We start from the raw sequence: 230,686 nt of genomic DNA on the forward strand, positions 1-230,686 counted from the left end.
CCTCTGCTGACGTCTCCCGCAGGATGACTCAGCACAGCATGCATTGCTATCCTTCCGCCGCTGACGTCTCCCGGAGGGGACTCAGCGCAGCACGCACTTGCTATTTCTAAACGCCGTTTATAAATTTTAGGCTTCACGCGGGTGCTGGTGTTATGTCGCTCAGGCCGCTGGGCCTCGTCTTTGCGCCAGCGCTGCTTTGGCCTCTATCAAAATGTGCTGCGCATCATTTTGATTACCTCCGCTTCGCTGGGCACCGAATCCAAAGAGGCGCCTCTGCAAAGACTGGTTTGGTTCTTTTGGTGAAATGGTTAATCACAATGATTTTACGTTGCCTCTGCTGACGTCTCCCGCGGGATGTCTCAGCGCAGCAGGTCAGGCGTCGGTGCTGCTTTGGTTTCTATTGGAATGTGCTGGAAAAAAAACAGCTGCATGAAAAAGCATGCAGCTGTCCGTATAAATAAAAATAGTTTATTTACTCATCACTTCCTCAATCACTTTGCCAACGGCGCCGTTCGGCATTTGTATGCGGAGCAGTGCGGCAACGGTGCTGGCAATATCCGTCATATAAGTTTCGCGGTTGGTCTTTCCTTTGCGGATGCCCCAGCCATACCAGAGCAGCGGAATATGTGAATCGTAAGCGTACCATAATCCATGGGTGGTACCGGTTGCCCCCCCTTCGATATATCCGGGCTTCAGTACGATCTGAATGTCGCCGTTACGGGTAGGATAGTAGCCATTGGCCATTCTTTCCCGCATTACCTGTGGTTGTGGGGTGGTAAGAATATCTGCAGTTTCAAATACATTGGAGATCGCATCCAGTTTACGCATCTGCGCAATGATCATTTTCTTTACAGCTGCTTTGTCAACACCTGCAGAATCAAGTCTGTTGTGGTTCAGGTGCACCTGGTAATTGTACATACTCACTACCGCATTCTCAACACCATATTTTTCCTTGATGCGGCTGTTAAGATCTCGCATGGTACCACTGGCGCTGTACAGACCGTTAGGCAGTTTATTTTCTTTCAGAAAACCCGGTACATGAGAAACGGCATGGTCTGCGGTGAGGAATGCCGTGTACTGGTTCTTACCAACAGTTGCATCGAGGAAGGCAAACAGACGGCCGAGTTCTTCATCCAGCCTGATATAATTATCGACCTGTTCAACCGAATTCGGACCAAAAGAGTGGCCGATATAATCGGGAGACGAGAAGCTTACCGCCAGGAAATCGGTTACAGCACCTTTACCAAGATTTTCGCCTATTACGGCAGCTTTGGCCATTTCCACGGTTAAGGTATTACCCTGTGGTGAAGTGGAGATCTTGCTGTAATCCTTGCCCACATAAGCGGAGAAATTATAAGGAAAGCCCAATGCATCTTTGCCATGCGGTTTGCTTTCATAGTCTTTTACATCTGCTGTAGCATAATCTGCGTATTGTGCAGCCGGAAGTGCCGTATTCCAGTTCAGTTTGTAAAGGGAATCGGCGAGCTTACGCTGGTTGAACTGCTGAACCCAATCGGGCAGCTGGTTCATGTAATAAGTGCTGGTAATGAAATTGCCGCTTTTGCCTTCATACCAGAAAGCGGCATTGGCCGAATGGCCTGCAGGCAGGATTGCGCCGCGGTCTTTCAGGGCAATGCCTACCACTTTGCTGCGGAAGTTGGTAGCCAGCCTCAGTTCATCACAAATAGTAGTGGTCAGCATGTTTTTCGGGCTCATCTGGCCATCCTCGGTAGTAACGCTGCCCACGCCTTTTACACTTTTATCCTCGCTGCAGTAAACCGTACGCATCAGCTGACTGTCCCACCAGGAATTACCCGTAATGCCGTGAATGGCGGGCACGCTGCCTGTATAAACGCAGGTGTGGCCACAGGCGGTAACGGTAGGCGTATAGGGGATAAAGGTGTTCTCGCAGGAGAAGCCGTCGTTCAGCATTCTTTTAAAGCCGCCGGTACTTTTGAACAGCGGGTTGAAACGGTAGAGATAATCCCAGCGCATCTGGTCGATTACAATGCCCACCACCAGTTTGGGTCTTTCAATACCTTGTTCCGGAGCCGTTTTTGCAGCTTTCTGTGCCAGGAGGCCTAAACCCGGCAGCAGGGCCGCCATGAGTACGATCTGTTTTTTCATTGTTCGTGAAGGTTTGATCAATAAGCAGGTTGTGAAGGTAAGATAACCCATTGAAAATTAACATCAGTTTGGCAGCCGGGGGAGGAGGCATGCACACCAGGTGAATAAATCTGCTTGCTGGCTCAGTGTTTTAGGGTTACTTTTGCGGCTAATTGATAACCAAAGTAATAATTTGATAATATGGCAGACATTTTTGAGAAACTGGTTAAGAATTACGGACCGATTGGTCAGCACCGTGAAAGAGCGCATGGTTATTTCGCATTTCCCAAGCTGGAAGGCGATATCGGCAGCCGTATGAAATTCCGTGGGAAAGAAATGATTGTCTGGAGTCTCAATAACTATCTCGGCCTTGCCAACCACCCCGAAATCCGCAAAACGGATGCTGAAGCTGCAAAAGAATTTGGTCTGGCCCTCCCGATGGGCGCACGTATGATGAGCGGAAACAGCAATTATCACGAGCAACTGGAGCAGGAACTGGCTGAATTTGAGCAGAAAGAAGACGCGATCCTGATGAACTTTGGTTACCAGGGTATTATGAGTGCGATCGACGCTATTTGCGGCCGCCATGATGTGATCGTTTACGACGCAGAAAGCCATGCCTGTATCATCGACGGCCTTCGCCTTCACCCGGGCCACCGTTATGTGTTCAAACACAACGATGTGGAAGATCTCGATAAACAACTGCAACGTGCTGCCGCACTGATCGAAAAACAAAATGCCGGTGGTATACTGGTCATTACCGAAGGTGTTTTCGGTATGGCGGGCGATCAGGGTAAACTGAAAGAAATCGCAGAACTGAAAAATAAATACGAATTCAGGTTGCTGGTAGATGATGCGCATGGTTTTGGTACCATGGGTAAAACAGGTGCCGGCGCCGGCGAAGAGCAGAATTGCCAGGACGCGATCGACCTGTACTTCTCTACTTTTGCAAAATCAATGGCTTCTATCGGTGCATTCATGGCCGGTCCGAAGATCATCATCGATTATATCCGTTACAATATCCGTTCACAGATCTTCGCGAAGAGTCTGCCAATGCCGATCGTGATCGGTAACCTGAAAAGGCTGGAAATGCTGCGCACAATGCCGGAGCTGAAAGATAAACTGTGGAGCAATGCACTGAAACTGCAGAACGGACTGAAAGAAAGAGGCTTCGACATCGGTAAAACCGATTCACCCGTAACACCGGTTTACATGAAAGGTGGTGTGGAAGAAGCCACTGCCATGGTAATGGACCTGCGTGAGAACTACCACATTTTCTGTTCTATTGTAGTTTACCCTGTTATTCCTAAAGGACATATCATCTACAGGTTAATCCCGACTGCAGCGCATACCGATGCAGATATCGAGGAAACCCTGAAAGCATTCACCGAAACCAAAGCCAAGCTCGATGCCGGTGCTTATAAAGTGGAAGCAATCCCTGATATGGCCGAAGCAAAATAAAAGATAAGGCAACTGATAAAAAATGCCGCAAAGAAATTTGCGGCATTTTTATTTTATTTCCCATGCTGCCAGCAATAGCTGCTGCCTGTTGCTGCAGCTCTGCTGCACCTGCTGCCTTTTTTTGTTGTTGCCTGGCACTGGCTGCTGTTTTTCTTTTGCGGTATAGAAGGAGATGAGGGCGACTTTGTTTTACCCCGGTCGTTGCATACGCCACAGGAGCCGCCCGACTTACAATGTTTACATGCACTGCAATTGCTACAGGCCCTGCAAGGATCACTGCCGGTGCATTTTCCCGGCGCAGAAAGCGGGGGTACAGCTTTTTCGCCTGCCAGTGTTACTGAACCCGGACCTGTTGTATTGATTGTACGTGACGGAGGAGAACTGATAAAGGACCCGGCAAGTAAAACGATTGTACAAATACAGGCAAGTATTCTCATAGCATTTTTTATAAATATAATATATATGATGGAAGAAAAGAAGCGCAACTCCGGTTGATACCTGCCTTTTTTCCGGGTTTGAAAAAAAGTTTTTACACCGTACTTCATTCCTTCAATACTTTAACTTCAGTCTTATGCAAAATTATCAGTGAATGTCAGCGTACTATTTTTTCCTTTGCCGAAAGGTGTTTAGGTTTATAAAAAAGTATAATTGCAATGCCCCAGATTGTAATGAGCATACCCATATAGTTGTTGGTGTTTTTGTCTGCAAAATCTGCGAGGAAAGCGATGTCTACTGTTGCGTGAAAGATCGCACATACAAGAATGCTTCCTTTTGATGAATTATAAAACCAGGTAAGTAAGATACTGCCTGTTAGCAGACTGAATACCCAGCCAAAAATGCCTGCAACGTCCATGCCTGTGAATCCTGGTCTGTAAAAGAACAGCGGCAGGTGCCATAATGCCCAGAAGATGGTAAGGATAAGACTGGCAGTAAGTGCATTGAACTTTGTCTGTAGCCGCGGAAGTGCAAATCCGCGCCAGCCTGTTTCTTCGCCGAATCCAAAGAAGACCAGATTAAACAGAAAAAAGCCAGCAAACCCAAATGCCGGATATTCTCCGGTTGTCAGCAGACCTGAGAGCGCAACAGGGCTACCATTGATGATAGAATTCAGTAAGGATGCTATAACCGCCAGCAGAAAAGGGCTGAGTAATGCAATCAGAAGGTAAACAACCTGCCCCTGTCGCATTTGTTTGAATAACTGCAGGATGCCGGGCCGTTTTTCATATCGCCAGGTGCTGATCATCGCGGCGATCAAAGGACCGAGCCCTCCAATGGCATGGTGGAACGGCAGAACGGGCAATCCCTCAATTCCTGCCGCAGGCGCATACAAGGGAAACCAGATAATCCAGCTGATCAGGTAAGCAAGAAGAAAGTAAGTGACCAATGGTTTCATACGGATAACGGTTATATAGGACTCCGTTGCTGCCTAACCTTCTTCAGCAGACGTTCACGCAGGGAACGCTGCTCGCCTCTCACTTTGGCCTCACTCATTACCTATACTCCCCAAACTCCTTCCGCAACGTATCCGCGATCTCGCCCAGCGTACAGTAATTTTCAACGGCTTCGATCACCAGCGGCATCAGGTTATTTCCGTTTACGGCTGCTGCTGCAATGGCATCAAGGCATTGTGCTGCTTTGGCTGCATCCCTTCTGGCGCGCAGTGAAGCGAGCTTCTGGCTCTGTACCGTACGGATACTGTCGTCTATCTTGAATCCCGGCACCGGCTCTTCTTTGTCGATCGTGAATTTGTTTACACCAACGATGATCTTGCTGCCATCTTCAATATGGCGCTGGTATTCATACGCACTCCTTGCAATTTCATCCTGCATGAATCCTTCTTCGATCGCACTCACACTGCCGCCCATCGCATCGATGCGCGCTACCAGTTCCCAGGCTTTCTGTTCTACTTCATTGGTCAGTGATTCCACATAATAACTGCCTGCAAGCGGATCCACAGTGTCTGGTGCGCCGCTCTCGAATGCCACAACCTGCTGTGTTCTCAATGCAATACGTGCGGCTTCTTCCGTGGGCAGACTGAGCGCCTCGTCGTAGCCGTTGGTATGCAGGCTCTGTGTGCCGCCCAGCACTGCTGCAAGGGTTTGTATGGTTACGCGGCTGATATTGTTAAGCGGTTGTTGTGCGGTAAGTGTTGCTCCGCCCGTTTGTGTATGAAAACGGAGCATCATGGCTTTTTCGTCAGTAGCACCCAGTTCCTTCATCATGGTCGCCCACATGCGTCTTGCCGCCCTGAATTTTGCTACTTCTTCGAACAGGTTATTGTGAGCGTTGAAGAAGAATGATAACCTTTTGCCGAATACGTTGATGTTCAGCCCTTTCTCCAGTGCTGCTTTTACATACGCTTTACCATTACTCAGTGTAAATGCGATCTCCTGTACAGCCGTGCTGCCCGCTTCCCGGATATGATAACCCGAAATGGAGATCGTATTCCATTTGGGAAGATCCGTACTGCACCATTGAAAGATATCCGTAATGATGCGCATGGAAGGTTTGGGCGGATAGATATAAGTGCCCCTGGCTGCATATTCCTTCAGGATATCGTTCTGTATCGTGCCGGCAATTTTTTTCAGGTCTGCACCCTGTTTTTTCGCTAATGCCACATAAAAAGCCAGCAGGATAAAACCAGTGGCATTGATGGTCATGGATGTGCTTACATCTTCCAGCTTAATACCCTGGAATAGGGTTTCCATATCTTCAATGCTGTCTATCGCCACACCTACTTTTCCTACTTCACCTTCGGCCAGTGCATGGTCACTGTCGTAGCCGATCTGGGTAGGAAGATCAAATGCCACGCTGAGCCCCATTACCCCCTGTGAGAGCAGGTAATGATAACGTTTATTACTTTCTTCGGCAGTGGAGAAGCCGGCGTACTGGCGCATCGTCCATAATTTGCCCCTGTACATGTCGGGTTGTACGCCTCTTGTGTAGGGAAACCGGCCGGGCATCTCTTCAGCTTTGCCTGCCGGGAGATCTTTGGCCGTGTACAATTCTTTTATCTCGATACCGCTATCGGTTAATTTCTGGCTAGGGTTCATGTTGCAATCGTTGTCTGTGGGGGAATCGTTAAAGATGTTTCTTGGCTTCGAAGCTCAAAGCTTCACTTACCAGTTCGTGCAGGTTCGCTTTTTCATCGTTCATCAGAAATTCCAGGATAGCTTTCAGCAGATCGGCTCCGCTTGCCGTTTCCGGCACGATGCTGCCTATCTGGTTAATGATGAGCAGGTTCTTTTCTTTCAATCCTTTTACTGCATTCCAGATTTCCGGAGCAAGGTATACCTGCTGGGTTACGTTATAATCGAATTCATCACGTATGGTTTTGGTCAGCACGTATTGCATTTCACGGGCACTGAGGCCTGCAGGACTGATACGCGCCGCCAGGTTGGGCAATGCGATCCGGTCTGTCATCAATGCGATACGTTCATAAGCCTGGAGGATAAGCGGGGAGGGGCTTTTCTGCTGCTGTTGTTCTTCTCTTCTGCCTTTTCGCTGCAGGTAGATCAGCCAGCCCAGCAATGCTGCAATCATAACGGCTATAACAACGGTAAGCATCATAGTGGTGTCCAGCATCCTTGTGTTTTTTACTTAGGGCACAAAAATAAGGAGGAATAAGTGGTTTACATGAGACTGCTGCACCAATCAGATGTTCCGGCTATCGAAAATGCCTTTAACACGCCGATTGCACGATAAAATGTAAATTTGTATTATAAAACAGTATACAACTATTATGGATACATTAACAGCAACTCCAGTTACACTTACCGCCGGAGCGGTGGAAGAGCTGCGCCGGCTCATGAGCGCCGACGGCTTCGATGCTTCACAATACCTGCGCGTGGGTGTGAAAGGCGGCGGATGCAGCGGTATGACCTATGTGCTGGGATTCGATCAGCCCGACGCCAATGATGCTCATTTTGAGATCGAAGGTGTACGTTGTATCATCAATAAAAGCCACCAGTTATACCTGCATGGCATGGAAATCGACTGGCAGGGCGGACTTAACAGCCGTGGTTTTACCTTCAGTAATCCGAACGCAAGCAAAACCTGTGGCTGCGGAACGTCTTTCGCAGTGTAACATCACATTTATTCTGATTTTTAAGGCCGCACAATCTGTGCGGCTTTTTTGTGTCCGTAACTATTGTCCTGTCTGCACAAAAAAAAGCCCGTCCCACATGATTCCATGTGGGACGGGCTTTGTATAGAAAATAAACTGTTTAGTCTTTCTTGCCGAGCGGCTTGTTCTTGGCAAAATCTACCAGGATCGGTGCCGCTACGAAGATAGAAGAATAGGTACCGGTCAGTACACCGATCAGCATTGCGAACGCAAAGCCCCTTGTTACCTCACCTCCGAAGATAAAGAGGATCAGGATGGTCAGGAACACGGTCAGTGATGTCATGATGGTACGGCTCAGGGTATCGTTGATCGCCCTGTTGATGATAGTATGGTTGCTCTGACCCTTCATCAGTTTGCTGTCTTCACGGATCCGGTCGTACACGATTACGGTATCGTTCATCGAGAAACCGATCACCGTCAGGATCGCAGCGATAAAATGCTGGTCGATCTCAAGCGGGAATGGTACTACTTTTCTCAGGAAGCTGAATACGATCAGTGTTACGAATACGTCGTGCAGCAATGACACGATGGTACCCAGTGAATACCTCCAGTCGCGGAAACGGATGAAGATATACAGACAGATCGCGATGATAGCGAATACAGTTGCTTTTGTGGCACCTGCCTTCAGATCATCTGAAATAGTTGGTAATACAGTCTGTGAGCTTTGTTTGTAGTTCTTTTCAAACTCGTTGAATGTAGTACCTGGTTTCAGGTGATTCTTAAGACCTGTGTACAGTTTGCTTTCTACTTCCGCGTCTACAGTGTTACCCGATTCGTGGATTTTATAAGAAGTAGTGATGTTCAGCTGATGGTTGCCGCCTACGGTTTTGATCACCGGAGCTTCACCGAATGTAGCTTTCAGCTCATCAGTGATCTGCTGCTGATCTACCGCCCTGTCGAAACGGATTGTATAGCTGCGTCCGCCCGAGAATTCAACACCCTCATCGAAACCGTTGAAGAGTGAAGCCACACCCAGGATCAGGATCACAACAGAAATACCGTATGCTACTTTCCTGTATTCGATGAATTTGAACTGTGCATGTTTGAAGATCCTTTTCGAAATGCCGGTAAAGTATTCGAAGTGACGGTTCTTATTTGTATACCAGTCGGTGATCAGACGCGATACCAGGATACCGCAGAACAGCGACAGGAGGATACCGATGATCTGTGTGGTTGCAAAACCAAGTACCGGACCCAGACCGAAATAAGCCAGGATCACAGCGGTCAGTAATGTGGTTACGTGAGCATCCAGCACCGGCGACAGAGACCTCTTATAACCATCGCTCACAGCCAGCTGGTAGCTCTTACCTTTTGTAAGCTCTTCCTTGATACGCTCGAAGATGATTACGTTCGTATCCACAGCCATACCGATGGTCAGTACCAGACCCGCAATACCAGGAGCAGTCAGTGTGAAGCCAAGTGCGCTCAGTACGCCGATGGTGAACAGGAGGTTCAGGATCAGGGCGATGTTTGCCACCCAGCCGCCGGTATTGAAGTACAGCAGCATCAGGGCGAAGATCACGATGAATGATACCAGGAACGACATGGCGCCGCCGGTTACTGATTCTTTACCCAGGGTAGGACCTACTTCCTGGAACTGTACGATCTTGGCAGGAGCAGGAAGTTTACCGCTTTCCAGGATTTCTGAAAGATCTTTTGCCTCCTTGATGCTGTAGTTGCCGCTGATCTGAGAACTACCGGTTGTGATCGGATCGTTTACGTTAGGTGCAGAATATACAAAGTTGTCCAGTACGATGGCGATAGGCTTGCCCACGTTACGTGTGGTCAGTTTAGCCCAGATGCTTGTACCGATCTTATCCATGTTCATTTTGATCGCCACGCGTCCTCTCTCATCATAATCCTGAGATGCACTGGAGATATGGTCACCTTCCAGCTCAGCCTGGCCGTTATCGAGGGTCTTGATCGCATAGAGCATCAGGATGTCTTTTGCTTTCGGATCGTCTCCTGCATCGGCTTTACCGTACATGAACACCAGGTTAGACGGGAATTTGTTCTTTACAAAATCCATTGCCAGGTATTCATTTACAGTTGCTGTGTCCTTAGACATGATATAGCCCAGTGCTGCAGGGAAAACAGGCTTATTGTTCTTATCTGCATAAGGCTGTGTAAACTGGATCAGCGAACCCAGCGGGTTCTTGTTGCCTTTTGCTTTCGCAGTATCAGCTTTCGCTGTTGTGTTGTTGCTGTCTGTTGAGATAGAAGAAAGGGTAGCCGCTTTGGTAGTATCTTCTGTGGTTGTTTTTACAGCCGCTGTTTTAGCAGTATCAACCGCTTTTGCTGCAGCAGTATCCTTTTTAGTGCCGTTGAGGTAATCTTCGAGTGCTTTGTCAGCAGCTACGATGCCATTCTGCAGATCCCTGCTTTCGAAAGTATATACTTCGAAGAACTGGAGGTTGGCGGTTGACTGAAGATAGTTCCTTACGCGTTCTTTATCGTTGGTACCCGCCAGTTCGATGTTGATGATACCTTTGGCAGGATCGGGGTTGATGTTCGGAGATGCAACACCGAAACGGTCGATACGTGTACGCAGGATCCGGTATGTATTGTTGAATGCGGCAACACCCTGCTCTTTCAGGTAATTGCCAACCGCATCATCACTTGAATCGAATTTGATCTTGCCATTGCTGCGTGTTGCAAAGAAAGGAGCAAGTTTACCGGTCGGATTGATTTTTTTATATTCTTCACGGAACAATGTGATCAGATCGGCACCGCCATTGGCTTTACGTACAACTGCTTGCTCCAGCGCTTTGTTGAACTGGGCGTCTTTTGTAAAGTTGGCCAGCGATTTGATCAGTCCGTCAAGACCAACTTCCATTGTTACGCTCATACCACCCTGCAGGTCGAGGCCGAGCATCAGCTCTTTCTCTTTTGCGCTGCGGTAGGTAGTCAGGCCAAATGCAAGCTTGGTGTCTTTGGTACTGTCCAGCAAGTGCTGCAGCCTGTTTTTCTTTACTTCACCGAGGCTGTCTGTATAAGCAGCCTGTAATTCTTTATTTCCTGGATATTTCGATTCGGCAGAAGGGAACCTTTTCATCCATTCAGTTGCTTTGGCTTCCATCGCCTTTTCGTGGTTGTGAACAAACCAGGTAAAAGATAATTGGTACAAGCAGATCAAAATCAGGGCAATTGCAAAAAATCGCACTAAACCTTTCAGTTGCATACGGGTAATGGTTTACTAATTTTTTTTAGAGTGGGCAAAGATAGGGGAATGGTAATGAATTATTCAATACCGTCAAAAGCAAATCGGGCTAATGGTGAAAAATGGTCAATTTGTTGCTGAAATCCGCTGAAATCCAGTGTTTTTGCCCGTTATTTTCATTAAAAAACCGGAGTTTGCTCCGGTTTTTGTATTGTAATATTGGTTTTTTTAATATACGTCCGCCAGGCTTACGTCGAAGTAAAGTGGTGTATTCGGTGGGATATTGTCCTTACCGGTGCAACTGTATGCAAGAGCGGACGGCACGACCATTTTAATGCGGCCCCCTTTTTTAATCAGCGGAATTGCTATTTTCCAGCCATCGATCACCGCACTCAGTGAAAAGGTAACCGGGTTGGCTACGGCCTGAAGCTGGGTATTATCCAGCAATTTCAGTGTGTATATTGCAGAAACAGTAGAGGTAGCAATTGGAGTCATACCTGAACCTGGCAGTATAATTTCATAGAGGATACCACTGCTATGTTCTGTATAATTGATATTATTAGCCTGGCAATATGCCACCAGCACCGCTTTTTCAGAAGTTACAGGAACCGGGTCACAACCCGATGAGGTCTTACCACAGGAAATAAAAAATGAAGCACAGACAAACAGGAAGAAGGGTGTTTTTTTCATGAAGCGTTTTCGTTTTATGGTTGGTTAGTTGCTTATGTTATGTAGTAGACCCCGCATCTTCCTGAATGGCTGCTTCAGGCTGATTTTTTTGTTTTGCTTTTTTTGCCATCAGCTCCCGGTATTGCTGATCCTGGATTTCCCAGCGGAATTTGCGGTACAGAAAAGCCATAAAAAAAGAGATGATCAGGATGGCAAGAATGAATACAACGGAGTTGAATCTTGTATTGGCCACCATATTGGCCCGTTCGTACCAGCCCGATGATAATACCACCAGCACCATAATACCCACCACGAACCCGGATGACATACCTACCAGGAAGGGACGGATGCTGGTTTTCTGGCGTTCGCCATTGACCGACCAATATTGGATAAAACGTTCTTCCTGCTCACTTAACATGCGGCAAATGTACTATAGTTATTCTTTGAACACCCCTTGCGCGTATAAAAACGACAGATATTGCCAAAAGATGATATTTTCACAGACCGAAAGGCTTACCTGCAGCAATACCTTACTATGAACCAAGCTTCCCGTTTTATCCTGGTTGTTTTCTGGGCAATACTGGCGCTTCACTGTGTGTTGCTGTATTATTATATACCCTATATGGCAATCACGAAATTGCTGCTGGTACCTACCTTGCTTTTTTACCTGTTACTGAAGGAAAATCCGGAAAATAGCGCTGTGCCGCGCCGTTTCTTTTATGCCGGTCTTGGATTTGCACTGGTGGGAGATATGCTGCTCATCATTGTCAATACTACTTTCTTCCTCAGCGGTATGATCGCTTTTATACTGATGATGCTTTGTTACAGTATTTTTTTTCTCCGGTTACAACCAGTGAGAAGGATGGGAATAAAGAAAATACTGATCACATTATGCTGTTACGGATCAGCTGCTGTTGCCGCCTACCATTTCCTCGCTGCGGAACTGGGTAAATATAAATGGCCGGTATTTATTTATATGTTCATCATTGCCTGTATGGCAGCGATAGCAGTGAACCTGACCACCAGCCTCAGGTATGGCATGGCTGCCATGCAGCGGTTTGTTCCAGCCTGCCTGGTTTTCACGCTTTCCAATACCCTGCTTGCCCTGAACAGGTTTTACTGGCATGGCGGGAATAAGGTTTACATATTGGTGATGATCACCTACGGCGTGGCGCAATATCTTTTTGTAACCGGTATGGCAAAATGTTACCAGAAGAAAACCCCGGACCTGATTTAGTTGTTATATTCACCTCCCAAAACAACTGCTACACAACATGAAAAGGTCTCTGGTATCTTGCCTGCTGCTTTTATGCTGCAGCGCGCTTTCCGCACAGGATAATTACAAACAGGCATGGGCCGCATTAAACCGGCATGATCATACTGCCGCAGCCAACCTGCTCGGTACTGCGGTTAAAAGCGGTAATTTTTCTCCTGACCTGTTCATTACAAAGATCTATCTCGACGAATACACCGGCAGGGAACGTTTCAATACAACCTTCGCTGCGGACTTCTACGATAAAACGGAAAATCCTTATCCGTATATCTACGCACTCTGGTTCAGTGATGCATTAGTTGGCAGCTATGGAAAGAAAACAAATCCGCACCAGCTGCTCATGATCGAAAAACTGATTAATGATCAGAAAGCACCAGGTACCCTTGTTGCTTCCGCACACTACCAGAAAGGTGCTCACCTGCTGTTCTCAGGCCGGCCGGACAGCGCTGCGATCGCTTACAGTAAAGTTGGGAACCTTCGTAACTGGCAATATGCCGGCCCCTTTGAAAACCTTTCGGAAAGCGGATTCTATAAAAACTACGGGCCTCTTGAAAACCCCGACAGTTCAGCAGTGTTCCTTTCTTCTACCAATGCGCCCGTTAAATGGTTCACGCCGGCAGCGGAGATCAAAGACGGGTGGACACCCGTCAGCTTCCAGTTCAATAAAAGAACAGCTGTGGCATATGCACAGACCTTTGTAACGGCCGGAGAAGACATGGATATCCTGCTGAATGCAGGCGTAACAGGTGCCATTAAAGTATGGTTGAACGATGAACTGCTGATCAGCGAATACAAGGAGCGCATTACGGAAATGGATGCTTATACGGTTGCCGCGCACTTAAAAAAAGGCGTGAACCGGGTGCTGGTGCAGCTGAGCTATTCCAACAGCCAGTACCCGAATTTCAATATCCGGTTAACCGACAAGCAATTCAGAGCGATACCGGGACTGAACGGCAGCAGCCAGTATAAACCTTATAATAAGGTAACATCGCCAACGGCACATCAATTGCTTCCCCAGTTTGCAGAAGCATTTTTTCAGCAGAAGATCGCAGCCGATTCGGCTAATATGGTCAATTATTTACTACTCGCAAGTGTATACAACAGGAATAAGAAAACGCTGGAAGCCCGCCACCTGACAGAGAAAGCCCTGGAACGTGCACCGGATAACTGCCTGTTAAGGCTCAAGCTTATTGAAATACTCGGTAAGGAAGACAACAGGAGTCAGATGCTGGAAGAGATCGAAAAGATCAAAAAAGCAGATCCGGAAAGCCTCCTTGCCATGGAGCTGAAGATCAAGGATGAGATCGCCAATGAAAAGCTGGAAGATGCATTGGTGTCTATCGGGAAAAGAGCAGCGTTATATGGCGAAGACCAGGATGTGGTTTCGTACCGCATCAGCATACTTGCCAAACAGAATAAATATGATGAACTGCTGAAGGCTGCAGAAGAAGCGTATGAAAAATACCCCGAATTGCCGGGGCTGCAGTTTATGATGTATACGATCAAGAAAGAGGTGTATAAAGACACCAAAGCCGCTTTCGGTATCTATGAAAAGTATTTTGAGAATAACTTCAACTATGAAGCAGTGCTCAAATATGCGCAGTTGCTGGAAGAGCAGGGGCAGTCGGAAAAGAACCTGGCAGAGAAGAATAAGCTGATCGGTATGTTCCCGTACGATCCTTCAGGTTATGCGTCTGTTGCCAATTATTACCATGGGATCAAAGATTATGAGAAGGCTGAGCCTTATATCCGCAAAGCGCTGGCATTATCGCCCTATAATGAATATTACTGGGAAAGGCTGGGCGATATCAAACGCGACAATAAACAGCCTGCGGAAGCGATAGCCGCCTATAACCGCTCGCTGCAGTTCTCGCCCAACCAGTATGAACTGATCAATAAAGTAAGACTGCTGCAGGGCAAACCTGAAACATATAAACTGTTCCCGCAAACAGATATAGATGCAGTGATCAGGGAAAACGGTACAGAAAAACCAAAAAGCACGGATTATGGTTATTATATCCTGCGCGATGAAAAGAATGTGATCATGCACCCCGGCGGGGCTACAGAAGTATATGCATTGTTCATGGTGAAGATCACCAGCGAAAAAGGGATCGACCGTTACAAGGAGTCAAGCATCGGTTATGGCAGCAGCCAGGAACTGCTGATCGAAAAAGCAGAACTGGTGAAGAAGTCAGGCACCCGGATCCAGGGTGAAAGAAATGATAACCAGGTTGTTTTCACCAACCTCGAAATAGGGGATGTGGTGGTGTTCAAATACCGTTTACAGCATTATGGTTCCGGAAGGTTTGCCCGTGATTACTGGGATAAATTCCATTTCAATGGCCAGGTTTACACCGTTGTAACTTCTTATAACCTGCTGCTGCCTGCAGATCAGAAAGTACGTTATACGTTTACCAACAGTAACGTGCAGCCGGTTACAAAGAACGTGGAAGATTTTAAAATGTATTCGTGGGAAGTGGTGAAGATGGAACCGCTGAAAGAAGAGCCGCTGATGCCGGTGAATGTTGATGTGGCTTCCGTGCTTCATATTTCAACGCTGGCTTCCTGGCAGGATATCGCCACCTGGTATGCGGATATTACGAGCAACCGGTCTGAAGAAGAGTACGAGATCACCGCGCTTTACCGCTCATTGTTCCCGGATACGAAAAATAAGCAGACTCAGTTTAAGCAGGCGCAGACCATTTATAATTATATTGAGAAGAATATCCGTTACAGTTCCGTATCCTTCCGCCAGGGCGCATACGTGCCGCAGCGTGCATCAGCCACACTTACTACAAGGCTTGGGGATTGTAAAGACCTTTCCAATCTTTTTGTAACACTTTGCCGTATGGCTGGAATCGAATGCCAGCTGGTACTTACGGATACCCGGGATAATGGTGCCACAGACATGATCCTGCCATCGCTGGAATTCAACCATTGTATTGTAAAAGCGAAGCTCGACAATAAAGAGTATTATATTGAACTCACAGATAATTACCTGCCTTTTGCCAGTGTGCCTAACAACCTTCTGCATGCGCTGATCCTTGAGATCCCGCCAAAGAAAACCGATGCGGCCGGAAGTGAGCTGAAATCTCTGGATGCTGTTCACCGTACAAAAGATATCGTCAGGAAAACGATCCGCATCAAACCTTCGGAAAATGACCTCGATATTTCCATCAGTGCGTTGAAGTACGGTGCATTATCTGCAAATACAAGGCAGGATTATGTAAACCTCGAAGAAGAAAAACAGCTTACCGAAATGGAACGTGTGATCGCTTCTTCCTACAAGAATAATATCAAGCTCCTGTCGTTGAAATTCAACGATCTCGGCCAGCTCAGCGATTCTGTTTCCTATAATTACCGTTATACCGTGAAGAATGAAATAGCGGAGATCGGCAGCATGTACACTTTCCGTATCACTTACCCGGATGTGGTGGCTTCGCTGAATAATTTTACGGCTGATACAAGAACCTACCGTATCGAATACCTGAATTATGAAGATGCCGACGAGTACCAGACCATTGTACACATCGATGCGCCTGCCGGAAAGAAATTTGTGGAGCTGCCGGTGAACCAGGAACTGAAATACGGGAAAATGAGTTACAGCCTTACCTATAAGCTGCAATCGCCAGGCAAACTGACCGTTACGCGGAACTTCAGGAGCGACAGGAATGTGATCCCGGCTTCGGAGTATGCGGCATTCAAAAGCTTTTTCGAGAAGATCGTAAAAGCGGAGCAGAAAATGATCGCGTATAAATAAAGAATGATATTATTTTTGCGTTTCAAACGCCGCAGCAGTTCTGTTGCGGCGTTTGCATTACCGTCTGCAATTTGTTTTAAAGCGGTAGATCCTCCTGGTTGCCGTTCAACATTTTGTTTTTGAAGGAAGAAAAGATCTTTTGAACTTTATGTTTTCCCGCTCCAACCACCATTTTTCAAACAATTATAATTTGCTGAGACATGAAAAAGACATTTTTCTGGTGGCTGTTGCCCGCGCTGTTGTTTACCGGTTGCGGGCCGGGTGTTAAAAGAAAGATCGAGATCAACAATGATCATGTATCGATCAAGATCGAGTATGCCGGTGATGTGGAACTGGCCGGGAACGACAGTTCTATCGCGTTTATCTCCACCGGTGGTTACGTGAAGTACAAAAGAGATGATGTACGGATGGTTGCAGAACCGGATGCGAATGGCGTGATCAGCTATAAGCTTTATAACGGAGGCCGCGAACAACCGCTGGATGAAAAAGGGAAGAAAATGCTTATTGCCATTATCCAGGATATGGCCCGCATTGAGGCCGATCAGCAAAAGAAAAAGTAAGCGTAATTACATGAATAGCAAAAGCCACGTATGAACGTGGCTTTTGCTATATGATCTGGCTTACAGCCGGGAGATCTGATTAGTATCCGCCCATGCCGCCCATATCAGGAGCACCATGTGTATGCGGAGCTTCAGGCTTTGGTTTGTCTGCGATCACGCACTCTGTTGTGAGCAACATAGCAGCGATTGAAGCAGCATTTTCCAATGCAACACGGGTTACTTTAGTTGGGTCGATAACGCCTGCTTTGAACAGGTTCTCGTAAACTTCAGTGCGGGCATTGAAACCGAAATCGGCTTTGCCTTCTTTGATTTTCTGAACTACGATAGAACCTTCGATACCGCAGTTGGCTACGATCTGGCGCAGTGGCTCTTCGATCGCTCTTTTCACGATCTGGATACCGGTCAGTTCATCTTCGTTGCCGCCTTTCAGTTTTTCCAGGCTTTCTACCGCACGGATATAAGCAACACCACCACCAGGTACGATGCCTTCTTCAACGGCAGCGCGGGTAGCATGTAATGCATCATCTACACGGTCTTTCTTTTCTTTCATTTCTACTTCTGTAGCAGCACCTACGTACAGTACAGCAACACCGCCGCTCAGTTTAGCCAGGCGTTCCTGTAATTTTTCGCGGTCGTAATCAGAAGTTGTATTCTCTACCTGTGCTTTGATCTGGTTCACACGCGCCAGGATATCAGCTTTTTTACCTTTACCGCCAACGATAGTGGTATTGTCTTTATCGATGGTTACAGAAGCCGCCTGTCCGAGATAGGTGAGGTCTGCGTTCTCCAGTTTGAAGCCCTGCTCTTCGCTTACTACAGTTCCTGCAGTAAGGATAGCGATATCGTTGAGCATTTCTTTCCTGCGGTCGCCAAAGCCTGGTGCCTTTACAGCAGCAACTTTGATGGTTCCGCGGAGTTTGTTCACAACCAGTGTTGCCAGTGCTTCACCTTCGAGGTCTTCAGCGATGATCAGCAGCGGGCGGCCGCTTTGTGCTACTTTCTCCAGGATGTGGAGGATGTCTTTCATAGCGCTGATCTTCTTGTCGTAGATCAGGATATATGGACTCTGCAGTTCTACTTCCATTTTTTCGCTGTTGGTAACGAAATAAGGAGAGATATAACCGCGGTCGAACTGCATACCTTCCACTACATCTACTGTTGTATCGGTGCCTTTTGCTTCTTCAACGGTAATAACACCTTCTTTACCAACTTTTGCCATCGCCTGTGCGATCAGTTTGCCGATCTCACCGTCGCTGTTGGCAGAGATCGTAGCTACCTGCTCGATCTTTTTAGAATCGTTACCTACGGCCTGCGACTGCGACTGGAGGTTCTCGATCACTTTTGCAACGGCTTTGTCGATACCACGTTTCAGGTCCATCGGGTTAGCACCTGCAGCTACGTTTTTCAGCCCTTCGCTGATGATAGCCTGGGCCAGTACGGTAGCGGTAGTAGTACCGTCACCTGCGATATCCGCAGTTTTGGAAGCTACTTCCTTCACCATCTGTGCGCCCATGTTCTCGATTGCATCTTCCAGCTCAATTTCTTTTGCTACGCTTACACCATCTTTGGTTACAGCAGGTGCACCGAATTTTTTCTCGATAACCACGTTACGGCCTTTGGGTCCGAGGGTTACTTTTACAGCGTTGGCCAGGGTGTCAACGCCTTTCTTCATTTTATTTCTTGCTTCGATATCGAAGTAGATCTGTTTAGCCATTTTATTTCAGTTTAGAAAAATTAGACAATAAGCCCGGTTGGGTAAGATTAAACGATAGCGAGGATATCGCTTTCACGCATGATCAGCAGATCCTGACCTTCGATCTGGATCTCCGTGCCCGCATATTTACCATATAAAACGGTATCGCCGGCTTTAACGGTAACCGGTTCGTCTTTTTTGCCGCTTCCGACTGCTACAACGGTTCCGCGCTGTGGTTTTTCTTTCGCTGTGTCAGGGATGATGATTCCGCCTGCAGTTTTTTCTTCAGCAGCGGCAGCCTTAACGATAACCCTGTCATGCAGAGGGGTAACGTTGAGTTTCTTAGCCATACGTTATTGGTTTTTAATTAATAGAGTTAATAATTATGGATGCCCTACCTCGATTTTTATGCCATCCGGTGCAAATAAGCCATTTTTTCAGTCTGGCCGGTTTAAGTCATGTGCAGCGACAAATATGGCAGAGCCGGCCGCAAAGATGGGATAAGTTTTCAATTCACAGTGCCAAAATTTCATAATCGTATAACACTTTGCAGCAGCTGACCGGCTGGCCGGGTTGTTTAAAACAGGTAAATCCGGCCGGACAGATTTTACGTATATAATGTATTGGCGAGAAGGAGTTGAGGAATGATCGAGTTTAAGTGATTGATTTGTAATTAACTATGCATGTAATCAGGTTGTGAATGCAGAGGTATTCATAACCGGTTCCGGTCCGGAAGACCGGGGCCAGTTTATATAGGTTGTATCAAGGTTGAAACCCGTCCGTTCCCGGATGGGTTTTTCATTTTGAATGCCTGTATTTATACAATACCTTTGCGCTCCCCAAATAAGCTCTTATCAGATATGATCAGTAGAAGAAATATCCGGGTTAAAGTAATGCAGTTGCTCTATATCATAGAAACTGCCGATAGTGCCGTGACATTTAAAAAGCCCGAGGATGAATTGAAAAAGCAGCTGGATAAAAGTGCTGAATTGTTCGTTTACCTGCTGTACTTCCTTACAGAAGTAGCCCGCTATGCCGAGACCAGCGCCCGTAAAAGAGCTTCCCGTAACCTGCCCAGCAATGAAGATCTCAATGTAAATATCAAGATTGCCGGCAACGAACTGTTATGGCAGATACTGGAAAGTCCTTCCTTTAAAAAAGCGCTGGAAGATTACCTGCCCCAGAAAATAGCAGATAAAGCCCTCATAAAAAAGATTTACGAAGACCTGACCGAAACCGAGCAATACGCAGCATATATTGCCGTACAGGGAAGGGAAAAACAGTCAGAACGCGATATCATCAAACTGATCTTCACGAACCTGATGCTGCCCAATGAAGATTTTATTGCACATATCGAAGAACATTTCAACAACTGGGATGATGATGCCGATATGATAGACCAGCTGGTAGCCGGTTATCTCCAGAAACCTGCTTCCTATAACCTGCAGGAAATGGTAAGCAGGGAAAAATGGGAGTTCGCGCGTTCACTGCTCACTACCACACTGGAGCGTAAAGAGCAGGCAATGGAGCTCATCAAACCCAAGCTGAAGAACTGGGATGCGGAAAGGATCGCCGTGCTGGATATGATCCTGATGCGCATGGGACTCTGCGAATTATTATATTTTGAGACCATCCCAACAAAAGTGACCATCAACGAATACATCGATCTGGCAAAAGAGTACAGTACAGCACAGAGCGGTCAGTTCGTGAATGGTATTCTCGACAATATCCACAAAGAACTGGATGAGGCAGGGAAGATCCAGAAAATCAATTACAAAAAATAACAGCAGCTATATGAAACCGGTAAAGCGTCTCATCTGTCTTTTTGCAGGAACTGTGCTGATTGCAACAGCCTGCCAGAATAACCAGGATAAAAAAATAGCGGTGAATAAACTGCCGGTGACCGATACCGCTAATTTTACCCAGGCAGAATGGCTCGATTCGCTCGTGAATTTCGGCAGCATTACCATGGGCGAAAAGATCAATATCGTTTTCAGGGTAAAGAATACAGGAACCAAGCCTTTGCTGCTGAGTAATGTAACGCCTTCATGCGGATGCACTGTTGCCGATTACAGCAAGGAAGCCATTGCCCCCGGCGCGGTAGGCATGGTGCAGGCTGCTTTCGACAGTAACCGCTCACATCCGGGAGATGTACGTAAAACGATCACGGTAACCACCAATACGTTTAACGGAGCCGCGGGACGCACACTTATTTTTACCGGATTTATCAAAGAAAAGCCTTAGGCTTACCGTTTACAAGCTAAAAACCTGTAGCTTGCGCTCCGGGTATTCATATTTACTTTTAAAAAGCAAATCATGGTTTATTTAAATTCAGTTTTATTGGCAGGTAACCCGCAACAGGGTGGCGGTACTATTCAATTGGTTATGATGGGAGCGATCATCCTCGTGTTCTGGATGTTTATGATCCGCCCGCAGGCTAAAAAAGCAAAAGAGCAGAAAAAATTCGTTGATAACATGCAGAAAGGTGATAAAGTGGTAACTATTGCAGGTATCCACGGAACCATCAATAAAGTGAATGATGATAACACACTGCAACTGGAAGTTAGTCCGGGCAGTTACCTGAAGATCGAGCGTTCTTCTATCAGCATGGAATGGAGCGCTGCCGTTAACAAGGCTGCTGCTGCAGAGAAAAAATAATCTCTCCGAAATAACTTAATTTCAGGCCCGGAACATGTTCCGGGCTTTTTTATATCTGTAACTATGTATAAAGTTGGTATCACAGGCGGGATCGGAAGCGGCAAAAGCATTGTCACCAATATTTTCAGGGTGCTGGGTATACCGGTCTTCGACGCCGATAAAGCTGCCCGCCGGCTGATGGAAGAAGATCCGGCATTGCGTGAAGGTCTGATCGCATTATTCGGCCCGGAAAGTTTCGCGGAAGGAAAGCTGAACCGAAAATACATCAGCAATATCGTTTTCAAAGATCCCTTCGAACTGGAAAAACTCAATGCACTGGTACATCCCGCTGCCATTGCTGCCGGCGAACGCTGGGCAGAAGCGCAGGACGCACCTTATACTATTAAAGAAGCAGCGCTGTTCTTTGAATCGGGTTCCGCTGCAGGGCTCGACCTCGTAATCGGTGTTTATTCGCCCCGAACGATACGTATCAGCAGGGTTATGAAAAGAGACGGTATCAGCCGCGAGGAAGTGCTCGACAGGATGAGCAGACAGATAGACGAGGAAATGAAAATGCGGCTCTGCGACCGTGTGATCCTCAATAACGATACGGAACTGCTGATTCCCCAGGTGCTGCAGCTACACCATGAATTACTGGCGCTATCTTCTGATCAAAGCGCGAATTCCATGATATGATCGTTCATGTAGAAGCCGTTGCCAACATGGATGTCCACGTCTTCTCTGACGGTAAAACCCTGCTTCTCATAAAATCCCCTGGCCGGGTTATGACGGTTCACCTGTAAGATCAGCGTGTTTCCTGTTTTCGATCTTGCATAACCGATCGCGGCAGCAAGTAATGCTTTCCCTGCGCCGGTTTTCTGCGTATCGGGCATCACATAGAGCTTGTTCAGTTTGAATATGCCTGCGCCTTCATCGGATACTCCTGCAAAGCCATGTGGCTGGCCATCCAGTTCTGCCATATAGAAAAGATGGTTCTTGTTCATCTGTTCTTCCAGCACATTCGGACTGTACATCATATCCATCATATAACTGATCTGCTCCTGCGAGATAATATTTCCATAAGCAGAGGGCCAGGTTGCAAAAGCGATCTGCCTGATGGATTCAATATCTGCGACACCTGCTTCTCGTATGCTTAATGCGGGGATGCTCATCTGTTATGTTTGGGTTTTGCAAAGATCTTTTTGGCAAGCACATGCGATAAATATGCGCTTCCGGCCCCTACAACGGCGCCGGCGAGTATATCGGAAGGGTAGTGCTGCCCAAGGTACATTCTCGAATAACTTATAGCGGTACTCCATGCGTACAGGGGCGCAACAATATACCATTTCTTATACTGAAGCGAGAGCGATGTGGCCGTAGCAAAAGCCAGCGATACATGTCCTGACGGAAATGCCTTGCTGTTATCCGCATTATCAGGATAAATATCCGTATAGGTCTTGTAAGGACGCGGCCTGTTGAATGCCGCTTTCATGATCTGGGTAGAAAGGGAAGCAATGGCTACACTGCCCAGCGCTTCAATACCATTTTCCTTCAGTTTGAGGTTCTTGTTGATCAGGCCAATGGCCACCATTCCCAGCGGAATGCCTACGCCAACCGGTTTGGCAGAAGCAGAAATGCCCCGCCAGGTGCTGCTCGACGGATCCTGCGGATTGATGCTGCGGAGCATATCCACTTCCCATTGTCCCTGGGCGGATGTTTGCAGTAAAAAACAGAAACATCCGGCAAAGACCAGGATGCTTTTCAGGGCTTTAGTCACTTTCATGGCATAATATTACGACCGCAATGCTGAAGAAAATCTGAATTTAACAGAACTGTTACAGGTTCTCCAGGCTCTGCCTGATCGTGAGAATCCTTGCCTCGGCGTCTGCTTCTTTTTTTCTTTCCAGCGCAATGATTTCGGGTTTTGCATTCTGCACAAAGCGTTCGTTGCTCAGTTTCTTCTGCACACTCACCAGGAATTGTTCCTGGTAGGCGAGGTCTTTCAGCAGGTTCGCTTTCAGGGCTTCTGCATCTACCTGTTGCTCACTTTCAATGAAGAATTTGTCTTTTTCAACTGCTACCACAATGCTGCCCGGAACAGTATCATTTTGTGTGTACTGTATTGAGCCGGCATTTACCTGCTTGGCCAGGATATGTTCTATCGGCTGGTAACTGGCTGTATCGGCCGTACGGATCTGCAGGTTGATGCTGTCTTTGGGTTTGATCTGATTTTTGTTCCTTGCATCGCGCAATGCGGAAATTACCTGTTTAAGCAATTCCCCTGCATCGAGTACATGCTGATCGGATGTACTGTTTTCTTTTTGCTGTTTTACACAAAGATCATCTTTATGTTCCCTGAGCAGGTGGTAGATCTCTTCTGTAATGAATGGCATGAAGGGATGCAGCAGTTCGGTCAGTTCTTCAAAATAGACCAGTGTCTGCTGGTAAACAGCTGCATTGATCGGCTGTTCAAAACCAGGTTTGATCCACTCAAGGTACCAGCTGCAGAAATCGTCCCAGATCAGTGAGTACAATGTTTTCAGGGCTTCGCTCAGGCGGAATTGCTCAAGCAGTGTATTTACTTCGGCCCTTACCTGACTCAGTCTGTTTCCAAACCAGTTCACGGCAAAATTGCTGTCTGCAACTGCATCACCGGATTGTCTTCCTTCCCACATTTTCACCAGCTTCAACGCATTCCAGAGTTTGTTGTTGAAGTTACGGCCCTGTTCGAGCGAAGCTTCATCGAACAGGATATCATTACCCGCCGGAGAAGCGATCATGATCCCGAACCTTACGGCATCTGCCCCATATTTATCGATCAGCCCGAGCAGGTCCGGTGAGTTCCCGAGGCTTTTGCTCATTTTTCTGCCCTGTTTGTCACGTACAATTCCCGTGAAATAAACATCGCTGAATGGTTTTTCACCCATGTATTCATAACCTGCCATGATCATCCTGGCTACCCAGAAGAAGATGATCTCGGGAGCAGTTACCAGGGTACTGGTAGGATAATAATATTTCACTTCGGCATTACCGGGAGCCGACATGCCCTTGAATACTTCAAAAGGCCATAACCAGCTGGAGAACCAGGTGTCCAGGCAATCTTCATCCTGCCTGAGATCCTCAGCTGTAAGTGCCGGTTGTGTTTGCTGTAATTCGGCCAGCGCTTCTTCCTTAGATGCAGCTACCGCATAGGAACCATCCGGAGCGTAATAAGCCGGGATGCGGTGTCCCCACCATAACTGGCGGCTGATACACCAGTCCTTGATATTCTCCATCCAGTGCCTGTACAGGTTTTTGAACTTGGCCGGATGGAAATTGATATCGTTCTGCATTACTGCATCGAGTGCAGGGCCGGAGATTTTTTTCATGCTTACCCACCACTGCAGGCTCAATCTCGGCTCTACCATAGCGTCGGTACGTTCACTGTAACCGACCTGGTTATTATAATCTTCAATTTTTACAAGACTTCCTGCTTTCTCCAGTTCGGGTACGATCAGTTTACGTACTTCGAGCCTGTCGATGCCAATGAACATACCGGCGGCTTCACTCATGGTGCCGTCGTCGTTCATGGTGTCGATCACTTCCAGGTTGTATTTTTCGCCCAGCTGGTAATCGTTCATATCATGTGCCGGCGTTACTTTGAGGGCACCTGTTCCGAAATCCATGGCTACATAATCGTCTGCAATGATCGGGATACGCCTGTTGGCCAGCGGTACGATGGCGTACTGGCCCTGGAGATGTTTGTATCGCTCATCGGCAGGGTTTACACAGATCGCGCTGTCGCCGAGAATGGTTTCGGGGCGTACGGTGGCAATGGTAATATATTCTTCAGGTCCATCGGGTCTGTCGATCCGGTAGCGTACATGGTAAAGTTTACTTTGCGCATCCTTATAAATAACTTCTTCATCGCTCAGCGCCGTTTTGGCTTTCACATCCCAGTTGATCATGCGTTTGCCCCGGTAGATATAGCCTTTGCTGTAGAGGTCTGTAAATACTTTGATCACCGATGCGGAATAATCCGGGTCCATGGTAAAGGAAGTCCGGTCCCAGTCGAGACTGCAGCCCAGTTTCCGCAGCTGCTGTAAAATGATACCGCCGTATTTTTCTTTCCATTCCCAGGCATAGGAGAGGAATTCATCCCGGCTGAGCGAGGATTTGCTGATGCCTCTTTCGCGCAGCATCTGCACTACTTTGGCCTCTGTGGCAATGGAAGCGTGGTCAGTTCCCGGAACCCAGCAGGCGTTTTTACCCTGCATGCGCGCGCGGCGGATCAGGATATCCTGAATGGTATTATTCAGACAGTGACCCATATGCAGTACGCCTGTGACGTTCGGCGGCGGGATCACAATTGAATAGGCTTCCCTTTCATCGGGTTCGCTTTTGAAATAACCTTTTTCCAGCCAATGTTCGTACCACCTGGCTTCTGTTTCGTTCGGGATAAAATTCTTACTCAGTTCCATTGATTAAAATTCATGATGCTAACGGTCTGCAAAAGTAAGGAAAGCGGGGGAGCCATTCACGAAAAAGGTCGTGCGGGAGGCACGACCTTTTTTCTATCTTATGGTATATGCGCTACCAAATGCGCATATCTTCATTCCATTCGAGTATGGAAACCTGGAAAGGCGTTGTTCCCGTGGCTTCTCCGGAAGCAGCAACTGCTGTTTTCAGAATATTTTTTTCAACTGGCATGCTCACATATTTGCTGCATACCGTTTTCAGGCTGGCACAGGCGCCTTTTATTTCTCCGCCGTTCATATTAGTGCAGCCAAGGCAGACACTGAGAAAGCATACAAAAGAAATAAGTTTCATAGCAGGTTTTTTTCTGAGATCAAAGTTATCCCGGCCGGAGTAAGCCGAGCGTTAATCATTGTTAATTATAATTAACGTCTGTTTATATTAAATGTTACAGCCGCGGGATTAATTAATTAGTAACCGGAAAGCTTTTTTTCTTACACCTGCCTGAAATTAAAGTGACCGGCTTCAGGAAATCAGTGACTGCTGCGCCATTCGAAATAGGAAAGAGCCAGTACGGTTATCGCTATCAGTACAATAATGGCAATATTGGCCGGATGCAGGCTCTGCCTGGTAGGTTGATCTGTATTTTCCATCGCAATCGTTTTATGAATGAGGGGATGTTTTCAGGGAAATGGAAAACTTAATAAGTTAAAACCTCACAGATAGCCGGCTCCTGGCGTAATTTTGCCTTCCTTTTTGTAAAATATGGAATAATTCCCGAATTTACAATACCCGTCATGAAGTTCGCCATCGTAGATATTGAGACCACAGGAGGATTCCCGGAACAGCACGGCCTGACCGAGATCGCTATAGTATTGCATGATGGGAACACGATCGAAGGGAAATACGAAACCCTGATCAATCCGCACCAGCCGATACCGCCTTTTATCGCCAACATGACCGGCATCAGCAATGCCATGGTAGCTGCTGCACCGGATTTTGCGGACGTGGCTTTTAATATTCATAACCTGCTGAAAGACAGGGTGTTTGTAGCGCATAACGTCAATTTTGATTATTCCTTTGTGAAGTATCATTTGCAGCAGGCCGGTTTTACACTGCAAACGCCTAAACTGTGTACCATCCGCCTGAGCCGGAAAGTATTCCCGGGATTCCGTAAGTATGGTCTGGGCAATCTCTGCCGCGAACTCGGGATCCGTATCGAGAACCGCCACCGTGCAGGTGGTGATGCGCTGGCTACCACTGAAGTGCTCGACCTGGTACTCAGGAATAACGGGCTGCGGCTGATCTCTGAAATGCTGAAGAAGGAAAACCATGGCCAGGTACTGCCGGCCAATCTTCCCGAACAGCATATCAAATCATTGCCCCAGGAGCCTGGTGTTTATTATTTCCACGATGCAAAAGGGAAAGTGATCTATGTAGGTAAAGCACGCAACCTGAAAAAAAGGGTGATCAGTCATTTTACAGGCATGGACGCCAGTAAGAAACGCCAGGAGCTGATGCGTTCGGTATACGCTGTAACGCATACAGTCTGTCCTACGGAATTCATCGCCTCCCTTTTCGAAAGTGTGGAGATCAAACGGCTCTGGCCGCTGCACAATAAAAGCCAGAAACGGTTTGAGCAGCTCTGGGGTATTTATATTTTCGAGGATAGTATCGGTTATCAGCGGCTGGCCATCGACAAGAAGAAAAAGCACCTCGAACCGGTGATGGCATTCGGCATGCTGGCCGACGCTCACCGGATGCTGTGGAAACTGGTAAAAGAATTCAACCTGCACCCTGTGCTCTGTTTCCTGGATAAAACGGCTGCTACGGACCTGCCGCTGCCTGAAACCTATAATGCATCCGTACGGGAAGCGGTTTCCTGGCTGCATGCTACGAGAGAAACCTTCCTTATCAGGGAGAAACAAAGCTGCGTGCTGGTGGAAGATGGTGTTTTTTATGGCATGGGTACCCTTGATACGGATATCCCTCATACAGAACTGGAAACACTGAAAGCCTGTCTTACACGTTATCCCGAGAACGAAGTAATGCGTTCCATGATCCGGAATTATAAAGACCGGTACCCGGCGAAGATCACACGGATCGCCTGAGGCAATTCCAGGTTAAATTATACAGATTTCTTCCCTTTCAGCCGATTTTTTCTTTTCCCGCGGAGCGCCTACATTCGCAACCCTTAAACAATATCTTATTTCCAACAGGATACATTATGATTGAATTTGCAGCATTGATCTCGTCGAAACTGAATTTACGTACCACGCAGGCAGAAGCGGTACTGGCATTGTTTGCGGAAGGAGCTACCATTCCCTTCATTGCACGTTACCGGAAAGATAAGACGGGTGGCCTGGACGAAGTACAGATACAACAGATACAGGATGAAGCGAAATTCCTGAAGGAATTCACGGAACGCAAAACCTTTGTTGAAAAAGCGATCACCGAACAGGGTAAGATGACCGACCTGATCCAGGGGAAACTGAACAATGCAACTACCCTTGCAGAACTGGAAGATATTTACCTGCCCTATAAGCCCAAACGTAAAACCAAGGCACAGACGGCACGTGAGAACGGCCTCGGGCCACTGGCAAATCTAATGCTGGCGCAGGCTGATAATGATGTTGCAGCAGAAGCAGCGGCATATATTAATGAGAATGTGAAAACGGCAGATGAAGCTTTGCAGGGCGCACGCGATATCATTGCCGAAACCGTGAATGAAGATGCGCAGGTGCGTTCCAAATTGCGTAAGTTATTTGAAGATACCGCGGTGATGCAGAGTAAAGTGCTTGCAGATAAAGAGACAGAAGGCATCAAATACAAAGACTATTTCGATTTTTCGGAACCGATCCATAAAATACCATCGCACCGTACGCTGGCTATACTGCGTGGTTTCCTGGAAGGTTTCCTGCGTATGTCCATCGCACCGTCGGAAGAAGAAACACTCGCTATGCTGGAACGCGATTTTGTAAAAGGAATGAGCCCCTGGAGCGAGCATGTGAAAAAAGCGGTTAAAGACGCATACAGACGATTATTGCAACCCAGCCTTGAAAGTGAATTCCGCAGTGCACTGAAACAGAAAGCGGATGAAGAAGCGATCCACGTTTTTGCCGAAAACCTTCGCCAGCTATTACTGGGATCACCCCTGGGCAGCAAACGTATCCTGGCGATTGACCCGGGCTACCGTACCGGGTGCAAAGTGGTTTGTCTCGACGAAAAAGGAGAATTAAAGAAAACGGATCTCATTTTTGTGCATGAGAATAACCGCATGGAAGAGAGTGCACAGAAGATCCGCCGCCTCGTAAAAGAATACGATATCGAAGCTTTTGCCATCGGCGACGGAACTGCCGGCAGGGAAACGGAGCAGTTCATTAAAAAACTGGAACTGCAGCTGCCGGTTTTCCTCGTGAATGAAGATGGCGCTTCTGTTTATTCTGCTTCTGAAACCGCACGCGAAGAATTTCCCGACCAGGATGTAACGGTGCGAGGGTCGGTTAGTATCGGCCGCAGGCTGATGGATCCCCTTGCAGAACTCGTAAAGATCGATCCGAAAAGTATTGGTGTTGGTCAATACCAGCATGATGTGAACCAGTTCCGTTTAAAAGAAAAACTCGATCAGACGGTTGTAAGTTGTGTGAATGTGGTTGGCGTTAACCTGAACACTGCCAGCAAACACCTGCTTAGCTATGTGAGCGGTATCGGTGCATCACTTGCGGAAAACATTGTAAAACACAGGAATGAGATCGGACGTTTTTCAGACAGGTCTCAGCTGCTGAAAGTTCCCCGCCTTGGGGGTAAGGCATTTGAGCAATGTGCAGGTTTTCTGCGCATCAAAGATGGCGATAACCCACTCGATTCAAGCGCCGTACACCCTGAAGCATACCCGCTTGTACGCAGCATGGCTGCTGATCTTTCGGTAGACGTAAGCTCGCTGATCGGTAATGAGAACCTGCTGAAGAATATCAATCCCGCTAAATATGTATCGGAACAATTCGGGGAACTGACGGTAAAAGACATCATCAGCGAATTGAAAAAGCCAGGCCTGGATCCGCGTAATGAACTGGAACAGTTTGAATTTGCCAATATCTATAAGATCGAAGATGTGCATCCCGGAATGGAACTGCCCGGGGTGGTTACCAACCTTACCCGCTTCGGTGCATTCATCGATATCGGTGTGAAACAGGATGGGCTCGTGCATGTAAGCGAGATCGCACATCAATACATCACCGATCCTTCCGAAGCCCTCAAACTCGGGCAGAAGGTAAATGTAAAAGTGCTCGAAGTAGATATCGCACGTAAACGTATCGCTCTCTCCATCAAACAAACCATACCGGCACCGGCGCGGCAGCAAAAGGGTGGTGGCGGACCAAGAAACGGACAGGGGAACGGAAAGCCCGCCAGGAAAGAAGAAGACCTCAGCAGCATGAATGTGAATGATGCGCTGAATATCCTTAAGAAAAAATTTGGTAAATAATTTACAAACAAAAAGCCGCGGTACTTAACAACCGCGGCTTTTGTTTATGTTCTACTGATGATCTTATCATTTGTCGTAAAACCGCCAGGAAGTAACAAAATCTCTCTTCAGCGGCTTTTTCAATAAGGTTGCCCTGACCATTTCAACAGGCATGCTGCTTTCCCTGAGTATGGCGTCGTTAAATGTTTTGAGACTCATCTTGCCGCCGTCTACCAGTTCTTTTTTAAGTGCATAGAACTGGAAAGCGCCTGTCATGTAAGCAAGCTGGTACAATGGTCCGTAATTGCCTGTAAAAGACCGGCGAACTTCGCCTTCTGCATTGGCACGTTCATGGCCTACACGATCCACAAGAAAGTTGATGCATTGTTGCGGTGTCCATTTACCGAGATGATAATTAAGTGAAAAAATGATCCTTGCACAACGGTGCATTCTCCAGAACAGCATGCCGATGCGGTCTTCCGGCGATCTCGGGAATTTTGCATCCCATAAAAGAAACTCCCAGTACAAGGCCCAGCCTTCTGTCCAGAACGGCGTGTTGAAATTGCGGTAAGATTTATAACGGTTATTCATGAAGCCCTGTAAATGATGCCCGGCGATCAGCTCGTGATGCACGGTTGCCCTTGAGAAATGCGGGTTATTGCCACGCATACTCATCATGCGCGTTGCCGAATCCATGCCGGTAACAGGGTAAGCGATCTGTAATACTTCCCCTCCGAGGAAGAACGGGCTTACCAGTTGCTGGTTGGCCGACATCATGATCATACGCCAGGTTTCTTCGGCCAGCGGCGGTATGGTAACCATGTCGTTCTTTTTGATGAAGTCGACCGACTGGTGATAAAGCCCCATGATCATTTCGGGTTGTTTTCCTTCGGGAACATAGGTGTTCTTTACTTTTTCCAGCGCAGCTTTCCAGTCGTTGCCAAAGCCCATTTCTTTTGAGGCTTTCAGCATTTCTGCATCGCACCATGCAAACTCTTTGTTGGCGATATCAACGAGTTCTTCCGGCGAATAAGGGATCATTTCATACTGCAGTTGCCGGATCAGTTCCTCACGACCGATAGGGTTGCCGATAATACCACTGCCGTCATCTTTTTGTGAAGCGGGTTTTGTGCCTTTGTTACGCAGTTGCAGTGCATAAACGGTGAAAGCGCTGTCGAGAGATTTGTAAGGAGCGGGGATCCATTTCGAAAAAGCAGGATCATAACCGTTGTAGAACTGGTAAACACTTCTCAATGCGTTCTGCAATCCTCTTACAGTTGCTTCGGCCCTGATTGCGAGCGGCATTTCCATTTCCTGTGCTGTGGTCAGTGCTGCGGATTGCGTGTTCAATTCTTTCAGCATTGCATTCATTCTGCCTGCGATCTGCTCACTGGGGAGATAAGTGCCACGGCGTCTCTGCTTTTCCCATTCATAAATATTATCGGCGAATGAAACATAGGGATAGATCTGTTTGTATTCTTTCTCTTCCTTGTCGAGCAGCCGGAGTTCATTTTCGAGCTGGCGTTTAAACAGGATATAATCAACCTGCGCATCGGTCTTCAGCTGGTCGAAATTGAGTGCGGCCAGTTGCTGCAGGTTGCTTTTATAAAAGCTGATGAAACGGTTCCTTCTTTCCGGGGAATTCAGGATGGTATAAAACCGGCCGAGACTTCCCCTGTCTGCATCATACTGGGCAATATAGGGTTGAATGGCGCTGGTCTGGTAGTAAATGTCTTTGCTTTTATCCTGTGACCGGCTTTGACTGGTAAGCAGGCATAATAAAAGAAGCAGGCATAGGTTGGTTCGCATGGCAGTTGTTGTTTGCCATGAAAATACTTAAAAAAGCATTAAGCTCCTGCCAATACCGGACGGTGACTGAAACGATTGAACAGACCGGTTTTAAAAAGCAGGAACCCGGCAATGGCTCCCGACGTGTTCAGCAGTACATCGTCAATATCCGTAGCCCTGTGGTCTGTAAGTACCTGTAATAATTCTATTGAAACTGAAAAAAGAAATGCTGTGGCAATTGTTTTGAAAAAATTGTTGAAAGCCGGGTACAGCACAGGCAGAAAAATGCCCAATGGCAGCAGCATGATGAAATTGCCTACGATCTGCTCATTCCATAGATCCCGGTAATCATGGAATATGCGGAACAGGGTTGTATTCATGCCCTGTGAATGATGCATGCGGTCATCAAGGTGATGTTTCCAGTAAGAGAAGGAGAAGCGTTTCAGCGGCACGAGAAAAAGCGTAAGCTTCAGTACCATGAACAGGTAACAGTAATAGCCAGACCTTGCAAAGGTCTTTAACAGGTCTGAAGTGATATGACGGCGTGCATCGAAGAGAACAAAAAGAAGCAGTGGCAGCAGGTTTGCCATATATGTACCAGTCCTTTTAATACCCCGTAGCCCGGCAAGTTCCGGGTGGCTGCTTCTGATGAAGCCGGCAGTCAGGAGCAGTACGGGCAATAGCAGGATGGCATACAGACCACTTTTCTTCATTCAGGGAAGATAAGAAAAACGGCATGCTTGCATGCCGTTCCGTTTTTAAATTACCATAAAGGTTTACCCTGGTAAAAATCCAGGATCTTTACCCTGAGCAGGTAATCATATTTTGCGCTGATAAAATTCGAATTGGATTTGTCTACATTGTTTTTTGCAACCAGGTAATCTACAGATGTGCTGACACCTTCATTGAAACGAACTTCTGCAGCCTTGAAGGATTCTGTGAAATCCTGCACCTGTTTCGATAAGGTATTGTAACGCTCAAATGCCGTATTCATGTTGATATAAGCCTGGTCTACCGACTGGCGCAACTGTGTTTTAACGGTCTGCGTTTCAAAGTTGGTTCGCTTCTCGGCGATCTCTGCCTGCCTTACGCGGCTTTTGGCCTGGAGTCCGTTGAGAATCGGAACCTGGATGCCGATGCTGAAGGAGGTGTTGAAATTGTTGCGCCACTGATCGCCGTAAGAGATCTTTTGTGTATTGTAAACATTCTGCGGTTCAAATACCGGCAGTTTGGTATTGTTCGACATCACATAACGATTCGTACTTACGTCTGACGTACTTACAAGCAGTTGCCTGTATGCTACACTTGAATAGTTCGTGCCCAGGAAACCATTAAAGCTCAATACCGGAAGTTTTTGTCCTTTTGTGCTCAGTACTCTTTTCTGCGCGCTTTTTACACGCAGGTCTGCAGCTTTTACAAGTGCCAGCTGTGTGGTAGCTGCATCATAGATCACATCAGGAGTGCCGTCGTATAAAGAAGGATTTACCTGTGAGCCGATGCTTTCAAAAGTTGCATCCTTTGAATAATTGACATTCATCAGCTGCGCAAGTGTAAGCTTTGCATTTTCAAGGTTATTCCTGACCGAGATCAGGTTGAGCTCATCGCTGCCGAGCAGGCCTTTCATATCATAATAGGTTGCGGGCGCGATAGCTCCGTTCTTATTCAGTACTTCAAGACGATCGGCCTGGTTCTTTGTAACTTCAACCTGTTTGCGTGCGATCTCAAGTTGTTCCTGGTTGTTAAGTACCTGCAGATAGGCGAGGATCACATTGATAGTAATATTATCTTTTGCCTGCTGCCAGTCGAGTTCGCTTGCTTTTGCGTTGAATTCATTCTGTCTGATATTGTTCCGGATGGAAGAGCCATTCCATAATGTGATACTGGTGTTGATATTGTAATTGGCAAAATTGATCTGTTGATCGGCATAGGTATTCGTATACGGATCGATGCTGCGCCCCTGGTTGATACCATGCGAAACATTACCCGAAATAAAAGGCAGTCTGCTGCCTTTGGCCTGCTGGTAGGAAACCTGGTCTGCCTGTGCCTGGTAAGCTGCCTGCCGCACCTGGAGGTTATTTTTGATAGCAGTTTCAATACATTGCTGCAGGGTAACCTGACCGCTGAGCCGCTCCGTGGATTGTGCAAAGGAAAAGCCTGTTGCGCAAAGAAGAAATCCTGTTATTAATGCTTTCACTTTTGTCATGTTCTTTTGATTGGTATACGCTGCGGTATTTATTTTTCTATTCTTCCGTCGAGGAGGTGAATGATCCGCTGACCATATTCCGCATTTTTTTCTGAATGGGTAACCTGTATAATGGTAGTTCCGCTTTCCTGGTTCAGCTGGCGGAACAGTTCCATAATCTCTTCACCCTGTTTGGAGTTAAGATTGCCGGTCGGTTCATCGGCCAGCAATAATTTTGGTTTGGCGATCAGTGCCCTGGCTACCCCTACAAGCTGCTGTTGCCCGCCGGAAAGCTGCGAAGGGAAGAGATCTTTCTTGCCTACGATATTGAACCTGTCGAGCATATCTGCAACAATTGCCTGCCGTTCCGATGATTTGATGTTCTGGTATAATAAAGGTGTTTCGATATTTTCATACACCGTCAGCTCGTCTATAAGATGATAAGCCTGGAAAACAAAGCCGATGTTCTCTTTGTAAAGTTGGGAACGTTGTTTTTCCTTCATCTTATATACATCGTTGCCGAGGAAATGATAGCTTCCTTCAGAAGGCTCATCCAGCATGCCGATGATATTGAGCAGGGTAGACTTGCCCGAACCGGAAGGCCCCATCACGGATACAAATTCGCCTTCGTTGATGGTAAGGTTGATGTCTTTGAGCAGGAATGTCCGGTTGTTACCGGCATTAACCCATTTGAATATTTTTTCTAATTGTATCATGTTCTGTTTTTATTCGGTTCTTAAATTTTTAACAGGATTGGCCAGTGCTGCTTTTACTGCCTGAAGACTGATCGTTGCCAATGCAATAAGCAGAGCCAGTGCCGCGGCCAGTGCAAATATCCATATACCGATGTTGATCCTGTATGCAAAATTATTCAACCAGCTGTTCATCATCATTAATGCCAGCGGGATGGCGATCAGTATAGACAAGGTTACCAGCAGTATGAATTCCCTCGATAATAAGGTGACAATATTGAAAACGCTTGCGCCCAGCACTTTCCTAATCCCGATCTCTCTTGTTTTTCTTTCCGCAGTGAATGCTGTAAGCCCAAACAGACCCAGTGCGGAAATGAAGAGTGCGATGCCGCAGAAGATCAGTACAAGTGTGGAGATCCTGTTGTCTGTGGCATATACGCTGTTAAACATTTCATCCAGGAACCAGTATTCGAACGGGAATTTCGACAGGTTCGCTTTCCAGATCTTTTCAATGGCGGCCAAAGCTTTTGCATTCTGCCCCGGCTGAACCTGTATGAACAACTGGAAACGCCATGGGTCATTGTACATTACAAGCGGACTGATCTTGTCGTGCATGCTCTTAAAATGGAAGTCTTTGATCACGCCGGAGATAATGCCCGTGTCTTTTCCAACCACAAAGCGCTGACCCAGTGCAGGTTTCCTGATATTCAGTTCTTTTACTGCCGTTTCGTTGAGCAGGAACTTCTTTACAGAGCTGAGATCTTCGGTATACCATTCACCTTCTGCAAGCTGTATGTTGAACATCTTCCTGAAATTGGTATCTGCCGAAAAACGGGTAATCGAAGGTTTAAAATCTTCAGGCCTGCCGTCCCAGTCGAACCCGCCGGATGAGAGGCTGAGGTTATTGACCATATTATCCTGCGCAACAGATACTTCAGCAATGGAGCTTTCTGCCTTCAATTGCTGCACGATGCTGTTCATGCCGCTTTTTTGCTTTTCTGCAGCTTCATATCCCCCGAAAGCTTTCCATGGAACGATCACGTTTACGATCTGCGATTTATTGTAACCGCTGTTCGACCGTTGTATGTACTGCATCTGGTTAAAAATAACGATCGTGCCGATGATAAGGCCTACTGCAATTGAAAACTGTACTACCACCAGTGTTTTCCTGAAATAAGCATCTCTTATCCTGAGTAAGCCGATTCCCCGGAATACGTGTAATGGGTTGAAAGAGGAGAGCAGCAGGGCCGGGTAAATGCCATTCAGGACGGTTGTTGCCAGGATAGCAAGGCCGATGAGCTTCCACAATAAAATATCGTTCAGGGCAAGAATGAAATGATTGTCGGTAATCTTGTTGAACATAGGGAGCGATAACCTGAGCAGAACCAGTGTAAGTACTACCGATAACAGGCTCATCAGGAAAGATTCGGTAATGAATTGCAGGAACAGTTCTTTTCTGCCGGCACCAACGATCTTCCTGATGCTTACTTCCTTGGCACGGAGGCTGGCCCTTGCCGTTGTAAGATTCACGTAATTGATGCAGGCCATCAGCAGTAAAAGTATTCCGAGTAATGAAAAGACGTGAATGGTATTTTCATTGATATGTCTTGTGGCCGAACTTTGCAGCCCTGTCTCAAAGTGCATATCGGGCAATGCGGTAAGGCTTGATTTGATATCTGATTCCAGTTTGCTTTTCCTGATCAGTGCGGTCAGCTTTGCTTCTGTCTGTTTGCTTTTTGCAGTCGGGCGCAGTTTTACAAATGTGAGGTAATTGAAATTACCCCAGTCATTTTCGTCATTACGGGTGTCTTTGTCTGCCAGCCTGGCTTCAATGGGTATGAATATATCGAACTGGAAACTGGAGTTGGTCGGGTTGTCTGCTACTACGGCCTGAACGGTGTAGCTCATTGTATCTGAAAGCAGACTTTTGCCTACCGCATCACTATTGCCGAATAGTTTTTTGGCACGGGATTCTGTAAGAATGATATTGTTTGGATGCCTGTTAAATGAAGCCAGGCTTCCCGACAATACTTTATAACTGAACATGCTGAACCAGTTGCTGTCTACATATGCTCCGCCATGCTCCTTCATCAGGGTTCCGTTCCGGTTAATGATCAGCGGATTCCATGCGGCGCTGTAAAGTCTTGCTGTGTTTTCGATTTCAGGGATTTCTCTCTTGGCGGCATCTGCATAGATCAGCGGTGAGTTTTCCCATACCCAGGTATCACCGCTGCTGACTGTAAGATGATTGGTGATCCTGTAAATCCTGTCGGCATCGGCGTGGTAGCGGTCATAACTCTTTTCATTCTGAACCCAGAACAGGATCAGGATGGCAGCGGTCATACCGATGGATAATCCGACGATATTGATAATAGTTGTTTTTTTCTGTTTCAGTATCGTACGCAATGATGTTTTGATATCCGTTTTTATCATGATGCTGGATTATTCGGTTCTTAAACTTTTAACAGGATTTGCCAATGCGGCTTTTACAGCTCTGAGGCTAACGGTGATGATGGTGATGATCACTGCAAGCGCTCCGGCGAGGATGAATGTCCAGGCACTGATGGTAGTGCGGTAGGAGAAATCCTCCAGCCATTTATGCATGATCCACCAGCCGGCAGGAAAAGCGATCAGCGCCGCTATGCCTGAAAGTATCACGAATTCTTTTGAAAGTGTTGCAATGATATTGATCACAGATGCTCCTAACACTTTCCGGATACCGATCTCTTTCACACGCTGCTGGGCGGCATAAGCCGACAAACCAAACAGTCCCATGCAGGCAAGTAATATCGCTATTCCCGAAAACAGGCTCATAACCTTGCCTAACCTGATCTCGGAACTGTACATCTTGTTGTATACTTCATCCAGGAAGCTGTAATCAAAAGGCCTGTGCGGGATCAGTTCTTTCCATTTGTTCTCCAGGGAAGCAATCGTCTGCTGCATATTCTGGCCGCTGAGTTTGATCAGCATGGTAGCGCCTCTTGGCTCGGGGAAAAGAACGAGACCGCCGATGGGTGTATGCAAAGATTCGAAATTGAAATCTTTTACAACGCCTTTGATCAGCCCCGGACGATGATTGCCGAGGAACATTTTCTGGCCAACAGCCTGCTGCGGTGTCAAGCCTAACTGGCGCGCAGCGGTTTCATTGATGACATAGTGATAGATGTTCTCTTCCTGTACTTCTTTTCCAAGATCAAGTATATCCTGCCTTGAAAAGTCAGTCCCGGCGATCAGCTGCAGGCCTGTTGTTTTAATAAACTCTTCATCAACAGGGTTTGCCTTTACATTGATCTGCACATCTTCCGGCATGGTAGCATTACGCATGTTATAACCACCAACAATTTTTGTAGGTGGATTCATTGCCCTCGAGATATTCAGTACACCCGGATTTGTTTTGAAACCGGTTTTGATGGCGTCTATATTGTCGAGGATCTTCTGATCCATCGGTACTATCAACGTGTGTTCCCTGTTATAGCCCAGTTTGCTGTGCTGGATATAATGCAGCTGGTTTTGTATCACAAACGTGCATACGATCAGGAACACAGAGATCACGAACTGGAAAACGATCAGCGATTTCCGGGTAAAAAGTCCTGATCGCGTGTTCTTGAAACTGCCTTTCAAGACTTTAACAGGATTGAAGCCCGCCAGCACCAGCGCAGGATAACTCCCCGCCAGAAAACTGACACTGCCGAGAACGAATAACGTCAGTGCCAGCGGTACGGGTTCCAATAATGATATAATGGAAAGCTGTTTGTCTGCCAGCTGGTTAAAATAAGGCAGTGTGATGAGGAGTACAAGAATACTCAACACCAGCGAAATTGCGCAAAGCAGGAAGGACTCGCCTATATACTGGTAGAAAAGCTGATTCTTGGCCGCACCCAGTACTTTCCTGATCCCTACTTCACGAGCTCTTTCCATAGAACTGGCCGTGCCGAGGTTGATATAGGTAAAGCAGGCGATCGCCAGCATCAGTAATGCTGCTGCTATGATGATCCAGATATAGGTAATACTGCTGTTCGGTTCGAATCCGCTGTAAGGAGAGTAAAGGTGTATGCTTTTCATCGGTTCCAGGTGGAACAGTATATAGGTCTTGGATGTCTCACCCATTTCCTTTTTCATGAAAGCCGGGATCTTGCTTTGAAGCGAAGCGATGGATGCTTCGTTTTTCAGCAGGAGATAAGTGGTATAATTTGCGTTCCAGTATGTTTCTTCCTGTGCCGGGCCGAGTGAAGAAAAGGATGCCAGCATGTTGTATTTGATCTGTGAATTGGAGGGGCAATCAGCTGTAATGCCCGTAACCACAAATGGTCTCGCGTTGCTTCCCACAGCAAGGGTTTTGCCGATCGGGTTCTCATCTCCGAAATATTTTTTGGCTGAGGACCTTGTGAGTACAATTTTGTCAGGCCCCTGCAATGCAGTACGGGGGTCACCGCTCAGCAGCGGAAAAGTAAACATGTTAAAGAAGTTGGAATCTGCATATACGAAGCCGTTTTCATTGAACAGCCGGTCGTTGTATTTTACCACATTCCTGGCGTCGTACAGACGAATAGCGGATTCCACTTCCGGGAAATTTTTCTTAAACGCCGGTGCTACTTTGGTGCTGGTGAAATTCCCCTTGGTCACATTTTCGCCAAAGCTGTATTCCATGATCACGCGCACTGTCCGGCTTCCCTTCTCCTGGAAGTCATCATAGCTGAGTTCATGCTTTATATATAACCCGATCAGCAGGCAACAACTGATGCCGATGGTTAATCCGATGATGTTGATGCCTGAAAAAAGGCGGTTTTTCCAGAGACTCCTGAACGCTGTTTTAAAATAATTCGTGAACATATATGTATGGTTGTCGCTTTTTAATTATTCGCTCTTTAAGCTTTTTACCGGGTTTGCTATCGCGGCCCTGATGGTTTGTATACAGATTGTTACCAGTGCGATCAGCAGCGCAATACCGCCGGCCAAGAGGAAGATCCAGGCGCTGATATGGATTCTGTAAGCAAAATCCTGCAGCCATTTGTTCATCGCCCACCATGCAATAGGAGTTGCAATAGTGAGAGCGATCAGGATCAGACCGATAAAGTCTTTCGATATAAGTGTTGTGATATTAAGCACCGATGCTCCCAGCACTTTACGGATGCCGATCTCTTTTGTACGTTGCATGATGACCAACACAACGATGGCAAACAGTCCCATACATGAGATCAGAATGGCCAATACAGCGCCGCTGATGAATATTTTGGATATGCGTTCTTCTTTGCGATACTGCTTTTCCGTGTTCTCATCCAGGAAAGAAATCTGGCTTTCTGCTTTTGGATTTACAGTATGCCATACTTTATTAACGGCATCCATTGATGCAGGCAGGTTTTCTGGTTTTACTTTAACGAAAATGTAAGAAAGCGTCCAGTTTTTCCTGATGCACATGGTTAAGGGTGTAATTTCTTTGTGCAGGGATTTGAAATGATAATTTTTGACCACGCCCGCAACCTGCAGATGAGAACCATCTAAATCAAGATTTGCATCGAGCGGATTCTTTTCCCCGATCTCGGCGGCCATCGCTTCATTAATGATCACAACACCTGAGTCTGTTCCGAAATCTCTTGAGAAATCGCGGCCCTGTAACAGGGTAAGGCCTAATGTACTGATGTAGTCATAGTCAACACGCAGCCAGTTGGTCTTTACTGTTTTACCCTTATACTGGAATCCTATCACGGAATTTGAAGTGCTGCCATCGCGACCTCTGCCCAGGTTGATGTCGGTTCCTGTTACACTCAGCACATTCGGTACTTTGGCCAGCTGAACACGCATTAATTCCAGCGCTCGTTCCTGCCCGATATTGTTCCCGATCGGGATACTGATGATCTGTTCCTTGTTATAACCAAGAGGTTTTGTTCTCATATAATTCAACTGCTGCCATACAATCGATGTGCAGATGATGAGCAAGCCTGATAATACAAATTGTACAACCATCAGGCTATTGCGAAGCCTGTGATTCTTTCCTGTGGTGATCTTGCCTTTTACGGTCTGGGAGGTGTTCAGCGCAGACATGATCCAGGCCGGATAACCTCCGGCCAGGATACTAACCAGTAAAAAGCCCGCCGCGAAAATGATAATCAGTTGCGGTGACCTTAAGATGTCTGTTGAGAAAGCCTGGTAAAAATTGGTTTTATAATAAGGGAGCAACAGCCTGGCCAGTAACATACCCATCAGCAGGGAGAAAAGACAGATGACAAATGATTCTCCCCAAAACTGGAGTAGTATCTGGCGTCTGCCGGCTCCCATGACCTTACGCATTCCGATTTCCCTTGCACGGGTAAACGTACGGCCGAGAGAAAGATTAACGAAGTTTACAGAAGCGATAAAAAGAATAAAGGCGCCGATCAGAAGCAGGAGATAAGCGTAAAACCTGCTCACGCCACCGGTATTCAGTATGGGGCTGAAATGCAGATCTGTGATAGGGATGAGTTTCAGCCTTAGTAGTTCACCATCTGCATCCGGACGGCCGCCATCTTTCTTCAGTTGTTCAAGATCGTCCTTATAATATTTATGTATGAAGTTAATCAGCTTTTTTTCAAATGCAGCCTGGGTTACGCCGGTATTCAGCTGTATATAAACGTCATGTGTTGAGCTAGACCAGTTATCGGCGTAAGGTTCGTAATTGGGAAAGTTCTCGAACCGGGTGATCATATCAAATGTGATGCTTGAATTGAGCGGAGCATCCTCCATTACACCTGAAACGGTATAATCTTTCCACTCATCATGTATTTTGATATTGAGTGTTTTGCCAACCGGGTATTCCTTCCCGAAAATGGCTTCTGCCGATTTCTGGGAAATTACAATATCAGATTTGTTGTTCAGTGCAGTTTCCTTGTTACCACTGATTAGGGGATAAGTGAACATGCGCAGAAAGTCGGCATCTGTGGTACGGATCAGCTTGCTGAACTCTTTGCCATTGTATCGGATCGTGCTGCCTCCGATGCTTCCGTAGCGGGATATATGTACAATGTCAGGGAACTCTGCCTTGAGCGCCGGCGTGAGTGGCACGGGCATCGTGGAGTTGGTCTCCGTATTATTAGGACGATGCGTCTCTATATACAGTTGGTATAATGAATTTTTGTTTTTATTAAAGCTGTCAAATGTCAGCTCATTCATAGCAGTCATCGCGAGCAGAATAGTTGCCGTAAAAGCAATACCCATGCCCGTAATGTTGATCAGCGTAAATGATTTATGTTTCCAGAGATTCCTGAATGCTATTTTTAAATAGTTTTTGAACATAAATTACTTTTTAATTGATTGATGTATTATTCGTTTCTCAGGCTGTTCACAGGATTGGCAAACGCTGCTTTGGCCGCACGGTAACCGACAGTGATCCATGCGATGCATAATGAGCCTGCTATTGAAACAACGAAGAACCAGATGCCCATGTCTATCCGGAATACAAACTTGTTCAGCCAGTCGCGCATAAAATAATAAGCAAGCGGTGCTGCTATGAGAAATGAAATACTGATCAGTAAGGTGAACTCCTTCGAAAACAGATAGATGATATTGGCCGCAGATGCACCCAGCACTTTGCGGATGCCCACTTCCTTGGTTCGTTGTACTGCCATGAAGGAAACAAGTCCGTATAAACCCAGGCAGGAAATAAAGATCGCTATACCGGCAAATACTTTATACAGTTGTGATAACTGGTTTTCCTGCCGATAAAAGTTCCTGATCTTTTCATCCATGAACTGATATTCGTATACATAGTCAGGGAATGATTCGTTCCAGATCTTTTCTATTTTTGCCAGCAGTTCCTTGGATTTGCTCATGTCGATGCGTACACTGATCATGCGGTAACTGCGTTCGCGGGTTCCCATTACAACAGGGTTCATTTCGTCTTTGAGCGAGTTGGAGTGGAAATCTTTTACCACACCAACGATCGGCGCTACAATCCTGCCATCCCAGAAATTGATCTCTTTTCCTAGCGCTTCTTCCGGACTCTTCAAACCGAGTTTGCGCACAAGCGTTTCATTCACCACGAATTCCCTGGTTGTATCACTTTCAATATAAGGCCGGCCGGCCACCATTTGCAGGCCATAGGTACTGAAATAACCGGTATCGGCCCATTTCAGGCTGGGCTCAAAATTGATGGGCACTGGTGAATGGTCGAAATTGAAATCACTGGACCACGCGCCGAAATCGGCAGGTGCAGAAAAACTGTAGCTCACATTGCTGATGCCTGGTTGCTGCATCAGTCGTTCGCGGACAATATTCCTTTTGGAATGACTAACACTGTCTGCCGGAAGGGGGATATTCAGCACGGCCTGCTGGTTGAAGCCGAGCGAGGTGGAGCGGAAAAAGTTCATTTGTGAAATCACAACCAGCGTGGCAATGATCAGTACCTGCGCAATCCCGAACTGAAGAACTACCAGTACGCGTCTTAAAGAGAGTCCACCGATACTTTTGGCTGAAAGCTTGCTTTTCAGCGCGCTGATCGGGTTAAAGCCGGAAAGGATGAGTGCCGGATAGAATCCCGAAAGAAAAGTAACGCATACGATCACGGCAACAAGGAATAACAGCAACTGCGGGATCTGCCCGGCTCCGGGCGTGATGCTGACTTCCATCAGGTCGGAAAGGAATGGCAGCATGAGCCATGTGACTACTGTTGCAAGGCAGGCTGCTATAAAAGTGATAATAAAGGTTTCGCCCATGAATTGAAATACCAGTTGCCTGCGCGTGCCGCCGAGTACTTTTCTGATACCAACTTCTTTTGACCTGTTTACCGCCTGTGCAGTAGAAAGATTGATGAAGTTCACGCATGCGATGATCAGCAGAAATGCTGCGATCAGTGCAAGGCCGCGGATCAGTTCCTTGCTGAAAGTACGTTCGTTATAAGTGCCGAATCTCTCGTCGAAGTGGATTTCATTCAGCGGCTGAAGATGATATGATATTTTGGTAAGCGTAGTTGAACTTTCTGGTGCATGTTTTTTTCTGAAAGCGATCAGCATGTTGTTGAATTGTGCTGCTGACATATTCTCAGGCAGAACAATGATGCAGTTCTGGTCGCTGGTTGTGCTTTGCCAGTCGGTATTAGTCATCAGCGAACGGTTGCTGCTCTGGGAGATCACAACTCCAAACGGGTAATCAGAGTTCTCAGGAACATCTTCAAATACGCCGGTTATTTTGATGGGTTGGCTTTTTTCGTAAACGATACTTTTTCCAACTGCCTGTTGCCAGCTGCCAAAATATTTAACGGCGAGCGAACGCGATAAGGCAGCGGTAAACGGATCGGTAATTGCAGTAGCAGGATCGCCTGCCAGCCATTTGTTGTCGAAGATTTTGAATACCTGGGGTTCTGTAAAAAACACGCCTTTCAGTTCCCGGAACTTTTTAACGGGTTTGCCGTCTTCCAGTACGGTGATCATATCGTTGCCTCTCGACATCATATTCGCCACTTCAAGCTGCGGGTAGTCTACACGCAAAGCCTGTGCAACGGGAACGGATACGCCGCTGCTGTAATCAAGCCCGCCCGAACGGTCGAATACGGTTGTGACGCGATAGATCCTGTCTTTTTTAGCATGGTAATCATCGAAGCTCAGTTCAAAGCGGATTACCAGGAATATGAGCAGGCAGGATGCAATGCCAATAGTCAGGCCTGCTACATTAATGAGCAGGAAACTTTTATTGCGTGCAAGGTTCCTGAAAGCGGTAACGAAATAGTTCTTCAGCATCTGCAGTGGTTTTAGATAAAGATTATTCGGTTCTCAGGCTTTTTACAGGGTTGGCTTTTGCAGCACGTATTGCATGATAACTTACGGTGATCAGTGCAATTGCAATGCTGGTAAGTGCTGCGGCCAGGAATATCCACCAGTGAATGCTGATCCTGTACGGGTAATTCTGCAGCCAGTTGTACATCAGCCACCATGCGATCGGTGACGCGATCACGAATGATATCAGTACCAGTTTTATGAAGTCTTTCGATAATAATGACGTAATGCTCGTTATAGAAGCACCCAGTACTTTCCTTACGCCGATTTCTTTGATCCTGCTTTCTGCAGTGTAGGCAGCGAGTCCAAAAAGACCCAGGCAGGAAATGAATATCGTAAGCCCCGCAAAAAGGGTAGCGAGGGTACCCGTGCGTTGTTCGGCTTTAAACTTGGTGTTGTACTCGTCATCTACAAACTGATGCTCGAACGTGTACATAGGGTTGTATTTCTTGACAATGGCTTCGGTCGATTTTACATTCGCCGCCATATTGTTCTTGTCGTTGTATTTGATGTGCATTACATTAAACCAGCCTTTGGCGCCTTCAATAACCATCGGTTTGGTCGGGAAGAAGGGCGACTGCAGTATAAAGTCTTTGAACACGCCCACCACATGCCATTCTTTGCCATTATCCCTGATGGTTTTACCTAGCGGGTCTTTGAAGCCCATTGCCTTAACAGCAGATTCATTGAGTAATACAGCTGAAGAATCTGTATTGTATTTTTTAAGATCGAAATCGCGGCCGGCTACCATCTGGAGACCAACAGTGGTTGCCAGGTGATCATCGGCACAGAAGCGATCAAAATCGGTTTTGTCGTCTTTGGCTTTTCCTTCCCATTCAATACCCCAGGTATCACTCCATCCCTGTGTCATCGGGGCGCTTGTTTTGGTAATGGATACCGCCGTTCCGGAAGACAAAAGTTCATTTTTGATCAGTTCATAATTTTTTTCGATATCACCCACGATGAACATGTATGCGAGCTTGTTTTTGTCGTACCCGGTCTCCCTGTTCTTTGCATAATGGATCTGCTCTTTCACGATGATGGTAGAGATGATCAGGATAATGGCAAATGTGAACTGCAGTACAACAAGTACGCGACGGGGTGTAATGAGTGCTCTTGTTTTCTGGAAAGTGCCTTTTAATACTTTCACAGGTTTGAATGCAGACAGGTAAAAAGCCGGGTAGCTTCCTGCTATCATGCCGGTGAAGAGAATAAAGCCGATGAAGAATAACCAGGAATAAGCATTTGAATAATCGATGAACAATATTTTGTCTGTAAGCTTGTTAAAGGCAGGCAGGCTTAACTGAACGATAATGATAGCGAGTACGCCCGAGATAAATGCGATCAGGATCGATTCGCCGAGGAACTGGCCGATGAGCGAGAATTTGCTGGCACCAACTACTTTCCTGATCCCTACTTCTTTGGCCCTGCGTTCGCTGCGTGCAGTGCTGAGGTTCATGAAGTTGATACACGCGATCAGCAACAGGAATATGGCGATGATGCTGAACATGCGGACAAATTCAATCAGGCCGCCGCTTTCTTTCCCGTTCTCGAATTTTGAATACAATCTCCAGCGACTGATCGGGTACAGGAACATTTCGCCTTTAGGTTCGTCGCTGTCGTAAGTTTTGCGCAGGGTTTTCATTTTCTCGTTGATCGATGCCAGTGATGCGTTTGGCTTCAGCAGAACATAAGTACGGGTAGAGTTATTTCCCCAGTATTCGTCATCGTTACCCTGTTTGCGCAGGTAAGACCAGGGCATGATATAATCGAAACGAAAACGGGTATTGTTGGGCGCGTCTTTTACAACGGCTGTAACGGTGAAATTATCTTTATTGTCGATCCTGATGGTTTTGCCCATTGGTTCCTCATTGCCAAATAATGTTTTGGCAAAGGTTTCCGTGATCACAATGGAATAGGTTTCCTTTAATGCCGTCTGGCTGTTGCCTTTTACAAACGGGATCGTGAACATGTCGAAGAAAAGAGAATCAACCATATTTCCCCTTCCGGCAAAGTTTTTTTCGCCGATGGAGAGCAGAAAGCTGCTGGGCCAGTTCACACGTACAGCACTTTCTACTTCGGGAAAATCCTTTTCGAGTGTGCGTGCAAGTACTTTGGGTGTTGTGTTCCAGCATTGCAGCTTGCCGCTGAAAACGTCCCGGTTCCATGCTTCATAGATGCGGTCTTTTTTCTCGTGGAACTGGTCGTAGCTGATCTCGTTATGGATCCATAAAAAGATCAGGATAGCGCTGGCCATACCAACGGCGAGGCCGGAGATATTGATCAGTGAGAAACTTTTGTTTCTCATCAGGTTCCTGTAGGCAATTTTCAGATAATTCTTGAACATGTAATTAGGTTTGTAAGTGGCTGACAGCTTTGAATCAGATCAGTATGTTTTCTGTAACGGTTTGTCCATCGAGCATGCGTATGATGCGGTGGCTGTATCTTGCATCGTGCTCAGAGTGTGTTACCATGATGATGGTAGTGCCCTGTTCATTCAGGTTGGTGAGCAGTTCCATTACTTCATTACCATTTGATGAGTCAAGGTTACCGGTAGGCTCATCCGCCAGGATCAGTTTGGGGTTGTTGACTACTGCCCGGGCAACAGCAACACGCTGCTGCTGACCACCCGAAAGTTGTTGCGGATAGTGATTGCGCCTGTGCATGATCTGTACTTTTTCAAGCACTTCATCCACTTTCTGTTTTCGTTCAGAGGCTTTAACACCTGTGTAAATGAGCGGAAGCTCAACGTTCTCGAAAACAGTCAGCTCGTCAATCAGGTTAAAGCTCTGGAATACAAAGCCGATATTATGTTTACGCAGCTCTGCACGCTGACGTTCATTGTATTTGGCAATTTCAGTTCCGTTGAAGACGAAACTTCCCGCATCAGGATCATCGAGCAGACCGAGTATGTTCAGCAGGGTAGACTTTCCGCAGCCTGAAGGCCCCATTACTGCCACAAATTCTCCTTTCTTGATCTCGATGGATAATTTGTTGAGAGCGATGGTTTCTACCTCATCGGTACGGTACACTTTTTCGAGGTTGGTAATGTTTATCATTTGGATGGTTTATAATGATGAGTGATTGCTTGTTATGGTTTTTTTAATATCAGTTCCTGCATGTTCGTATAGTTCTCATAGCTTGAGGTAACTACTTTGTCGCCTGGTTTCAGTCCCTGCAGTACCTCATAATAATCGGGATTTTGTCTGCCGAGCTGGATGTCAACTTTGTAAGCAGCATTGCCGCTTTCATTCACTTTAAATATCCAGTTGCCACCGGTCTGCTGATAGAAGCCGCCTTTGGGAACCAGAATAGCTGTGGTTTCATCGCTGAGTGCCAGCCTGATCTGCAGGGTCTGGCCGCGGCGGATACCTTTTGGCACTTCACCTTCAAACTGCATGTCTACCTGGAACCTGCTGTTGGTAACCTGCGTGTAAACTTTGCTGATCTTTAATTTATAGGTCTTGTTTGCAAAAGTGAATTCGCCCATCAGGCCGATGAATATGCGGGAGATATAGTGTTCGTCGATGTCTGCACGTATTTTAAAACCGTCAACCACATCCAGCTGGCCCAGTCTTTCACCCTGTCTTTTGCTCTGACCGATCTCGGCATCGAGAGAGGTAAGCTGGCCGTCTACAGGTGCACGGACAACGAGGTCACCTACTTTTTTGCGGGTAAGCTGGAGTGCGTTCTGTGAGCCTTCATACAGCTGTTTGGCCTGTTCCAGTCCCTGTTTGGTAGAAACGGAATCCTGCTGCAGGATCTGTTGGGTCAGTTTCTTTTTCTGAAGCTGGTAATTATAACTATTCTCAGACTGTTTGAATTCCTGGGAACCGATGGCTTTTTGGTCGTACAGTTTTTTATTGAGTTCATAAACACGCTGCGCTTCTTTCAGGGCATTGTCTACATCCGTCATCTGGTTCAGCTTCGTTACGGTATTCTGCTGGGCAGCGTTCCTGGCGATCTGCATTTGGGTGAGCAGGTTGTAAACCTGTGTTTCCTGTGTTACCAGGCTGAGGGCAAGGTCGGTGTTGGATAAACGCATGATAGGCTGTCCTTTTTTCATGAAAGCACCATCTTCAACAAATTTTTCTTCAACACGGCCGCCTTCAAGCGCATCAAGGTAAATGGTTGTAAGGGGGAGAACAGCGCCATTCACAGGAATGAATTCCTGGAAAGTGCCTTTGGTAACTTCGCTGACAGTGATACGCTCGGTATCAACGTTCAGTTTGGCATTCCCCGACGTAAAATAATAGCTGGCTCCTGCAAGGATAATAACACCTGCTGCAATCAGGATGGTAATGATCCGTTTGCTGTTCCACTTCTTTTTTTTGATGACTCTGTCCACTGAATGTTTGTTTTGGTTTGACTAGATCAATTTGGCTGTATTGAAATTTAATAAGGAAACTCCCTGCTGATCGGTAATTAATGGTTTTTGCGAGAACTGATGAACCAGCAATACCATCGCGAGCACGGCCGCGAAGAGTGCGAGGCCAACCAGGTAGTCTTTTTGCCGGGAAATAGTGTTCATGGTAATTATTGTTGTTTGGCATGGTATTGAAAGGATGGTGCCAGAATCTAACTGATAGATAATCAATAAATTAACATGAATTGTGTTCGCAGACCTGTCCGCATGCGGTACAACAAGTGTCCGCTTTTGATACACTCCCCCGGACGGCCTTTTTTATAAAACCTTCGCGTTCAGATTATTATCTTACTGGTATATTTATGGCTCCTTAAGGGGAACAACAATGTGAGAAATAATTATGAGCCTGAAAAAAGCAAACATCCTGGTCATAGATGACGATACAGATGTATTAACCGCTGTGCGATTATTGCTGCGCACAGAAGTGCGTGATGTAACAGTAGAGAAAAACCCGGAAAATCTTCCATCGCTGCTGGCCGGTCAGGATTTTGACCTGGTTTTGCTGGATATGAACTTCAATGCATCGATCAATACCGGCAACGAAGGAATTTTCTGGTTGAAGCGGATTAAAGAATTAAAGCCTTCTGTAGCTGTGATCATGATTACAGCTTATGGTGATATAGATCTGGCAGTACGCTCTTTAAAAGAAGGAGCGGCTGACTTTGTAGTAAAACCCTGGCATAATGAAAAATTGCTGGTAACCCTCGATGATGTGCTTAAAAAGACAGCCCAGCCCAAAAGCGGTGCGGCCGCGAAAGTAAGCATGGGTGCGAAAAGTACCACAATGGTAGGCGAAAGTGAAGTAATGCAGGATATCTTTTACAAAATATCCAAAATCGCACCCACAGATGCCAATATATTGATCCTTGGCGAAAACGGAACCGGAAAAGACCTGATTGCCAGTGCTATTCATGAACAGTCATTGCGCGCGGAAAAGCCTTTTATCAAAGTTGATGTGGGAGCCCTGACGGAAAGTTTGTTTGAAAGCGAGTTGTTCGGACATAAAAAAGGCGCTTTTACGGATGCGCGGGAAGACAGGACCGGTCGTTTTGAAGCTGCCCACGGCGGAACACTGTTCCTGGATGAGATCGGGAATATTTCGCTGCAGCAGCAGGCAAAACTGTTGACGGTATTGCAAAACCGCCATATCACAAAGCTGGGAACCAACCAGGCTGTTCCTGTGGATATACGATTGATCTGTGCCACCAACCTGCCGTTGACCGAACTCGCCAATGAGAACCGGTTCAGGAAAGATCTGATTTACCGGATCAATACCGTGGAGATCACCGTGCCGCCGCTGAGAAAGCGGAAAGATGATATCTTGCTGCTGGCCAAACATTTTGCACGTATTTATGCAGCCAAATACCTGAAACCCAATATACAGTTTGCGACGGATGCACTGGAAAAATTGCGGCAGTATAGCTTTCCCGGAAATGTGCGGGAACTGCAATATGCAATAGAGCGCGCTATTATCATGGCGGATGCCCAGGAAATTGAAGCGAAGGATCTTTTATTTTCACCGTTGGAAATGCCCGTACAGGAAACCAGCGAAGATGAAGATATGAAGCTGAGCACTATGGAAAAGAATACCATCCTGAGAGTGATTGATAAACATAGCGGAAATATCACCAAAGCAGCGAAAGAGCTAGGGTTAACCAGGACAGCCTTATACAGAAGACTAAGTAAATATGATATTTAAAAGATTTCAGTGGGATATCTTGGTAAGGGTGATCCTGCTTTTTGTGGTATTGACAGCAACGGCATTTCTGCTGGTGTTGAAATTGTATATATATGCAGTATTGCTGTTGCCGGTTATTATTTACCAGGTAATGGATTTTTACAATTTTCATAAGCTTGCGCAGAAAGAAGTAGCCCAGTTTGTGGAGTCGATCCAGTACCGTGATTTTTCCAGGAATTTCAATGTATCACAGGCGCCTTATGAATTGAAGCCACTCAGGAAAGGGTTTAATGATATTACATCGGCATTCAAAGTTATTTCGAAGGAAAAAGAAACCCAGTACCAGTATTTGCAGAAGATCCTAGAACTGGTAGATACAGGGATCTTATCTTATGAAACAGAAAGTGGTGAAGTAGTGTGGATGAATGAATCTCTAAAAAGGATGTTGTTAACGCCTTACCTGAAAACGATTCATTCACTGGCTAAACGGGATGAAACATTGTATAACCAGGTGATAGAACTAAAGCCCGGGAATACTGCAATAGCTACGATCCATCAGGAAAAAAACACATTCAGGATATTGTTGTCGGCAACGGCTTTTCAGACAGAAGGGAAAAAATTTCACCTGATCGCCTTCCAGAATGTGAATGAAGCATTGGATGAAACCGAATCGAAAGCGTGGCAGAAACTGTTGAGCGTAATGACCCATGAGATCATGAATTCTGTTGCACCCATCTCCTCATTGGCCGATACATTGAAAAACCGATTGCAGGAATCTGTAGCACATCTGGATAATACCAATGGGGTAGTGGACGACCTGGAAGTTGGTATCAATACAATTAAAAGGCGTAGTGAAGGATTGCTCAAATTTGCGGAGGTATACCGTAATCTCAATAAGATCATCACACCAACACTAAAACATGTATTTGTGCGCGATCTTTTTGAAAACATGCACAACCTGATGGAACCAACCCTGGAACAGAAGGACATTGAACTGGAGATCATCCTGAAAGACCCTGATCTGACTGTAGATGTTGATACTAACCTGATAGAGCAAGTACTGATTAACCTTATACTGAACGCGATCGATGCTGTTAAAGACGCAGCAGAACCAAGGATCATTCTTTCAGCTGTGCTGAACCCCAATCAGAAAGTGACGGTCAGGGTTACTGATAACGGCATTGGTATGACTGAAGATGTGATGAACAATATCTTCATTCCTTTTTTCAGTACAAAGAAAAATGGCAGTGGGATCGGTCTGAGCCTTTGCAAGCAGATCATGATGCTGCATAAAGGAAACATACAGGTGCAATCCGTAGAAGGTAAGGGGACGGCATTTCTGCTTCAGTTCTGAGTCCTTTGCAACGATTTTAAACGCGGCAGATATGTACAACGCAGCATTGCCAATGAAGTGCTGTACATATTTTCTGTGGCTATGGATGCACTTCCGGAATAGATAATCCGGTAATGTCAGCAATATCGTTATAAGAATACCCCTTACTTTTCATTCTGTTGATGATTTCATTGCACATGGCATTCTTACCTTTTTCGATCCCTTTTTCAATTCCTTTTTTGATCCCGGTTTCTTCAGCAAACTCCAGTTGATTTTCACGGTCTCTTTTTTCTTTTAATTTTACCTGGTAGATGGTCATGTCTATGCCTTGATTAATTTATTGAATAATTAAATGTGTCATTGTAAGTACTCAATAGATATGCCCGTTATGCCTGCGATTTCATTACAGGAATACCCTTTACTTTTCATTCTGTTGATGATTTCGTTGCACATGTCATTCTTGCCTTTTTCAATCCCGATTTCTTCAGCAAAATCAAGTTGATTTTCACGGTCTCTTTTTTCTTTTAATTTTACCTGGTAGATGGTCATGTCTATGCCTTGATTAATTTATTGAATAATTAAATGTGTCATTGTAAGTACTCAATAGATATGCCCGTTATGCCTGCGATTTCATTACAGGAATACCCTTTACTTTTCATTCTGTTGATGATTTCGTTGCACATGTCATTCTTGCCTTTTTCAATCCCGATTTGTTCAGCAAACTCCAGTTGATTTTCACGGTCTCTTTTTTCTTTTAATTTTACCTGGTAAATAGTCATTTCTTCTTTATTTAATGAGCCCAGCCGGGCAGTGAAAAATAATTTTCTGTATACAGCATTTCCGCTGAATGCCTTGGGTATATCCTGGAAAGTGGACATGTGTTTGAGCAGAAAAAGCCATTCATCTCCACGGTTAGCCAGCTCTGATTCCTGTTTGGTGAATTTGGGTATTTCAATATAGATCAGGTGCAGACAGTTGGTGAATAAACGGCAGCTGTGGTCATCTCTCAGGCTGATCTCATGCACTGCATTCTGACCAGGTGATAATGGAAACGAGAAATTAAGTATATTAATCATGTATACCGGTGACAGCCCGAAATTCCATTTCCCTTTTTTCTCCTGTTCCTGGATAGCCATGGTAGCATAAAAAAGACTACGGTCTGCGAACTTTGACTGACTGGCATTTTGTAATTCTATAATGACTTTCTCTCCCTGGTCTGTTTCACAAAAAAGGTCAAAAATGACTTTTCTGCCCGTGCGTGTACGCCCCATTCGTTCCGTATTCAGATGAATGACGGATCTGACCGACTTTTTTAATATCGCATTCAGAAAATCGGTAAGCAAATCCTGGTTCTGCTCCGGACCAAATAATTTTTTAAAAGAAAAATCTGTAAACGGATCTACATATATCCCTGCATCACTATATCCTCTCATCTCCCAAAACTACACCCGCCTACAATGGATCACAATACGTATTTATACCCTTTTTTTAGTTCCCGATTTGCAAAGATGTCATGGAGATAGAACCAAAAACAGTTTTATCGTTAAAGAAAGAGATGGCTTCTTCTTTTTGCTGTAATCCTAATATATAAAGTAAAGGAAGGTAGTGTTCGGGCGTTGGTACTGCCATGCTTATTTCACGTCCGAGCTGGTGGTATTGTGTTAACAGCAGGGAATTATTTTCCTGTATAAACCGCTTGATCATATTATTGGCCTCATCTGCCCAGTCAAATCCTGCATCGGGCAATCTCCAGTTCATCATTCCGAGATTGTGAACCATATTGCCGCTGCCGATGATCAATACGCCCCGGTTCCTGAGCAACCGCAGCTCCTGTGCCAGACTGTAATGCCATTCAGGTGGCTGGTTTTTATTCAGACTCATCTGTAATACCGGGATAGTCGCATCCGGATACATATGTTTCAATACACTCCAGGCTCCATGGTCTAATCCCCAGTCTTGATCTAACCCCACACCAGTGGTTTGAATGGTTTCGCTGGTAAGACGGGCTAATGCCGGACTTCCGGGTGCATTGTACTGCACATCGAAAAGTGCCTTAGGGAAACCGTAAAAATCATGAATCGTTCTGGGTTGTTCCATTGCTGTTACCCATGTGCCGTTTGTTTCCCAGTGTGCGGAAATACAAAGAATCGCATTGGGTTTCGGTAAACCTGCCGCAACTTTCTGCCAGCCGGTCGCAAATTCATTTTCTTCGATCGCATTCATAGGACTGCCATGGCCTATAAACAATACCGGCATAGTGGGTGTAGGAATAAAATCCCGGGATAGTGCATTCAGATCGGCTAATTGCATAACTATAGCTTGACGGTTCAAAACAAATCACAACTCAAAAGTACACATCCTCTATCAAAAACACTTCCTTCAGTATATTGTCCTGAAACGTAATGGCCAGTACATCAAACTGGATATACTTCCATTCGGGATGCCTGTACTGGTATTCTTCAGCAGCATTACGTAAATGCCGCATTTTTTCCATAGTGATACTCTCTTCCGGGTGCCCGAAACGGTGCGAAGTGCGTGTTTTTACTTCCACGAAATGCAGTTTCCCGTTGCGCGAAGCAATGATATCTACTTCCCAGTGCCTGAAACGCCAGTTCCTTTCCAATACCTCATAACCTGACCGGGTAAGGAAGTCCACGGCATGCTGCTCGCCCGCACTGCCGGTATGTTTATTATTCTTCATGCTAATAATTTCTTATTTCTTAAAAAATAAATGAATTGTGAGCGATATTTACCCTCTAAATCCGAACAAGTTTGGTACAGATACAGGATAAAATTTTACGGATCGAAGGTAAAGTGCAGCATTACGCCTGGGGCGGAGTCTCTTTTATCCCTGATCTGCTTGGTATAGATAATAAAGAGGGGCTCCCTTTTGCGGAATACTGGCTTGGGGCACATCCTTCTGCTTCGGCTATAATACAGACTTCAGGTGGAAATACGCCATTAAATACCTGGATCAGTGCTCACCCCGTAGATGCTCTCTCTGAAAGGGTATACCGGAAATTCGGCGAATTGCCTTATCTCTTTAAGGTGCTGGATGTGCGCGAAATGCTTTCTATCCAGGTACATCCTTCCCGATCAGAAGCCGAAAAAGGGTTTGACAATGAAGAAAAGGCGGGCATTCCCATCGGTGCTACGCAACGTAACTATAAAGACCGTAATCACAAGCCTGAGATTACGGTTGCCCTGAGCAATTTCTGGTTATTGCATGGATTTAAAACTTCACAAAAAATAGAAGAGACCCTTCTGGAAGTTCCGGGGTTCAATATTCTAATCCCTATTTTCCGGCGCGAAGGTATAAAAGGCCTTTACCGCTTTGTAATGGAGATGGAACAGCCGGAAGTAAATACGATGTTATCACCACTTGTTAGGCGGGCTTTACGACAGAAATCTGCCGGTGAACTGACCAGGCAGGATCCGCACTGGTGGGTTGCAAAATTCTATGCCGCCGATCCGGATCCTGAGATCATTGACCGTGGTATCTTCTCCATCTTCTTCTTTAATATTGTTAACATGGCTCCGGGTGAAGCCATTTTCCAGGGCGCAGGAGTTCCTCATGCTTATCTTGAAGGCCAGAATATGGAACTGATGGCAAACAGCGATAATGTGTTGCGTGGCGGACTTACACCCAAGCATATCGACGTACCTGAATTGATGAAACATATTCTCTTCGACGAAGTTAAGCCTGCCATACTTACCGGAATCTCAGCACTGCCGGGCGAACTGGTCTATCCCTGCCCGGTGCCGGATTTTGGTATCAGCAGGATCTCGCTTACAGGAGGAATGTCTTACGAATCCCGGACGTACTCCCTGGAAATCATCATTGCAATGGAAGGTGGTGCCCTTGTAAATAACAGCACTGTACTGAAAAGGGGGGATGCTGTCGCTATTTTACCGGATACAGAATACACAATCGAATCATCGGGTTCCTGTGTATTGTTCCGGGCACTTGTGCCGCTGGAACAGGAATAGTGCTGTCATTGGTACAAGGATAGAATTTTAAATGTATTTTTGTTTCGTAAAGATGATCTAATATGAAAAACAACCGGTCTTTTTTGATTGCATTACTGCTCACCGTGGTAGTTACCGCATTATATCGTGTTATGCCCAACAGGCCTTACGGATTTGCACCGCAGATCGCTGTTGCGCTGTTCAGCGGAGCTCTTTTTGTTAAGAATAAAAAATGGGCTTTTGTAATGCCGCTGCTTTCCATGTTTATTTCCGACCTGCTGTATGAAGTTCTTTACCTGAACGGATTGAGCGAGATCAAAGGTTTTTACGGCGGCCAATGGGTAAATTATTTACTGTTTGCCGGACTTACCCTCTTTGGTTTCCTGATCAGACCCGATAAAGCATCTAATGTACTCGGCGCGGCGCTGGCTGCTCCTACTACTTATTTCCTGGTGTCGAATACGATTGTATGGGCCGGTAACGGTGGTTATCACCGCCCTAAGACTTTTGAAGGACTGATGACCTGCCTGGCCGACGGATTACCGTTCTATAAAATGGGAATCATTGCAACAGTGGTATTCTCCTGTATTTTGTTCGGAAGCTACTACCTGCTTACCGTCAACAACACAAAAACTGCAAAAGTCGCTGCCTGAAAACAGCTATAGCTAATAAAACAAAAGGCGCTCTGAAACAGAGTGCCTTTTGTTTTATTATACCGTACTGGAAAGAATAGGATATCGATCAATCCTGGCCCCACCTGTACCCGTTATTGTCGAATCCTGCAAGATCCAGGACCCTGTCTGTAACAGTGGCTGCCACAGCTTCAATAGTGGCCGGCCGGCTGTAAAACGACGGTGTAGCCGGGCAGATAATTCCTCCGGCCAGTGTTACCTGCTCCATGTTTTTGATATGTACAAGATTATAGGGCGTTTCTCTTACCATTAAGATCAGTTTCCGTCTTTCTTTCAGCATCACGTCTGCAGCGCGCGTAACAAGGTCGTCACTGATACCATTCGCTATCCGTCCAAGCGTACCCATACTACAGGGCGCTATGATCATTGTATCATACATAGCCGAGCCTGAAGCGAAAGGCGCATTGAAGTCATATTTGTCGTAATAGCGGAACGGGTATTCGCTGTAAGCTGTATTGCCGAGTTCCGTCTGCCAGACCTGCTCTGCATTTTTACTCATCACAATACCTGCATCACTTAACTGACCGCTCATTGCTGTGAGCTTATCGAGCAGTACTTTGGCATACACTGATCCGCTGGCTCCTGTTATGGCAACGACTACTTTTCTCTTCATATTGTTATTTGAAATGCAAAGATCTTATCTCTTTGCATTACTTATACATGATGTCATAATATTCATGTGCCATCCTGTTACTGTCGAACTGGAAACGCACATCGCGCATGCCGTTTTTGATGATCTGCCTCCAGGTATCAAACTGGTTATAATATAACGGTATGATCGTATTCTCAAGCATATCGTATGCAGTATTCAGGTCGTATTCATCCTGGTCGTGCGTTGTCATGTTCTCATAATCTGCCTTCGGGATCACAAAACCATTATGACCATGGTCGATGAATTCCGGTATCCAGCCATCATCAGTAGAAAAATTGACGGCTCCGTTCATAGCAGCGGTCATGCCGCTTGTTCCGGATGCTTCCCGTGGCACACGTGGATTGTTCAGCCAGATGTCTGCTGCCTGTTTGAGGCGTTTGCTCAATCCAAGCTCATAGCCGATCAATACCGCTACATTCTTATAATTTTTACTTAAATGCACCAGGTTGTTGAACTGTGAAATGGCAGGATAATCTACCGGGTAAGGTTTGCCTGCCCAGATGATTTGTACCGGTTGTGCGGTACTGGCCAGCATTTTTTCGAACCGCTCCATATCGTAGGTGAGCATATCTGCTCTTTTATAACCTGCGAAACGCCTGGCCCATACAATGGTAAGTACATTAGGGTCGAATACTTTGCCTGTCTGGTCTGCAACAATTTCAAAAGCTCTTTTCTTCAGGTGTTTTTTTCTGTCGTCGAAGCTGTAATCATCATTGTCTTCCATGGCTTTGTACATCTGCTTGTCGGCCCAGTAACGCCAGTTCTGTGCGTTGGTAATGGAAGTGATAGGACAGATGCCTTCATAGTTCTTCCACATTTCCCGGCTCACATTTCCATGCAATGCCGATACACCGTTGGCTTTTCTTGCAAACCGGAGGGCTGCCAGTGAGTGATTGAACTGATCGTCTGTAATACCGGTGAGCTTTCTCACTTCGTCGATGCTGAGACCACAGAAATAACTCATTTTATGGCAGAGGTAAATATCATGTTTTTCATTGCCGGCCTCTTCCGGGGTATGCGTAGTGAAAACAAGATGTTCTTTCACTTTTTCCACACTTTTGAATTTGTTCAGCAGGTAAAAAGCAGAAGAAATACCATGGGCTTCGTTGAGATGGTATACATCGGGGTTAAAGCCCAGCTCGTCTATCAGTTTAGCGCCACCTACGCCCAGCAGGATGAACTGTGCTACCTTGGTAGCTACATTGGCATCATAAAGGCGGTGTGTGATCGTTTGTGAGATATAGTCATTTTCCGGAAGATCGGTACTCAGCAGGAAAAGTGGTGCGCTGTTAAACGTTTCCGGCGCGAGATAGTAAGCTTTGATCCATACAGGATGATCATGGATCATGATCTGGAATTTAATACCCGTATCCTGTAGAAAACTGTAGTTCTTTTCCATGAATGTGACCTGCAGTGTCTGATCCTGGTTACGTGTCTGGTCGTAATAACCGTATTTCCATAAAATGCCTATGCCGATCAGGTTCTGCCTTAATTCATACGCGCTGCGCAAATGCGAGCCTGCAAGAAAACCCAGACCGCCGCTGTATATTTTCAACGGCTGATGTACCGCGAATTCCATTGAAAAATAAGCTACTTTTTTTGCGTATTGCTCATCGCACTGATAGGGAACATTATAACTTCTGAAATTCATAAATCTGCTTTTACATAGATAATTACCTTGCTAAGATACTGGTTTCTGAAAAATGTACTTTTTACACAGTTTGAATATGTGTAAAAAAGATAATGAAGGATTGAAATGAATAAATGACCGCTATTTTTTCCTGCTGGTTTTAGGTTCCCGTTTTTTACGGAACGTATCATCGAAAAAACAGCGGATGCCACGGTGATTGCCGCAGCTGCCCTGTTCTTTCAGGGTCAGTTCATTTCCTTCAAAGGAGAAATCGATCACGCAGGGATCGCCGTTTTCGCTGAACTGGCCTGTGGTATTGGTTTTTAGTCTTAATATACCTTTCAATTCTCCGGTGCAGGAACCATTGTTTTTCTCGAAATGAACAAAAAACAGGTAGCTATTAGTATTGGCTCCATCGCGCAGCGAAATATAATTACGTTTATCCTGCACATAATCACCGCTGAATTTATTCTTTCGCGGTAAGGTGTCTATTGGGTTGATCACCACCATATTCTTGGTGTCTTCATTAGAATCGTTGATCACTACCATGAAAACTCCTGCATTGTTATATACCCAACCCGCACGCGAAAATTGTAAGGTATTGTCTTTGCCGATCCTTTCCCTGCTGATAATGAATGTAGGTTCCCGGTTAACAGATACTGAATGCGAATAACCATCGTCATTCATGTTAGACAGCAATTCCTTTCCCGCAAGAAATTTCATTTTTTTATCCGTAACAAACACTGCCACACGCGTCTTTTTTCTACTGGTGAAAGTGGTGAGCAGGTAATTTTCTTTTTCTTTCTCGATTAGTCCTACCGGGCGTATGACCAGCTTTTTTTCTTTTCCCACAATAGCTTCAATAGCGCTGTCGGGGATGAACTGGTTGAAAGCTTTATAGCCGATCTGTAAGGTGTCTGCAAGCTTGAGCATATTGGTGTCTGCAATCAGCAGGCTTCCTTTGAGCTTCGGGAAAGCAGCAGCGAAATCCGCGGCTTTCAGCGGGGTATTACCGGAGAAGTCGGTCTTTTTTTCTCCGCAGGACATCAAAAGCAGTAAAACAGAACAGAAGAACCAGTTTTTCATACAATAAATGTAAGCGTTTCAGGTGAAGTGTATGTTTTTGATATAATTTAATCAGGAATTAATTTTAGGTTTGTCTAAATTTAATGGTTAGTCAATGGCAGAAAAGATACATTCGGATCATTCACTCAGCGAAGTACATGAATCGGTGGATACTACCGTTCCGCGAAAAGGCTGGCGCAGGATACTGGCATATATCGGCCCCGCATACCTGGTGAGTGTAGGTTATATGGACCCCGGTAACTGGGCCACGGATCTGCAGGGTGGTGCAAAATTCGGCTACAGCCTGATCTGGGTATTACTGATGAGTAACCTTATGGCACTTCTGCTCCAGAGCCTCAGTGCAAGGCTTGGTATTGTACGTCGGCGCGATCTGGCCCAGGCCAACAGGGAGACCTATCCGCCCATTGTCAATTTTTGCCTTTATATCCTTGCCGAGCTTGCTATCGCCGCAACCGACCTGGCCGAAGTGCTGGGTATGGCCATCGGTATTTACCTGCTTACCGGGTTGCCGCTGATCTGGGGAACGGTGATCACTATTTTCGATACCTTCCTTTTCCTGCTCCTGCAGCGATACGGGATCCGTAAAATGGAAGCTTTCATCATTGCACTCGTGGCTACTATCGGAGCTTCTTTCCTGGTTGAGCTGCTGCTGGCCAAGCCTAAACTGGCTGAAGTAGCTACAGGCTTTATCCCGTCTGCATTTACACATGAATCATTATATATCGCTGTTGGTATTATCGGCGCAACAGTGATGCCGCATAATCTTTACCTGCATTCCGCATTGGTGCAGACACGCAAGATCAGCAATGACCGGAGCGGGATCAGGCGTGCGATCAAGTACAACTTCATAGATAGTTTTGTTGCACTGAACGCGGCCTTTTTTGTAAACGCTGCCATACTTGTGCTCGCGGCTACAGTATTCTTTAAAACAGGTAATACGGAAGTGGCACGGATCGAAGATGCACACCAGCTGCTTCAGCCTTTATTGGGCACGCATCTTGCCCCGATCCTTTTTGCTGTGGCCCTGATAGCAGCAGGACAAAGTTCTACCGTTACCGGAACACTGGCCGGGCAGATCGTAATGGAAGGTTACCTGAAACTACGGCTGAACCCATGGTTGCGACGTTTGCTTACGAGACTGATTGCTATCGTACCTGCCGTAGTAGTGATACTGCTGTACGGAGACTCCAAAGTAGACGACCTGTTGATCTTCAGCCAGGTGGTGTTAAGCCTGCAGCTCGGTTTTGCAGTGATCCCGCTGATCCATTTTGTGAGCGACAAAGACACGATGGGAGAGTTCGCGATCGGTACCAAAACTAAAATCATTTCCTGGCTCGTGGCTTGTATACTTGTATTTCTCAATGTAAAACTGGTGGCGGAAGAAGTGATCGGTGTATTTGAAACCAATGCGGCCTGGGGCTGGAAAGTGTTGCTGGTACTGGTTGTGCTCGCGTTCATTGCACTTTTTTCTGTAATGACTTTCCTTCCGCTTGTTCGGAAGCGGAGAAGCCGGCATCTTACGGCATCCATGCACAGTGATGTGGCCAATCTCGGCGATCTGAGTGTTCAACCCGCCAATAAAATTGCAGTTGCGCTGGATTTTACTGCAGCAGATAAACAATTGATCGCTCATGCCGTTAGCCAGGGTAAACATAATACCCGTTATATTTTAATGCATGTAGTGGAAAGTGTTTCTGCCGGTTACCTTGGTGCTGCAAGTGATGATGATGAAACGCGGAAAGACAGGCTGAGGCTTGAAACCTATGCAACACAGTTAAAGGAAATGGGATACCTGGTGGATATTGCACTGGGGTACCGGAACAGGGCCCCGGAAATTGTAAGAATGGTGAAAGAATCCGGCGCAGAAATGCTCGTGATGGGGGCTCACAGGCATAGCGGACTGAAAGATTATATTTTCGGAGAAACCATCGAAGACGTGCGTCACGCATTGAAGATCCCGGTGCTGATCGTGAATATCTAAGCTATTTGCGGAACGGTTACGACCGGAATACCAGAGTCGTACGATAACAGTTTTCGCGTAAGCCTGTTCCATAATCCAGGGAGGATAAATTCCCTGGCAGGATTGATGAGGATAAGGTCTGCATTGATCTTTTTCGAAAAACGAAGTGTGCCGCTTGCCAGGTTGGCATCTTCCAGGGTTACTGTCTGAACCGGGATCGCCGCCATTTTATGAATGGTTTCCATGCTTTGCATAATGCTGATATGATCCGGCTCCCCGTTACTGCCACGTAATGATAAAAGATAAATAGTAGACCGGAAATGCTTGCCCAGCATTGCAGCCAGTTTTACCTGTAAAGCGTAGTCAGAATCGTTCATCGGCACTACGATCTTTTTGAAATGGCTCACCAGTCCGTCGTGCTTCACTGCCAGCACCGGAACACCTGTACGCTGCACTGTGTTGTAAATAGAGAAAGAAGAACGCAGGTGGTGGAAAATACTGAAACGCGGGATGCCGATCACCACGAGGTCCATTTTATATTGCTGCATATAGCTTGCCAGTGCTTCGGCAGGATTGCCTTCAATCACACTGATCTCGATATTGCTTTTGCTGCAGATCTGTGGCCTGTATTCATCTTTCAGGGCAAGTAAACGTTCCGTAGCCCTTTGCATCGCCACGGTATTGTTATGCCAGAAAATACTCGATGACCTGCTTCGGATCACATGCACCAGGTGAATATGTGCATGAAAAGTATTGGCCATTTCCGTGGCCTTCTGAAGGGCCCAGCTATTCCTGGCTGTAAAATTGACCGGAACCAATATGTTTTTTAATCCTGTAACCATGCTGCGTAGAAAAAAAACCTGTTCCAACACAGAATGGTTCCCGACTGTTGAATTTATTCTACCATTTAGGGAGCAGATCGTTCTAAATGTTAAAAAAAACAGCCCGCTTTAACAATTGGGTTCGGGCATAGTTATTCGTCTGGATATTATTCAGCAATTCTTCACCTCAAATACCATATCATATGAAAAAGACATTACTCACCCTGGTTCTTGCTTTCCTCGTAATGGCAGGCTTTCTGGCATTCCGTGCATTTAAGGCAGGAACTGTAAAGGGAATGATCACTCCGGTAAAAGCCGCATCGGTTGTATGGGTGCTTTCCACCACGGATACGCTGAGGGGCGATATCGTGAACGGAGGATTTGAAGTGGGCAACGTAAAACCAGGCATGTATAAACTGGTAGTAGAAGCAGTACCGCCCTATAAAACAGCTGTAAAAGAAGGCCTGATGGTACAGGAAGGAGGCGTTACAGATGTGGGCGAGATCAAACTCGACCAGTAACCGTTTATCTGCCGGCACTTAAAGCAGCTCTACGGAGCTGCTTTTTTGTTCTTTCAGGCTTATTGCAAACAGATGACACCCCGGGGATGCACTAAAACAGTTTTAGCTTACATTTGTAACCGTTTTATATCACATACAAAAGCAAAACAAAAGATGGTGCACAAAATCAAAGTAGCCAACCCGGTGGTAGAACTGGACGGCGATGAGATGACAAGGATCATATGGAAATTCATTAAGGAGAAGCTGATTCTGCCTTACATTGAACTGGACATTAAATATTATGACCTCGGCGTAGAATACCGTGATGAAACAAACGACCAGGTGACTGTAGATGCAGCCAATGCCATCAAACAATATGGCGTAGGTATCAAATGCGCAACCATTACACCAGACGAAGAGCGTGTAAAAGAATTCAATCTGAAACAGATGTGGAAAAGCCCTAACGGAACTATCCGGAATATCCTCGATGGTACCGTATTCAGAGAGCCGATCGTTTGTTCCAATGTTCCGAGGCTGGTGCCTAACTGGACCGCTCCGATCTGCATCGGCCGTCACGCATTCGGCGACCAGTACCGTGCAACGGATTTTGTAACCAAAGGAAAAGGAAAGCTTACTGTAAAATTTGAAGGTGAAGACGGAACCGTACAGGAATTTGAAGTGTTCAACTTCAAAGGCGATGGTGTTGCGCTCACCATGTACAATACTGACGAAAGTATTACCGGCTTTGCACGTGCCTGCTTTAACCAGGCGCTGATGAAAAAATGGCCGCTGTACCTGTCTACCAAAAACACCATCCTGAAAAAATATGATGGCCGTTTTAAAGACATTTTCGAAGATATCTATCAGAAAGAATTCAAAGCTTCATTTGAAGCAGCAGGCATCACCTATGAGCACAGGCTTATCGATGATATGGTAGCCAGCGCCCTCAAATGGAACGGTAATTTTGTATGGGCCTGTAAGAACTACGATGGCGACGTACAAAGCGATACTGTAGCACAGGGATTTGGTTCACTGGGTCTGATGACATCTACCCTGGTAACACCAGATGGTAAAGTGATGGAAGCAGAAGCGGCACACGGTACGGTTACCCGCCACTACCGTGAGCACCAGAAAGGAAAACCAACTTCTACCAACCCGATCGCTTCGATTTTTGCATGGACAAGAGGCCTGGAGTTCCGCGGAAAGCTGGATGGCAACCAGGAGCTGATCGATTTCTGTCATGCACTGGAAGCGGTTTGTGTTGAAACCGTAGAAAGCGGTAAAATGACCAAAGACCTGGCCGTATGTATTCATGGAAATAAAGTAAACCATGGTGAGCATTACCTGTACACCGAGGAATTCCTGGATGCACTGGATCAGAATCTGAAAGCCAAACTTGGCAAGTAAGAACTGGTTGTAAAATGATTAACAGGGAGCTGTCGCTGCAAAGTGACAGCTCTTTTTTTGACTGTTTTGTGGTTATAAAGCCTGCTTTAACAGGGTAATGGTATAATGTGTTGTACCTTTGGTACAGCATTTTCAGTAAGGCATTAAACTGAGGTTATGGCGAAAAAACAGATCGTTATCCTGGGTGCCGGATTCGCGGGACTGCAGGTGGCAAGGCATATCGTACACACGGATTATGAGATCACGCTGATAGACCAGTACAACTTTCACCAGTTCCAGCCATTGTTTTACCAGGTAGCAACAGCAAGACTTGAACCAAGCTCCATCTCATTTCCGCTCCGGAAAGTTTTTCAGAAAAAAAGAAATGTGCATGTGCGTATTGCCTGTGTAGAATCCGTAGATGTACAGCAGAAACGTGTGATCACCAATGAAGGCGATTTCAGCTACGATTACCTGGTAATTGCGACAGGATGTACCACCAATTATTTCGGGAATAAGAACATTGAGAAATATGCTTATCCTATGAAGTCGACTACCGAAGCCATTACACTCCGCAACCGGATCCTGCTCAATTTTGAAGATGCTTTATCCGCGTCTGCAGATGAACTGGAAGCGATCATGAATATTGTGGTGGTAGGTGGTGGCCCTACGGGAGTGGAGTTGTCGGGTTCTTTTGCCGAAATGAAAAAAAACGTATTGCCTAAGGATTATCCTGATATGGATTTCTCCAGGCTGAATGTGTACCTGCTCGAAGCCGGCCCCGCAACACTAGGACCGATGAGCAAAGCCTCGCAGGAAAAATCGAAGGAATACCTGGAAAAAATGGGCGTGAAAGTCTGGACCGGCGCACAGGTAAAAGACTACGATGGTAAAACGGTGATGCTGGCAGATGGCAGAACCATTCTTACGCATAACCTGATCTGGGCCGCGGGTGTAACAGGTAATGTGCCTCCGGGTATACCTCAGTCTGCACTCGTAAGAGGAAACCGGATCAAAGTGGATCATTATAACAGGGTAGAAGGAATAGAGGATGTATTTGCAATCGGTGATATCGCTTATATGGAAACACCGGATTTTCCCAAAGGCCATGCCCAGCTTGCCAATGTTGCCATAGCGCAGGCAAAGAATACTGCTTCTAATTTTTCGCGTTTGCAGAAAGGCGGGGAAATGAAAATATTCAAATACAAGAATCCGGGTACAATGGCCACTGTAGGGAAACGGAAAGCAGTAGTGGATTTACCATTCATGAGTTTCCAGGGCCGGCTTGCCTGGTTTGTATGGATGTTCCTGCATCTGATGCTGATCGTTAGTGTCAAGAACCGGCTGATCATTTTTATCAACTGGGCTATCAGTTACTTTACCAATGACACAACATTGCGCCTGATATTATTACCTACGAGGAAACAGGTGGAACTCGCGGAACAGCATCAAAAAGAACAGCCTGCAAATGCAGGCTGATAAGTATTTAATTTAACTGGGGATCAACGCCCGGCTCTTCCGGTTCAACATTGGAATAATCCCTGATCTCGTTGTATAAAGTACCCCGTTCAATGGGTTGTCTTTTTACCTGTCTGATCAATGTAACCAGTTCGGTGGTGCTCATAGCTGGTGTCTGCTCTTCACTTCCCGCCATCGCGTATATTTTAGTAGAATCGTCAATCGTTCCGTCGATATCGTTTACGCCAAATGAAAGTGATAATTGCGCGTTCTGCCTGCCCAGCATCGGCCAGTAGGCCTTGATATGGGGGAAGTTGTCCATATAGAGCCTTGCTACTGCATACATACGCATATCTTCCACTACGGTAGATTCAGGGATATGGCTCATCTCATTTTCCTTATTCCTGAACTTGAGCGGAATAAAAGTATTGAAGCCTCCAGTTTTGTCCTGCAGACGACGCAGTCGATCCATATGATCGATGCGGTGGTAGAATGATTCGATATGACCATACAGCATGGTTGCATTGCTGTGCATGCCGAGATCGTGTGCCGCTTTATGGATATGTAACCATCCATCGGCATCTACTTTATCATCGCAGATCTGCGTACGGATATCGGGGTGGAATATTTCGGCACCACCGCCTGGTAAAGAATCCAGGCCGGCTTCATGTACAATACGCATTCCTTCTTCAACACTGACTTTCGCCTTGCGGAACATATAATCAAGTTCAACAGGTGTAAAGCCTTTGATATGCAGATCCGGGCGATGCGCTTTGATGGCTTTGAGCAGGCTGGTAAAGAAATCCAGTGTCATTTTCGGATGAACACCACCTACGATATGCACTTCCGTTACCGGTTTGCCATCGTAACTTTTTACAATATCCAGCATCTGGTCGATGCTCAGTTCCCAGCCTTCTTCGCGGTGGGCATATAATCGGGAATAGGAGCAGAATTTGCACGAGAATACGCAAACGTTGGTAGGTTCGATATGGAAATTCCGGTTGAAATAGGTTTTATGACCATGCTTTTGCTCTCTGACCCAGTTGGCCAGCGCCCCGAGGAATGCCAGCGACCCTTTTTCGAAAAGCATAACGCCATCTTCAAAACTGATTCTTTCTTTACGGAGAATTTTTTCGCCTATCTGTTTGAGTTCATTACTGTCGTCCAATGCTGCAACCAATGCAAACGCGTCTGAGGTAGTAGAGATCATCTTCACATAATTTACCCTGCAAAATTACGCTGAATCATGCATACATAAACGAATCTTCTGAAAGCGGTTAATGCCGCACTTCCATTCGGGCATCCGTTGTATGTTTATAACGGAATACCAGCGGAAATATAAGCCCGAGGATCAGTGCATACCCTGCAAATGCCAGCCAGATATGCTGCCAGTTCCTGACGCCATCTACTGTAAAATAATCAACCACAAGTCCGCTGATCGTTCCGCCGATATAGGCACCGATACCATTGGTCATCAGCATGAACAAGCCCTGCGCACTTGCCCTGATCTTGATATCAGCCTCTTTTTCCACGAACAGCGAGCCGGAAATATTAAAGAAGTCGAAAGCCATGCCATAAATGATCATGGAAAGAATGAGCAGGTACAAACCATTACCAGGATCTCCGATGGCAAACAGGCCGAAACGGAATACCCAGGCAAAAATGCTCAGCAACATCACATTTTTAATACCGAAACGGCGTAAAAAGAACGGTATGGTAAGAATGAACAGTGTTTCTGAGATTTGTGAGATCGATAAGAGCAGGTTTGGATGTTTTACGCCGAAAGAGTCGGCATAACTTGTTTTGAAATCATCCAGGAATGCACCCCCGAATGCATTGGTGATCTGAAGCGCTGCACCCAGTAACATTGCAAAAACAAAGAAAATGGCCATTTTTTTTCTTTTGAACAGCACAAAAGCATCAAGCCCCAGCATGGAAGCGAATCCTTTTTTCGCAGCAACGGCAAGCGGCGGACATTTGGCCATTGTAAAAGAGTAGATCCCTAAAACCAATCCTGCGCCGGCGCTTACGTATAACTGCAGCGGACTTTTTGTCCAGCCGAAAATATCTACCATCCACATAGCTGCAATAAAACCGATGGTTCCCCAGACCCTGATCGGCGGAAAATCTTTTACGATATCATAGCCTTTTTTCTCCAGTACTATATAGGAAACCGTATTGTTCAATGCGATCGTAGGCATGAAGGCCATAGAATTGAGGAGCATGATAAAATAGAATGTCTGGTAGTCTTTTACGGTAGAAGCCCAGAACAGCAGAATAGCACCGATGATATGACAGGCTCCCAGTACTTTTTCGGCATTGATCCAGCGATCGGCCACAATACCCAGCAATGCCGGCATAAAAAGAGAAGCGATACCCATTGTGGCATATACTGCACCTACTTCTGCGCCGTTGAATCCTAATGTAACGATCATATAACTTCCCAGTGAGATCAGCCAGGAACCCCAGACAAAGAATTCCAGGAAGTTCATCAGGATAAGGCGCGCTTTGATATTCATGCTCAGTTTTTTAGTTAAAAATCAGCGGTTAAGATAATGAATAATGAATAACCAAATGATAATTTAAACCCGGGAATTCAGGCAAAAAAATACCCCGGCATGGTTGCGCCGGGGTATCGGGTATCGTTCAGCTCTTACAAATGAGCCTGGATCTTTTTATCGAATACAGATTTAGGAACAGCGCCGATCTGCTTGTCCACTATCTGCCCGTTTTTGATGAACAGGATGGCAGGGATAGAAGTAATACCATAATTCACACTCAGGTTCGGGTTATGGTCAACATTCACCTTTCCAACATTAACCTTGCCTTCGTACTCTTTTGACAATTCTTCAATGATTGGTCCGATAGCGCGGCAGGGTCCACACCATTCAGCCCAGAAATCCACTACGGTTAATTTATCGCTATCCAGCACTGTAGACTGGAAATTAGCGTCGGTTAATTCTAAAGCCATTGTTATTGTTTTAAATGATTGATTTGATTGATCTGTACCCGGTTCCTTGCGGTTCCGGTCACTGTTAAAAGGTATCAAATATAAATCCAAACCCTGATTCCTCTTCTTTTGACTTTTCCACCGATGTGATTAATGACGTTGCAACAGCAAACCTGCCAAGCGGACAGTTTTTTATGCCCGCTGACCGTATTAACCTGCCAGCCCAACATGAATTTCCAGGTCGGGATTATTCAGCAGGAAGTCTGCCATTCCTTCATTCATCCGGAATCCTTTTTCCAGTGAATAGAGGCTGATTTTCAGATTTTCCTTCGGTTCATACAAATTAAAACGAAGCGAGGTTTTGCCCGGGTTATCACGGACGTTTTTATCCATAAATGAAACAAAATCCTCGGAAATAGCGGCAGGATGTGCACTGATCTCGATGCTGCGGGTCATATTCTCTTTTACCGTTTCCAGCAGCGACATGATATTGATCTTGAAATCAAATTCCGTTGGTCTGCCGAAACGGGGCCTGAAGAAGCCGGTCAGCAATACATTCTGGCCCTTGTCGAGGTAATTCTGAAATTTGATATAATCTTCACTCCACAGAACAAATTCCGTTTTACCGCTAAAGTCTTCTATCACGAAAGACCCGAAGTTCTTTCCTGTTTTGGTTACCCTGTGCTGCACATCCGTGATCAGTCCTGCCACGCGCAGGCTTTTTCCCGGATTCGGCTGCAGGTGAAGCGTCAGTTTGATCTCGTTAAAGTCATTGATAGAGGTAATACCGTAATATTTAAGCTCGAATTTGAAATGATCCAGCGGGTGACCGCTCATGAACATCCCGGTTACATCTTTCTCATAATTGAGCAACTCTGTGAGTGTCCATGGTTCCGAATTGCTGATTTTCGGAACGGGAACATCCATGGCTGCAGAAAGGTCGCCGAAAAGCGTATTCGAACTGCCGGCCACTGTTTGCTGGGCCTGCCCGTAGGCGATGATCTTTTCAAGCCCCGTCATCCGCTCGCCATCCGGGATCCTGAAATACTGGGCTCTGTGCAGTTCGGGGAAACAGTCGAATGCACCTGAATAGGTCAGGCTTTCCAGCGATTTTTTATTGACGGTTCTCTGCAGCACACGGGTAATAAAGTCGAAAATGTTCTTGTACGCACCTGCTTTCGTTCTTTCCGCAATGATGGTTTCCACTGCGGCTTCACCCACACCTTTCAATCCACCCAGGCCGAAACGGATCTCCCCGTTTTTGTTTACGGCGAAGCCCTGTAAAGACTCATTGATATCCGGGCCGAGTACTTTAAGCCCCATTCGTTTACATTCTTCCATAAAGAATGTAATCTTTTCAATACTGCCCGCATGGTTAAGTACGCCGGCCATGTATTCGCTGGGATAATGCGCTTTAAGGTATGCTGTCTGGTATGCCACAAAAGCATAGCAGGTGGAGTGTGATTTGTTGAACGCATACTGGGCAAAAGCTTCCCAGTCGGTCCAGATTTTCTCCAGTTTATCGGCCGGATGTCCTTTTGCGGAAGCTCCTTCAATAAACTGCGCTTTCATTTTATCCAGTACCGCTTTCTGTTTTTTACCCATCGCCTTACGTAAAACGTCGGCATCGCCTTTGGTAAAACCTGCCAGGCTTTGGCTGAGCAGCATTACCTGTTCCTGGTAAACCGTAATACCATAGGTCTCGGCCAGGTATTCTTTCATGTCTTCCAGGTCATAGGTAATTTCCTCGCGCCCATGCTTACGGTCGATGAAGTTGGGGATATACGCGATAGGTCCCGGCCGGTACAGGGCGTTCATGGCAATCAGGTCATCGAATTTATCGGGCTTCAGTTCCCTGAGGTATTTCTGCATGCCCACGCTTTCAAACTGAAACGTAGCGTTGGTCTCGCCGCGCTGGTACAACTGGAATGTTTTCTCATCGTCAAGCGGTATCGTGTCGAGATCTATCGTGATCCCATGATTTTGTTTGATCAGCTCCAGCGCTGTTTTCATGATGGACAGCGTCTTTAAACCCAGGAAGTCCATCTTGATTACACCAGCATCTTCAATGATACTACCCTCGATCTGCGTTACCCAGAGATCTGAGTCTTTGGCAGTGGCTACGGGTATCAGGTCTGTCAGGTCTTTGGGAGCAATGATAATGCCCGCAGCATGGATACCGGTGTTCCTTACGGAACCTTCCAGTCTTTCCGCTTCCTTCAGCACCTGCGCCCTGATATCGTTGCCCTGGTATATTTCCCTTAATTTTTTTACATTCTCTATATCTTCCTGCTGGTAACCTTCTTTTTCTTCGAGCGATTTAGGGCCTTCTTTAGCAGTCAGCGGTGCTTTCAGCACTCTCCGAAGTTCAGTACCGGGCTTGTCCGGAACCAGTTTGGCCATCATATTACTTTCTGCCAGCGGGAGATCGAGCACACGTGCCACATCCTTGATGCTCATTTTGGCGGCCATGGTACCATAGGTAACGATCTGTGCCACCTGTGCCTTACCATATTTATCCACCACATAGTCAATCACTTTCTGACGGCCTTCGTCATCAAAATCCGTATCGATATCCGGCATACTTTTCCGGTCCGGGTTCAGGAATCGCTCGAACAGGAGATTGTATTTAATGGGGTCGATATTGGTGATCCCGATACAATAAGCTACTACGCTGCCCGCTGCGGAACCACGTCCCGGACCAACGAATACGCCGAGGTCGCGGCCGGCTTTGATAAAGTCGCTCACGATCAGGAAGTAACCTGCAAATCCCATGGTCTTGATCGTGAATAATTCGAAATCGATCCTCTCCTGTGTAGAAGGGGAGATATCGGTGTAGCGCATTTTAGCGCCTTCCATGGTAATATGTTTGAGGTATTCCCACTGGTTCAGGTTGGCATCGCCATGTATCTGGAATTCTTTCGGGATAGGGAATGCGGGCAGTAAGATATCTTTCTTCAGGTTGAGCACTTCTATCTTATCCACAATCGCATTGGTATTGTCGAGCGATTCGGGAATATCACTGAAAAGTGCGCCCATTTCTTTGGTAGACTTGAAATAGAACTGGTCGTTCGGGAATTTGAAGCGACGGTTCTTTACCTGCGCATCATCATTCACAAAATCATCAAACCCGGGAGTGGTCTGCTTTTCACCGGTATTGATACAGAGCAGGATGTCATGAGCGTTGGCGTCTGACTGATCAACATAATGGCTGTCGTTGGTAGCAATAACAGGCACATTGTATTTTTTTGAGAACTTGAGCAGGGTCTGGTTGATCAGTTCCTGTTCCTTGATATCGTGTCGCTGGATTTCGATATAAAAATCTTCCCCGAAGAGATCGAGCCACCATTTGAATTCCTGTTCCGCTTTTTCCTCGCCGTCATGCAGTATGGTTTGCGGAACATACGCACCGATGCAACAGGTGGTGGCGATGAGCCCTTCATGGTATTTTTCGATCAGTTCCTTGTCGATCCGGGGATATTTACTGTACATACCCTCGATAAATCCCAGTGAAGTCAGCTTAACCAAGTTCTGGTAACCGATCTTATTCTTCGCCAGTAATACCTGGTGATAACGTTCATCTTTGAGTTCTTTGGTAAAGGTTTTTGCATGCCTGTCTTTCACCACATAGAATTCGCATCCTACCACAGGTTTAACCACGGGCTCAACAATATCTTTACCGTTAGCATCCTTTCCAACTACTTTGGTATTTTTCCAGGCCTGGCTTACAAATTCAAAAGCGCCGAACATATTACCATGATCTGTAATAGCAAGTGCAGGCATCTGGTCTTCCGCTGCTTTTTTGTAAAGGCGGTCGATCGATGCAGCCCCGTCGAGCAGGGAATACTGGGTATGAACATGTAAATGAGAAAAAGAAGGCATAGACTACAAAGGTCGAAAATTAAAGCGATTTACAGCCTATTTCAGTTATCCACAGGCGTAATGAAACTGAAGAGAATGTTAAAAAGTTATTCGCACAGACGAGAATAGCAGTGTAAGGTCGTTATATTGCAAATCGTAGCTATGAAAGTCCGGCATTTATCTATATACTGTTTAATATTAATTGCGCTTACCAGTTGTAAATCATTGAGTAAACTGGGAGCCAGGGATAATTCTGCGGCAAAATCAACGGCCCGTAAATCTCCGGAGAAGGTAGAATTTCTTGACCAGATCGAAGTTACACCGGGTGCTGTGGTAACAACCAAGCACAAAACGAGTACTACAAATGCCAGATCTGCAGCACAACCACCAACGACTGTGTCTGTAAACCCGAATGCTATCCTGGTATCGGGGGATATTGAAAGAGCGAGCTGGCTGCAGTTGAAATATGCTGTGGTGATGGATGCGACTGTAGAAAAACTGACCAATATTCCACTTTTGGAAACCATTGATAAATGGTGGGGAACGAAATATTGCATGGGCGGGTCTACGGATAACTGTATCGATTGCTCGGCATTTACACAGGTTGTGATGCGTGATGTATACAAAGCGGCATTACCAAGAACTGCGCAGGAGCAATATGATCAGAGTGAGAAAATAAACCTGGAAGATCTGCAGGAAGGCGACCTTGTTTTTTTCCATACATCCGGGCGGAGCATTTCACATGTAGGCGTATACCTGCTGAACAATAAGTTTGTACATGCCGCAACCAGCGGAGGGGTGATGGTAAGCGATCTGAACGATACTTACTGGCAACCCAAATACCGTGGTGCGGGACGTGTTATAAAGCAGCCGGACACTACTTCTGCCGGCAAATAATTCTTCTTCTTTTACTCGTTCTTCCATACCTGAAAACAGGTATAAATACTGTACATAAAATTCATAAGCGCAATTTAATTTGCGTGGTATGAAAGGAGGAGCGGGGAATCTGTACGATCGGATATTTAAGGAAAACTTCAGCAGTCCGGGTAAGGGAATGATGCAGCGTATACTGGGTGTTCAGATGCTTGATTCTTTTACGATACCGGGCGGTCTGCATTATACGCTCGAGAAGCATGCAGATACGTTGTTTGAAGTAAGGCCGGAGAATAACGGCCCGCCATATATCGTGCATGTTGAATGGCAATCTGTCAATGACAGGCAGATGGCCCCGAGGATGCTTTTGTATCATTCTTTGATTTATCAGCTCAAAAAATTACCAGTAAGGGGCTATGTTATTTATGCGGGAGAGCAACGGTTATCTATGAGTGATAAAGTTGAGCATTTCCTGTTGAATTATGCATATGAGATCATCAATCTCACTGATCTGGACCCCGTCTGCTTTTTAGATTCGACTGATGCAGAGGACGTGTTGCTGGCAATTCTTGCCGGAAAAAGCAAAGGCGAGCAGAAAAGGTTGATTGTAAAACAGGTGATCCGCAGGTTAAAAGAATTATTACAGGGTGATGAAAGGGAACTGAAAAGGCGACTTGTCCAGCTTGAGATACTGGGCGGACTAAGAAACATTCAGGAAATCATAATAAAAGAAGAGGAAAATATGATTATTACTTATGATGTAACGAAAGACATTCGTTTTAAACAGGGCAAGGCTGTTGGAATGGAAAAAGGCAAACAGCGGGGAGTAAAAGAAGGAATAAAGCAAGGGATGAAAAAAGCAAAAGAATCAATTATTAGAAAACTGCTTACTATCCAGCAGTTATCAATTGATGATGTTGCTCAAATAACAGAGATGCCGGTTTCGGTTGTTAAAGGAATTAAGGATAGTTCATTGGATTAAATGATCGGATGGATTTACAATATCCAGGAAATTATAATAAAAGAGGAGGAAGATATGATTATTACTTATGATGTAACGAAAGACATTCGTTTTAAACAGGGCAAGGCTGTTGGAATGGAAAAAGGCAAACAGCGGGGAGTAAGAGAAGGAATAAAGCAAGGGATGAAAAAAGCAAAAGAATCAATTATTAGAAAACTGCTTACTATCCAGCAGTTATCAATTGATGATGTTGCTCAAATAACAGACATGCCGGTTTCGGTTGTTAAAGGAATTAAGGATAGTTCATTGGATTAAATGTCTGATGGGGTAGAAATTAAAGAGCAAAGAGGCGCAATAAGTTATCTTATTAAGAAACATTCAGTAAATCATGCAAACGTGAAAATATGGCAATTATTGATATAACAAAAGACATACGCTATAAGCAAGGAATTGCAGCGGCTTTCGAAAAAGGTAAGAAGAGTGGCATAAGAGAAATTCAGGAAATGATTGTTATTAAACTGCTTGCAACACCAGGACACACACTTCCCGGCATAGCTAAAATGCTTGGAGTATCAATTTTATTTGTTGACAGAGTACGTAAGGAAATGATGGGGTAAAGATCTTACCGAAATCTAGCATGTTTTTTTTCAAAAAAAACATGCTTCTCTGCTCCGAATAAAAAAGCAGGCCTGTTTAAACAGGCCTGCCGTAGAACTAAAAAGATAAAAATGATTGACCGGGTTATTTCAACTTAGCAAGAGCTTCTTTAATCCTTGCCCATGCTTTTTCAATATTCTGCATGCTGTTGGCAAAAGAGAACCTGACACAATTGGGTTCGCCGAATGCATCACCCATTACGGAAGACACATGCGCAGTATTCAGCAGGTACATACTGAAATCGGCAGCATTGTTTACCGTTGTGGTGCCATCTGATTTCCCGTAATATGCACTTACATCGGGGAATACATAAAAGGCACCTTCAGGAGCAAAACATTTAAAACCGGGAATATCATTGATCAGCTCAAGTGTCTTTGTCCTTCTGCGGGTAAATTCTTCTGTCATTTCCTCAGAAGGCTTAAGATCGCCGGTAAGTGCGGCAACAGCTGCTTTTTGAGTAATAGAGGAGGTACCGCTGGTAAATTGGCCCTGTAATTTTTCACAGGCTTTGGCAATTGCAACGCTGGTTGCAACATAACCGAGGCGCCAGCCTGTCATGGCAAATCCTTTACTTAAACCATTGATCAGTACAATCCTGTCTTTCAGGTCTTCAAACTGCGCAATGCTTTCGTGGGTTCCGACAAAATTGATGTATTCATAGATTTCATCGGATAAGATCACCACGTCTGGATATTTGCGGAATACTTCCGCCAACGCAGCAAGCTCTGCTTTGCTGTAAACGGCTCCTGAAGGATTGCAGGGCGATGAGAACATGAAAACTTTTGTCTTTGGAGTAATGGCTGCTTCCACTTCTGCGGCAGTAGCTTTAAAACCATTTTCTACGGTTGTCCTGATTTCAACAACTTTACCGCGGGCGATTTTCACCAGTTCGGAATAAGTGACCCAGTAAGGAGTAGGAATGATTACTTCATCACCTTCGTCTACAAGTGCCAGGATAGCGTTTGCAAGACTTTGCTTGGCCCCTGTTGAAGTAACGATCTGCTCAGGTTTATAATCGAGGTTATTGTCGCGCTTTAGTTTAGTACAAACCGCTTCTCTCAGGTCTGCGAAACCTGCTACCGGTGTATAGTGGCTCCAGTTGTCATTAATAGCTTTGATCGCGGCATCCTTAATATGCTGGGGCGTATCAAAATCAGGTTCGCCAAGGCTCAGATCGATCACGTCGATGCCATTTGCTCTTAATTCGCGGCCGAGTTTGGCCATTTTCAGTGTTTCCGGTTCATTAAACCTGTCTAAGAGAGAAGAAAGTTGCATAGTTCTAACATTGTGAAATTGGTTCTGGTAAGATTTTGCGCACGTAAGTTCGGTAAAACAAACCAAACGATTGTAAGTTTTAAAAGGATCTTAGCGATATTGTGAGCCGGTAACTGTTAATTTTACAGACGAATTATTACTATGCCACACGAATCGATCTCGGTTTTTGATATGTTTAAGATAGGTGTCGGTCCTTCCAGTTCCCACACATTGGGTCCCTGGCGGGCTGCGCTTCGTTGCGTCGCTTCAATAAAAGAAAAAGCAAAACTGGAAAATGTTGCTTCCGTAACCGTGCTTTTATATGGCTCCTTAGCCAAAACAGGTAAAGGACATGGCACAGACATCGCAGTGCTGCTCGGGCTTTGCGGCGAAGACCCGGTAACAATTGATGTGAACAGTATTACGCCGCAGATCAATAAGATCCATGCTGAAAAAGCATTACTACTGGGGGGTGAATGCCTGCTGTCTTTTGATCCTGCGGAAAAACTCATGTTCCTGTACAATGAAACTTTGCCTTATCATCCCAACGGTATGTCTTTCCTCATACAATTGAAGGATGGCGAAGGCTGGAGCGAAACGTATTATTCCATCGGAGGTGGCTTTGTTGTTAAGGAAGGAGAGGATGAACGTGCCAGAAACAGTATCGAATTGCCGTTCCCGATCAATACAGCTGATGAATTGCTGCATTGGTGCATGAAAACGGGGCTCTCCATTAACGAGGTGGTAATGGAGAATGAACAGGCCTGGCGCCCGGAGAAAGAAACAAAAGAAGGTGTACTTAAGATCTGGAATACCATGAAAGACTGTACTTTTCGCGGTTGTCATGCCCAGGGAGAACTTCCGGGTGGGTTACAGGTTCGGCGCAGGGCTTTTGATCTGAATAAACGCCTGGTTAAACAGCAGCCATATAACGATTACAAAAGCTGGATCGATGCCATCCGCAATGGTGGCCATGATTTCAAATATATACTGGATTGGGTGAGCTGTTTTGCACTGGCAGTTAACGAAGAAAACGCGTCTTTTGGCCGCGTGGTTACCGCGCCTACCAACGGGGCCGCAGGTGTTATTCCTGCAGTATTGCAATACTTTGTTGCATTCTGTGATGGTTATGATGAGGAAAAGATCATACGTTTCCTGCTCACAGCTTCCGAAGTGGGCAGCATCTTTAAAAAAGGTGCAACCATTTCCGCCGCAATGGGCGGCTGCCAGGCTGAAATCGGCGTGTCTTCTGCCATGGCCGCCGCCGCCCTTACCGAATCGCTAGGTGGTACGCAAAGGCAGGCTTTGATGGCTGCCGAGATCGCTATGGAGCACCATCTCGGCCTTACCTGCGATCCGATCGGCGGACTGGTGCAGGTGCCTTGTATAGAACGCAATACCATGGGCGCGATCAAAGCCATCACAGCCTCCCAGCTTGCATTGCAGGGCTCGCCGGATTATGCAAAAGTGAGTCTTGACAAAGTGATCCGGACCATGTGGGATACTGCCCTCGATATGAACAGCAAATACAAAGAAACATCTGATGGCGGCCTTGCGATTCATATACCGCTTAGTCTGCCGGAATGCTAAATATGGCTGGTTGAGATTAGAATACGATAAGAGTCTTATGCGCCGGGCGGACTCTGCCGTTGCTTTTATCCATTCATCAAATTAATGCAGAGACAGAAATTATTATCTGTATTGTTAGTTATCTTCGGAGCGCTACCAAATGCACTAATAACATGAAGAAATTGCTGCTGGCTGTAACCTGCTTTACAGCCTTTACTGCTTATTCCCAGAAAAAGCCGCTCGATCATACCGTCTACGATGGCTGGCAGAGCGTGGCCGAACGCATTATCTCCAATGATGGTAAATACGTAGCCTATACGGTGAACCCACAGGAAGGTGATGGCGAACTCGTGATCCAGGCTGCCAATGGCGGCTACAAACTGACTATCCCGCGCGGATACAATGTTTCACTCAGTGAAGATAGCCGGTTTGCTATCTGCCGGATCAAACCTTTTTACAAAGACACCCGTAACGCCCGTATTAAAAAAAGCAGGCCCGACGATATGCCCAAAGACAGTCTGGCTATTGTTGAACTGGGTAAAACCAATATCGTAAAGATCGCCCGCGTAAGAAGTTATAAAACACCTGATAAAGGTGGCAGCAACTGGATGGCTTATCTCATGGATAAAGCAGTTCCGGAACAAGGCAGGCCCGGCGGAAGACCCGAAATGGATTCCCTTACCCGCCTGAACAATATGCTGGCCATGGCCGATAGCCTTGCACATGTTGCTGATAGCATCCGTAATAAAGCAAACGATGCCAGAAACAAGGGTATGGCTGTATTACAACAGGGCAGGGGCGCTGGTGGCGGAAGGCCGCAGGGCGGTGGTGCTCCTGCAGCCGGAGGTCGTGGCGGAGCTGCTCCATCGGCCGCTGCTGAACCCGGAGGCGAAGAAGGTACTGAACTGATCCTTCGTAACCTTGTTACCGGAGAACAACGTTCTTTCAAACTGGTAAGCGAATATTACTTCAGCAAGAACGGTAACGTTCTGTTGTATGAGACCACTAAAAAAACAGGTGATTCCACCGTACTTCCTTCTGTAGTGCGTATGGATCTTACCAATAATACAAGCGCTACCATCTTCCGTAAATTCAACGATGCGAAAGGGTATACGATGGACGAAAATGCATCACAGATCGCATTTATCGCCGAGCGCGACAGCAGCAGCAAAGCTGTTCAGAAATTTTATAAACTGTTCTATTATAAAGAAGGTACCCCCGAAGCTGTACTGCTGGCAGATGCGTCTACAAAAGGTGTAAAATCAAAATGGACCATAGCTGAAACCGGTGGCGGTGGCGGTGGTTTCCGTGGCGGTGGAGATGGTGGCGGATCTATGGGCTTCAGCAAGAGCGGACAACGTCTTTTCTTCGCTACAACGCCCATTGTTACTCCCAAAGACACTTCATTACCCGAATTCGATCGTGTGAATGTGGATGTATGGCATTATAACGACGACTATGTTCAACCCGTTCAGCTGAAAAACCTGGAAAGCGATCTCAGGCGTTCTTATATTGCCCGCTTTGATATGAACAATAAAGAAGTGGTTCAGCTGGGCACACCTAAGTTCAGAAGCGTGATGCAGACGAAAGAGGGTGATGGCAATGTTTTCTATGCTACTACCGATTCAGGCAGACGTGTAGCAAGTCAATGGCAGGGGTTCACTGTAAGTGATATTTATGCAATAAATCCTGAAAATGGCAAAGCCGACCTGATCCGTAAAGAATTCAAAGGAAGCGGCCTGTCTGCTTCTTATTCAGGAAATTTCCTTGTATTCTTCGACGAGATCAAGAAGAGCTATTTCTGTTATAATGCTGCCACAAAACAGGTGTACCCTATCGCAACAGATATCAAAGTATCATTGGTGGATGAAGAGAACGATGTGCCGGACGATCCTAATTCTTACGGTATTGTACGCTGGATGGAGAATGATAAGTATGTACTGATATATGATCGTTATGATATCTGGCAGGTAGATCCGCTCGGAAAAGAAAAATCCGTAGCGCTCACCAACGGAAGAAAAGACAAACTGCAGTACCGCTATGTGAACGTAGACAGGGAAGAACGCTTCATCGAAGCCGGTAAAAAGATCCTGCTGAAGATCTACGATGAAAAAGACAAAGGCGGCGGATTGGCCATTTATGATCCTGCGACAAAAAATATCCAGGTATTATTCAAGGAAAAAGTTGCGGTAGGAGCGATTCAGAAAGCAAAAGACGCAGATGTATATACGTTCACAAAAGAAACATATGTGAAGTCACCTGATGTATATGTGATGCAGAATGCAGCTCCGGCGGTTCAGTTGTCGCATATCAACCCACAGCAGGAAACTTATAACTGGGGAACCGCTGAACTCTTCAAATGGAAAGCATACACCGGAAAAGAAACTGAAGGTGTATTGTATAAACCCGAAGATTTCGACCCTAAAAAGAAATACCCGATGATCGTGTATTTCTATGAGCGTAACAATAATACACTGAATAACTACCAGGCACCGGCGCCAACACCTTCACGTCTGAACATTCCGTTCTTCGTGAGCCGCGGGTATATCGTTTTTGTTCCGGATATCTGGTATAAAACAGGTTATCCCGGTCAGGGCGCTTATGATTATATCGTGAGCGGTACAAGGGCTGTTGTTAAACAGGGTTATGTAGACAGTACCAAGATCGGTCTGCAGGGCCAGAGCTGGGGTGGTTATCAGATCGTTTACCTGATTACCAAAACCAATCTCTATGCTGCTGCCTGGGCCGGTGCTCCTGTAGCCAACATGACCAGCGCATATGGCGGTATCAGGTGGGGAACCGGTCTGCTGCGTACTTTCCAGTATGAGAAAACACAAAGCCGGATCGGCGCTACCTTATGGGAAAAGCCAAACCTGTACATACAGAACTCAGCCTTGTTCTCTCTGCCTAAAGTGACCACTCCGCTCGTGATCATGGCCAATGATGCAGATGATGCAGTGCCATGGTACCAGGGTATTGAAATGTACAGCGGTCTGCGCAGGCTGGGCAAAAAAGTATGGATGCTGAACTATAATAACGAAGCCCATAACCTGGTGGAAAGAAAGAACCGTAAAGACATCCAGATCCGCGAACAGCAGTTCTTCGATTACCTGCTGAAAGGTGATAAACCTGCCAAATGGATCTCGGAAGGTGTTCCTGCCGTTATGAAAGGAAGAGATCTGGGACTGGGATATTAATCCCGCCAAATGAATATGAAAGCCCGCACTGAAAAGTTGCGGGCTTTTTATTTATGTTCTCGTGGAGATATATTTAACAAGACTTCGTTTGGCAACAGGCAGCAGTGTTTCTTCTATCGGCGCACTGATCGATGTCTCTACTGCGTATACTGCCGGGTTGGGCAGTTCTGTGCAGTTGCGGATCAGTTGCTGTTTGATACTCTGATAAGAATTAGCCAGGTTCCGCTGCCACACGTCGATGAATGATGTCCTGAGACTGCGCCATCTGTAATCATCCTGCTCATAAATGCTGAGCCGGTAATAATATGCCCAGGTATTCTTACATGAACCTTCACACAAAAGAAAATAACCTTCAGAGCTATCGAGTGGAACAAGTCCTACAGGCTCAATGGCTAATGCATCTGCTATGGATTCGTAGATGCCGGTACCATTGTCGATGCTTTTTTTCATGTTGGAGGATGCATAGCCGATAATATCTTCCAACTCCTGCATCATTTCGCTGTCTTCCACTATAGATTCGTATAATAAGCGGATATTTTCCGCCTGGATGCCCGTAAGTCGTTTGGGAAACTGTTCCGATAACTGCTGTTTGTTCTCCCTGAACGCAACCAGGTTGTTGTAGTGGAAAACAAGATCGGCTAAAGAGGGATAAAGTTCACAGGCTGCAAAGTGTCTGTTGATGTCCTGCAGATAGGCGAGGAGTGTGTACTTTTTCAATTCAAAATCAATATAACCTTCCGCAAACCATGTTTCTGATAATGATTTCATACCGGGTTTGTTTGGTTACCTGAATTTAACCAACAACCGCTACAAAAACACGGATCAGTTACGCACAGATGTGCATAGCTTCCATAACAAGATCTTAATCTTCTGTGCTCGGATGTCTTTCCCTGCCGCTTTTCGACTGGCCAAAATCAAAGAATAAAGTGGTCTGGATAAAGTTCTTGGAGAAAGTGGTATAAGATGATGTCTGATCGAACCGATGGATGAAACCGGTTTGCAGCGTGAGTTTTTCATTCAGCTGGTAACCCAGGCCCAGGAATAAGCGGCTCTGTTCAAAATGCGGGGCTTTGTCAAGTATGAATACTTCGGCCGATGCTCCTGCATACCAGGTTTTGGGCTGCAGTACTTTATGGTTAATGGGGAGTATGCCATTCATCCGGTAACGGAAACGGCTGTGGAACGATGATCCTATAAACCGTTGTTCGATCCGGTAACGGTGCTCCAGTTTCAGCCTGCTGATATTGTTGGTGATGGTCAGCTGTTCCCAGGTTCTCACTTCATTGGCCAGTTCCGGATCGGTAAAATTCCCGAACGGAGTATAGGTGTGGTAATTTCCCACACCTACCAGTACGGTCAGGTTCTTTTGAATATTATAACCAATACCACCCTTGTATTCGTAATAGCTGAAGCCATTGAAGAACTGCTGCGAACGTAATTGTGCTTCCCCAAAAGCATTCCATTTACTGTTGAAATTGATCTTGCCGCTTATAACGTTCCAGGTGCCAAGTCCGTCGGTTTTAACCTGTGCCTGGCCGGCCAATGATAAAAGTAAAGCCATCAGTAGGATGGCTTTACGGTTGAAAAATTGCATCAGGATCTGATTATCGTTTGATTGGATGTTCGTGTTGCCGGTTACAGGTAATGAAACCACTGCCTGTCCGCGTCCCAGTTTTCGAATTCTTTTGCTACAGCCGTGAGAAAACCTGCACCGATGCTGCCATCTACAATCCTGTGATCGTAGCTGAGCGACAGGTACATCATATGGCGGATACCGATGGTATCACCTTCTTTGGTCTCGATCACCATCGGGCGTTTTTTGATCGCACCTACGGCGAGGATCGCTACCTGCGGCTGGTTGATGATCGGCGTGCCCATCAGGCTTCCGAATGTGCCTACGTTGGTCAGTGTGAATGTGCCCGATGCAGTATCATCAGGACGAAGCTTGTTATTCCTCGCTGCATCGGCAAGATTGTTCACCGATCTGCTCAGTCCTACAATATTCAGCTGGTCTGCGCCTTTGATCACAGGAACAATGAGGTTGCCGGTTGGCAAGGCTGTTGCCATGCCGATATTGATATCTTTTTTGATGATGATCTTATCGCCATCGAGAGAGCAGTTGATCAGCGGGAAACGTTTGATCACATTCACGATGCATTCGATAAACATCGGTGTGAATGTAAGTTTGGTTCCTTCGCGCTTCTCGAATTCATCTTTCACTTTATTGCGCCACATAACCATATTGGTTACGTCTGCTTCTGCAAAGCTGGTTACGTGCGGACTGGTATGCTTGCTGTCTACCATGTGCTTCGCGATCAGCTTGCGCATCCTGTCCATTTCAACGATCTCGGTGCTCCCGCTCAGTACTACTGCAGAAGGATCGGCCAGTTTGCCTGAGGAGGAAACTGCTGCCGGAATAGAACTGCCGGTTTGGGGTGCAGCGGATGGTATATGAATGGTAACAGGTGCTGCTTTTTGTGCAGGAGCTGTTGCCACCTGAGGAGTCTGTGGTGCAGCAGGTGCATTGCCCGATTTCTTCGCAGCCACATATTGCAGGATGTCTTTTTTGGTAACCCTGCCTTCGTTGCCTGTGCCCGGAAGCCTTTCCAGTTCACTCAGGCTGATGCCTTCGCTGTTGGCGATATTCAGTACCAGTGGTGAATAAAAACGATTGGTTGCAGGCTTGTCGAGCAGTTCTGTAGCGGGCTGCGGTACATAAGGGATCTCACTGATGTCGATCTCTTCTGCAGCCGGCTCCTCTGCTTGCACGGCTGTAACGGCCGGCTCGGGTTCTGGTACTGCAATTGGTTTTTCCGGCTCATTCTGCGCAGGAGCGGGGGCTGATACGGCAGTAGTACTGCCATTGGTATTGATACGTGCGATCACCGTTCCGATCGGCACTACATCATTTACATTGTATAATATTTCGGTGATAACACCAGCTGCTGTTGAAGGCACTTCGCTGTCTACCTTATCCGTTGCAATATCCAATACAGTTTCATCCTGTTCCACACGGTCACCCACCTGCTTATTCCACTTAAGGATGGTAGCTTCCATGATGCTCTCGCCCAGTTTGGGCATTACCAGTTCAGCAATTGCCATACAATCGTACAGTTTTTTATGTATAATAGGTTGACGCTTATCAAAAACGATCAACTGTTAGTTTTTTGCAATGATAAACAGAAATCCGGTAATCTTTCTCTAAAATTACGAAATCGCCGGAATTACTGCCTCCTGATTTTCAGTGGCAAAAGTAGAGTTCTGAACTGAAATTCTGCTAACTCTTTTCTAGGATCAATAACCGCAGGAGGTTCAATGCATAAACGGCGGTTACCTCAATATTTTTTTGCCTGTCGAAACGCAGCCGGAACTGGCGGGCAATTGTTTTTTCGGCGTTTCCTGCAGCGATCCAGACCATGCCCACGGGTTTTTCGGGCGTGCCGCCGTCCGGCCCCATGATCCCGCTTACCGCCACAGCATAATCCGAGCCGATCAGCGATAATGTACCCTGTACCATTTCCCGCACCGTATCTTCGCTAACGGCGCCAAACGCTGCCAGCGTTTCAGGTTTTACATGAAGCGCATGTTCCTTTACATCATTCGCATAACTCACCACAGTTCCTTTATAATAAGCGGAAGAACCGGCATGGGCTGTAATCAGATGTGCAATATAACCACCGGTGCAACTTTCGGCGGTAGCCATGGTTTTCCCTTTTTCCTGCAGTAAACGCCCAATGGCCAGTTCGAGCGGAATGTCTTCTGCTGCTACAAGGTATTCTGCAGTTCTTGATACAAGCAGGTCGAAATGCCTGCTGAGCTCACGTTCTATCAGATCTTTATCCATACCCGATGCGGTTAACCGCAGGCGTACCATTCCATAATTGGGCAGGTAAGCAAGTTTGATCCAGCCGGGCAGATCCGCTTCCAGGTCGGCAATAAGGTCTGCCAGCATCGATTCCCCGATACCTGCGGTTAAAAGGGTACGATGTGCGATAAAGCCGGTTGCAAAACGGGAAGAAATCATCGGCAGCACATGATGTTCCATCAGCCATTTCATTTCATGGGGTACGCCGGGCATGGAAATAAATACCGTTCCGTTTTTCTCAAACAGCATTCCGGGTGCTGTACCCGATTCGTTGAAAAGTACGGTGCAGCTATCCGGTACTTCCGCCTGCTTTTTATTCCGGTCTGATACCGGGCGTTTAAAAACAGACTCGAACAGGTGGATCACATGCTGAAGTGTTGTTTCGTGGATCACCATCTTCCCGCCGAAATAATCCGCTAAAAGAGGCTTGGTGATATCGTCTGCGGTTGGCCCGAGCCCGCCCGTGATCAATACCAGTGATGCCCGCCCGCACTCGTTATCGAGCGCCTGCCAGATGTCGTCCCGGTTATCGCCTACTGCCACTCGATTCTTTACCGGCATGCCTCTTTTGTTAAGTTCCCTGGCAATCCACGCACTGTTGGTATCGATTACCTGGCCTATCAATAACTCGTCTCCAATGGTAATGATCGATGCAAAAACTTTTTCCATAACCCGCTTACACTTATTTTGTGCAAGTTAAACCGGATTTGTGGTTCTGTATGAACCTGTTACTATTGATTTATTCACGCCCAAGATGTTATTATGAAAAAATACTGGTTCTCGCTGCTGTTATTATCTTTTTCCGGCATTAATGCCCAATCGCTGACCCAGCGCCTTGAGTCCGCCGCTGCAAAACTGGTGGCGGATGCCCAGATGCGTACTGCAATTGCCGGTGTGTATGTTGTAAAAAGTGCAACGGGTGAGCCGGTATTCAGCCTGAATGCGCAGACAGGACTGGCACCTGCCAGTTGTCAGAAGACCATCACCAGCGCTGCTGCCATGGAATTGCTGGGAGCCGGCTATCGTTTCAGGACGGAGATCGCGTATTCCGGTGCAATCAAAGCAGGAGTGCTTGAAGGAGACCTGCATATCACCGGCTTCGGTGACCCCACACTCGGCAGCTGGCGTTATGATTCCACAAAAGATGAAAAACTCTTCGGCAGATGGATAGCAATGCTGAAAGCAAAAGGCATCACCAGGATCAATGGTTCACTTGTGGCGCACACGGCTAACTGGGAAAAAGAAACATTACCCGGCGGCTGGATCTGGGATGATATCGGTAACTATTATGGTGCAGGAAGCGCAGGTTTGAACTGGCGGGAAAACCAGTACGACCTTATCCTTAGTTCCGGCGAACAGGGTGAAAAAGCTTCCATTGTGAAGACAGAACCTGTATTATACGACGCTGTATTGCAAAGCGAACTGCGCGCAGGCGCGAAAGGCAGCGGCGACAATGCCTATATCTACCTGCCGCCATTCAGTCAGCGTGGTTTTGTGCGCGGCACCATATCGCCCAATGAAAAAGCATTTACTATTTCAGGGTCTTTCCCTGATCCTGCTTCCCAGTTCATCCATACCGTGGCCGACAGACTGAATGCTGCCGGCATCAGCACTACGTCTTTCGGAGTAGATGATTCTACTGCAAATACCAGTGGTTATACTTTATTGCATACGGAAAATTCGCCGGCACTTGATAGTGTGAATTACTGGTTCATGAAAAAAAGCATCAACCTTTACGGCGAATCATTACTTAAAGCCATTGCATTTCAACAAGGCGGGTTTGGCAGTACGGACAAAGGTGTTCAGGCAGTAAAAAACTTCTGGAAACAGCAGGGGATCGATCCCGCAGCTTTACGTATGATCGATGGAAGCGGTCTTTCGCCACAAAACCGTGTAACCGCAGAATCGCTGGTTAAAGTATTGCAGTTTGCAAGAAGCCGGCCCTGGTTTAATTATTATTATGATGCATTGCCGCTTTATAACCAGATGAAACTGAAAAGCGGTACAATCGGTGGCGCGAAGAGTTTTGCGGGATATCACACAGCGAAAGACGGTACCACATATACGGTAGCCATCATCATCAACAATTTCGATGGCTCTGCCAATGAGATCGTTAAAAAAATGTTCCTGCTGCTGGATGAACTGAAATGATGATCAGTTCGATTCAAAGTAGGAGGCGAGCGTATCACGCAGCTGCTGCGGCATGTTGGTACGCTTGCCCGTATGTATATCCATGAAGAACAGAACTACTTTACCGGTGGTCAGCAGTTTTTTCTTCTCATTGTACACTTCATTGTAAAAAGTGATGGCATGTGAATCGGGCAGTTCCCTGATGATGGTTTTGATCGTGATCAGATCATCATAATGTGCCGGCCTCAAATATTTCGCTTCCATCTCTACCACCGGCATTCTTACCCCCATGGCTTCCATTTCTTTATAGGTAAAACCGAGATCCCGGATCGATTCTGTACGTCCTACCTCGAAATACTGCGCATAATTACCATAATACACAATATCCATCTGGTCTGTTTCCGCATAGCGCACCCGCACGGTGGTAAAATGTTCGTACATAGTTATTCCTATTTGTTGACAAACTTACGTGCCTTCATCTGTTTTTCCACAAAACGCCTGTTGAAGCCTTCTTACCCGACTCCCGTGGTACCTTTAGAACAGGTTTTTGCTTTTTATTAAGAAAGAAACTGAAATCTTTGTTCAGTCAGCCCAACCACTATGAAGAAACTCATCAGAATATTCCTGTTTGCTGCCGGAACCATCAGCAGTTTGCTGTCCGGCGCGCAGACCACACAGCTTTTACAGGATCCGGACGCCGCATTCAAATCGGCCAAAGAACTTTACCAGCAGGAAAAATACAGTCTTGCTTATCCTGTATTTAAAACCTTATACAATAACGGGATCGAAAAATCCGGGTTCCCTGCAACCGTGCAGCTGGAATCGAAATATTATTCGATCCTTTGCGGTTTGCAACTGAACGATGCGGCTGCTGAACCGCAGGCTGTCGCTTTTGTAACGCTGGAACATGATGTGCCACGCGTACAGATGATGAGTTATCATCTTGCAGAATATTATTACCGCACACGTGATCTCACCAAAGCACAGGAATACTACCAGAAAACGAATATTGCCAACCTGAGCAACCGCGAGATAGCGGAGATGAAATTCCACCAGGCCTATGGGTATTTTGCGATGCAGCAGTTCGACAAAGCCAGGCCCTTGTTCAATGCGATCCGCCAGCTCCCGAAAGATCCGAACTATACTGATGCCAATTATTATTATGGTTTTATCGCGTTCAACGACAAGAACTATACGCAGGCGCTGGAAAGCTTCCGGATCGCGGAAAAATCTCAGACTTACCAGAATATCGTTCCCTTCTATATTGCAGAGATCTATTATTTCAGCGGCGACCGCGACCAGGCTTTGTCTTACGGAGAAGCCGCACTTTCCCGCGGTGGTCAGTATTACGATCTGCAGCTGAAACAGCTGGTGGGGCATCTCCTGTTTGAGAAAAGGCAATATGCGAAAGCCCTCCCTTACCTGGAACAATATGTGGCAGCAAAAGATAAAGTAAGAAGGGAAGATCTGTATGAATTAGCCTACTGTTATTATGAAGCCAAAAACTGGCCCAAATCGATAGAAGGATTCAAACAACTCGGCGGCGGCGCAGATTCACTGGCGCAGAACAGCATGTACCTGCTTGCAGACGCGTACCTGAAAGTGAACGATAAACAGAACGCAAGAAGTGCATTTCAGTTCTGTGCAGCGAATAACAGTAACGCCGTACAGAAAGAAATCTCGTTATTTAATTACGCCAAACTTTCATACGACCTTGGTTATATGGATATTGCGCTGAAAGGATTCAAGGATTACCTGGCAGCATATCCGTCATCCGCGCTGCAGCAGGAAGCCAAGGAACTACTGGTAAGCACCATGGCCAATACCAGTAATTACCGCGAAGGACTTGCCCTGTACGAAAGCCTGCCCGGCAAGAGTGAAAATGCGGTAAAGATCTATCCGCGTCTTTTATATGGAAGAGCTGTGGAACTGATCAATGACCAGCAGATCATCCAGGCAGATGAATTGCTTACCAAAGTACTGACAGCACCTTATAATAATCAGCAATTGCCATTTACTTATTTCTGGAAAGGGGAGATCGCGTACCGCACAGGCAATACGGATGCGGCCATTACACATCTGACAAATTACCTGAAGAACCCATCGGTAAACGGCGAAGTGAATACGCTTAATGCACGTTATAGTCTCGGCTATGCGTTACTCAAAAATGAGAATTATGCAGCAGCGCGTGAGAATTTTTCACAGATCGCAGGTTCGGTTCCGTCAACTTCCAGCCAGATCCAGCAGGATGCTTATCTGCGTACGGCGGATTGTCATTTTATGGCGAAGGACTTCAAACAGGCTTTACGCATGTATGAGCAGGTGCTGAACCAGCAATTGCCCGGAGCGGACTATGCATTGTTCCAGAAAGCTGTGATTGCAGGTGCATCGAATAAGAATAACGAGAAGATCGCATTGCTGCAGTCGCTGGAAAGACAGTTCCCGGCTTCTGCTTATAAATCGGAAGCCAACCTGGAAATTGCCAATACTTACCTGGCAGATGAGAACTTCCAGGCTGCGATAGAACCGTTGAACCGCATTGTAAAAGATAATAAGGCAACAGCATTGCATCCCGAAGCATACCTGAAGCTGGGTGTAGCCTATTTCAACCTGGATAAAAACACGGAGTCGCTTGCACAGTTTAAAAAACTGGTAGCTACTTACCCGAATACGCAGGAAAGTACAGATGCGATAGAGTATATCCGGAACTTATTTGTAGAGAACCAGCAACCCGGCGAATTTGTAACATTCATGCGTGAGAATGGCAAGCCGGTAACCTATAATGAAGAAGATTCACTGACCTTCCGTTCGGCGATGCTTCGCTATGATGCGAAAGATATGGCTGGCGCGAAAACGGGTTTTGCAGCTTATCTCGCTAAATTCCCTGATGGCCGTTATAATCTTGAAGCCAATTATTTCTCAGCAGAGATCTATATTTCAGAAAAAGATGCGAAGAATGCGTTAACCTATTATGCAACGGTTGCCGGCAAAGCGCAAAACAGATTCGCGGAACGAAGCGCGCTCCAGGCTGCAAGGATCTATTATTTTGATCTGAAAGATTATGTGAACGCAGAGAAATATTTCATCCAGGCAAAAGAACTGGCAACTCAACAGGAGAACAGGCTGGAAGCGATGCGCGGATTATTACGCTGCCAGTTCAAAGCGCAGAAATGGAAAGAAGCGGCCCCGAATGCCCAGGAACTGTTACAGGAAAAAGGAATTGCAACCGACGACAGGATGATGGCCAGTATGGTCGTAGCCCGTAACCACCACCTGAACAACGAAGCAGAACAGGCGGCAGCTGCGTACAGGCAGGTAATTGCTACCGGCAAATCGGAGTACAGTGCTGAAGCGCAATATCGTATTGCAGAACTGCTGCTGCAACAGGATAAACTTGCAGATGCAGAGAAAGCAGCTTTTGATGTGATCAAAAAATCAGGATCTTACGAGTACTGGGTTACCAAAAGCTATATGCTGCTGGGCGATATTTATTTCAAACAGAAAGATCTGTTCAATGCCGAAGCTACTTACAAGAGCATCGCAGAGAATGCTGCAATTGCAGAATTGAAAACCGAAGCACAGCGAAAACTGGCTCAGGTAGTGGAAGAAAAGAATAAATCAAATAAAGTTGAACAACAGTAAAGCTGCATACATGAAGTACATTAAATCCATATTATTGCTGCTCGTTGTGGTTTGCATAACAACCACTGCTGTTGAAGCACAAAAAAGCAGAAGCAAAAAGGGTAAAGCCACAAAACAGCAGAGCGCGCGTAAGAAAGCAACAACAAAAAACAAGGCCAGAAAGAAGCCGGCAGCGAAACCTGCATCTGCTAAAAAAACAACAACTGCGGATATTTCTACCGCATCAGCACAGAAAATAACCAAGGAAGCACTGGGTGATACCTCAGCGCCGCGTGTGGTAACAATTACCTCAGCGTTTAAACCATCGCTGAAGACTGCAGCCAAGATCAATTTTACTGCAGCTACTCCTGTGATCGATTCATCCCGCACACCGGTAGTGTATAATATTCCGGCGCAGAATCTTTTATTCTCTTACCAGCCTGTACCCATCAAGCCGGTAGCATTGAAACCTGATACCAGCATTACCTGGAACAATGATCATTATGTGAAATTAGGAGTGGGTAATTTCAGCACTTTGCTGGCAGAAGGCGCATTTTCATTCGGCGATGGCAAACGCAGCATCACAAACCTCCGTGCTGGGTACCTGTCTAACAAAGGCAATCTTTTCGCGCAGCAATACAGCAAGTTCGGTGTGGAAGCTATTTCTATCCTGAACAGCAACGGCGGACATGAATGGACCACCAAAGCATTCTATACCAATACCACCCGGTATTTCTACGGATATGAACCACGCACCATCAGCTATACAAAAGAAAATCTGCTTCGCCGGTATAATGATGCGGGCATAGAGATCGGGATGAAGAACAAAGTGCCCGGAGAGTTCAATATCACATATCATCCACAGTTGAGACTGAACTACTTTTCAGATAACAGCAACGGGCAGGAATATAACCTGATCGCCCGCGCCCCGGTACGCAAAACCTTCGGTGAAAATTATGCGCTGGACATCGGGATCACTGCCGATATTTCATCCACGCAATTCAGGATGATACCTAATACACTGAAGTTCAACAATAATCTTTTTTATGTTAGTCCTTCCGTTCAATATGCCGCAGCCGGTTTCAAACTCAACCTGGGAGTGCAGACTACCTGGGATAACAAGAAATTTGCCCTGTTACCTGATATTACCGCTGAAGCGAAGATCTCCGATGTTGGGCTGATCGCGGAAGCCGGATGGAAAGGCTATTATAACAAGAACAATTACAGGTCGCTTGCAGATTTCAACCCATGGGTGGAACGTCCCGCAAATCCTTTCCTGAATACGAAAGTAAGTGAACAATATGGTGGCATTAAAGGAGCAGCAGGGAATCATTTCACCTATAAAGCGCGCTTGTCTTTTGTCCGCCTGAATAACCAGCCATTGTTTGTGAATGATGCAATGGATGGAAAAACATTCACCGTATTATTTGAGCCCAAGCTTGAAATGCTGAAACTTTACGGAGAAGTAGGGTATAATGTACAGGAAAAATTTTCTCTCTCTGCAGGTGCAACCTACCGGCAATTCACGTCGCTGGAGCAAAATGAAAAAGCATGGGGACTGCTGCCGCTGGAGATCAACGGTTCATTGCGCTGGAAAGTGCTGAAAGACCTGCAGCTCAAGGCCGATGCATTTATCTGGGATGGCGCTCAATACCGTAATACGGCATTGCAAAGCGGCAAGCTGGATCCTGCTGCGGACCTCAATATCGGTGCTGAATTTGCTGTGATGCGCAGGCTGAACCTGTGGTTACAACTGAATAATGTACTCAATAATAAATACCAGCGCTGGAATCAATATGAAGTAGTAGGGTTGAATGTGTTGGGCGGAGTTGTATATTCGTTCCGCTAAACTAACCCCATGGAAGAATACCTGTACAAATATTTTGTAATATATAGCAAGCTTGCTATTCCTGATATTGGTCAGTTCACTATGGAAGTGACGCCGGCTTCTGTTGACGATTCCGGCCGTCTGCTGCTGGCTCCCGCTCCGCGTATTTCGTTCGTGGAAGGGCAGGTTACCGCCGACAAACATTTTTTTGATTTTATCGCCGCAGAAATGAATGTTGATGAAGTAGATGCGATCCGTCGTTTCCGCGATTACGCCGTTTCTCTGAAACAGAAAGCTGTTGAAGAAGGTGTTACGCTTACAGGAATCGGGCAGCTTCATCATTCTGCCGGCAGGCTGGTATTCTCGGCAGCCACACCCGAACATATATTACCCGCTGTATCATTGCCCGATGGGGTGGCAGCCCTTGAAAAAAAACAGGCTGTTATTGCTACTGAAACTTCATCAACTACAGAATATTCTCCCGCTGAAACCCCGGTTAACGAAGAAATAGTGGAAGAAGAAGTGGCCGAAGAGCGCTCCGGATCGTGGTGGATCTATGCTGTTATACTGCTCCTGGCCGGTATCAGCGCCATACTTTTTTATTATGCATAACCTGTTTCCGGAAGATTTATGAGCAAGAATATCAATTATAGTCATTGCCCCTGCTGCAACAGTGCTGATATCAATCCGGTACTTTCTGCCGAAGATTATACCGTTAGCCATGAACTGTTTGAAATATGGCATTGCAATCATTGCTCTAACCGCTTTACCCAGGACGTACCCGATGCAGCAAACATAGGACCTTATTACCAGTCGGATGCTTATGTATCTCACTCGGATACCAAACAGGGTCTGATCAATAAACTATACCATGCAGTCCGCAATTATACTTTACAGAAGAAAAGATCACTTGTTCAGCAGGTGACAGACCGGAAACAAGGTTCGCTGCTTGACGTGGGTGCCGGAACCGGTGCCTTCGCCGGGATCATGAAACAGGCAGGCTGGCAGGTAACCGGCCTGGAACCTGATGATACCGCACGAAATGTGGCAGCGGAGAAGAACGGTATACAGCTGCTCGCTCCCGGCGAATTATACCAGCTTGCACCGGATCAGTTCGATGCCATTTCGCTCTGGCATGTGATGGAACATGTGCACGATCTGCATGGCTATATCAGAAGATTTTCTGCCGTTCTCCGCCAGAATGGACGACTGCTCATTGCAGTTCCCAATTATACCAGTCAAGATGCAGAAGTGTACGGAAAATACTGGGCAGCATACGATGTGCCACGTCACTTGTATCATTTTTCCCCTGCGGGTATGGAACAGATGATGCTGGCTGAGGGTTTTGTATTAACAGGCGTTAAACCCATGTGGTTCGACAGTTTTTACGTAGCCATGCTGAGCGAGCAATACCGCAAGGGTAAAAGCAACCTGTTTCGTGCAGCATGGGTTGGACTGATGTCTAATCTCAAAGCTGTGGGCAATAAAAAAAGATGCAGTTCTGTGATCTACATCTTTTCAAAAAAGTAATTCAGGAAGTTTTATCAGTTGAACTTCACTTCACAAAGTACCGGCCATCTTTTGCCGGTGATGTAAAAGCTTTGTTTGGTGGAATCATAGGCAATGCCATTCAGCACGTAACCTTCATCGACAGAACGCGGATCATATGCCGCACCGGATTTGCGCAGCAGGTCAGAGAGGTCTATCTTTCCTTCCACCAGTCCTGATGTCGGATTAATTTTCAGGATGTAATCATAACCATACCGGTTTGCATACACACTGCCATTTACATATTCCAGTTCATTGAGGCTGTCTACATAACCATTGTTATCTGTAACGCCCACTGTTTTTTCAATTTTGAAACTGGCCGGATCTACAAAATAAAGATTGCTGCCGCCTGTAGAAACGATCAGGCTTTTGCCATCGTTGGTAAGGCCCCAGCCTTCATAAGGCCATTCAAATTCCTGGATCTTTTTGAACGACATATCGTATACAAACACTTTATGCTCTTCCCAGGTGAGCTGATAGATCTTGTTATTAAGGATGGTTACACCTTCTCCGAAATAAGTATTTCCGAGTGCGAGATCTTTGGTGGCTTTGCCGGTATTCAGGTCAACAACACGTAATTTACTTACACCTCTCATGCCTGTTCCTTCATACATTTTCCCATCGTTCCAGATGAGTCCCTGGGTATAGGATGATGTATCGTGCGGATATACCTTAATAATGTTATAGCCGATTGCCGCAGGTGCGGGAATGGCAGGTGCAGCCGGAGTATTTTCCGTATTATCTTCTTTATCCTTACAGCTGTTCAGCAATACAACCGCAAGCAGTGCGGACAGGATGATCTTTTTCATATTAAAATGTTGCGCGCAAAAATAGACAAGTTGTTACAGATATACCGTTAAAAATAACGCAGCAGATGTTGCGCCACTTTTTCTGCAAAAACAGGCGTGAGTGCCACACCCATGCCATTGCAGGCCGATACGGCATCCGTTTTTTCCCCCGCAGCTTCCAGTAAAGGCATACCATTATCTGTAAAACCCATGATGCCGCTCCAGTGATGATCGATCGTATAGGAATAACGGGGTGACAGATGTTCCCTCAAAAACTGTTCGAGCCGGATCCGGATTTCGCCGGAACCTTCAAAACCAGTGGTTCGCTCGGCATCGATCGCCGTGTTTCTTGCGCCGCCGAGCAGGATACGGTTACCAAGGTTTCGCCAGTAATAAAAGCCTTCGTCGTAATGAAAAGTACCCTTCATGGTAAGTCCGGGTACTGGTGATGTTACAATCACCTGTCCTCTTGCAGGAACAACGCCCGATGCCGGGAACAGGTCTTTTGTAAATGCATTGCAGCAAAGCAATAACCGGCCGGCCTGCATGTTAAACTGGCTGGTATGGACCGTTACCGGTTCGCCTTCATCCCAGCCTGTAACTTCAAGGCCGTAATACAACTGAACGCCCATGGATTGCACCAGGCGGCTGAGCCCCTGCAGCAGCATGCCGCTGTGAAGCCCTGCTTCGAGCGGGTTGGAGATCATGGCGTCGAAATTCCGTAATCCCTTTTCCTGTATCTGGTCATTCGCATAGCTGAACACCTGGCTGATACCGGTAACAGGTTTTAAAGCATCATTCAGTTCATCCAGCAGACCCGGAAGCTCGTGCCAGGAGTCGTAAGTGTGATCGATACATTCAAAGCCGCCGCAGGGATCGAACGCAATTTCATCATCTTTAAAAAAAGAACGGATCTTTTCAATGCCTTTGTAACGCATTTCCACTACTTCCAGCATCGCATCTTTACCCATGCTACGCATGTTATGGATCAGCTCCGTAGGACTGCCGAAACACGCAAAACCGGCATTACGGGAAGAGGCACCGAGAGGCACCGGGTTTCTTTCAACAACACTGATCCGCAGTGCGTTGTTTCTTTTTTTGAGTTCGAAGGCAGTCCATAGTCCCATCAGGCCACCGCCTGCAATGATGATATCCTGCGGTGAATAATATGTTTCCTTTTCCCAGATCGATAAATGATGCATAGGCTAAAGATAATGAACACCCGGCTGTCTGATGTTTTTCCCGAAATTTAGAAAAAAAGCAAAAAAGAAGTATATTTAATGGCCCTGGAAAACCAGCAGGCAAGCATAAACAATTACCCATGTACAACAAGACCAATGCAGAAAATGCCAGGAAAGACCGTCGTGACGATCATACCGGACAGCAACAGAATGGCAAGGTACTGCCGGCCGTAGCACCTGCACAGGCAAAATCAGAAACAGTGCAGCGGGTGGAAGAAGACGAACCGGTACAGGACAGGTTTGAAACCGTTCAGAAAATGGATGAGGATGAAGCATTGCAGGGTAAGTTCGAAACCGTTCAGAAGATGGATGAGGATGAAGCTTTGCAGGGTAAGTTCGAAACGGTTCAGAAGATGGATGAGGATGAAGCTTTGCAGGGCAAATTCGAAGCGATCCAGAAAATGGATGAGGATGAGCCTTTACAGGGAAAGTTCGGAACGATACAGCGTGAAAAAGATACACAGTCAACCAACAATACCGGCATGCCGGACAATCTCAAATCTGGTATTGAAAACATGTCGGGCTATTCAATGGATGATGTGAAAGTGCATTATAATTCTCCGAAACCGGCTGCTATCCAGGCGCATGCCTATGCACAGGGAACAGATATTCATGTTGCATCCGGACAGGAGAAACACCTGGCACATGAAGCCTGGCATGTAGTACAGCAAAAACAGGGACGGGTAAAGCCTACCATGCAGATGAAAGGAACAGTGCCAGTGAACGATGATGCCGGTCTGGAACACGAAGCCGATGTGATGGGTGCAAAAGCTTTACAGCAATACAGCATTCAGCGGAAAAAAAAACTGATCCCGTAAGTATTTCTTCAAACCTGGCACCTGTACAGGGTGGTTTCTGGGATAAAACAAAAAACTTCTTCGGAAAAGCAGGCGATGCAGTTGCTTCCGCTCCCGGTAAAGCAATGGCCGTGAAAGGTGAAGCACAGAATACCGATCGGCTGAATACGCTCACAGGCAGTGTATTGCCGGCAGCATCTGCAGGCGGTGCCCTTAAAGGCGCAATCAAGGCAATCCAGGATAATAAGGTAGACACAGGCCCTTCCGCACTCGGCGGCTCTGTAGGTGTAATAGGAGGAGCTGTTCCAACGATTACCGGAACAATGGACCTTGCCAAGGGAATTGCAACAAAAGATACAAGAAGAGCCCTGAACGGCGGAATGGACCTGGTGCAGGGCGGACTCGGTATTGCCGGTGGCGCTGCTTCCATTGCAGGAAGTGCAGCCGTTCCGGGTATTGGTCTGGCATCAGCGGCAGTAGATACTGCAAGAAATGCAGGTAACGCTGTTTACACGGATTCACAGAAGAAAAAACTGGAAACCCAATTTTCCCGGATCGCATCTGTTGGCCCTGGCGATGTAACCCTGAGCGAACTTGGCAAGGAAGGATATAAAGATAAAAGCATGCTGGAACAATACCAGATGCTGCAGATCGCAAAACGCGCAGCAGTTGTGCGTGAAAAACAAAGGAACCGTGCCATTGTGAATGCTGTGGCTTCAGGTGTGGAAACCGCCGGACATGCAACCGTGGTAGGAGCAGGTGCAACAGGTGTTGGTGCCGCAGTAGGTGCCGGTCTTGTTGCAGGTGGTAAAGGCATCAAAGCCGGAGCAGGTTTAACCAGATATATCAAGCAGACCGGGAAAGACAAAGGCTGGTGGGGCAAGGGGGCAAATTCAGCTGATACCTCTGCAGGCAAATCGCACGACGCCATGACCTTCATTGCGCATGCCCGTCAGAATTACCAGAACGAAGAAGTACAGGAATCACTGGCTGCCATGGGGGCTAATGAAGAACAGATGGCATTGTTCAGACAGGATAAACTACCCGTTGATCAACTTTATGCATTGTACAGAAAACGCTAGGCTAACCACCTGCAGCTAAGTATATATTAATGGATATCGAAAAGAATACCTCATACAATAACAATTCCAAAAGCACAACAGCGGCTGCACATGAAACGGGTACGCATGCACAGTCCATGCCAGCTGTTCCTGCCGTACAGGCCAAAAGTAAATTTGCAAAAGGAGGGGGCAAGCCTGCCGACAAGAAACCTCTCGACCAGGATGGAATTGCCGATATGGTAAAAGCCGTCACCACACAACGCAAAACCGACAGTGCTTTTGTACCGGCAGTACAACCGGGAGAAGATACTGCTCAATACTCCATGCAGGCATTTAATCCGAAGCAGGTTTAATTACACAGCACTCAGTGATACATAAAGATGGTGTAATCATTTTCCCTGTAGTTATTACGGAAAACAACATTTGCAGATAGCCGTTTACAGTATTCTGTGATGAACTCCGGCTTGTAGGATACGATCAGCCCATCCGGTGGCCACGCATAACTCAGCAGGTTAAAGCCAAATCCTCTCCGGCAGTTATTATATAATTTCTCAATCATGCGCAACACGAACAACGGGTCTGTATTGTAATAATTCAATGCGCCGGATAAAAGTATATAATCTGTAACAGGCAATTCAGCCTGCTCAAAATCGCCCTGGAAAAAAAGTGTTTCGGGAAGATGACTGTATTTCTGAATAGCAATATTCAGCAGATCTGGAATCTGTTCTACGCCAAAATAACGAAGATGCGGATAGCGTTCGCCGAGATAGGCGCGGAGATCGCCATGGCCGCAACCCACATCCAGCACGGAATGATGGTTAAGATCGGCAATGTCTGCCAGCACACTGAAACGCACCTGTTGGCCTTCGTAATCTTCCCAGCCTAGTGCGCCCACATGATCCTGGCCATACAGCCTGATCTGCTCTTTATGAAACCTGAATATGCCGGCGGTATCGGTTAATGCCATGGTGTTATATTTTAAGCCGCGAGGTTAGGGAATATCGTTCCGTTTTAACAACGGCATGATCAGATAGCGTGTCAGTAATAATCCCGCGATCATGCCTGCCAGGATGATTGCCATGAGCGTTGGTAATGGCATATTGATACAGGTGGTAGACGGATCTGTTACACAGGCTGTTGATGTGTCGATATCCGCGATCAGTGTATCTGCAGATTCGTCTGCAAGCGGCGTTGCCGCCGATACACCCGCAATTGTATCCGTTGCTGAAGTTTCGCCGATTATAACTGCTGCCGGACTTTTAGCCGGCGTAGCACCGAATAATGGAATGGAATCGTTTGTAAACAGGTACGCAAAAAAGAAAAGAATAAAGAAGACTGCAACCACTATGAGTGTGATCTCGCCATACTTTTTCCATTTCCATTCCACACTGTTCACTTTGATCTGGTAGATATAAATGCCGCCACAGATCAGACCCAGCAGTAAAAAGACAAGTGTCAGCAAGCCAAGGAAAGAAGTCAGTTCATGGTTGATATATTCGAACCTGCTGATGAATCTTTTATCGAGCGGCCTTTTTTTGTTGGCGTCGTTGATCAGTGAGTCAACGCGCAGATCTGCCAGGTATTGATACACTACATCACGGTAGGCAGGATCCTTGATGTCTTCAAAACAGATCTCACAAGGATTTTTAAGGATATACCAGTATAATGCCATTTTACGTTTCAGCCTGTCGATGAACCCAAGATCCGCGGGTACATGTTTGATGAGCAGACTGTCTTTCTGAAACACGGTATCGATCACGGCAAATTTATAAGCCAGCATGTCCCAGAGTTCTCCGAATCCTTTATCGTATCCAAGCGCATTCACGCTCACGCCGCCAAGTCCGTTCTCCAGAATATAATCGTATTTGCCTCCCAGCGATACTTCATCATCGTACCAGATGCTGCGTACCGGCACCTGCCTGCTGTTGAGAGAATCCATCACGGCATTACCACTCATCTCATCATAATAAACAGGCCAGTTATACCTGTTCCTGATCTCACTGTAGGTATTGTACTGTATAAAACGCGCATCGCCATTTTGGCCGATCTGCCATTTGGCTCCGGAATAGGGGAGCGATACGACCAGTTTTTCAGGTGCTACATCTTCATTGAGATAACGGGATATACTTGTCTCGATGGTGTAATCTGCTTTTCCGCGTAACGGTGCAATCGGCCCTTTCGATGCCGGATCCAGTTTGGTGAAATCCACAATGAAATGATCTGCATAATTAGACAGGTAAGCAAGATCATATACTTTCCAGCGGTCATAAGCGGGAATGGTGATAAGCACTTTATAGGTGCTGTCCTGGACCTTCAGTACTTCCGAAAGGAATTTAATGAAAACAGAAAAACGATCTCGTTCCTGTGAGGGAATATCAGTGAAGGAAATATTCACTCCTTTGGCACGGCGAAGTTTGAGCAGATAAATGGCGTTGTCTACAAATTTTTTCTGACTCGCCTGGTTGCCGAGAAAACTTGCAACACTGGCCGGCTGTGAGATCGCAGCGGTGAAAATAACATTACATCCGGCTTTTTGTGCATCGGTGATCACCTGCGACTGATCCCAGCCATTCAGGTTTTTGATATCGCCTGTTTTGCCGTTAATGAAAAGTGCATTGTAGATAATGCTGTTCAGATAACCGAATTTGTAATCATCATCATTGGTGCTGTTGTAATTATAGATACCGTATACTTCAGCTTTGTTCTTAATAGTGAGCCGGTAAGGTTTGATGATCCCTTTTGCCGTATCGGTGAGGTACTGAACTTCATTGGCACCGAAGCGAAGCTTGCGTAATGCTTTCAGCGCTTCTCTTTTTTTGGAATCTGATTTATCCTCATTCACTTTTTCAGAGATCAGCGGCAGCAGTTTATTGGTAAGGTCTTCGATGTCTTTGTCGGTCACCACTTTGCTTTCGGAAGGTTCGGGAGGTACAGTGTCCTGTGCAGCATTCGGTTTGTCGGCCGGAACATGTTTACCGGCATTCCTTATTTCAGTGATGATAGCGATCAATGTATCGTAATGCTGATTTTCACGCACTGATAATTCATCGATCAACAATTTGATATTTTCAGAACTGGCAGCAATGGAATCGTTAACGCCAAGAGATTCGAATATCTCTAATACGCGTTTCTTTTCGCTTTCGCGTGCATTTTTCCTGAAGCGGAACATGTCCGCGATTTTTTTAAAAAGATTTCCATCCACTTTTGGCGGCACCGCTTTCTTAGCTGCATCGGTTGCAGCTTTTTTTGCAGCGTCGGCTGTTTTTTTAGCAGCTTCGGCAGCAGCTTTGGGAAGAGTGTCTGTGATGTATAAAGATGGAGCGGTATTGTACAGATACATAACACGCATATTCCTGTCGGAAGAAAATGCGCGGGTTGTGCCGGCCAGCACGAAATACACGGCCATGAAAAGTAACAGTAAGCTTTGGTGGAGCCTTTTCATAACAAGGCTCTAAAAATATCATTTTATTTAATCCCTTGTATTGTTTTTTTTATATGTTTTATTCCGCTTTTTATTTATTTTGTTGGCCGCTGCCGGTTTGAACACTTCACCCCGGATCGCCTTACTACTCAAATTATAACTGTTATGATCTATGAAGCGATGAGCTGTATTGCGGATGAGCTCAATGAATATTTCCGTGCCCGGCTTAAGATCGCTGAAGACCTTGTGATATTGTCGGGCATTGTGAACCAGGATGGAACGGTTGCCATACAAGGCGAGAACAAGGTATTACTTACACTGATCAATATTGAAAAGGAGCCGAGTGTAAAAAGTAATGCTTTTGCCGGCGGCGCAAGAACGCTCGTGAATATGCCAACATCTATGAGCGTGAACATTTATGTGCTGTTCTCTTCGTATTTCAGTGCCGGTAATTACCCTGAAGCATTGAGGTTCACATCTTTCATTATGGCGTTCCTGCAGGAAAAACCTGTATTCAGTTCTGCCAATACACCGAGGCTCAATGCGGGAATTGAAAAACTGACATTCGAAATGGAAAGTCTCGGGTCTGAAAAGCTGAACAACGTGTGGGCTACGCTCGGAGCTAAATACATGCCTTCTGTTCTTTACAAGATCAGGATGTTAACATTCGACAGTTCTGTCATCCGCGAATACAGACCTCGCATTTCCGGTTCTGAAAGAGACAGCGAACCGGTGTAGTGCATTTTATTTAGTGCAGAACTGATTAAAAAATGAAGTTTTCTGAATAACAACCGTTAACGATAGTATGAACAGCCGTTTTGAAAGTTTATTCTCCGTACAGTTCGCACATGATTATACAGGTGGCGAATACCATGCCTTCAGTTTTTCTCCCACACCTGAAACCTCACGCGACCTGCAGCGCATGGGCCTGGTATTCAAAGCGAGACGTGATGGATTCTCTGTTGTATATGATACCATTTTTGCCGGCGACAAAAGAGAGAAGCTTGCATTGCTGAAAGAAGATCTTGTGCTGGTATTGAATATCGCAAATGCAGATCCCGACTTTTATATATATACAGCTGGCCTTGATGGCGACCCGGGAAAAATACCCGGTCGCTCATTGTTTTGTTTTACCAACGAAGCTGCTGCAGGAGAATCACCGCGTCATCAATTGCATGAGCAAGACTTTGTTTCTGAAAGAGATATCATTACACTGGAAGATTATCCGGAAACTTTTTTTGTGAAACCATTTGGTCAGTGCAGGATCAGAATGCACGAAGAACTGGCCGGACAGTTTGTTGTCCGTTTCGCCGCAAAGTCAACGTACTGGCGCTATTTGCTTGTAAGCGAACATCTTAAAGAACTTGATAGTCCTGCTGTTATTAATAAAGATACAGGTGAAGTTTTCGCAGGGCCTGAAATCATTACACTTCCTGATCAGCGTAGTGCGATCGCGTTCAGATCTGTTCAACCGATCATACTTACTTCAAAACCAAACAGATCATTTCAGCTTGTTGCAAATTACGATGCAGCAACCGGCAGATATCGCGTGGTGAAAAACCTTTTACCAAACCCTTTGCCAGGTGCTATTTCAGCAGTCGCATCAAGTGAAGATGAAAAATTAATTTTTTCTGAAATATTCTTATAATAATTTTTTGTCATTATATTGAGCGACAAAACAACCAAAGCTATGGCTGCAACACTAATGACACCTGGCGTTTACATTGAAGAAAAAAACGCCTTCCCCGGCTCGGCAGTTGCTGTAGAAACTGCAGTGCCCGTTTTCATCGGTTACACCGAGAAAGCAGAACGTAACGGTAAATCTCTCCGTTATAAGCCGACAAGAATTACTTCGTTTGCGGAGTATATTGAAATGTTCGGTGCAGGTTTTCATCCAAAGTTTAAAATTGCCGATGCTCCCGCAGGTACAAAAGAAGAAACCTTTGTACTGAACGGCGCAGAGAAGCTTGTGCAGATCAATGACAACAACACATTGTATTTCTACAACGCCATCAGGTTATTCTATTCAAACGGCGGAGCTGCTGCATACATCCTTTCAGTAGGTACGTATGCAGGGAAGGACAGCCTCGAAATCCAGATGGATGATTTCTCCGGTAATGATGTGGATGTTTTTACAATTCTTGAAAAAGAGCAGGAACCAACCCTGGTAGTGATCCCTGATGTTGCAGCTAAACCGGATCTCGCTATTCAGCTTTATATAAAAGTATTACAGCATTGTGCTAAAACACAAAGCCGTTTCGGAATCTTCGATGTACAGCAGGATAATTCACGTCCGGCTGCTGAAGATATATCTGCGTTCCGCGATGGCATCGGCACTAATTTCCTGAACTATGGCGCGGCCTACTATCCATGGCTGAAGTCAGCTGTTGTTCAACCTTCAGAACTTGATTTCACTGCACTGGATGCGTCGGTGGATTTAGGCGCGTTGCTGCCCGAAGAAGCGGCCAAGCAGGTTGTAACAAATATGAAAGCACTTTCTCCCGAACAGCTGGCAGCTTCCAGAACAAATGTTCACCAGTCGCTGAAAGCATCCAGTTCTACTTATGTACATGTACTGGAAGAGATAAGGGCTAAACTGAATCTCCTGCCGCCAAGTGCAGCTATGGCAGGTATCTATTCAATGGTAGATGCATCAAGAGGTGTATGGAAGGCGCCGGCTAACGTTTCTGTTAGTATGGTGAATGCACCTTCTGTTAATATTTCCAGCGAGCAGCAGCAGCAAATGAACGTTGATGTGATCGGCGGAAAATCAATCAATGTGATCAGGCCTTTCCCTGGTATCGGTACACTCGTTTGGGGTGCACGTACACTGGATGGGAACAGTCAGGACTGGCGTTATATCAACGTGAGGAGAACGCTGATCATGATCGAGCAGTCTCTGAAGCTGGCAACACGTGCTTATGTGTTCGAGCCGAATGATGCAGGTACATGGGTAACCATCACCAGTATGATCAACAACTTCCTGTTCAATTTATGGAAACAGGGTGCACTGGCCGGAGCAGCTCCCGAGCAGGCTTACAGCGTACAACTTGGTCTGGGTACTACCATGACGCCAAACGATATTCTCGATGGTATCATGCGTATCACCGTGAAAGTTGCCATCGTAAGACCTGCTGAGTTCATCGTGATCACATTCCAGCAACAACAGCAACAATCATAATAACAACAGCTCACAATCTTAACAAACTAACTTAAATAATATTTTATGGCAGAAAATGGTGCAACACAGTCGGCCTCTACATGGCCACTTGTTAAATTCCAGTTCTCAGTGAAAATAGGAAGCGACGAACTGTTCTTCCAGGAAGTAACAGGCCTTTCTTCTGAAACACAGGTAATCGAATACCGCGCAGGTAACAGCCAGGCATACTCTACAGTGAAAATGCCGGGTATCAAGAAATATGGCAACATCACGCTTAAGAAAGGCATCTTTAAAGATGACAAGAAGATGTGGACCATGTACAATGCGATCAAGATGAATACCATCGAAAGGGTTACCGTGGTGATCAGCCTGCTCGACGAAGCAAACGCAGTAGCCATGTCATGGAACCTGACCAATGCTTTCCCATGCAAGATGACAGTAACAGATATGAAATCTGATGCCAACGAAGCAGCGGTTGAAACCATGGAACTGGCGCATGAAGGACTTACTATCGTAGCCTGATAAACAGGCGGGAATTGATTTAGGGTACCAATAAATTAACCATGGCCACTGTATATCCCTATACCATTCCTGTCGGGTTTAGCTTTAAAGTGATCTTTCCGGCCCTCTTTTTTCTGGATGGTAACGAATGCAGCTTCCAGGATGTAAGTGGTATCAATGTCAGCATTACTACTACAGACATACAGGAGGGCGGCGTGAATACACTTTACAAGTTGCCGGAAAAAGTTAAATACGATAATCTTGTTTTAAAGAGGGGACTCCTCAAGAGTTCCTCTCTTTATTTATGGATGCGTAGCTCGTTCCGCGATTTTAGCTTTACACCGATGGATATTATCGTAAACCTGCAGGATGAAAAAGGAACGCCTTCCGTATCATGGGCATTCAGGAAGGCTTACCCCGTAGCATTGAAGATTTCAGATTTAAAAGCAATGGATAATGCCATTGTGATAGAAACGCTCGAACTGGCTTACAGTTATTTTGAACGTACGGATATATAGTTCGGGTATTATGCCAGGTTATTGATTTTAAAAACCATCCGATGCCTTTAGAGATCAGAGAATTAGTGGTGCGCGTTACTGTTAAGGAAAGCCAGACACAGCAGGCGGAAGCCGAACTCAATAAAAAACTGCAGGAGCTGAAAGCCAAAGTAGTGAAAGAATGTATGGAAAAGATTCTGGACCGGATGGATAGTTTAAATGCCAGGTAAAATATGAGTATTGCAGATACCATAATGGGATTGAAAAAAATCAAGATCGAATCTTTTGAAGATGCAGCCTGTTCTCTCTCCAAGAAAAAGGGTGAAATAGAAGCTTTTATCAATCCTAAATCTTACACTACCAAAAAAGTTATTGAATACAGTACGCCGGAAGTGATCAGCGACAGCGGTCAGACCTATTTCTTTTCCAAAATGGGTGATGAAACGCTGGTGTTTGATGAGATCATTGTAGATGGTACCGGTATTACAGAAAGCAGCACTACCGTTATCCCTCAGGATGTGGAAACCTATATCCAGGACTTCCAGGATATAGTTTGCGATTACAACGGCGATACACACGGAACCAATTACCTGAAAATATCCTGGGCAAAATTATCCTTCCAGTGTGTGTGTAAATCCGTAACGGTAAAGTATACACTGTTTAAACCGGACGGCACACCTTTACGTGCATCGATCACACTCGATCTGCAGAAGAATGTTGACTGGGAACAGAAAGCAAAGGAAGCGGGGAACAATTCTCCTGATCTGACGCACGTACGCACAGTTAAAGCCGGCGATACCTTGCCCCTGATGAGTTACCAGATCTATGGCGACAGTTCCTACTACCTTGAAATAGCAAGGGTGAACAAGCTTGCAGGTGTTAATGCCATCAAGCCCGGCGACCAGATCTATTTTCCTCCTTTGAAAAAATAAACCATGGCTGTAGCTACGCCTTTAACCAATATCAAAAGCCTCTCTTTACGGGTTACTGTAAAAGTAGATGGCACAGCCATTAAAGACGATTATGGTCTTGTTTCAGTGAATGTGCTGCATGCCATCAATAAAATATCCACCGCGGAAGTAGTGCTGGTAGGACCGATGAATACCAAATCCGGAGAGATCCCTATCACAGACGGAGCAGATTTTGATCCAGGCAAAGAGCTTGAGATCAGCGCCGGTTTCGGCGACAGCGGAGAGCAAACCATATTTAAAGGACTCATCGTTAAGCATGCCGCAGAACTCGACAATAAATCTCCCTTTAAAATAAAAGTATTCTGCAAGCATAAAGCTGTAACCATGACCTTCAATGAAAAAGAAGGTGTTTTTACAGAAAGCAAGGACAGTGATATCATTACCAAGATCACGGGCAATTATGGATTGAGTGCCGACGTAACAGCTACAACGGTTACTTACGAAGCCTGTTACCAGCGGAGATCTACCGACTGGGATTTTGTGTTATCTCGTGCAGATTTCAATGGCTTTATTATTTGCATGGATGGTGATTCTTTTACCGTCGGAAAACCCAAATTGTCTGAAACAGCCGTACAGCGTGTGGCAGTGGGCGAATCGATGATCAGTTTCGAAGCCGAACTGAATGCCGAGAACCAGCCAACCGCCATCAATGCATCCGGCTGGGATACCAAAACACAGGCCCTGGTGAAATCTGCCGCAGCAGAACCTTCAGTTAACAGCCAGGGTAATGTAACTGCAAAAACGCTGTCCGGAAAGCTGAGCCAGGCAGCGCTGAACCTGCTCACCCCAACACCAATGGCAACAGACGAGTTGAAAGTCTGGGCAGATGCAGCTTTACTGCGCATGCGTCTGAACGCCTGCAGGGGTAAAGTGAAATTTGTAGGCAGCGCAACAGTGAAAACCGGCAACATCATTGAACTGGCAGGCGTAGGAAAAAAATTCAACGGAAGTGCATTTGTATCTTCCGTTAATCATGTTATAGAAGCCGGTTCCTGGAATACCATTGTAAAATTCGGACTGGAAAATTCACAGATTCATAAGATGCCTGACTTTTCTTACGCATCTGCATCGGGGCAATTACCAGCTGTTCATGGCCTGCAGGTAGGAACAGTTAAGAAATTAAGCGAAGATCCGAAATCGCTTGCACGTATACAGGTAACATTGCCATCTTATTCAGAAACATCGCCGGATATTTGGGCGCGCTATGCAAATTTTTATGCAACAGGTGATGCGGGATCGGGTTTCTGGCCTGAAGTAGGGGATGAAGTGATTGTAGGTTTCCTGGATAATGACCCGCGTTACCCTGTAGTGCTCGGATCGGTATACAGTGATAAGAACAAATCGCCCAACCCGCCCGCAGATGAGAACAATTATATCAAATCGCTCACCACGAAAACCAAGATGAAACTTTCTTTCGACGATGAAAAGAAAGTGATCGTGATAGAAACACCAGGTGGGAATAAGATCACGATCAGCGATGAGGACAAATCGATCGAGATCAAAGACCAGAACAGTAATACGATTAAAATGTCATCATCGGGTATCGATCTCGATAGCGGCAAGGATATCAATATCAAAGCAACCGGCAGCATCAACATCAATGCCACGCAGAAACTCACGCTCGATGCCAAGCAGGATGTGGCAGTCAGCGGCCTGAACGTGAACCATACCGCTAAAGTGGGTTTCACCGCCAAAGGTAATGCTACGGCAGAGATTTCTGCTTCAGGATCTACCACTGTAAAAGGTGGAATGGTCATGATCAATTAAAAGATAAAAAACAGATTATGCCTCCAGCAGCAAGACTAACAGATATGCATACCTGCCCGATGGTTACACCGGGATTGCCACCGATACCACATGTGGGCGGACCGGTTATTGGCCCGGGAGCGCCTACCGTGCTGATCGGAAAAATGCCTGCTGCAGTGATGGGTGACAATGCTGTATGTGTTGGGCCTCCCGATTCCATCATCAAAGGTTCTGCAACCGTTATGATCGGCGGGAAGCCTGCTGCGCGCATGGGCGATACCACTGCGCATGGGGGTACAATCGTATTAGGATGTCCAACCGTAATGATAGGAGGCTAACTATGAATAACGAGATCAGTTCATTTCTGGGTACCGGCTGGAGTTTTCCGCCTGTATTCGACAAGTTCAGCAATTCGATCCAGATGGTATCTGAAGTGCAGGATATCGAAGAAAGCATCCGCATTATCCTGGATACATTTCCGGGCGAACGGATTATGCAGCCGGAATTCGGATGTTACCTGAAGCGGCTTGTTTTTGAAAAGATCGATGCGGCACTGATCCAGCAGATCAACGAAACCATCGGAAAAGCACTGCTTAATTTCGAGCCAAGGATCAAGTTTATCAATTGTGAAGTGCTCAATACCGATGATATCAACGGTATTCTCACACTGCGGATCAATTTTTCACTGATCATTACCAATACCAGACACAATATTGTATATCCGTTCTATATTACGGAAGGAACCAATGTGCAGCAATAAACTGCAATCAGGATAACAGATGAGTCAGAACGAAAGCTCTCATATCGCAGATGGAATAAGCCAGTCGGAGAGATATCCTCTTTCGCTCAGGCCAGACTTTTTCCGTATTGAAGAGCGGGAGAAGGAAGATCTGCTGAAATTTATCATCGAACTGTCGAGGCATTTCAACTATTACAATCTCAATAACGAAATTGATGGTAACTGGCAGGAATTCCTGATCGCGGATGTCAATATCATTTTAAGGGTATTGCCAAAATTCGGCATCAACAGTTATATCCGTCAGTACGACAATTTAAAGAACCGTATCATCCATGAAACGGATGAGAATGTGAATATCCGTTCACTGTCTGCATTGCTGCGTTTCATCGATACGTTCATTACTTTCCAGGTTACACTGCATCAGAAATTCCGCACAACGAGCAAAAGCGATCCTGGTATTTTCGAGTTCCGTAAGCTTGTGAAGGGATATGATGATTTTGATGAAGAATCGGAGGCATTAAAACGATACTATTACCTCGCAAGCCGTCATTTCGGTACAGGTATCCGGGTGCCGCTCCTGCGGAGATTTTCAGATGAGCAGGTTGCTGCTGCTGAAGCTGATACTGAACTGCAGCTGGATGGATCACACACACAGGCTCTGATCAACAATCTTCTTCCGTATATCGATAAGGTCTTTTACAGCCTCCGTTCCAAATACAACCGTTTGTCGGAAGCCGCTGAACTGTACCTGCACAAACAAAGATCAAAGGGCGACAGCTTCGAGCCGCATATTGCACTGCTGATCACATTTCTCGATCTGTATGAATATCTGAAAAAGGATATCAATTCATTCACAAAAAAACACCTCGACTTTTATTACAACAGAATACTGCAGCTGAATTATAAAGCAGCAATACCGGATAAGGTCAACCTTGTGTTTGATCTGAATCCGGCTGGCAACGCATTCCTGCTTCCGAAAGGTGAACTCCTGCCGGTTAAGAACCCTGCTTCGGGTACGGAGATCTTTTTCCAGACAGAAAATGATCTTTTTGTAACGAAAGCATCGATCAAAAAACTCAATACTGTTTATGTAAGTGAAAATGTAAAGATCCCGGCAAGAGCCGAAGAAGATGAAGATGTAAGGGAAATGCAGGTTTTTGTAGCGGATAATCCTGTTTACCAGCCGGATAATTTTTTGTCGGGCAGGAATGACACCCGTTCCTGGCCGCTGATTGGTGAAGACCAGGCGCAATTGTCGGCAGAGGAAAGATCGATGCTGCCGGCGGAGATCGCACTTTACATGGCATCGCCCTTATTGTACGCACGCGATGGTAAAAGGAATTTCAGGATACGCTTCTATATCAGTAAAAAAAGTTCGCAGCAGTTTATTGCGCATGTAAATAATTATGCAAATGTGTCGGGCACCAATCAGAAAGTGCTGATCTATGAAATGTTATCCAAAGCTTTCAATATCGATATTACCGGTGATGAGGAATGGATCAGCATTGAAAAATATACGGCTTCTTTTGACCCGGATATGGAAGGGGATCATTTTATCGAACTCGACTTTGAACTGAAGCATAATGATGCACCCACTGCTGTTTACAGTAAGGATATACACGGGTTTGAATATGATACGGAATGGCCGATGATCCGTTTTGTGATCAATAATGATTCCTTTCACAACCCGTATACCTTTTTAAAGGATATTCATATTGAACGGGTGGCTATACGTCTTTCCGTAACAGAGAGCGAACACCTCACCATGCGTAACAATGTGGGTGCAGTAAGCACAGCGAGCCCTTTCCAGCTTTTCGGGCCGATCGCTTCTGTAGGGTCTTACCTGGATATCCGGAATGGAAACATATTCAATTGTTATACCCGCAATTTTACGATCCGCATCAACTGGTTCGATCTGCCGAGGGATAAAGGCGGGTTTGAAGCATATTACAGGTCTTACGAACCAAAAGTGAAAAACGATTCCTTTAAAATTTCGATCAGCGGGTTAAATGAAGGTCGTTTTCAGCCTGCATTGAAGGATCAGCAATCTTTTAACCTCTTTGCCATCAATGATGAACCCGGCAGTAAAGGAACCGTCTGCCCGGTGACCAATATCAAACACATTGATTTCTCAAAAATACATTTCGATAACACGCCTTCTTTCAATAATGAAGACGAAGCTGCTGACGGCGATTTCAGAGAAGGTGCTGTGAGACTCGAATTCATTTCACCTGAAGATGGTTTCGGGCAGAAGATCTATCCCACATTGTTCTCCGAGATCATCATGCACAATGCCAAATGGTATAAACGTAAAATACCATTACCCAATACTCCTTATGCGGCTGTTGTAAAACGTATCACTGTCGATTACGTACTCGAACATTCGGAAGCGATCAGCGGTATGAACAAGGATTCGGAGAAAAACCAGAATCTTTGCCTCTGGCATCATGATTCTTTTGGCTACAGGCAGATCTATCCTGCAAAAGATGCTGCCGAAATGAGTTTTGTGCCTGTTGTGAAAGATCAGAGCAACCTGTTTATCGGTTTGCAGGACGTGCCGGAGAATGAAATACTGACCCTGCTCTTTCAACTGGAAGAGAGTAATTTTTATCATTCCAATTATGAAGCCGAACCTTTGCAGTGGAGCATCCTGCTCGACAATAAATGGGTACAGCTGGATAAGGCTGATGTACTCCTGGATGAAACGCTGAACTTTATCAACAGCGGCATCGTGCGGTTATACATTCCCGATCTTTCTGAAAAGCCCAGCACTATCATGGATCCTGCATATACCTGGATCAGGGCATCCTGTAACAACAGGGGAGAAGTGAGAACGAAACTGCAGGCACTGCATACACAATGTGTTTCAGCCTCACGCATCCTGAACAGTGAAGATATTACTGCAGAGCAACTGCATCTTCCGCCGGGATCTATACGCGAGTTTAAACGTAAAATACCGCAGATCCAGCAGGTGTGGCAGCCTTACCCTTCTTTTGGCGGAAGACCGAAAGAAACAGAAGATAAATATTATGTAAGGGCAAGTGAAAGATTACGTCATAAACAAAGGCCCGTAACAACAACGGATATTGCACAACTGATCCTTGAAGCTTTTCCTGACATACTCAAAGTGCATTGTTATGGCGTTGGGGCACATAATAATCTTGTTCTTCCGGGTTATGATATACAGGTAGTGGTCATTCCGCGCCTCATGGAAAATGTTTCCCTGGTAATGGAAGAACCCAAAGTTGCATTGGCGGGATTATATAAGATCAAAAAACTGATCAGTGAAAACATATCACCTTTTATCAAAGTTGATGTGGCAAACCCTGTTTATGAAAGAGTGAAAGTAGTGTGCAGTGTGATCTTCAGCGACAATTCTTCCAAAGCCAGCATCGGAAACAGTCTCAGCAGGCTGAATGAAGATATCTGCCGTTTCATATCGCCCTGGCTTTTCAGTGCCGATTCCGATGTGAAGATGGAAGGGCGGACTTACCTGTCGGAGATCCTGAATTTCATCAAGAACTGTTCTTATGTCAGCCATGTCACTTCTTTTTCCGTATTGCATTTTTACCATCAGTACAACCCGCAGACAGGCAGATACGACGCACGTGTGATCGATTCGGCTGTTGAAGCAACTGATTACCTGAAGGGATCTATTCCAAGCGCCATCCTGCTATCGGCTCCCGAACATGATATCACTGTATTGCAGGAAAAAGTCTATAAAAAACCGGAAGGCACCGGTATCGGCGGGCTTGTGATTGCGGAAGAATTACTGGTTGACGAAATCCATCATCAGGAAACAGATCAGGAAAACAATAACCAGGAACAGGAAGAATTATATAATTTCCATTTTAACCCTAATGCATAACAGGTATGAAAAATAAGGGAAACAACAAGTCTTTCGGTCGCGAAGATCTGAAGAAATACTTCAGGAACGGACAGATTCCTACCGAGAATCACTTCGGTTACCTGATCGATTCCATGATCAACAAACAGGATGATGCATTCCTGAAAGACAAAGACAACGGTCTTGTGGTTGCCACCATGGGGCCATCGAAGAAATTCATCTCGCTCTATAAAAATATTAATGACCTCGATACTTTTTTTGCTTTTGAAAAAGACGAGCAGGGGGTTGAGAGTTTAAAACTGAATCCTGTTAAGGAAGATGAGCAGACGGAAGAGGCGTCCAGCTTTTACTTTAATGTGGATGGCGCGTTGGGCATCGGTAAGAGAAGTCAGAAAGAACTGCGGCTGGATGTTGACGGATTCATGGGCTATAAAGGCCGTATGGGAACCTATGGCGCCGGTTTTGTTCCGGCAGACGGAAAATGGCATACGATCCTGGAGGGGCTCGATAACTGCAATGCATTTGAGGTTGTAGCCAGAACAGGAAAAAAAGGCTCGGGTAAATTCGCGATCCTGCATGCATATGCATTGAGTGCTTTTGGCAATTCGAGAAGCAGGATCAGGAAAACATCGGCACATTATGGTTTTTTCTGGAACAGGCTGAAGCTTCGTTTCAGGGGTACAACACATGATTATTGCCTGCAGATCAAAACGGGTAATAATTATGGGTCGGATGTAGACATTCATTACAACATTTCGAAATTATGGGATGATGAAGTTTTCATGCCCAAAGAATATTATAATTCGCTGTGATCAGGCCGGGTATTATGGAACTGGAAAAAACAAACGAATATCACCTCGAGAAGGATACGAATCAGGATTCTGCACAGAATTTTGACTTCCTGCGCGCGCGTGGTATCGAACTGCTGCAGCAATATGCGGGCAATACCTGGACTGACTACAACCTGCACGATCCGGGTGTAACCATACTCGAACACCTTTGTTATTCCATCACCGATCTTGCATACAGAACCGGTTTTGATATCGGAGACCTGCTGACGGAAAAAGACGGAACGATCGATCTCGCAAAAAACCTGTTTTTCCTCAAACACGAGATCCTGACTACGTCGCCGGTACTGGTGAATGATTTCAGGAAACTCGTTATAGACCAGGTGCCGGAAGTATACAATATCTGGATCGAGCCGGTGGTTTCTTCAGGATGCGGCAATTATGCAAAAGGATTATACAATATATCGATCCAGGTTACGAATGATGTGATCCAGGAAAGGTTTGAAGACCAGACACCTGAAGTGAAGCAGCAGTTCAAAAATGAGATAGCAGCGAAAGTGAGATCAGTATTGCTCACTGCACGTAACAGCGGATCTGATTTTGAATCTTTCTCCATCCTGGAGCCCTGCGACATACACGTTGAAGCAGACATCGTGGTAGATCGTCACATGATGCACGAAGACCTGCTGGCCCAGGTATATGATGTGCTGATTAAAGCATTGAATCCGCCGATCAGTTTTTACACAGAGAACAGCCTGCGGCAACAGGGAATGGAAACGGAAGAGATTTACCAGGGACCGTCTCTTGAACACGGTTTTATCGTTGATGCGGAAATGACCGATAAACTCACAGTAGTAGATCCGTCTGACCTTACCAAGGCGATACTCAGTATCGAAGGCGTGAGATATCTCCGCAAACTTGTGATTACCGCGGATGGAGAAACATATGATCATCGCCCGTTCTATCTGGATGCCGGCAGGTTCCCCCGTTTTATTTTTAACCTCGAAGAGCCAGCGATCCGTTTATTCAGCGACAGTTACGAAGTGATCGTAAAGAAAACTATCTTCTCGAGCCTGCTGCATAAAAAACTGGATGCCAATAAACGCCAGTTCATCAAAGGATATAATGATGCGGAAGATAATAAGGGAAAAGGTGAGTACAGGGATGTAACCGCTTATCACTCGTTTCAACATCTTTTTCCTCCGGTATACCGGATCAATATCGATGAAATAGAAGATACGGTAAAAGCACGACAGGAGCAGGATCCTTTACTGAAATCGAATAGAGCCAAGGCCAAACAACTAAAAGCATACCTCATGTTGTTTGAGCAGGTACTGGCCAATTATCTCGCGCAGCTGGGCAATCTAGGTGAGATCCTTTCGCCAAGCATCCACGCAGATAAAAAACACCATACCTATTTTGCACAGCCGCTCTACAGCGTTCCTGCGAGTGGCAATATTGTGTCAGATTTTATGGTTCCGGGAACAAGGCTGAACCATGTGGATTGGGATTTTTTCACGGCAGATGCGAATAACAGTTATGTTCAGTTCCTCGAATCAACAGTAGAGTCTGACGAAGTTTTCCGCGAAAGAAAAAAGAGGCTGCTCGATCATATGCTTTCCAGGTTCAACCAGAACCTTCTGAAATACCCATTGCAGTTATACGAAAGATTATATAAGCCTAAGGACACGGATGAAAGAACCATGGAATTGTTCTGGAAAGCCGATATCCTTCATAATATAGTAGCACTTACCGGTAAAAGGAACCAGGCTGCGGATTATACAAAAGCATACACGCAGGAAAATGCCAGCGGATTTGAACAGTTGATGAGCAAGCTTTTATATCTGCCGGAAGGAAACCGTAAAAGGATGGCTGAAGCTTATGTTCAGTCGCTTGGTAACGGAAGGTTATCCGTTGAGAAAGATCATACAGATCAACCTTTTGCTAAAAAAGGTATTTACGAACTGAACTGGGATGGGCAACGCCTGGATATGATCATATCCGACAATGAAGTGGAACGTCTTTTCACACGCGGCACTGAAGATGAAGATGCGCTGAATGGTAACTTCCAGATAGGCAGAAGAAATATCGGGTTCTTAAAAGATGGTATAGATCTGCAGCAATATAAGATAGGCCCTGAGATCAATAATAAAGGTTTTATTATCCTGTATCGTGCGCCCAACGAACGGCAGTGGAGCCGGGTTGGTAAATATGCCACACGTGAAGATGCGGTGAACGCATTGAATTATTTTACCGATTCCCTGAAAAAATTAAGCATCAATACAGAAGGGTTCCATTTGCTGGAGCATGTTTTACTGCGCCCGTCGCTGCAGTCCAGATCATTCGGTTTTTATTTTTATGATGAAAAAGGCGAAGTACTCCTGCGGCATAACAGGTGGTATAGTTTTGACGAAAGGGTACATGTGATCAGGGACGTGATTGAAACGGCATGCGGCGACTATACCAATGAAGAAATGACTGAGAAACTGGATAAGATCTGTGTGATCAATAAAACGGATGATAAAGCCTATCCCTGGTTTACGGCGCCGAGATATATCCTGGGTGCGGCCTCTGAAACAGATCATGTATTGCGGAAGATCAGGCATTGCATAGCCGAATCGCAGCGGAACACCGGAACAATATACCCTGCCTTTGTTAATATGGCAAGACGCGAGAATGGGGAAGAGATCGCTGAAGATTTTTTCAGGTTCAGAACAACGATCATAATGCCATCCTGGCCCGCGCGATTCCAGGATAAGGCATTCCGGAATTTCACCGTCAGCCTTTTCACAGAGAATAGTCCGGCGCATATGAGGCTCGATACAAAATGGCTGCCGTTAAGTGAAATGCAGGATTTTGAAGACCTTTACTTCAGATGGACAGAAGCCATCAAAACCGACCGGACCGGAAGCGATTCCCGTTTGCTCGGTGATCAGCTGATCTCTTTATTGCTCCTGAAAAAAGAAGCCGGTAAGTAATCTGTATAATTCAAGTTTATCACATTGGCAAGCCAGCATTTTTCAATTAACCAGCAGCTTTTTGAAATTGATTTTTTTTCAAAGGCAAAAGCATATGAGCTGCAGGACAGGATCAGCAGGCTTGTGAACGGACCATTACCCGAACAGGTGAACCGCTATCTTGAATCCGTTATACCTGAAGAGTTATTACTTAAAATAGACCAGATCAGGCTGGATATCGGCGAAGTGAATTACGAGAACCTGGAGCAGGAGCTGCTGACAAAATTCATGGATGCACTGATGGAGGAGATCGCAGCCAGGCTGAGAATGATCAACGATCCGGGGCTTTCAAAACAGGCTGGCATTACCGTTACGCATGCTTATTCTGGACATGCGGATCTGCTGGAATATTTCCTGCTTACAGGAAGCCTGCCCTGGTGGGCAGAACAGGCAACAGGCATCGGATCTGTTCTGGATATCCTGTTTAAAGATCATAGGACGTTATTAAGAGAACTGTTGCTGCGGATAGGGAGATATGAATATGTTCGCCAGCGCATCGTAAATCATTTCCGTGAAGACAGGATACGCAACATCATTGAAACACTGGAGCCGGTGGAGGCAGAATATATCTTCGGTTATCACGCCCAGGTTACAAGATTGCAGCAACGTGAGCAGATTGTAAAGACCGAAATAAAAATATTCGAAAAAGAAGTATGGCTTTTTATCCTTAATTATCTGCTGGCCGACAGGGGTGGAGAGTTCAACCGAAAGGCTTTTGTTAAAAATAACCTGATGCAGATCGCTGCAAGGTTTAATATTTCTTACAGGGAATTGCTGCTGTTGTTTTTTAAAGCCCTGAAAATTGAGCTGAGTCAGAATACGCACGAAACTTCATTGTTGCGCGTGATCGAAGAACTTGCAATGACTGACAGTGATATGGCTGCTCCGGAAATTACCAGGCCGGTTATACAGGATCCGGAAGAAAGCGATCACGACCTGCGTACTGTGACAGGAATTATTGAATTACTCCGTTATTATTTTGAACACGAAACACTTCCTGAATGGGCAGATGCGTACACCCGGGAGCAACTGGCCGCTTTTTTATTGCAGGCGGCTGGTAAAGCTCCTGAAACATTATCGGAGTTGCTGTTTGGCCGTAATGCTGCTGAAACAAATGCAGAAAGCATATTTGAACTGTTAGGCACGGCCGGCACAAAAGAGCTCCTGTGGCGCATACTTCCGGCGGGAAAAGAGATCAGCCGCATAGCAACCACATTTGAGATATTGCAGTCGGGGAGACCGCTGGTTAATGCCAGTGCACGTTCTTTCGCCGAATCCATCTGGAAGATATTGCTGAATGTATTGATCTCTTTCGGAACTTCTGCGGTGGCCGGACCGGTTATTATAGAAGCGGTCATTCGCGGCATAAAAAAGCAGTATGATATTCAGACAGAAGCGCTTGCCGCTCATATAAGTGAAGCGATGCAGGAAATAACCCGGAAGAGAGCAGGTAGTATTGCGGGTTTTGAAAATGTAAAAACCGCAGTGCAATCTTACGTTGAATCGGTAAGGGGACAAACAGCGGCTGTTTTTAATATTGATCCAGAAGATGCAGAGGATAAGTATCCCCGCTCAACAAGCCTGCGTGATCTGCTGCGGTTTCTCCTGGCGCGTGGTGCAATGCCGTGGTGGGCTAAACAATATTCAGGTTACCCGGCTGCGGCGCTGCTAAGGCAATTACTGGCGCAAACCCCTTACGATGCATTATGGATCTTTCAATGGGCGCAACTTTCCCCGGTCGCAAAAAAAAGATTCCTGCAAAATATACCCGAAGATCTTGTACTGGATGTGATCCGGCAATTACCGGCTGCATCACACGCAGTCCGTTTATTCCGCCAGGCAAAAATGATGACAGGTGTTGCTCTTCCGCAGCCTGATCCTGTTTTGTTATTGCAGGTATTATGGGATGAACTTGCAGATCAGAATTATCTTACCGTTTCTTACACAGGATTTTACACAAAACTCATCAGCAGGATTGCAGCCTTGCCCGGATATGATGCAGAACAGGCATTGACATTATTGCAGAGATTTGCTGAAACATGGAACGGAAATGAAGTAGTGGCCGAATTGGAACAATGGTTGATCTCATTTCAGCAAATAGCCGGTTCTGAACAGCAAAAACGAAAACCATACAGTACACGTCATCAAAAGCCAGGCGATGCTTTCATATTGCAGGAATACCTGTTGTCAGCTTCGGTAATGACGGCCATACCTGCAGAAAGTAACGAAGTGTCAATTGTTCGTGAATGGCTGGCGGCAGCTGATGTAACAACCCGTACTTCCATCGCTGATAAGCTTTTCAACAGCCTGCTTTATTATATTGAAAACGGAAGACTCATTCCTGGTACAACAATCACTGATCAGGGATCTCTGAAAATTCTGCTTGCAAGGTTGATGATACTGGCTTTTTATACAGACAGGAACAGGTTGATGAAATTGCTTGAGACCAGTCCTGCGAATGACAGGCAATTACTGGCTATCGTACAATTGACAGGGGCTTTAAAAAGATCAGCCGGTGAGCAGGAAAAAGAGGTCTTTTTATTTTTATCTTCTGTTGTACAACAATGGATCTATCCGTTCGATGAGCTATACAGGGCATTCACTTCTGCCGGGGATATATCAATGGAAATGCCTGCCGGTAAACGAAGAAGCGGAAAGCGCTTCCCGCTCGACATTGGTATCTTGCCTGAATCGCATGATCCGGATCAGCAGGACATTGATACGGTATCCATAAACGCAGTCAAAGCAATAGCTGAAGACAAGGATCCCCGTAAAGAAAGCGAAGTTGTAAATGAAAATGATCCGCCCGAAAATATTTCAAAACAGCAATTGTTGGCCCTTCGGTCAGAAGATGTATATACAGCTCAATTGCCGGCAGGTATAGAAAAACAATTATTACAGCAAAATGCCGCAGAAGATATACCGGCTGCCCGTATTGCAATGTTCTTTCTTGAAAAGGAGGATGTAGCAGGTCTGGCAGAATTATACGATGCGGCTATCGCTGTACTGATCTATTTCCTTTTATGGAATCGTCTTCCTGCAAAATTTGCAAGGGTAAGCAGTTCAAAAGAAAACGAATTGCTTCGGGAATTGGTACGCTTTGCATTCCGCCGCAACAGGCAGGCACTACGCCAGATCGTGCATAATGATGAATACCAGCCCGCAGCAATGACCCGCCTGTTCGCGATGGTTGAGCAAGGAGCCGAAATGACAGACAGAGAGCTGGTTTCGTTCCTGTTACCCCTGAAACAGGAAGCCTTCCGGCGTTTATTGAAACAGCAGGACATTACAGTTGTGATCGCTTATATGCAAGAACAGCATGCAGATGCCGCGGCAGCGATCGCTTTACTTTCCCGTGGAAATATTTCTGCCCGTGAAACGCAAAAGCTACTTGCCAGCGATACTACCTTAATAGCAATAAGCGAATACGCTGAGCCCTGGCTATTCAATCAGCTGATGCAGCAAAGCAATTACCAGCCGGTTCCGCAGTTTCAGTCGCTGGTGCAAAACATGCTTCATATTCTTGAACACGCATTTACAGACAGCCTGGTTCGGGAGAAAATGATCCGGTTGTACAAGTTGTATAATCTTAAAATGGCTGCACAACAACAGTCGTTTAATAACAGCTATGATTATTTCCTGGCGTTTTTCCGGTTCGCGGGAGAATACCAGTCGCCGGTAACCACAATCTGGCAACAAGTACTGGATCATTTGTCAGATACTGACAGGTCTGGTGTGAATACCGGTACAGCAGAAGAGGCCAGTATGCGACGCGGGCTGCGATTCTTGTTGCGGCAGGAACAAGACATGGAAGTGATCAGGAACGATGCATATGTTCAGGATAGGAATGGGGCTGCAGCAACTGAAAACAGTGCATCCGAATTGGACAGGATCAAAGAAAAGATCCGCGGCGAATTGCTTCGTGAGAAAAACAGGGAAGAGGAGGCTGAGAAAAAGCAGGCCCAGGAAAAACTAAAAGAAAGGAAGACAAAGCTTTATATTGCCAATGCAGGTCTTGTGATCCTTCACCCGTTTTTCAGCACTTATTTTTCACGACTCGGACTATTGGAAAAAGGGCAGTTCCCTGATCCGGTAAAACAGGAACGGGGTGTATTGTTAATGCAGTATCTTGTAACCGGAAGACAGGAATTCGAAGAACATGAACTGGCGCTCAATAAAATCCTGTGCGGTATGGATCCGGATACCCCTGTTGCGGTTGAAATTACTGTAACCGATGAAGAACAAACACTATCCGATGAATTGTTCGAAGTGTTGAAGCAGCAGTGGAGTAAGATGAAAAACAATTCCATACAGGGAATCAGAGCATCCTTTCTTCAGCGGGAAGGCGCACTGGAAGAAACGGAGGATGGCTGGTCGCTCCGCGTGGAACAGCGCGGCTATGACATGTTATTGCAAACACTGCCCTGGGGTTATGGTTTCATTAAAACCTCATGGATGAAAAAAATACTGACTGTAGAATGGATCTGAAATTAAGTTCCGATAATGCCAAAACACTGAACACTGAAATGCAGTGGCTGAGTCATGTGATCGATACCCGGTTCAAACTTTACTGGGGACAGGATTGCGAGTATACAGATATCTACGATATTCCGCCACCGGACCTGACGAATGATAGTTCTGTTTATGGGCAGATCGTACGGCATTATAAAATGAATATCAGCGAGCGGCTGGTTTTATTGCTTTCACTGGCTCCCCATATACAACCGCATGTGCTGGATGTATTTTATGTGAAAAATGCGAATTACGACCGGGGATTTACAGAATTCGGAGGTGTCAAAGGGCAGAACCACTCAGGATTTATACCTACCGGAGAAACAGTAGCATTCGTACTGGCAGCCAATGACCTTGACAAGCGTTTCCTGCTCTTCGATATTTTCAGTGAAGATCACTATTTCGGAAAATTCAGGATACTGAAACTGACAACAGGTCATGCGGATGAGCCATTTCTCAGCGGAATGCTCACTATTTCCGCAGAATACCTGAATTATTTCATTAAAGGCACTTCCCAGAAACCGGATTATAATGTGAATTTCCCTGCAAAGAGGCTTGAGACAAAGCTCGACTGGGAAGACCTGGTGCTGGATGATGCAGTGCTCGATGAAGTAATGGAGATCCGTGACTGGATCGAACACGGGGACACCTTGCTGAACGACTGGGGATTAAATAAAAAGATCAAACCGGGTTATCGCAGCCTGTTTTATGGCCCACCGGGAACCGGTAAAACATTGACGGCTTCATTGCTTGGTAAAAGCACCGGGCTGGATGTGTACCGCATAGATTTGTCGATGGTGGTATCTAAATACATCGGAGAAACGGAAAAGAACCTGGCGGGTATATTCGACCAGGCACAGAACAAGAACTGGATACTCTTTTTTGATGAAGCAGATGCCCTGTTTGGTAAAAGGACACAGACCAGCAGTTCCAACGACCGCCATGCGAACCAGGAAGTGTCTTACCTGTTACAGCGTGTGGAGGATTTTCCGGGCGTAGTGATCCTCGCAACAAATCTGAAAGCCAACCTGGATGATGCGTTCACAAGACGCTTTCAGTCAATGATCTATTTCTCCATGCCCAGTCCTGTACACCGGAAAAAACTCTGGCAGCAGGCATTCTCCGACAAAACGGTAATGGAAGACAAGGTAGACCTGGAGGAAATTGCCGAGAAATATGAACTGGCGGGAGGCGCCATCATTAACGTGGTGCGTTATTGTACCCTGATGGCATTGAAACAGAACACCAATGTGATCAGGAATGCGGATATTCTCACCGGTATCCGCAAGGAGTTTGGGAAAGAAGGGAAAATTGTCTGACGAGTCCGGGAAAAATACCCCGTACGGTAGATAAAACAATCGCTGAAAAAATGTAATTTAAGCCCTGATACAACCACCAAAACTAACATGAACTTCAAGAAGGTAAGGCCATTCATTTTTCCTGTACTGATTGTACTGGTATTTGCTTTTTCAATTGCAGGCTTTCACCAGAGTCTTGGTGATAAATTCAATTTCTGGGGCGTACTCTTTGCCATTTTTAATTTCTTTATCATGAATGATGCCGACCCTGTGGAAGTGTCGGACAATATCTATATCCTGATTGCCAAATACCTGGCTGCCGTGCTGGTAGGTTTCGGATTGTTCTCTCTTTCGTATAATTATCTGCGTCGTCTTTTCCTTACCTACAGGATCAGGTTTACCTACACGGGTCATATCATTATATTTTCGCTGGATCATGCAGGGAAAAGTATTGCGGACAGGTTGATTGACAATGGCTACAAAGTGGTAGTGGTAGAACATGATAAAGAAAATCCTTTCATAGAAGAAATGGAAGATGCCGGTTGTGTGGTGATCACCGACAGTCCGTTTGAAAAAAAGACGCTCGATGATATCGGCCTTCTCAAGGCAAAAATGTGTATCCTTGCGCATACCAAAGATGCTACAAACATAGAGATCGCCAATAAGGTGAGCGAATACATTTACCAGAACCTGACGGAGGAAATGCGTAAAGGGCATGACGCGCTGAAGATACTAGTGCACATAGATGAGCAGGATAATATTGAAGTGATCAAGGATTATTTCGATATCAACAACAGCGATGAACATTACGACCTGCATGCATTCAATATAGATGAGCTCGCCGCGCAGAAGATCTATGATTCATTCCCGCCGTATCAGTATGGAGGTGCAGTTTCCCAGCAACCGGAGCATTCGATAGCCGTGATCGGGGGTAATAAGACGGCTGAAGCATTCATACTGGAGAACATGATCCTCGGACATTATGCCGGACGACCACCGCTGAAGATCTACCTGGTTGATAAAGATGCAGACACTTTTTATCATGCATTCAGATACCGTTATCCTTTCTGCGAAGAGTTTATTGAACTGATCCCTGTAACGATGTTGAACTCCAGTTTCTTCGCCAATTTTGCATGGTCGAAAGAGCATATCGAACAGCTCAGCAAAGTGCAGGCTGCTTATTTTTTTGGTGAGAGCGATTCTGTTGTGATGAATACCGCAGCATCCTTCCGCCAGTTTCTTTATATACAGACATTGGGGATCTCGCAGGTGCCGCTGATTATCGCATTACCTGAAGACAGCGGTATTTATGAATTCCTGAATGATAACAGCCGCCATCGCGATGAAGTACACCAGCTTTTCACGAATACACTGAATATGCATTATGTGAAAAGACAAAGCGACAGCTTCTCCGGCAAAAGCCTGATAGAAGAAACCGCGCTGAATGATTCGCTGGCCCGTGTGATCAATTATTATTATTCGGTAAGCTATGAGTTTGAAAACATATTGACCGACAAACTCAATGTTACGCCTAAGCCTGGCCTTGCACAGCAACTCACGGATTTTATCATTGCATTCCCCCAACAAAAAGCCGCATTTACAGAACAGGAATTTGAGGCAGCTTTCTTTACTTATATGTCGCAGCTGACAAGTGTTTCGGAAGATCGACTGAATGAATATTTTTCGATCAAGAAACGCTGGAATATCCTAAATAACCGCAAGAAAGATTCAAACCGTTATGCAGCACGGAATATCAATGTGAAATTTCACATGATGAAAGAGATCGGCTGCTGGCCTGTGAATACGGAGAATATCCTGAAATTCTATCCGCGCCTTGCCGAAGTTGAACACAAGCGCTGGAGTGCGGAAAAAATGGTGTTCAATTATAAATTCGGCCCTTTCCCTGCAGATAAGAAAGAGAAATACATATTGAAGGAAGTACTGAAGATACATAATCAACTAATACCCTACGAGCAGCTGACAGAAGGAGAAAAGCAGAAAGACCTGAATCTTTTTATGCTTTTGCCACTGTTGTATTCTTTAAAACAATCCGGAAAATCATAACAACAGATGCAGTTTGCTAAAGATATATTTATCAGCTATGCGCATATCGATGACGAATCGCTGATCGAAAATCAGAAAGGTTGGATCTCCGAATTTCACCGGGCGCTGGAAATACGGCTTGCGCAGTTATTGGGCCGCAGACCTGTGATCTGGCGTGATCCTGCTTTGCAGGGAAATCACATTTTCGATAAACAGATCGTAGATCAGTTTGCACAGGTAGCGGTGATGATTTCCATCCTGACGCCCCGTTATGTAAAATCGGAATGGTGCGTTCGCGAGGTGAATGAGTTTTATGATTGCTGTAATACCAATATCGGTTTCAGTATCAATAACCAGGCAAGGATCTTTAAAGTGATCAAGACACCAGTGAAAGTGGAAGTGCATCCTGAAAAGATCCAGAACATTCTGGGGTACGAATTCTATAATACAGACCCGCATACCGGCAGGGTAAAAGAACTGGCACAGGTATTCGGTCAGCAGACTGAAAAACTCTACTGGGAAAAACTGGATGATCTCGCCAATGACCTGGCAGGGTTTCTTGACGGACTTGAATCTGCAAGCCCTTCCCGCAATACTCCCGCCTCATCAGTTACAAAAGATATTACCCGTGTATATCTCGCTGAATCGAGTTATGAAACCAAGGAATTCAGAGATAGTTTACGCAGAGAATTACAAGACAGCGGCTATCATATCTATCCTGATAAGCAATTGCCGCTTGTTGCACCGGTTTTAACGGAAGATGTAAGTGCTTATCTGAAAGAAACACGTTTGTCGATTCATCTGATCGGCGAACATTATGGCATTATACCGGAAGGGACCCAGAAATCCATTATAGAACTACAGAACGAGATCGCAGCGGCAGCCAGCGGCAATACGTCATTGGAACGGCTGATCTGGATTCCTGAAGGGCAAACTGCGCGGGAAGAAAGACAGCAGAATTTCATCAATAAGCTGAATGAGGGCAGCGAGGGGATCACCGGGGCTGATCTGATATACGGGTCGCTGGAAGATTTCAAGGGTGTGATGATGGATAAACTCGCCGCCATCGAAAAAGAAAAGAACAAAGCCAAAGAGGAAGCGGCAGTTGAATCGAAACCAGCTGCTGATGCATCGAAAAGTCCCGCCATTGTTTACCTGATCTGCGATCTCACAGATCTTGACGATATCAGGCCGCTGGAAGATTTCCTGTTCAACCAGGGCTGCGAAGTGATGCTTCCCATTTTTGAAGGCGACGAATCGATGATACGTGAAGATCATGTTGAGAATCTGAAAATGTGCGATGCCGCCGTTATATTTTATGGCAATGCAAATGAGATCTGGCTGCGTTCCAAAACAAGGGATTTTCTCAAGATCAGCGGCTACGGCCGTGAAAAGCCACTTGGAGCGAAAGCTATTTACATAGCAGGCCCGGCCAGTCCGGCGAAAGAAAGGCTGCGTGCACAGGAGGCTGAAGTGATCAATGGCATCAATGGTCTTCCGGAAGATAAAATCCAATCACTCTTACAAAAACTATAAGCAATTCATATGTTCAACGACCTGGTAATTAATAATCCCTTTCCCGGGTTAAGGGCCTTTGAAGAACATGAAGATGTTCTTTTCTTCGGGCGGGAAAAGCAGGTGGATGAGTTGCTGAAAAAACTCAGAACCACCCGGTTCCTGGCTGTGATCGGTTCTTCCGGCAGCGGTAAATCTTCCCTGATCAAATCGGGGCTGATACCGGCGCTGCACAGCGGTTTCATGTCCGGCGCGGGTTCCCAGTGGCGGATCTGCTCCTTCAGGCCTGGCAATGACCCGATCCATAACATGGCTGTAGGATTGTCGCAGCCGGGAGTGCTCTATGAACAGTCGGAAGATCATGATACAGAGATAACCACAGCCATCAATGAAAGTATTCTGAGAAGAAGCAGTACAGGGTTGATCGGCGCATACAGGCAATCAGGTATTGATACCCGCCAGAACCTGCTGGTACTGGTGGATCAGTTCGAAGAGCTTTTCCGTTTCAGCAAATATGAAAAAGATGCCAAAGACGGTAAACGTGATTCCGTAGCATTCATCAATCTCTTGCTTAAAGCAACGGAGCAGCGTGAAGTGCCGATATATGTTGTGTTTACCATGCGTTCCGACTTCCTGGGTGATTGTACGGAATTCAGAGGTCTGCCGGAAGCGATTAACGACGGCGACTACCTGGTGCCGCGAATGACGAGGGAAGAAAGGAAAGAAGCGATCGTAGCACCAATATCCGTTGCTGGTGCCAATATCTCTCCCCGTTTGCTGAACCAGTTATTGAATGATGTAGGCGATAACCCGGATCAGTTACCCATTCTTCAGCATGCGCTGATGCGTACCTGGGATACCTGGAAGCAGAAAGATCAGCCGGATTCACCGATAGATATTACGGATTATGAAGAGATAGGCGGAATGCAATACGCCTTGATGCAGCATGCCGAAGAAGCTTATGCGGAACTCGCTACAGAGCGGCAGCGTTATATCTGCGAAGTGCTGTTCAAAGCGCTGACCGATAAAGGATCGGATGCGCGTGGTATCCGCAGGCCGAGAAAGCTGGGTGAGATCTGCGCGCTTGCCGAAGCTAAACTGGACGAGGTAGTGGAAGTGATCAATGTGTTCCGCCGCGGCGGCCGTGCATTCCTGATGCCGCCTGAAAAAGTGACGCTCACTGAATCATCCATCATTGATATCTCGCATGAGAGTATCATGCGGGTATGGGAAAGACTGATGAACTGGGTTGATGAAGAAAATGAGTCTGCACAGGTTTATTTCCGGCTCTGCGAAGCTGCTGCATTATATGAAGCCGGGCGCGGCGGTCTCTGGCGTGACCCCGAATTACAGGTGACGTGGAAATGGAAAGAAGAACAACAGCCCAATCTTACCTGGGCCAGCCGTTATAATGACCAGTTTGAAAAAGCGATGTTGTTTCTTGAACACAGCAAGAAACAGTTTGAGCTGGAAATGAAACACAAGGAAGAAATGCAGAAGCTGCGGCTTCGCCGCGCGAGAAGAGTAGCGATCACGGTATCTGTTGTTGCGGTTTTGGCATTATTCCTTTCCATTTACGCCTTCCAGTTAAAGAACATCGCTACAAGACAAACAGAACTCGCGGTTAAAAAAACAGCCGAAGCTGAACAAAGCCAGAAAGTGGCGGTGGAACAACGCAAGATCGCAGATGCAAGTAAAGAAGAGGCTTTGGAAGGAAAACTGCAGGCTGAGCAAAGCAAGGAAGTTGCCGTAAAGCAGAAAGAGATAGCAGATGCCGCGAAAATAAAAGCAGAACAAAGCCGGCAGGAAGCACTGATCCAGAAAAACCTTGCTGAAGAACAAAAACGTTATGCGGAAAGGCAGAAGATCGTAGCCGAGGCAAATGAAAAAGCTGCACGTGAGCAGAAAACGATCGCTGAACAGCAAACTGCAAAAGCGGTTGAAAGTGAAAAAGTAACTGCCGAAGAAAAAAGAAAATCGACCCGCCTTAAAGACCTGGCCGAGAGCCGTAACCTTGCTTATGAATCATTGCTGCTGCTGAATGAAAAAAAGATAGACGAGAGCCGCGCCAAAGCTTCGGAAGCATATAAACTCAATCTTGCCAACAACGGCCCGATCCAGAATTCTGATATTTTCAATGCCCTGCAATACAACTGGGAAAATAATATCCAGTTCAGGAACCAGTTTCTGCTGCACAAATCACCTGTACGCGCTATTGCAGGCAGGCCGAAATCCAATATTGTTTTCTCCGCTGATGAAGAAGGCGCATTATATGTTTCGGCTGTGGATGAAAACGGCTGGCAGCCTGTTTCTGTTTTCCAGTTGAAAGAACCGGTGCGCAGCCTTGCAGCTTCACCTGATGGCAATAAGCTTGTTGCGCTCACTTCTGCAGGTAATGGTGTTTTATTCAATGTTTCTGCAGACAATGCGCTGAGTGTAGCCGGCAGATTCCATATCAATGGTATTTCGAGAAATATTCTCTTCAATGGAACGGATGCATTTATCGTTGTCAGCAGTTCAGGACTGACGAGGTATAAAACAAATCCTTCGCTTACAGAAGATGGCGTGTTCCGCATCAGCGATCTGGCTGCTGCGGCAACAGGCAAAAGCGGCAGGATCTATCTGGCATCGGGTAATACATTGAACGTATTCGACAAGTGGGAGAGCCTTGGCGATAAACCCGCTGCTTCTTACAGATTAGGCGGAAGGATTGTAAGTATTGCCACAGACAACAATGAACAATACCTCGCTGCCGGCACTTACGAGGGTGCGGTATGGCTTAAAGATATGCGCAGCAATGGTACGGCTGTTAATCTTCCGCTGCATCTTTCAAGCGTAAATGATTTGCGGTTTGCGCAGGTGAGCAATGGCAGACTGCAACTCGCAAGCGGAAGTGCGGATCAGTCGATCAAACTGATAGATGTAAGGTCGGCCACCGGCGATAAGAATACGGAAGATGTCATAACACTTAAAGGACACAGCAAATGGATCTACGGACTTACTTATCTGCCGGGCGGTGAAATGATCGTTTCTTCCAGCGAAGACAATAAAGTGATCGCCTGGAAGCCGGTGATGTCGGATCTCTATCAAAGCCTGAATAAAAAATAATGTATGCGTAAATCTCTTCTCATAACCTGTTGGTTCTGTTTCCTGCTTTGCATGAAAGTGCAGCAACTCAAAGCGCAGGATCAATGTGGTTCAGCTTCTGTGGAAACAGCCGAGGGCTTTTATAATATCGGTCGTTTTCATGAATGTATCAGCGGACTGAAAAAATGCCTGTCGGCAAACGGCTTTAATTATACAGAACGATTCCAGGCTTACCGCCTGATGGCGATGAGTTACCTTGCCATCGATTCGATCGATGCTGCAGACGATAATATCCGCCGGATCCTCCTTATGCAGGATAATTTCGAAGCCTATGCGAGCGATCCCAACCGTTTTAAGCTGGAAGTGATGTACCTGCGCCAGGTGCTGCGTTCCAGCCTGATCTCCTCGGTTTCTAAGAAAGCGGAGAACATCAATTTAGCGCCAGCAACTATCCAGATCATTTCCGCTGCAGACATCCGCAACCGCGGTTACCAGGACGTGGAGTCCATTTTTTACGACCTGCCGGGGTTCGATATTTCCCGTGATTTTGGTATTACTTTCTCAACGATGTACCAGCGTGGTTACCGTTCTGCAACGATGACCGAACGGACTTTGCTGCTGGTGGATGGAGTTGAAAGCAACGAGATGTGGACGAATGCGGCTTTTTTAAGCAAACAGTTTCCTGTCAGCAATATTAAAAGGGTGGAAGTGATCTACGGACCAGCGTCTACCATTTATGGTGCTAACGCTTTTGTGGGGGTGATCAATATTGTGACAAAAAATGAAGATGATTATTTCCCTTTCGACAGGAATAATATCGCAGCCAAAAAGAAAACGCTGGCAGTTAATGTACAGACGGGATATGGATCACTGAATACAAGGTTTATAGATGTGAATGTAGCGAAACACGTGAACAAAGATGTGTTTTTCTCGCTTACGGGACGTGTATACAAATCAGATAATATGGATCTGTCCAGGTACAGCAACTGGAACGGGATCATACATTATGATTCATCTGCGTATAACCGTGTTTTCACTATCCAGAAACCCTCACGTGACACGATCCTGAAATTCGCAGCAGCAGATCCGACCAAGCAATATTTCCGCATTACTGCCGATTCCAGTGTGTTGTATGCAACCGACCAGGCATTGGCGCGGGCTGCGCAGCTTGACAGTACTGCATATTCGAAGACTTATAAAGGTGTTAATCCTGCTGAATTCCATAATCCGATCAATGATTTCTATTTGTCAGGGAAAGCACGTTTCGGAGACTTTAATCTCGGATTTGAATATTTTAATAAGAATGAAGGCTCTGTGGGTGATTATACCAGCCGTTTTGCTTCCATCAATAATGCATTAACCAACTGGCAGGTGCGGCAATTCTATTTCTATGTGAAGTATGATAAAGCCTTGTCGGAAAAAATATCATTTTCCAATTTCACTTATTACCGCGGAACGGATTTCGGTAATAATTCAAAAGCAACTGCCTATAAAAGTTATGGCAACCAGTCTATTTCCTTTTATGAACTTGTAAGATCGAATGGCGCTACGCAGCCTTTCTTTACGCCCACTTACTATGCGCAGAGTTCAAGCCAGTTCCGGACAGAATTTAAGCTGCAATATAAATTCAACGAGAAGTGGGATCTGAATACCGGCGGGGAAATGAGAACGGGCAGCCTGCAGGGTGATTATGTAAAAGGAACCACAGACCCTGCTATCGTGAACGGTACTGTTACCGGCGGTAATACATTGCCTGGCGGTAATAATTATACACCTTATACTGTTGGTGCTTATACACAGCTGAATTATCAGAACGTGGCCAAACACCTGAACGTGTCTGCAGCCCTGCGATATGATCATAACCGATTCCGCCAGATCGGTGGCTATGGCTCCATTTTTAATCCCCGTTTCTCAGTTGTATATTATCCTGGTAACATGGTTTTCAAAGCCATTTATTCAGAAGCGTTTATGGATGCATCGAGTTTTAACAAGTTCTCTACCTCGGCAACCAGGCTGGCCAGCAATGCTTCCCTGCAACCCGAAAAAGTAAAGAATATTGAATTCTCTGCGCGTTATACATTCAATAAACTCAACCCCGGTTCATTTGTTGAAGCGTCATTCTACCAGGCCAATTATAACAACACACTTGCGCTGGTAAGTTTTGTGATGCCTAACGGCACACTTACCAATCGCTTTGAAGGCCTGGGCAAGGCAAAGATCATGGGTGTGCAGGTGAACGCACAGGTAGAAGTGCAGCATAATGTGGCAGTTTTCTTCAATTTTACTTTTACGAATCCTAAAACCACATTGCCTTCCGTTGTGAGCAAAACGGATTCGGTGGTGAAGCGTACGGGAGATATTGCAGACTATTCTTCCAATTTCGGAGTGAATGTAAAGTTGCTGAAACAGGATAAGCTTAACCTGAACCTGCGCGGTAACCTTGTAGGAGCGAAGCCGACCGGTAAAGCTACCAGCATCAGCGATAACCCGCTGAACAGTATAGATGGTTATTTCCTTGCACACCTGAATGTAAATTACCAGTTAAACAGCTGGCTTACAGTGCAGGCAGGATGTTCCAACCTGTTCAATAAGGAATATTTTTCTCCGGGTGTTCGTTCAGCGGATAATATCCAGTATGCGCCAACCATCCCGCAGTACGGAAGAATGTTCCAGGGACAACTCATATTTAATATCACCAAATAGTAACCAGCGTGGCATTACCCAAACTTGGATCCGCGTTTCATATCAGGCAGGCCGAGCGGTATAACTTCTCGCAGCTTTTCCTGCAGTCGTTCCTGACGGGGCTGGCCACATCATTTTTCTCGGTTACAACCAGCAGCTATTTCATTAAAAAGCTGGATGCCTCCAGGTTGCCGCTTGCTTATATTCTTTCCGGTGTGGTAGGCTACCTGGTCATTCACCTGTATAAAAAACTGATGAGCCGTTATGGCCTCATCACGGCTATTGTTATTACCAATCTCCTGTATATACTTATCTGCGGTTCATTGCTGTATGCACGGTTACATGATTCGTCTTCACAAAGCCTTACACAGTATGTAGCTTTTGCAGGGTTTGTATTCATTATGCCATTTTCATCCCTGTTCGCACTTACGTTTGCGACATTGAGTCTGCGCCTGTTCGATCTCGGTCAGAGTAAACGCCTGATCGCGCTTGTGGGGCTTGGTGAAGTGATCGCATCTATTCTTGCATACCTGATGGTGCCTTTGCTAACCACCCTTATGGGAACAACCGCCTTCCTGCTGCTGATCACGATGAGTGCTGTGCTTATAGGAATGATCCCGCTCGCAAAGTTGGTGAAGGCCAATGGTGAAAGGCTCCGCCATGTGCATGCAAATCAAGCGGCAACAACAAAAGTGAATTTTTCCTTTCTGCTGAAAGACAGGTATTTTATGCTGATCGGCATTTTTACGTTTTTCTCTGTAACTGCGATCTATCTCGCAGATTATTCTTACCTGATCTCTGTGAAATTCCTTTCTGTTGAGAATAATATTGAAACAGCAATACTGGTGTCGGTGATTTTTACAGTGATCAAACTTGGAGAACTTAGTTTCTCGCTTTTCTCATCCAGGTTCATGAGCGAATATGGTATGAAAATCTCTTTATTGTTACTGCCACTGCTGCTTGTGCTCAGCTCCATGCTGGGTGTGGTATCAGGGTCATTGTTCCGTTCCATCACCTTTTTTATCGTGGCATTCCTGTTGCTGAATAAATGGCTGGAGCGGGTGGTTCGTAAAGGAATCACCAACCCGGCACTCAAAGTCCTTTACCAGGTAACAGAACCCGCAGAACGTGCTAAAGTACAAACCCTGATCGATGGCTCTCTCTCGCAGGTTTCTACCATGGCCGCCGGTCTGATCTTACTTGGGTTGTCACTTGTCTTTAAAAAGACAGAGTTATATGTCTACCTGTTTGTGCTTGCCGGCGCCTGTTTTATTGTATATGCGATATGGTTGTTCTTTACACAAAAAATGTATCACCAGTATAAGGAAAAGATCCAGCTTTTTCTTAAAGGCACAGGAGCAAAAGCAATTGACGGTTCAGAAGACATCGTCCCGGAAAATTTTGAAATCACTAATCCGCCAGACAACACGTCTTTCTCCGAACTCAGGGAAATGCTGAAATCAATTGCGCTGGACGAAAGGAAGAATAGCCGTAATTATTTGTATGAAATGGCCAGAACCTATCATTCAAAAGCATTTAAAAGCGTGAATGGTATCGATGATCCGCAACTGGCCAGGAAATTGTCTGCTGCACTCTATGCGCAGGAACATTACCCGGCAAGGATTGCAGCGATACAATATGTGCAGTATCTCTCCCCGGAAGAAAAATTGCGGGTGCTGAGAGAAAACTATGAAACACTGGACCATACCCTGCAATATTTCCTGCTCAGGAATGTAAACAGCAGTCCTGTACAATGTTCGGCCGAAGATCGGTTTTATTTTACCGGCCTGTGCCGCCGTTGTGTCAGAGATATCCTCTGGATCGAAAGCACTGTAAATGATCTGACAGAACTCGATAATGAAAAATTACAGACAGCCCTGCTCGATCTGCGTGAACAGCAGGTTTTTAAATTGCTCCAGCTGTTCAGGATCCTGTATGATCCGGGTGCTGTAGCTATCGTTGAAAATATCTGGCGCAACAGGGTCAACCTGCCGGAGAACCAGGTTTTTGCTATAGAACTGCTCGAGAATATCCTTGAGAAAAATGTAAAGAAGATCATTATCCCTTTGCTGGAAGACATCCCGTTGTCTGCCAAAAAAGAAAAACTGCGCGAGGTCTTTTATTTCCATAACATGGATATGGCAGACAGACTGAAAGATATTGTGATGAAAGATTTCAACCTGGTGGACCCTTATATCAAAGAACTGGCTGTTCGTGCTTATGTGCAGCTTACAGGTGATAAGAATCTTGCGCGGGTGTTCAAATCTCATCCATACCTCCGCCTGTCGTCACTTTGCCAGGATGACCAGGCTGCGCTCGAAAAAGCGCAATCGCTGCTGCGTGAAATGGAAATGCCGGAAAACGTATATCACCACAAGACATTCGATATGCTGCTTCGCTGGGTTGCGAGAGCAGAGAACACCAGGCAGGAGCATGCGACGGCTTTACAGGTTAACATAGAACACCTGGGCAATCGTTTTATGGTGGATTGTTACGGACTGAATTTGTTATTGGAAGTAAAACAGCAACATTCATTTAACCGATAATAACCGATATATGATACAGACTGCATACCAGCTGGAAGTGATTACCGATTTGGACTCGGTCAGTACTGCCGTGATGGATTTCTTTCATGCACAGGATACTGATTTTTATCCGCCGATCAGTCAGCGTATAGAAATGCACGCCTATATCGCATCGATCATGCAGCCCGACGGTGCTTTGATCATAGCTTCGGATGCCGACCGGGTCATCGGTATTGTCGGTCTCACTTTTGCACATCCGCGGTTCAGGTATTTTATCCAGTATGTGGCAACGGATCCGTCGTATCGCAGGCAGGGGATTGCACACCTGTTATTTGATAAAGCATTTGCCTTATTGCAGGAACGCGGTGCAGACAGGGTAACGATCCGTACCTGGTCTGCCAACCAGCGCTCGCAGCAATTGTTTACCAGTACCGGATTTATCCTTTACGATAAGGTGTTTAACGACAGGGGCGAAGGCGTTCATTCCTATTATTTCGGCAAGAGCTTTCTGACAGGTTACCTGAAACAGGAACCCGAACGTATAGGTATATTAGGTGGCATGGGCAGTTTCTCTACCGGCAATTTTATAAAGACCCTTACCGGTACCAATAAAAGAATGCAGGGCGACAGCGACAGTTTATCATTTTTACTGGTGAATGAGCCTGCTATTCCCGATCGCAGTACCAGCATCAGGGAAAATAAAGTGGGTGAGATGACTCAGATCGTAAACGCTGCGATTGAAAAGATCACCGCAGGGGGAGTAAGCCATTTAATGTTACTGTGTTTTACGTTACATCCATTTATTAACAGGCTAAAGATCCCGGCAGGAACAGAATTGATAGATCTGGTGGATTTTACAAGGGAAACAGCAGCGCAATCGGGCGATAAATGGATGCTTGCGGCCACACTCAGCAGTTATGCCATGGATCATTTTTCCGCTGCGGATATTGTGCTTCCCCGTGAGGAAGACCGGCAGCGTATCCAGGATATGATCAGCGAGATCAAAACCGGCACAGACCCTGTTCACTATAAAAAAGAACTGGCAGCAATTGCAGGAGAAAATGGCTGCAGCGGGATTGTGCTGGGATGTACGGATCTGCACGGAATGTACGGCTACGACAAGGCTTTCGATGGCATACATGTTTTAGATCCGCTTACCGAACTTGCCTTTATGCTTGAATCCAAAAGAAAAGCCGGCTGATGTGCCGGCTCTGATCTTTATTGTTTCTTCAGTTTATTTTTGAATACCTTTTCGAATTTCTCAAGTTTAGGCCTGATCACAAAACGGCAATAGCCTTGTCCCTGGTTATCGTTGTAATAATTCTGGTGATAATTTTCCGCGGGATAGAAATTCCTGAAAGGTTCAATAGCGGTAACGATAGGACTGTCCCAGGCGCCGCTCTGATCCAGTTTGGCTTTATAGGATTCAGCTTTCTTTTTCTGTTCTTCATTGTGATAAAAGATAACGCTGCGGTATTGCGGGCCAACATCATTACCCTGCTGGTTCAGTGTGGTAGGGTCGTGGGTTTTCCAGAAAACCTCGAGCAGTTCATCATAAGTGATCTTAGACGGATCATACACGATACGTGCCAGTTCGGCATGACCTGTGGTTTTATCGCATACCTCTTCATAGGTAGGATTTTCAACATGCCCGCCGCCATAGCCGCTCACCACTTTCAGTACGCCATCCAGGCGCTGGAAAAAGGCCTCGGTGCACCAGAAGCAGCCTTCGCCAAAAGTGGCTGTATCTGTCTGTACGCCGGGCGGAATTACTTCATTATTCATACTTATCAGGTTTTTTTCTGGTTGCTGGGCACAGGAAACAAGGGTAATGCCCAGGAATAAGGTACTTAACAAAACTTTCATCATACCGGTATTTTTATAAAAATACGATTAAAAGCATGTGGAGGATTGCTCTCCGTTTCAGTCGGGAACGCTTTAACATTTCCGCTACCTCTTACCTGCGAAAGCCGTGCCATTGGCGGTGGAACTGACTTCCAGACAGGTTGGCCGAAAAACAACATACAATCTTACCTTTGCAGGCTTAGAAAGAGGAGCAGTTTATATGCGTTTATATCCGGAATCGGCATTGACCCAACTTGAGTTTGATAAAATAAAGAGCCTGCTTGCCGGGCACTGTAAAACAGCGCATGCACAGCAGAAAGCAAATGAGCTGCGTATTCATACCCGTAAGGAGTACATAGAGCTGGAGCTGAAACAGGCTGCTGAATACAAGCTGGTGCTGCAGTCGGGTCAGTATTTTCCCAGTGATTTCATGCTGAATATTGCGAAAGACCTGACCCTGCTGGGTATTCCCGGGGCTATGCTGGGTGGTGAGCAATGGGTGAATATCCGGAGGCTGACGGAAAATACTTCTACAGTATTCAGGTGGTTCGATACGGAACGCCGCGAAGCATTTCCGGCGCTTGCACAGGTGATCGCAGGGAGCTATTATGAAAAAGTGATCGTTGAGCTGATCAATGAAGTGCTCGATGAGCATGGCAATATCAAAGACACTGCTTCCCCTGAATTGCAGAAGATCCGCATGAGCCTTTTCCGCAAACGGAACGAATTGCGCCGGGTTTTCGAAAAAGTGATCGCAAGGCTGGCGAAAGCCGGTTATACTGCCGACATCAATGAAAGTTTCAGTAACGGCCGTCGTGTTGTGGCTGTATTTTCTGAACACAAACGCCAGGTAAAAGGAATCCTTCATGGTGAAAGCGACAGCCGTAAAACAGCTTTCCTGGAACCAGAAGAAACCATTGAGCTGAACAACGATGTGTTTGCGCTTGAAAACGACGAAAGCCGGGAAATCCAGCGGATCCTGCGTGAGCTTACCGCTAAACTGTCGGTTTACGCACCCTTGCTGCAGCAATACCTGGCCATTGCGGGTGAGTATGATTTTATCCGTGCCAAAGCAAGGCTGGCCATTGATATGAATGCGAATATGCCGGCCCTGACAGATAAGGCCCAGATCCAGCTGATCAATGCGTTCCACCCTTTACTTTTCCTGTATAATAAGGTCTCGGGAAAACCAACCATACCTGTTAATCTTTCATTGAACGATAAAAGCAGGATACTCGTGATCAGCGGCCCCAATGCGGGCGGTAAAACCGTTACCATGAAAACCATCGGCCTTAACCAGGTCATGGTGCAAAGCGGTTTGCTGGTGCCTGTACACCCGGATTCTGAAATGGGTATTTTCAAACAACTCTTCATTCATATCGGCGATACACAAAACCTGGAATTTGAATTGAGTACTTATTCCAGTCACCTGCTGCATATGAAACATTTCATAGAAACGGCAAATGGAAGGACCTTGTTTTTTATAGATGAACTCGGAAGCGGAAGTGATCCCAACCTGGGCGGTGCTTTTGCGGAAGTGATCATGGAAGAGCTTTCCCGCCGCCATGCACTGGGTATTGTAACAACACATTACCTCAACCTGAAAGTGATGGCCAACCATACACAGGGTATCGTGAACGCAGCCATGCAGTTTGATGAAGTGAACCTGCAGCCAATGTATAAGCTGATCATCGGCAAGCCGGGCAGTTCTTATACATTCGCTATTGCAGAGCGGATCGGTCTCCCGCAACATCTCATCAACCGCGCAAGAAAACTGGTAGACGAAGATCATTTCAGGCTCGACAGGCTGCTGAACCGAACCGAACAGGACCTGCAGCAGCTGGACAAGGAAAAGAAACAACTGCATCAGCTGCTCCGTGAAAATGAAAAGCTGAAAAAAGAAATGGAAGTAGTGCTGGACAAAGAACGACACCGCCAGCAGATCGATATCCTCAAAAATCAGAATCGTATCACAGAAGAAAGACTGGCATACCTGAAAGACATGGAACGCAAGCTCAGGCAGATCGTGCTCGACTGGAAAAAGAACGAAGACAAGAACGATGTGATCAGGAACCTGCAAACCCTGTTGTTCAAAGGAAAAGAGCAGGTAGTAGTTAACAAACTGGCCAAAAAAGTAGACCTGCGTTACAAGGAACTTGCAGGTGAGATAGCAACAGGTTCGCTGGTGAAGCTGAAAAAGAACTACCAGGTAGGCGAAGTGAAAGAGATCCGCGGCAAACGTGCGATTGTACAGATCGGTGCATTACCGATGAATGTAGATCTCGCCGATCTTGTGCCGGTAGAAAAGCTGCCGCCGGCTGCTGATCAGAAATAATGGAAAGATTAAAAAATGAAATCCCCGCCAAAAGCGGGGATCCCGGGTTTATCAGATAGGATATCAAAAAAATTACGGGGCCAGCTGACCATTCTCCACAAACCTGATCTGCATTGCTTTTGCAGGATCGGCATCGCCCGGAATACCGGTCAAAAGAATTGTATATGCTTTTTTGGCAACCACATCAATAGTGCGTGACGCCTGGATATTGCCCTCGGTTGTAATTGTTACAGCGACCTGCCCGGGATTCAGTCCGGTAAACTGCGAGATCTTTGTAAACCTGGATGTTTCCTGTATGATATTATTCCCGTCTGCAATGGCCGATACCTGTACATTCGACGAATCCGGGATCGCATTGATATAACGGATATACGCTTTGCCGCTGGTGCCTGAAAGACTGTCAAAATTATCAACCGTGATCACATTTTTATAAGTGCCGTTAGCGCCAACCAGGAAAACGGAGTTGTAAGTAGAAGCCATGAAGTTATAGCTGCTGTTGGCAATAGGCGTGCCGGTATAAAAATCATAGGAATCTACTGTGCGTGTTCCGGGATAAATGCTGTAATAACCACCTGTGAAGCTGGTATAGCCAAGCGGTGTTCCTGTCAGGCTGTTGTTAGACAAGGCAATACCTACAGAAGGCTTGTCAGGCGCGAGATTGAAAGCCATCAATCCTGCAACGGGTGTGTTTTGTACATCGTTCGTCTTGTTACAGGCGGTAAAGATAAATGCCACAAATAAGGCACTGAGTGCTGCCCAGCGTGGTATGAACCGGTTATTTTTTTTCATAGACATCATTTTCATTCTTTCACAGCAGAAAAAACGGTGCCGGAAAAGTAAATTCCCGTAAATCTTAACAGGTTTTAACATTTTGGCCGCTACTGCCCATAAGTGAATGCATAATGAGAGGTATTACCGCCTTTCAGGTTGGTCACTTCCAGCTGCTGTGTTTTTCCTGTTGCATCCTGTGTATAATCGAACCTGAGTTGCATGGTAACAAGGCCGGTACTGTTGTATTGTGTAATTCCCGTTACCTGTTTTTTAAAAGGAATATAGTAATTCAGATCTGCAGGCGTGGAATGTGAGAGGTAGAAAGTAAACGGCAGCAGGTCTTCCAGGCAATTGTAGATACGCTCATTGCCGGGCAGGAACTGGTGAGGTTTGTCTGCATAACTGTATTCATAACGGATTCCGGTAGTACTGGTAATCGTCTGCGGATCACCTGCACTGTTATAAATGATGGTTGCACTGGCTTTTAATATGCCGGAATTGTTTAATGTTTTGATGATGCTGAGTTGCCCATTCGTGTATTCGTACAGGATTGTTTGTGTGTAGGATGAGCTGTTGCCGAAAGGGTCTTCTTCAATATGCGTGCGGATCTCTTTAACAAGTTGATCACCATTGTAAAAATAATCAGTATGGCCCTGGGGTTTGCCTGTATGATAGTCGGATGTCATCTTTGTTAAAAGCCCGGAAGTATTGTAACTCAGCCGGATTGTTCTGTAATCCTTCTGCTCGATGCCTGTGATCCTGTTATTGCTGTTGTAGGTGAAGTAATAATCATCCCTGATCAGTGGGGCTGTAAGTAAGATCCGGGTTACATAAGTGCTGCCCGGTTGTGTTTGTACCGGTGTTTCTTCCTTGCTGCATGAAAAGAACAGGGGCAGGAGGAGAACTGTTAAATGCCATTTCATGCCGCGAAATTAGCCTACGTAAATCCCGCATTTTTGTCAATGTTGATATGAGGTGATTACCAGGCCTGAACGGATTGCATGAAATGAACGACTGACCGAAATTTACATGAAAGTACTGCCAATGCGCGCAGTTCATTAAATTGCGGCAGGGATAAAATGCCCGGAAGCAAAATCAACTGCGGCTATGCATAAAGTAGACCTGAAAGAACTGGCGGAAAAACTGAATTTGTCGATATCAACAGTGTCGAGGGCGTTGCGCGACCGCTATGATATCAGCACACGCACCAAACAGCGTGTAATGGCGCTGGCAGCAGAACTGAATTACCAGCCCAATCCTTATGCAAGCAGCCTTCGTCAGCGGAAAAGCAAAACGATCGGTGTGGTGATCCCGGAGATCGCGAATAACTTTTTTACCCTTGCTATCAATGGTATAGAATCTGTTGCGCAGGAAAACGGCTACCATGTGCTGATCTATATCACGCATGAAGACCCGGAAAAAGAGGCTAATATCATCAGGCATATCCGTAACGGCAGGGTAGACGGACTGCTGATGTCGGTGTCTGGTAATATGGATCCTGTGCGCGACCTGAAAGAGAACGGGCTTCCGCTGGTATTGTTCGACAGGGTTTCGGAAGATCCGCAGATCCCTTCGGTAACCACAGATGATTACCAGGGCGGGTTTGATGCAACATCACACCTCATTGAAAACGGCTGCCGTAATATTGCTTACCTGGCGGTATCGAAAAACCTTTCCATCAATCATAAACGGATGAAAGGCTACCAGGATGCCTTGAAAAAAAACAATATTCCTTACAAAGATCAGCTGGTGATCAATTGCGGGAACGATGATGCGGAAAACCTCCGTAAGATAGAAACACTGCTGCAAAGCAGGCGCCGCCCTGATGGTGTGTTTGCTTCAGTAGAAAAACTTGCGGTGAGCACTTATGAAGCTGCGCGCAACTGCGGTCTTGAAATACCCCGGGATCTGAAGTTAGTCGGGTTCTCCAACATGGCAGTCGCGTCCATCCTGAACCCGTCCCTTACAACCATTACACAGCCTGCGTATGAAATAGGCAAAGAAGCTGCGTCTGTGTTATTTCATATTCTTGAACAGCAGGAAAAGAAAAAGAATGAACCAGCATCTGCCAGCAAAGTGTTCCGGTCTGAACTGATCAAAAGGGATTCTTCGCGCTGAGTTTATTTTTTGTTCCGGCCGAATTTCTCTCTGGCTACCGCAACCATCTGCCAGGCATCGGGCGTGATCCTGAAATAAAAGATGCCTGCCACCATCAGCAGGGAAAATGAAATTCCTCTTGCAATAATGCGTACCCAGCCACTCAGCATTTCAAAACCATAATAACAGGCCAGGTATGCAGCCAGCGCAAGCAGCAGCGCATAAATGGTTTTCATCGAGAATGGCTGCATATTGAATTTCCTGCGCAGGAATTCGAAGCGGATGAAATTGTAAATACTGTATGAGATCAGTTCTGCAATGGCCGAACCGATAATGCCGTAGTGTTTGATCAGATAATAGGTAAGCGGCAGCCGAAGAATGAACAGCACAACACCGCTCATACAATCGAATTTCCAGAATGTGGATGTGTTGATGACCATGGCGTTCAGCCCTGTTCCGGCATCTACGATCCGGATCAGTCCCAGCACGAACATCACACCCAGCCCCTCACTGAAAGCCGCCTGTATATCCAGCACCCGCATGCCGTCTTCCACATTGAGCCAGAGATTACCGAAAATGAACAATGCCATCAGCAGCAGATTGATACAGGATCTTTCATATACCCGGTTGATCTCTTTATAATCCTTCTCCTTCCACGCCCTCGCCAGCACTCCCGCAGAAACCGCCTGGATACTTCGCTGCGGTACCTGCACCAGGTTGGCTGCATATTGCGCAAAGAGAAATACACCTACAGAACCCAGCCCCTGGAAGCCCGCAATGATAAAACTGTCTACCGTTGCCGCGATCGCAGCTATGCAGGTTCCGCCGAAAGCGAGCGCCTGCATCGTTACCATCTTCTTCCAGAACTTCCGCGTAACAAGGCTGATCTTAAACGTAAAATGCAGATGCCCGGTATTATAGAGATAAATGATCAGCACCAGGAACAGCACCAGGAACTGGAATGCATATAACCTGATGAACGTATGAAAACTGATCACTTTGAAATAGAACAGGAAAATGAGTATGCACGATAACACCCGCAGCAGCGTTTCCTTCAGGAAATTGGAAACTACCGACCGGTGCAGTGCCCAGGCAAAACTCTCCGTTACAAAAAAGAAAAGCATGCCTATGGCGAAGGGAAACATCCAGTAATAATAATCCGTCAGCAGCTTGTTGGAGCCTTTGGAGAAATAGCCGATAAAAGCCGGTTCAAACCAGATGCCGCAAATCATCACCAGGATAAAACCGGTAAATGAGATCAGTAATGCCCAGCTGATCAGGTCGATCTTCCGTTCTGGCAGGTTGTCCTTGTAGTAAGGATAAAATTTATAGATCACCGGGATGATACCCAGCGCTGCAAAGGAATAAACGTTCTGGCCAAAATCTGAAAAAATCCTTGTAAGACCATACTGCTCAGGAGTAAGTGAGCCGTTGCGGCCGGAGATATAAGTATTCACGAATCCTACCAGGAAACCTATGTAAACAAGTATACTCGAAATAATCGTCTGTTTCCGGATATTACCCATACTCCTTTGCTGCTTTAGTTGTTCCCGGATGTGTTTTTCACCCTGATATAATATAACTTTTCCGCTGCTTCAGGCTTCAGCAGTGTTTGCATACCCGGGGTCAGTGTAATGGACTTCCATGTTTCTGAAGGACTGATGCGGATCGTATCACTGCCGGCATTCAGGTATAAAGGCAGGTCAAACCCTTTTACACATTCAGACCAGCGGAAAAAAAATTTTTTCCTGTCGCCCGAAAAATAATATTCCAGCTGCGGCACCTGTACGGTATGCAGGTATTGCTGAAATACATACTTCAGGTTCCAGCCGGCGAATTTACTCATCTCTGTCATAATATCGCCTGCAGTAACTGTCTGGTGGTAAAATCTTTTGTTAAGGTGCCGCAGCATCGTGCGGAACAGACTGTCGTTATGCATGGCCTGGCGGATGGTATGGATCATGTTAGATCCTTTGGGATACATATCGCCGCTGCCTTCTTTATTCACACCGTACGGGCCGGTAACTGGTACATCATTATTGATATTACGCCTGATGCCATAAGTATAGGTATCGCCTGCTGCCTTGCCACTGAGACATTCTGTGAACAATGTTTCGGAATAATTGGTAAACCCTTCATGGATCCACATGTCTGCAATGTCTTTGCTGGTAATATTGTTGGCAAACCATTCGTGACCGCTTTCGTGAATGATGATGAAGTCCCACAGCATTCCCAATCCTGTTCCTGAAAGATCGCGGCCGAGGTAGCCGTTCATGAACTGGTTGCCATATGCCACGGCGCTCTGGTGTTCCATACCCAGATGCGGGGCCTGTACCAGTTTGTAGCCGTCTTCATAGAACGGGTACGGCCCCATCCAGTATTCAAAACAATGCAGCATCTGTTTTACCTGGGTGAACTGCTGTTTTGCCTTTTGGAGTTCGTAATCCAGTACCCAGTAGCTGCAGTCGAGCTGCCCTTTTTCACCGTCATAGGTTTCATTCCAGTTCACATATTTGCCTATATAGGGTACAATGTTGTAATTGTTGATAGGATTGACCACCGTCCACTGGTAAGTGGTTGTATGATTCGTATGCGCCTGCTTGCTGGTTAACCTGCCATTGGCTACGGCCACCAGTGTATCCGGTACGGTGATGCTGATCATTGCGCCGTTATCAGGCTCGTCAGACTGGTGATCCTTGCAGGGATACCAAACGCTGGCACCCAGTCCCTGGCAGGCAACGCTCATCCAGGGGCGGCCCTGTTTATCTTTTGTAAAGATCCAGCCGCCATCCCAGGGCGGTCTGCGTGCTACCACCGGCGCGCCTCTGAACTCGAGCAGCAGGGTTTCTGTTGCACCAGCCTGCAAATCTGAAGGAAAACTGATATAATATACATTACCGTTCCGTTCAAACGGCAATGAAGCATGCGTTCCGGCAGATGCTTTTACAAGTTCCATCGGCTGCTGCAGATCGATCTGCATTTTCCTGCCCGGCCTGAGTACTTTAAAACGGATGGCATTGGTGCCGGTGATGGTTCTGGAGTTGTAATCCGGCGTAATGCCGATGGTATAATGCAATACATCCCACCAGGCCCTTTCGGGCGTAATGCTGCCGCGGAGCGTGTCGGCGTGCGTAAATTCCGTTTTGGAAGATAAGGGCGTCTGCGCAACGGAATAAAAACCGCAAAGCAGGCAGAGCATGATCGGCAATGTGTATTTTGCATTCATCATTTAAAAGTAAGATATTCGGGCTGTATGATCGGAAACAATAGGATAAAAAGGAACGAAGGAAAAACTGCAGGATTTCTCTGGGCACTTTGCCTCTGCGGAGCGTTACTCGCAGGCTGCTCTGAACGCAAAAGCAGCGGGAAAGAAGTATTTACCTATAATGAAACCACAGGCATTGCCACGCTCGACCCGGCTTTTGCCAAGAACCAGTCGATCATGTGGGCCGTACACCAGTTGTACAATACATTGGTGGAAATAGACAGCGGACTGAATATTGTACCCTCGGTTGCCAAAAGCTGGGAAGTAAGCGGCGACAGGCTCACCTATACTTTTCACCTGCGGAATGATGTTTTTTTTCATGATAATGACATCTTCCCGGGTGGCAAAGGCCGTAAGCTGGTAGCGGCTGATGTGGCATACAGTTTCAGCCGGATCATGGATAAAGCTACGGCCAGCAGCGGCGCCTGGATCTTCAACGGCAGGGTAGATTCAGTAAAGGCATTTACAGCCGTAGATGATTCCACGTTCAGATTACAATTGCAGCAGCCATTCCACCCGATCATGGGTATCCTGAGCATGCAGTACTGCAGCATTGTTCCGCATGAAGCGGTTGAAAAATACGGGAAGGATTTCAGGCGGAATCCCTGTGGCAGCGGACCTTTCCGGTTTAAATCCTGGGAAGAGGGCGAGGCGCTGGTATTGCTGAAGAACGACAAATACTGGGAGCAGGACAGCACCGGCAGGCATTTACCTTATCTCGACGCGGTTAAAGTCACATTCTTCGATAATAAAGCCACGGAGTTCCTGCAATTCAGGCAGGGGGGACTGAGTTTTGTGAATGATATCGATCCGTCGTTCAAGGATGAGATCCTGACAAGGCATGGCGACCTGCGAAAAGAATGGGAAGGAAAGATCCTCCTGAAAAAACATGCATACTTGAATACGGAATACCTGGGTATCCTGGTAGATAAAGATAACCCGCTGGTAAAAGCAGCACCAACGCGAATCAAGGCAGTGCGCCAGGCAATGAACTATGCGATCAACCGGGTGCAGCTGATGATGTATATGCGTAATTCGATCGGAATACCGGCAACAGCAGGTTTTGTTCCGGGCGGACTGCCGTCGAGGAATGCAGAGCTGGTAAAAGGTTATGCCTACGATCCGGGAAAAGCGCGGAAACTCCTGGCGGAAGCAGGCTTCCCCGATGGAAAAGGACTGCCGGCGATCAAATTGCTCACGATCCCTATTTATGCGGATATCGGGAGTTTTATTGCACGCCAGCTGGAAGAAGTAGGGATTACGGTGCAGGTGGAAGTGATACAGAAAAGCCTGCTGCTGGAACAGACCGCCAAATCGCAGGCCTTGTTCTTCCGCGGTAGCTGGATAGCGGATTATCCCGATGCAGAAAATTATATGGCGATGTTCTACAGCAAAAACCCGGCACCGCCGAATTATACGCGTTATCAGAATCCGGCCTTTGATGAATTGTATGAACGTGCTTTACTGGAAACGAATGATTCGCTGCGCTACAACCTGTACCGCCAGATGGACCAGATCGTAATCAATGATGCACCTGTGATACCGATCTGGTATGATATGGCTATTCACCTCGTGCAGAAAGAAGTAACAGGGTTTTCACCTAACGCACTCAATCTGCTGGAACTGCGTAATACGCGTGTTAAAAATTGATATTGACCTGGCTGATCTGCAGGTTCAGCTGAGTCGTAGTTTTCGCTTCGATCGTCGCATTGATCAGCGAAGCCATGTTCTCTTTGAAGTCGATAAGGATAGCGCTGGTGTTTTTATCTGCCGGCAACTGGTATTTCTTTTTATCCGCAGGCGTTACTTCTTTCAGTACCGGAGTTGTTTTTTTCTCCTGTTCAATTTCTGATAATGGTATTTGCTGTACGGCAGGAGTTGTATTATTTTTTTTGTCAGCGGCTTTTTGTTTAGACGCTTTGATCAGTGCGGGGAGATCGATCTTGTCGGGAACACCCCGCAGCGCATCGCCTACGATCTTATCCAGTTCCAGTTTTTCGATCTGTTCAAAAGCCGCACGCAGGCCCTGTTTGAGGTTTTCGTCTTCAATACCGGCAAGTGCAGCTTCCTTACCCGCTTTGGCAGCGATGTCCATTTTTACATTTTTCAGACCGGCTTCAATGCCCTCAATTGATTTGGCGATACCGAGTTTTAAAGGAACCTGTATCATCGGGGCAATTAGTTCTTCGGTGTCGATCTTGATGGAACCGATATCGGTTGCCTGATTGATACGCTTTAATTCTTTTTCCCAGTTGGCTTTTTCCAGCTCGCGCGATGCGATGCTTAAGGCCCCCGCCACCAGCGGCTGGATCATAGCAATACTATCTGCCGAGGAATGGATTTCACGTGCTGCCTGTGCAAGGTTTTCCTTGATCTCTTTCCGTAACGGTTCATTGAGGAAAAATACCGGGTTGAAGAGTGGATTGTTTACCTGTACAGCCATCGGTTCAACAGCAACAGCCTGGCGCTGCTCGTTGTCTTCTCTTACTGCAACCGCAGTCGTTGGAGCCTGGCGGTTCCTGTTATCCGGACTCAGCCATGCGATGGAACTTAATATACCTGTTACCAGGAATAAGGAAAGTAATTGTTTGCGGTAATTGAAGGATTGTTCTTTATGCCCGATCATGCGTTTAACCCTGCCGAGGAGTTCGTGTTCATTCCTTGCGGCTGTCATGGCAAATGCGGGTGCTTTCTGCAGACTTGCAATGCGTAATAATGCTTCAGCATAAACCGGTGCGCTGTACTGGAATTGCAATACCCAGTCGTCGCAGCTGTTTTCCCTTTCCTTTTTGATCGATTTGCTGATCAGTTGAGTGAAAGGATTAAAGAACAATGATATTTCCACTACCGATAAAAAAATGTTCACGATATAATCATAACGTTTGATATGCGCCAGTTCATGCAGGATCACAGCTTCCATCTGCTCTGTACTCAGGTGGTTAATGCTGGCCAACGGCACAAGGATCAGTGGCTTGAAGAAGCCGATGGTAAGTGGTGTATGAACTTTATCGGAAAGCAGTATCTGCACTTCTTTTTTAATGCCAAGCTGTTCGGCCACGCGGCGAACAAAAAGACGCCAGTTCACAGGGATCTTTTGCGTGCCGTCTGTACGTATGGAGCGCAGCTGACGGTATGCAACCATCCAGCGGATAAATAAAAAAAGTATCAGGAAAAGATAGGCTACAGAAAGATAGGGAAGCAGCTGTTCCGCTTTTACCATCCATGCGATCAGTTGGGAACGGAAACCGGTGTTGCTGTAAACAACCGGGCTGATGCGTTCCTGCAAAGAGCCTGATTCAAGCAATACTTCCTTGTAAGCGATATGGTAAAACCTCAGGGTAACCAGGAACCAGGCGAACCCGGTCAGCTGTACACATACGGCCAGTTTGTATTTATTGGCCGCCTGGAATCTGGCTATAAAAGAAACGGCAATGTATACAAGCCATAACAACGCCATTTGCCAGAGACTGTTGGCTATAGCGCAACCAAGGGCCTGCAGGAAGGATGATTGGAACAGCGATGGCATAGATTATTGTTAGATTATTGTTTTTTCAGGTTATCCAGTAGCTTCTGAATTTCCGCCAGTTCATCCTGGTTAGGCGCGTGATTACCCAGCGCCTGCATTACAAGCTGGGTAGAAGAACCGCCGAACAGGGAATTGATCATTTTACCTACCAGCTGCTGCTGTGTACTTTCCCGGGTAATGGCGGCGCTGTAGATATGGGTTTTGCTGCTGTCGTCGCGTGCTACAATGCCTTTCTCAAACATGATCTGCATCAGCTTAAGGGTAGTGGTATAACCGGCTTCCTTATGCTCGCTCAGCACTTCATGTACTTCACGCACAGTGGCTGTACCCTTATCCCACAAGATCCGCAGTATTTCCAGTTCACTTTCCGTTGGTTTGATCTGCTTCGACATATGCTATTACGATTTAATTCGTATGCAACTTACGATTTTGTTCGTAAAACAAAAAATAAAGTTTGACCAGCGGCAGGCTACTTTTTTACGGTTTTATAAGTGCCTACATTATAATGCTGTATGGTGGTAAAGGATAATTTTTCTTTGTTTACGCTTACTTTCTTATAGGGCATAAACATTTGTTTTTTGTCCAGGAAGCCGATAATGCACGACATCGGCGTACTGCCTTTCCGGATCTCAACTACCGGTTCCAATCCCAAGTTGGGGATAACAAGAGAATCGGAGGCGCGCAGTTCCTTGTATTGCATCCTTACCAGGAAAGTGAAGCGTTTTTCTGTCTGGTAAACCTGTACGGCAAACTTCCACTGGTTCAGATCATCGGGTACCGGGCTGCTTACGGATGCCACGGGACTTTCCTTCACTTTTTCGCGTATGGGGGAAAGCTTGTCATAACTGCTTGTCCTGATCGTATCTGCACCGGTTTGTTCTTCGGCTTTGGGAGAATTAGTGCAGGCCTGTAAAAGAATCAACAGGGCCGTGAACAGGATTGCCTTGGAATACTGCATGTTTTTTATTTACAAGTATAAGTCCGGTAGTTAAAATAACAAAGCCCGTTATGATTAACGGGCTTTGTGTATGGTAAAGTCGATTTTTTATTTGCTGATACCTGAAGTGTACGCAACCGTTTTACCGGTTGTTGTTTGAGCTGCGGCAGTGTTAGCCTGTTTTACAGCCTGCTTTGCAGCGGTATGATCGGTACCATGCATTCTTGCCAGTGTTGGCGCGATAACAAGTGATACGATCGACATCAGTTTAATGAGGATGTTCATAGAAGGACCTGACGTATCTTTAAAAGGATCGCCTACGGTATCTCCGGTTACAGATGCTTTATGCGGCTCTGATTTCTTGTAATACATCTCACCGTTGATCTCTACACCTTTCTCGAATGATTTTTTGGCATTATCCCATGCACCACCGGCGTTATTCTGGAACATACCCATCAACACACCGCTAACAGTAGCGCCTGCAAGGAAACCACCCAGCGCTTCAGGGCCCATCAGGAAACCGATGATAATGGGAGAAACGATAGCGATCGCACCGGGCAACATCATCTTTTTGATGGATGCATCGGTTGAAATGGCCACACATTTATCGTACTCCGGTTTTCCTGTACCGTCCATGATGCCTTTGATGGTGCGGAACTGGCGGCGGACTTCTTCCACCATGGCCATTGCGGCTTCACCCACGGCGCGTATGGCCAGTGACGAGAAGATCAATGGTATCATTGCACCCACAAACAGGGTTGCCAGCACTTTTGCTTTGTAAATATCGATACCCTGGATACCTGCAACACCTACGAAAGCTGCAAACAGGGCAAGGGCAGTAAGCGCTGCAGAGGCAATGGCAAAACCTTTACCGGTTGCTGCGGTAGTGTTTCCTACTGCATCCAGCACATCGGTTTTCTCACGTACTTCTTTAGGCAGCTCACTCATTTCTGCAATACCACCTGCGTTATCCGCAATCGGACCGAATGCATCGATGGCCAGCTGCATTGCAGTGGTTGCCATCATACCCGCCGCAGCGATCGCCACGCCGTACAGTCCCGCGCACTCGTAAGAGCCCCAGATACCTCCTGCGAGGACCAGGATCGGGAGACAGGTTGATTCCATACCTACAGCCAGACCTCCGATCACATTGGTTGCATGGCCGGTTGAAGACTGACGTATGATAGACAGCACCGGACGCTTGCCCATTGCTGTATAATATTCTGTGATGATGCTCATCAGCGTTCCTACTGCAAGACCCACCAGGATAGCGCCGAATACGCCGTTACGGGTAAATTCCAGTCCGCGGAGACTCATGGTTTCAGGCAGGATATAGAATACCAGTCCCGCACATGCCGCAGCAGTAAGTATAATAGAACCCCAGTTACCCATGTTGAGGGCTTTCTGTACACTGGAAGTATTGATGCCTGCTGAATCGCTGATACGTACAAAGAATGTTCCGATAATAGAGAAAAGGATACCTACACCTGCGATCAGCATCGGCAGGAGGATCGGAGCGTAGCCGCCAAACTGATCCTGGGACATGGTTTCTTGTCCGAGTACCATGGTTGCCAGTACGGTTGCCACATAAGAACCGAACAGATCGGCGCCCATACCTGCAACGTCACCCACGTTATCACCCACGTTATCGGCAATGGTTGCCGGGTTGCGCGGATCATCTTCCGGAATACCTGCTTCTACTTTACCTACCAGATCGGCTCCCACATCGGCAGCTTTGGTGTAGATACCACCGCCCACGCGTGCAAACAGTGCAATCGATTCTGCTCCCAGCGAAAAGCCGGTCAGCACCTCAATGGTACGGAGCATTTCGTCTGAATTGGCTGCCGCTTCCGGCGCGAACATAGCTTTGAGGATCAGGTAAACCGAACCCAGACCAAGTACTGCCAGCCCTGCAACACCCAAACCCATTACAGCACCGCCGGTAAAAGATACCTTAAGCGCCTGCGAAAGGCTGGTACGCGCGGCCTGTGCCGTACGCACATTGGCTTTGGTTGCCGCTTTCATACCTATATATCCTGCTACGGCACTGCAAACGGCACCGAGAACAAATGCAAGTGAAATGGACCAGTGTGAATGCGGGTTACTGTTGGCCATAACACCCAGCAGCAGGGCCACAATAACAACGAAATAGGCAAGGATCTTCCATTCCGCTTTCAGGAACGCCATGGCGCCTTCTGCGATATAGGTACTGATCTCTTTCATGCGTTCATTACCCGCATCCTGTTTGGAAACCCAGTTGAATTTGATGAATGTGTACAGGAGACCTATAACTCCCATTGCCGGAACGGCGTAAAACAAGATCTTGTCCATAAGCGGTAAATGTCTGGTAGTATGGTTATTTTGTTTAGAAGTCTGCAAAAATAGGGGGAAAACGGTAAAAACGTTAGCGGACCCGATTTTAGCCTGTCCGGGCCGTTTTACTGGTCTGTCTCTACCTGGGTTGTATCGGCTTTTCCCGTCAGCGCCGAGCTCATTTTGCCGGCCGCCCATATATTCCGGTTGAACTTGTTACCCAGGATAATAACGGTTGCCGTATCTGTGATCATCCTTTTGAACACGGCATTATTGCCATGCCACCAGCCGTTGTGATAAATTACCGGCGGTTCTCCGGGATTGAGCACCAGGTGCCAGCCCAGTCCGTAATTACGGACACCCCTGGTTTCATGGCTGTAGGGCTGGTAGGCGAGTTGCTGGGTCTCCGGTTTGATGAATGTGCCCTCATACAGCGCTTTATCCCATTGCAGGAGATCGCGGACGGTGCTATATACGTTTTTATCGCCATACACACAATCCAGCTTGTCGAGCTTGAACACACTATTGTTATAATTATAGGAAGGCTGGTAATTAGCAGTATCTGCAATGCTGAAAACAAAGCTGTGCTGCATATTCAGGGGGCGGAACACGCTGTCCTGCATATATTTGGGGTAGCTCAGACCGCTGATCTTCTCTATTACCAGGGCCAGCATGGCATAATTGGTATTGCAATAATTGTATCTGCGGTTTGGCAGTGCTTCGATCGGCGGCCTTTTGTCGATCATATATTGCAATACGGTATAGTTGGTTGCAAAGCCGCTTACCTGCACCGGTATTCTGTAGGTTTTGGTACGGGTGACCCATCTTCCTTTCTTATTCTTTACCCGGGTTACTTCTGTACGGGTATTATCCATGAAATGATCGTATTTGGGAAGGCCGCTGCGGTGGGTAAGCAGGTCTTTGATGGTGATATTGGCGTAAGGAAAAGTGGGAATGTATTTTTCAACCGGATCCGATAATTGCAGTCGGCCCTGTTCCATCATACGCAGGATCACCGATGCTGTAAATGTTTTGGAAACGGAAGCCACATGGAAAGTGGTCGATTCGGTAATGGGTTCTTTGGTAGACAGGTTGGCATAACCACGATAATCCTCAAAAACGACCTCGCCGTTTTTAGCCAGCAGTATGCTGCCGTTGAAGCCGGTTCGTTCGAGCATGGACTTATACAGCGGTTTTATAGCACTTTCATAATAAGCTTTCTGTTTGGGAGAAAGGGCGGAGAATTGTACAGGGCTGGACTGAGGTACGGTATCTTTTTTCTTTTCTGCAGGTGAACCGCAAGCCAGTAAAAGGACCGGGAGGAAACTTATCATCATCACACGAAGCATTATATCTGGATTTTCAACTAACTAAACAAGAACGGCAAATATAGTTCCCGCCCCATAGGCTGCCAACCTTCGTGGAAAACTATCTCCATTGTGTGCATTCAAATAACATTTATTTTCGCAGGCATGAGCAAGCAAGCAAGCACTTCTTACCCCAAAGAGAAGATCAATATCCTTTTTCTTGAAAATATCAGCGATAAAGCCGTTGCACAGTTCAAAAGCAATGGTTACGTGAATGTGAAGAAACTTTCCGGCGCGCTGAGCGAAGATGACCTGATCCGCGAGATCAAAGATGTTCACCTGCTTGGGATCCGTTCCAAGACAAAAGTGACCGAAAAAGTACTGGCCGCCGCCCCCAAACTACAGGCAGTGGGCTGTTTCTGTATCGGTGTTAACCAGGTAGACCTGAAAGCCGCCACCAGGGCCGGTGTTACGGTATTCAACGCGCCGTACAGCAATACCCGCAGTGTGGCCGAGCTGGTGATCGGTTCGTCGATCATGCTCATCAGGCGCATACCAGACAAAAACAAAGCTGCACATGCCGGTATCTGGATGAAGGATGCAAGCGGAAGCTATGAACTGCGGGGCAAAACACTCGGACTGGTCGGCTATGGCAATATCGGCTCGCAGGTGAGTGTGCTGGCTGAAGCGATCGGTATGAAAGTGATGTTCTACGATACCGAAACCAAATTACCGCTGGGGAATGCAGTTGCGGCTAAAAGTATGAAGGAACTGCTGGGTAAATCGGATATTGTTTCCCTGCACGTACCGGAAACCGGACTTACAAAGAACCTGATCAATAAAAACAATATCAAGCAGTTCAAGCCGGGTGCTATTCTCATCAATTATGCGCGTGGCGAAGTGGTGGATCTGAAAGTGCTGAGCAATGCACTGAAAGAAGGTGCACTCAGCGGTGCTGCAGTGGATGTATATCCGTGGGAACCTGAAAAGAACGGCGATCAGTTTGAAACGCCGCTCCAGGGCTTATCCAATGTGATCCTCACTCCGCATATAGGTGGTTCAACAGAAGAGGCACAGCAGAATATCGGCGAAGATGTGAGCATGAAACTGTTCCAGTATCTCGAAAGGGGCATTACCAACGGCTCGCATACCGTACCCGCTATCAGCCTGCCGCCGGTAGACGGTGCGCACCGCATCCTGCATATACACAAGAATACCCCGGGTGTGCTGAGTGCGATCAATACGGCACTTTCCGCCAATAACATCAATATCGTTGGTCAGTACCTGAAAACAAATGATGAGATCGGTTATGTGGTGCTGGACATCGACAAAAAATTATCACGCAAAGCGGTGGAACTGCTGAAAGATGTAAAGGGTACCATTAAAGTGAGAATGCTTTATTAACCAATACCTGGCAGAATATGCTGTCTGAAGACATTTACCAACGTGTAGTTGCTGCAAAGCTGTATATGGATGGCCATTTACATGAGCCGATCTGCCTGGCGGATGTGGCACGTCAGGCATTTTTCTCCAGGTTCCATTTTCATCGCCTGTTCACACGCATCTACAGGCGTACACCACATGAATACCTGACCATGATCCGCATGGAAGCGGCCCGCACCATGCTGGAACGCGAACCAGGAACGCCTATCACAGAAGTGGCAGCCGGTATCGGGTTTGAAAGCCATCCTTCTTTCAGTAACTTGTTCAGGAAAAGGTACGGTCATACACCTGCCGGTTACAGACAGATCGCTTTGCGGAAAAAAGAAGATGCGGTGCTGAGGCCGAAAAAATTCATACCGCATTGTTTTATCGAATCCTTGTCGATCGACCAGGGATAGCAAGATCGGATAAAGGGATATGCACCTGCTTTTTTAGTTTAGTGTTCTAAAACTAAAACGATTGATATGATCACCAAAATGTCGCACACCACCTTGTTCGTCCTGGACCAGGATAAAGCCTACAATTTCTACGTGAACAAACTTGGCTTCAAAGTGAATACCGATGCTACTATGGACAACGGCTACCGCTGGCTCACCGTAAATCCGCCCGAACAGCCTGAGCTTGAGATCGTGCTGATGCCGATACTTCATGAAAGCATGCTGGCAAAAGAGGGCAAAGACGGATTTGATGCGGAGAGCATCGCTGCTGTAAAATTATTGCTGGAGAAAGGCATCATGGGTGCCGGCGTATTCACCACACCCGATTGCCGGGCTACCTATGAAGAATTAAAAGCAAAAGGTGTTTCTTTCAAATCCGAACCCAAAGAACAGTTTTACGGTACCGAAGCTGTTATGAGCGATGGCTGCGGAAACTGGTTTAGTATGACGCAACCTAAGTAAATGTTTATTACGTAAGACGGGAAGATGTGCGTTACTGTCTGCGCAGCTGCTGGAGTATCTTCCTGCCTCTTGCTTTGAATGCGGCAGATTCTTCCGGCATGCGTTCTTCGATGATCAGTTTCAGCTCTGGCCTGATATCCGGGTAGCGTACGGACAGGTTGAACAATGTGGTGAGCGAAAATGCTTTGATGGCCACCGGTGTTGCAGGGTTCTCGATAAACCCGAAGCATGCGTTCATGACTTTGCCGTGATAGGCTTCAGGGATATCTATTGCCTCGAGTACTCTTACGGCATTCCTGATCAGGGCCGGATGTGTATCTTTTCTTTCGAGTACAGACACGAGATCTGCCAGGTGCGGCATCACCATTTCCGGTTTTTTTCTTGCAGCCCAGCTTACGCTCCATGCTGCTCTTTGCGCAAGGCGGCTTTCGTTACTGTTAAAACATTTCATGAGTTCCTTGAAATGTTTTGCGGAAGTGCAGGCATATTCAGCTACGCGCAATGCCTGTTCCCGCGAATGTTCTTCGTGTATGGCTTCGCGGATATTCATCTGAGTGCAGCTTTCATGTTCCTGATCTCCTCCGGATCTGTGCCGGGGCTGGTGAGTTCTTCCTGCATCGATACCTGTTCGTATTCCATGGAAGATGAATAACTTTTTTTCGCGGAAGAATGCAATTCCGTTGCGCCGGTATAAGCCTGTAATTCTTTGATGTTATGACTTCTCACACCGCTGCCGGGCATGATGACAATGCGGTCGCCGGCCTGCTCTGTTAAGTGCCTGATCAGTTCGCGGCCATCCCAGGCCATGGGAACCTGTCCGCTGGTCAGGATCCTGCTGCAACCACATCCGATAATATCTTCCAGGGCTTCGATGGGGTTAACTGCCCTGTCGAACGCGCGGTGAAAAGTGACGTCCATCGGATAGGCGAGGTTTACCAGCTGAGCCGTCCGGTCTGTGTCTATCTGCCCGTTTTGTAACAACAGGCCGGTTACAATTCCTTCGAACTGCAGTTCCTTGCAGAGCAGCAGGTCTTTCTTCATCACTTCAAATTCTTCTTCATTGTAAAAGAAGTCTCCGCCACGTGGCCGCAATATCGGGAATACGGGCAGACTGATGCGTTCGCGCGCGATTTTCAGTGTGCCGTAGGATGGGGTAGTGCCCCCGTCATTTTCATTGTCGCATAATTCTATCCGGTCGGCACCTGCCGCAGCTGCGGTGAGTGCCGCCTGTATGTTGAACACGGCTATTTCAAGAAGTGAACTCATTTCAGGTCTGTTTAAAGTATGTATTTCCCCTGTACCATGAAGTTCTTATCATCAGCATAGCAAACGGCAAAACTGAATCCTTTCTGGATACAGTAGCCGCCATATTCTCCCTGTTTATTGATAGCAATAAAGCCTACCTGGATATCTTTCGCTTTACTGCCCTTGATTTTAATAATCCTTTCCACAGCTTTTTTGCAGGCCTGTTCCGGCGAATTTCCCTGGCGCATCAGTTCAACCACAAGATGCGAGCCGCAGATCCGGATCACGTCTTCACCCTGTCCGGTTGCGGTGGCAGCGCCTACTTCATTGTCTACAAAAAGACCCGCGCCAATGATCGGGGAATCACCGATCCTGCCGCGCATTTTGAAACCCATACCGCTGGTGGTGCAGCTGCCGCTTAAATTTCCTGCAGCATCCAGGGCTACCATACCGATCGTATCGTGGTTCCAGCTGCCGTCTGATAATTTCTGCGGTGCAAATGCTGTCGGGCTCTTTGTATTCTCGATGTTGATCACCGGTTTATATTCACTTTTTTCAAGCCATTTTTTATATTCTTTTTCTGCCTGATCAGACAGACGCGCCGGTTCCAGCGGAAAACCTTCTGAAACGGCAAACTGCTGTGCGCCGCTGCCTGCCAGCATTACATGCGGTGTTTTTTCCATCACTCTTCTTGCCACAGAGATCGGGTGTTTGATGCGCTCAAGGTAAGCAACGCTGCCACAGTTGGCATGTTCATCCATGATCGATGCATCCAGTGTAACATAGCCATCACGGTCTGGGTTGGCGCCCAGTCCTACACAGCAGTTCAGCGATGATTCAGTTACCATTACACCCTGTTCCACCGCATCCAGTGCCCGCCCGCCTTTCGACAGCACATTCCAGGCTGCCTGGTTGGCTGCGATCCCGGTATCCCAGGTGGAGATCACGATCGGTTTCCGCACTGCAGCCGCAGATCTGAAACCCGTTAAAGAAAAAGCCGAAAGGCCCAGTGAGCCCAATTGTAAAAAACGCCTGCGTTGCAACATGGGAGTAGTTTTAAGAGGAAGATTGGAAAATGGGTATCATTAGTGGTGCATGGACAGCTTCCTGATCATTTCATCACTTGCAGCATCTGCATAAGTACCGTAAGCACTTACCAATACACCTTTCATGTTTCCATCCTTTGCTTCAACAAAATAAACAATACTGGAATCTGAAGGATTGGTGAAGCCTTCAAAGCGATGGAATTCTACGATCTCGAATTGTGAGGGCGACAGACAAATGCCTGTGGTACTGCATTTCAGTTTGTCGAATGCAATGTTGAAATCAGTTGTATAACCTCGTTCCCTTGCACCGGCCAGTGCATCTACCATGGTATCGTAAGCAGCTGCCATATCTTTTTTGATGAAGTTAAGCAATGTTGGTTGTAACGGCATTCATTAACGCCATTTTTTCACTTCCAGGTCGGCCGGCCGGTAATTGATATACTGCACATACCTCGGTACAGATGCAGTATTCGGACTGCTCGCATGCGGAAGGGCGTGATGCCAGATGATCAGATCTCCGGCATTGGCGGCAATGGGTTTAACGCCCAATGCATAAAGATCCTCCTGCCTTGGATTTGCTTCGGGCGGCAGGCTGTTCAGCCAGTTTCCGATGCGGTGCTGAAAGCCGGGAACCAGTGAAAAAGCGCCCTGGTTTTCGGCTGTATCCGTGAGGTATAATATGCCTTGGGTACAAAAGGGAATAGGTAATTCGAGACTCACATCCCAATGCAGTTTATCGCCCGGGTATTTCCACGATTCCGTTTCGGGCGGATTGAACCCAACGCGGTCGGTTGAAAGCCAGATATCACGCCTGCCCCAGAGTTGCATAAAAGCTTCGCGAATCCTTGCCGAAGCACGGATCCTGTTGAGTACAGGATGTTTGAATAACTGGATCATGATGCCGAGCCTGTCGGGATGCTGGCGATACCAGGTAGAAGGATCATGCTCATCCACTCCGATATATTCGCAGATAAGGATTACGGCTTCACGGCAATCGGCAGGCTCTGCGGCGTTGCGTAAGATAACATAACCATTTTCTTCCCAGAACTGCATATCGGTTTCGCTGAAAGGATTTGCTGAAATATCTGTATCCGGTGCAGGAGAAACCTTTCCGGATTCCACCAGTTGATTGAACCTTGAAACCGTATCAGTCTGCAGTTGCCTGCCATTTACCTCCAGTACCCATGCTTCGAATGTTTCGAAAGATGGCACCTGGCCAAACAGTTTGTCCAGGGTAGGCTGCAGCCCCAGGCCAAGGGCACTGAGCAGCGCCATATCGAGGCTCCATTCACTTTGTGATAATGAAGGGTCGATGTTGCCGTTTCGCTGCGCGATGCATTTACGCCAGTAGCGTTTCAGGTGCATAATGCCCAGCGTGCCTGTTTCTGTCGATAATGGTAATTCCAGTGTTGCCATACTGCAAGGTGATATGCTTTAATAATCATCATTCAGGCAGAAAACAGGCTGACGTGTCATCCATTTCCCGCGCGTGAAATCAGGAATATTCTGTACCTGCCCGCCATCGGCAATCGATTTTTCAGATAAGGGCGTGATCGCATACCAGGTGGCCAGATCGTATACATCGAGCGGAAAATCTGCTTTGCGTTTGATACATTCGATGAAAGCGTGGTCTACGAAAAAATCCATGCCGCCATGTCCTGCGCCGACTGCCTGTTTCTCATATTTTTTCCAGAGCGGATGATCGTGTTCCTGCATGTATTTTTCAGGATTTTCCCATTGATGGGCTTTCGGGCTTGTGCCTTCGAAATACAGCATGCCGGCGCTGAATTCACCTGCATGATAATCCTGCCAGAGTCCCTGTGTACCCTGTACCCTGAATCCGAGGTTATAGGGGCGGGGTGAGTTGGTATCGTGTGTGAGCACTATCGTTTCGCCGTTGGCCGTCTGTAATTGAGTGGTTACGATATCGCCCAGTTTGAATATAACTTTTGCATTCGGATGATCTTTACCGCCTTTCGGGTGTTCTGTAATGTATTTATGCAATCCGCGCGATTTGGTAGCTACGGACGATAAACGTGTAAGCCTGTTGCCACGGTTGATATCGAGCATAACGGCTGCAGGGCCTAGTCCGTGTGTGGGATACAGTTCTCCGTTTCTTGTTACGGAATGCTGTGTACGCCAGCGGGCTTCGCTGTAACCTTTCGGGCCGAACTCAACGCCGGAATTGTAAGGTGTAATACCATCGTTGAATTTAACACCGCGCAGGTCGTGCTCATAACCGCCCTGCAGGTGCAGCAGTTCCCCGAACATGCCTTTGCGCACCATATTGTATACAGCGAGGATATCGCGCCGGTAACATACATTCTCAAGGATCATTACCGGGACTTTTGTTTTTTCACTTGCGTTTACAATATCCCAGCAATCCTGTAGTTTAACAGCGCCGCATACTTCCACGCCCGGGATCTTTCCGGCCTGCATGGCATCTATTGTCTGCGGGGCATGCCATTCCCAGGGTGTGGAAATGATTACGGCGTCTATATCGTCTCTTTTGAGCAGATTTTTATAATCGTTGTTGCCATTGCTGTAAACTGCCGGCGCTGGTTTGCCTGCTTTACTGACCTGCTGTTGCGCCGCTGCGATCATTTGCGTATCCGGATCTGCAAATGCGATCACATCCACATCATCGCGCTGCAGCATCATGTTCAGGTGGTTCTGGCCACGTAAGCCTACACCGATCATGCCGATGCGAACTTTATTCGTTTTTTCTGTATGCTGTGCCTGAAGTGCAGGAAGGGAAAGTCCTGCAGCTATTCCGGCAAGACTGCTGTTGCGGATAAAATCACGGCGGGGCAGGGGAGTATTCATAAGCAAGGATTAGATAGTGTTCAGGTAATAGATATTAAAAGGAAAAGGTAGGAATTTTTTAGATGCGGGGATTGGATGTTTTGCGGTTTATTTCAAGAGATCGGACAGTGGTATTGTATTTAAATAAAACGGAGCATTGTAATGAACAACACTCCGTTTATCTTATTTTTTAGAATTGAAATACCGGTTATTTCTTCAGTTCGCTCATGAGTTTGGTGATTATTTCTTCGAGCTCTTTAACTTTCTTTTCAAGCTGGTCTATTTTCACCGTGTGTACCTGGGTATAATCTACGCTGAGATAACCGGTTTTATCATTGGTAAAGATAGCATCGGGCATTTTCTTCTGTACTTCCTGTGCAATATAGCCATACTGGAGTCCTGTACCTTTTTTCGTGTCTTTCCATTTGAAAGAGACCATATCAATTCCGTCTTTACTATTGCTGCGCGAGATGATGTTTTTGAGTCGTGCATCTGAAGTGAGCGGTACGCCGGAAGCAGTAACGGTTCCATCGAACGAAGCAGAACCATTGGCACCGTTTAAATGCACGGTAACGGCATCGGCGGTAGTGTTGAAGAGTAAAAGGCTTCCGTCGCCTGTGCCGTTCTGGTAAAATGCCCCCAGCTTTGAAGTTGAACCATTTTTGTAGGCGATGTATGCATAGTCGTCATTACCACCCGCTTTTGAAAAAACTGTATTGGAAAAACTGGCACCTGTTCCCCAGAGGCCGCCGGTAATTGTTCCGCCTGTGAGTGGGAGATAGGCCGCGTTATCGGTACTGCCGTCTGCTTTTAAGAACTGTGCAGATGTGCCTCCGGATTTGATAAAGGAGTTGGCCGTGACAGTACTGTTAAAAGATGTATTGCCTGATCCTGGTGCGATTCTTATAACAGGAGGATTGGATGAAGAGGAAATATCATATCCCAATACCCAATCATTCCCGTAAGCCGATGATGAAGAGCCATTACCCCAATACCAGGATCCCCCGTAAGCGGCAGAAGTATAATAAGCTCCGGCTGTAGGTGTAAGCTCCTGATTGGATACCTGAATCGATACTTTATCATTACTGGCTTTTGAAACGGCCAGATAAGGATTAAAATAATTTACAGGAGGCTCCCATCCGAATACCCCTGTTCCGGTCCATTTATTATTGCCGTATGCATCTATCGTGTACTTGAATTCTGTGGAGTTTCCAAATGCAAACCCCCGATCATTTCTGAAATAAGCCTGGTATGCCGTTGTGCCACTTACAGGTGATGAGCCAGTTGACGAAGCTATACCCTGGTAGTAATCCGTTCCGGTAGACCCAATGTGAATTACACGCTTTTCAGATGTGGTAGCGCCTGTCATGTCCAGGGCTGCCGTACTTCCTGTTAATGTATTTGCAATACTTCCGGACATTGTACCGCCGGATAGTGGGAGATAGGAGCCGGTTGAAGTAAAAGCCATTGAGCCGAGGTCAAGGAATGATTGCAATGTTTCTTTACCAATTATTTCATATCGTTGTGAGATATTGTTTTTTACAAGTACGCTAAAGCCGCCTGTGGTGTAAGGAGTGGCTGCATTATGTATAGGAGCGTAACTCCAGTATCGGCCTGAAGTGTCAAAAGTAGCGAGTAATGTTCCATTTGTCGAAATATTAAGATTGTGCTTGCCATGAACAAAAATATTTGCAGCATAAGCTCCCAACCCAAAATTGTCTCCCGCGGCATTGTCTTTTCCAATCGAAAAACCATCTGTGCCGTTAAGAAGATGAATTAATGCGGTACTTGTAGACGTTGATGGGGCAACTAATACGCCTGTTCCTGTAGTGATTATATTACTAGAGAATGTTTTCTGTCCGCCAATAGTCTGGTTGCCTGTCGTATAAACGCCGTTGGTGACCGTACCCGCGTTTCCGCCGATGTTGAGTGCAGATGCAATTCCTGTAAGACCTGTTCCTGCCCCTGAAAATGATGCTGCCGTGATCGCATTCGCGAACGCTGTATTGCCGGCTACGTCAATTGTTATCGCGGCAGTTCCGTCGGAAGGTGTTGAGTTAGGTCCGATTTTGAATTTGTCATTATCGGAATTGTCGATCCCTGCACTCCATGCCTGCTGACCGCTTACAACAAGAGATACATACGGATCTCCGGCTGATGCTCCGTTTACTATTGCCTGCAGGGATGCATTAGCCGCCCAATACGTACTATGTGTATTTTTTACGGACGCAATCACTTCACCGTAAGCAGCTATATTATCTGTAAGCAGGTATACGTTACCCGGACCAATAGCGCCAGCGGCATAGAAAGCAACATCCTGGTCATTGGCTATGCCGGTTGATGCAATGCCAACAGTATTCCGGACTTTATTAACATGCAAGCCATAAGAGGGGGTTGAAGTATTGATACCTGCAATCCCATTCACTTCATCGATATATAGCGTGTTTGCAATGTTGATCTTTCCTTTTGTTGTGTGAGATGTGGAGCCCAAAAACAGGTTTTCACCTGTATTGCTTCCGCCATATAATGCTGCAGCAATTGCATCTGTGAATTTCCCTGTGCCGTTTACATCAAGTTTGGTAGTAGGAGATTTATCGATACCCACATTTCCTCCCATGCCGATACGCATTGGAAGATTATTGTTGGTATACAGATAGCCGGTACCTCCGGTCATCACAGAGATCATCCTGTTGTTGCTGCCTGTCCAACTTGGGAATGAATAACTATCCAGCCAGGATAAAGCTCCATCATTAATGGAAGTCAGCTTGTTAATTGTTGTTACTGTTCCGTCATTCAATGAACCAAAGCTGCCAATGGTAACCGGGTCACCATATCTTTGTATGTATAATGTTTTGCCAGGTGGTAGCAAGAGGTCGCCTAGTTCATATTGCGAATAGTAATTCAGTGATAATTTATCAGGCCTTGCACTAAGATCAGCGTTTCCATAAACCTGTAATCCGCCAACATACGCTTGTTTTGTATAGACAGTATCGACAAATCCTTTTGTGCCGGTTCCCAAACGAAATCCTTTACCGCCTGACTGGGTTGTGCTCGTGTCATTATGGATAAAACCTGCATCGCCGGTTGTTGCATAATCCACGCCTGAAATTGCTGCAACAAGTTCGCCAGTACTGTTGGCTTTGATCAGCGAGGATGTTATGTTCTTTTGCGAAATTCCACCTTCTACCTGCAGTTTACTGCCATTATCTGCCGTTGTGCCGATGCCTACGTTACCGGAAGAAAGGAAGCTTACTTTCTCAGCGCCGGAATTATAAAAATACAGGCTGCCGTTATTATTGTAGGTTACCCAGCTGTTGCCGGTTCCGCTCCTGGAAGTATAAGTAACCCCGCCTGTAACGCCCCGGACATTTATGCCGTTCAGTCCTGCAACATCCAGCGCATAATTGCCCGGGGTGGCGGTACCGATTCCAACATAATTTCCATCATCGTATATGTTACTGTTGCGAAGCTGATTGGTGCCGGTAAATTTGGCTACATAATTATTCGTGCCGGATATATCTGCAGATTTGATCAGTAATGTATCTGCGCCGATCAGGAAACTGCTGTCGTTCAGCTTAATCACTGCTTTTTTAAACTGCGTCCGCCCGTTACCGGTATTGAACAGGAAACCGCTTACATTTCTTGTGCTGTTCTCCAGTATCAGTTCCGCATTACAGGAGTCATTGTAAATACGGACACTGTCTGCCTTGATTTTATGCGTGAACTGTGCATGGACAAAGAAAGGGAATACTGCTGCAGAGAGCAGAAGAAATAATCTTTTGCGTAATGCCATAAAACGTTAGTCTGGTATGGCGGAAAGATACCAAAATCTTCACTTACACAGTGTCTGAAAAATTAAAATTAAACATCTGGCAATGTGTATCATTTCGAGTTGTTCACAGTTAGTGACTAGGAGGGTAATCCCAATATCCGGGCCATACTCGCAGCTCTAAGTCTGTACAATTGTTTTTAATTAATAGTACAGAGTATTAATCATGATATTGGCTCTAATTGAACGTCAATGTTCCTTGTGATGCTGTTATTGTCCATTTATTGGTCGCTGTTTTGAACAATGTTAACGTGCAATTAGCATCTGTAGCTTGTATATACCCGCTTGTGCCAGCGGTTGTAGCAACCCCGCCTGCCCCAACAATATAATCATTGGCATTTTGCGCAAGCTTCCATCCGCCAGACCCTTCCCCTATAATCTGTACCTGGCTGCCCATTGGAGCATTGGCATCTAACGGAATTGTAAATGTTGTTAAAGATGTATTATGTGGTATATAAATAATGTTGGCCAGCATTTGTTGTGTGGTTCCTGACACTTCAACGACCTTCGCTTGCGGAACATATCCTGAAGGAACTGTGTTTGTTAATTCACCGTTTGTGTTTGAGTACACCGGGCCACCGGTCATTAAAGTAGTAGAAATCATTCTGCCACCTCGTATTGTGTCAGTAGCCAGCACTTTTCTTACCCTGCGGGGAGCATTTGCATCTACTTTATATGATGAGCCTATATCATAATAGCCATCAAGGCCGGCAGGGAATAAACCGGTACTGTCAATGATCCACCTGGAATTACTACCCGCATTGGTGGCAGTAATAAAGCTAATAGTGCGGCTTAATATACCTGGAGCAAACCCTCCGATATCTATACCGGTCGAATTACTGAAACTTGAATTGGAGGAAATTAATTTTACATTCCCCCCCGTTGTGTCATATAGGGTTAACCCATTTGCAGATGTAATTGTGCCCGAGGTTGTAAATATCAATTTATTGCCCGTTAACTTAAGATGCGTTCCGCTTACTACAGGCGACAGGTAATTATTCGTTTTGACCCAATCGCTTGCGGGGCCGGCTGTACCCGCTCTTTGGTACCCGCTTAACATCGCGGCTGTATCCGTATATTTTACTCTTAACTCAACATCTGCACTATCTGCGAAAGCATAATTACCTCCCGGCCTTTTTTGTACGAACCAGTTAGAGGTATTATCTGTATCCGGCTGCCTGAACTGAATACGGCTATACCTGAAAGCATTAACACCTCCACTGTTGCTGTATCGCCTCTCTATCCCAGATGGTGCTATTACCAGAGTATCTGTTCCAAAAATTGCCCTATGCGCGAATCCGCTTGAAAATCCTCTGTTGTCTACTTTAAAAGACGGAGTTGTTCCGATTGATTTGATTGTGAATGTATCAGATAATACTATTTTCCTCGATGCTGTTGCTGGAATTATATACCCTGAACTGTCGGTAAATAATGACGAAATATTTCCGGACCTCGCATATCCGGAAAGCATGGAAGATGTGTCCGTGTATTTTACTCTCAACTCCACATCTGCACTGTCTGCCAATGTATGTGCTTTGCCCTGAACAACAATTCCAACGTTGGTAGCCGGCTCCCGGAAATAAAAATTGGAAAAAACACCACTCGGGAACTTTCTGTATAAACCAACAGGTCTAAGTATAGTAGACCCGGCATTGGAATTTCTTGCATTAACTGCTGTTACATAGATAGAGTCCATATACCCCCTGCTGCCAAGTCCGAACTTGAAGCCGCCTACCTGATAGTTTGTTGTGTCATTACGGATGAAATTAGGGTTAGCGAGTGATGCACCCAGAGATGTATCTCTATATTTTACCCTCAATTCTACATCCGCACTATCTGCTATAGTATGTGTTTTGCCCTGAATGCGTACGTTCGCTGCAGATGTGGGTTTCGCAAACCCCAAGGTTGTAAATTCTCCCGTTTCAAAAGTTCTTAGCAGCCCGGCAGTTCTGAGTGCCGTATATCCATTTCCTGAAATATTTCGTGCCTGAACATAACTTGTAAAAAAAGAGTCAATAATACCTCTACTGCCAATCCCGAACTTAAATCCGCCCGCCTGGTAATTTGTAGTATCATTTCTTACAAAAGACGGAGTTGTTAAAGAGGAGGATAATGTTGTGTCTGTTTTTTGGAGCGTGTATTCGTTTAGTGCAACAGTTCCAGAGAAATCTGGCCACCTAATAAATCGGTTGTCCGATATGCTATTTGGCGCAATATTCAAGGTGTAGGCGTTGCCATAAGATATATAGGAGATGCTGTCGCTATTAAGAGTCATAAAAAAATTTGAACTAAGCCCGCTGTTAATGGCAATGTCGTATGGGCTTAAATATATACCGGATCCGTCATTACTATTTGTGGCATTAATCAATCCGGCATTAAGGGTTGTATTGTAGCCGGCGCCATTGTCAATACTCTGGGTTGCCGTCCATATATTTGCTTTTGCTAAATTTAAACCTAATGTATACGGCCCGCTTCCGCTTCTGATAAGTGAAGTATTGGTTGCATTATTTACGCGGTCTTTTAACATCACTGCAGTGTCTGTATATTTCACTCTTAATTCTACATCTGCACTATCCGCCAATGTATAATTCGCCCCCTTATTCTGGATAAAAGTCTGGTAAATTCCTGATGATGCAGAACGCCATACGAGCGCTCTTGCAGCACCACCAGGGAAGAATCTTACGATTGATGCTGGTTGCAACCTTACAGAGTCTCCGGTGCTGGTATAGGCACTGAAGGCGAGGCCACGCGTATAATTTGTACCCAGATCAACATTTTTGATCGCACCTGTATAAGGAACATATAGGCTATTCAGTAATCCGGTGTCCGTATATTTTACGATCAGTGTATCACTTCCGATAATAAAACTGCTGTCGTTCAGCTTAACCACAGCTTTTTTAAACTGTGTACGCCCGTTGCCCGTGTTGAACAGGAAACCGCTTACATTTCTTGTGCTGTTCTCCAATATCAGTTCTGCATTGCAGGAGTCGTTGTAGATCCGTACACTGTCGGCCTTGATCTTATGTGTGAACTGGGCATAGGAAAATGCCGGCAGCAACAAAAGGAGCAGAAGGGTCTGTACAAAATACTTTCTCATAGCGGGTAATGAGCGGTTAAGGAAAATGAGTTTAATCGGACAGGAGTTGTTTATTATTTATTGGGCTGTTCAGTCACTTTCACATCATACACATCTTCCGGTCTGATCAATTCCCATTTCAACGTATAAGCGAGATTCCCCACCGTTCCGGCTACCTGGCCGTTTGATAATTTGTAAGATTTGGTCACTATATAGCCATCTGTCCAACTCAGAAAACGATCTGTGTCGCCCTTTGCAAACAGGACAATTTTTGCTTTTGCTGTATCGCTGCTTAAGTGAAGTTTAAGATCAACAGTGTTAGCAATGGTATCCTTTGCAGGAACTTTACCTGCAGACTTGTTGGAGAATTGTGCAAATACACATGCAGGCAATACGCATAATGCGATGGCAGTTAGTTTTTTCATCAAAGAGATTTTTTTCAAAAAGTAAAAACAGTGTGAATAAACTATTTTTTTTTATGATATAAAATATTTTTTTTAGAAATGTTTTCTTTTATCTTGACGGCCTAAACATTCGGGTTCTTGAAACTGAAACTAACTACTACCACACTGGGTGCAATATTTTTGCATGCCTGCTTGTTTGCGCAAAACCGTGACAGCAGCAGTGTTTCGCGTAAAATGCTTCTGCCGGCTACTTCAGCTTCATCTGTAAATGGCATGCTTGCCGACCCGGTTAATAAGCTCAGAAAAGAATTATCAATAAAGTCGCTCATACGTATCGACAGTCTTTTTGTACAGTACACTTCACAGAAAAATAATACAACTGATACTACAACATTTTACCGCTCTGCTACCTATTTCCAGGATGCAACTACACGTTTTACTGCAATGATCGGCGGGGTGCCGCTGACTGCACAATATCAATACCAGCGCATGAACGGCTGGCCCTTGCCTGGTTCACTGAGCGCGCCATCGGTTAACTTCAATCGTGAACTGTTTCAGAAAAATATTACGGACAGGATCAGGTCTTCCTTCAATCCATCCAGCCTCGTCAGTGAAAGGCTTGCAGCTATTCAGAACCTGAAAGATATTGCCCTGAAAGAATTACAGGCGGATCTTATTAAATCTGTGAGTGGCTATGGAAGCAATGTAACCGGTAAACTTAAGCAACTTGGCAACTGGGATGAGATCATGAAAGGTGATCCTGCTTATTTTACCCGGAAAATATTAGGCGATACTGCTGCCGCTGCACTTGCTGCAAACGAGCAGCTGATCACTAACATGCAGATACAGCTGAATAATCATGAACAGATCGATTCGCTTGCCTATAACAAAGCGCTGAAACAGGCTGACGAAACAAAGACCTTGCAACGTGTTGTACAGGTGATCCTGAAATACCGGAAGAAGTGGGATGAGAGCGGCCTGGTAAAGACGATCAGGAAAATGGAACTGGAAAAGGATATGCAGCTTAAACAGATCCTTGAGGACCCCGCAGTGCTTTCAAAACTTGCAAAGGATAAACTGCCTTTACAGAAACTGGAACGTTTATTCTTAAGTATCAACAAACTCAATACCGGTACCGGCGGCGATAATATCAGTCCGGTGACATTGAGCCAGTCGCTGCGTACGAGCGGTTTCAGCCTCGAAACACTGGGACAGAACAATAAAGCCTTCTCTGCCACCATGGGCAAAATGCAGGAACTCTATTCGGTTGCCGAAAGGTCGATGGCAAGCGGCAGTCTTATGAACACTGCCGCCAGTATGGCCGGGGTCAGTTTTGGTAAAGGTGCAGCAGGTTCGGACCAGTTCTCGCGTGTTACGCTGATGTCTTTTGCTACTTCTTCGGATGCGAGCGGTACCAATATGCTGTCGCCACTTTCGGGACAGGTAGCGCGAAACCTGGTTTTTACCGTTAGTCGTAAAATGAAGCTGGGCAGTAAAGGTAGCCTGCTTACAGAAGTGTCCAAATCTGCTGCCCAATCGCAGGGAGATCCTAAAGACGGCCGCCCGGGCGGACAAATACTCAACACGGAAAATTTCTTCAGCAACCTCGGTCTTTCGGCAGAATACAGCAATGAATTTCCATCCATCGATCTGGCGCATGAGTTCGGTTTTAAATATGGCGGCGATGGTTATAATAATCCGGGGAACAGTTATTTTTTATCAGGAAGCAAAGAAGTATTTAACAGTATCGATAAATCATTCTTTAACCGTAAACTGGTGATCAGGGTAAAAAACAGGTTCAAGACCTATGGATTTGGCAGTACGGGAAGGTATGTGAATAATTTCTCCAACACGATAGACGTGCGCTGGAAATTTAAAAAAGGAAATTACATCGCCCTGAAGTACCAGCCGGCTTACAGTGCATCACTGCAGGAAGACGGTAGTGTACAGAACAAAGTCGTTACCGACAGGATCGCGGCAGACCTGAACATCCGTACAAAGATCAGCAGGTTACAGGTGCAGCATTTCATTAATCTTGCCTATCTCTCTACGCAAACAACTTTTGCGGGACTGGCTGATGAACATTACAAAACCATGCAACTGACTACCATGCATTCTGTAACGCAGGGCAGCAAACAGTTCTATGTGAATACGAATTTCAATTATGCATTCAATAACGGCGCAGTGCCGTACCTGAACAGTTCCATGTTAACGGAAGCGGGTATCGTATACGAGGCATTCAGGGTACTGAGGTTAACAACTGCCTGCAATTACAATGCCGTGCAGGGCTGGTATTCGCAGATTGTATTTAAGCAGGGTATCGGCGGTCAGATCAATAAGAAACTGGATATTAATTTTTCGATTGATGCAGCCAGTAACCTGAAAGTGCAGCAGGATCTGCCGGTACAGAACCTGCGGTCGGATATTACGGTTCGTTATTTAATTTTTTAATTCATGAAGAACTTACGCTACATATTTTTCCTGATCCTGCTGCTTTCCGTAAAAGCAGAGGCCCAGGTTATGATCAGCTTCAACCCGGCACTGGATGGTACATCGGTGAACAGGCTCGGTAAAGTGATCATGACCAACCGTTATGCATTCGACCTGGAAGCCAAACTGGTGATCAGCGTGCGAGAAGCGAAACAGGGGCAGCTGTTGAAAGTGACGATGCCGGCTTTCACCCTTCATACCGGAACCAATGTGTTGCCGCCAGATGTTTTCAACAGGAGTGCATTTTCATTTTCAGGCAGCCAGGCAGGTTATGCATTATCGCAGACAAGAAATTTTGCCGACGGCGATTATGAATACTGTTTCGAACTGAATGTAAAAGCGATCAAGGCACAGACCATACCGGTAGATTTCTTCGAAAACTGCTTCAACACTACGCTGGAAAGAAGTACACCTATGGTGCTGATCAACCCTTATGACAAGGAAGCATCCTGCAATACAAGACCTAACTTTTTGTGGCAGCCATCTATGCCGGTACAGCCGGGAATCACTTACATTCTTACCCTTGCGGAAATAAAACCACAGCAATCGCGTGCAGAAGCGCTTGCATATAACCCGCCAATCATTGCGCAGAATAATATCCGTACAACCATGTTGAACTATCCTGCCCTGGCACCTGCATTAGAGCAGGGGAAGAAATATGCATGGCAGGTTCTGGCCACCAATGCAAAAATGATCGTTACGCGTTCGGATATCTGGGAATACAGCGTTGCCTGTGAAACAGATACGGCAAAACCCGACCAGGATGGCTATCGTGAACTGAAAGACAGCCGCGATGCAGGCTCTTACCTTGCACACCGCTGGTTACGCTTCAGCTTCTACAATCCCTACGGACCGATGGCAGTGAATTACACCATCAGTGATCTTACCCTGAAAGATAAAGAACTGAAAAAGCTGCCTGTACTGAAGATGCAGGGAGGTTTCAATAGTTATGAGCTTGACCTGGAAGATATCCGCGGGCTGGTTTACGAGCACCAGTATCTCTTGACTGTTCAGCTTGGTAACGGGAAGAAAATGTACCTGAGCTTTATATACAAAGGAGGCAATGTTGAGCATTAGATCAATAACTTTTGGAATACTGGTCTGCATGCTTTTCTCAATGATGGCCTGCAAATCGAAAGTGGAAGCGGATGAAACGGAGATATCGGTTAAGAGGAACCTGGATTGTAACCCGGGTGTTGTATGCGTGAAAGTTGAATTGAGACTTTCCGGTAACCTGAAAAATGAAAAGACGATCAGGCAGGCGGATAAGGAACTTGGAAACTGTTTCACGCTGCAACAGGATGATAAAGAACTGGCCCCTTTTGCAGCAGAGAAAGTGAATTATGGTTCGGATGAAAGGCTTATATACATCATGTATTTCGAAGATGCCGGGAAAGTCACTGGTAAAAGAGCCGTTAAATACACAGATAGATTCCTTGGACTGAAAACCAGGGTATTCAATATTGAAAGAAACTAGGACATTATGCTTGTAAGCAGGAACATTGACAAGAGAAAAAAGATAACAGCAGCGATATTCCTGTTGCTGTTTTCTATAGAGCAATTTATGCCGGCTGTATCTTATGCGCTTACATCAGGACCTTCACAACCTGAAATGCAGGCTTTCACGCCGGTAAGCGCGTCTGATATGGTAGATCCTTTCACCGGCGATTTTTCATATAATATTCCGCTGCTGGATGTGGATGGCTATCCTGTTAATCTTTCCTATCAAGCCGATGCCACTCTTGATGACGAAGCCAGCTGGGTTGGACTTGGCTGGAATATCACTCCCGGTGCATTGAACAGGCAACTCCGGGGGTTGCCCGATGATTTCAACGGTAGTGATAAAGTACAGAAAGAAACAGATTATCGTGCTAATATTACCAAGGGGATTTCTGTAACGATGAAGGGAGATTTCCTGGGTATCCCAAAAGGATCTCCCTCTCTCACCGTAGGTGTGGAATACAATAATTACAGGGGTATTGGCACCAAGTTAGGATTCAATACAGGTATTTCTCTTGGAGATATTGCTGCGACACCATTGAATACAAATAACTCAAGTGTTTCCGGGGTAAAAAAGGGCGATACTTCATCTCTGACCAGTTTCGGCGCATCTTTTGGATTGTCTTCCTCTTCTATGAACGGAGCTTCTGCAAATGTGAATTTCTCTGTTGTCAGGAAGCAAATGGATAAAGCGAACACTGAACTTTCCCTTTCTGCCGGCTTCCCGTATAATTCACGCGCTGGTCTGCAGGGCATGACTTTCGGAGTTGGATATAACACTACAAAAACAAATAAGAGAAATAAAGAGGTTCGAAAGAACAGAGATATCTTCAGTTCTTTTACTTCATTTGCGTCACCCACCTATACACCTACTATCGAAGTGCCGGCTACCAATTTGTCTTTTTCGGCAAGTGCAAGCCTGGGACCGCAGGCTGGGCCGTTCTTTGTGGGCTGGGGAACAACCGGTTATTATAACAAGCAATTCATTGGTGAAGGCGATAAAATACGAACCCTGAATGCATATGGATTGATGTACGCCGAAAAAGGTAAAGATGATGCACAGGCACTGATGGATTTTAACCGTGAAAAAGATATTCCTTACGCAGCAGAAGTGCAATATCTTCCGGTTCCGATACCAACCAATGATCTTTTCGTGGCCTCGAGTCAGGCAGGAGGCGGGCAATACAAAATTGCCAGGAGCGGGCACGGTGTTTTCTTTGACCCTTCCGTATCCAATAACGGTATGGATGGTACGATCGGGGTTGAATTTGGTGCAGGATTGGGCTGGGATGGTGGCGCCGATCTGTTCTTTCAAAGCTCAAGCAACAGCACCAATAAATGGAAAACCAATAACCGTTTCCTGGAAGTAGGTGATTTCTCAACGCAGTCGAGGGAAAATACACTTAAGGAAAAAGCCTATTTCAAAAGAATAGGAGAGCCTGTTGTTGTTAATGATACTTATGCTGCCAGGATCGGAGGTGACTCCACAATTGCCATAGGTATGGACCGCTATACAGTGGCATCACATAAATCTTTCAGAACCAAAGGGAATTTTGGTCTCGAAACGCCGGTTTCCAGCCTCGAAAGACCCGAACGCGAACCGAGAAATCAGCCGATGAGTTATCTCACGGCAGCCGAAGCCAGCCTTCATGCGATGAATAAGATCATTCCTAACTACGCGATGAACAAACTGATCGTTGGTAATTGTAATACCAGTTCTGTGGGTGTGGTGCAGCGTGTAGGGGCTTATCGTAAAACAAATCATATATCGGAAGTGACCGTTACGGGTAATGATGGTTCAAGAACAGTGTATGGCATCCCTGTTTATAATATTTCCCAGGAAGAAGTAACGTTTAATATCAAGAGTGATACCACCAAACGTTCAACAGGACTGATCGGGTATTCGGTACCGTCTTATCCTGCATCAACCTGGCCCAGGATAAATGCCCAGCTCAGCGGAACGAGAGAAAGGCACTACAGCAGGCAAACGCTTCCGGCCTATGCAACATCTTACCTGCTTACAGCGATATTATCCAACGACTATATAGACGTTAAAGGTGACGGTATTACGGACGATGACAGGGGAACTGCCGTTAAATTCAATTATCATAAGTTGTCCTATAACTATAACTGGCGTACACCTTATGGTTCCGGAATGGCCAACTACCACGAAGGAATGCTCAGTGACAAGCTGGACGATAAAGCCAGCTATGTATACGGTACAAAAGAGCTCTGGTATATGCACTCCATCGAATCCAAGACCATGGTGGCGCAGTTCATTATTGAAGACAGGCTGGACGGATTAGGTGTAAATGATGTTGCTGGTGCGGTAAATACAACCGGTAAGCTGAAACGGCTTAAAGAGATCAGGCTGTACTCCAAATCAGATATTTATGCACATACAACAGGGAATGTAATTGATACGGCTAAACTGACACCCATCAAGACGGTTCATTTTGAATATTCCTATTCATTGATGCCTGGTATGCCGAATGCTGTAAGTAATACCGGCAAGCTTACATTAAAAAAGGTTTATTTCACTTATGGAAGAAACGAGACAGGTATGTTGCACCCGTATTCTTTTGAATACAATGCCGACAGTGTTGCGGTGACTAATTTCAACCACAGGCAGTACGACAGGTGGGGGGTGTATAAAGACGCAGCTGCAAATCCGGGTGGACTAAATAATTCAGAATTTCCGTATACCATCCAGAATAAGGCCGTTTCAGATGCTTTTGTTGCGCGCTGGCAGCTGAAACGCATTAATCTGCCAACAGGCGGAAGTATAGACGTCCAATACGAAGCGGATGACTACGCATATGTGCAGAACAAACGCGCTATGCAAATGTTCAAAGTGCGCGGTATCGGATCTGCAGGAGGCAATGATGCCAACCGCTGGAATATGGTGAATGCAGATGAAGTATATGTTGATCTGCCTGTGCCAGTCAGTAATGCCAATGAATTCATGAGTCGCTATCTCGATGGTGAGAAATTCCTGTTCTTTAAATTTTTTACCAAACTTGATTCGGCCGGGCATTATGAATTCGTGCCGGGATATGCCAGGATAAAGGGCGCAAGAATGATCAACAGTACGCGCGTAGCTATCGGGGTGGAAAAAGAATCGGTGGAAGGACTGGATAACCCTGTAAATCCCATGACACATACCGCATGGCAATTCCTCAAATCGAACCTGCCTAAATATGCATACCCGGGATATGAAAATCTGGAGGGCGATGGAAGTGATCTGAAAAAACTGATCGAGTCTATGGCCTATACGATCAATAACCTGAAAGAGCTGATGCCCAATTCATACGGCCGCATTGCTCTAGAAAGAAGATATGGGAACAGTATCGATCTCAATAAATCATATGTAAGACTTCAGTCGCCAGACTACAAAAAAATAGGTGGCGGGTTACGGGTAAAAACAATACAGGTTAATGATGCATGGAAAGAGCTGTCAGGTGTTTCCGATGCAAAAACAGCTGTATACACACAAGAATACAGCTATACCAAAACCATTAAGGATAACCAGGGAAATGACCTAGTGATTTCAAGCGGGGTTGCTTCTTACGAACCGATATTAGGCGGAGAAGAGAATCCTTTTCACCAACCGATCTTTTACAGAAGTAATGTGATCCTGCAGCTGGATAATTACTATTATATCGAAGAGCCGATAGCAGAAAGCCTGTACCCGGCGCCGGAAGTAGGGTACAGCCGGGTGTCGGTACGCAATATCGGTTCCGGTGAAACCCAGAGCCGGACTGGTGAAGTGATTCATGAATTCTACACTGCCAAGGATTATCCTACAAAAGTGGATATACTGCCGCTCGACAAAACAAAGACCGGAACATCGAAACTGATCAGTATCCTGCTTGCTAAAGTGGTTGATAATATCGGCCTGTCGCAGGGATTCAGAGTCGAGAATAATGATATGCACGGGAAGCCGAAATCAATGATGGTGTATAATCTGGCCGGGGCGAAGATCGCTTCTACTGAATATTATTACAAAACCCTGAATCCGAACGATGAAAATGGTAAACTCGATAACAGGGTCAGACTGCTTATGCCGGATGCTACAGTAAAAGATGGAGTGATCGGAAAAGATATCGAGGTATTCTCCGATATGCGGGAGTCGATTTCAAAGAATGAGGGTTATAAAGCCCAGGTTAGCTTCGGAGGCTTTGGTATCAGCTGGATCTCAATTCCTTTCTTTTTCCCCGGCATAGGCCAGAATTACCAGGATCGGGGATATCATTCTGCTGCTACGGTTAAACTGATCCACACATCTGCTGTATTACAGAAAGTGCGGAAAATGGAAAGCGGATCTTATATCACAACGGAGAATATGCTGTGGGATGGACTTACAGGTGATGTGCTGATGACCAAAACGCAGAACGAATACGATGATCCTGTCTATAATCTTAATCTCCCCGCCAACTGGGCTTATGAAGCGATGGGACAGTCGTATAAAAATGACGGAACCTATCTTACCGGGATATCCACCAACGCTAATGGTGAAATTACCAACAGTCTCCTGTTCCAGTTCCTGCATGCAGGAGACGAGATCGGAGATCTGAATTCAGGCCAGCGTTACTGGGTAATCTATACATTAAGCCATTTTTCACTGATCGATCGTAACGGTGCGCCGCTGGCCAGTGCGAATATCGATGGTAAAATACTGAGGACCGGTACCAGGAATACGCTATCGGCACCATTATGTTCTTATGTAAGTCTGCAGAACCCGATCATCGGCAATAAACTGAATATTCAGACCGCAACCAAAATCCTGGCAACAGAGGCTCAGGAATATTCACAGGACTGGAAAGTACCCCAGCCGGGTTGCCTCACCTGTCCTGAAGGCTACGTATCTTCCGATGACGGCACTTATTGCCAGAAAGACACAACAGTAACTACATCAGGTTCGCCCATTCCATGTACAACGATCTGTGCGGGTGATCATGATGCAAGTTACTCTTCCTATGGAACCAGGATTTTCGAGCCAGGTTACACAACAGGTGGTGGCGGGGCTTATTCAGTGATATCCTACAGTAATAGTTTCTGGATCAGCGGGAGCAATTGTGGAATCTGCAGTGAAGGATCGGGTATATACGGACGATCTTCCGGCTCGCAGCAATTATTCGAGACCGGACCTTACAAATCAGCTGCAAAGTCATTGAAGTCTTCATCTATACGTGATTCGCTGAGCAATTTGAAGACCGGATCTGCTGCAAAAATCAGTATTCAGCAGGATATTGGTACCGGCAGTTGTGCTACCACGCCAACAGAAAGGGCCAATACCTATTGCGGACCGTTAGACAGAACCGGTATCTGGACCTGTCAGGGGGCCGATGGCGAAAGAAACAGGTTGCCTTACGGTAAATGGATCGGGTTTTCAAAAGTGGTAGCAGTGCCTGCGACTAATACTTACTATCTGGGCATTGCTTCAGACAACAGGTTCAGGTTTAAGATAGATGGGGTTACTATTGTGGAAAGAACGACCGACAGCGTTGAGAATTTCAGGTATTGGAATATTTATCCGATCACGCTTACTGCAGGAACGCATGTTATAAATATTGAAGGCTTTAATACCAGCTACCTTGCGAGTATGGGTGCTGAGATTTACAATAACACAGCAACTGAAATTGCTTCCGCCACCAACTATTGCGGTCTGAATGTGATATTCTCCACAAAAGATATGATCGGCCAGCAGTTCAACGGTGGAAATGAGAGCTGCCCTGAAAATTACAGCCTGGTTACAACCGCCACCGGAAGTGTGTGCAGAAGCACCGTATACCTCGATAAGAGATATAATCCTTATGTGGCAGGGCATTTAGGTAACTGGCGTGCTAAAACAAGTTATGCTTTCCATGCAGAAAGGGAAACGGTTCAGGGCGATCCTGCGGTACAGCTTTCTACCAATACCCGATACGCCGGCGCTTATACGGATATCGTTCCATTCTGGCAATATGTTGGCGGCAAATGGACTGCAACAGGTGCTCCGTACAATAATCCGGGCGTGATCAGTAAGTGGGTACAGAAAAATGAGGTAATCGCATTCGACGTGAAAGGAAGCCCGATCGAAGAACGGGATCCGCTGAATCGTTACAGCAGCGTATTGTTCGGGTATATGGACTCGAGGCCGGTAGCTGTTTCGTCCAATGCCAGGTACAGCGAGCTGCAGTATGATGGATTCGAAGATTATTCCTTCAGCCTCGATTGTCGCGCCAATGCCTGCACCTACAATCACTTTAATATCAAACAGGCATTCAGCAGCAGCATCGCACTCGACAATGCTGTAGCGCATAGTGGTTATACAAGTCTCAGGTTGTCGTCTACTCTAAGCCTTACACGCAATACCACGAATAAAATACCATCAGGGCCGCAGTACACTATCAATAATACAACAGGTATGTATCTGCTCAATACTGCTACAACCTGGAGCCATGGCTTTACGCCGGAACCCGGCAAGAAATACGTGATCAGCTTCTGGCTGAAAGATGCATCACCCAGAACGGCAACGAGCAATACAACCATATCGGTGAATGGCGCCACGATGATCAACAACCTGATGAAATGGCCGGTTGTGGAAGGCTGGAAGCGGGTAGAAGTGCCATTCGTTATGCCGGCTTCGGATTTCTTTACGTTTAACATTAACCCGAGCGGTACTGTCTGGATAGATGATATGCGGATTATGCCATTTGACGGTCAGATGAAATCTTATGCCTATGACCCTGTCAGTCAGCGACTGATGGCGGAAATGGACGAGAACAATTTTGCTACTTTCTACGAATACGATAATGAAGGGACATTGATCCGGGTAAAGAAAGAAACGGAAAAGGGAATAGTAACCATTAAAGAAACCAGATCATCATACAGGAAACAATAGATTATGCCCCTACCCAGGAAAACTAAAATGATACGTTCACTGCTTGTACTGCTCGTGCTTTCGCTGGCAACGATCCTGGTATTTGCAGTAAAAAAGAAACCGGAAAAGAAAAAAGCTGCTGCAGAAATATGGCATCCGCTTAATGCAGATCCCTGGCAGGAGCTGGACCTGGTAACGCAGTACATGAAAAATGCCATGCCTTACACACAGCAGGTGCGCGCTTTGCTGCTCAGTGAAAACGATGCATTGCTGGAAGAACGAACCTTTACAACAGCTTATTACGACAATGCAACAATGCTATATCGTATAGAAGGAACCGAAATGGTAAATACACGCCAGTGGCAGGCCATCATTGATCATGACCAGCAATATGCAGCGATCAATCCTCCTAATGTTATAGCATCCGGCGTTGGATTTGATCTTGGTATGCTGAAGAAGCTTTTTACAGATAACGGTTTTTCGCTGGAAGTAAAACAGAACCAGAAAGGACAGAAAATGTTGTCATCCGATAATTTCACCAACGGTACTATGACCGGCATGCAACTGGTATACGATGCGTCTACAGGTATGGTTATCTCCGTTCGGCTGGGTATGCCGCATATAGAACAGGATCCTGACGGTGAAAAAATGCCCGATTCCTCCCTGCTGCAGGGATTGTCGATCAAAACAGTATCTGAAAGCCTCGAACTCGAATACAAACCGCTCGAAAAACTTACAGCCGAGCAGGTAAAAAACGGACCTGATAGTTACTTCACCATCAAAAAAAAGCAACTGAAAGGTGTTGATAAAAGATTCGAAGGTTACAGGGTGATAAATAATATTCAATAATATTAACGGTACTGCACAATATGCTGCGACTAAAACATATACTGCTTTTTGTTTTACTGCTACTGGTAAAAAGCACCGGCGTTTTTGCTGCGGAAGAAACATTCTTTAATGAATTACGTTCTTCTGCTGTTTCCGCAGGTAATGTGCTGACCGTAACGGACGAGAAATTCCGGAATTTTTCATCAGGTGACTGGGCGAAGCTCACGCACATTTCTGTAAACAACTACATTAGTTTTGAACTGAATGTTGACACCTCGCTTTATTTTTACGGTAAGCCATTTTCAGCAACTTTAAATGTCACTATCCATACCTATAATACGAAAAGTGACACCACGCTGGAATCAGGTACCCCGCAAACGATCAATCTGACTATACGCTTTGATACCACGCAGGGCGGCAAATACAAAGGAACGGCATTATATAAATTCCGTAATGCACACAAGTTCCGTGTAGAGATCAACAGCATCACAAGTCCCGAATTCGGTGCATCCATTCCTGCCATTTTCCGGCTGACGGGTAAAACGGTTATCGACAGGCAGTATGAATTCCAGGATTACAGTCCTGATATCTCTCTTTTCCAGATCGTGAACCCGGGTCAGTTACAGGTACTGTGGACACCAGCCAATTATCCGGGTGCAGAAGAATTTGATCTTGAATGGACGGTGATCGACAGTTTAAGCCGTACAGCAGATTCTATCAGGAACAGTCTTGTTACAGTAGACAGTGCTTTCCTCGCACGCATCTTCCGAAACAATGCATCACGTATTACAACCAGCGGAAGTTCACATCTTTTCAACCTTGCCTATAACAGCGGTTATCTGATCTACCGGATCAGAGGTGTTCAGGTACACCAGCCTGACGGGATCCGATATGAGGGAACATGGAATTATAAAGGAACACAAACGGTAGGCGGCACAACGCAGGCAACATATAAAGCAATCACCTGGCACCAGTCGAACCTCAACTGGCAGTATGCAGCCTCATTTGCAGAAGACGGCAAGCGGAAAGAAGTGATTCGTTATTTCGACGGTTCACTGCGCGACCGGCAGGCAGTTACGCTTGATAATACCAACCAGGTTCCGGTAGTGCAGGAAACGATTTACGACCCGGAAGGCCGTGCAGCTGCATCAATCTTACCAGCACCCGTTTCTACGGCAAATAATATTCTCAGGTATTATCCTTCGTTTAACAGGAACAGCAGTAATGCTACGTATAGCTTTGCCGATTTTCAGTATGGTGCAAACTGTGGTATCGGTGCGGGTGCATTGTCTGTCAATTCAGGTGCATCAGGTTATTATTCTTCATCCAACCCATTCCTCAACCAGGATAGCTGGAATAGTTTTATCCCGGATGCACAGGGGTATCCGATTGCCGTTACTGCATACACGCCAGATAATACCGGGCGCATCGCCGCGCAGGGTGGAGTAGGACCAACCTTCCAGTTGGGATCCGGTCATGAGACCCGCTATTTTTATGGAAAGCCAACCCAGACCGAACTTGATCGTTTATTTGGCAGTGAAGCAGGGAATGCAAGTCATTACCTGAAAAATATGGTAGTAGATCCGAACGGACAGATCAGTGTAAGCTATATTAATGCAGGCGGTAAAACGGTTGCTACCGCACTCGCAGGAAAAGCGCCGGACAGCCTTGGGGCACTTACTTCTGCAACAGGCGCTTCAACAACGGTGAGGAACGACCTGATCAAGACCGAAGATTTTGTTTCGGATGTAACAAGCTATAGTCTTTCAGCTTCTGCAACATTTACTGCAGCCGTTACAGGGAATTATGGCTTCAGGTATAACCTTTATCCTGAACAACTGAAGATCCTTCACGGTGCGAACAACCAGTTCACGCTTTGCGCAACCTGCTATTATGATCTGAAAATAGAAGTGAAGGATAATTGCGGCGTGGTTAAAAACAGTGAAACGAAACCAGCCGGACTTGTATTCGACCCTGCCTGCAGCATTCCGCAGGTGATCACAGATACATTCACCACAAAGATCGATTCTATCGGCGAATACCATGTGAGTTATGAACTGGTGATCAGTAAAAATGCGCTGGCTTATTACGATAGTCTGAATCTTGCTGATAATACCAATATCCGCAAACTGAGCAGCTTCCTTTCGGAGGAGTTGCGCAAGATGGATATTTCGAACTGCTTCAATAATTGCGCAACCTGCCTGGAAGACCTGGGAACACAAAAGGAATTCATTGACAGGTTTAAACGCTTGTACAGACAGGATGCTCTGACGTTTATTAACGATGATTCACTGTATCTCGACCAGCTTTATAAAGATGAACTGGCTAAATGCCAGCAGAAACGCGTTGCCGGTAACTGTATGGTAAGCCCATGCGATCAGAAACTGAATGTGATCAAAATGGACGTAACGCCGGGAGGCCAGTATGCCTTGTATAATGATACCACATACCAGTTGCTGAATCCTTCGGTGATTAATGTGTTGTCGAAATTCAGCACTGTACAAAGCTTCCCTGATGAATTCGGCCGGCCGGACACTGTGGTGTTTTACAATATCCTCGGTGAAGATTCTGCGCGTGTGGCTGTAAACCAGTTGTCGTTACAGGATTTCATCATACACTGGAAAGCGAGCTGGGCCGATTCGCTTGCACGTTTCCATCCTGAATATTGCTATTACCTGTGGTGTACACAGCGTCCGGCAATCAGTAATTCATATGCATTTGATGATTATGTAAAAGAAGCTGTGAATATCGGAGATAGTGCGATTGCAAATGGCTATTTCAGCAAAACGGATTACCTCGCGTTGCTGAAGAAGGACCCGTTCTTCGATCCGGCATTGCGGGGTAATGACAGTACCTATTTCAAGCTGATGCGTGATAACCTGGAATTCTTTTCAAGGACGATGGTGGGTTATTCGCTCCCTGATAAGAATATCCTGCAGTTTACTTATATGGTGATGTATTGCAAGAATGAAGCATCGCCATGGGATGCCAATTGCCGCATCGATGACTCCTGTCGATCCATGACCCGGGAGTGGGAGTTTTACAAACAGCAATATTTCAACCTGAAAGAGGTATTCTACGAAAAAGCGCGCCTTGCCGACCCGGATTTCAAGGACTGCCGTAATTGTTATATCGGTAATGATCTTGCAGGACTCGGTGGCGCAAGAGGTAATGATACACTTTCCGGGCCTGGCAGTCATTTGCCTGAATGTCTTACCAGGGACGATTTTGAATATTTTGTGGAAGATGCAGGCGATGGCATGTTCGGGATTGTGATCCATCACAAGGAAGATACACCGCTCGATATGACCATCCAGGTTGTGATCAGCTACGGGCCTGATGTGAATGATCTGGCTTATTTGTCGGTTATTTTCAACAATTCAGCTACGGGTAATGTTCCCGGATTATTCCCTGGCCCGATACATGAGGTGCAGATAGACGAAATTCCGTGTGACCTTACACCCATACCGGGCGATACAACAACCTATATCGGCAATATAGACACCACTTATTTTGTGCCACCTACAAACTGTATCAGCAATTGTGCAGATAATGTGATCTATAATGCATACGACAGGCCCGGTGTTTCCTACTATGTAAAAAGGGCTTACGGACAGCGTTACCAGCCGCCTGTTTCCGTTCCGTCAGGTTATAGTCACGGTCAGTTCTATTCAATGTTCGTGGTAACCACAGGCCCTGAAACATCCTGTGTATTCTACAATGCATGGGTATACATCAAAGATGATAATGGTTACAGACCGGTAACGGGTAATCCGTCTTCTTATTGTCCGGAAGATTCATTGGCAACGCTATACAAAGACAAAGTGCGCCGGTTCCCGGGTTATGTCAATACGGAATCATTTATTGCAGAAGCGCTCTCAAACAATCCTCAGCAGCAGACAGCTGTTCAGAAAGCTAAAATTATTGCGCAATGCGGTGTAACCTGTGAAACCAAAGCAGAAACCTGGGTTACATTCCTGAACAATTGTGCCAATACCGGCAATGCGGTAACCGATTCATTATTGCTTGATCAGCTCAAAAAAGAGTTCATTAAAATATGTAAAGCCGGTTGTGTGGAAGGCGCCTACCATGGCTCATCTACCGCCCCGGATACGGCAAGTATTACGTATCATTCACTGGAACAGGCTATCAAAGGCATCATGGGAAGCGGCAGCATCAGCACGAACTGCGCTGTTGAAATGCTGGCAGATGCGTATCCGTATAACCGTCAGCCGGTGATGGACCTGAATTCGATCATCGAAACTGACTACGATATTTGTAATGTTGTATCGAGATTCAGGGCTGCTTACACCTCATCAGGATTTACGGGCAGCTTCTATCAGTACCTCCGCAAAGAGATCGGTAAAGGCTTTGTGATCAGCGAAGAAGAACTGCACGATATAGAACGCAGTTGCGTAAGCTGTTTCAATATCATGCATAATGAATCACTACTGCCGGTAGCATTTATGCCTGGCAGGAGGAATTTCATTAACTGCATAACGGCAGATTCACTGAAACTTGCATTCGCAGCCAAATTCCCTGCGGCAATGCCGGGGACCGACGATTATATGACGCTCCGGACCAATTTCTTTAACCAGACACTCGGTTTCAGCCTGAGTTACTTCGATTACCAGGATTATTTCGACAGTGTGTGTGCAAAAGGCGGTACGTCTAAACTGTATAACGAGGCAGCTACGCCACAGTATGTACAGGACAGGTATGCCTGTATGTCTCAGTTGTTCGAGACTGCCGCTTTCAATGCGAGATTAAGGTATAACGACTATATCGATTCGGTACGCAGGGATTTCAGGGAGGCATACCTGAATAAATGTATGTCGGCCCAGGCAGATCTGAAGATGTCGGCAGAGCTGTATGAATATCATTATACACTTTATTATTACGACCAGGCAGCGAATCTTGTGAAAACGATACCGCCGGCCGGTGTACGACTGCTTACCACTGCGCAGGTAGACAGTGTGCAGTTAGACAGGTTGTATGGCCGCGTGGATTGTTATAAGTACACGGATGATATCAATTTCAGCGGCACTGGTGCCAAATCCTTCGATAACAAAGCGATCTATAATTTCGATACGGCAAGTGCATCGATAGAAACCTATCTCTGGCTGCAGAACTACAACGACCAGGCGCTGATCAGCTATTACGATACAACCGCCCGCCGTGGTTACAGGCTGACCTTCGAGAACAATAAACTTGTATTCAGGTTACAGCAGAGCGATACCGCTTATTTCGAAGCAAAAACAGGAAATGTAACAGGGTTTATTCCGCTGAACAGCTGGCAACACCTGGTGGCAACGCTCGACAGGGATACTACTTCGGGCGTCATCACCATGATCCTGAACGGCAATGTAATGCCGGTAACCATCGATTCGCAATATTTTGCATGGAATACGGATGCAGACCCGGCAGACAGTAATCATGTTTCCTTGTATGTAGGCGCAGACAACCGCGACAGTCTCGGTATGCTCACCGGTCACCTGAAACAACTGCGTTTCTACAAACGGGCGCTGACCGTACAGGAGGCAAGACAAAACGCCACCAACCCATGTCTTGTTCCTGCGAAACAGGATGCACTTGTATTCTGGGCGCCTGTAAATGAAGGCACCGGCGAGATCATCGACAGGTTTAACAACGATACCAGTCGGTCTGTAAAGGATACGCTGACCTGGACACGTAACCGTACCGGCATCTTCCCGGCACATACCCTTCCGACTTATTATCAATACAACAGTCTGAACCAGGTAACCTGGCAGGAAACACCGGATGCCAGCATCAGCAGGTTCTGGTACGACAGGCTGGGACGTCTTGTGATCTCACAGAATCACGAACAGCTCGATCCGTTGAATGGCGGCGCTTCTAACCGTTACAGCTTTACAAGGTATGACTCGTTAGGTCGTATCGTGAAAGTAGGTGAGAAGATCGGCGCGCCGAATATCAATACCATAAACACATTAGATACTGCCCAGCTGAATACCTGGCTGGCGAGTGGTCATGATTACCAGGTAACTGAAACGATGTATGATGTTGTGAATACATCTGTAGTCACACATAGCAGCATCACCAATAACCAGCAGAACCTGCGCAAACGTGTTGTAAGTACGCTGTTCAGGGAAGATGCTGCAGCGGATTATGATAACGCAACACATTACACCTACGATATCAACGGTAATGTAAAAACGCTCTGGCAGGAGATAGGCAAGCTGCGTCCGTATAGTGACAACGGCATCAAACAGATCAATTACGATTATGACCTGGTGAGCGGTAAAGTGAATAAGGTGATTTACCAGCCGGGTAAAGGAGATCAGTTCATTTACCGTTATGGGTATGATGCAGAAAACCGCCTGACAGCCGCATACAGCAGCCGTGATGGCCTGATCTGGTCAACCGATGCAGAATACCGCTATTATCTCCACGGCCCGCTCGCAAGAATGGAGCTGGGAACCCATAAAGTACAGGGACTTGATTACGCATATACACTACAGGGCTGGCTCAAAGGTGTGAATACCACGAACCTCGAAGGTGCAACCAATATCACAGGTGATATGGGCGGTGATGCGCAGAACGGCAGCCGGATCTCCAAAGATGTATTCGGGTTTGCATTGCATTACAACCATAATGATTTCAAACCGATCGGTATAAACGGGCAGATCCCATTTGCGGCATTGCCGGGTGCAGGTGGAGCAGGTAAGGGTTCATTGTTCAATGGCAATATCTCCGCAATGAGTGTAAGTCTTGCTGGTACAACACAACCGCTCTTATACCGTTATGGCTATGATCAGCTGAACCGTTTAACAGACAAACGCGTATTCAGCGGCCTCGATACCAGCAACCGCTGGACGCCTGTAAGCATGAATGATTACACAGAGATTCTGACTTACGATGCCAACGGTAATATCCTCACCAACAAACGCAACGGAACCACCGCCGCCGGCCGCCCACTGGCCATGGATGACCTGACATATCATTACCAGTCAAACAGCAATAAACTCACTCATGTAAGTGATGCAGTTGCAGCGGGTAATTACACAGAAGATATCGATGACCAGTCTTCCGGGAATTACACTTACGACCGCTTGGGCAACCTGATCTCCGATAATGCGGAAGGCTTACAGAATATCCAATGGACAGTTTACGGCAAGATCCGAAGCATTGCCAAAGCATCAACCGCCATAAAATACAATTACGATGCAGGCGGCAACCGCGTTTACAAACAGGTAAAAACCGGCAGCGACAGCACGCAGACAGTTTACGTCCGCGATGCTACCGGCAACACCATGGCCGTATATAAGGTACGAAATGACTCCACTTTCTGGGATGAACAGTATCTTTACGGAAGCAGCAGGCTCGGTGTATTCAACTATTCCTGGTTGATTCCGGCACAACCTATTGTAACAAGTTCTTTGACGACGACATTAGCGGATAGTCTCATAACAGGCCGTATATCTTATGAACTCTCCAACCACTTGGGTAATGTGCTTGGCACAATCAGTGATAAAAAACTGGGTGTGGTTTCTTTAACAGATACCACACAGGTTGGGTATTACAAAGCTGAGTTGCTGAATACTACGGATTATTATGCATTTGGTATGCAGATGCCGGGCAGGAAGTGGGATTTGGGTGGGTATAGGTTTGGATTTAATGGGAAGGAGAATGATAATGATGTGAAAGGTGAGGGGAATCAGCAGGATTATGGGATGAGGATTTATGATCCGAGGTTAGGCAGGTTTTTGAGTGTTGATCCCTTAACTGGTACATTCCCATTTTATACCCCATATCAATATGCAGGAAACTGCCCTGTTAGATTTATAGATCTAGATGGAGAGGAGACATATGACAACATGGCAAAGTATTGGTCTGGCCAGCCTTTGATTAATATGACTCCTGCGCCAGCAAGAGGAACTAACGCAGCTGGAGTGCCAAGAAACGCTAACTGGTTTTTTAAGCAACAGCTTGCTGCCAATCCGGAAATGTTCAGTGAAGCCAATAAAATCAAGATTAAAATTAATAGGAACCCTGTTGTTGATGCGCAATGGATAAAACATAATCCGGCAGCGACGAAATATTTAGGGGAGAGATTAATACATCATCATATTGAAGGTGGGGAACTTGCAGCGGCAATCCCCGAAAAATTACACAGAGATGCATTTAGTGAATTGCATCCCTACGTAACAAAAGGAGCGTCTCCTAGAGGCGCTAAAATTCGAGGTATTGCTGGAGGAGCATTAAATATGTTGGGCAATGTCGGCATGTTTTCAGGCCTTTTTACTGGTGATCCAGATTCATGGATAAATTCATTCGGATTTGGAGAACCTCAAAAAGGGGATATTAAAAAAGATTGGGGAAGTGGGTTGTATGTTCAAATAACAAGTATTATAACTCATTATGTCCCTGTTTTTGATGCTAATGGTCAACCTGTTATTGATGATGCGACAGGACAACCTAAATATCGAATTGGAAGTAAAACTGTTAATGCCGATATTTACAGAGGCTATATTTGGAATGATGAAACAAAAAAGTTTGAAGGTGTTGATAAGGTTGATAGTCGAACGGAAGAATGGAAATATAACAATAAAGGAAAAAGAGTTGAAGAAAAGCCAATAGGGCCGTTATCATAAAAGAACAATTATGGAAGCCTCATTATTTGTTGAAAAGCTTAAGATGTTAGCTCCGTTAAAGGAAGAGTTTAAGGGACTTGACATGCCTGATGATTTTATTGAACAACTGATAAGTAGCTATAATTGTACTTTGAAAACCAATGACAATTTAGTTTTCTTAAAAGATCCAATTCTTACATTGTTGAATAGCTATGATTGTTCCAATTTGGAAATTGGAATTATTAAGTTTTATAATAATCCCATTGAAAATGTTGATTATTATAAAATAGGAAATGTTGATGCTGATATATTGATTTTAGAGAAATTAACATTAAAAATTGTTGTTTTAGATTACGCTAATCTTGATCATATAATATGGGAATGTGCCTCAAATAGCGCAAATTTTTTAGAGGCATTGCTGGTATGTAGTGAATGTTTAACTTCAAAATTAAAAAGTATTTCAGCTGAAATTCCATATTCTATTACATCTGCATATATTAATCGTTGTGCTATTGCAGCAGGAGGAGAGCAGTATATTGATTTTTATAAGATGCTCTTAGAATAGGGCTCATTTTTTCATCCTCCGCAGAGTGTCCATCAAGTAACAAGAGACCGATGGGTCGCCGCAGACGTCTCCCGAAGGGGACTCTGCGCAGCACGCTCTCGCCCTACTCAAGATGCAGAGACAGACAAATCCACATCCTGCAACTCCATATAATTAATCACTGGATATACACCCTGAAATCCTGTAAAATAATAACCGGCTAAGCTGTGGACATATTCCTCCGGAAGCTTAACCAATCCCGCCTTGCATGGGTTCCAATGAATATAATTGACTTTGGTTAGTGTAAATTTTAAGCTAAAGCACTCTTTCTTATCAAATGAAGGTTCAAATACTTCATGCTTCTTGTTCTTCATTCTGTCTGTTGCATTTACCCAACTGGCTAATTGTTCCAGGATGGCTTTATTGCCCTGCTTCTGCAGTAATGAAACCAACTCGTATGCCATAAACCGTTTGCCATTTCCAATGATGGTATTGATTGACTTTTCATCCTCCGCAGAGTGTCCATCAAATAACAAGAGACCGATGGGTCGTCGCAGACGTCTCCCGAAGGGGACTCTGCGCAACACGCTCACGCCATTGCTTAAGATGCGAATAGCGGAGATACTGAAAAAATCACAATAGCGCCGCCGGTGCCCCTTATTCTCCGCATGGTCTGTCCTACGCAGACGTCTCCCGAAGGGGACTCTGCGCAGCACGCCCTATCCGTTACTCAAAATGCAGAGAGATAAATCCACATCCTGCAACTCTGGATATACACCCTGAAATCCTATAAAATAATAACCGGCTGAACTGTGGACATAATCCTCATCCTCCGCAGAGTGTCCATCAAATAACAAGAGACCGATGGGTCGCCGTAGATGTCTCCCGAAGGGGACTCAGCGCAGTACGATGATGCTATTTTTATCCTCCGCAGGGTGTCCTTTTCATTCTTTAATCCTCCGCAGGGTCTGTCGCCGCAGATGTCTCCCGAAGGGGACTCTGCGTAACACGCTCTTGCCATTGTTCAAGATGCAAATAGCGAGATGCTGCAAGAGCCACAATAGCTCCGGCCAACTCCTGTATAAGTATAACAAAAAACTCCTAAAGTGCAGCGTCGTGATAGCGCAGAGTCCTCTACGAGAGACATCTGCGCAGAAGGTAAGGTATACTAAGATCCTGCTAATCATATTGCATCTTCCGCAGAGTGTTCGTCAAGCAATAAGAGTCTAATGGCCGCCGCTGACGTCTCCCGAAGGGGACTCAGCGCAGCACGCTCTCGCCATTGTTCAAGATGCAAATAGCGAGATGCTGCAAGAGCCATAATAGCTTCGGCTAACTACCTGTATAAGTATAACAAGAACCTCCTAAAAGTGCATACCCGTGATAGCGCAGAGTCCTCTACGAGAGACATCTGCGCAGAAGGTAAGGTATACTAAGATCCTCCGCGGGGTCTGTCGCCGCAGACGTTTTCATCCTCCGCAGAGTGTCCATCAAGCAACCAGAGACCGATGGGTCGCTGTAAACGTCTCCCCGAAGGATAAAGTTTTCGTCCTCCGCAGGGTCTCATTCTCCGCAGAGTGTTCATCAAGCAATAACAGGCCGATGGTCTCCGCAGACGTCTCCCGAAGGGGACTCTGCGCAGCATGCCCTATCCATTACTCAAAATGCAGAGAGATAAATCCACATCCTGCAACTCCATATAAGTAATCACCGGATAAACTCCCTGCAATCCTGTAAAATAATACCTGGCTGAGCTGTGGACATATTCCTCCGGAAGCTTAACCAATCCCGCCTTGCATGGATTCCAATGAATATAATTGACTTTGGTTAGTGTAAATTTTAAGCTAAAGCACTCTTTTTTATCAAATGAAGGTTCAAATACTTCATGCTTTTTGTTCTTCATTCTGTCTGTTGCATTTACCCAACTGGCTAATTGTTCCAGGATGGCCTTATTACCTTGCGTCTGCAGTAATGAAACCAGCTCATATGCCATAAACCGTTTGCCATTTCCAATGATGCTATTGATTGACTTTTGTGTAGCGCTGAATGCTATCAATGCATGTACATGATTCGGCATGATTACATAAGCTACTATGTAATGTCCCTGCTGTTTCAGGTAATCGAACCATTTGTATACCGTATGGTAACCATTGGTTATTTTAAATAACGGCAGCCATCTTGCGCAGGTAAACGTGATAAAGAAAACGCCATTTTGAACTGTGATTTTGCTTCTTACACTCATTCGCGGAAGGTAGATGCGCGTGATGTTATTACTTGCTACGTTTTATACGCTATGTGCAGGTCTTTGTTCCTATATGCTGCTCCGTATGCGCAGAGGCTCCTTCGGGAGACATCTAGCGCGGACAGGGGAGGATAGTGTTATTACTTGCTACGACTTGTGCGCTATGTGCAGGTGTTTGTTCCTATATACAGCTCCGTGTTGCGCAGAGTCCCCTTCGGGAGACATCTGCGCGGACAGGCGGGGTTGTTATTACTTGCTACGTCTTATACGCTATGTGCAGGTGTTTGTTCCTATATGCAGCTCTGTATGCGCAGAGTCCCCTTCAGGAGGCATCTGCGCGGGCAGAAGAGGCAGCTCTGCAACGAGTGGCTTCTCCTGTTAATGGTTGACCGTACCGATCTTACCCGCCTCCGCTGACGTCTCCCGAGGGACTCAGCGCAGCACAACTGTGGCTTCTCCTGTTAATGGTTGACCGTACCGATCTGCACTGCCTCCGCTGACGTCTCCCGAAGGGGACTCAGCGCAGTACGATGATGCTATTTCTAACACTGTTTACAGATTTCAACCTTCAGCCGGGTGCGTTCATAGGCCTGAAGGTCACTGAGGCCAGAAACTATAGGTTTGAAAATTCAGCGTGCCGGCAGGAAGATCTCGGCCATCATGCAACGCGCACTACCTCCGCCATTGGTTTCTATGGTTGGGATGGGAGAGTGTATGATGGGATCGAAAGCTTCAATAGCTGCAACCTGTTCCGCATCAAGGCTGTGATAAGCCTGTGACGACATGACCAGGAAAGCCTGCCCGTCTTTATTATGCACCTGCAGCATATTGCCCGCAAAATGATCCATCTGGGCTAAGCTGATGGTGATGATCTTTTTGCCGTTCTCTTCCAGCTGGCGGAGTACCTGTTCTCTTTCTGCTAAATCTGCAATGGTATCTGTACAGATGATCGCATACTTGTCTGCCACACACATCATTACATTGGTATGATAGATCAGGTTGCCGTTACGATCGGTGGCTGTAAAAGGAACTGCAGTGTATTTCATGGCTTCGCACCATTGCTGCAGAAGTGCGGGGTTGGTGCGGGGAGATATGCAGGCATAAGAGATCCGGTTTGTTCTGTCGAGCACCATACTTCCCGTTCCTTCAAGGAAAAGATCCTTTTGTTCGGCAGGCGAGAGATCACTGATCTCTGTAATGCTGAAATGTTCCTGAACGGCCTGTATAACGCTTTGCTTGCGTTCGCGGCGGCGGTTCTCGGCAAACATCGGGTAAAGGATTACCTGTCCGTTATCGTGGAAAGAGATCCAGTTATTCGGAAAGATAGAATCCGGCGTATGCGGTTCCGGTGTGTCCTGCACTGCCAGTATATCGATGCCTTTGCTGCGTAAAAGCGCTACAAAATCATCGAATTCTTTGAGTGCCTGCTCCTGCGCATCCCGGCCCGTATTTACCTGGAAACTGTTGTTCACGGCTGTTTCGGGGTTAAAACCAAAACCTGCCGGCCTGATCATAAGGATATGTGAAGTATGCTGTTGCTGCATAAAATATCTTTTTAATAAATGCCCGTTAAACGGTTTCACTGAAGCTGAGTTCTTCCCGCCACAACGGCATACTCATGCAATGGAAGCCACCTCGTGCCCTGGATAACTCTGCTGAAGGCATCAGGATTAGTGTATCTTTGATGCTGTCGGTGGAAACAGTACCCGCTTCCAGCTGCGGCAGCAGGTCTTCTACATGTACGATGCTGAAACCGGCTTCCCGGAATGCTTCTGTGGTTTTATCATTCCTGTCGTAACCGAGCACAACACCTTCTTTCAGCGCCAGCAGGTTGCAGGAATCTGTCCACTGTTCCCTGGCATTATAAGGAAATTCATTATTGCCGGAAAAAATGAAACGGACTTCGCCCTTACAATGCAGGTCTGTTCTGCTGATATCTGCCAGCAGGTCTTCCAGGCTTTCGAAGCTCACCGGGTTTTCCGGCGCGTCTTTATGGAACTGCAGTATTTTGATCTTTTCTTCCTTTTTTACTTCCAGCAACCGTTCTATGGCTTTCTCATCCTCGTGTTTGATGGTTTTCCGGGAGAAATTGCCCAGCATCACCCACACATCTTTTTTCACCTGTGTGAAGACCGTATCGATGTGCATATAATCCCTTTTTCGGGGAATGCGGATAATGGTTACTTTATCTGCCAGCCCTTTTTCGAACATGATGCCTGTTATGGCAACTGCTGCTTCGGGCGATGTGCGTTCGCTTACACCTACCAGCAGGTGCCTGCTGCTGATGACCATGATATCGCCGCCCTCTAGTGTGATCTTGCGGTTCTCTTCCTCTTCTTCGGGAAGCAGGAAACTGTGACTATAATCCGGCAACTCAATGATATTATCCTGCCAGGCTTCAAAAAAAGGATGGTGGAAGAAAATATACTTCGCAAGCAGGGCTTCTCTTGTCCGCGCTTTTTTTGCAGGTTTGTTGAGCAGCACATGATCTCCGATAGTGATGCCGATATCTCTTGTGAAAATAAAATTCGGGATCGGCGCAAACAGCATCTGTTTTTCGCGGCTGGTTCCTGAAATAAAGAGCTTGGCGAGCTCGCCCGGAGAATAGGTGAGTAAATCTTTCTGCACCTGGTAAGTGCAGCTTTCTATGGCTGTAACGGAAGCAACCAGCTTTACACGGATATCATAATTCTCAAGAATATCTGCAAGCAGCCATTCCAGTTCTATCACTTTGTCGGAGCGGTAAAAATCCGCATGTTCCGGCTTATAAAAATTCCTTTTGTTCTCAGGTGCATCGATCTCTGCAAGCCGGCCTTTGATCTTTGCCGGATCCAGGAAATACAATAATATTTTGGTGTAGTAATCGTATTCATCCCGGCGGATCGTGTCCAGGTGTACAATATCTTCAAAAAGCCAGTCCTGTGCTTTCGACGGAACTACTTTTCCAATACCGCTGTCGGGACTATGTACCAGTAAACGTTTGAGCGTACCTATTTCGGAGGTAACGGATAATTTATTAACCATACGATGATCGTTAAACAATAAAATAAAAAAGGGAGACCGTGTATTGTGCAGGAACGTCAATGATCCGGCATCGGGTTAAGGCCGCGGTACATCCACGCGAAATGTGCTGTAGCGAATGATATGGTAGTGCAGTGATGCATTGTTATGTTGCAATTTACAACATTCTTTTTTAAAGACCGCCTGTAGACGAATGTATCCGGAAACGAACGAATAAATCTTCACTGTACCATTTTTCCTTTCTTGTTGCGGTTACAACTGCCGCATGTTCCCGCATGCGGTAGGCAAATGCTTTCATGGCTGCTTTGCTTTCCCAGATGCTGAATGTGGCCTGCCTGATCCAGGGTACTTCGCCTATACCTACAGAAGTTACAAAGCCTTCGGCCTGCTGCATTACATCGGATACGCCCTGCACATGCTGCCAGAATCTTTTTAGCGCACTTAAACGGATCGTTGCCCTGGTTAATACCGCTACCGGCCCTTCATAACCCGTTTCGCGCTGCAGCGCACCAAATACTGTTTTGCCGTTCCAGCTGCCATGGCCTTCTATCGGTTCGAGTTCCAGCTGCCATACTTTGCAACGGAAAAAACGCCACCAGGCTGTGATGAATGATGGTGTGGATGTCCGGGTATGTAATACTGCCCATTGGCGCCAGTCGGGCATTTTACTGAATGTTCCGTTTTTACCGCAGCCCATCAGTTTGGAAAAGCCTTTATCTTTCCCGGATAATAAGGGCAGCCGGAATAAAGCCATAGACAACAGTCCGGCCCAGCCGAGCCATCGCGGATAACGTACAATGGTGAGCGTGCAGATCATAACCGAAAATAAACCCTAATTTGCCATTAATGGAACTACTTGTAAAAAACATACGACAACTGGTGAATACACGCGAAACCAATGCGGTTTTGCGCGGGAATATGCTGGCATCATTGCCTGTTGTTGAAAATGCATGGTTGCGCGTGAAAGACGGCCTGATCCATAGCTATGGCAGCATGGATACTTTGCCGTCAACAGAAAATGCGGCTGTTTACGATGCCGCTCAGGCTATGGTGCTTCCGTGCTGGTGCGACAGTCATACTCATCTCGTTTTTGCCGCCAGCAGGGAAGAAGAGTTTGTAGATAAAATAAAAGGGCTGAGTTACGCAGATATCGCCGCAAGAGGCGGCGGTATTCTCAATTCGGCAAGGAAACTGCAAGCTACAGCTGAAGATTCCCTGTACGAAATGGCGATGCTTCGTCTGCAGGAACTGATGCGTCTGGGTACCGGTGCCATCGAGATCAAAAGCGGTTACGGACTTACCGTTGACAGTGAACTGAAAATGCTGCGGGTGATCAAAAGGATCCGTGAAACAGCGCCGATACCGGTAAAAGCCACATTCCTCGGGGCACATACCTATCCGCCTGATTACAAAGAGAATCACCAGGGATACATCGATCTCATCATTCATGAAATGCTGCCGGTTATTGCAGCCGAAGGACTGGCTGATTATATCGATGTGTTTTGTGAAACAGGCTTTTTCAGTGCCGAAGAAACCATCACCATCTGCCGTGCGGGAATGGCCGCAGGACTGAAACCCAAGATCCATGCCAACCAGCTGAATCTTTCGGGCGGTGTGCAGGCAGCAGTTGCCTTAGGAGCTGTTTCAGCCGATCATCTCGAAACGATGGACGATGCAGCAATCAGTGCATTGGCAGGCGCTGATACCATCGGTACATTGCTGCCGGGAGCAGCCTTCTTTTTGCGTATGCCTTTTCAGCCGGCGCGCAAACTGATCGACGCGGGTTGTGCAGTTGCACTGGCATCAGATTTTAACCCCGGCTCCTGTCCGAGCGGCAATATGAATCTTGTTGTTGCCATGAGCTGTATACAAATGAAAATGCTGCCGGAAGAAGCCATCAATGCAGCAACCATCAATGGCGCATATGCCATGGAACTGGAAAATGAAGCAGGAAGTATTACGGTGGGCAAAAAAGCAAACCTCATTTTTACGAAGCCTGTTCCGTCGCTGGCCTATCTGCCTTATGCATTCGGGTCTCAGTTGACAGACAGGGTAATGATCAATGGTAACTTCCTGTAAAAAAAACGTAACTTAACCCTATGGGAAGCTTGTCTACAGAATGGATACTGATTATACTTTGCCTGGTAGTGGTGGTTTCATATCTTTTTTCGATACTCTCGAGGTATATCCGTGTGCCATCCGTGTTACTGCTGCTGATGGCCGGCATGATTACCCGGGCTGTTACGGATGCGCGCGACATCAACATCGTATTTCCGGCGCGGCTTACGGAATTTCTTGGTGTGATCGGGTTGATCATGATCGTACTGGAAGCAGGGCTCGATCTGAAACTGGGGCGCAGTAAACTAAGCCTGATCAGGAGTTCGTTCTTTTCTGCCATTGTTATCTTTTTCTTATCGGCAGGAGGCATTGCTGCTGTTTTGTATTACTGGTTGCATGAGCCTTTACATAACTGTATCGTATATGCCATTCCCATGGCTATTATGAGCAGCGCTATCGTTATTCCGAGTCTGCACCAGCTGACGGAAGCCAAAAAGGAGTTCCTGGTTTACGAGGCATCTTTCGCAGATATCATCGGGGTACTGGTGTTCAATTATTTTGCAGATCATACGGAACTTACCGGCAGTTCGCTGGTGCAGTTTTTTGGAAATATCGTGGTGGCCGTTGTGCTGTCGTTCCTTTTTTCATTCCTGCTGTTTGTGATCCTGGCAAAATCAAGACTGAATGTCAAGTTCTTCCTCATCTTCGCCCTGTTGATTTTCCTGTATGAAAGCGGCAAAATGATGCACCTGCCGTCACTGATCATCATTCTTTTTTTCGGACTGCTGATGAACAACTGGTCGCTGATCCGTTCACGCAGGATCCGCAATGCGTTCCCGGAAGAAAAAGTGAAAGAAACCACACAGTTCCTGCATTCGATCACGGCCGAAACATCTTTCCTGATCAGAACATTCTTCTTTATCCTTTTCGGTTATTCCATAGATGTAAAACTGATGTTTTCGCAGGATGTAATGCTGATCGGCGGACTTATTGTGCTGATCCTGCTGGTAACACGTTTTCTCTACCTGCGTTTTTTCCTGAGGGAAAGCGTTTATCCGGAAGTGGTGTTCATTCCGCGCGGGCTGGTGACGATCCTGCTGTTTTACAAGATTCCCGGCATCTTCAGGCTTTCATCATTCAATGAAGGGATTGTTTTTTTTGTGATACTTGTTACCAGTTTTATCATGATGCTGGGCATGCTTTTTTATAAGGCGGCACCGGTAGAAATACAATCGAATGAACAACTTTAAAAATCCGGTATTATGAAACATTTTAAGCCTTACCATAAAGAAGATGTGCTTGTTTTTACCAGGACCAGGCGCTTCGAAACAAAGCTCGGAGAACGGATCCAGGTGCTTAAGCACACTGCAGATCTCCGGAAATCGCTGGAAGAATCGGATGCCGCCTTTGTACTTATTGGTATACCGGAAGATATAGGCGTAAAAGCCAACCTGGGTGTAGGCGGAGCGGGCTCTGCCTGGTTCCAGTTCCTGCAGGCGTTCCTGAATATTCAAAGCAACGATTTCTTCGAAGGAAGTGAAGTGTTGCTGGCCGGACATTTCGATTTTTCCGCGCTGGAAGAAATTATCGATCAGAATGCACAGAACAGCGACGAGCGTATTGAGGGTTACCGGCATGCTGTAAATATCATCGATGATGAAGTAGAGCAGCTGGTACATATGATCGCCGAACAGGGTAAGATCCCTATTGTGATCGGGGGCGGACATAACAACGCTTATCCCTGTATCAAAGGAGCAGCCAAAGGGTTTTATAAAAAAGGGATCATACCGCTGGCACAGATCAATGCCATTAACCTGGATGCCCATGCAGACCTGCGGCCGATGGAGGGGCGGCACAGCGGCAACGGGTTTACTTATGCAGAAGAGGATGGTTACCTGGAAAAATACTGCGTGGTAGGGCTTCATGAAAATTACCTGCCCGAAAACGTGTGGATGGATATGGTGAATAACCCTTTCATCGATTGTATCACCTACGAAGACATCTTTATCCGCGAAAAGTATAGTTTTTTACAGGCCGTGGCGCATGCAACGGGTTTTACAGAGGATACCCTCTGCGGAATAGAGCTGGACCTGGATGCAATTGAGGGCGTATTGAGCAGCGCGGCCACGCCATCGGGCTTTACCACGGCCCAGGCAAGGCAATATGTAAGCTATGCCGCTGCCGCCAGTAAAGCAGCTTACCTCCACGTTTGCGAAGGGGCTACACAGCTGCTGGACGGACGTAAAGACCCTTCCACGGGCAAGCTGATCAGTTACCTGGTAAGCGATTTTGTAAAAGCCATCCAGACCAGGGGTTAATTAATAACGAATAATTACGAATTACAGCCACCCGGGTAACGCAGAAACTGCCTAACTTCTATATCTTTGCCGACTTATGAAGAATATCAGGAATTTCTGCATCATTGCCCATATCGACCATGGTAAAAGTACATTGGCTGACAGGCTGTTAGAGCATACCAAGACCATTGGCGAGCGGGATATGATGAACCAGGTGCTGGATGATATGGACCTGGAGCGGGAAAAAGGCATTACAATTAAAAGTCATGCGATACAGATCGATTATCATTACAAAGGTGAACACTATGTACTGAACCTCATCGATACACCCGGCCACGTGGATTTCAGTTATGAAGTGAGCCGTGCACTGGCCGCCTGTGAAGGAGCCCTGCTGCTGGTAGATGCCTCCCAGGGTATACAGGCGCAGACGATCAGCAACTTATATCTTGCCATCGACAATGATCTTGAGATCATACCTGTGATCAACAAGATCGATATGGATGGTGCTAAAATACCGGAAGTGACAGACCAGATCATGGACCTGATCGGCTGCAAACAGGAAGACATCCTGCTGGCCAGCGGTAAATCCGGTATCGGTATTGAAGAAATACTCCAGGCCATAGTAGAACGCATACCTCCGCCCGAGGGAAGCTACGAAGCACCCCTGCAGGCATTGATCTTCGATAGCGTATTCAACAGCTTCCGTGGTATCATCGTTTATTACCGGATCCTGAACGGTGTGCTGCGCAAGGGCGACAAGATCCGTTTTGTGGCATCCGGCAATGATTATTTTGCGGATGAAGTAGGCGTGCTGAAGCTTTCAATGACACCCAAGAATGAAGTAAAGGCAGGTGATGTAGGTTATATCATTACAGGTATCAAGAATGCGAAAGAAGTGAAAGTGGGAGATACCATTACACTTGCGAACAATCCGGGTGAAATGATCAATGGTTTCGAGGAAGTGAAGCCGATGGTATTCGCGGGGATCTTTCCTGTAAATACGGATGAGTTTGAAGAGCTGCGCGACTGTATGGATAAATTACAGCTGAACGATGCATCGCTGACTTTTGAGCTGGAAACCTCACAGGCCCTTGGCTTTGGTTTCCGGTGCGGATTCCTCGGCCTGCTGCATATGGAGATCATCCAGGAACGCCTGGAGCGCGAGTTCAACCAGACGGTGATCACTACCGTGCCGAACGTAAGCTTTATGGCTTACACAACCAGGGGCGAAAAGATCGTAGTGAACAATCCCGCGGAAATGCCGGAGCCGGTAAAGATCGACCGCATCGAAGAACCATTCATCAAAGCACAGATCATTACGCTGCCCGATTATATCGGAAATATCATGACGCTTTGCCTGGGTAAGCGAGGTATTCTCATTAATCAGAGTTATCTCACGCCAACACGTGTGGAATTGATCTTCGAAATGCCGCTCACGGAGATCGTATTCGATTTCTATGATAAACTGAAGAGCTCAACACGAGGCTATGCGTCATTCGATTATAACCCGATCGGTTACCGTGATGCGGACATCGTTAAGATGGATATCCTGCTGAACAATGATAAAGTAGATGCGCTCAGTGCATTGATCCACCGCAGCCGTGCACAGGATTTCGGAAGAAAGCTTTGTGAAAAACTGAAAGAACTTCTGCCCAAACAACAGTTCCAGATCGCGATACAGGCTGCGATCGGCGCGAAGATCATCGCCCGTGAAAACATCAGCGCTATGCGTAAAGACGTAACCGCAAAATGTTATGGCGGTGATATCAGCCGTAAACGTAAACTGCTGGAAAAACAGAAAGAAGGTAAAAAGCGGATGCGCCAGATCGGTAACGTAGAAGTTCCGCAGGAAGCGTTCCTCGCCGTATTGAAACTCGATTAGGATAAGATCACGTATCAACATATTAAAGCCGGCTCTGTTTACAGATGACCGGCTTTTTTATTTTCCAGGTTGAACCGTTATTGTCTTTCCGGAACTTTTACTCTTTGCGGGTTGATACTGGAACGCGGATCGATCTCTGCCACCACCGGCTGGTGCACCCAGCGGCCGCCCAGCCATTTGAACCCTTCATAAGTGCCCAGTGGCAACAAAGTATATTTTTTATCTGTTTCACCAGACTCGCTTACAAGATGTGCGAAGATGATCATGTTGAGGTCTTTGTCGTAATTCAGCTTTGCATTGCCATCCTTTTTATATTCAAGCGCGAACCGGAAAGCTGGCTGGGCAGGTTTGATCGGGTCATTGGCATAACTGAAGAAACGGCCGCCGAACTGCGGGGTGCCATCCTGTGCAAAAGACAGGACTTCAATCCACTTCTTGCTGCTACGCGCGTCGTTTTCATCATAACCGAGCAGGGTATAATATTTTTTACGGTTGTATTCAGTAGGGATGATATTGTAATAGATCGCGCCGATCCAGTTCCGGTTGGTGCGCACGGAATCGGTTGGATTGTCGGCAAATTCAGAGGCATCGAATAATGGGTAGATCTTCAATGAACCATCGCTGGTTTTCATCTGGATCACACCTTTCTGGCGATAATACGTGAGGTCTTTCATTACCTGCCAGGTGAAAATACGGAAAGTGCTGTCCGGCGCATATAACCTTGAAATGCTGGTGAGCGATTCGAAAGGATAGCCGAATGAGTTAGGAACCTGTAATGCACGTACCAATGCTCTCGTGAAAAGACTATCAGCCCGGAAACGATCCGGCATTTCATTGGCCTGGGCCATGGTCTCGGCATACTGGTGCATGGTATTTTCGATATCTGCCAGTTGCTGCCTGCCTGCCGCATTCTGCGCGTGCAGCGAAGACGTTATGAAAAGCAATATGCCCCAAAATAATACAGGTATTTTTTTCATACTGGTATAATGACTGCCTGTGCAGCTATTGCAAATATCTGCTATGGTGTCTTAATATTTTGTTAGACTATCAAATTAACCTGCCGGGCTGGCTGTAACGGCTTTGGCAAAATCAAGCAGGTTGTTAAAGCGCGCGTCGATCAGCGGATGCGGATCTGGTGTTTCAGGGTGCGTGGTGGCAAGGTAAACGGTAAATGCACCCGCATTCCGCCCGAACTGCATATCGCTGAGGCGGTTGCCTACCATAATGGTTTTTGCAGGGATGATCTCCGGGTAATCTGCCTGCGCCTGTAATGCCATGCCGTGCTGGGGTTTCCTGTTGGGAGAATCGTCGGCAAGATCTGCACAGTAATAAATACGGTCTATCCTTCCTCCGGAGGCTGTGATCGTTTCTGTCATGCCTGTATGGATATCAGTGAGGTCGTCCGTGGTCATGAGGCCTTTGCCGATACCTTTCTGGTTGGTTACAATAATGATCCTGCTGAACTGTGCAGCAAGTATGGCCAGGGCCTCCAGGCTGTCGTCGTAAAATACGAATTCGCTGCTGTTGCGGATATAATCCTCTTTTTTCTCATGGTTGATCACACCATCGCGATCGAGATAGAGTGTCCAGCTTTGGTCAATAACAGGCAAAGTAGTCATATATGAGTTTTCTGAAAACCGGTTTAGCCGAAAATGCGTTCTTCCACCAGTTCACAGATAATATGTCCGATGAGGATATGCGATTCCTGTATACGTGGTGTAACAGTAGATGGAACGTTCAGCAGGATGTCGCTGAGTTCACGCATGCGGCCGCCATTTTCGCCGGTAAGGCCGATGGTATGGATGCCTTTTCCCCTTGCTGTTTCAAATGCATTTACAATATTGGCGGAATTGCCTGAAGTGCTGAGGCCGATCAGCACATCGCCTTCTTCACAGATGCCGTCTACCAGGCGTGCATAGATCACATCATAACTGTAGTCATTCGCTACTGCAGTCATGTAAGATGTGTTGCAATGCAATGCTTCGGAAGGTAATGCCCTGCGGTTCTTGTAAAAGCGGCCCGAAAACTCTGCGGAAAGATGCTGTGCATCGGCCGCGCTGCCGCCGTTACCGCAAAACCAGACCCTTTTTCCTTTATTGAAAGCCTCGGTTACCACATCTACTGCTTTTTCGATCAGGGCTATCAGCTGTTCGTCTTCTGAAAGTTTTTGTTTAACGGAGATGGAGTCGTCTATGAGCTTTTTTATAATGGACATACGATCAATAACAATATTGTGAAAGAAATCAGGCCTGTGAACAGGTTCTTATTTACAAAGTTATTAAGAGTTTGGGATAATTCCACCTGCTCCTTTTTTACCGGCCAGCGTGAGCAGGGCACTGGTAAAGGTCTCCCAGCTGTATTTTCTTTTCTCAAGCAGCAGGTTGGCATGCAGCAATGGCTCACCGAGTTCGTATAACCTGAGTATTCCGCTTGCGATGGACTGCGGATCGGGTTCTGCCACAATACCTGCTTTTTCATGCGGTACCAGTTCCGGCAATCCGCCTACATTGGTTACCAGCGTTGGTTTTTCGAAATGGTAGGCGAGGGGAGTTACACCGCTTTGTGTGGCATGATGATAAGGCTGGATCACAAAATCGGCTGCACTCATATAATACCGTACTTCACTGTCGGGGATAAAATCGGTATGAAGAATCAGTTTCGGCCCGATATTCAGCGTGCGGATCAGTTCATCGTATTCTTTGCGGTCTTCATAAAATTCACCGGCTATCATCAGGCGGATGCCTGACCGGCGTATTCTTTCATCTGCCATGGCTTTCAGGAGCATGTCAAGACCTTTGTATTTCCTGATGAAGCCGAAGAACAGGATAATCTTATCATCGGGATCTAATCCCAGTTTTTTCCTGGCTTCATTTTTGGGCACGGATACACCAAAATTATCGAACAGCGGGTGCGGTACCAGGGCTGCTGGTTTTGCAGTGAATCCGGTGAGATCTTTTTTCACCTGCTCGCTCATGGTGAGAAAAGCATCTATGCTTTTTACGAAGTAGCGTGTGAAAGGAATATCGCCTGGTCTTTTTTCATGTGGTTTGATATTATCAACCAGGCAGATGATTTTTGTCTTCCGGTTCTTCCTTACAATACGCAGGATAGAACCCAGGCATGGCCCCATCAGCGGCAGCCAGAATCGTACAACGATGAGTGCCGGTGCCATTTTGCGCAACTCACGTCCTACCTTGTACCAGTTGAACGGATTGATGGAATTGATCTTTACCCTGATGTCAATGCCTTCCGGTGCAGGTTCGGAAGAATACTGGGTAGTGCCGGGAAAAAGAAAATCCGGGTATTGCAAGGAAAAAGTATAGATCGAGGTATCGAAGCCCTGTGCAGAAAACTGTTTTGCCAGCCGTTCATCAAAAGATGCCAGTCCGCCACGTAACGGCCAGGCCGGCCCTATGATGATCACTTTGTTGTTCATCTTTCTGGTATCTGTTTACTGCAACTTCTTTTCGATCAGGTAGGTGTTCCTTTCGGCTGAATTGCGCGTAACGAGCTCGGCAACAAAACCGGTAAGGAAAAGCTGTACACCTATGATCATGGTAGTGAGTGCTATATAAAAGCTTGGCCTGTTGGTCAGCGCAAAATCAGGCAATGCAAACTTTCCGATGATCAGGTAGATGCTGGCAATAAAACCGATAAGAAAGAATACCGTGCCCAGCAATCCGAAGAACTGCATCGGCTTCTTACCGAATTTTCCGAGGAACATGATGGTTCCCAGGTCCAGAAAGCCATTCACAAATCTTTGCCAGCCGAATTTGGTTACGCCGTATTTCCGCGGCCGGTGTTCTACTACTTTTTCTCCGATCTTCCTGAAGCCGCTCCATTTGGCGAGGATCGGGATATACCGGTGCATTTCGCCGAATACTTCTATGCTTTTTACTACTTTTTTCTTGTAAGCTTTCAGTCCGCAATTGAAATCATGCAGTATAATACCGGAACTTCTCCTGGCTACTGCATTGAAAAGCTTGGATGGAAGGTTTTTGGTAAGCGTATTGTCGTAACGTTTCTTTTTCCAGCCGCTCACCATATCATAACCGTCTTCCAGGATCATGCGCCTGAGTTCAGGGATTTCGTCTGGAGAGTCCTGCATGTCTGCATCCATCGTAATGATCACATTGCCCTGCGCTGCTTTGAAGCCTTCGTTCAGGGCAGCTGATTTACCATAATTCCGCTGGAAGCGGATGCCCTTGAAATGAGGGTTTTTCCGGTGTATGGATTCAACCACTTCCCAGCTGTTATCGGTACTGCCATCATCTACCAGCCACACTTCGTAGGAGAGCTGGTTTGCGTTGACAACATTCTCTATCCAGCTGCACAATTCCGGCAGTGATTCGTCTTCATTAAACAAGGGTACTACTATAGATACGTCCATGCTGAGCTGATTAATCTGTAAACTTCTCTTCCTTACGGATGATCAGGGTGATCAAAAGGGCTTTGATAAAATCCCAGATCAGGCCAATTCCCGTTCCCAGGAAAATTTTACCGATACCGGTTTCTTTTGAACCCTCTTCGGTTTTTTTAAGCTGTTTTGCCATTTCCTCTTCGTTGGCACCGAAACGTGCCATCATGGCCCGTGTCTTTTCGAGCGCTATCTGCATGGATTTTTGCGTAAGTTCTTTGTCGATCAGGTTATACAGTACATAAGTAGCCACCGCAACAAGTATAGCTGCCACAACATAAGAGAAGAATGAAAATTTCAATGCCTCTGCAAAAGGCAGGTAACCCCCGTTCTGTTTCCTTAACTGGAAACCGCCGATGAGTATGATCGCGATCATATAGGGCAGAAAATTACCCCAGAAGCTGACCGATACAAATGTATTCAGCCCCATAGCCCATGATCCGTACATGATCACAATGGCGAGCAGTCCGCAGATTGCGCCGTATTTTGCACCTTCGTTCAGTACATTGACTTTCATATAAGCTGTTTTAGTTAGTTTAAAGTTAACTGTCCTTTATGTATAATTCCGAAAACTTTTCCTTTCAGTTCCCGATCCATAAAAGGAGAGTTGGCTGAGCGGCTGCGGTTTGTTTCTTTGGTCAGCACTGTTTCACCATTCCTGCTGAAGAGGGTCAGTTCCGCCGGCTGCCCTTCGGCAAGTTGCAGTTCCGGTAACGCGAAGATATTACGGGCATTGCTGCTGAAAAGCTTTACCAGCCTGTCATTGCTGACCTCCGGCAATACCGTGTTGATGGCGGCAAATGCGGTCTGTAACCCGATCATACCCGGCTTTGCATATTCGAATTCACAGGTTTTGGCATCCCAGTCCTGCGGCAGGTGGTGCGATGCGATACATTCAACGTGTCCTCCGGTTACAGCTTCACGCAAAGCCATCATGTCTGCACGGCTTCTCAGCGGCGGGGATACTTTGAGGTTGGTATCGTACGACTGTATATCCTCGTCACAGAAAAACAGGTGATAGGGGGTAACGCTGCAGGTGATATCGAGTCCTTCTTTACGTGCTTCAGCAATCAGCTCTATTCCTTTTTGTGTGGAAACACCTGTAAAATGAAGCTTTGAACCGGTATAACGCAGCAGATCGAGATCTCTTTTGATCATGATCTCTTCTGCTATGGCCGGTAAGCCCGGCAGGCCGAGCCTGGTAGAAATGATGCCTTCATTGACCAAGCCGCCGGAGTTGATGCTGGTATCTACCGGAACCTGTATCAGTACACCGCTGAATGCTTTCACATACTGCAGTGCTTTGAGGAAAAGGCCGGCCGACTGAACCGTATGAAGTCCGTCTGAAAATGCAACCGCACCGCTGTTGCGCATATCATAGAGTTCGGCGAGGTCTTTGCCTTCTGCTTTTTTGGTAACGGCGCCGATAGGATGGATGTCTGCAGGCAGCTGAGTGCTGGCGCGGACAATATATTCAACAGTACTTTTATTATCGACTACAGGCTTTGTATCAGGGATCACAAAAACCCTTGTAAAACCACCTGCCGCAGCTGCTGCAGCACCGCTCTGAAGGGTTTCGCGGTGTTCGAGACCCGGGTCGCAGAAATGAGAAAAAGAATCGACCCAGCCAGTGGAGGCGAGTAAACCTTTTGCATCAACAATTGTTTCATCTCCCTGCTCCGGGATGGAATCCGCTACCCGGACAATCTGTGAACCATCAACTAAAATATCTTTTACCAGACCATTGAACGCGGATGCCGGATCGGCAATCTCAACTTGCCTTAGGAGGATCTTCATGTAGCGGTTATAAAATTTTGTGCAATATAATCTGATTTTTTGTTTTAGCCCTATATTTGCACCCCGGTTAACAGGAATGATGTTGTTAAAATGACAACAGAAACTTCTGAAAACCAATTGTTCGGGAAGTGGCGCAGCCCGGTAGCGCACTTGTATGGGGTGCAAGGGGTCGCAAGTTCGAATCTTGTCTTCCCGACCCAGCCCGCCGAAGCTCCAGCGAAGGCGGGCTTTTTTTATGCCTGCCCAAATCGTTTCTCTGGTTAAGCATAAATCCAGCACAGGCAATAACCTTCTCATATTATTTTTCGGCACTTTCTGCAACGCAGGTATTGATCAAGGCCGCAGGTAAATATTGCCTGTAAATGGAGCACATGCATGCTACCATCAATAAATAATTTATGCAACAATGATGCGAATTGAATAGAAATGATATATTTGCAACGGTATTGCAAAATGAAATGATCGTGAATTGAAACAAGAACGGGTTGTACAGTCTTAAAAAACTCATGTGAATACGAGAACAACATCATTCTTCAAATGTTTGACAGCCATGGTGCTGTTATTGTTGTTTACTGGTATCCACCTTGTAAAGAGCTTTCACCATCATTGCAGCAAAAGCTGGCAAAGTGAGTGTTTTTCAACTTTGGCGGGCCAGCAGAATAAGCAGGGGTGCAGTATCTGCCAGTTTCATTTTGCAAAAGACGGAAATACAGTTCCGGAGATATTTGTAATTGATTTCCCGGTAGCCTTCTGCGATACGTTTGTATCATTTATTCCTGCAGTTGTTCCTTCGAATGAAGAAGCGAATATTGTGCTGCGCGGACCTCCCGGTCTGATCTGATCCACCTACTGTTTACATGTAACCCAGGCTCACTGCACAGGCATTGTTATGCTGTTGTGCCAGTCTGTTCCATTATTAACTCATCAATACTGCTTATTTATCATGACACGTTTTTGCATGTTACTGCTATGCTTTTTCTGTGCCGCAGCCATTTCTGCACAGAAATCTGTTTTAAAAGGGGCCATACAGGATACCGCGCAGCAACCTATTTCCGGTATCATCATTCAATTGCAGGGTACGCGTTTACAAACGCTTACTGATCAGTCCGGCAATTTTTCTTTCACACAAATTCCGGCCGGTAATTATACAATTGTAGCATCGGGTATCGGGTATGTTGCCAGTAAACAGAACATTTCGATCGGGGAGGGACAAACTTACCAGATCTATTTACGATTGGATGTATTACACCGCACACTTACAGAAGTGACCGTTTTAAGCCGTATCGGAAAAGAGAAAGTGAATGCCCTTACCAGGAACAATACTGCCTTGCGGGATCTGCCGCAGGGTGTGCAGTCTGTAGACAGAAATGTATTGAACGATCAGCAGGCATTTTCTTTTGACGAAGCTTTGAAAAATGTTGCGGGGCTTACAGCCACTGATTTTTACGGTGGATTTTCATCGCGCGGATTTACAACCAGCGCAAGCGCAATCACAACCAACGGTATTGTTGGTTCGCCTTACCCTGAGGGCCAGCTTGCCCTGCTAGGCAATATTGAAAAAGTAGAAGTAATTCATGGCCCTTCCGCCAGCCTGAACGGCCCCGGGGCTTTGGGCGGCAATATCAATCTGGTAACCAAACAGCCGAAGAAATATACAGCCATCAATTCTTCTGTTTCGGGAGGTTCATTCAACCTGTTCCGTGTACAGGCTGATGTTACAGGTAGTCTTACCAAAAACAAAAAACTCTATTTCCTTGCCGGTACCGGATTACAGAATGGCGGGAAATTTACTCGCGATTACAATTACAGGAGTTTTCAGTTATACGGCTCCGTAAAATGGGAGATCGCCAAAAGCGCCAGCTGGCAGGTCAATTTCAACTATATCAATGACGATGCCAGCAATAACTACCAGCCCCGTGTTCCGATCTACAACACCCGGAATACCGACAGCATGTTCCTCGTGCCTTACACATTTAGTCCTGGAAAAGACAGCTATTATAAAGGAAACAATATCCAGATCCAATCTCTCTTCGATCAAAGTCTCGGCAAAAACTGGAAAATGGGACTGTTACTGGCATACAACGAAGGCCGGGCCGAACGGGCACAGTATACAGCATCCGGATTTGTAAGTCTTGCGGATAATACAGTTATCAGATCCTACAGCTGGCAAAAGATTTATTCGCCTAAAACGACTGTAAACCTATATGCTACCGGTAAAGTAAAAACAGGTGCTGTGATACATAACCTTACCATTGGCGGAGACCTCATGGATTCGTACAGCAATTATCCGGATGGACTTTTACAATACGCTGCTAAAAAGATCAATGTTTATTCCGGAGCTGATGATCCGCATTATGATTCCACAGGAATGACCATGTATTACAATACAAGGATCGAAAGGTTCAAATACAATACACTTGGCGCATACATCATGGACCATGTTGAGATTACGCCGAAACTTAAAGTACTGGCTTCACTGCGTTTGAATAATTATCACCGCACTTATTTCGCCATCAGGCAGGACGGCACGTTGCAGAACGATGAGAAACCACTGGATACAAAAAACCTGTCGCCCCGGTTTGGCATTGTTTACCAGCCTGTGCGCACCGTATCAGTTTATGCGGATTATAACGAAGGTTTTATTCCGCATTCCGGTAATTATGCAGAATATGGCGGACCGTTTGAGCCTGAAACTTCCAAACAATACGAAGTCGGATTCAAAGGCGATTTTTTCCAGGGTAATTTTCAGCCCTTCCTGAGTATTTATCAGCTCACGAAATGGAACGTGTTACAGGCTTCGCCCACACCAACGCAACCCAACCGCCAGGAAGCGATCGGTGCTGTCAGAAGTCGTGGTGTTGAAATGGGTATTAAAGGCAGCCTGCTTTCCAATCTTTATGTAACACTTAATTACAACTACAACATGACCATGATCACGGAAGCAAAGAAGCCTGAAGATATAGGTCAGCGTTTTGCCAATACGCCCACCAGTAGTGCCAATGGCTGGTTTAAATACAGCTTTAACAATACAATTTTCAAAGGACTTTTCGCAGGAGGTGGATTCCAGTATGTGGGCAGCCGTTTTTTCAGCAATGTAAAAACCAATAACCTTACCCCGCTCGTGATGCCGGAATATACTGTGTTTGATGCCTTTCTGGGGTACCGTATCAGGCAATACGCATTGCAGGTGAATGCCAATAATCTTGCAGACAAACGTTATGCTGCAAGCGGGATATCCAATTCTTATACGCCGGGTATGCCTAGAAACATCATCGTAACGTTCAGTTGCTCATTCCGCTAAACCCAATCAATGATGAATCAATTTTCAAATGCGCTGACCGTTGCCCGAAAAGAGTTCCGTACCAGTTTGCGTGATCGCGTTTTTTTGTTGCTGGCATTGCTGATCCTATGTCTGACCATTGCTGCATTCCTGACCGGGATGCAGCGGCACCGGGATCTGCGTGTGAAAAAGGAAAAAGCTGCAAAAATGTTCCGCGAAGAATGGGAGCACCAGCATGCCAATCCGCATTCAGCTGCCCATTTCGGGACTTATCTTTTCAAACCTGATTCATATTTAAGTATTTATGATAACGGGCTGACCAATTTCCTCGGTAATTACTACCGCGTTGAGGCGCATCTGCAGCACGATGTGAATCAAAGCGTGGCAGAAGATACCGACAGCGAGCTCCGTTTTGGAGAATTGTCGGTAGCAATGGTATTCCAGCTCCTTGTTCCGTTGCTGATATTATTTGTGGCATTTAATACATTGTCGCGCGAGCGTGAATCACATACTTTACGAATGTTGCTGGTTCAGGGTGTGAAGCCTGCGTCAATCGTATGGGGAAAGATCGGTGGTGTTTACCTGCTTGTATTAGCCATTGTACTGCCGGTTATGCTGCTGATGTTTTTGCCGGTTGCTTTCGGCGGGCAATGGGTGATGACTGGCCGTTACCTTTTGTTTGCGCTGAGTTATCTCGGTTACTTTTTGATTTTTACAGTTTTGTTTGTGCTGGTTTCGGCGCTTGTAAAAAGCTCAGGTACGTCTATGGTAACAGGACTTGCTATCTGGCTGCTTTTCTGTGTGCTGATGCCTCGTTTAAGTATCAGGATCATTGATACGGCACATCCTTTACCATCGCGTTATGAGCTTAATCTTGCAATGAGTCAGGCTAACAGTAAAGGCATGGATAAAGACGGGAACCGATCCGAGCGTTATGCCAGATACCTGGCGGAGACACTGAAAAAATATGGTGTTGATTCGGTGAAACAACTGCCGGTAAATTTCGATGGCTTATCAATGCAGCTGGGCGAGGATTACAATGCCCGGGTTTATGAACGATATGCGGGCGATGTTGAGAAAACGATCCGGCAACAGCAACGTGATCTTGGTTTGGCGGGCTTGCTGAATCCCTATATCTCACAGCAACAGGTATCGATGGGCTTAGCAGGTACCGATTATGGCCATCACCTTGCATTTCATCACCAGGCAAAAAATTACCGTGATGAATTTGTAAGAACACTCAATATGGAACTTGCGAACAGCGGTTCGGCTTATCTCACCTACAATTACCAGGTTGGCGCTGATTTCTTTTCTAAAATGGCAGACTTCGATTACCGTTCACCAGATACAGCCGATGCAGTAAAAACACATGCTGTATCATGGCTTGCGTTGCTGTTATGGATTGTTTTATTGTGCGTATCGGTTCCCATTATTTCAAACAGATTAACCTGATCCCATGTCATTGAGAAGAATTGTTTTTGCACATGAATGGCGCCAGTTATTGCGGCAGCGATGGTTGCCAGGCGCATTGCTTATATTCCTGCTGGCAGGGTTATTATCGATCGGCACAGGGTACCGGGATATCAGGATAAGAAATATCCAGGTTGATAGTATCCGTCAGACTTCCCTGCGCGACTTTCAGAGTGTGGCATCAAAATTAGCAGATACTTCTACAGAACAGGCGAAGAAAGACGCTGCTTCCGCAGGTATGGCGGTAATGGTGAATTTCCGGCTTCCGCAGACTGCGATTAAAGTGCCTGAGCCATTAGGGCCGCTGGCTTTGGGTATTGCCGATATTCAACCCTGGCATTATGTGGTAAAATATGTAAAGGATTATCAACCCAAAGAAGATGTTCCGGTCAATAATCCGATGAGCCTGCTCGCCGGTGGTTTTGATCTTGCTTTTGTTATCGTGTTCATACTTCCATTGCTTGTATCGGTATTCTGTTTTTCTGTTTTCTCAGCTGAAAAGGATGCAGGCACTTTACCCATGCTGATTGTACAGGCGGGAGATATGCACCGCATCATCCGGTTAAAATTTATTTTCCGTTTCCTGTTGCTTGCATCATGCGTGCTGGTTCTTGATGTCAGTGCTTTTGTCATCATCATACCGGTATCAGGGTTCTCATTGAAAGCTGCTCTTACCTGGACGCTGGTGAGCCTGCTTTATCTTTTATTCTGGACAGGCATTGCTTACCTGCTTGTTTCATTTAAACGGAATGCAGCTGTAACAGGACTTTACCTTGTTGGGGCGTGGTTGCTTTTACTGATTCTGATTCCTTCGGCTTTCAATACCTATGTGCAATCCCGTTACCCTGTACCGATGCGCGATGAAATCGCTTCTTACAGGCGGGAGCAGGGAGAAAAAATATGGGCAACTTCCCCGCGTGTATTATCAGACAGCTTTAACCGGATCTATCCTGAATACTTATCCAGCGCGAACCCGGCAAAAGATACACTCAAACTCAGCACACGTTATGTGGCCGGATATTATGCATTGTTATCGGCGAGGATGGAGCGGAAAATGCTGCCACTTCAGCAACTGATAGACCAGCGAAACCACCGGTTCGGAGAACTTTCCCGATGGAACCCGGCACTCTCCACACAAAAGCTGTTCAGTTCTCTGGCCGGCAACGACCTTGGATCTTATACACAATTCAAACAGCAGGTAAATATGTATCAGGCGCAATGGCAGTCGGCTTTATATGCTTTTCATATCCCCGATATAAGGTTGTCGCTTGCAGATCTGAACAAGCTACCTGAATTCACTTACCAGCCAGTTGCTGTGGCAGGCGGAGAAATAGCTGCCTATATGGCGGTCATGATTGTTCTCACGTTTATTCTGCTGCTGTTTGCAGAAATACGATTTACGAAAGACAGGCTGGTATACAGATGATACATACACTTTAAAAACATAATTATGCTTACAGCTACAGGACTTACAAAGAAATATGGCGATCACATTGCACTGGATAACCTGACACTCCGGGTTGGGGCAGGTGAAATATTTTGCCTGCTCGGTCAGAATGGCGCCGGGAAAACCACAACCATTAACCTGTTCCTCGGTTTTACAGCCGCCGATGCAGGTAAAGCGGAGATCAACCAGGTTCAGGTTCATGCGGGTAAAAATGAAACACGAAAATTCCTTTCCTATATACCTGAAGTGGTTATGTTATACGGAAACATGACGGGGATAGAAAATCTGGGTTACTTCAGCCGGCTGGCTGGCTTTCGTTACGATACTGCTACACTCAAAAGTTTTTTATCTAAAGCCGGTCTGCAGGAACAGGCGCATATGGTTCGGTTATCCGCTTATTCCAAAGGCATGCGACAAAAAGTAGGGATAGCCATTGCGCTTGCCAAAAATGCGCAGGTGATACTGATGGATGAACCTACGTCGGGTCTCGACCCGCGGGCGACAGCTGAGTTCACTGCAATATGCAAAGAGCTGGCAGCACAGGGGAAGACGATCTTAATGGCTACGCATGACATATTCAATGCCGTTAATGTAGGAACACGCATCGGGATCATGAAAGGCGGCAGGCTTGTACATACCATCTATACACGTGATGTGACGGCATCAGAATTGCAGGACCTTTACCTTGAAACCATTTAAATATGACAGAAACAGAAACATATGATGTGATCATTGCAGGCGGAAGTTATGCAGGACTTTCTGCGGCAATGTCACTCGGAAGATCATTGCGTAAAGTAATCGTGATCGACAGCGGAGATCCCTGCAATCTGCAGACTCCACATTCGCATAATTTTCTTACACAGGATGGCAGTAGGCCTGCTGATATCGCCGCAATAGCGAAAGAGCAGGTGAGCAGGTATACAACTGTAAAATTCTGCAGCGATACCGCAATCCGTGGTTATAAAGACGGTACAGCTTTTATCATTGAAACAGTAGGTGTAAGAAGATTTGCGGCAGGTAAGCTGCTGTTTGCAACCGGCATCAGGGATATTTACCCTGATATTCCCGGGTTTAAAGAATGCTGGGGCATTTCAGTGATCCATTGCCCTTATTGCCACGGATATGAATACCGTGGTAAGCACACCGCTATCATGGCAAATGGTGAACGTGCTTTTCATCTTGTTTCCCTGGTGTATCATCTCACAAAAAAAATAACGGTTTTCACTTCCGGCGAACCGCTTTTCACTGATGTTCAGCTGGAAAAACTTACGGAACATGATGTCCGCGTAATTACGACGCCGGTTACTGAGATTCTGCACAACAACGGCTATGTGAACGGCCTGGTGTTACAGGATGGGGAAAAGCACAATGTTGAAACTGCATATGCTGCAGTACCTTTTGAGCAGAAATGTGCTATTCCTGCTGCACTCGGTTGTGCGTTTACGGAACAGGGCTATATACAGACAGATTCTTTCCAGCAGACCAGCGTGGCAGGTGTGTATGCTGCCGGAGATAACACTACCATGATGCGGTCGGTTGCCAGCAGTGTTGCAGCCGGTAGCTTTGCAGGTGCTGCCATCAACCGCGAGCTGGCTGCTGCAGCTTTTTAAAGAAATTTCCGCTGGTGTTTATCATGGAATGTGCTATAACTGACATTACTAATAACATCCTCCGCAGACGTTTTCCCGGGAAGATGCTGCGTAAGGTGGTTTTTGTTTTCACATGACCGGAGGAAGATTGTTCTTCCGGTCATTTTCAGTAGTTTCCTTTGTATAGCTACTGCCGCCTGGCAGGCTGTCGTTTATTGCTGATCAGATCGAAGCCGTTTGTTTTCCTTTCTGCGATCAGCTGATTGCCCTCCCTGCTTAATTAACAAAGCTTTTATATACATGATTGGGGTGAAAGAACTCTGCGGTACTCACATCATTTTGTAATAATATTTCATATATTTATTAATATTCATGCACAGAGAAAATGTCTCACAGGCTAAGAGATGAAGGATTAATAACGACAGGCACTTATGCGTACACTTTTAATCTTTTCATATGCAAAAAAGCTTCTTTTATCTTGCAATTTTTGTACTTGCAGTTGGCTGTAACGGATCTGAAAAGAAACCGGAACCAACATCTGCAGCCATCGGTTGTGCATCTGCCACCACTGATAAAGCCTGGTATTCCGCCGGTATCAAAGCGCCGAGATTAAATGGCCTGGAAGGAATCGATTTTAAAATTTCTACCAACAGCAGGGAAGCACAGGCTTATTTCAACCAGGGCATGATGCTGTCTTATGGTTTCAATCATGCGGAGGCAGCGCGGTCTTTTTTTGAAGCAACACGGCTGGATTCAAACTGTGCAATGGCTTACTGGGGTTTTGCGTATGTGCTGGGACCTAACTACAATGCCGGTATGGAAGATGATAATTACCAGAGAGCGTACCAGGCAGCTCAGAAAGCACAGTCGCTGGCGGGTAATTGTACAGCAAAGGAAAAAGCGCTGATTACAGCTTTGCAAAGTCGTTATGCACCAGAGCCGCCCGCAGACAGGAAAGCACTCGATATTGCTTTTGCCGGAGAAATGAAGAAAGTGTATACCGTATTTCCTGATGATCCGGATATCAGCGCTCTTTATGCGGAGTCGATAATGGACATGCATCCCTGGGATCTTTACTATAAAAAGACAAAAGCACCCAAACCATGGACGCCCGAAATAGTAGCTATACTGGAAAAACTCATCAAACAATATCCCCGGCATCCCGGGGCGCCGCACTTTTATATTCATGCAGTAGAAGCTTCAGATAAACCGGAAAGAGCGTTTGCTGCTGCCAACCTGCTGATGACGCTTGTTCCTGGTTCAGGACATTTGGTGCATATGCCTTCTCATATTTACATCTGGACCGGAGATTACCACCTGGGTTCACTTGCGAATATTGCGGCAGTAAAAGCAGACAGCAGTTATATAACATCCTGTCATGCACAGGGCGCATATCCGCTGGCTTATTATCCGCATAACTATCATTATTTAGCAGCTACGGCAACATTTGAAGGTAATTCGAGACTTGCCTGGGATGCGGCAAAAACAGTACAGGAGAAAACAGCTAAGGATGTGATGATACAGCCGGGCTGGGGAACACTGCAGCATTATTATTCCGTTCCATATTTTGTGGCTGTGAAGTTCGCGCTTTGGGATAGCATACTGGCCATTAACGCACTGAATAAAGACCTGGTATATCCCCGTGCCATATTGCATTACGCAAGGGGACTGGCTTTTCTCGGAAAGAAAGCGCATGCAAAAGCCGAAAACGAATTGGCCATGCTGAAGGGACTGGCTAAAGACACTTCACTGAAATTGATGAATATCTGGAATATCAATACGATGTCGGATATCGTGCAGATTGCGGTACATGTACTTACCGCAGAAATCCACAGGAATAAAAAAGAGTTTGATAAAGCGTTCGGCGAATACACAAAAGCAATTGCCATCGAAGACAATCTCAATTATAATGAGCCGCCCGACTGGTTCTTCTCTGTGCGGCATCAGCTGGGAAATGCATTGCTGCAGGCCGGCAGGTATGCCGAAGCACAAAAGATATATGAGGAAGACCTGCGCACCTGGAAAGAAAATGGCTGGGCACTCATAGGCTTATATGAAGCCCTCAGAAAACAGGGAAGGAGTGAAGATGCAGTATCGGTAAAAAAACGTTTTGATAAAGCCTGGCAATACGCGGATTATGATATTGCTGGTTTATTCAGGTATGGGTAGAAAAATTCTCCTGCATGTAAAGATGGAAGTTTATGGGCTGTCAATAGGCCTGTATCAATACATCAGCAGGTATCTGCAACTTTTCAACCAGTTTACGGATCATGGTAAGATTCAGTTTTCTTTTACCTGACAGGATCTCTGATTTCCTGGAACGATACCCCAGGATTTCTGATAACTCAGCCTCGGACATATTGATTTGTTCAAGACGGAATTTAATAGCTTCCAGCGGATTTGGTTTCGGAACAGGGAAATGAATAAGTTCATATTCCTTAATCAGGATCGAGAGAATTTCGAGTTCGTCCGAATCTTTTGAATCGGGTTTAATGTTTTTTTGCATGAGGGTATATACCCGTGCTAATGCATCTTCGTATTGTTCGTTATTTTTTATTGGCTTTACCATAATTTGTCTTTTTTACATCTGTTTTATCATATTGTTTGTGCGTGCCAAACCATACTATAAATACTATTTTTAAACGGTATTCAATGTCAACCGGTAAGCATTTCCATGAATGTTAAAAACAACTCTCTTTTCCGCTATAACAGATGCATTCCGGTATTGAGATTTTAATTCATTCGGGCTAGACCAGTTTGCCATTTCCGTTTCTTCGTACCACGACAATAACGCCTGTTTCGCCTGTGGAAATTCCTCCCAATATTCCTTTAACGTTCTTACGGCAATAATCCTCATAGGCAAATATACAACAAATGTTACCAATTTGGTAACATTCTTGTTTTTTGCAGCGATCTCCCGAAGAGCCTCTGCGGAAATGCGATCAGCAGCCAGCTATAATACTATGACCCTTAGCTGATCGGAACATACATGCACAAAAAAAAGAGCGGGCAAAAGCCCGCTCTTATACCACTCTCCACTCATCTATCGATTTATCTCCGCATTGTCTCCCGGAGGGGACGTTGCGGTCCCTTCTTTGTATCCTCCGCATTGTCTCCCGAAGGGGACTTTGCGGCTCACTTCTTTTATTTCCAGCCTCCGCCTAACGAGCGGTATAATTCTATTGCTGCCGAAGACTGTTGTTCCTGCAGTTGTGCCAGTGATAATTCTGCCTGAAGTACATTGCTTTGGGCTGTGATCACTTCAAGGTAGTTGGCCATGCCGTTTGTAAAAAGCATTTTAGCATTACTGATGCTCTGCTGCAGTGTGTTTACTTTTTGTTGTGTAACGGACTGCTGTTCTTTCAGCCTGTTCAGTTTTACCAGGGCATCTGTCACTTCTCCCGCTGCATTCACTACACTTTGCCTGAATGCGATCACGGTTTTTTCCCTTTCCACCTCAGATACCTTGTATTGCGTCTTCAGTTTTCCCTGCTGGAACAATGGCTGGGTAATGCCGGCAAATGCAGTGGTAAACAAAGACGCCGGAATGTTGAACCAGTTACTTGCCAGGAACGCATTCACACCGCCGGAAGCTGTGATGCTGAGCGTTGGATACATCGCTGCTTTGGCAATCCCGGTATTGGCGTTGGCAATGACGAGATCAAGTTCCTTTGCTTTGATATCGGGCCTGTTGGCGAGCAGGGCAGAAGGATAACCTGCCGACAGATCGCCTGCATATATCTTTTCATAAATACTGCCCGTTCTTTTAATAGCTTTCGGTGTTACGCCGGAAAGCACGCTCAGGCGGTTTTCTTCGAGCTCTATGGCTTGCTGCAGTGCGGGGATCAGTTCTGCCGCGCTGAGACGCTGGGCGGTTGCCTGCTGCAGTCCGAGTGCAGTTAATTGTCCTGCACGGTACTGCAGTTCCATCATCTGTAAAGTACTGTCGCTTAAGGCAAGGTTCTTTTTAGCGATCAGCATCTGTGCATCGAGCATGAGCAGGTGGTAATAACCTTTTGCAACCGATGCTACGAGACTTGTCTGGATCGTTTTTCTCGCTTCAGCAGTTTGTAAATAAGCTGCCAACGCTTTCGACTGCTGGTTTTTGATCTTGCCCCAGATATCTGCTTCCCAGCTGATGCCAACATTTACAGAATAATCTTCCACATAAGGCCGGCCGAGAAACTGGCTCAGGCTCAATCCTGTGAGACTGTTATCTGAGGGTCTGTTGATAGATCCGGATGCCTGCAGTCTTGCTTCTGGCAGGTAGCCGAGCTTGCTTTGTTTTACCAGCAGCTGAGCTGCTTCAATGTTCTTCAGCGCAAGCTGCATGTCGAAATTGTTCGTCAGTGCAGAATCGATTAACTGCTGTAATTCCCTGTTTACAAAGAACTGGTTCCAGGAGATCTGAGCTATGTTAGCTGAATCGGTTGCAACTACATCACGGTAGCTGGCTGGTAATACCTGCTCCGGTGTTGCAAGATTTTTGGATACCTTACAACCGCTGAAAACCAGCAGCAGTAAGGGTAATATAAAGAGATTTGAAATTTTCATGATCGGGAGATAATTGTAGTACGATTAGTTTTTTTGCATTTCAAGCCTGTCCATCACCCATTCCTCATCGTGTTCTTCAATTTTGCGGCTGCTTACTTTTTCCTGGAGATACTGGAAAATGGTAAACAGTACAGGAATGATGAAGATGCCGAGTATCACACCGGTAAGCATACCGCCTACAGCACCGGTTCCGATTGAACGGTTACCCATGGCCGAAGCACCTGTAGCTGTAAGTAAGGGGATCAGGCCTGCAATAAATGCAAATGATGTCATCAGGATCGGGCGCAGACGAAGACGTGATGCTTCAATAGCTGCATGCCTTATCGATAAACCGGCTTTTCTCCGCTGAACCGCATATTCCACGATCAGGATCGCGTTTTTCGCCAGCAGACCGATCAGCATGATCAATCCCACCTGAACGTAGATATTGTTGTCGATACCCGCCAGTCCGATGAATGCGAAGACGCCCAGCAGACCTGTCGGAACGGATAGGATCACTGCGAAAGGCAGCAGGTAACTTTCATATTGTGCGGCAAGCAGGAAGTATACAAACACCACCGACATCAGGAAGATCAGTGTTGTCTGTGATCCGGATTGCTGTTCTTCACGTGTAAGACCGCCCCACTCGAACGCATAACCTCTTGGCAGGTAAGATGCAGCTGTTTCTTCAATGGCTTTAAGCGCCTGGCCGGAACTGTAACCGGGCTTGGGAACACCATTGATGGTAACCGCGTTGAAAAGATTGTTCCTGGTTACGGTTTCAGGGCCGTACACTTTTTCAAGACTCACGATTGTTTTCACCGGAACCATTTCGCCAAGGTTGTTTTTCACCTGCACGTCATTGAGTGTTTCAGGGTCTACACGGTAAGGAACATCCGACTGCAGAACCACTTTATATTGTTTGCCGTATTTATTGAAATCACCGGCCTGCAGGCTTCCGTAATAGGTCTGGAATGTCTGCAGCAGATCACTTACGGAAACGCCTAACTGTTTGGCCTTCGCCTCATCTATATTGAGTTTGTATTGCGGGTTGCCGGTATTGAATGTGGTGAAGGCATACATGATCTCAGGGCGTTTCATCAATTCACCGATAAAACCGTTTGCAGTAGCACTCAGGTCTTCCAGCTTTCCACCGGCCCTGTCCTGAAGGATCAGCTCAAAACCGTTGGTATTACCAAACCCTTGTACGGTCGGCAATGTAAATGTGAAAAGATCGGCAGCAGAGATCACGGCAAGTTTCTGGTTCACTTCACCAAGGATCGCATTGATATCTTCCGTTTTACCGCGATGTCCGGGTTTCTTCAGTTTCACGAACGCAAGACCGTTAATAGGACTGGTTGCGTTGGTAATGATATTCATACCCGCAACACTGTATGATTTTTCAACGCCTTCAACCGTAGCAATGATGCTGTCAACTTTCGCAATTTCCTTTTTGGTACGTTCCAGCGAAGCGCCCGGAGGCATGCTGAGTGAGTACAGGAATATACTCTGGTCTTCGGTAGGAATAAAACCGGTAGGAGTGCGTTTTACAAGTATAACAGTTGTAATGGTGATGATCACCAGGCCCGAAAGCGCGATCCATTTTGTTTTCACCAGGAAACGCAAAGAATTGCTGTAACGGTTGGTGAGATTGTCGAAACCGGCGTTAAATGCACTGAAGAACCTGGCTTTGATACCTTTGGGCTTGCCCGGTACTGCATGATTATTCTTCAGGAAAAGTGCAGACAGTGCAGGGCTCAGTGTAAGCGCATTGATGGCCGAGATCAGGATCGCGATCGCAAGCGTGAAGGCGAACTGTTTATAGAAAATCCCCGCCGGCCCCTGCATAAAGCCAACCGGTACGAATACCGCAGCCATTACAAGCGTGATGGAAATGATGGCACCCGAGATCTCACCCATGCTCTTTAGCGTAGCCTGCCGCGCGGGCAGGTGTTCATTGGCCATTTTCGTATGTACGGCTTCCACCACCACGATGGCATCATCCACCACGATACCGATAGCCAGTATCAGTGCGAACAGGGTGAGCAGGTTGATGGTGAACCCGAAAAGCTGCATGAAGAAGAAAGTGCCGAGTATCGCCACGGGTACGGCAATAGCAGGGATCAGTGTTGAACGCAGATCCTGCAGGAACAGAAATACAACGATGAATACGAGGATAAACGCTTCTACAAGCGTATGTTTTACTTTATCGATCGATGCATCGAGGAATTCTTTTGAGGAATAAGGAACAAAGGTTTTAACCCCTTTGGGCAGGTCTTTGTTTACGCGCTCCATGATGCGGTTGACTTCGGTCAGAATTTCATTCGCATTGGAACCCGCAGTCTGGTAGATGAGGATACCGGTAGATGGCCCTTTGTCTACTTTCGCTTCAGAACTGTAATTGAATGAGCCGAGACCAACTCTCGCCACATCTTTCAGGCGTATCATCGATCCGTCGTTACCGGCTTTCAGGATGATGTTCTCATAGTCTTCGCTGTTATTGAGTTTGCCCTTGTATTTGATCACATATTCGAACGATTCATTACTGCCTTCCCCGAATTTACCAGGTGCCGCTTCCAGGTTCTGCTCCCGGATAGCAGCCAGTACATCCTGTGCAGAAAGACCATAGCTGCTGAGACGGTCGGGCTTGAGCCAGATCCGCATGGCGTAATCCTTTGTACCGAAAATAGTAGCTTGTCCTACGCCGTGTACGCGTTGTATTTCAGGTACGATATTGATCTTGGCATAGTTCTGCAGGAATGTTTCATCGTAACTGCCATCGCTGAAGAGAGCAATAGCCATGATGATACTGTTCTGTTGTTTTTGTGTAGAGACACCTGCCTGTAAAACTTCAGCAGGGATCAGATTACTGGCTTTGGCCACACGGTTCTGTACATTCACCGATGCGATATCCGGATCGGTACCTGCAGTGAAGAATACGCTTAAAGTCATGGTACCGTCGTTATTGCTGTTGGAGGTCATGTATGTCATGTTCTCCACACCATTGATGGCTTCTTCGAGCGGTGTGGCTACCGAACGTGCAACCACTTCGGCGCTTGCACCAGGGTAAGCCGCAGTAACAAGCACAGCCGGCGGCGCAATGTCCGGGAACTGTGTAACGGGCAGTTTGGTTAATGAAACGAGACCCAGCAATACCAGCAATATCGAGATCACTGTGGAAAGCACCGGGCGTTTGATGAATTTCTGTAGCATAAATTGTTGTTGTATGATTGGTGCAGGCAATAGCCTGCTGTCAGCTTTATTGGCTGTAAAAATTTGTAGGTTAAAACGATAGCTCACAATTGTTAGAAATAAATTCTACCAGTCTTTGCAGAGACGCCTCTTTGGGTTCGGTACCCAGCGAAGCGCAGGTAATCGAAATGATGCGCAGCACATTTTGATAGAAGCCAAAGAGGCGTTGGCGCAAAGACGAGGCCCAGCGGCCTGAGCGACAGGTCTAAGACATTTCGTGTGTCCGCAAAAACACAAACGGTTTGCGTTGTGCAACGATTGGAATGTTGCGGTTCACGGAATATCCTGAACATCTTCCGGGCAATTGTGAATAATATCAGCGCGCAGCAAGTACACTATCGAGTGAGATGCGTTGCGGTGTGATCACTGCACCGTCTCTCAATCTCTGAATACCGCTGTACACAATGGTTTCACCTTTGTTCAGGCCTTTTTCAACAATATAATTACTGCCGCTTTTACCGATAACGGTGATCTGTCTGCCGGCCACTTTGTTGCTGTCGCCCAGCGCAAACACGAACACTTTATCCTGCAGCTCGAACGTGCTCTGCTGAGGTACAAGCAGTTTATCATTCTGCTGAAAAGGAATACGGATCCTGCCGCTGATACCGGAACGCAGTAATTTTTCTTTGTTGGTGAACAATGCGCGGAAGGCAATGCTGCCCGATGTTCTGTCGAACTGTCCCTGCACAAGTTCTACCTTACCTTTTTCAGGATACAGGGTATTGTCTGCCAGCTGCAGTTCTACAGCCGGAAGGCGTTTGATCTTTTCTTCAACACTGTTACCTTCCACATGCGCGAAGAATCCGAAAAAGTCTGCTTCACTCATGCTGAAATAAGCGTGAACATTGTCCACCGCAGTAACACTGGTAAGCGGAAGCTGTTCGCCTTTGCCGATCAGGCTGCCCTGTTTGAAATTGATATGGCCAACATAACCGCTCACAGGAGCCGTGATCAGTGTATAACCCAGTGTGATCTCTGCACTGCTTTTACCGCTGATCGCCTGTGCATAACCTGCCTGCGCTTCGCGTAATACTGCCTTAGCCGTTTTCAGCTGTACTTCAGAGATCACTTTGCCTGCTACCAGGGGTTCCAGCCGGTCTACTTCCACCTGTGCCCGCTCCACGCTTGCTTTTGCGAGCTGGATATTTGCATCGGCGGTTTTGCTGTACTGGTTATATTCTTTTGCATTGATGCTGAACAGCGGTTGCCCCTGGTTTACCCAGGCGCCATCCTGTACATAGATCTTTTCGAGATAGCCGCTCACCTGCGGGCGGATATCTACGTTTGTTGTTCCTTCAACAGTGGCAGGATACGACTGCCAGGTTGTTGCTGAACCGGATTCTAATTTTACAACGGGCAGGGCAGGAGGTGGTGGAGCAGCCTGCTGGTTATTGTCCTTGCCTGCACAGGCTGCGAAATAAAGTACAGCAGCATATGCGAGATAGATGGAGAGCTTCTTCATAACGTAATTAAATTTTCTAACGGTGTTAAGTGTTTGAGCTAAAAAAACAGTCTTTTTAAACTGCCTGGGATCCCTTGAAAAAACGTTGGTAGATTGTCTAACACTGTTAATTGAAAGGGATTAAAAAAAGTACAATGTACTTCTGCTTTGTTTGGATCGCTTGTCTTGTTTTCTCTTGTTGGTTTGTTACATGGTTTTAGTTTTTAATAGAGTTGATAACGCCTGTGATAGCGTCTCTCAGTACCTCGCGGTTAATTTCTTCACGACTGAGCTGGTTGGTAAGGTTGATGGAGATCAGTCCGTGTACCACGCTCCAGAAGGTATAATATTTCCGGTCGATGTATTCTTCATTCCGTCTTTCCGGCGGTGTGATCTCTTCGATCTTATCCCAGAGCATATTCATGGGTTTCGAATAGTCAGGGCATTCATTCAATGCCGTACAACAGTTCATTTCCACGCCATACATTACCTGGTACAGCTCTTTATAGGCGAATGCGAAGTTCCAGTAAGCCAGCCACATCGCTTCCAGCTGTCCTTCGGGCGTGGTGCTGAGTTTACAGGCTTCCTCCATTCTTGTTGCCAGCTTCACATACCCGATACGGGTCAGTTCCCTCAATATCGCGTCCTTATTGGCAAAATATTCGTAGATAACCGGTGCAGTGTAATCGATCTTATCGGCGATCTTACGCATGCTGAGTGCGGCCCAGCCTTCTTCTTTCGCAATATCAAGGCTGGCACTCAGGATATTGAGCCTGGTGTCTTCCTTGAGCTTCTGTATGCGATCTTTACTGGCCACTGCGTGTATGTTTTTTAAAATCTAACACTGTTAGGCAAAGTTAACAGCATCAGTTTCATTCCACCAAAATTTTTTTAAAAATAATCTGGATCCGGCTTTAAATGGGTCTATTTTATTCTTATCCCTATGCTTCCCGGGGTTATTTTTGCGGCATGACAAATCAAAAAGCCGTAGCCGAAAAGCTGTTGCAGGTAGCAGCTGTTAAACTGAGTCCCGCAGAACCCTTTACCTGGGCGAGCGGATGGAAAAGTCCGATCTATTGCGATAACAGGAAAGTGCTCTCGTTTCCTTTTGTACGTGATTTCATTAAAAGTGAATTATGTAATGTCATTTTCGAAGCCTATCCTGATGCTGAATTGCTGGCTGGCGTGGCTACCGCAGGTATTGCCTGGGGTGCTATGGCAGCTGATCAGCTGAAACTGCCTTATGCTTATGTGCGTCCGAAGCCCAAAGAGCATGGCCTTGGTAACCAGATCGAAGGAAATGTTGAAAAAGGTCAGAAAGTTGTGGTGGTGGAAGATCTGATCTCTACAGGCAAAAGCAGCCTGCAGGTGGTGGATGTACTGCGTAATGCAGGTGTTGAAGTGATCGGCATGGTATCAATTTTCAACTACGGCTTTGATGTTGCGAAGGATAATTTCGAAAAAGCAGGGGTTCCTTTCCGGTCACTTACCAATTACCCCAGCCTCATCTCGCTGGCGATCGAAAAAGGGCAGGTGCCTGCCGACCTCGAACCCGTTCTCCTCAACTGGAGCAGCGATCCGGCCAACTGGAAAGGATTGTGATTTTTAACTTGTTATTGCGTTCTGTTTAAGGAACGCTTGTTATCTTCAGCTAAACAGCAATACGATGAAAAAGAACCTGATCTTATTTGCATTACTGATCTGCACAGCTTTTGCTGCAAATGCCCAGCAGCCTAAGCCGGAATGGGTTACCATCAAATCGCCCAATCTCAAATGCTGGGAATGTAAAGAACGCCTCGATAAATACCTGCTCCGGGAAAAAGACAATACAGATAACGGCATCAGCCAATGGAAGATCAACCTGCTGCAGGGCGAGATCAAGGTACAGTTCTTTCCAGACAGAACCAGCGCTTCTGCTATCCGCACTGCGCTGAACAATGCAGGCTTCGATGCCGATACTGAAAAAGCAGAACCGGATGCCTATAAAAAACTGCCGCCGGCCTGCAAACGCGCTGAAGACGGCGGCGGGCCTCAACCCAGGAAACCTTGTCATGTTCCTCCTGTAAATTAAACAGATGGCACTGATCCTTTTCTGCAATGCTTCCCGCGAAAGACTTTACCCGTTTACCCAAACCAGGGCAACCGGGAGCCTGCGCATGGGAATATTCACTGTTGCAGAACGCTGGGCGCATATATGCAGGGAAGAAGTGTTCCTGCATACAACAGGCTTACTGCAACCATTATATCCTTTACCCGAAACGCAGAACCCGCAACTCTGGATCGATGCAACCATAATACCGGATGCTGAACTGCTCGATGCAATCGCCGGTTTAACAGAAGGTGAATGCCTGGCAGACAAACATGGGTTTATTGCAGGTCGCGCTGTTATTCCTTTTGGTGATTTTGACGGCGCATCGCCTTTGCAATTCTTCCAGACGGTAAAAGACTTCCGTGAAACCGACCGGATCCGTTATCCCTGGGAGCTGGCGCAGTGGAACGACAGGTTGCTTCGTTACGATTTTGCACTGATCACGGCCAACAGGCAGAGCCGGCAGCTTTCTTCCTCCAACAGGTTGATCGCGCCCGAAAATATATTTGTGGAAGATGGTGCCGAAGTGGAATGCTGCAATATCAATGCATCAGCAGGACCGGTCTATATAGGCAGGAATGCCGTGATCATGGAAGGATCTTCCATTCGCGGGCCTTTTGCCATGTGCGATCATTCGGTACTGAAACTGAACAGTCGTGTTTACGGCGCAACAACACTCGGCCCGTATTGCATGGGAGGCGGCGAGATCAAGAACAGTATTCTCATGGGTTATTCCAATAAAGCGCATGATGGTTACCTCGGCGATGCAGTGATCGGCGAATGGTGCAATCTCGGAGCTGGTACCACCTGCAGTAATGTAAAGAATACCGGCGGGATAGTACAGGTATGGGATCGGTACTCAGGCGCTTATGTGGCCGCAGGACCAAAAGCAGGCATGATCATGGGCGATTATTCACGCACTGCCATCAATACAGCCATCAATACCGGTTCGGTGATCGGTGTATGTTGTCATGTTGCAGGACCAGGATTACAACCTAAAGTAATTGCAGACTTCAGCTGGGCAGGAAGTCACGAACGTTATGATATAGAAAAGGCGTTGCGTGATATTGCCAACTGGAAAAATATGAAACAGCAGCAGTTAGGGGCAACGGAGGCATCGGTTCTTAAGCAGCTGTACGGCACTCCGGAACAACAATCATAATAATACTTCAAACAAAACATCTATAAAACAAAGAACTGATTATGAGAAAACAGATTGCAGCAGCCAACTGGAAAATGAATCTTACTGCACAGCAGGGAGAACAGTTGCTGAATGATATTCTATCTGCCGAGCATACATTGAATGTAAACCGTATTGCGGTATTTGCAGTGCCGTTTCCGTACCTCGCCATGGCGCAGCAGCAACTGGCTGGCTGGGAGCATATGTACGTGTCGGCGCAGAACTGCTACAGTAAAAAAAGCGGTGCTTATACCGGAGAGGTATCCGTAGAAATGCTGCAGTCGCTCGGCATTAAATATGTAGTACTCGGGCATTCGGAGCGCCGTGAGTACTTCAATGAAAGCAACCAGTTTCTGGCAGACAAACTGAATATCTGTCTTGAATATAATATTGCACCGATCTTCTGCTGCGGCGAACCGCTGGAGATCCGTGAAGCGGGTAGCCAGAACGATTTCGTTGGCAGGCAATTGAAGGAATCTCTTTATCATCTTTCAGCAGAACAGCTTAAAAATGTAATCATTGCCTATGAACCCATCTGGGCCATCGGAACAGGGAAAACGGCGAGCAGCGAACAGGCCCAGGAAATGCATGCATTCATCCGTGCTGCATTAGCTGCACAATACGGCAATGATGTTGCGGAAGAAATAACGATCCTTTATGGCGGAAGCGTAAAAGCCGGTAATGCAGCTGAACTTTTTTCACAGCCTGATGTTGATGGCGGACTCGTTGGCGGCGCTTCGCTTGTTGCAGCAGAATTCAACGCGATCATCGACGCACTGAAAAAATAAACGCTTGATATAAGCACAAAAAAAGCGGCCGAGGCCGCTTTTTTTTATCAGTGTTATGCTGATTAGAATTTGTAGAACACTTTCACACCTACGGCAGACAGGTTGCCGCCGCTTACAGAAGTTGAAGTGTAGTTAGCCAGTGCTTCGATTTTTCCGAAGTCATAACCAGCTTGCGGAGAATACAGGAATCCGTTGGAATTGCTGTTGCCGCTGCCAGCCCAGATGCCGTAACCGATACCTGCACCCAGGATCAGCTTGCTGTTATAACGCGCACCTACCATCAATGGTACATGTGTTTGGTTTGAAAATTTGAAAGCACCTACAGTCTTGCCGGTGTAGAACTGAACACCTGCCTGAGCAAATGCTTCGAGGTTGGTAGCCACAGGCAATGTTGCCTGCGCTTCAATACCAGGAGCCACTTTCAGGATGTCTTTAGCATCACCTACAGGTAATGACAAAGATACACCTGCTGCAAATTTTACCTTAGCTTCTTCTTTCTTCTGTGCAGAAACTGTCAATGCACTGATTGCAAATACTGCAATGAATAATCCTTTTTTCATGTTTCTCTTAAGGTTTTAATGAAATGCAAAACTACACCGGTGCTAACGAAAGAATTTCATCTCCGTTATCAATGGTTGTTTAAAATGATAAGTGGAAGTGCTACGTATTTCTACGCAATTTGTTTCAGCATCCAGATGCCGCAACCATCATGTCCGGTATTACCAATAGGGGCAGTAAGATAATTGAATCCGAATTTTTCATAAACGCGAACGGCCTGTTTCAGTTCGGGCATGGTTTCAAGATACACCTGCTCAAACCCTGCTGCGGCAGCTGTTTCAAGACAATGTGCAATCAGTGTTCTTCCTAATCCGGTACCTCGTGCAGAAGGAGTGAGGTACATTTTTACAAGCTCGCAGGTATTTGCAGGCAAGCCTTCTGTAGGGAAAATTCCTGCGCCGCCTACAATAGTGCCATTGTATTCTGCTGTGAAATATTCTGCACATGGTGTTGCATTGAACAGCTCAAAAAGATGGTCGGTTGAATCATCATAATACACTGTTCCGGGTTTAGCAGCACCGAATTCTTCCAGTGCTTTACGGATGATAACAGCCAGCGCGGCATTATCACCCGGGGCAATAGCACGTATGATCAGATTCTGCATGGATCTTTTTTAAATGTCTGGAAAATCAATCTCACTTATTCTTCCTGAATTGCTTATACGCATTGATCAATCCGTTGGTAGACGAATCGTGTGTACGCACTTCCGCATCATCGCTGAGTTCCGGCAATACACGGCTTGCCAGCTGCTTGCCGAGCTCTACACCCCATTGATCAAAGCTGAAGATATTCCAGATAATACCTTGTGCAAAAATCTTGTGCTCGTATAAAGCAATAAGTGTGCCGAGACTATGCGGTGTGATCTCTTTCAGTAAAATCGAATTCGTTGGTTTGTTGCCTTCAAATATTTTAAAAGGTGCTAGTCTTTTGATATCATCCTGTGGTTTGTCTTCCTTCATGAATTCCACTTTCACCTCATTCTCACTTTTGCCGTTCATCAGCGCTTCTGTCTGCGCAAAGAAGTTAGACAACAGTTTGATATGATGATCGCCTACCGGATTATGACTGATGGCGGGAGCAATGAAATCACATGGGATAACGGATGTTCCCTGGTGGATCAGCTGGTAGAATGCATGTTGTCCGTTGGTGCCCGGTTCGCCCCATACCACAGGGCCGGTTGCATAGTTTACAGGATTGCCGCTGCGGTCGATGCTCTTGCCGTTGCTTTCCATATTGGCCTGCTGCATATAAGCCGCAAACCTGTGCAGGTACTGATCGTAAGGCAGTATGGCTTCGCTTTGTGCGCCGAAAAAGTTGGTATACCAGATGCCGATCAGCGCCATCAGCACCGGGATGTTTTTGTCGAACTTTTCTTTCCTGAAATGTTCATCCGCAACCGCCGCGCCTTTCAGTAACGATTCAAATGAATCATAGCCGATGGTCAGCGCTATTGAAAGCCCGATGGCACTCCACAGGGAATAACGTCCGCCTACCCAGTCCCAGAATTCGAACATATTGGCTTTATCTATTCCAAAGGCGGTTACTTCTTTTTCATTGGTGCTCAATGCCGCAAAATGATGTGCGATATGTGCTTCATCGCCGGCATGTTCCAGGAACCAGGCCCGTGCCGTATGAGCATTGGTCATTGTTTCCTGCGTGGTAAAGGTCTTCGACGCTACCAGGAACAGGGTTTCTTCCGGCTTTACCTTTTTCAGTGTTTCTGTGATATGCGTACCATCCACATTGCTCACAAAATAGGTTTCTATACCTTTTTTCCAGTACGGGCGCAATGCTTCGGTTACCATTACCGGGCCGAGATCACTGCCGCCAATACCTATATTCACGATATAACGGATCTTTTTCCCGGTATAACCTTTCCGTTTACCCCCATGGATCTCGTCACAGAATGATTTCATGTGTGATAATACCCGCTGCACATGAGGCATAATATCTTTTCCGTCTACCAGGATCGGGGTATAGGAAAAATTACGCAATGCCGTATGCAGTACAGATCTGTGCTCGGTTTCGTTGATCTTCAGCCCGGCAAACATGTCATGTATGGCTTCGCTGAGTTTGCAGTCTTCGGCCAGCTGCAGAAGAAGCTGAAGGGTTTTCTGATTGATGATATTCTTTGAATAATCGAATAAGATATCTTCCAGCCTGAGCGAGAATTTCGCAAACCTGTCGGGATCGTTCGAAAACAGGTCGCGCATCTGCCGCCTGCTCATCTCTTCTTCATGGTGTTTTTTCAGCAGGAACCACGCCTGTGTATTGGTAGGATTAATTCTTGGTAACATTCGGTTGCTATACGTTAATACAATAGGTCACAAAAACATTGGGTATATTAAAGAGCGTTCAGTACGTCGATAGTGCCGGCAATCATGTCCGGGGTAATATCGAGGTGTACAACCAGCCTGATCTGAGTGGGGGAGATGGCAATTGCAAGAATTCCTGCTTC

Annotated in this window: 170 protein-coding genes, 1 tRNA gene and 1 pseudogene (1 of these 172 cut by a window edge); 83 read left to right on the forward strand and 89 right to left on the reverse strand. The window is 46.2% G+C overall.

Annotated elements, in window-relative coordinates; genetic code table 11:
* Window positions 1-468: 468 nt before the first annotated feature.
* Entirely contained in the window at window positions 469-2,127 is a 1,659-nt protein-coding gene (gene pafA, locus B5D42_RS11120; RefSeq protein ID WP_078831774.1) for an alkaline phosphatase PafA, read from the reverse strand.
* Window positions 2,128-2,307: 180 nt separating this feature from the next.
* Here pafA and B5D42_RS11125 point away from each other — a divergent pair, with 180 nt between their 5' ends.
* Complete coding sequence (locus B5D42_RS11125; RefSeq protein WP_078831586.1) at window positions 2,308-3,567, forward strand: aminotransferase class I/II-fold pyridoxal phosphate-dependent enzyme; 1,260 nt, start codon at window positions 2,308-2,310, stop codon at window positions 3,565-3,567.
* 592 nt (window positions 3,568-4,159) lie between these two features.
* On the opposite strand, the gene B5D42_RS11130 is transcribed toward B5D42_RS11125, so the two are convergent.
* The 3 genes from B5D42_RS11130 to B5D42_RS11140 all read right to left on the reverse strand — a co-directional run bounded on the left by B5D42_RS11130 (window position 4,160) and on the right by B5D42_RS11140 (window position 7,152).
* Window positions 4,160-4,960, reverse strand: a complete 801-nt coding sequence (locus tag B5D42_RS11130; protein WP_078831588.1) for a type II CAAX endopeptidase family protein — start codon at window positions 4,958-4,960, stop codon at window positions 4,160-4,162.
* A 97-nt stretch (window positions 4,961-5,057) separates the two neighbouring features.
* On the reverse strand, window positions 5,058-6,620 hold the full coding sequence (locus tag B5D42_RS11135; protein WP_078831589.1) for an acyl-CoA mutase large subunit family protein: 1,563 nt from the start codon (window positions 6,618-6,620) through the stop codon (window positions 5,058-5,060).
* A 28-nt stretch (window positions 6,621-6,648) separates the two neighbouring features.
* Window positions 6,649-7,152 (reverse strand): DUF7935 family protein, encoded by a 504-nt coding sequence (locus B5D42_RS11140; RefSeq protein ID WP_078831590.1) that lies wholly within the window; start codon window positions 7,150-7,152, stop codon window positions 6,649-6,651.
* A 157-nt stretch (window positions 7,153-7,309) separates the two neighbouring features.
* Between B5D42_RS11140 and B5D42_RS11145 the strand changes: the two genes are divergently transcribed.
* Complete coding sequence (locus B5D42_RS11145; RefSeq protein ID WP_078831591.1) at window positions 7,310-7,654, forward strand: HesB/IscA family protein; 345 nt, start codon at window positions 7,310-7,312, stop codon at window positions 7,652-7,654.
* Window positions 7,655-7,793: 139 nt separating this feature from the next.
* On the opposite strand, the gene secDF is transcribed toward B5D42_RS11145, so the two are convergent.
* The 3 genes from secDF to B5D42_RS11160 form a co-directional block, all read right to left on the reverse strand.
* Window positions 7,794-10,874 (reverse strand): protein translocase subunit SecDF, encoded by a 3,081-nt coding sequence (gene secDF / locus B5D42_RS11150; protein WP_078831592.1) that lies wholly within the window; start codon window positions 10,872-10,874, stop codon window positions 7,794-7,796.
* A 207-nt stretch (window positions 10,875-11,081) separates the two neighbouring features.
* Entirely contained in the window at window positions 11,082-11,543 is a 462-nt protein-coding gene (locus B5D42_RS11155) for an FKBP-type peptidyl-prolyl cis-trans isomerase (RefSeq protein ID WP_078831593.1), read from the reverse strand.
* Window positions 11,544-11,580: 37 nt separating this feature from the next.
* A complete protein-coding gene (locus tag B5D42_RS11160; protein WP_078831594.1) occupies window positions 11,581-11,940 on the reverse strand; it encodes a hypothetical protein in 360 nt (119 codons plus the stop codon).
* A 117-nt stretch (window positions 11,941-12,057) separates the two neighbouring features.
* Between B5D42_RS11160 and B5D42_RS11165 the strand changes: the two genes are divergently transcribed.
* From B5D42_RS11165 to B5D42_RS11175, 3 genes are all read left to right on the forward strand, one after another.
* The gene (locus tag B5D42_RS11165; RefSeq protein WP_078831595.1) at window positions 12,058-12,759 is read left to right on the forward strand and encodes a lysoplasmalogenase; all 702 of its coding nucleotides are present in this window, start codon (window positions 12,058-12,060) and stop codon (window positions 12,757-12,759) included.
* Between the two features lie 37 nt (window positions 12,760-12,796).
* Window positions 12,797-16,555: a transglutaminase domain-containing protein gene (locus B5D42_RS11170; RefSeq protein ID WP_078831596.1), complete on the forward strand. Its 3,759-nt coding sequence runs from the start codon at window positions 12,797-12,799 to the stop codon at window positions 16,553-16,555.
* Between the two features lie 200 nt (window positions 16,556-16,755).
* Window positions 16,756-17,115, forward strand: coding sequence for a hypothetical protein (locus B5D42_RS11175; protein ID WP_078831597.1), 360 nt, complete (start codon window positions 16,756-16,758; stop codon window positions 17,113-17,115).
* A gap of 79 nt (window positions 17,116-17,194) precedes the next feature.
* Here the strand turns inward: B5D42_RS11175 and groL are convergent, their stop codons facing one another.
* Window positions 17,195-18,829: a chaperonin GroEL gene (groL, locus tag B5D42_RS11180; RefSeq protein WP_078831598.1), complete on the reverse strand. Its 1,635-nt coding sequence runs from the start codon at window positions 18,827-18,829 to the stop codon at window positions 17,195-17,197.
* A gap of 47 nt (window positions 18,830-18,876) precedes the next feature.
* Entirely contained in the window at window positions 18,877-19,158 is a 282-nt protein-coding gene (locus B5D42_RS11185; protein ID WP_078831599.1) for a co-chaperone GroES, read from the reverse strand.
* 510 nt (window positions 19,159-19,668) lie between these two features.
* Between B5D42_RS11185 and nusB the strand changes: the two genes are divergently transcribed.
* From nusB to coaE, 4 genes are all read left to right on the forward strand, one after another.
* Window positions 19,669-20,592: a transcription antitermination factor NusB gene (gene nusB, locus B5D42_RS11190; protein ID WP_078831600.1), complete on the forward strand. Its 924-nt coding sequence runs from the start codon at window positions 19,669-19,671 to the stop codon at window positions 20,590-20,592.
* A gap of 10 nt (window positions 20,593-20,602) precedes the next feature.
* Window positions 20,603-21,052, forward strand: coding sequence for a DUF1573 domain-containing protein (locus B5D42_RS11195; protein ID WP_176112984.1), 450 nt, complete (start codon window positions 20,603-20,605; stop codon window positions 21,050-21,052).
* A gap of 72 nt (window positions 21,053-21,124) precedes the next feature.
* Window positions 21,125-21,466, forward strand: coding sequence for a preprotein translocase subunit YajC (gene yajC, locus B5D42_RS11200; RefSeq protein WP_078831602.1), 342 nt, complete (start codon window positions 21,125-21,127; stop codon window positions 21,464-21,466).
* Between the two features lie 63 nt (window positions 21,467-21,529).
* Entirely contained in the window at window positions 21,530-22,141 is a 612-nt protein-coding gene (gene coaE, locus B5D42_RS11205; RefSeq protein WP_078831603.1) for a dephospho-CoA kinase, read from the forward strand.
* Here the strand turns inward: coaE and B5D42_RS11210 are convergent.
* From B5D42_RS11210 to B5D42_RS11225, 4 genes are all read right to left on the reverse strand, one after another.
* On the reverse strand, window positions 22,117-22,617 hold the full coding sequence (locus B5D42_RS11210) for a GNAT family N-acetyltransferase (RefSeq protein WP_078831604.1): 501 nt from the start codon (window positions 22,615-22,617) through the stop codon (window positions 22,117-22,119). The two genes, coaE and B5D42_RS11210, sit on opposite strands and share 25 nt — an antisense overlap.
* Entirely contained in the window at window positions 22,614-23,228 is a 615-nt protein-coding gene (locus B5D42_RS11215; RefSeq protein ID WP_078831605.1) for a phosphatase PAP2 family protein, read from the reverse strand. Before B5D42_RS11215 ends, B5D42_RS11210 begins: the two co-directional genes overlap by 4 nt.
* Before the next feature lie 52 nt (window positions 23,229-23,280).
* Window positions 23,281-25,905, reverse strand: a complete 2,625-nt coding sequence (locus B5D42_RS11220; protein ID WP_078831606.1) for a valine--tRNA ligase — start codon at window positions 25,903-25,905, stop codon at window positions 23,281-23,283.
* A gap of 112 nt (window positions 25,906-26,017) precedes the next feature.
* Entirely contained in the window at window positions 26,018-26,254 is a 237-nt protein-coding gene (locus tag B5D42_RS11225) for a hypothetical protein (protein ID WP_139367118.1), read from the reverse strand.
* Window positions 26,255-26,697: 443 nt separating this feature from the next.
* Between B5D42_RS11225 and B5D42_RS18260 the strand changes: the two genes are divergently transcribed.
* Entirely contained in the window at window positions 26,698-28,011 is a 1,314-nt protein-coding gene (locus tag B5D42_RS18260) for an exonuclease domain-containing protein (RefSeq protein ID WP_078831608.1), read from the forward strand.
* A gap of 116 nt (window positions 28,012-28,127) precedes the next feature.
* Window positions 28,128-30,383 (forward strand): Tex family protein, encoded by a 2,256-nt coding sequence (locus B5D42_RS11235; protein WP_078831609.1) that lies wholly within the window; start codon window positions 28,128-28,130, stop codon window positions 30,381-30,383.
* 66 nt (window positions 30,384-30,449) lie between these two features.
* Here the strand turns inward: B5D42_RS11235 and B5D42_RS11240 are convergent, their stop codons facing one another.
* From B5D42_RS11240 to B5D42_RS17885, 12 genes are read right to left on the reverse strand one after another with little or no spacing between them, the layout of a single operon-like run.
* On the reverse strand, window positions 30,450-32,171 hold the full coding sequence (locus B5D42_RS11240) for a DUF885 family protein (RefSeq protein WP_078831610.1): 1,722 nt from the start codon (window positions 32,169-32,171) through the stop codon (window positions 30,450-30,452).
* Between the two features lie 38 nt (window positions 32,172-32,209).
* The gene (locus tag B5D42_RS11245; protein ID WP_078831611.1) at window positions 32,210-32,863 is read right to left on the reverse strand and encodes a VanZ family protein; all 654 of its coding nucleotides are present in this window, start codon (window positions 32,861-32,863) and stop codon (window positions 32,210-32,212) included.
* 50 nt (window positions 32,864-32,913) lie between these two features.
* Complete coding sequence (locus B5D42_RS11250) at window positions 32,914-34,353, reverse strand: TolC family protein (protein ID WP_078831612.1); 1,440 nt, start codon at window positions 34,351-34,353, stop codon at window positions 32,914-32,916.
* A gap of 29 nt (window positions 34,354-34,382) precedes the next feature.
* The gene (locus B5D42_RS11255) at window positions 34,383-35,048 is read right to left on the reverse strand and encodes an ABC transporter ATP-binding protein (RefSeq protein ID WP_078831613.1); all 666 of its coding nucleotides are present in this window, start codon (window positions 35,046-35,048) and stop codon (window positions 34,383-34,385) included.
* Between the two features lie 9 nt (window positions 35,049-35,057).
* Window positions 35,058-37,457, reverse strand: a complete 2,400-nt coding sequence (locus B5D42_RS11260) for an ABC transporter permease (protein ID WP_078831614.1) — start codon at window positions 37,455-37,457, stop codon at window positions 35,058-35,060.
* Between the two features lie 9 nt (window positions 37,458-37,466).
* Window positions 37,467-39,854: an ABC transporter permease gene (locus B5D42_RS11265; protein WP_078831615.1), complete on the reverse strand. Its 2,388-nt coding sequence runs from the start codon at window positions 39,852-39,854 to the stop codon at window positions 37,467-37,469.
* A gap of 24 nt (window positions 39,855-39,878) precedes the next feature.
* Window positions 39,879-42,290, reverse strand: coding sequence for an ABC transporter permease (locus tag B5D42_RS11270; RefSeq protein ID WP_078831616.1), 2,412 nt, complete (start codon window positions 42,288-42,290; stop codon window positions 39,879-39,881).
* A gap of 26 nt (window positions 42,291-42,316) precedes the next feature.
* A complete protein-coding gene (locus B5D42_RS11275) occupies window positions 42,317-44,728 on the reverse strand; it encodes an ABC transporter permease (protein WP_078831617.1) in 2,412 nt (803 codons plus the stop codon).
* A 22-nt stretch (window positions 44,729-44,750) separates the two neighbouring features.
* On the reverse strand, window positions 44,751-47,111 hold the full coding sequence (locus B5D42_RS11280; RefSeq protein ID WP_078831618.1) for an ABC transporter permease: 2,361 nt from the start codon (window positions 47,109-47,111) through the stop codon (window positions 44,751-44,753).
* Window positions 47,112-47,145: 34 nt separating this feature from the next.
* Entirely contained in the window at window positions 47,146-47,823 is a 678-nt protein-coding gene (locus B5D42_RS11285; RefSeq protein WP_078831619.1) for an ABC transporter ATP-binding protein, read from the reverse strand.
* A gap of 32 nt (window positions 47,824-47,855) precedes the next feature.
* On the reverse strand, window positions 47,856-49,112 hold the full coding sequence (locus tag B5D42_RS11290; RefSeq protein ID WP_078831620.1) for an efflux RND transporter periplasmic adaptor subunit: 1,257 nt from the start codon (window positions 49,110-49,112) through the stop codon (window positions 47,856-47,858).
* Window positions 49,113-49,133: 21 nt separating this feature from the next.
* Complete coding sequence (locus B5D42_RS17885) at window positions 49,134-49,295, reverse strand: hypothetical protein (RefSeq protein WP_176112985.1); 162 nt, start codon at window positions 49,293-49,295, stop codon at window positions 49,134-49,136.
* A 235-nt stretch (window positions 49,296-49,530) separates the two neighbouring features.
* On the opposite strand from B5D42_RS17885, the gene B5D42_RS11295 reads away from it, so the two are divergent.
* Both B5D42_RS11295 and B5D42_RS11300 read left to right on the forward strand, forming a co-directional pair.
* On the forward strand, window positions 49,531-50,889 hold the full coding sequence (locus B5D42_RS11295; protein ID WP_078831621.1) for a sigma-54-dependent transcriptional regulator: 1,359 nt from the start codon (window positions 49,531-49,533) through the stop codon (window positions 50,887-50,889).
* The gene (locus B5D42_RS11300; protein ID WP_078831622.1) at window positions 50,879-52,222 is read left to right on the forward strand and encodes a sensor histidine kinase; all 1,344 of its coding nucleotides are present in this window, start codon (window positions 50,879-50,881) and stop codon (window positions 52,220-52,222) included. Before B5D42_RS11295 ends, B5D42_RS11300 begins: the two co-directional genes overlap by 11 nt.
* 79 nt (window positions 52,223-52,301) lie before the next feature.
* On the opposite strand, the gene B5D42_RS11305 is transcribed toward B5D42_RS11300, so the two are convergent.
* The 5 genes from B5D42_RS11305 to B5D42_RS11325 are packed head-to-tail and all read right to left on the reverse strand — an operon-like array spanning window position 52,302 to window position 54,902.
* Window positions 52,302-52,520 carry a hypothetical protein gene (locus B5D42_RS11305; protein WP_078831623.1) on the reverse strand — a complete coding sequence of 73 codons (219 nt, stop codon included), beginning with the start codon at window positions 52,518-52,520 and terminating at the stop codon, window positions 52,302-52,304.
* A 38-nt stretch (window positions 52,521-52,558) separates the two neighbouring features.
* On the reverse strand, window positions 52,559-52,750 hold the full coding sequence (locus B5D42_RS11310) for a hypothetical protein (protein ID WP_078831624.1): 192 nt from the start codon (window positions 52,748-52,750) through the stop codon (window positions 52,559-52,561).
* Window positions 52,751-52,788: 38 nt separating this feature from the next.
* Window positions 52,789-53,634 carry an Rpn family recombination-promoting nuclease/putative transposase gene (locus tag B5D42_RS11315; protein ID WP_078831625.1) on the reverse strand — a complete coding sequence of 282 codons (846 nt, stop codon included), beginning with the start codon at window positions 53,632-53,634 and terminating at the stop codon, window positions 52,789-52,791.
* Window positions 53,635-53,689: 55 nt separating this feature from the next.
* Window positions 53,690-54,511 carry a 4,5-DOPA-extradiol-dioxygenase gene (gene ygiD / locus B5D42_RS11320; protein WP_078831626.1) on the reverse strand — a complete coding sequence of 274 codons (822 nt, stop codon included), beginning with the start codon at window positions 54,509-54,511 and terminating at the stop codon, window positions 53,690-53,692.
* Window positions 54,512-54,545: 34 nt separating this feature from the next.
* On the reverse strand, window positions 54,546-54,902 hold the full coding sequence (locus B5D42_RS11325; RefSeq protein WP_078831627.1) for a YraN family protein: 357 nt from the start codon (window positions 54,900-54,902) through the stop codon (window positions 54,546-54,548).
* Window positions 54,903-54,973: 71 nt separating this feature from the next.
* Between B5D42_RS11325 and manA the strand changes: the two genes are divergently transcribed.
* Both manA and B5D42_RS11335 read left to right on the forward strand, forming a co-directional pair.
* Window positions 54,974-56,191 (forward strand): mannose-6-phosphate isomerase, class I, encoded by a 1,218-nt coding sequence (gene manA, locus B5D42_RS11330; protein WP_245825656.1) that lies wholly within the window; start codon window positions 54,974-54,976, stop codon window positions 56,189-56,191.
* A 62-nt stretch (window positions 56,192-56,253) separates the two neighbouring features.
* Window positions 56,254-56,823 (forward strand): DUF6580 family putative transport protein, encoded by a 570-nt coding sequence (locus tag B5D42_RS11335; RefSeq protein ID WP_078831628.1) that lies wholly within the window; start codon window positions 56,254-56,256, stop codon window positions 56,821-56,823.
* Window positions 56,824-56,911: 88 nt separating this feature from the next.
* On the opposite strand, the gene B5D42_RS11340 is transcribed toward B5D42_RS11335, so the two are convergent.
* The 3 genes from B5D42_RS11340 to B5D42_RS11350 all read right to left on the reverse strand — a co-directional run bounded on the left by B5D42_RS11340 (window position 56,912) and on the right by B5D42_RS11350 (window position 60,230).
* Window positions 56,912-57,475 (reverse strand): UbiX family flavin prenyltransferase, encoded by a 564-nt coding sequence (locus tag B5D42_RS11340; protein WP_078831629.1) that lies wholly within the window; start codon window positions 57,473-57,475, stop codon window positions 56,912-56,914.
* A 37-nt stretch (window positions 57,476-57,512) separates the two neighbouring features.
* Window positions 57,513-59,165, reverse strand: a complete 1,653-nt coding sequence (glgP, locus tag B5D42_RS11345) for an alpha-glucan family phosphorylase (protein ID WP_078831630.1) — start codon at window positions 59,163-59,165, stop codon at window positions 57,513-57,515.
* Window positions 59,166-59,285: 120 nt separating this feature from the next.
* Window positions 59,286-60,230: a hypothetical protein gene (locus tag B5D42_RS11350; protein ID WP_078831631.1), complete on the reverse strand. Its 945-nt coding sequence runs from the start codon at window positions 60,228-60,230 to the stop codon at window positions 59,286-59,288.
* Window positions 60,231-60,324: 94 nt separating this feature from the next.
* Here B5D42_RS11350 and B5D42_RS11355 point away from each other — a divergent pair, with 94 nt between their 5' ends.
* Window positions 60,325-62,211: an Nramp family divalent metal transporter gene (locus B5D42_RS11355; protein WP_078831632.1), complete on the forward strand. Its 1,887-nt coding sequence runs from the start codon at window positions 60,325-60,327 to the stop codon at window positions 62,209-62,211.
* On the opposite strand, the gene B5D42_RS11360 is transcribed toward B5D42_RS11355, so the two are convergent.
* Window positions 62,208-63,032, reverse strand: coding sequence for a universal stress protein (locus B5D42_RS11360; protein ID WP_078831633.1), 825 nt, complete (start codon window positions 63,030-63,032; stop codon window positions 62,208-62,210). The two genes, B5D42_RS11355 and B5D42_RS11360, sit on opposite strands and share 4 nt — an antisense overlap.
* Before the next feature lie 182 nt (window positions 63,033-63,214).
* Here B5D42_RS11360 and B5D42_RS11365 point away from each other — a divergent pair, with 182 nt between their 5' ends.
* The 3 genes from B5D42_RS11365 (at window position 63,215) to B5D42_RS11375 (ending at window position 66,376) form a co-directional block, all read left to right on the forward strand.
* Window positions 63,215-63,532 carry a carboxypeptidase-like regulatory domain-containing protein gene (locus B5D42_RS11365; protein ID WP_078831634.1) on the forward strand — a complete coding sequence of 106 codons (318 nt, stop codon included), beginning with the start codon at window positions 63,215-63,217 and terminating at the stop codon, window positions 63,530-63,532.
* A gap of 153 nt (window positions 63,533-63,685) precedes the next feature.
* Entirely contained in the window at window positions 63,686-64,918 is a 1,233-nt protein-coding gene (locus tag B5D42_RS11370; protein WP_078831635.1) for an NADP-dependent isocitrate dehydrogenase, read from the forward strand.
* 156 nt (window positions 64,919-65,074) lie between these two features.
* The gene (locus B5D42_RS11375) at window positions 65,075-66,376 is read left to right on the forward strand and encodes an NAD(P)/FAD-dependent oxidoreductase (protein WP_078831636.1); all 1,302 of its coding nucleotides are present in this window, start codon (window positions 65,075-65,077) and stop codon (window positions 66,374-66,376) included.
* A 7-nt stretch (window positions 66,377-66,383) separates the two neighbouring features.
* Here the strand turns inward: B5D42_RS11375 and mqnE are convergent, their stop codons facing one another.
* From mqnE to dnaE, 4 genes are all read right to left on the reverse strand, one after another.
* Window positions 66,384-67,565 carry an aminofutalosine synthase MqnE gene (gene mqnE, locus B5D42_RS11380; protein WP_078831637.1) on the reverse strand — a complete coding sequence of 394 codons (1,182 nt, stop codon included), beginning with the start codon at window positions 67,563-67,565 and terminating at the stop codon, window positions 66,384-66,386.
* 67 nt (window positions 67,566-67,632) lie between these two features.
* Window positions 67,633-68,874, reverse strand: coding sequence for a nucleoside permease (locus B5D42_RS11385; RefSeq protein WP_078831638.1), 1,242 nt, complete (start codon window positions 68,872-68,874; stop codon window positions 67,633-67,635).
* Between the two features lie 134 nt (window positions 68,875-69,008).
* Window positions 69,009-69,416: a thioredoxin gene (trxA, locus tag B5D42_RS11390; RefSeq protein WP_317042010.1), complete on the reverse strand. Its 408-nt coding sequence runs from the start codon at window positions 69,414-69,416 to the stop codon at window positions 69,009-69,011.
* A gap of 99 nt (window positions 69,417-69,515) precedes the next feature.
* Window positions 69,516-73,187, reverse strand: coding sequence for a DNA polymerase III subunit alpha (gene dnaE / locus B5D42_RS11395; RefSeq protein WP_078831639.1), 3,672 nt, complete (start codon window positions 73,185-73,187; stop codon window positions 69,516-69,518).
* A 204-nt stretch (window positions 73,188-73,391) separates the two neighbouring features.
* Between dnaE and B5D42_RS11400 the strand changes: the two genes are divergently transcribed.
* The 4 genes from B5D42_RS11400 (at window position 73,392) to B5D42_RS11415 (ending at window position 75,617) form a co-directional block, all read left to right on the forward strand.
* Entirely contained in the window at window positions 73,392-74,063 is a 672-nt protein-coding gene (locus B5D42_RS11400; RefSeq protein ID WP_176112986.1) for a C40 family peptidase, read from the forward strand.
* 88 nt (window positions 74,064-74,151) lie between these two features.
* Window positions 74,152-75,021, forward strand: coding sequence for an Rpn family recombination-promoting nuclease/putative transposase (locus B5D42_RS11405; protein ID WP_078831641.1), 870 nt, complete (start codon window positions 74,152-74,154; stop codon window positions 75,019-75,021).
* Window positions 75,022-75,315, forward strand: a complete 294-nt coding sequence (locus B5D42_RS11410; RefSeq protein WP_078831642.1) for a hypothetical protein — start codon at window positions 75,022-75,024, stop codon at window positions 75,313-75,315.
* A gap of 89 nt (window positions 75,316-75,404) precedes the next feature.
* Complete coding sequence (locus tag B5D42_RS11415) at window positions 75,405-75,617, forward strand: hypothetical protein (protein WP_078831643.1); 213 nt, start codon at window positions 75,405-75,407, stop codon at window positions 75,615-75,617.
* 124 nt (window positions 75,618-75,741) lie between these two features.
* Here B5D42_RS11415 and B5D42_RS11420 read toward each other — a convergent pair whose 3' ends face one another.
* The gene (locus B5D42_RS11420) at window positions 75,742-76,932 is read right to left on the reverse strand and encodes a pyridoxal phosphate-dependent aminotransferase (RefSeq protein ID WP_078831644.1); all 1,191 of its coding nucleotides are present in this window, start codon (window positions 76,930-76,932) and stop codon (window positions 75,742-75,744) included.
* Between the two features lie 141 nt (window positions 76,933-77,073).
* Between B5D42_RS11420 and B5D42_RS11425 the strand changes: the two genes are divergently transcribed.
* Window positions 77,074-78,501, forward strand: coding sequence for an L-serine ammonia-lyase (locus B5D42_RS11425; RefSeq protein ID WP_078831645.1), 1,428 nt, complete (start codon window positions 77,074-77,076; stop codon window positions 78,499-78,501).
* Window positions 78,502-78,653: 152 nt separating this feature from the next.
* Window positions 78,654-81,677, forward strand: coding sequence for an alpha/beta hydrolase family protein (locus B5D42_RS11430; protein WP_078831646.1), 3,024 nt, complete (start codon window positions 78,654-78,656; stop codon window positions 81,675-81,677).
* Window positions 81,678-81,728: 51 nt separating this feature from the next.
* Here the strand turns inward: B5D42_RS11430 and B5D42_RS11435 are convergent, their stop codons facing one another.
* The 4 genes from B5D42_RS11435 to B5D42_RS11450 all read right to left on the reverse strand — a co-directional run bounded on the left by B5D42_RS11435 (window position 81,729) and on the right by B5D42_RS11450 (window position 86,211).
* Complete coding sequence (locus tag B5D42_RS11435) at window positions 81,729-82,445, reverse strand: hypothetical protein (protein ID WP_078831647.1); 717 nt, start codon at window positions 82,443-82,445, stop codon at window positions 81,729-81,731.
* Between the two features lie 94 nt (window positions 82,446-82,539).
* Window positions 82,540-83,238: a DUF2490 domain-containing protein gene (locus tag B5D42_RS11440; RefSeq protein WP_176112987.1), complete on the reverse strand. Its 699-nt coding sequence runs from the start codon at window positions 83,236-83,238 to the stop codon at window positions 82,540-82,542.
* Between the two features lie 74 nt (window positions 83,239-83,312).
* Entirely contained in the window at window positions 83,313-84,779 is a 1,467-nt protein-coding gene (locus tag B5D42_RS11445; protein ID WP_078831649.1) for a dihydrolipoamide acetyltransferase family protein, read from the reverse strand.
* A gap of 175 nt (window positions 84,780-84,954) precedes the next feature.
* A complete protein-coding gene (locus B5D42_RS11450) occupies window positions 84,955-86,211 on the reverse strand; it encodes a CinA family nicotinamide mononucleotide deamidase-related protein (RefSeq protein WP_078831650.1) in 1,257 nt (418 codons plus the stop codon).
* Window positions 86,212-86,304: 93 nt separating this feature from the next.
* On the opposite strand from B5D42_RS11450, the gene dacB reads away from it, so the two are divergent.
* Window positions 86,305-87,693 carry a D-alanyl-D-alanine carboxypeptidase/D-alanyl-D-alanine endopeptidase gene (dacB, locus tag B5D42_RS11455; protein WP_078831651.1) on the forward strand — a complete coding sequence of 463 codons (1,389 nt, stop codon included), beginning with the start codon at window positions 86,305-86,307 and terminating at the stop codon, window positions 87,691-87,693.
* 3 nt (window positions 87,694-87,696) lie between these two features.
* Here the strand turns inward: dacB and B5D42_RS11460 are convergent, their stop codons facing one another.
* Window positions 87,697-88,113, reverse strand: coding sequence for an acyl-CoA thioesterase (locus B5D42_RS11460; RefSeq protein WP_078831652.1), 417 nt, complete (start codon window positions 88,111-88,113; stop codon window positions 87,697-87,699).
* A 159-nt stretch (window positions 88,114-88,272) separates the two neighbouring features.
* Here B5D42_RS11460 and B5D42_RS11465 point away from each other — a divergent pair, with 159 nt between their 5' ends.
* From B5D42_RS11465 to B5D42_RS11480, 4 genes are read left to right on the forward strand one after another with little or no spacing between them, the layout of a single operon-like run.
* On the forward strand, window positions 88,273-91,314 hold the full coding sequence (locus tag B5D42_RS11465; protein ID WP_078831653.1) for a tetratricopeptide repeat protein: 3,042 nt from the start codon (window positions 88,273-88,275) through the stop codon (window positions 91,312-91,314).
* A gap of 10 nt (window positions 91,315-91,324) precedes the next feature.
* Window positions 91,325-93,142: a hypothetical protein gene (locus tag B5D42_RS11470; RefSeq protein ID WP_139367121.1), complete on the forward strand. Its 1,818-nt coding sequence runs from the start codon at window positions 91,325-91,327 to the stop codon at window positions 93,140-93,142.
* A 9-nt stretch (window positions 93,143-93,151) separates the two neighbouring features.
* A complete protein-coding gene (locus B5D42_RS11475) occupies window positions 93,152-93,733 on the forward strand; it encodes a hypothetical protein (protein ID WP_078831655.1) in 582 nt (193 codons plus the stop codon).
* An 18-nt stretch (window positions 93,734-93,751) separates the two neighbouring features.
* Entirely contained in the window at window positions 93,752-94,651 is a 900-nt protein-coding gene (locus B5D42_RS11480) for a methyltransferase domain-containing protein (protein ID WP_078831656.1), read from the forward strand.
* Window positions 94,652-94,665: 14 nt separating this feature from the next.
* Here B5D42_RS11480 and B5D42_RS11485 read toward each other — a convergent pair whose 3' ends face one another.
* Window positions 94,666-95,478, reverse strand: coding sequence for a glutaminyl-peptide cyclotransferase (locus tag B5D42_RS11485; RefSeq protein WP_078831657.1), 813 nt, complete (start codon window positions 95,476-95,478; stop codon window positions 94,666-94,668).
* A 47-nt stretch (window positions 95,479-95,525) separates the two neighbouring features.
* Complete coding sequence (locus B5D42_RS11490) at window positions 95,526-96,659, reverse strand: NAD(P)/FAD-dependent oxidoreductase (protein WP_078831658.1); 1,134 nt, start codon at window positions 96,657-96,659, stop codon at window positions 95,526-95,528.
* 119 nt (window positions 96,660-96,778) lie between these two features.
* Between B5D42_RS11490 and B5D42_RS11495 the strand changes: the two genes are divergently transcribed.
* The 3 genes from B5D42_RS11495 (at window position 96,779) to B5D42_RS11505 (ending at window position 98,909) form a co-directional block, all read left to right on the forward strand.
* Entirely contained in the window at window positions 96,779-97,516 is a 738-nt protein-coding gene (locus tag B5D42_RS11495; protein ID WP_078831659.1) for an eCIS core domain-containing protein, read from the forward strand.
* A 110-nt stretch (window positions 97,517-97,626) separates the two neighbouring features.
* A complete protein-coding gene (locus B5D42_RS11500) occupies window positions 97,627-98,577 on the forward strand; it encodes a hypothetical protein (RefSeq protein WP_139367122.1) in 951 nt (316 codons plus the stop codon).
* Window positions 98,578-98,606: 29 nt separating this feature from the next.
* Complete coding sequence (locus B5D42_RS11505) at window positions 98,607-98,909, forward strand: hypothetical protein (RefSeq protein ID WP_078831661.1); 303 nt, start codon at window positions 98,607-98,609, stop codon at window positions 98,907-98,909.
* A gap of 11 nt (window positions 98,910-98,920) precedes the next feature.
* On the opposite strand, the gene B5D42_RS11510 is transcribed toward B5D42_RS11505, so the two are convergent.
* Both B5D42_RS11510 and B5D42_RS11515 read right to left on the reverse strand, forming a co-directional pair.
* Window positions 98,921-99,523 carry a class I SAM-dependent methyltransferase gene (locus tag B5D42_RS11510; protein WP_078831662.1) on the reverse strand — a complete coding sequence of 201 codons (603 nt, stop codon included), beginning with the start codon at window positions 99,521-99,523 and terminating at the stop codon, window positions 98,921-98,923.
* 24 nt (window positions 99,524-99,547) lie between these two features.
* Window positions 99,548-101,998 (reverse strand): glycoside hydrolase family 18 protein, encoded by a 2,451-nt coding sequence (locus B5D42_RS11515; protein ID WP_078831663.1) that lies wholly within the window; start codon window positions 101,996-101,998, stop codon window positions 99,548-99,550.
* A 144-nt stretch (window positions 101,999-102,142) separates the two neighbouring features.
* Between B5D42_RS11515 and B5D42_RS11520 the strand changes: the two genes are divergently transcribed.
* From B5D42_RS11520 to B5D42_RS11615, 21 genes are all read left to right on the forward strand, one after another.
* Window positions 102,143-102,715 carry a Pvc16 family protein gene (locus B5D42_RS11520; protein ID WP_078831664.1) on the forward strand — a complete coding sequence of 191 codons (573 nt, stop codon included), beginning with the start codon at window positions 102,143-102,145 and terminating at the stop codon, window positions 102,713-102,715.
* Between the two features lie 67 nt (window positions 102,716-102,782).
* Entirely contained in the window at window positions 102,783-103,625 is an 843-nt protein-coding gene (locus B5D42_RS11525; protein WP_078831665.1) for a hypothetical protein, read from the forward strand.
* 42 nt (window positions 103,626-103,667) lie between these two features.
* Entirely contained in the window at window positions 103,668-105,158 is a 1,491-nt protein-coding gene (locus B5D42_RS11530) for a phage tail sheath family protein (RefSeq protein ID WP_078831777.1), read from the forward strand.
* Between the two features lie 45 nt (window positions 105,159-105,203).
* On the forward strand, window positions 105,204-105,659 hold the full coding sequence (locus B5D42_RS11535; RefSeq protein WP_078831666.1) for a phage tail protein: 456 nt from the start codon (window positions 105,204-105,206) through the stop codon (window positions 105,657-105,659).
* A gap of 41 nt (window positions 105,660-105,700) precedes the next feature.
* Window positions 105,701-106,156, forward strand: coding sequence for a phage tail protein (locus B5D42_RS11540; RefSeq protein WP_078831667.1), 456 nt, complete (start codon window positions 105,701-105,703; stop codon window positions 106,154-106,156).
* A 41-nt stretch (window positions 106,157-106,197) separates the two neighbouring features.
* Entirely contained in the window at window positions 106,198-106,365 is a 168-nt protein-coding gene (locus B5D42_RS17890) for a DUF5908 family protein (protein WP_176112989.1), read from the forward strand.
* 3 nt (window positions 106,366-106,368) lie between these two features.
* On the forward strand, window positions 106,369-107,067 hold the full coding sequence (locus B5D42_RS11545; RefSeq protein WP_078831668.1) for a CIS tube protein: 699 nt from the start codon (window positions 106,369-106,371) through the stop codon (window positions 107,065-107,067).
* 3 nt (window positions 107,068-107,070) lie between these two features.
* Complete coding sequence (gene vgrG / locus B5D42_RS11550; protein ID WP_078831669.1) at window positions 107,071-108,873, forward strand: type VI secretion system tip protein VgrG; 1,803 nt, start codon at window positions 107,071-107,073, stop codon at window positions 108,871-108,873.
* 17 nt (window positions 108,874-108,890) lie between these two features.
* Window positions 108,891-109,190, forward strand: coding sequence for a PAAR domain-containing protein (locus B5D42_RS11555; RefSeq protein ID WP_078831670.1), 300 nt, complete (start codon window positions 108,891-108,893; stop codon window positions 109,188-109,190).
* 2 nt (window positions 109,191-109,192) lie between these two features.
* Window positions 109,193-109,612 carry a GPW/gp25 family protein gene (locus B5D42_RS11560; RefSeq protein WP_078831671.1) on the forward strand — a complete coding sequence of 140 codons (420 nt, stop codon included), beginning with the start codon at window positions 109,193-109,195 and terminating at the stop codon, window positions 109,610-109,612.
* Window positions 109,613-109,631: 19 nt separating this feature from the next.
* Complete coding sequence (locus B5D42_RS11565; protein WP_078831672.1) at window positions 109,632-113,459, forward strand: baseplate J/gp47 family protein; 3,828 nt, start codon at window positions 109,632-109,634, stop codon at window positions 113,457-113,459.
* Between the two features lie 5 nt (window positions 113,460-113,464).
* Window positions 113,465-114,250: a hypothetical protein gene (locus B5D42_RS11570; protein ID WP_078831673.1), complete on the forward strand. Its 786-nt coding sequence runs from the start codon at window positions 113,465-113,467 to the stop codon at window positions 114,248-114,250.
* A 14-nt stretch (window positions 114,251-114,264) separates the two neighbouring features.
* Window positions 114,265-117,204, forward strand: coding sequence for a baseplate wedge protein (locus B5D42_RS11575; protein ID WP_078831674.1), 2,940 nt, complete (start codon window positions 114,265-114,267; stop codon window positions 117,202-117,204).
* 24 nt (window positions 117,205-117,228) lie between these two features.
* Window positions 117,229-121,731 carry a contractile injection system tape measure protein gene (locus B5D42_RS11580; protein ID WP_078831675.1) on the forward strand — a complete coding sequence of 1,501 codons (4,503 nt, stop codon included), beginning with the start codon at window positions 117,229-117,231 and terminating at the stop codon, window positions 121,729-121,731.
* A complete protein-coding gene (locus B5D42_RS11585; protein ID WP_078831676.1) occupies window positions 121,722-123,074 on the forward strand; it encodes an ATP-binding protein in 1,353 nt (450 codons plus the stop codon). The genes B5D42_RS11580 and B5D42_RS11585 overlap by 10 nt, the downstream gene beginning before the upstream one ends.
* 87 nt (window positions 123,075-123,161) lie before the next feature.
* On the forward strand, window positions 123,162-125,117 hold the full coding sequence (locus B5D42_RS11590) for an NAD-binding protein (protein WP_078831677.1): 1,956 nt from the start codon (window positions 123,162-123,164) through the stop codon (window positions 125,115-125,117).
* 6 nt (window positions 125,118-125,123) lie between these two features.
* Window positions 125,124-126,632 (forward strand): toll/interleukin-1 receptor domain-containing protein, encoded by a 1,509-nt coding sequence (locus B5D42_RS11595; protein WP_078831678.1) that lies wholly within the window; start codon window positions 125,124-125,126, stop codon window positions 126,630-126,632.
* A 9-nt stretch (window positions 126,633-126,641) separates the two neighbouring features.
* Window positions 126,642-129,719, forward strand: coding sequence for a WD40 repeat domain-containing protein (locus B5D42_RS11600; protein ID WP_078831679.1), 3,078 nt, complete (start codon window positions 126,642-126,644; stop codon window positions 129,717-129,719).
* Between the two features lie 3 nt (window positions 129,720-129,722).
* A complete protein-coding gene (locus B5D42_RS11605) occupies window positions 129,723-132,401 on the forward strand; it encodes a TonB-dependent receptor plug domain-containing protein (protein ID WP_078831680.1) in 2,679 nt (892 codons plus the stop codon).
* 8 nt (window positions 132,402-132,409) lie between these two features.
* On the forward strand, window positions 132,410-134,926 hold the full coding sequence (locus tag B5D42_RS11610; protein WP_078831681.1) for an MFS transporter: 2,517 nt from the start codon (window positions 132,410-132,412) through the stop codon (window positions 134,924-134,926).
* Window positions 134,927-134,936: 10 nt separating this feature from the next.
* A complete protein-coding gene (locus B5D42_RS11615; RefSeq protein WP_078831682.1) occupies window positions 134,937-136,106 on the forward strand; it encodes a GNAT family N-acetyltransferase in 1,170 nt (389 codons plus the stop codon).
* 17 nt (window positions 136,107-136,123) lie between these two features.
* On the opposite strand, the gene msrA is transcribed toward B5D42_RS11615, so the two are convergent.
* The gene (gene msrA, locus B5D42_RS11620) at window positions 136,124-136,774 is read right to left on the reverse strand and encodes a peptide-methionine (S)-S-oxide reductase MsrA (RefSeq protein WP_317042011.1); all 651 of its coding nucleotides are present in this window, start codon (window positions 136,772-136,774) and stop codon (window positions 136,124-136,126) included.
* 196 nt (window positions 136,775-136,970) lie between these two features.
* On the opposite strand from msrA, the gene B5D42_RS11625 reads away from it, so the two are divergent.
* Window positions 136,971-139,085: an endonuclease MutS2 gene (locus B5D42_RS11625; protein ID WP_078831779.1), complete on the forward strand. Its 2,115-nt coding sequence runs from the start codon at window positions 136,971-136,973 to the stop codon at window positions 139,083-139,085.
* 72 nt (window positions 139,086-139,157) lie between these two features.
* On the opposite strand, the gene B5D42_RS11630 is transcribed toward B5D42_RS11625, so the two are convergent.
* Window positions 139,158-139,874 carry a DUF4397 domain-containing protein gene (locus tag B5D42_RS11630; protein ID WP_176112990.1) on the reverse strand — a complete coding sequence of 239 codons (717 nt, stop codon included), beginning with the start codon at window positions 139,872-139,874 and terminating at the stop codon, window positions 139,158-139,160.
* Window positions 139,875-139,963: 89 nt separating this feature from the next.
* On the reverse strand, window positions 139,964-140,779 hold the full coding sequence (locus B5D42_RS11635) for a hypothetical protein (RefSeq protein ID WP_078831684.1): 816 nt from the start codon (window positions 140,777-140,779) through the stop codon (window positions 139,964-139,966).
* 184 nt (window positions 140,780-140,963) lie between these two features.
* On the opposite strand from B5D42_RS11635, the gene B5D42_RS11640 reads away from it, so the two are divergent.
* Entirely contained in the window at window positions 140,964-141,974 is a 1,011-nt protein-coding gene (locus tag B5D42_RS11640) for a LacI family DNA-binding transcriptional regulator (protein WP_078831685.1), read from the forward strand.
* A 2-nt stretch (window positions 141,975-141,976) separates the two neighbouring features.
* Here the strand turns inward: B5D42_RS11640 and B5D42_RS11645 are convergent, their stop codons facing one another.
* Window positions 141,977-143,479: a lipopolysaccharide biosynthesis protein gene (locus tag B5D42_RS11645; protein WP_078831686.1), complete on the reverse strand. Its 1,503-nt coding sequence runs from the start codon at window positions 143,477-143,479 to the stop codon at window positions 141,977-141,979.
* Window positions 143,480-143,493: 14 nt separating this feature from the next.
* On the reverse strand, window positions 143,494-145,182 hold the full coding sequence (locus B5D42_RS11650) for a M1 family metallopeptidase (protein WP_078831687.1): 1,689 nt from the start codon (window positions 145,180-145,182) through the stop codon (window positions 143,494-143,496).
* 24 nt (window positions 145,183-145,206) lie between these two features.
* Here B5D42_RS11650 and B5D42_RS11655 point away from each other — a divergent pair, with 24 nt between their 5' ends.
* Window positions 145,207-146,868 (forward strand): ABC transporter substrate-binding protein, encoded by a 1,662-nt coding sequence (locus B5D42_RS11655; protein ID WP_078831688.1) that lies wholly within the window; start codon window positions 145,207-145,209, stop codon window positions 146,866-146,868.
* On the opposite strand, the gene B5D42_RS11660 is transcribed toward B5D42_RS11655, so the two are convergent.
* The 5 genes from B5D42_RS11660 to B5D42_RS11680 all read right to left on the reverse strand — a co-directional run bounded on the left by B5D42_RS11660 (window position 146,858) and on the right by B5D42_RS11680 (window position 153,331).
* A complete protein-coding gene (locus B5D42_RS11660; RefSeq protein ID WP_078831689.1) occupies window positions 146,858-148,744 on the reverse strand; it encodes a M56 family metallopeptidase in 1,887 nt (628 codons plus the stop codon). The genes B5D42_RS11655 and B5D42_RS11660 overlap by 11 nt on opposite strands.
* 14 nt (window positions 148,745-148,758) lie before the next feature.
* The gene (locus B5D42_RS11665) at window positions 148,759-149,136 is read right to left on the reverse strand and encodes a BlaI/MecI/CopY family transcriptional regulator (RefSeq protein WP_078831690.1); all 378 of its coding nucleotides are present in this window, start codon (window positions 149,134-149,136) and stop codon (window positions 148,759-148,761) included.
* A gap of 77 nt (window positions 149,137-149,213) precedes the next feature.
* Entirely contained in the window at window positions 149,214-149,702 is a 489-nt protein-coding gene (locus B5D42_RS11670) for a hypothetical protein (RefSeq protein ID WP_078831691.1), read from the reverse strand.
* An 87-nt stretch (window positions 149,703-149,789) separates the two neighbouring features.
* Window positions 149,790-152,012 (reverse strand): sodium-translocating pyrophosphatase, encoded by a 2,223-nt coding sequence (locus B5D42_RS11675; protein ID WP_078831692.1) that lies wholly within the window; start codon window positions 152,010-152,012, stop codon window positions 149,790-149,792.
* Between the two features lie 107 nt (window positions 152,013-152,119).
* A complete protein-coding gene (locus tag B5D42_RS11680; protein WP_176112991.1) occupies window positions 152,120-153,331 on the reverse strand; it encodes a serine hydrolase domain-containing protein in 1,212 nt (403 codons plus the stop codon).
* 135 nt (window positions 153,332-153,466) lie between these two features.
* On the opposite strand from B5D42_RS11680, the gene serA reads away from it, so the two are divergent.
* The 3 genes from serA to B5D42_RS11695 all read left to right on the forward strand — a co-directional run bounded on the left by serA (window position 153,467) and on the right by B5D42_RS11695 (window position 155,643).
* Window positions 153,467-154,705 carry a phosphoglycerate dehydrogenase gene (gene serA, locus B5D42_RS11685; protein ID WP_078831694.1) on the forward strand — a complete coding sequence of 413 codons (1,239 nt, stop codon included), beginning with the start codon at window positions 153,467-153,469 and terminating at the stop codon, window positions 154,703-154,705.
* Between the two features lie 17 nt (window positions 154,706-154,722).
* A complete protein-coding gene (locus B5D42_RS11690) occupies window positions 154,723-155,142 on the forward strand; it encodes a helix-turn-helix transcriptional regulator (protein WP_078831695.1) in 420 nt (139 codons plus the stop codon).
* A 66-nt stretch (window positions 155,143-155,208) separates the two neighbouring features.
* On the forward strand, window positions 155,209-155,643 hold the full coding sequence (locus B5D42_RS11695) for a VOC family protein (RefSeq protein ID WP_078831696.1): 435 nt from the start codon (window positions 155,209-155,211) through the stop codon (window positions 155,641-155,643).
* Window positions 155,644-155,674: 31 nt separating this feature from the next.
* On the opposite strand, the gene B5D42_RS11700 is transcribed toward B5D42_RS11695, so the two are convergent.
* The 9 genes from B5D42_RS11700 to B5D42_RS11740 all read right to left on the reverse strand — a co-directional run bounded on the left by B5D42_RS11700 (window position 155,675) and on the right by B5D42_RS11740 (window position 168,069).
* Window positions 155,675-156,193 carry a HEAT-like fold family protein gene (locus B5D42_RS11700; RefSeq protein ID WP_078831697.1) on the reverse strand — a complete coding sequence of 173 codons (519 nt, stop codon included), beginning with the start codon at window positions 156,191-156,193 and terminating at the stop codon, window positions 155,675-155,677.
* Window positions 156,190-156,909: a copper homeostasis protein CutC gene (locus B5D42_RS11705; protein ID WP_078831698.1), complete on the reverse strand. Its 720-nt coding sequence runs from the start codon at window positions 156,907-156,909 to the stop codon at window positions 156,190-156,192. The genes B5D42_RS11700 and B5D42_RS11705 overlap by 4 nt, the downstream gene beginning before the upstream one ends.
* Window positions 156,910-156,920: 11 nt before the next feature.
* The gene (locus tag B5D42_RS11710; RefSeq protein ID WP_078831699.1) at window positions 156,921-157,934 is read right to left on the reverse strand and encodes an isoaspartyl peptidase/L-asparaginase family protein; all 1,014 of its coding nucleotides are present in this window, start codon (window positions 157,932-157,934) and stop codon (window positions 156,921-156,923) included.
* A 39-nt stretch (window positions 157,935-157,973) separates the two neighbouring features.
* Window positions 157,974-158,324: a hypothetical protein gene (locus tag B5D42_RS11715; RefSeq protein ID WP_078831700.1), complete on the reverse strand. Its 351-nt coding sequence runs from the start codon at window positions 158,322-158,324 to the stop codon at window positions 157,974-157,976.
* 3 nt (window positions 158,325-158,327) lie between these two features.
* Window positions 158,328-159,350 (reverse strand): phytanoyl-CoA dioxygenase family protein, encoded by a 1,023-nt coding sequence (locus B5D42_RS11720; protein ID WP_078831701.1) that lies wholly within the window; start codon window positions 159,348-159,350, stop codon window positions 158,328-158,330.
* A gap of 18 nt (window positions 159,351-159,368) precedes the next feature.
* Window positions 159,369-160,760 carry a Gfo/Idh/MocA family protein gene (locus B5D42_RS11725; protein ID WP_176112992.1) on the reverse strand — a complete coding sequence of 464 codons (1,392 nt, stop codon included), beginning with the start codon at window positions 160,758-160,760 and terminating at the stop codon, window positions 159,369-159,371.
* 187 nt (window positions 160,761-160,947) lie between these two features.
* Window positions 160,948-164,532: a tail fiber domain-containing protein gene (locus tag B5D42_RS11730; protein ID WP_078831702.1), complete on the reverse strand. Its 3,585-nt coding sequence runs from the start codon at window positions 164,530-164,532 to the stop codon at window positions 160,948-160,950.
* Window positions 164,533-164,746: 214 nt separating this feature from the next.
* A complete protein-coding gene (locus B5D42_RS11735) occupies window positions 164,747-167,665 on the reverse strand; it encodes a hypothetical protein (protein ID WP_078831703.1) in 2,919 nt (972 codons plus the stop codon).
* A gap of 53 nt (window positions 167,666-167,718) precedes the next feature.
* The gene (locus B5D42_RS11740; RefSeq protein ID WP_078831704.1) at window positions 167,719-168,069 is read right to left on the reverse strand and encodes a hypothetical protein; all 351 of its coding nucleotides are present in this window, start codon (window positions 168,067-168,069) and stop codon (window positions 167,719-167,721) included.
* A 117-nt stretch (window positions 168,070-168,186) separates the two neighbouring features.
* On the opposite strand from B5D42_RS11740, the gene B5D42_RS11745 reads away from it, so the two are divergent.
* From B5D42_RS11745 to B5D42_RS11775, 7 genes are all read left to right on the forward strand, one after another.
* Complete coding sequence (locus tag B5D42_RS11745) at window positions 168,187-170,499, forward strand: hypothetical protein (protein ID WP_139367123.1); 2,313 nt, start codon at window positions 168,187-168,189, stop codon at window positions 170,497-170,499.
* Between the two features lie 3 nt (window positions 170,500-170,502).
* Window positions 170,503-171,615, forward strand: a complete 1,113-nt coding sequence (locus B5D42_RS11750; protein ID WP_078831706.1) for a hypothetical protein — start codon at window positions 170,503-170,505, stop codon at window positions 171,613-171,615.
* A gap of 28 nt (window positions 171,616-171,643) precedes the next feature.
* On the forward strand, window positions 171,644-172,015 hold the full coding sequence (locus B5D42_RS11755) for a hypothetical protein (protein ID WP_139367124.1): 372 nt from the start codon (window positions 171,644-171,646) through the stop codon (window positions 172,013-172,015).
* Between the two features lie 87 nt (window positions 172,016-172,102).
* A complete protein-coding gene (locus tag B5D42_RS11760; protein WP_139367125.1) occupies window positions 172,103-178,924 on the forward strand; it encodes a carbohydrate binding domain-containing protein in 6,822 nt (2,273 codons plus the stop codon).
* A 27-nt stretch (window positions 178,925-178,951) separates the two neighbouring features.
* Window positions 178,952-179,752 carry a hypothetical protein gene (locus B5D42_RS11765; RefSeq protein WP_078831709.1) on the forward strand — a complete coding sequence of 267 codons (801 nt, stop codon included), beginning with the start codon at window positions 178,952-178,954 and terminating at the stop codon, window positions 179,750-179,752.
* A 20-nt stretch (window positions 179,753-179,772) separates the two neighbouring features.
* Window positions 179,773-188,364 carry an RHS repeat-associated core domain-containing protein gene (locus B5D42_RS11770; RefSeq protein WP_078831710.1) on the forward strand — a complete coding sequence of 2,864 codons (8,592 nt, stop codon included), beginning with the start codon at window positions 179,773-179,775 and terminating at the stop codon, window positions 188,362-188,364.
* A gap of 10 nt (window positions 188,365-188,374) precedes the next feature.
* Window positions 188,375-188,908 carry a hypothetical protein gene (locus tag B5D42_RS11775; protein ID WP_078831711.1) on the forward strand — a complete coding sequence of 178 codons (534 nt, stop codon included), beginning with the start codon at window positions 188,375-188,377 and terminating at the stop codon, window positions 188,906-188,908.
* A 107-nt stretch (window positions 188,909-189,015) separates the two neighbouring features.
* Here the strand turns inward: B5D42_RS11775 and B5D42_RS11780 are convergent, their stop codons facing one another.
* From B5D42_RS11780 to B5D42_RS11800, 5 genes are all read right to left on the reverse strand, one after another.
* Entirely contained in the window at window positions 189,016-189,351 is a 336-nt protein-coding gene (locus B5D42_RS11780) for a hypothetical protein (RefSeq protein ID WP_139367126.1), read from the reverse strand.
* Window positions 189,352-190,535: 1,184 nt separating this feature from the next.
* Entirely contained in the window at window positions 190,536-190,964 is a 429-nt protein-coding gene (locus B5D42_RS11785; RefSeq protein ID WP_245825658.1) for a hypothetical protein, read from the reverse strand.
* 794 nt (window positions 190,965-191,758) lie between these two features.
* Window positions 191,759-192,673, reverse strand: coding sequence for a citrulline utilization hydrolase CtlX (gene ctlX, locus B5D42_RS11790; protein WP_245825660.1), 915 nt, complete (start codon window positions 192,671-192,673; stop codon window positions 191,759-191,761).
* 25 nt (window positions 192,674-192,698) lie between these two features.
* Complete coding sequence (locus tag B5D42_RS11795; protein WP_078831714.1) at window positions 192,699-194,153, reverse strand: arginine deiminase family protein; 1,455 nt, start codon at window positions 194,151-194,153, stop codon at window positions 192,699-192,701.
* A gap of 169 nt (window positions 194,154-194,322) precedes the next feature.
* Entirely contained in the window at window positions 194,323-194,967 is a 645-nt protein-coding gene (locus B5D42_RS11800; protein ID WP_078831715.1) for a spheroidene monooxygenase, read from the reverse strand.
* A 29-nt stretch (window positions 194,968-194,996) separates the two neighbouring features.
* Between B5D42_RS11800 and hutI the strand changes: the two genes are divergently transcribed.
* The 4 genes from hutI to lepA all read left to right on the forward strand — a co-directional run bounded on the left by hutI (window position 194,997) and on the right by lepA (window position 200,387).
* Entirely contained in the window at window positions 194,997-196,229 is a 1,233-nt protein-coding gene (hutI, locus tag B5D42_RS11805; RefSeq protein ID WP_078831716.1) for an imidazolonepropionase, read from the forward strand.
* Between the two features lie 20 nt (window positions 196,230-196,249).
* Window positions 196,250-197,458: a cation:proton antiporter domain-containing protein gene (locus tag B5D42_RS11810; protein ID WP_078831717.1), complete on the forward strand. Its 1,209-nt coding sequence runs from the start codon at window positions 196,250-196,252 to the stop codon at window positions 197,456-197,458.
* A 12-nt stretch (window positions 197,459-197,470) separates the two neighbouring features.
* Window positions 197,471-198,526, forward strand: a complete 1,056-nt coding sequence (locus tag B5D42_RS11815) for a formimidoylglutamase (protein ID WP_176112993.1) — start codon at window positions 197,471-197,473, stop codon at window positions 198,524-198,526.
* A gap of 76 nt (window positions 198,527-198,602) precedes the next feature.
* Window positions 198,603-200,387, forward strand: coding sequence for a translation elongation factor 4 (lepA, locus tag B5D42_RS11820; protein ID WP_078831719.1), 1,785 nt, complete (start codon window positions 198,603-198,605; stop codon window positions 200,385-200,387).
* Window positions 200,388-200,464: 77 nt separating this feature from the next.
* Here the strand turns inward: lepA and B5D42_RS11825 are convergent, their stop codons facing one another.
* The 7 genes from B5D42_RS11825 to B5D42_RS11855 form a co-directional block, all read right to left on the reverse strand.
* Complete coding sequence (locus tag B5D42_RS11825) at window positions 200,465-201,364, reverse strand: hypothetical protein (RefSeq protein WP_078831720.1); 900 nt, start codon at window positions 201,362-201,364, stop codon at window positions 200,465-200,467.
* Between the two features lie 75 nt (window positions 201,365-201,439).
* The gene (locus tag B5D42_RS11830) at window positions 201,440-202,006 is read right to left on the reverse strand and encodes a D-glycero-alpha-D-manno-heptose-1,7-bisphosphate 7-phosphatase (RefSeq protein WP_078831721.1); all 567 of its coding nucleotides are present in this window, start codon (window positions 202,004-202,006) and stop codon (window positions 201,440-201,442) included.
* A gap of 23 nt (window positions 202,007-202,029) precedes the next feature.
* A complete protein-coding gene (locus B5D42_RS11835) occupies window positions 202,030-202,602 on the reverse strand; it encodes a D-sedoheptulose-7-phosphate isomerase (protein ID WP_139367127.1) in 573 nt (190 codons plus the stop codon).
* Between the two features lie 63 nt (window positions 202,603-202,665).
* On the reverse strand, window positions 202,666-203,823 hold the full coding sequence (locus B5D42_RS11840) for a glycosyltransferase family 4 protein (RefSeq protein WP_078831723.1): 1,158 nt from the start codon (window positions 203,821-203,823) through the stop codon (window positions 202,666-202,668).
* 15 nt (window positions 203,824-203,838) lie between these two features.
* Window positions 203,839-204,777 carry a glycosyltransferase family 2 protein gene (locus tag B5D42_RS11845; RefSeq protein ID WP_078831724.1) on the reverse strand — a complete coding sequence of 313 codons (939 nt, stop codon included), beginning with the start codon at window positions 204,775-204,777 and terminating at the stop codon, window positions 203,839-203,841.
* 10 nt (window positions 204,778-204,787) lie between these two features.
* The gene (locus tag B5D42_RS11850) at window positions 204,788-205,321 is read right to left on the reverse strand and encodes a DUF4199 domain-containing protein (RefSeq protein WP_078831725.1); all 534 of its coding nucleotides are present in this window, start codon (window positions 205,319-205,321) and stop codon (window positions 204,788-204,790) included.
* Window positions 205,322-205,335: 14 nt separating this feature from the next.
* Window positions 205,336-206,601: a dihydroorotase gene (locus tag B5D42_RS11855; protein ID WP_078831726.1), complete on the reverse strand. Its 1,266-nt coding sequence runs from the start codon at window positions 206,599-206,601 to the stop codon at window positions 205,336-205,338.
* Between the two features lie 122 nt (window positions 206,602-206,723).
* On the opposite strand from B5D42_RS11855, the gene B5D42_RS11860 reads away from it, so the two are divergent.
* From B5D42_RS11860 to B5D42_RS11895, 8 genes are all read left to right on the forward strand, one after another.
* Window positions 206,724-206,797, forward strand: a tRNA-Pro gene (locus B5D42_RS11860).
* A gap of 312 nt (window positions 206,798-207,109) precedes the next feature.
* Window positions 207,110-207,442, forward strand: coding sequence for a hypothetical protein (locus tag B5D42_RS11865; RefSeq protein ID WP_139367128.1), 333 nt, complete (start codon window positions 207,110-207,112; stop codon window positions 207,440-207,442).
* Window positions 207,443-207,544: 102 nt separating this feature from the next.
* Window positions 207,545-209,902 carry a TonB-dependent receptor gene (locus B5D42_RS11870; RefSeq protein WP_176112994.1) on the forward strand — a complete coding sequence of 786 codons (2,358 nt, stop codon included), beginning with the start codon at window positions 207,545-207,547 and terminating at the stop codon, window positions 209,900-209,902.
* Window positions 209,903-209,911: 9 nt separating this feature from the next.
* Complete coding sequence (locus B5D42_RS11875; RefSeq protein ID WP_078831729.1) at window positions 209,912-211,333, forward strand: DUF3526 domain-containing protein; 1,422 nt, start codon at window positions 209,912-209,914, stop codon at window positions 211,331-211,333.
* A gap of 4 nt (window positions 211,334-211,337) precedes the next feature.
* Window positions 211,338-212,777 carry an ABC transporter permease subunit gene (locus B5D42_RS11880; protein WP_078831730.1) on the forward strand — a complete coding sequence of 480 codons (1,440 nt, stop codon included), beginning with the start codon at window positions 211,338-211,340 and terminating at the stop codon, window positions 212,775-212,777.
* Between the two features lie 24 nt (window positions 212,778-212,801).
* A complete protein-coding gene (locus tag B5D42_RS11885) occupies window positions 212,802-213,497 on the forward strand; it encodes an ABC transporter ATP-binding protein (protein WP_078831731.1) in 696 nt (231 codons plus the stop codon).
* A 2-nt stretch (window positions 213,498-213,499) separates the two neighbouring features.
* Complete coding sequence (locus B5D42_RS11890) at window positions 213,500-214,408, forward strand: NAD(P)/FAD-dependent oxidoreductase (RefSeq protein WP_078831732.1); 909 nt, start codon at window positions 213,500-213,502, stop codon at window positions 214,406-214,408.
* Window positions 214,409-214,843: 435 nt separating this feature from the next.
* Complete coding sequence (locus B5D42_RS11895; RefSeq protein ID WP_078831733.1) at window positions 214,844-216,556, forward strand: tetratricopeptide repeat protein; 1,713 nt, start codon at window positions 214,844-214,846, stop codon at window positions 216,554-216,556.
* Between the two features lie 40 nt (window positions 216,557-216,596).
* On the opposite strand, the gene B5D42_RS11900 is transcribed toward B5D42_RS11895, so the two are convergent.
* The 6 genes and pseudogenes from B5D42_RS11900 to B5D42_RS11925 all read right to left on the reverse strand — a co-directional run bounded on the left by B5D42_RS11900 (window position 216,597) and on the right by B5D42_RS11925 (window position 224,430).
* Window positions 216,597-216,956 (reverse strand): helix-turn-helix domain-containing protein, encoded by a 360-nt coding sequence (locus B5D42_RS11900; protein WP_078831734.1) that lies wholly within the window; start codon window positions 216,954-216,956, stop codon window positions 216,597-216,599.
* A pseudogene (locus B5D42_RS18320) lies at window positions 216,934-217,244 on the reverse strand (type II toxin-antitoxin system HigB family toxin). Before B5D42_RS18320 ends, B5D42_RS11900 begins: the two are co-directional and overlap by 23 nt.
* A 287-nt stretch (window positions 217,245-217,531) precedes the next feature.
* Entirely contained in the window at window positions 217,532-218,941 is a 1,410-nt protein-coding gene (locus tag B5D42_RS11910; protein WP_078831735.1) for an efflux transporter outer membrane subunit, read from the reverse strand.
* A gap of 24 nt (window positions 218,942-218,965) precedes the next feature.
* Window positions 218,966-222,133, reverse strand: coding sequence for an efflux RND transporter permease subunit (locus tag B5D42_RS11915; RefSeq protein WP_078831736.1), 3,168 nt, complete (start codon window positions 222,131-222,133; stop codon window positions 218,966-218,968).
* A gap of 355 nt (window positions 222,134-222,488) precedes the next feature.
* A complete protein-coding gene (locus B5D42_RS11920; RefSeq protein WP_078831737.1) occupies window positions 222,489-223,634 on the reverse strand; it encodes an efflux RND transporter periplasmic adaptor subunit in 1,146 nt (381 codons plus the stop codon).
* Between the two features lie 196 nt (window positions 223,635-223,830).
* Window positions 223,831-224,430: a TetR/AcrR family transcriptional regulator gene (locus B5D42_RS11925; protein ID WP_078831738.1), complete on the reverse strand. Its 600-nt coding sequence runs from the start codon at window positions 224,428-224,430 to the stop codon at window positions 223,831-223,833.
* A 152-nt stretch (window positions 224,431-224,582) separates the two neighbouring features.
* Between B5D42_RS11925 and pyrE the strand changes: the two genes are divergently transcribed.
* From pyrE to tpiA, 4 genes are all read left to right on the forward strand, one after another.
* A complete protein-coding gene (pyrE, locus tag B5D42_RS11930) occupies window positions 224,583-225,215 on the forward strand; it encodes an orotate phosphoribosyltransferase (RefSeq protein ID WP_078831739.1) in 633 nt (210 codons plus the stop codon).
* 64 nt (window positions 225,216-225,279) lie between these two features.
* Window positions 225,280-225,684 carry a heavy-metal-associated domain-containing protein gene (locus tag B5D42_RS11935; protein WP_078831740.1) on the forward strand — a complete coding sequence of 135 codons (405 nt, stop codon included), beginning with the start codon at window positions 225,280-225,282 and terminating at the stop codon, window positions 225,682-225,684.
* Between the two features lie 4 nt (window positions 225,685-225,688).
* Entirely contained in the window at window positions 225,689-226,864 is a 1,176-nt protein-coding gene (locus B5D42_RS11940; protein ID WP_078831741.1) for a putative sugar nucleotidyl transferase, read from the forward strand.
* A 41-nt stretch (window positions 226,865-226,905) separates the two neighbouring features.
* Complete coding sequence (tpiA, locus tag B5D42_RS11945; protein WP_078831742.1) at window positions 226,906-227,670, forward strand: triose-phosphate isomerase; 765 nt, start codon at window positions 226,906-226,908, stop codon at window positions 227,668-227,670.
* A gap of 62 nt (window positions 227,671-227,732) precedes the next feature.
* Here the strand turns inward: tpiA and B5D42_RS11950 are convergent, their stop codons facing one another.
* From B5D42_RS11950 to B5D42_RS11965, 4 genes are all read right to left on the reverse strand, one after another.
* The gene (locus tag B5D42_RS11950; RefSeq protein WP_078831743.1) at window positions 227,733-228,230 is read right to left on the reverse strand and encodes a hypothetical protein; all 498 of its coding nucleotides are present in this window, start codon (window positions 228,228-228,230) and stop codon (window positions 227,733-227,735) included.
* 110 nt (window positions 228,231-228,340) lie between these two features.
* Window positions 228,341-228,832 (reverse strand): GNAT family N-acetyltransferase, encoded by a 492-nt coding sequence (locus tag B5D42_RS11955; protein WP_078831744.1) that lies wholly within the window; start codon window positions 228,830-228,832, stop codon window positions 228,341-228,343.
* 31 nt (window positions 228,833-228,863) lie between these two features.
* Window positions 228,864-230,525 (reverse strand): glucose-6-phosphate isomerase, encoded by a 1,662-nt coding sequence (pgi, locus tag B5D42_RS11960; RefSeq protein ID WP_078831745.1) that lies wholly within the window; start codon window positions 230,523-230,525, stop codon window positions 228,864-228,866.
* Between the two features lie 47 nt (window positions 230,526-230,572).
* On the reverse strand, window positions 230,573-230,686 hold the 3' end of the coding sequence (locus B5D42_RS11965; RefSeq protein ID WP_078831746.1) for a threonine aldolase family protein. 900 nt of this gene lie beyond the right edge of the window; 114 of the gene's 1,014 nt are visible here — the last part of the coding sequence; its start codon lies beyond the right edge, outside the window; its stop codon occupies window positions 230,573-230,575.

This window comes from Sediminibacterium ginsengisoli, from assembly GCF_900167075.1.
Lineage (GTDB): Bacteria > Bacteroidota > Bacteroidia > Chitinophagales > Chitinophagaceae > Sediminibacterium > Sediminibacterium ginsengisoli.

Bases quoted from the DNA above. Each gene is read 5' to 3' on its own strand.
- pafA (WP_078831774.1), bottom strand. From the start codon at position 2,127: ATGAAAAAACAGATCGTACTCATGGCGGCCCTGCTGCCGGGTTTAGGC.
- B5D42_RS11125 (WP_078831586.1), top strand. From the start codon at position 2,308: ATGGCAGACATTTTTGAGAAACTGGTTAAGAATTACGGACCGATTGGT.
- B5D42_RS11130 (WP_078831588.1), bottom strand. From the start codon at position 4,960: ATGAAACCATTGGTCACTTACTTTCTTCTTGCTTACCTGATCAGCTGG.
- B5D42_RS11135 (WP_078831589.1), bottom strand. From the start codon at position 6,620: ATGAACCCTAGCCAGAAATTAACCGATAGCGGTATCGAGATAAAAGAA.
- B5D42_RS11140 (WP_078831590.1), bottom strand. From the start codon at position 7,152: ATGCTGGACACCACTATGATGCTTACCGTTGTTATAGCCGTTATGATT.
- B5D42_RS11145 (WP_078831591.1), top strand. From the start codon at position 7,310: ATGGATACATTAACAGCAACTCCAGTTACACTTACCGCCGGAGCGGTG.
- secDF (WP_078831592.1), bottom strand. From the start codon at position 10,874: ATGCAACTGAAAGGTTTAGTGCGATTTTTTGCAATTGCCCTGATTTTG.
- B5D42_RS11155 (WP_078831593.1), bottom strand. From the start codon at position 11,543: ATGAAAAAAACACCCTTCTTCCTGTTTGTCTGTGCTTCATTTTTTATT.
- B5D42_RS11160 (WP_078831594.1), bottom strand. From the start codon at position 11,940: ATGTTAAGTGAGCAGGAAGAACGTTTTATCCAATATTGGTCGGTCAAT.
- B5D42_RS11165 (WP_078831595.1), top strand. From the start codon at position 12,058: ATGAACCAAGCTTCCCGTTTTATCCTGGTTGTTTTCTGGGCAATACTG.
- B5D42_RS11170 (WP_078831596.1), top strand. From the start codon at position 12,797: ATGAAAAGGTCTCTGGTATCTTGCCTGCTGCTTTTATGCTGCAGCGCG.
- B5D42_RS11175 (WP_078831597.1), top strand. From the start codon at position 16,756: ATGAAAAAGACATTTTTCTGGTGGCTGTTGCCCGCGCTGTTGTTTACC.
- groL (WP_078831598.1), bottom strand. From the start codon at position 18,829: ATGGCTAAACAGATCTACTTCGATATCGAAGCAAGAAATAAAATGAAG.
- B5D42_RS11185 (WP_078831599.1), bottom strand. From the start codon at position 19,158: ATGGCTAAGAAACTCAACGTTACCCCTCTGCATGACAGGGTTATCGTT.
- nusB (WP_078831600.1), top strand. From the start codon at position 19,669: ATGATCAGTAGAAGAAATATCCGGGTTAAAGTAATGCAGTTGCTCTAT.
- B5D42_RS11195 (WP_176112984.1), top strand. From the start codon at position 20,603: ATGAAACCGGTAAAGCGTCTCATCTGTCTTTTTGCAGGAACTGTGCTG.
- yajC (WP_078831602.1), top strand. From the start codon at position 21,125: ATGGTTTATTTAAATTCAGTTTTATTGGCAGGTAACCCGCAACAGGGT.
- coaE (WP_078831603.1), top strand. From the start codon at position 21,530: ATGTATAAAGTTGGTATCACAGGCGGGATCGGAAGCGGCAAAAGCATT.
- B5D42_RS11210 (WP_078831604.1), bottom strand. From the start codon at position 22,617: ATGAGCATCCCCGCATTAAGCATACGAGAAGCAGGTGTCGCAGATATT.
- B5D42_RS11215 (WP_078831605.1), bottom strand. From the start codon at position 23,228: ATGAAAGTGACTAAAGCCCTGAAAAGCATCCTGGTCTTTGCCGGATGT.
- B5D42_RS11220 (WP_078831606.1), bottom strand. From the start codon at position 25,905: ATGGAACTGAGTAAGAATTTTATCCCGAACGAAACAGAAGCCAGGTGG.
- B5D42_RS11225 (WP_139367118.1), bottom strand. From the start codon at position 26,254: ATGAAACTTATTTCTTTTGTATGCTTTCTCAGTGTCTGCCTTGGCTGC.
- B5D42_RS18260 (WP_078831608.1), top strand. From the start codon at position 26,698: ATGAAGTTCGCCATCGTAGATATTGAGACCACAGGAGGATTCCCGGAA.
- B5D42_RS11235 (WP_078831609.1), top strand. From the start codon at position 28,128: ATGATTGAATTTGCAGCATTGATCTCGTCGAAACTGAATTTACGTACC.
- B5D42_RS11240 (WP_078831610.1), bottom strand. From the start codon at position 32,171: ATGCGAACCAACCTATGCCTGCTTCTTTTATTATGCCTGCTTACCAGT.
- B5D42_RS11245 (WP_078831611.1), bottom strand. From the start codon at position 32,863: ATGAAGAAAAGTGGTCTGTATGCCATCCTGCTATTGCCCGTACTGCTC.
- B5D42_RS11250 (WP_078831612.1), bottom strand. From the start codon at position 34,353: ATGACAAAAGTGAAAGCATTAATAACAGGATTTCTTCTTTGCGCAACA.
- B5D42_RS11255 (WP_078831613.1), bottom strand. From the start codon at position 35,048: ATGATACAATTAGAAAAAATATTCAAATGGGTTAATGCCGGTAACAAC.
- B5D42_RS11260 (WP_078831614.1), bottom strand. From the start codon at position 37,457: ATGATAAAAACGGATATCAAAACATCATTGCGTACGATACTGAAACAG.
- B5D42_RS11265 (WP_078831615.1), bottom strand. From the start codon at position 39,854: ATGTTCACGAATTATTTTAAAACAGCGTTCAGGAGTCTCTGGAAAAAC.
- B5D42_RS11270 (WP_078831616.1), bottom strand. From the start codon at position 42,290: ATGTTCAAAAACTATTTAAAAATAGCATTCAGGAATCTCTGGAAACAT.
- B5D42_RS11275 (WP_078831617.1), bottom strand. From the start codon at position 44,728: ATGCTGAAGAACTATTTCGTTACCGCTTTCAGGAACCTTGCACGCAAT.
- B5D42_RS11280 (WP_078831618.1), bottom strand. From the start codon at position 47,111: ATGTTCAAGAATTATCTGAAAATTGCCTACAGGAACCTGATGAGAAAC.
- B5D42_RS11285 (WP_078831619.1), bottom strand. From the start codon at position 47,823: ATGATAAACATTACCAACCTCGAAAAAGTGTACCGTACCGATGAGGTA.
- B5D42_RS17885 (WP_176112985.1), bottom strand. From the start codon at position 49,295: ATGAACACTATTTCCCGGCAAAAAGACTACCTGGTTGGCCTCGCACTC.
- B5D42_RS11295 (WP_078831621.1), top strand. From the start codon at position 49,531: ATGAGCCTGAAAAAAGCAAACATCCTGGTCATAGATGACGATACAGAT.
- B5D42_RS11300 (WP_078831622.1), top strand. From the start codon at position 50,879: ATGATATTTAAAAGATTTCAGTGGGATATCTTGGTAAGGGTGATCCTG.
- B5D42_RS11305 (WP_078831623.1), bottom strand. From the start codon at position 52,520: ATGACCATCTACCAGGTAAAATTAAAAGAAAAAAGAGACCGTGAAAAT.
- B5D42_RS11310 (WP_078831624.1), bottom strand. From the start codon at position 52,750: ATGACCATCTACCAGGTAAAATTAAAAGAAAAAAGAGACCGTGAAAAT.
- B5D42_RS11315 (WP_078831625.1), bottom strand. From the start codon at position 53,634: ATGAGAGGATATAGTGATGCAGGGATATATGTAGATCCGTTTACAGAT.
- ygiD (WP_078831626.1), bottom strand. From the start codon at position 54,511: ATGCAATTAGCCGATCTGAATGCACTATCCCGGGATTTTATTCCTACA.
- B5D42_RS11325 (WP_078831627.1), bottom strand. From the start codon at position 54,902: ATGAAGAATAATAAACATACCGGCAGTGCGGGCGAGCAGCATGCCGTG.
- B5D42_RS11335 (WP_078831628.1), top strand. From the start codon at position 56,254: ATGAAAAACAACCGGTCTTTTTTGATTGCATTACTGCTCACCGTGGTA.
- B5D42_RS11340 (WP_078831629.1), bottom strand. From the start codon at position 57,475: ATGAAGAGAAAAGTAGTCGTTGCCATAACAGGAGCCAGCGGATCAGTG.
- glgP (WP_078831630.1), bottom strand. From the start codon at position 59,165: ATGAATTTCAGAAGTTATAATGTTCCCTATCAGTGCGATGAGCAATAC.
- B5D42_RS11350 (WP_078831631.1), bottom strand. From the start codon at position 60,230: ATGAAAAACTGGTTCTTCTGTTCTGTTTTACTGCTTTTGATGTCCTGC.
- B5D42_RS11355 (WP_078831632.1), top strand. From the start codon at position 60,325: ATGGCAGAAAAGATACATTCGGATCATTCACTCAGCGAAGTACATGAA.
- B5D42_RS11360 (WP_078831633.1), bottom strand. From the start codon at position 63,032: ATGGTTACAGGATTAAAAAACATATTGGTTCCGGTCAATTTTACAGCC.
- B5D42_RS11365 (WP_078831634.1), top strand. From the start codon at position 63,215: ATGAAAAAGACATTACTCACCCTGGTTCTTGCTTTCCTCGTAATGGCA.
- B5D42_RS11370 (WP_078831635.1), top strand. From the start codon at position 63,686: ATGGTGCACAAAATCAAAGTAGCCAACCCGGTGGTAGAACTGGACGGC.
- B5D42_RS11375 (WP_078831636.1), top strand. From the start codon at position 65,075: ATGGCGAAAAAACAGATCGTTATCCTGGGTGCCGGATTCGCGGGACTG.
- mqnE (WP_078831637.1), bottom strand. From the start codon at position 67,565: ATGATCTCTACTACCTCAGACGCGTTTGCATTGGTTGCAGCATTGGAC.
- B5D42_RS11385 (WP_078831638.1), bottom strand. From the start codon at position 68,874: ATGAATATCAAAGCGCGCCTTATCCTGATGAACTTCCTGGAATTCTTT.
- dnaE (WP_078831639.1), bottom strand. From the start codon at position 73,187: ATGCCTTCTTTTTCTCATTTACATGTTCATACCCAGTATTCCCTGCTC.
- B5D42_RS11405 (WP_078831641.1), top strand. From the start codon at position 74,152: ATGAAAGGAGGAGCGGGGAATCTGTACGATCGGATATTTAAGGAAAAC.
- B5D42_RS11410 (WP_078831642.1), top strand. From the start codon at position 75,022: ATGATCGGATGGATTTACAATATCCAGGAAATTATAATAAAAGAGGAG.
- B5D42_RS11415 (WP_078831643.1), top strand. From the start codon at position 75,405: ATGGCAATTATTGATATAACAAAAGACATACGCTATAAGCAAGGAATT.
- B5D42_RS11420 (WP_078831644.1), bottom strand. From the start codon at position 76,932: ATGCAACTTTCTTCTCTCTTAGACAGGTTTAATGAACCGGAAACACTG.
- B5D42_RS11425 (WP_078831645.1), top strand. From the start codon at position 77,074: ATGCCACACGAATCGATCTCGGTTTTTGATATGTTTAAGATAGGTGTC.
- B5D42_RS11430 (WP_078831646.1), top strand. From the start codon at position 78,654: ATGAAGAAATTGCTGCTGGCTGTAACCTGCTTTACAGCCTTTACTGCT.
- B5D42_RS11435 (WP_078831647.1), bottom strand. From the start codon at position 82,445: ATGAAATCATTATCAGAAACATGGTTTGCGGAAGGTTATATTGATTTT.
- B5D42_RS11440 (WP_176112987.1), bottom strand. From the start codon at position 83,238: ATGGCTTTACTTTTATCATTGGCCGGCCAGGCACAGGTTAAAACCGAC.
- B5D42_RS11445 (WP_078831649.1), bottom strand. From the start codon at position 84,779: ATGGCAATTGCTGAACTGGTAATGCCCAAACTGGGCGAGAGCATCATG.
- B5D42_RS11450 (WP_078831650.1), bottom strand. From the start codon at position 86,211: ATGGAAAAAGTTTTTGCATCGATCATTACCATTGGAGACGAGTTATTG.
- dacB (WP_078831651.1), top strand. From the start codon at position 86,305: ATGAAAAAATACTGGTTCTCGCTGCTGTTATTATCTTTTTCCGGCATT.
- B5D42_RS11460 (WP_078831652.1), bottom strand. From the start codon at position 88,113: ATGTACGAACATTTTACCACCGTGCGGGTGCGCTATGCGGAAACAGAC.
- B5D42_RS11465 (WP_078831653.1), top strand. From the start codon at position 88,273: ATGAAGAAACTCATCAGAATATTCCTGTTTGCTGCCGGAACCATCAGC.
- B5D42_RS11470 (WP_139367121.1), top strand. From the start codon at position 91,325: ATGAAGTACATTAAATCCATATTATTGCTGCTCGTTGTGGTTTGCATA.
- B5D42_RS11475 (WP_078831655.1), top strand. From the start codon at position 93,152: ATGGAAGAATACCTGTACAAATATTTTGTAATATATAGCAAGCTTGCT.
- B5D42_RS11480 (WP_078831656.1), top strand. From the start codon at position 93,752: ATGAGCAAGAATATCAATTATAGTCATTGCCCCTGCTGCAACAGTGCT.
- B5D42_RS11485 (WP_078831657.1), bottom strand. From the start codon at position 95,478: ATGAAAAAGATCATCCTGTCCGCACTGCTTGCGGTTGTATTGCTGAAC.
- B5D42_RS11490 (WP_078831658.1), bottom strand. From the start codon at position 96,659: ATGCATCATTTATCGATCTGGGAAAAGGAAACATATTATTCACCGCAG.
- B5D42_RS11495 (WP_078831659.1), top strand. From the start codon at position 96,779: ATGTACAACAAGACCAATGCAGAAAATGCCAGGAAAGACCGTCGTGAC.
- B5D42_RS11505 (WP_078831661.1), top strand. From the start codon at position 98,607: ATGGATATCGAAAAGAATACCTCATACAATAACAATTCCAAAAGCACA.
- B5D42_RS11510 (WP_078831662.1), bottom strand. From the start codon at position 99,523: ATGGCATTAACCGATACCGCCGGCATATTCAGGTTTCATAAAGAGCAG.
- B5D42_RS11515 (WP_078831663.1), bottom strand. From the start codon at position 101,998: ATGAAAAGGCTCCACCAAAGCTTACTGTTACTTTTCATGGCCGTGTAT.
- B5D42_RS11520 (WP_078831664.1), top strand. From the start codon at position 102,143: ATGATCTATGAAGCGATGAGCTGTATTGCGGATGAGCTCAATGAATAT.
- B5D42_RS11525 (WP_078831665.1), top strand. From the start codon at position 102,783: ATGAACAGCCGTTTTGAAAGTTTATTCTCCGTACAGTTCGCACATGAT.
- B5D42_RS11530 (WP_078831777.1), top strand. From the start codon at position 103,668: ATGGCTGCAACACTAATGACACCTGGCGTTTACATTGAAGAAAAAAAC.
- B5D42_RS11535 (WP_078831666.1), top strand. From the start codon at position 105,204: ATGGCAGAAAATGGTGCAACACAGTCGGCCTCTACATGGCCACTTGTT.
- B5D42_RS11540 (WP_078831667.1), top strand. From the start codon at position 105,701: ATGGCCACTGTATATCCCTATACCATTCCTGTCGGGTTTAGCTTTAAA.
- B5D42_RS17890 (WP_176112989.1), top strand. From the start codon at position 106,198: ATGCCTTTAGAGATCAGAGAATTAGTGGTGCGCGTTACTGTTAAGGAA.
- B5D42_RS11545 (WP_078831668.1), top strand. From the start codon at position 106,369: ATGAGTATTGCAGATACCATAATGGGATTGAAAAAAATCAAGATCGAA.
- vgrG (WP_078831669.1), top strand. From the start codon at position 107,071: ATGGCTGTAGCTACGCCTTTAACCAATATCAAAAGCCTCTCTTTACGG.
- B5D42_RS11555 (WP_078831670.1), top strand. From the start codon at position 108,891: ATGCCTCCAGCAGCAAGACTAACAGATATGCATACCTGCCCGATGGTT.
- B5D42_RS11560 (WP_078831671.1), top strand. From the start codon at position 109,193: ATGAATAACGAGATCAGTTCATTTCTGGGTACCGGCTGGAGTTTTCCG.
- B5D42_RS11565 (WP_078831672.1), top strand. From the start codon at position 109,632: ATGAGTCAGAACGAAAGCTCTCATATCGCAGATGGAATAAGCCAGTCG.
- B5D42_RS11570 (WP_078831673.1), top strand. From the start codon at position 113,465: ATGAAAAATAAGGGAAACAACAAGTCTTTCGGTCGCGAAGATCTGAAG.
- B5D42_RS11575 (WP_078831674.1), top strand. From the start codon at position 114,265: ATGGAACTGGAAAAAACAAACGAATATCACCTCGAGAAGGATACGAAT.
- B5D42_RS11585 (WP_078831676.1), top strand. From the start codon at position 121,722: ATGGATCTGAAATTAAGTTCCGATAATGCCAAAACACTGAACACTGAA.
- B5D42_RS11590 (WP_078831677.1), top strand. From the start codon at position 123,162: ATGAACTTCAAGAAGGTAAGGCCATTCATTTTTCCTGTACTGATTGTA.
- B5D42_RS11595 (WP_078831678.1), top strand. From the start codon at position 125,124: ATGCAGTTTGCTAAAGATATATTTATCAGCTATGCGCATATCGATGAC.
- B5D42_RS11600 (WP_078831679.1), top strand. From the start codon at position 126,642: ATGTTCAACGACCTGGTAATTAATAATCCCTTTCCCGGGTTAAGGGCC.
- B5D42_RS11605 (WP_078831680.1), top strand. From the start codon at position 129,723: ATGCGTAAATCTCTTCTCATAACCTGTTGGTTCTGTTTCCTGCTTTGC.
- B5D42_RS11615 (WP_078831682.1), top strand. From the start codon at position 134,937: ATGATACAGACTGCATACCAGCTGGAAGTGATTACCGATTTGGACTCG.
- msrA (WP_317042011.1), bottom strand. From the start codon at position 136,774: ATGATGAAAGTTTTGTTAAGTACCTTATTCCTGGGCATTACCCTTGTT.
- B5D42_RS11625 (WP_078831779.1), top strand. From the start codon at position 136,971: ATGCGTTTATATCCGGAATCGGCATTGACCCAACTTGAGTTTGATAAA.
- B5D42_RS11630 (WP_176112990.1), bottom strand. From the start codon at position 139,874: ATGAAAAAAAATAACCGGTTCATACCACGCTGGGCAGCACTCAGTGCC.
- B5D42_RS11635 (WP_078831684.1), bottom strand. From the start codon at position 140,779: ATGAAATGGCATTTAACAGTTCTCCTCCTGCCCCTGTTCTTTTCATGC.
- B5D42_RS11640 (WP_078831685.1), top strand. From the start codon at position 140,964: ATGCATAAAGTAGACCTGAAAGAACTGGCGGAAAAACTGAATTTGTCG.
- B5D42_RS11645 (WP_078831686.1), bottom strand. From the start codon at position 143,479: ATGGGTAATATCCGGAAACAGACGATTATTTCGAGTATACTTGTTTAC.
- B5D42_RS11650 (WP_078831687.1), bottom strand. From the start codon at position 145,182: ATGATGAATGCAAAATACACATTGCCGATCATGCTCTGCCTGCTTTGC.
- B5D42_RS11655 (WP_078831688.1), top strand. From the start codon at position 145,207: ATGATCGGAAACAATAGGATAAAAAGGAACGAAGGAAAAACTGCAGGA.
- B5D42_RS11660 (WP_078831689.1), bottom strand. From the start codon at position 148,744: ATGCCATCGCTGTTCCAATCATCCTTCCTGCAGGCCCTTGGTTGCGCT.
- B5D42_RS11665 (WP_078831690.1), bottom strand. From the start codon at position 149,136: ATGTCGAAGCAGATCAAACCAACGGAAAGTGAACTGGAAATACTGCGG.
- B5D42_RS11670 (WP_078831691.1), bottom strand. From the start codon at position 149,702: ATGCAGTATTCCAAGGCAATCCTGTTCACGGCCCTGTTGATTCTTTTA.
- B5D42_RS11675 (WP_078831692.1), bottom strand. From the start codon at position 152,012: ATGGACAAGATCTTGTTTTACGCCGTTCCGGCAATGGGAGTTATAGGT.
- B5D42_RS11680 (WP_176112991.1), bottom strand. From the start codon at position 153,331: ATGATGATAAGTTTCCTCCCGGTCCTTTTACTGGCTTGCGGTTCACCT.
- serA (WP_078831694.1), top strand. From the start codon at position 153,467: ATGAGCAAGCAAGCAAGCACTTCTTACCCCAAAGAGAAGATCAATATC.
- B5D42_RS11690 (WP_078831695.1), top strand. From the start codon at position 154,723: ATGCTGTCTGAAGACATTTACCAACGTGTAGTTGCTGCAAAGCTGTAT.
- B5D42_RS11695 (WP_078831696.1), top strand. From the start codon at position 155,209: ATGATCACCAAAATGTCGCACACCACCTTGTTCGTCCTGGACCAGGAT.
- B5D42_RS11700 (WP_078831697.1), bottom strand. From the start codon at position 156,193: ATGAATATCCGCGAAGCCATACACGAAGAACATTCGCGGGAACAGGCA.
- B5D42_RS11705 (WP_078831698.1), bottom strand. From the start codon at position 156,909: ATGAGTTCACTTCTTGAAATAGCCGTGTTCAACATACAGGCGGCACTC.
- B5D42_RS11710 (WP_078831699.1), bottom strand. From the start codon at position 157,934: ATGTTGCAACGCAGGCGTTTTTTACAATTGGGCTCACTGGGCCTTTCG.
- B5D42_RS11715 (WP_078831700.1), bottom strand. From the start codon at position 158,324: ATGCCGTTACAACCAACATTGCTTAACTTCATCAAAAAAGATATGGCA.
- B5D42_RS11720 (WP_078831701.1), bottom strand. From the start codon at position 159,350: ATGGCAACACTGGAATTACCATTATCGACAGAAACAGGCACGCTGGGC.
- B5D42_RS11725 (WP_176112992.1), bottom strand. From the start codon at position 160,760: ATGAATACTCCCCTGCCCCGCCGTGATTTTATCCGCAACAGCAGTCTT.
- B5D42_RS11730 (WP_078831702.1), bottom strand. From the start codon at position 164,532: ATGGCATTACGCAAAAGATTATTTCTTCTGCTCTCTGCAGCAGTATTC.
- B5D42_RS11735 (WP_078831703.1), bottom strand. From the start codon at position 167,665: ATGAGAAAGTATTTTGTACAGACCCTTCTGCTCCTTTTGTTGCTGCCG.
- B5D42_RS11740 (WP_078831704.1), bottom strand. From the start codon at position 168,069: ATGAAAAAACTAACTGCCATCGCATTATGCGTATTGCCTGCATGTGTA.
- B5D42_RS11750 (WP_078831706.1), top strand. From the start codon at position 170,503: ATGAAGAACTTACGCTACATATTTTTCCTGATCCTGCTGCTTTCCGTA.
- B5D42_RS11755 (WP_139367124.1), top strand. From the start codon at position 171,644: ATGCTTTTCTCAATGATGGCCTGCAAATCGAAAGTGGAAGCGGATGAA.
- B5D42_RS11760 (WP_139367125.1), top strand. From the start codon at position 172,103: ATGCCGGCTGTATCTTATGCGCTTACATCAGGACCTTCACAACCTGAA.
- B5D42_RS11765 (WP_078831709.1), top strand. From the start codon at position 178,952: ATGATACGTTCACTGCTTGTACTGCTCGTGCTTTCGCTGGCAACGATC.
- B5D42_RS11770 (WP_078831710.1), top strand. From the start codon at position 179,773: ATGCTGCGACTAAAACATATACTGCTTTTTGTTTTACTGCTACTGGTA.
- B5D42_RS11775 (WP_078831711.1), top strand. From the start codon at position 188,375: ATGGAAGCCTCATTATTTGTTGAAAAGCTTAAGATGTTAGCTCCGTTA.
- B5D42_RS11780 (WP_139367126.1), bottom strand. From the start codon at position 189,351: ATGGCATACGAGTTGGTTTCATTACTGCAGAAGCAGGGCAATAAAGCC.
- B5D42_RS11785 (WP_245825658.1), bottom strand. From the start codon at position 190,964: ATGCCGAATCATGTACATGCATTGATAGCATTCAGCGCTACACAAAAG.
- ctlX (WP_245825660.1), bottom strand. From the start codon at position 192,673: ATGCAGCAACAGCATACTTCACATATCCTTATGATCAGGCCGGCAGGT.
- B5D42_RS11795 (WP_078831714.1), bottom strand. From the start codon at position 194,153: ATGGTTAATAAATTATCCGTTACCTCCGAAATAGGTACGCTCAAACGT.
- B5D42_RS11800 (WP_078831715.1), bottom strand. From the start codon at position 194,967: ATGATCTGCACGCTCACCATTGTACGTTATCCGCGATGGCTCGGCTGG.
- hutI (WP_078831716.1), top strand. From the start codon at position 194,997: ATGGAACTACTTGTAAAAAACATACGACAACTGGTGAATACACGCGAA.
- B5D42_RS11810 (WP_078831717.1), top strand. From the start codon at position 196,250: ATGGGAAGCTTGTCTACAGAATGGATACTGATTATACTTTGCCTGGTA.
- B5D42_RS11815 (WP_176112993.1), top strand. From the start codon at position 197,471: ATGAAACATTTTAAGCCTTACCATAAAGAAGATGTGCTTGTTTTTACC.
- lepA (WP_078831719.1), top strand. From the start codon at position 198,603: ATGAAGAATATCAGGAATTTCTGCATCATTGCCCATATCGACCATGGT.
- B5D42_RS11825 (WP_078831720.1), bottom strand. From the start codon at position 201,364: ATGAAAAAAATACCTGTATTATTTTGGGGCATATTGCTTTTCATAACG.
- B5D42_RS11830 (WP_078831721.1), bottom strand. From the start codon at position 202,006: ATGACTACTTTGCCTGTTATTGACCAAAGCTGGACACTCTATCTCGAT.
- B5D42_RS11835 (WP_139367127.1), bottom strand. From the start codon at position 202,602: ATGTCCATTATAAAAAAGCTCATAGACGACTCCATCTCCGTTAAACAA.
- B5D42_RS11840 (WP_078831723.1), bottom strand. From the start codon at position 203,823: ATGAACAACAAAGTGATCATCATAGGGCCGGCCTGGCCGTTACGTGGC.
- B5D42_RS11845 (WP_078831724.1), bottom strand. From the start codon at position 204,777: ATGGACGTATCTATAGTAGTACCCTTGTTTAATGAAGACGAATCACTG.
- B5D42_RS11850 (WP_078831725.1), bottom strand. From the start codon at position 205,321: ATGAAAGTCAATGTACTGAACGAAGGTGCAAAATACGGCGCAATCTGC.
- B5D42_RS11855 (WP_078831726.1), bottom strand. From the start codon at position 206,601: ATGAAGATCCTCCTAAGGCAAGTTGAGATTGCCGATCCGGCATCCGCG.
- B5D42_RS11870 (WP_176112994.1), top strand. From the start codon at position 207,545: ATGACACGTTTTTGCATGTTACTGCTATGCTTTTTCTGTGCCGCAGCC.
- B5D42_RS11875 (WP_078831729.1), top strand. From the start codon at position 209,912: ATGATGAATCAATTTTCAAATGCGCTGACCGTTGCCCGAAAAGAGTTC.
- B5D42_RS11880 (WP_078831730.1), top strand. From the start codon at position 211,338: ATGTCATTGAGAAGAATTGTTTTTGCACATGAATGGCGCCAGTTATTG.
- B5D42_RS11885 (WP_078831731.1), top strand. From the start codon at position 212,802: ATGCTTACAGCTACAGGACTTACAAAGAAATATGGCGATCACATTGCA.
- B5D42_RS11890 (WP_078831732.1), top strand. From the start codon at position 213,500: ATGACAGAAACAGAAACATATGATGTGATCATTGCAGGCGGAAGTTAT.
- B5D42_RS11895 (WP_078831733.1), top strand. From the start codon at position 214,844: ATGCAAAAAAGCTTCTTTTATCTTGCAATTTTTGTACTTGCAGTTGGC.
- B5D42_RS11900 (WP_078831734.1), bottom strand. From the start codon at position 216,956: ATGGTAAAGCCAATAAAAAATAACGAACAATACGAAGATGCATTAGCA.
- B5D42_RS11910 (WP_078831735.1), bottom strand. From the start codon at position 218,941: ATGAAAATTTCAAATCTCTTTATATTACCCTTACTGCTGCTGGTTTTC.
- B5D42_RS11915 (WP_078831736.1), bottom strand. From the start codon at position 222,133: ATGCTACAGAAATTCATCAAACGCCCGGTGCTTTCCACAGTGATCTCG.
- B5D42_RS11920 (WP_078831737.1), bottom strand. From the start codon at position 223,634: ATGAAGAAGCTCTCCATCTATCTCGCATATGCTGCTGTACTTTATTTC.
- pyrE (WP_078831739.1), top strand. From the start codon at position 224,583: ATGACAAATCAAAAAGCCGTAGCCGAAAAGCTGTTGCAGGTAGCAGCT.
- B5D42_RS11935 (WP_078831740.1), top strand. From the start codon at position 225,280: ATGAAAAAGAACCTGATCTTATTTGCATTACTGATCTGCACAGCTTTT.
- B5D42_RS11940 (WP_078831741.1), top strand. From the start codon at position 225,689: ATGGCACTGATCCTTTTCTGCAATGCTTCCCGCGAAAGACTTTACCCG.
- tpiA (WP_078831742.1), top strand. From the start codon at position 226,906: ATGAGAAAACAGATTGCAGCAGCCAACTGGAAAATGAATCTTACTGCA.
- B5D42_RS11950 (WP_078831743.1), bottom strand. From the start codon at position 228,230: ATGAAAAAAGGATTATTCATTGCAGTATTTGCAATCAGTGCATTGACA.
- B5D42_RS11955 (WP_078831744.1), bottom strand. From the start codon at position 228,832: ATGCAGAATCTGATCATACGTGCTATTGCCCCGGGTGATAATGCCGCG.
- pgi (WP_078831745.1), bottom strand. From the start codon at position 230,525: ATGTTACCAAGAATTAATCCTACCAATACACAGGCGTGGTTCCTGCTG.